This is a genomic window from Micromonospora sp. WMMC273, from assembly GCF_027460285.1.
GTDB lineage: Bacteria > Actinomycetota > Actinomycetes > Mycobacteriales > Micromonosporaceae > Micromonospora > Micromonospora aurantiaca.
Map to the genome: position 1 here is coordinate 5306454 of NZ_JAPZBE010000001.1, position 225494 is coordinate 5531947.

Annotated in this window: 220 protein-coding genes, 4 tRNA genes, 1 pseudogene and 1 riboswitch (2 of these 226 cut by a window edge); of the genes and pseudogenes, 62 read left to right on the plus strand and 163 right to left on the minus strand. The window is 72.7% G+C overall.

Annotation, left to right across the window (positions count from 1 at the left end; genetic code table 11):
- The 4 genes from O7611_RS24530 to O7611_RS24545 all read left to right on the plus strand — a co-directional run.
- Positions 1-490: the 3' portion of an ATP-binding cassette domain-containing protein gene (locus O7611_RS24530; RefSeq protein ID WP_120573138.1), read on the plus strand. Its footprint begins 323 nt before the window's first position; only the last 490 of its 813 coding nucleotides appear in the window; the start codon falls outside the window, past its left edge; the stop codon is at positions 488-490.
- A complete protein-coding gene (locus O7611_RS24535) occupies positions 487-1746 on the plus strand; it encodes a sugar ABC transporter permease (protein WP_194801381.1) in 1260 nt (419 codons plus the stop codon). Before O7611_RS24530 ends, O7611_RS24535 begins: the two co-directional genes overlap by 4 nt.
- A gap of 31 nt (positions 1747-1777) precedes the next feature.
- Positions 1778-2953 carry an ROK family protein gene (locus O7611_RS24540; protein ID WP_194801535.1) on the plus strand — a complete coding sequence of 392 codons (1176 nt, stop codon included), beginning with the start codon at positions 1778-1780 and terminating at the stop codon, positions 2951-2953.
- Positions 2954-3051: 98 nt separating this feature from the next.
- A complete protein-coding gene (locus O7611_RS24545; RefSeq protein ID WP_194801382.1) occupies positions 3052-3789 on the plus strand; it encodes a DUF4142 domain-containing protein in 738 nt (245 codons plus the stop codon).
- Positions 3790-3842: 53 nt separating this feature from the next.
- Here O7611_RS24545 and O7611_RS24550 read toward each other — a convergent pair whose 3' ends face one another.
- From O7611_RS24550 to tsaB, 6 genes are all read right to left on the minus strand, one after another.
- A complete protein-coding gene (locus O7611_RS24550; protein WP_269697647.1) occupies positions 3843-5603 on the minus strand; it encodes an ABC transporter ATP-binding protein in 1761 nt (586 codons plus the stop codon).
- A complete protein-coding gene (locus tag O7611_RS24555; RefSeq protein ID WP_269697648.1) occupies positions 5600-7306 on the minus strand; it encodes an ABC transporter ATP-binding protein in 1707 nt (568 codons plus the stop codon). Before O7611_RS24555 ends, O7611_RS24550 begins: the two co-directional genes overlap by 4 nt.
- Positions 7307-7376: 70 nt before the next feature.
- Entirely contained in the window at positions 7377-7631 is a 255-nt protein-coding gene (locus tag O7611_RS24560; RefSeq protein ID WP_091426737.1) for a hypothetical protein, read from the minus strand.
- Positions 7632-7648: 17 nt separating this feature from the next.
- Positions 7649-8695 carry a tRNA (adenosine(37)-N6)-threonylcarbamoyltransferase complex transferase subunit TsaD gene (gene tsaD, locus O7611_RS24565; RefSeq protein ID WP_194801385.1) on the minus strand — a complete coding sequence of 349 codons (1047 nt, stop codon included), beginning with the start codon at positions 8693-8695 and terminating at the stop codon, positions 7649-7651.
- 5 nt (positions 8696-8700) lie between these two features.
- On the minus strand, positions 8701-9144 hold the full coding sequence (gene rimI, locus O7611_RS24570) for a ribosomal protein S18-alanine N-acetyltransferase (protein ID WP_194801386.1): 444 nt from the start codon (positions 9142-9144) through the stop codon (positions 8701-8703).
- A complete protein-coding gene (tsaB, locus tag O7611_RS24575; RefSeq protein WP_194801387.1) occupies positions 9141-9818 on the minus strand; it encodes a tRNA (adenosine(37)-N6)-threonylcarbamoyltransferase complex dimerization subunit type 1 TsaB in 678 nt (225 codons plus the stop codon). Before tsaB ends, rimI begins: the two co-directional genes overlap by 4 nt.
- A 171-nt stretch (positions 9819-9989) precedes the next feature.
- Between tsaB and O7611_RS24580 the strand changes: the two genes are divergently transcribed.
- Positions 9990-10718: a helix-turn-helix domain-containing protein gene (locus O7611_RS24580; protein ID WP_194801388.1), complete on the plus strand. Its 729-nt coding sequence runs from the start codon at positions 9990-9992 to the stop codon at positions 10716-10718.
- Here O7611_RS24580 and ung read toward each other — a convergent pair.
- Positions 10707-11405, minus strand: coding sequence for a uracil-DNA glycosylase (gene ung / locus O7611_RS24585; RefSeq protein WP_194801536.1), 699 nt, complete (start codon positions 11403-11405; stop codon positions 10707-10709). The two genes, O7611_RS24580 and ung, sit on opposite strands and share 12 nt — an antisense overlap.
- A 180-nt stretch (positions 11406-11585) precedes the next feature.
- On the opposite strand from ung, the gene O7611_RS24590 reads away from it, so the two are divergent.
- Complete coding sequence (locus tag O7611_RS24590; protein WP_269697649.1) at positions 11586-12968, plus strand: lipase family protein; 1383 nt, start codon at positions 11586-11588, stop codon at positions 12966-12968.
- Here O7611_RS24590 and tsaE read toward each other — a convergent pair.
- The 4 genes from tsaE to O7611_RS24610 all read right to left on the minus strand — a co-directional run bounded on the left by tsaE (position 12965) and on the right by O7611_RS24610 (position 17198).
- Positions 12965-13447 (minus strand): tRNA (adenosine(37)-N6)-threonylcarbamoyltransferase complex ATPase subunit type 1 TsaE, encoded by a 483-nt coding sequence (gene tsaE / locus O7611_RS24595; protein WP_269697650.1) that lies wholly within the window; start codon positions 13445-13447, stop codon positions 12965-12967. The genes O7611_RS24590 and tsaE overlap by 4 nt on opposite strands.
- On the minus strand, positions 13444-14529 hold the full coding sequence (locus O7611_RS24600; protein ID WP_194801391.1) for an alpha/beta fold hydrolase: 1086 nt from the start codon (positions 14527-14529) through the stop codon (positions 13444-13446). The genes tsaE and O7611_RS24600 overlap by 4 nt, the downstream gene beginning before the upstream one ends.
- A complete protein-coding gene (gene alr / locus O7611_RS24605; protein ID WP_194801392.1) occupies positions 14526-15644 on the minus strand; it encodes an alanine racemase in 1119 nt (372 codons plus the stop codon). The genes O7611_RS24600 and alr overlap by 4 nt, the downstream gene beginning before the upstream one ends.
- A gap of 84 nt (positions 15645-15728) precedes the next feature.
- The gene (locus O7611_RS24610) at positions 15729-17198 is read right to left on the minus strand and encodes an NAD(P)H-hydrate dehydratase (protein ID WP_194801393.1); all 1470 of its coding nucleotides are present in this window, start codon (positions 17196-17198) and stop codon (positions 15729-15731) included.
- A 216-nt stretch (positions 17199-17414) separates the two neighbouring features.
- On the opposite strand from O7611_RS24610, the gene O7611_RS24615 reads away from it, so the two are divergent.
- Both O7611_RS24615 and O7611_RS24620 read left to right on the plus strand, forming a co-directional pair.
- On the plus strand, positions 17415-17717 hold the full coding sequence (locus O7611_RS24615; RefSeq protein WP_194801394.1) for a type VII secretion target: 303 nt from the start codon (positions 17415-17417) through the stop codon (positions 17715-17717).
- The gene (locus tag O7611_RS24620) at positions 17714-19333 is read left to right on the plus strand and encodes an alpha/beta hydrolase (RefSeq protein WP_269697651.1); all 1620 of its coding nucleotides are present in this window, start codon (positions 17714-17716) and stop codon (positions 19331-19333) included. The genes O7611_RS24615 and O7611_RS24620 overlap by 4 nt, the downstream gene beginning before the upstream one ends.
- Positions 19334-19398: 65 nt before the next feature.
- On the opposite strand, the gene glmS is transcribed toward O7611_RS24620, so the two are convergent.
- Entirely contained in the window at positions 19399-21312 is a 1914-nt protein-coding gene (glmS, locus tag O7611_RS24625; protein ID WP_135242042.1) for a glutamine--fructose-6-phosphate transaminase (isomerizing), read from the minus strand.
- A gap of 272 nt (positions 21313-21584) precedes the next feature.
- Between glmS and O7611_RS24630 the strand changes: the two genes are divergently transcribed.
- Positions 21585-22559 carry an MmpS family transport accessory protein gene (locus O7611_RS24630; protein ID WP_269697652.1) on the plus strand — a complete coding sequence of 325 codons (975 nt, stop codon included), beginning with the start codon at positions 21585-21587 and terminating at the stop codon, positions 22557-22559.
- Positions 22560-22590: 31 nt separating this feature from the next.
- Complete coding sequence (locus O7611_RS24635) at positions 22591-23775, plus strand: pyridoxal phosphate-dependent aminotransferase (protein WP_194801397.1); 1185 nt, start codon at positions 22591-22593, stop codon at positions 23773-23775.
- 44 nt (positions 23776-23819) lie between these two features.
- On the opposite strand, the gene glmM is transcribed toward O7611_RS24635, so the two are convergent.
- The 7 genes from glmM to O7611_RS24670 form a co-directional block, all read right to left on the minus strand.
- Positions 23820-25175: a phosphoglucosamine mutase gene (glmM, locus tag O7611_RS24640; protein WP_194801398.1), complete on the minus strand. Its 1356-nt coding sequence runs from the start codon at positions 25173-25175 to the stop codon at positions 23820-23822.
- A 116-nt stretch (positions 25176-25291) separates the two neighbouring features.
- Entirely contained in the window at positions 25292-25756 is a 465-nt protein-coding gene (gene rpsI, locus O7611_RS24645; protein ID WP_018784602.1) for a 30S ribosomal protein S9, read from the minus strand.
- 20 nt (positions 25757-25776) lie between these two features.
- Positions 25777-26220, minus strand: coding sequence for a 50S ribosomal protein L13 (rplM, locus tag O7611_RS24650; protein WP_013288574.1), 444 nt, complete (start codon positions 26218-26220; stop codon positions 25777-25779).
- 209 nt (positions 26221-26429) lie between these two features.
- Positions 26430-27797 carry an MFS transporter gene (locus O7611_RS24655; protein WP_194801399.1) on the minus strand — a complete coding sequence of 456 codons (1368 nt, stop codon included), beginning with the start codon at positions 27795-27797 and terminating at the stop codon, positions 26430-26432.
- Positions 27798-27920: 123 nt separating this feature from the next.
- The gene (locus O7611_RS24660) at positions 27921-28214 is read right to left on the minus strand and encodes a type II toxin-antitoxin system PemK/MazF family toxin (RefSeq protein ID WP_091426307.1); all 294 of its coding nucleotides are present in this window, start codon (positions 28212-28214) and stop codon (positions 27921-27923) included.
- The gene (locus O7611_RS24665) at positions 28204-28461 is read right to left on the minus strand and encodes a DUF6364 family protein (protein ID WP_030501570.1); all 258 of its coding nucleotides are present in this window, start codon (positions 28459-28461) and stop codon (positions 28204-28206) included. The genes O7611_RS24660 and O7611_RS24665 overlap by 11 nt, the downstream gene beginning before the upstream one ends.
- Before the next feature lie 73 nt (positions 28462-28534).
- Positions 28535-29230: a class I SAM-dependent methyltransferase gene (locus O7611_RS24670; RefSeq protein ID WP_269697653.1), complete on the minus strand. Its 696-nt coding sequence runs from the start codon at positions 29228-29230 to the stop codon at positions 28535-28537.
- Between the two features lie 146 nt (positions 29231-29376).
- Here O7611_RS24670 and O7611_RS24675 point away from each other — a divergent pair, with 146 nt between their 5' ends.
- Genes O7611_RS24675 through O7611_RS24695 form a run of 5 tightly spaced genes read left to right on the plus strand, consistent with a single transcriptional unit; the run spans position 29377 to position 36920 of the window.
- Complete coding sequence (locus O7611_RS24675; RefSeq protein ID WP_269697654.1) at positions 29377-31488, plus strand: molybdopterin oxidoreductase family protein; 2112 nt, start codon at positions 29377-29379, stop codon at positions 31486-31488.
- Positions 31485-32960, plus strand: coding sequence for an FAD-dependent oxidoreductase (locus O7611_RS24680; protein ID WP_269697655.1), 1476 nt, complete (start codon positions 31485-31487; stop codon positions 32958-32960). The genes O7611_RS24675 and O7611_RS24680 overlap by 4 nt, the downstream gene beginning before the upstream one ends.
- On the plus strand, positions 32957-35488 hold the full coding sequence (gene nirB / locus O7611_RS24685; protein WP_269697656.1) for a nitrite reductase large subunit NirB: 2532 nt from the start codon (positions 32957-32959) through the stop codon (positions 35486-35488). Before O7611_RS24680 ends, nirB begins: the two co-directional genes overlap by 4 nt.
- The gene (gene nirD, locus O7611_RS24690; RefSeq protein WP_194801404.1) at positions 35485-35832 is read left to right on the plus strand and encodes a nitrite reductase small subunit NirD; all 348 of its coding nucleotides are present in this window, start codon (positions 35485-35487) and stop codon (positions 35830-35832) included. Before nirB ends, nirD begins: the two co-directional genes overlap by 4 nt.
- Positions 35832-36920 carry a uroporphyrinogen-III synthase gene (locus tag O7611_RS24695; RefSeq protein WP_194801405.1) on the plus strand — a complete coding sequence of 363 codons (1089 nt, stop codon included), beginning with the start codon at positions 35832-35834 and terminating at the stop codon, positions 36918-36920. Before nirD ends, O7611_RS24695 begins: the two co-directional genes overlap by 1 nt.
- An 11-nt stretch (positions 36921-36931) precedes the next feature.
- Here O7611_RS24695 and O7611_RS24700 read toward each other — a convergent pair whose 3' ends face one another.
- The 4 genes from O7611_RS24700 to O7611_RS24715 form a co-directional block, all read right to left on the minus strand.
- Complete coding sequence (locus O7611_RS24700; protein WP_013288586.1) at positions 36932-37549, minus strand: GTP-binding protein; 618 nt, start codon at positions 37547-37549, stop codon at positions 36932-36934.
- Positions 37530-37892: a DUF742 domain-containing protein gene (locus tag O7611_RS24705; RefSeq protein ID WP_013288587.1), complete on the minus strand. Its 363-nt coding sequence runs from the start codon at positions 37890-37892 to the stop codon at positions 37530-37532. Before O7611_RS24705 ends, O7611_RS24700 begins: the two co-directional genes overlap by 20 nt.
- A gap of 62 nt (positions 37893-37954) precedes the next feature.
- Positions 37955-38362 (minus strand): roadblock/LC7 domain-containing protein, encoded by a 408-nt coding sequence (locus O7611_RS24710; RefSeq protein ID WP_013288588.1) that lies wholly within the window; start codon positions 38360-38362, stop codon positions 37955-37957.
- Entirely contained in the window at positions 38359-41412 is a 3054-nt protein-coding gene (locus O7611_RS24715; protein WP_194801406.1) for a sensor histidine kinase, read from the minus strand. The genes O7611_RS24710 and O7611_RS24715 overlap by 4 nt, the downstream gene beginning before the upstream one ends.
- A gap of 447 nt (positions 41413-41859) precedes the next feature.
- Between O7611_RS24715 and O7611_RS24720 the strand changes: the two genes are divergently transcribed.
- Complete coding sequence (locus O7611_RS24720) at positions 41860-43041, plus strand: ABC transporter substrate-binding protein (RefSeq protein ID WP_194801407.1); 1182 nt, start codon at positions 41860-41862, stop codon at positions 43039-43041.
- A 172-nt stretch (positions 43042-43213) separates the two neighbouring features.
- Here O7611_RS24720 and O7611_RS24725 read toward each other — a convergent pair whose 3' ends face one another.
- Together O7611_RS24725 and O7611_RS24730 are read right to left on the minus strand one after the other, a co-directional pair.
- Positions 43214-44044: an ABC transporter permease gene (locus tag O7611_RS24725; protein ID WP_194801408.1), complete on the minus strand. Its 831-nt coding sequence runs from the start codon at positions 44042-44044 to the stop codon at positions 43214-43216.
- Positions 44045-44147: 103 nt separating this feature from the next.
- Positions 44148-45176, minus strand: coding sequence for an ABC transporter substrate-binding protein (locus O7611_RS24730; protein WP_194801409.1), 1029 nt, complete (start codon positions 45174-45176; stop codon positions 44148-44150).
- 284 nt (positions 45177-45460) lie between these two features.
- Here O7611_RS24730 and O7611_RS24735 point away from each other — a divergent pair, with 284 nt between their 5' ends.
- The 4 genes from O7611_RS24735 to O7611_RS24750 all read left to right on the plus strand — a co-directional run bounded on the left by O7611_RS24735 (position 45461) and on the right by O7611_RS24750 (position 50167).
- Positions 45461-46243: an ABC transporter ATP-binding protein gene (locus O7611_RS24735; protein ID WP_194801410.1), complete on the plus strand. Its 783-nt coding sequence runs from the start codon at positions 45461-45463 to the stop codon at positions 46241-46243.
- Between the two features lie 2 nt (positions 46244-46245).
- Positions 46246-47196: an LLM class F420-dependent oxidoreductase gene (locus O7611_RS24740; protein WP_194801537.1), complete on the plus strand. Its 951-nt coding sequence runs from the start codon at positions 46246-46248 to the stop codon at positions 47194-47196.
- Positions 47193-47501 carry a cupin gene (locus O7611_RS24745; RefSeq protein ID WP_013288595.1) on the plus strand — a complete coding sequence of 103 codons (309 nt, stop codon included), beginning with the start codon at positions 47193-47195 and terminating at the stop codon, positions 47499-47501. The genes O7611_RS24740 and O7611_RS24745 overlap by 4 nt, the downstream gene beginning before the upstream one ends.
- A 74-nt stretch (positions 47502-47575) precedes the next feature.
- Positions 47576-50167, plus strand: coding sequence for a hypothetical protein (locus O7611_RS24750; protein ID WP_269697657.1), 2592 nt, complete (start codon positions 47576-47578; stop codon positions 50165-50167).
- Positions 50168-50214: 47 nt separating this feature from the next.
- Here O7611_RS24750 and thiC read toward each other — a convergent pair whose 3' ends face one another.
- The 7 genes from thiC to thiE all read right to left on the minus strand — a co-directional run bounded on the left by thiC (position 50215) and on the right by thiE (position 56090).
- Positions 50215-51798 (minus strand): phosphomethylpyrimidine synthase ThiC, encoded by a 1584-nt coding sequence (gene thiC / locus O7611_RS24755; protein WP_269697658.1) that lies wholly within the window; start codon positions 51796-51798, stop codon positions 50215-50217.
- 17 nt (positions 51799-51815) lie between these two features.
- Complete coding sequence (thiD, locus tag O7611_RS24760; RefSeq protein WP_269697659.1) at positions 51816-52604, minus strand: bifunctional hydroxymethylpyrimidine kinase/phosphomethylpyrimidine kinase; 789 nt, start codon at positions 52602-52604, stop codon at positions 51816-51818.
- A gap of 82 nt (positions 52605-52686) precedes the next feature.
- Positions 52687-53352, minus strand: coding sequence for a thiamine phosphate synthase (locus O7611_RS24765; protein ID WP_194801538.1), 666 nt, complete (start codon positions 53350-53352; stop codon positions 52687-52689).
- A gap of 62 nt (positions 53353-53414) precedes the next feature.
- Positions 53415-54188 carry a thiazole synthase gene (locus tag O7611_RS24770; protein ID WP_442929374.1) on the minus strand — a complete coding sequence of 258 codons (774 nt, stop codon included), beginning with the start codon at positions 54186-54188 and terminating at the stop codon, positions 53415-53417.
- Positions 54189-54193: 5 nt separating this feature from the next.
- Positions 54194-54394, minus strand: a complete 201-nt coding sequence (gene thiS, locus O7611_RS24775; protein WP_013288601.1) for a sulfur carrier protein ThiS — start codon at positions 54392-54394, stop codon at positions 54194-54196.
- On the minus strand, positions 54385-55470 hold the full coding sequence (gene thiO, locus O7611_RS24780) for a glycine oxidase ThiO (protein ID WP_194801415.1): 1086 nt from the start codon (positions 55468-55470) through the stop codon (positions 54385-54387). Before thiO ends, thiS begins: the two co-directional genes overlap by 10 nt.
- Positions 55467-56090 carry a thiamine phosphate synthase gene (thiE, locus tag O7611_RS24785; RefSeq protein ID WP_442929395.1) on the minus strand — a complete coding sequence of 208 codons (624 nt, stop codon included), beginning with the start codon at positions 56088-56090 and terminating at the stop codon, positions 55467-55469. The genes thiO and thiE overlap by 4 nt, the downstream gene beginning before the upstream one ends.
- A riboswitch (TPP riboswitch) is annotated at positions 56088-56199 on the minus strand. Its footprint overlaps the gene before it by 3 nt.
- A gap of 118 nt (positions 56200-56317) precedes the next feature.
- Between thiE and O7611_RS24790 the strand changes: the two genes are divergently transcribed.
- The gene (locus O7611_RS24790) at positions 56318-57343 is read left to right on the plus strand and encodes a DUF559 domain-containing protein (RefSeq protein WP_269697662.1); all 1026 of its coding nucleotides are present in this window, start codon (positions 56318-56320) and stop codon (positions 57341-57343) included.
- A 276-nt stretch (positions 57344-57619) separates the two neighbouring features.
- Here the strand turns inward: O7611_RS24790 and O7611_RS24795 are convergent, their stop codons facing one another.
- The 4 genes from O7611_RS24795 to O7611_RS24810 are packed head-to-tail and all read right to left on the minus strand — an operon-like array spanning position 57620 to position 61735.
- On the minus strand, positions 57620-58582 hold the full coding sequence (locus O7611_RS24795) for an aldo/keto reductase (protein WP_194801417.1): 963 nt from the start codon (positions 58580-58582) through the stop codon (positions 57620-57622).
- Between the two features lie 20 nt (positions 58583-58602).
- Positions 58603-59409: a nucleotidyltransferase domain-containing protein gene (locus tag O7611_RS24800; protein ID WP_269697663.1), complete on the minus strand. Its 807-nt coding sequence runs from the start codon at positions 59407-59409 to the stop codon at positions 58603-58605.
- Complete coding sequence (locus tag O7611_RS24805; protein WP_194801419.1) at positions 59409-61088, minus strand: ABC-F family ATP-binding cassette domain-containing protein; 1680 nt, start codon at positions 61086-61088, stop codon at positions 59409-59411. The genes O7611_RS24800 and O7611_RS24805 overlap by 1 nt, the downstream gene beginning before the upstream one ends.
- 41 nt (positions 61089-61129) lie before the next feature.
- A complete protein-coding gene (locus O7611_RS24810; protein WP_194801420.1) occupies positions 61130-61735 on the minus strand; it encodes a class I SAM-dependent methyltransferase in 606 nt (201 codons plus the stop codon).
- 125 nt (positions 61736-61860) lie between these two features.
- Between O7611_RS24810 and O7611_RS24815 the strand changes: the two genes are divergently transcribed.
- The gene (locus O7611_RS24815; RefSeq protein WP_228532304.1) at positions 61861-63069 is read left to right on the plus strand and encodes a hypothetical protein; all 1209 of its coding nucleotides are present in this window, start codon (positions 61861-61863) and stop codon (positions 63067-63069) included.
- A 7-nt stretch (positions 63070-63076) separates the two neighbouring features.
- Here the strand turns inward: O7611_RS24815 and truA are convergent, their stop codons facing one another.
- The 57 genes from truA to O7611_RS25100 form a co-directional block, all read right to left on the minus strand.
- A complete protein-coding gene (gene truA / locus O7611_RS24820; RefSeq protein ID WP_269697664.1) occupies positions 63077-63910 on the minus strand; it encodes a tRNA pseudouridine(38-40) synthase TruA in 834 nt (277 codons plus the stop codon).
- Positions 63911-63980: 70 nt separating this feature from the next.
- Positions 63981-64541, minus strand: coding sequence for a 50S ribosomal protein L17 (gene rplQ / locus O7611_RS24825; protein WP_013288611.1), 561 nt, complete (start codon positions 64539-64541; stop codon positions 63981-63983).
- 34 nt (positions 64542-64575) lie between these two features.
- Positions 64576-65598: a DNA-directed RNA polymerase subunit alpha gene (locus tag O7611_RS24830; protein WP_007073009.1), complete on the minus strand. Its 1023-nt coding sequence runs from the start codon at positions 65596-65598 to the stop codon at positions 64576-64578.
- Positions 65599-65693: 95 nt separating this feature from the next.
- Positions 65694-66320 carry a 30S ribosomal protein S4 gene (gene rpsD / locus O7611_RS24835; protein WP_018784565.1) on the minus strand — a complete coding sequence of 209 codons (627 nt, stop codon included), beginning with the start codon at positions 66318-66320 and terminating at the stop codon, positions 65694-65696.
- A gap of 14 nt (positions 66321-66334) precedes the next feature.
- Complete coding sequence (gene rpsK / locus O7611_RS24840) at positions 66335-66742, minus strand: 30S ribosomal protein S11 (RefSeq protein WP_013288613.1); 408 nt, start codon at positions 66740-66742, stop codon at positions 66335-66337.
- Between the two features lie 18 nt (positions 66743-66760).
- Positions 66761-67141, minus strand: coding sequence for a 30S ribosomal protein S13 (gene rpsM, locus O7611_RS24845; protein WP_013288614.1), 381 nt, complete (start codon positions 67139-67141; stop codon positions 66761-66763).
- Between the two features lie 211 nt (positions 67142-67352).
- A complete protein-coding gene (rpmJ, locus tag O7611_RS24850; protein WP_012184307.1) occupies positions 67353-67466 on the minus strand; it encodes a 50S ribosomal protein L36 in 114 nt (37 codons plus the stop codon).
- Between the two features lie 90 nt (positions 67467-67556).
- On the minus strand, positions 67557-67778 hold the full coding sequence (infA, locus tag O7611_RS24855; protein WP_007073013.1) for a translation initiation factor IF-1: 222 nt from the start codon (positions 67776-67778) through the stop codon (positions 67557-67559).
- 232 nt (positions 67779-68010) lie between these two features.
- A complete protein-coding gene (locus tag O7611_RS24860; RefSeq protein WP_194801540.1) occupies positions 68011-68535 on the minus strand; it encodes a DUF1707 SHOCT-like domain-containing protein in 525 nt (174 codons plus the stop codon).
- Positions 68536-68617: 82 nt separating this feature from the next.
- Positions 68618-69472, minus strand: a complete 855-nt coding sequence (gene map, locus O7611_RS24865; protein WP_194801422.1) for a type I methionyl aminopeptidase — start codon at positions 69470-69472, stop codon at positions 68618-68620.
- Between the two features lie 97 nt (positions 69473-69569).
- Positions 69570-70223: an adenylate kinase gene (locus O7611_RS24870; protein WP_013288618.1), complete on the minus strand. Its 654-nt coding sequence runs from the start codon at positions 70221-70223 to the stop codon at positions 69570-69572.
- Entirely contained in the window at positions 70224-71552 is a 1329-nt protein-coding gene (gene secY / locus O7611_RS24875) for a preprotein translocase subunit SecY (RefSeq protein WP_194801423.1), read from the minus strand.
- 239 nt (positions 71553-71791) lie between these two features.
- The gene (gene rplO, locus O7611_RS24880) at positions 71792-72235 is read right to left on the minus strand and encodes a 50S ribosomal protein L15 (RefSeq protein WP_018784561.1); all 444 of its coding nucleotides are present in this window, start codon (positions 72233-72235) and stop codon (positions 71792-71794) included.
- Complete coding sequence (gene rpmD, locus O7611_RS24885) at positions 72235-72417, minus strand: 50S ribosomal protein L30 (protein ID WP_013473693.1); 183 nt, start codon at positions 72415-72417, stop codon at positions 72235-72237. Before rpmD ends, rplO begins: the two co-directional genes overlap by 1 nt.
- Positions 72417-73031: a 30S ribosomal protein S5 gene (gene rpsE / locus O7611_RS24890; RefSeq protein WP_013288621.1), complete on the minus strand. Its 615-nt coding sequence runs from the start codon at positions 73029-73031 to the stop codon at positions 72417-72419. The genes rpmD and rpsE overlap by 1 nt, the downstream gene beginning before the upstream one ends.
- Before the next feature lie 33 nt (positions 73032-73064).
- Positions 73065-73454, minus strand: a complete 390-nt coding sequence (gene rplR / locus O7611_RS24895; RefSeq protein ID WP_030501605.1) for a 50S ribosomal protein L18 — start codon at positions 73452-73454, stop codon at positions 73065-73067.
- Positions 73451-73993, minus strand: a complete 543-nt coding sequence (gene rplF, locus O7611_RS24900) for a 50S ribosomal protein L6 (RefSeq protein ID WP_013288623.1) — start codon at positions 73991-73993, stop codon at positions 73451-73453. Before rplF ends, rplR begins: the two co-directional genes overlap by 4 nt.
- Positions 73994-74009: 16 nt before the next feature.
- Positions 74010-74417: a 30S ribosomal protein S8 gene (gene rpsH, locus O7611_RS24905; RefSeq protein ID WP_013288624.1), complete on the minus strand. Its 408-nt coding sequence runs from the start codon at positions 74415-74417 to the stop codon at positions 74010-74012.
- Positions 74418-74515: 98 nt separating this feature from the next.
- Positions 74516-74701: a type Z 30S ribosomal protein S14 gene (locus O7611_RS24910; RefSeq protein WP_007073023.1), complete on the minus strand. Its 186-nt coding sequence runs from the start codon at positions 74699-74701 to the stop codon at positions 74516-74518.
- A gap of 1 nt (position 74702) precedes the next feature.
- Positions 74703-75272 (minus strand): 50S ribosomal protein L5, encoded by a 570-nt coding sequence (rplE, locus tag O7611_RS24915; protein WP_013288625.1) that lies wholly within the window; start codon positions 75270-75272, stop codon positions 74703-74705.
- The gene (gene rplX / locus O7611_RS24920; protein ID WP_013288626.1) at positions 75272-75592 is read right to left on the minus strand and encodes a 50S ribosomal protein L24; all 321 of its coding nucleotides are present in this window, start codon (positions 75590-75592) and stop codon (positions 75272-75274) included. The genes rplE and rplX overlap by 1 nt, the downstream gene beginning before the upstream one ends.
- Positions 75589-75957: a 50S ribosomal protein L14 gene (rplN, locus tag O7611_RS24925; RefSeq protein WP_007073026.1), complete on the minus strand. Its 369-nt coding sequence runs from the start codon at positions 75955-75957 to the stop codon at positions 75589-75591. The genes rplX and rplN overlap by 4 nt, the downstream gene beginning before the upstream one ends.
- Before the next feature lie 98 nt (positions 75958-76055).
- Positions 76056-76331: a 30S ribosomal protein S17 gene (gene rpsQ / locus O7611_RS24930; protein ID WP_013288627.1), complete on the minus strand. Its 276-nt coding sequence runs from the start codon at positions 76329-76331 to the stop codon at positions 76056-76058.
- Entirely contained in the window at positions 76328-76564 is a 237-nt protein-coding gene (rpmC, locus tag O7611_RS24935) for a 50S ribosomal protein L29 (RefSeq protein WP_013288628.1), read from the minus strand. The genes rpsQ and rpmC overlap by 4 nt, the downstream gene beginning before the upstream one ends.
- A complete protein-coding gene (gene rplP, locus O7611_RS24940) occupies positions 76564-76989 on the minus strand; it encodes a 50S ribosomal protein L16 (protein WP_007465292.1) in 426 nt (141 codons plus the stop codon). The genes rpmC and rplP overlap by 1 nt, the downstream gene beginning before the upstream one ends.
- Positions 76990-76992: 3 nt before the next feature.
- Positions 76993-77865, minus strand: a complete 873-nt coding sequence (gene rpsC / locus O7611_RS24945; protein WP_194801424.1) for a 30S ribosomal protein S3 — start codon at positions 77863-77865, stop codon at positions 76993-76995.
- On the minus strand, positions 77865-78314 hold the full coding sequence (gene rplV / locus O7611_RS24950) for a 50S ribosomal protein L22 (RefSeq protein WP_013288630.1): 450 nt from the start codon (positions 78312-78314) through the stop codon (positions 77865-77867). The genes rpsC and rplV overlap by 1 nt, the downstream gene beginning before the upstream one ends.
- A gap of 40 nt (positions 78315-78354) precedes the next feature.
- Positions 78355-78636, minus strand: a complete 282-nt coding sequence (gene rpsS / locus O7611_RS24955; protein ID WP_007073032.1) for a 30S ribosomal protein S19 — start codon at positions 78634-78636, stop codon at positions 78355-78357.
- A gap of 12 nt (positions 78637-78648) precedes the next feature.
- On the minus strand, positions 78649-79488 hold the full coding sequence (rplB, locus tag O7611_RS24960; protein WP_013288631.1) for a 50S ribosomal protein L2: 840 nt from the start codon (positions 79486-79488) through the stop codon (positions 78649-78651).
- A 12-nt stretch (positions 79489-79500) separates the two neighbouring features.
- Positions 79501-79803: a 50S ribosomal protein L23 gene (rplW, locus tag O7611_RS24965; protein ID WP_013288632.1), complete on the minus strand. Its 303-nt coding sequence runs from the start codon at positions 79801-79803 to the stop codon at positions 79501-79503.
- Positions 79800-80465 (minus strand): 50S ribosomal protein L4, encoded by a 666-nt coding sequence (rplD, locus tag O7611_RS24970; RefSeq protein ID WP_135242074.1) that lies wholly within the window; start codon positions 80463-80465, stop codon positions 79800-79802. The genes rplW and rplD overlap by 4 nt, the downstream gene beginning before the upstream one ends.
- Positions 80462-81127, minus strand: coding sequence for a 50S ribosomal protein L3 (gene rplC, locus O7611_RS24975; protein WP_120573086.1), 666 nt, complete (start codon positions 81125-81127; stop codon positions 80462-80464). The genes rplD and rplC overlap by 4 nt, the downstream gene beginning before the upstream one ends.
- 11 nt (positions 81128-81138) lie before the next feature.
- Positions 81139-81447, minus strand: a complete 309-nt coding sequence (gene rpsJ, locus O7611_RS24980) for a 30S ribosomal protein S10 (protein ID WP_007073037.1) — start codon at positions 81445-81447, stop codon at positions 81139-81141.
- A gap of 356 nt (positions 81448-81803) precedes the next feature.
- Positions 81804-82997, minus strand: coding sequence for an elongation factor Tu (gene tuf, locus O7611_RS24985; protein WP_013288635.1), 1194 nt, complete (start codon positions 82995-82997; stop codon positions 81804-81806).
- 223 nt (positions 82998-83220) lie between these two features.
- Positions 83221-85317 (minus strand): elongation factor G, encoded by a 2097-nt coding sequence (fusA, locus tag O7611_RS24990; protein WP_194801425.1) that lies wholly within the window; start codon positions 85315-85317, stop codon positions 83221-83223.
- A gap of 75 nt (positions 85318-85392) precedes the next feature.
- Positions 85393-85863: a 30S ribosomal protein S7 gene (gene rpsG / locus O7611_RS24995; RefSeq protein WP_013288637.1), complete on the minus strand. Its 471-nt coding sequence runs from the start codon at positions 85861-85863 to the stop codon at positions 85393-85395.
- 1 nt (position 85864) lies between these two features.
- The gene (rpsL, locus tag O7611_RS25000) at positions 85865-86239 is read right to left on the minus strand and encodes a 30S ribosomal protein S12 (protein WP_007465318.1); all 375 of its coding nucleotides are present in this window, start codon (positions 86237-86239) and stop codon (positions 85865-85867) included.
- 500 nt (positions 86240-86739) lie between these two features.
- Positions 86740-87111 (minus strand): hypothetical protein, encoded by a 372-nt coding sequence (locus tag O7611_RS25005; RefSeq protein WP_194801541.1) that lies wholly within the window; start codon positions 87109-87111, stop codon positions 86740-86742.
- Positions 87112-87486: 375 nt separating this feature from the next.
- Positions 87487-87855, minus strand: coding sequence for a hypothetical protein (locus tag O7611_RS25010; RefSeq protein ID WP_269697665.1), 369 nt, complete (start codon positions 87853-87855; stop codon positions 87487-87489).
- Positions 87856-87951: 96 nt separating this feature from the next.
- Positions 87952-91839: a DNA-directed RNA polymerase subunit beta' gene (locus tag O7611_RS25015; RefSeq protein ID WP_194801427.1), complete on the minus strand. Its 3888-nt coding sequence runs from the start codon at positions 91837-91839 to the stop codon at positions 87952-87954.
- Between the two features lie 80 nt (positions 91840-91919).
- A complete protein-coding gene (gene rpoB / locus O7611_RS25020; RefSeq protein ID WP_013288641.1) occupies positions 91920-95351 on the minus strand; it encodes a DNA-directed RNA polymerase subunit beta in 3432 nt (1143 codons plus the stop codon).
- A gap of 574 nt (positions 95352-95925) precedes the next feature.
- The gene (rplL, locus tag O7611_RS25025; RefSeq protein ID WP_120573082.1) at positions 95926-96312 is read right to left on the minus strand and encodes a 50S ribosomal protein L7/L12; all 387 of its coding nucleotides are present in this window, start codon (positions 96310-96312) and stop codon (positions 95926-95928) included.
- Positions 96313-96366: 54 nt separating this feature from the next.
- Entirely contained in the window at positions 96367-96915 is a 549-nt protein-coding gene (rplJ, locus tag O7611_RS25030) for a 50S ribosomal protein L10 (RefSeq protein WP_120573081.1), read from the minus strand.
- A 317-nt stretch (positions 96916-97232) separates the two neighbouring features.
- Positions 97233-97922, minus strand: a complete 690-nt coding sequence (locus tag O7611_RS25035; protein ID WP_194801428.1) for a hypothetical protein — start codon at positions 97920-97922, stop codon at positions 97233-97235.
- Positions 97919-98803 (minus strand): ABC transporter ATP-binding protein, encoded by an 885-nt coding sequence (locus tag O7611_RS25040; RefSeq protein WP_194801429.1) that lies wholly within the window; start codon positions 98801-98803, stop codon positions 97919-97921. The genes O7611_RS25035 and O7611_RS25040 overlap by 4 nt, the downstream gene beginning before the upstream one ends.
- Positions 98804-98885: 82 nt before the next feature.
- Positions 98886-99602 (minus strand): 50S ribosomal protein L1, encoded by a 717-nt coding sequence (rplA, locus tag O7611_RS25045; RefSeq protein ID WP_135242081.1) that lies wholly within the window; start codon positions 99600-99602, stop codon positions 98886-98888.
- An 88-nt stretch (positions 99603-99690) separates the two neighbouring features.
- Entirely contained in the window at positions 99691-100122 is a 432-nt protein-coding gene (gene rplK, locus O7611_RS25050; protein WP_013288647.1) for a 50S ribosomal protein L11, read from the minus strand.
- Positions 100123-100311: 189 nt separating this feature from the next.
- A complete protein-coding gene (nusG, locus tag O7611_RS25055; protein WP_030501618.1) occupies positions 100312-101034 on the minus strand; it encodes a transcription termination/antitermination protein NusG in 723 nt (240 codons plus the stop codon).
- Positions 101035-101069: 35 nt separating this feature from the next.
- Positions 101070-101462, minus strand: coding sequence for a preprotein translocase subunit SecE (gene secE / locus O7611_RS25060; protein ID WP_269697666.1), 393 nt, complete (start codon positions 101460-101462; stop codon positions 101070-101072).
- 213 nt (positions 101463-101675) lie between these two features.
- Positions 101676-101748, minus strand: a tRNA-Trp gene (locus O7611_RS25065).
- Positions 101749-101875: 127 nt separating this feature from the next.
- Positions 101876-102268 carry a MaoC family dehydratase gene (locus O7611_RS25070; RefSeq protein WP_262013098.1) on the minus strand — a complete coding sequence of 131 codons (393 nt, stop codon included), beginning with the start codon at positions 102266-102268 and terminating at the stop codon, positions 101876-101878.
- Between the two features lie 4 nt (positions 102269-102272).
- A complete protein-coding gene (locus O7611_RS25075; protein WP_269697667.1) occupies positions 102273-102719 on the minus strand; it encodes a MaoC family dehydratase N-terminal domain-containing protein in 447 nt (148 codons plus the stop codon).
- Positions 102720-102840: 121 nt separating this feature from the next.
- Positions 102841-103008 (minus strand): 50S ribosomal protein L33, encoded by a 168-nt coding sequence (gene rpmG, locus O7611_RS25080; protein ID WP_013288652.1) that lies wholly within the window; start codon positions 103006-103008, stop codon positions 102841-102843.
- Positions 103009-103138: 130 nt separating this feature from the next.
- Positions 103139-103211, minus strand: a tRNA-Met gene (locus O7611_RS25085).
- A 25-nt stretch (positions 103212-103236) separates the two neighbouring features.
- A tRNA-Thr gene (locus tag O7611_RS25090) sits at positions 103237-103309 on the minus strand.
- Positions 103310-103405: 96 nt separating this feature from the next.
- Entirely contained in the window at positions 103406-105928 is a 2523-nt protein-coding gene (locus tag O7611_RS25095; RefSeq protein ID WP_269697668.1) for a putative bifunctional diguanylate cyclase/phosphodiesterase, read from the minus strand.
- A 50-nt stretch (positions 105929-105978) separates the two neighbouring features.
- A complete protein-coding gene (locus O7611_RS25100) occupies positions 105979-106116 on the minus strand; it encodes a hypothetical protein (RefSeq protein WP_162959301.1) in 138 nt (45 codons plus the stop codon).
- Between the two features lie 492 nt (positions 106117-106608).
- On the opposite strand from O7611_RS25100, the gene O7611_RS25105 reads away from it, so the two are divergent.
- A complete protein-coding gene (locus O7611_RS25105) occupies positions 106609-107088 on the plus strand; it encodes a hypothetical protein (RefSeq protein ID WP_269697669.1) in 480 nt (159 codons plus the stop codon).
- A gap of 19 nt (positions 107089-107107) precedes the next feature.
- On the opposite strand, the gene O7611_RS25110 is transcribed toward O7611_RS25105, so the two are convergent.
- Complete coding sequence (locus tag O7611_RS25110) at positions 107108-108457, minus strand: pentapeptide repeat-containing protein (RefSeq protein ID WP_269697670.1); 1350 nt, start codon at positions 108455-108457, stop codon at positions 107108-107110.
- 367 nt (positions 108458-108824) lie between these two features.
- A tRNA-Tyr gene (locus O7611_RS25115) sits at positions 108825-108908 on the minus strand.
- Between the two features lie 147 nt (positions 108909-109055).
- Between O7611_RS25115 and O7611_RS25120 the strand changes: the two genes are divergently transcribed.
- The 4 genes from O7611_RS25120 (at position 109056) to O7611_RS25135 (ending at position 112057) form a co-directional block, all read left to right on the plus strand.
- Positions 109056-109550, plus strand: a complete 495-nt coding sequence (locus O7611_RS25120; RefSeq protein WP_128137601.1) for a YajQ family cyclic di-GMP-binding protein — start codon at positions 109056-109058, stop codon at positions 109548-109550.
- Between the two features lie 644 nt (positions 109551-110194).
- On the plus strand, positions 110195-110599 hold the full coding sequence (locus O7611_RS25125) for a YunG family protein (protein ID WP_269697671.1): 405 nt from the start codon (positions 110195-110197) through the stop codon (positions 110597-110599).
- Between the two features lie 455 nt (positions 110600-111054).
- Positions 111055-111561, plus strand: a complete 507-nt coding sequence (locus O7611_RS25130; RefSeq protein WP_269697672.1) for a SigE family RNA polymerase sigma factor — start codon at positions 111055-111057, stop codon at positions 111559-111561.
- A complete protein-coding gene (locus O7611_RS25135; RefSeq protein WP_269697673.1) occupies positions 111542-112057 on the plus strand; it encodes a hypothetical protein in 516 nt (171 codons plus the stop codon). The genes O7611_RS25130 and O7611_RS25135 overlap by 20 nt, the downstream gene beginning before the upstream one ends.
- A 4-nt stretch (positions 112058-112061) precedes the next feature.
- On the opposite strand, the gene O7611_RS25140 is transcribed toward O7611_RS25135, so the two are convergent.
- Complete coding sequence (locus tag O7611_RS25140) at positions 112062-113321, minus strand: MFS transporter (RefSeq protein WP_269697674.1); 1260 nt, start codon at positions 113319-113321, stop codon at positions 112062-112064.
- A gap of 193 nt (positions 113322-113514) precedes the next feature.
- Between O7611_RS25140 and O7611_RS25145 the strand changes: the two genes are divergently transcribed.
- On the plus strand, positions 113515-113679 hold the full coding sequence (locus tag O7611_RS25145; protein WP_162959299.1) for a hypothetical protein: 165 nt from the start codon (positions 113515-113517) through the stop codon (positions 113677-113679).
- Positions 113676-114866: an MFS transporter gene (locus O7611_RS25150; RefSeq protein ID WP_269697675.1), complete on the plus strand. Its 1191-nt coding sequence runs from the start codon at positions 113676-113678 to the stop codon at positions 114864-114866. Before O7611_RS25145 ends, O7611_RS25150 begins: the two co-directional genes overlap by 4 nt.
- A gap of 101 nt (positions 114867-114967) precedes the next feature.
- Here O7611_RS25150 and htpX read toward each other — a convergent pair whose 3' ends face one another.
- The 7 genes from htpX to O7611_RS25185 form a co-directional block, all read right to left on the minus strand.
- The gene (htpX, locus tag O7611_RS25155; RefSeq protein WP_269697676.1) at positions 114968-115846 is read right to left on the minus strand and encodes a zinc metalloprotease HtpX; all 879 of its coding nucleotides are present in this window, start codon (positions 115844-115846) and stop codon (positions 114968-114970) included.
- Between the two features lie 149 nt (positions 115847-115995).
- Positions 115996-117462: an NADH-quinone oxidoreductase subunit N gene (locus O7611_RS25160; protein ID WP_269697677.1), complete on the minus strand. Its 1467-nt coding sequence runs from the start codon at positions 117460-117462 to the stop codon at positions 115996-115998.
- A complete protein-coding gene (locus O7611_RS25165; RefSeq protein WP_269697678.1) occupies positions 117459-118964 on the minus strand; it encodes a complex I subunit 4 family protein in 1506 nt (501 codons plus the stop codon). Before O7611_RS25165 ends, O7611_RS25160 begins: the two co-directional genes overlap by 4 nt.
- Positions 118961-120886 carry an NADH-quinone oxidoreductase subunit 5 family protein gene (locus O7611_RS25170; RefSeq protein ID WP_269697679.1) on the minus strand — a complete coding sequence of 642 codons (1926 nt, stop codon included), beginning with the start codon at positions 120884-120886 and terminating at the stop codon, positions 118961-118963. Before O7611_RS25170 ends, O7611_RS25165 begins: the two co-directional genes overlap by 4 nt.
- Positions 120883-121263, minus strand: coding sequence for an NADH-quinone oxidoreductase subunit NuoK (gene nuoK / locus O7611_RS25175; RefSeq protein ID WP_269697680.1), 381 nt, complete (start codon positions 121261-121263; stop codon positions 120883-120885). Before nuoK ends, O7611_RS25170 begins: the two co-directional genes overlap by 4 nt.
- On the minus strand, positions 121260-121784 hold the full coding sequence (locus O7611_RS25180; protein WP_269697681.1) for an NADH-quinone oxidoreductase subunit J family protein: 525 nt from the start codon (positions 121782-121784) through the stop codon (positions 121260-121262). Before O7611_RS25180 ends, nuoK begins: the two co-directional genes overlap by 4 nt.
- On the minus strand, positions 121781-122371 hold the full coding sequence (locus O7611_RS25185; protein WP_120573060.1) for a NuoI/complex I 23 kDa subunit family protein: 591 nt from the start codon (positions 122369-122371) through the stop codon (positions 121781-121783). Before O7611_RS25185 ends, O7611_RS25180 begins: the two co-directional genes overlap by 4 nt.
- A 239-nt stretch (positions 122372-122610) precedes the next feature.
- On the opposite strand from O7611_RS25185, the gene O7611_RS25190 reads away from it, so the two are divergent.
- Positions 122611-123051, plus strand: coding sequence for a Uma2 family endonuclease (locus tag O7611_RS25190; RefSeq protein WP_269697682.1), 441 nt, complete (start codon positions 122611-122613; stop codon positions 123049-123051).
- Here O7611_RS25190 and O7611_RS25195 read toward each other — a convergent pair.
- Positions 123032-123454 carry an ester cyclase gene (locus tag O7611_RS25195; protein ID WP_269697683.1) on the minus strand — a complete coding sequence of 141 codons (423 nt, stop codon included), beginning with the start codon at positions 123452-123454 and terminating at the stop codon, positions 123032-123034. The two genes, O7611_RS25190 and O7611_RS25195, sit on opposite strands and share 20 nt — an antisense overlap.
- Before the next feature lie 95 nt (positions 123455-123549).
- On the opposite strand from O7611_RS25195, the gene O7611_RS25200 reads away from it, so the two are divergent.
- Positions 123550-124593, plus strand: a complete 1044-nt coding sequence (locus tag O7611_RS25200; RefSeq protein WP_194801448.1) for a glutathione S-transferase family protein — start codon at positions 123550-123552, stop codon at positions 124591-124593.
- Between the two features lie 131 nt (positions 124594-124724).
- Here the strand turns inward: O7611_RS25200 and nuoH are convergent, their stop codons facing one another.
- A complete protein-coding gene (gene nuoH, locus O7611_RS25205) occupies positions 124725-125687 on the minus strand; it encodes an NADH-quinone oxidoreductase subunit NuoH (RefSeq protein WP_013288672.1) in 963 nt (320 codons plus the stop codon).
- A complete protein-coding gene (locus tag O7611_RS32025; RefSeq protein ID WP_194801449.1) occupies positions 125687-126622 on the minus strand; it encodes an NADH-quinone oxidoreductase subunit C in 936 nt (311 codons plus the stop codon). Before O7611_RS32025 ends, nuoH begins: the two co-directional genes overlap by 1 nt.
- Positions 126623-126725: 103 nt before the next feature.
- Between O7611_RS32025 and O7611_RS25215 the strand changes: the two genes are divergently transcribed.
- Entirely contained in the window at positions 126726-127772 is a 1047-nt protein-coding gene (locus tag O7611_RS25215) for a glucose 1-dehydrogenase (RefSeq protein ID WP_194801450.1), read from the plus strand.
- A 30-nt stretch (positions 127773-127802) separates the two neighbouring features.
- Here the strand turns inward: O7611_RS25215 and O7611_RS25220 are convergent, their stop codons facing one another.
- A complete protein-coding gene (locus O7611_RS25220) occupies positions 127803-129119 on the minus strand; it encodes a DUF2252 domain-containing protein (protein WP_194801451.1) in 1317 nt (438 codons plus the stop codon).
- Positions 129120-129155: 36 nt separating this feature from the next.
- Positions 129156-129716, minus strand: coding sequence for an NADH-quinone oxidoreductase subunit B (locus tag O7611_RS25225; RefSeq protein ID WP_013288676.1), 561 nt, complete (start codon positions 129714-129716; stop codon positions 129156-129158).
- 177 nt (positions 129717-129893) lie between these two features.
- Between O7611_RS25225 and O7611_RS25230 the strand changes: the two genes are divergently transcribed.
- The gene (locus O7611_RS25230; protein ID WP_194801452.1) at positions 129894-130814 is read left to right on the plus strand and encodes a hypothetical protein; all 921 of its coding nucleotides are present in this window, start codon (positions 129894-129896) and stop codon (positions 130812-130814) included.
- A 55-nt stretch (positions 130815-130869) separates the two neighbouring features.
- On the opposite strand, the gene O7611_RS25235 is transcribed toward O7611_RS25230, so the two are convergent.
- The 5 genes from O7611_RS25235 to O7611_RS25255 form a co-directional block, all read right to left on the minus strand.
- Positions 130870-132447: a D-glucuronyl C5-epimerase family protein gene (locus tag O7611_RS25235; RefSeq protein ID WP_194801453.1), complete on the minus strand. Its 1578-nt coding sequence runs from the start codon at positions 132445-132447 to the stop codon at positions 130870-130872.
- 106 nt (positions 132448-132553) lie between these two features.
- Positions 132554-134032, minus strand: a complete 1479-nt coding sequence (locus O7611_RS25240) for a pyridoxal phosphate-dependent decarboxylase family protein (RefSeq protein WP_194801454.1) — start codon at positions 134030-134032, stop codon at positions 132554-132556.
- A 32-nt stretch (positions 134033-134064) separates the two neighbouring features.
- Positions 134065-135432 carry an MFS transporter gene (locus O7611_RS25245; RefSeq protein ID WP_194801455.1) on the minus strand — a complete coding sequence of 456 codons (1368 nt, stop codon included), beginning with the start codon at positions 135430-135432 and terminating at the stop codon, positions 134065-134067.
- A 32-nt stretch (positions 135433-135464) separates the two neighbouring features.
- A complete protein-coding gene (locus O7611_RS25250; protein WP_194801456.1) occupies positions 135465-135779 on the minus strand; it encodes an MGMT family protein in 315 nt (104 codons plus the stop codon).
- Positions 135780-135800: 21 nt separating this feature from the next.
- The gene (locus tag O7611_RS25255) at positions 135801-137243 is read right to left on the minus strand and encodes a D-glucuronyl C5-epimerase family protein (RefSeq protein WP_269697684.1); all 1443 of its coding nucleotides are present in this window, start codon (positions 137241-137243) and stop codon (positions 135801-135803) included.
- Positions 137244-137437: 194 nt separating this feature from the next.
- Between O7611_RS25255 and proB the strand changes: the two genes are divergently transcribed.
- Together proB and O7611_RS25265 are read left to right on the plus strand one after the other, a co-directional pair.
- Positions 137438-138547 (plus strand): glutamate 5-kinase, encoded by a 1110-nt coding sequence (proB, locus tag O7611_RS25260; RefSeq protein ID WP_269697685.1) that lies wholly within the window; start codon positions 137438-137440, stop codon positions 138545-138547.
- A gap of 26 nt (positions 138548-138573) precedes the next feature.
- Positions 138574-139815: a glutamate-5-semialdehyde dehydrogenase gene (locus O7611_RS25265; RefSeq protein WP_269697686.1), complete on the plus strand. Its 1242-nt coding sequence runs from the start codon at positions 138574-138576 to the stop codon at positions 139813-139815.
- A gap of 782 nt (positions 139816-140597) precedes the next feature.
- Here the strand turns inward: O7611_RS25265 and O7611_RS31945 are convergent.
- From O7611_RS31945 to O7611_RS25295, 6 genes and pseudogenes are all read right to left on the minus strand, one after another.
- Positions 140598-141482 (minus strand): annotated as a pseudogene (locus O7611_RS31945) (hypothetical protein); the annotation flags it as partial.
- Positions 141483-141573: 91 nt separating this feature from the next.
- Positions 141574-142821 (minus strand): adenylyltransferase/sulfurtransferase MoeZ, encoded by a 1248-nt coding sequence (gene moeZ, locus O7611_RS25275; protein ID WP_194801461.1) that lies wholly within the window; start codon positions 142819-142821, stop codon positions 141574-141576.
- A 41-nt stretch (positions 142822-142862) separates the two neighbouring features.
- On the minus strand, positions 142863-143687 hold the full coding sequence (locus O7611_RS25280; RefSeq protein WP_194801462.1) for a DUF3152 domain-containing protein: 825 nt from the start codon (positions 143685-143687) through the stop codon (positions 142863-142865).
- A 78-nt stretch (positions 143688-143765) separates the two neighbouring features.
- Positions 143766-144629, minus strand: a complete 864-nt coding sequence (locus O7611_RS25285; RefSeq protein ID WP_194801463.1) for a DUF3152 domain-containing protein — start codon at positions 144627-144629, stop codon at positions 143766-143768.
- 5 nt (positions 144630-144634) lie between these two features.
- A complete protein-coding gene (locus tag O7611_RS25290) occupies positions 144635-145633 on the minus strand; it encodes an alpha/beta fold hydrolase (protein WP_194801464.1) in 999 nt (332 codons plus the stop codon).
- 40 nt (positions 145634-145673) lie between these two features.
- Positions 145674-148529: a hypothetical protein gene (locus O7611_RS25295; protein ID WP_194801465.1), complete on the minus strand. Its 2856-nt coding sequence runs from the start codon at positions 148527-148529 to the stop codon at positions 145674-145676.
- Positions 148530-148678: 149 nt separating this feature from the next.
- On the opposite strand from O7611_RS25295, the gene O7611_RS25300 reads away from it, so the two are divergent.
- Entirely contained in the window at positions 148679-149317 is a 639-nt protein-coding gene (locus O7611_RS25300; RefSeq protein ID WP_194801466.1) for a TetR/AcrR family transcriptional regulator, read from the plus strand.
- A gap of 65 nt (positions 149318-149382) precedes the next feature.
- A complete protein-coding gene (locus tag O7611_RS25305; RefSeq protein ID WP_013288692.1) occupies positions 149383-149610 on the plus strand; it encodes a DUF3107 domain-containing protein in 228 nt (75 codons plus the stop codon).
- A gap of 46 nt (positions 149611-149656) precedes the next feature.
- Here O7611_RS25305 and O7611_RS25310 read toward each other — a convergent pair whose 3' ends face one another.
- Positions 149657-150298 (minus strand): ferritin-like fold-containing protein, encoded by a 642-nt coding sequence (locus tag O7611_RS25310; RefSeq protein WP_269697688.1) that lies wholly within the window; start codon positions 150296-150298, stop codon positions 149657-149659.
- Between the two features lie 282 nt (positions 150299-150580).
- Between O7611_RS25310 and O7611_RS25315 the strand changes: the two genes are divergently transcribed.
- Positions 150581-152245, plus strand: coding sequence for a DEAD/DEAH box helicase (locus tag O7611_RS25315; RefSeq protein WP_194801468.1), 1665 nt, complete (start codon positions 150581-150583; stop codon positions 152243-152245).
- 206 nt (positions 152246-152451) lie between these two features.
- Positions 152452-153600, plus strand: coding sequence for a class I SAM-dependent methyltransferase (locus O7611_RS25320; protein WP_194801469.1), 1149 nt, complete (start codon positions 152452-152454; stop codon positions 153598-153600).
- 51 nt (positions 153601-153651) lie between these two features.
- Here O7611_RS25320 and O7611_RS25325 read toward each other — a convergent pair whose 3' ends face one another.
- Positions 153652-154077, minus strand: coding sequence for a hypothetical protein (locus O7611_RS25325; protein ID WP_269697689.1), 426 nt, complete (start codon positions 154075-154077; stop codon positions 153652-153654).
- Positions 154078-154269: 192 nt separating this feature from the next.
- On the opposite strand from O7611_RS25325, the gene O7611_RS25330 reads away from it, so the two are divergent.
- On the plus strand, positions 154270-154689 hold the full coding sequence (locus O7611_RS25330) for a helix-turn-helix domain-containing protein (RefSeq protein ID WP_026268433.1): 420 nt from the start codon (positions 154270-154272) through the stop codon (positions 154687-154689).
- 30 nt (positions 154690-154719) lie between these two features.
- On the opposite strand, the gene O7611_RS25335 is transcribed toward O7611_RS25330, so the two are convergent.
- The 4 genes from O7611_RS25335 to O7611_RS25350 all read right to left on the minus strand — a co-directional run bounded on the left by O7611_RS25335 (position 154720) and on the right by O7611_RS25350 (position 160123).
- Positions 154720-155817, minus strand: coding sequence for a hypothetical protein (locus O7611_RS25335; protein WP_269697690.1), 1098 nt, complete (start codon positions 155815-155817; stop codon positions 154720-154722).
- The gene (locus O7611_RS25340) at positions 155810-156040 is read right to left on the minus strand and encodes a heavy-metal-associated domain-containing protein (RefSeq protein WP_013288699.1); all 231 of its coding nucleotides are present in this window, start codon (positions 156038-156040) and stop codon (positions 155810-155812) included. The genes O7611_RS25335 and O7611_RS25340 overlap by 8 nt, the downstream gene beginning before the upstream one ends.
- A gap of 145 nt (positions 156041-156185) precedes the next feature.
- Complete coding sequence (locus tag O7611_RS25345) at positions 156186-158303, minus strand: RecQ family ATP-dependent DNA helicase (RefSeq protein WP_269697691.1); 2118 nt, start codon at positions 158301-158303, stop codon at positions 156186-156188.
- Entirely contained in the window at positions 158300-160123 is a 1824-nt protein-coding gene (locus O7611_RS25350; protein ID WP_269697692.1) for a BTAD domain-containing putative transcriptional regulator, read from the minus strand. Before O7611_RS25350 ends, O7611_RS25345 begins: the two co-directional genes overlap by 4 nt.
- Before the next feature lie 141 nt (positions 160124-160264).
- Here O7611_RS25350 and O7611_RS25355 point away from each other — a divergent pair, with 141 nt between their 5' ends.
- A complete protein-coding gene (locus O7611_RS25355) occupies positions 160265-161083 on the plus strand; it encodes a hypothetical protein (protein WP_194801474.1) in 819 nt (272 codons plus the stop codon).
- Positions 161084-161140: 57 nt separating this feature from the next.
- On the opposite strand, the gene O7611_RS25360 is transcribed toward O7611_RS25355, so the two are convergent.
- The 8 genes from O7611_RS25360 to O7611_RS25395 form a co-directional block, all read right to left on the minus strand.
- The gene (locus tag O7611_RS25360; protein ID WP_194801475.1) at positions 161141-161893 is read right to left on the minus strand and encodes an SDR family NAD(P)-dependent oxidoreductase; all 753 of its coding nucleotides are present in this window, start codon (positions 161891-161893) and stop codon (positions 161141-161143) included.
- Positions 161894-162014: 121 nt separating this feature from the next.
- The gene (locus tag O7611_RS25365) at positions 162015-163124 is read right to left on the minus strand and encodes a branched-chain amino acid ABC transporter permease (protein WP_194801476.1); all 1110 of its coding nucleotides are present in this window, start codon (positions 163122-163124) and stop codon (positions 162015-162017) included.
- Positions 163121-164011: a branched-chain amino acid ABC transporter permease gene (locus O7611_RS25370; RefSeq protein ID WP_091426567.1), complete on the minus strand. Its 891-nt coding sequence runs from the start codon at positions 164009-164011 to the stop codon at positions 163121-163123. Before O7611_RS25370 ends, O7611_RS25365 begins: the two co-directional genes overlap by 4 nt.
- Positions 164008-164742 carry an ABC transporter ATP-binding protein gene (locus O7611_RS25375; RefSeq protein WP_194801477.1) on the minus strand — a complete coding sequence of 245 codons (735 nt, stop codon included), beginning with the start codon at positions 164740-164742 and terminating at the stop codon, positions 164008-164010. The genes O7611_RS25370 and O7611_RS25375 overlap by 4 nt, the downstream gene beginning before the upstream one ends.
- A complete protein-coding gene (locus O7611_RS25380; RefSeq protein ID WP_013288706.1) occupies positions 164742-165485 on the minus strand; it encodes an ABC transporter ATP-binding protein in 744 nt (247 codons plus the stop codon). Before O7611_RS25380 ends, O7611_RS25375 begins: the two co-directional genes overlap by 1 nt.
- A 3-nt stretch (positions 165486-165488) precedes the next feature.
- Positions 165489-166691, minus strand: coding sequence for a substrate-binding domain-containing protein (locus O7611_RS25385; RefSeq protein ID WP_128136766.1), 1203 nt, complete (start codon positions 166689-166691; stop codon positions 165489-165491).
- A 216-nt stretch (positions 166692-166907) separates the two neighbouring features.
- Positions 166908-167153, minus strand: coding sequence for a hypothetical protein (locus O7611_RS25390; RefSeq protein ID WP_194801478.1), 246 nt, complete (start codon positions 167151-167153; stop codon positions 166908-166910).
- The gene (locus O7611_RS25395; RefSeq protein ID WP_120573023.1) at positions 167150-167452 is read right to left on the minus strand and encodes a DivIVA domain-containing protein; all 303 of its coding nucleotides are present in this window, start codon (positions 167450-167452) and stop codon (positions 167150-167152) included. The genes O7611_RS25390 and O7611_RS25395 overlap by 4 nt, the downstream gene beginning before the upstream one ends.
- Positions 167453-167735: 283 nt before the next feature.
- Between O7611_RS25395 and O7611_RS25400 the strand changes: the two genes are divergently transcribed.
- Positions 167736-167963, plus strand: a complete 228-nt coding sequence (locus O7611_RS25400) for a GntR family transcriptional regulator (RefSeq protein ID WP_013288708.1) — start codon at positions 167736-167738, stop codon at positions 167961-167963.
- 346 nt (positions 167964-168309) lie between these two features.
- Here O7611_RS25400 and O7611_RS25405 read toward each other — a convergent pair whose 3' ends face one another.
- Entirely contained in the window at positions 168310-169431 is a 1122-nt protein-coding gene (locus O7611_RS25405) for a glycerophosphodiester phosphodiesterase (protein ID WP_194801480.1), read from the minus strand.
- Between the two features lie 106 nt (positions 169432-169537).
- Here O7611_RS25405 and O7611_RS25410 point away from each other — a divergent pair, with 106 nt between their 5' ends.
- Together O7611_RS25410 and O7611_RS25415 are read left to right on the plus strand one after the other, a co-directional pair.
- A complete protein-coding gene (locus O7611_RS25410; RefSeq protein ID WP_269697693.1) occupies positions 169538-170872 on the plus strand; it encodes a TrkH family potassium uptake protein in 1335 nt (444 codons plus the stop codon).
- Positions 170862-171530, plus strand: coding sequence for a potassium channel family protein (locus O7611_RS25415; protein ID WP_194801482.1), 669 nt, complete (start codon positions 170862-170864; stop codon positions 171528-171530). Before O7611_RS25410 ends, O7611_RS25415 begins: the two co-directional genes overlap by 11 nt.
- Positions 171531-171586: 56 nt before the next feature.
- Here the strand turns inward: O7611_RS25415 and O7611_RS25420 are convergent, their stop codons facing one another.
- The 7 genes from O7611_RS25420 to O7611_RS25450 form a co-directional block, all read right to left on the minus strand.
- Positions 171587-173206, minus strand: coding sequence for a serine/threonine-protein kinase (locus O7611_RS25420; protein ID WP_269697694.1), 1620 nt, complete (start codon positions 173204-173206; stop codon positions 171587-171589).
- Positions 173207-173277: 71 nt separating this feature from the next.
- Positions 173278-174834 (minus strand): fused MFS/spermidine synthase, encoded by a 1557-nt coding sequence (locus O7611_RS25425; protein WP_269697695.1) that lies wholly within the window; start codon positions 174832-174834, stop codon positions 173278-173280.
- 36 nt (positions 174835-174870) lie between these two features.
- The gene (locus O7611_RS25430; RefSeq protein WP_194801485.1) at positions 174871-175908 is read right to left on the minus strand and encodes a coiled-coil domain-containing protein; all 1038 of its coding nucleotides are present in this window, start codon (positions 175906-175908) and stop codon (positions 174871-174873) included.
- A 184-nt stretch (positions 175909-176092) separates the two neighbouring features.
- Entirely contained in the window at positions 176093-176902 is an 810-nt protein-coding gene (locus O7611_RS25435) for an inositol monophosphatase family protein (RefSeq protein WP_194801486.1), read from the minus strand.
- Positions 176895-177347: a response regulator gene (locus tag O7611_RS25440; RefSeq protein ID WP_194801487.1), complete on the minus strand. Its 453-nt coding sequence runs from the start codon at positions 177345-177347 to the stop codon at positions 176895-176897. Before O7611_RS25440 ends, O7611_RS25435 begins: the two co-directional genes overlap by 8 nt.
- Positions 177344-179083 (minus strand): sensor histidine kinase, encoded by a 1740-nt coding sequence (locus tag O7611_RS25445; protein ID WP_194801488.1) that lies wholly within the window; start codon positions 179081-179083, stop codon positions 177344-177346. The genes O7611_RS25440 and O7611_RS25445 overlap by 4 nt, the downstream gene beginning before the upstream one ends.
- Before the next feature lie 20 nt (positions 179084-179103).
- A complete protein-coding gene (locus tag O7611_RS25450; RefSeq protein ID WP_194801489.1) occupies positions 179104-180342 on the minus strand; it encodes a PP2C family protein-serine/threonine phosphatase in 1239 nt (412 codons plus the stop codon).
- 221 nt (positions 180343-180563) lie between these two features.
- Here O7611_RS25450 and O7611_RS25455 point away from each other — a divergent pair, with 221 nt between their 5' ends.
- The 4 genes from O7611_RS25455 to O7611_RS25470 all read left to right on the plus strand — a co-directional run bounded on the left by O7611_RS25455 (position 180564) and on the right by O7611_RS25470 (position 184913).
- A complete protein-coding gene (locus tag O7611_RS25455; protein ID WP_269697696.1) occupies positions 180564-182942 on the plus strand; it encodes a M28 family peptidase in 2379 nt (792 codons plus the stop codon).
- Positions 182943-183095: 153 nt separating this feature from the next.
- Positions 183096-183491, plus strand: a complete 396-nt coding sequence (locus tag O7611_RS25460) for a hypothetical protein (RefSeq protein WP_194801491.1) — start codon at positions 183096-183098, stop codon at positions 183489-183491.
- A gap of 4 nt (positions 183492-183495) precedes the next feature.
- Positions 183496-184044 carry a YciI family protein gene (locus tag O7611_RS25465; protein ID WP_269697697.1) on the plus strand — a complete coding sequence of 183 codons (549 nt, stop codon included), beginning with the start codon at positions 183496-183498 and terminating at the stop codon, positions 184042-184044.
- Between the two features lie 179 nt (positions 184045-184223).
- Positions 184224-184913: a hypothetical protein gene (locus tag O7611_RS25470; RefSeq protein WP_269697698.1), complete on the plus strand. Its 690-nt coding sequence runs from the start codon at positions 184224-184226 to the stop codon at positions 184911-184913.
- Between the two features lie 83 nt (positions 184914-184996).
- Here the strand turns inward: O7611_RS25470 and O7611_RS25475 are convergent, their stop codons facing one another.
- From O7611_RS25475 to O7611_RS25490, 4 genes are all read right to left on the minus strand, one after another.
- Positions 184997-185350 carry a CPCC family cysteine-rich protein gene (locus O7611_RS25475; protein ID WP_269697699.1) on the minus strand — a complete coding sequence of 118 codons (354 nt, stop codon included), beginning with the start codon at positions 185348-185350 and terminating at the stop codon, positions 184997-184999.
- A gap of 46 nt (positions 185351-185396) precedes the next feature.
- Positions 185397-185651 (minus strand): Smr/MutS family protein, encoded by a 255-nt coding sequence (locus O7611_RS25480; protein ID WP_013288724.1) that lies wholly within the window; start codon positions 185649-185651, stop codon positions 185397-185399.
- Positions 185652-185710: 59 nt separating this feature from the next.
- Positions 185711-186073, minus strand: coding sequence for a tetratricopeptide repeat protein (locus tag O7611_RS25485; protein ID WP_018787684.1), 363 nt, complete (start codon positions 186071-186073; stop codon positions 185711-185713).
- Positions 186074-186161: 88 nt separating this feature from the next.
- The gene (locus tag O7611_RS25490) at positions 186162-186932 is read right to left on the minus strand and encodes an ROK family protein (RefSeq protein WP_194801495.1); all 771 of its coding nucleotides are present in this window, start codon (positions 186930-186932) and stop codon (positions 186162-186164) included.
- An 85-nt stretch (positions 186933-187017) separates the two neighbouring features.
- Here O7611_RS25490 and O7611_RS25495 point away from each other — a divergent pair, with 85 nt between their 5' ends.
- The 3 genes from O7611_RS25495 (at position 187018) to O7611_RS25505 (ending at position 190140) form a co-directional block, all read left to right on the plus strand.
- Positions 187018-188655 carry an ABC-F family ATP-binding cassette domain-containing protein gene (locus O7611_RS25495; protein ID WP_269697700.1) on the plus strand — a complete coding sequence of 546 codons (1638 nt, stop codon included), beginning with the start codon at positions 187018-187020 and terminating at the stop codon, positions 188653-188655.
- Positions 188656-188693: 38 nt separating this feature from the next.
- Positions 188694-189011: a hypothetical protein gene (locus O7611_RS25500; protein WP_013288728.1), complete on the plus strand. Its 318-nt coding sequence runs from the start codon at positions 188694-188696 to the stop codon at positions 189009-189011.
- Between the two features lie 403 nt (positions 189012-189414).
- Positions 189415-190140 (plus strand): methyltransferase domain-containing protein, encoded by a 726-nt coding sequence (locus O7611_RS25505; protein WP_269697701.1) that lies wholly within the window; start codon positions 189415-189417, stop codon positions 190138-190140.
- A gap of 119 nt (positions 190141-190259) precedes the next feature.
- Here the strand turns inward: O7611_RS25505 and O7611_RS25510 are convergent, their stop codons facing one another.
- Positions 190260-191258 (minus strand): LacI family DNA-binding transcriptional regulator, encoded by a 999-nt coding sequence (locus tag O7611_RS25510; protein ID WP_194801499.1) that lies wholly within the window; start codon positions 191256-191258, stop codon positions 190260-190262.
- A 150-nt stretch (positions 191259-191408) separates the two neighbouring features.
- Between O7611_RS25510 and arfA the strand changes: the two genes are divergently transcribed.
- Positions 191409-192920 carry an arabinosylfuranosidase ArfA gene (arfA, locus tag O7611_RS25515; RefSeq protein WP_269697702.1) on the plus strand — a complete coding sequence of 504 codons (1512 nt, stop codon included), beginning with the start codon at positions 191409-191411 and terminating at the stop codon, positions 192918-192920.
- 135 nt (positions 192921-193055) lie between these two features.
- Here arfA and O7611_RS25520 read toward each other — a convergent pair whose 3' ends face one another.
- On the minus strand, positions 193056-194549 hold the full coding sequence (locus tag O7611_RS25520) for an amino acid permease (protein ID WP_269697703.1): 1494 nt from the start codon (positions 194547-194549) through the stop codon (positions 193056-193058).
- Positions 194550-194822: 273 nt separating this feature from the next.
- On the opposite strand from O7611_RS25520, the gene O7611_RS25525 reads away from it, so the two are divergent.
- Positions 194823-196487, plus strand: coding sequence for a glycoside hydrolase family 10 protein (locus O7611_RS25525; RefSeq protein ID WP_194801502.1), 1665 nt, complete (start codon positions 194823-194825; stop codon positions 196485-196487).
- A gap of 160 nt (positions 196488-196647) precedes the next feature.
- Entirely contained in the window at positions 196648-197190 is a 543-nt protein-coding gene (locus O7611_RS25530) for a phospholipase (protein WP_194801503.1), read from the plus strand.
- 46 nt (positions 197191-197236) lie between these two features.
- Here the strand turns inward: O7611_RS25530 and O7611_RS25535 are convergent, their stop codons facing one another.
- Both O7611_RS25535 and O7611_RS25540 read right to left on the minus strand, forming a co-directional pair.
- Positions 197237-200053: an ATP-binding protein gene (locus tag O7611_RS25535; protein WP_269697704.1), complete on the minus strand. Its 2817-nt coding sequence runs from the start codon at positions 200051-200053 to the stop codon at positions 197237-197239.
- A 155-nt stretch (positions 200054-200208) separates the two neighbouring features.
- Positions 200209-200424, minus strand: a complete 216-nt coding sequence (locus O7611_RS25540) for an FmdB family zinc ribbon protein (protein WP_194801505.1) — start codon at positions 200422-200424, stop codon at positions 200209-200211.
- A 56-nt stretch (positions 200425-200480) separates the two neighbouring features.
- Between O7611_RS25540 and O7611_RS25545 the strand changes: the two genes are divergently transcribed.
- The 3 genes from O7611_RS25545 (at position 200481) to O7611_RS25555 (ending at position 206146) form a co-directional block, all read left to right on the plus strand.
- Positions 200481-201698, plus strand: coding sequence for a lytic transglycosylase domain-containing protein (locus O7611_RS25545; RefSeq protein ID WP_269697705.1), 1218 nt, complete (start codon positions 200481-200483; stop codon positions 201696-201698).
- A gap of 67 nt (positions 201699-201765) precedes the next feature.
- Positions 201766-202782: a GNAT family N-acetyltransferase gene (locus O7611_RS25550; RefSeq protein ID WP_194801543.1), complete on the plus strand. Its 1017-nt coding sequence runs from the start codon at positions 201766-201768 to the stop codon at positions 202780-202782.
- Between the two features lie 91 nt (positions 202783-202873).
- Positions 202874-206146, plus strand: coding sequence for a lamin tail domain-containing protein (locus O7611_RS25555; RefSeq protein ID WP_269697706.1), 3273 nt, complete (start codon positions 202874-202876; stop codon positions 206144-206146).
- A 31-nt stretch (positions 206147-206177) separates the two neighbouring features.
- Here O7611_RS25555 and O7611_RS25560 read toward each other — a convergent pair whose 3' ends face one another.
- The 6 genes from O7611_RS25560 to O7611_RS25585 all read right to left on the minus strand — a co-directional run bounded on the left by O7611_RS25560 (position 206178) and on the right by O7611_RS25585 (position 213030).
- On the minus strand, positions 206178-206858 hold the full coding sequence (locus tag O7611_RS25560) for a helix-turn-helix domain-containing protein (RefSeq protein ID WP_269697707.1): 681 nt from the start codon (positions 206856-206858) through the stop codon (positions 206178-206180).
- Between the two features lie 473 nt (positions 206859-207331).
- Positions 207332-208315 carry a porphobilinogen synthase gene (gene hemB, locus O7611_RS25565; RefSeq protein ID WP_269697708.1) on the minus strand — a complete coding sequence of 328 codons (984 nt, stop codon included), beginning with the start codon at positions 208313-208315 and terminating at the stop codon, positions 207332-207334.
- Positions 208316-208329: 14 nt separating this feature from the next.
- On the minus strand, positions 208330-209910 hold the full coding sequence (locus O7611_RS25570) for a uroporphyrinogen-III synthase (protein WP_194801510.1): 1581 nt from the start codon (positions 209908-209910) through the stop codon (positions 208330-208332).
- Positions 209907-210893: a hydroxymethylbilane synthase gene (gene hemC / locus O7611_RS25575; RefSeq protein ID WP_194801511.1), complete on the minus strand. Its 987-nt coding sequence runs from the start codon at positions 210891-210893 to the stop codon at positions 209907-209909. The genes O7611_RS25570 and hemC overlap by 4 nt, the downstream gene beginning before the upstream one ends.
- On the minus strand, positions 210890-212263 hold the full coding sequence (locus O7611_RS25580) for a glutamyl-tRNA reductase (protein WP_194801512.1): 1374 nt from the start codon (positions 212261-212263) through the stop codon (positions 210890-210892). Before O7611_RS25580 ends, hemC begins: the two co-directional genes overlap by 4 nt.
- Positions 212260-213030, minus strand: a complete 771-nt coding sequence (locus O7611_RS25585; RefSeq protein WP_194801513.1) for a redox-sensing transcriptional repressor Rex — start codon at positions 213028-213030, stop codon at positions 212260-212262. Before O7611_RS25585 ends, O7611_RS25580 begins: the two co-directional genes overlap by 4 nt.
- Positions 213031-213419: 389 nt before the next feature.
- On the opposite strand from O7611_RS25585, the gene O7611_RS25590 reads away from it, so the two are divergent.
- Both O7611_RS25590 and O7611_RS25595 read left to right on the plus strand, forming a co-directional pair.
- On the plus strand, positions 213420-214724 hold the full coding sequence (locus tag O7611_RS25590) for a sensor histidine kinase (RefSeq protein ID WP_194801514.1): 1305 nt from the start codon (positions 213420-213422) through the stop codon (positions 214722-214724).
- Between the two features lie 66 nt (positions 214725-214790).
- Positions 214791-215447, plus strand: a complete 657-nt coding sequence (locus O7611_RS25595; RefSeq protein ID WP_194801515.1) for a LuxR C-terminal-related transcriptional regulator — start codon at positions 214791-214793, stop codon at positions 215445-215447.
- A 9-nt stretch (positions 215448-215456) separates the two neighbouring features.
- On the opposite strand, the gene O7611_RS25600 is transcribed toward O7611_RS25595, so the two are convergent.
- From O7611_RS25600 to O7611_RS25610, 3 genes are read right to left on the minus strand one after another with little or no spacing between them, the layout of a single operon-like run.
- Entirely contained in the window at positions 215457-216098 is a 642-nt protein-coding gene (locus O7611_RS25600; protein WP_269697709.1) for an HAD family hydrolase, read from the minus strand.
- Positions 216099-216122: 24 nt separating this feature from the next.
- Positions 216123-216377, minus strand: coding sequence for a glutaredoxin family protein (locus tag O7611_RS25605; protein WP_013288752.1), 255 nt, complete (start codon positions 216375-216377; stop codon positions 216123-216125).
- Complete coding sequence (locus O7611_RS25610) at positions 216367-218043, minus strand: AMP-binding protein (protein WP_269697710.1); 1677 nt, start codon at positions 218041-218043, stop codon at positions 216367-216369. The genes O7611_RS25605 and O7611_RS25610 overlap by 11 nt, the downstream gene beginning before the upstream one ends.
- Before the next feature lie 495 nt (positions 218044-218538).
- Between O7611_RS25610 and O7611_RS25615 the strand changes: the two genes are divergently transcribed.
- The 3 genes from O7611_RS25615 to O7611_RS25625 all read left to right on the plus strand — a co-directional run bounded on the left by O7611_RS25615 (position 218539) and on the right by O7611_RS25625 (position 221638).
- The gene (locus tag O7611_RS25615) at positions 218539-219507 is read left to right on the plus strand and encodes an ECF subfamily RNA polymerase sigma factor, BldN family (protein ID WP_194801518.1); all 969 of its coding nucleotides are present in this window, start codon (positions 218539-218541) and stop codon (positions 219505-219507) included.
- 283 nt (positions 219508-219790) lie between these two features.
- Entirely contained in the window at positions 219791-220648 is an 858-nt protein-coding gene (locus O7611_RS25620; RefSeq protein WP_269697711.1) for a DUF5667 domain-containing protein, read from the plus strand.
- 111 nt (positions 220649-220759) lie between these two features.
- Complete coding sequence (locus O7611_RS25625; protein ID WP_194801520.1) at positions 220760-221638, plus strand: HAD family hydrolase; 879 nt, start codon at positions 220760-220762, stop codon at positions 221636-221638.
- Positions 221639-221644: 6 nt separating this feature from the next.
- Here O7611_RS25625 and O7611_RS25630 read toward each other — a convergent pair whose 3' ends face one another.
- The 5 genes from O7611_RS25630 to O7611_RS25650 form a co-directional block, all read right to left on the minus strand.
- Positions 221645-222502: a lysophospholipid acyltransferase family protein gene (locus tag O7611_RS25630; RefSeq protein ID WP_030269196.1), complete on the minus strand. Its 858-nt coding sequence runs from the start codon at positions 222500-222502 to the stop codon at positions 221645-221647.
- A gap of 335 nt (positions 222503-222837) precedes the next feature.
- Positions 222838-223911, minus strand: a complete 1074-nt coding sequence (locus O7611_RS25635) for an NAD-dependent epimerase/dehydratase family protein (RefSeq protein WP_194801521.1) — start codon at positions 223909-223911, stop codon at positions 222838-222840.
- Positions 223912-224030: 119 nt separating this feature from the next.
- Positions 224031-224132 carry a 30S ribosomal protein bS22 gene (locus O7611_RS25640; RefSeq protein ID WP_007465623.1) on the minus strand — a complete coding sequence of 34 codons (102 nt, stop codon included), beginning with the start codon at positions 224130-224132 and terminating at the stop codon, positions 224031-224033.
- Between the two features lie 221 nt (positions 224133-224353).
- A complete protein-coding gene (locus O7611_RS25645) occupies positions 224354-224563 on the minus strand; it encodes a helix-turn-helix domain-containing protein (RefSeq protein ID WP_013288759.1) in 210 nt (69 codons plus the stop codon).
- A gap of 202 nt (positions 224564-224765) precedes the next feature.
- Positions 224766-225494 carry the 3' portion of an ABC transporter permease gene (locus tag O7611_RS25650; protein WP_269697712.1) on the minus strand. Its footprint extends 456 nt past the window's final position, so only the last 729 of its 1185 coding nucleotides appear in the window; its start codon lies off the right edge, out of view — the gene reads right to left on this strand; it ends in the stop codon at positions 224766-224768.

A 225494-nucleotide genomic window follows, 5' to 3' on the forward strand; every position in this document is an offset into this window, starting at 1 on the left:
GCGCAGCGGCATCGTGCTCGACGAGCCGACCATGGAGCAGATGGCCGCCGAGACGCTCGCCGGCCTGAGTGTGCGCACCGTGAAGTCGCTGCGCCAGCACGTCGCCAGCCTCTCCGGCGGCCAGCGGCAGACAGTCGCCATCGCCAAGGCCGTGCTCTGGAACAGCCGGCTGGTCATCCTGGACGAGCCGACCGCAGCGCTCGGCGTCGCGCAGACCGCCCAGGTGCTGGAGCTGGTGCGCCGGCTGGCCGACAACGGCCTGGCCGTGGTGCTCATCTCGCACAACATGAACGACGTCTTCGCCGTCTCCGACCGGATCGCCGCGCTCTACCTCGGCCAGATGGTCGCCCAGGTGAAGACCACAGACATCACCCACTCGCAGGTGGTCGAGCTGATCACCGCCGGCCGATCCGGCAGCCTCGGCCTCACCGGCGAGCCGGGCGGCAACGGCGCCGCGCCCGCCGACACCACCCCAGGAGCCGTCCGATGACCGCCATCGTCGTGAAGAAGGAAGGCCCGGCCGGCGTCGCGCCGACACCGACCCTGAACAGCCACGTGAACAACTACTGGCGCCGCGTACGCGGCGGCGACATCGGCGCGCTCCCCGCTGTGGTCATGCTCGTGGCGCTGGCGGTGGGCTTCTCGATCGCCCGCCCGTCGTTCTTCACCGCCGGCAACCTGGCGAACCTGTTCACCCAGGGCGCGGCGGTCACGCTCATCGCCATGGGCCTGGTCTTCGTCCTGCTGCTCGGCGAGATCGACCTCTCCGCCGGCTTCGCCAGCGGCGTCTGCGCCGCGATCCTGGCCAACGTCGTCACCGTGCTCGGCTACCCCTGGTACGTGGCGGTCCTCGCCGCCGTCGTCACCGGTGTGGTGATCGGCACCGTGCTGGGTCTGCTGGTCGCCAAGGTCGGCATCCCGTCCTTCGTGGTCACGCTCGCCGGGTTCCTCGCCTTCCAGGGCGTCGTGCTGACGCTGATGGACGAGGGCGCCAACATCGCGATCCGCGACGACGTGCTCGTCGCGATCGCCAACCGCAACCTCACCCCCGCGCTGGGCTGGGCGCTCGCCGCGGTGGCCGTCGCCGGGTACGCGGCAGTGCAGTTGCTGCGATACCGCAACCGGGCCGCCCGTGGCCTGCTCACCGACCCGCTCACGGTGGTCGGCGCGCGGATCGGCGGCCTGGCCGTGATCCTCGGCGTGGCGGTCTACGTGCTCAACCTGGAGCGCAGCCGCAACGTGCTGATCACCTCGCTCAAGGGCGTGCCGATCGTGGTGCCGATCATCGCGGTGCTGCTGATCGTCTGGACGTTCGTGCTCCAGCGCACCAGCTACGGACGGCACATCTACGCGGTCGGCGGCAACGCCGAGGCGGCCCGCCGGGCCGGCATCAACGTCGACCGGATCCGCATCTCCGTCTTCGTCATCTGCTCCTCGATGGCCGCCATCGGCGGCATCGTGGCCGCCAGCAGGGGCAACTCCGTCGACCCCAACACCGGTGGCAGTAACGTACTGCTCTACGCCGTCGGCGCGGCGGTGATCGGCGGCACCAGCCTCTTCGGCGGCAAGGGCCGGGTCCTCGACGCCGTGCTCGGTGGCGCGGTGGTCGCGGTCATCGACAACGGTATGGGACTGATGGGATACAGCTCGGGCGTCAAGTACGTGGTCACCGGCGTGGTGCTGCTCGCCGCGGCGACCATCGACGCGCTGTCGCGTCGGCGGGCCGCCGCCACCGGCAACCGCTGAGCAGGGGCACGGAAACACGATGGCAGTGGCAATGCGCGCGGGCCCCAGTCAGGACGAGATCCGTCGGCAGAACCTGGGCGCATTGCTCCGCTACGTACACGTGCACGGCGCCACCACCCGCGCCGAGCTGACCACCGCGCTCGGCCTCAACCGCAGCACCATCGGCGCGCTGACCGCGGACCTGGCCGGCGCCGGTCTGGTCAGCGAGGGGACGCCGAAGGAGACCGGCCGGGCCGGACGACCGTCACTCGTCGTCCGGCCCGAGTCGGGTCGGGTCTACGCGTACGCGTACAGCGTCGAGGTGGACCGGCTGCGGGCCGCGCGGGTCGGGCTCGGCGGTGAGGTGCTCGACCGCCGGGAGATGGACCGGCCGCGCAACCTGGTCGCCGGGGAGGCCGCCCCGCTGCTCGCCGGCGCGGTCAAGGAGATGCACCAGTCGGTGCCGCCGGACGCGATCTGCGTCGGCGCCGGGGTGGCGGTGTGCGGCATGGTCCGCCGGGAGGACGGACTGGTCCGGCTCAGCCCCACCACCGGCTGGGTGGACGAGCCGATCGGTGCGGCGCTCGCCGTCGAGCTGGGGATAGACGTACCGATCACGGTGGGCAACGTGGCCGACGTGGCCGCGTACGCCGAGCACGCCCGGGGCGCGGCAGTCGGCTGCGACAACGTCATCTACATCTACGGCGACGTCGGCGTGGGCGCGGGCATCATCGCCGGAGGGCGGCGGCTGAGAGGGCACGGCGGCTACGGCGGCGAGGTCGGCCACATGGTGGTGGTCCGCGACGGGGTGCGCTGCGACTGCGGCCGGCGCGGCTGCTGGGAGACCGAGATCGGCGAGCACGGGCTGCTGCGCGCCGCCGGCCGGTCCGAGGCGCGCGGCCGGGACGCGCTGCTCGCCGTCTTCGACGCCGCCGACCGTGGTGACGCCCGCGCCCAGACCGCGGTACGGCAGGCCGGCGACTGGCTCGGCTTCGGCGTCGCGAACCTGGTGAACATCTTCAACCCGGAGATGGTCATCTTCGGCGGCACCATGCGCGACCTCTATCTGGCCGCGGCGGCGCAGGTGCGCAGCCGGCTCAACTCCAACGGGCTGCCCGCGTGCCTGGAGCACGTGCGGCTGCGTACCCCGAAGCTCGGTGACGACGCGGCGCTGATCGGCGCCGCCGAGCTGGCGTTCGAACGACTCCTCGCCGACCCGCTGAACTGATCGGCCCGCCGATCCGTACCAGTGTGCGGACGGGCGGCCGGCTTGCGCGGCCGTCCACGACCCCGCGTACCGGTCCGGACCGAGGAGGCACCGCAACCATGGCATCGCTGGAATCCGCACGCCGCAAGCTGGCGCACCGGGTGGTACTGCTGCTCGCCGCGCTGGGCGCGGGGATCGGCGTCGTTCCCGGGACGGCGCAGGCCGCACCCAACCCCGGCGTGCAGATGAACGCCGCCGACATGACGCTGCTCAACGGTGTACGGCTGGCCGGGCTGTGGGAGATGCCGGCCGGGCAGATGGCGGCCGAGAAGGGCCAGTCCGCCCGGGTACGCGAGGTCGGCGCGGAGATCGCCAAGCAGCACGCGGAGCTGGACCAGTTGGTGGTCGAGGCGGCGAACAAGCTGGGCGCCACCCTGCCGACGGATCCGACGGCCGAGCAGAAGGGGTGGCTGACCGAGATGCAGAACGCCACCGGCGCCCGGTTCGACCAGATCTTCGTCACCCGGCTGCGGGTCGCCCACGGCAAGATCTTCCCGGTGATCGGCGCGGTCCGGGCCAGCACCCGCGACCCGATCGTGCGCAAGCTGGCCGAGGATGCCAACACGTTCGTCAACGACCACATGACCATGCTGGAGAGCACCGGGCTGGTGCGCTGGCAGCAGTTGCCGCCGGCCGCGCTGCCGCCCGCGCAGAGCGACTCGCTCGTCGCCGCCGCCCAGGCCAACGTGGGCAGCGGCGGTGGACTCCAGGTGGGCACCGGCGTGGTGTGGGCGGTGTTCCTGATCGCGCTCGGCACCGGCGGGTACGCGACCTGGCGGCTGACCCGCCGCTCGTGACCCCCGGCCGTCGAGCAGGCCCCGGCACGTCTGCCGGGGCCCGTCGCGCGTTCTCAGCCGTGCCAGGAACGCCACAGCGCGGCGTACGAGCCACCGGTCGCGACCAGCTCGTCGTGCGACCCCAGCTCGGTGATCCGGCCGTCGGCGACCACCGCCACACGGTCCGCGTCGTGCGCGGAGAAGAGCCGGTGCGCGATGGCGATGACGGTACGGCCGTGCAGCACCGCCGCCAGCGACCGTTCCAGGGCCCGGGCCGCTCGCGGGTCGATCAGCGAGGTGGCCTCGTCCAGCACCAGCGTGTGCGGGTCGGCGAGCACCAGCCGGGCCAGCGCGAGCTGCTGCGCCTGCGCGGGGGTGAGCGGGTGGCCGCCCGCGCCGACCGCCGTGTCGAGCCCGTCCGGCAGGGCCAGCGCCCAGTCCAGCGCGTCGACGGCGGCCAGCGCCGCGCGTACCCGCGCCGGGTCGGCGTCCGGCCGGACCATCGCCACGTTGTCGGCGAGCGTGCCGATGAACACGTGGTGCTCCTGACTGACGAGCGCGACGTGGGTACGCAGCTCGGCCAGGGGCATTCCGGCGAGTGGACGGCCGTCCACCGTCACCGTGCCGGCGCGCGGCGCGTGCACGCCGGCCAGCAGCCGGCCCAGCGTCGACTTGCCCGCCCCGGACGGGCCGACCATCGCGAGCCGCTCCCCCGGCCGGGGTTCCAGCGTCACGCCGTGCAGCACGTCGTGTCCCGGGCGGTACGCGTACCGGACGTCGTGCGCGGCGAGCCGGCCCTCACCGCCCGGGGCGGCAGCGCGCTCGTCCGGCGTGGCGGATGCCTTGGCGCGCTCGTCCGGTTCGGCGGCCACCCCGAGCAGCCGGGCCAGCGAGGCGCCGCCGACCTGGAACTCGTCCAGCCAGCCGAGCAGCCGCTCGATCGGGTCGGTGAGCTGCTGGGCGTAGAGCGTGGCGGCGGTGACCTGGCCGAGGCTGGCCCAGCCCTTCAGGTGGAACCAGCCGCCGATGAGCAGGGTCGCCACCATCGGCACCAGGTAGCCGAACTCGGCCACCGGCCAGAACACGGTACGCAGGTGGAGCGTGTAGCGCTCGGCCGCGTACGACCGGCGGATGTCGGCGTCGCCGCGCGCCCGGCGGCGAGCCGCCTGCCGCAGCGCCTCGGTGGTCCGCGCCCCCTCGACCGTCTCGCTGATCCCGTCGGTGATGTCCGAGTAGGCGGCGTTCTCCCGCAGGTAGCCCTGCGGCGCGCGGCGCAGGTACCAGCGGGTGCCGGCCCACAGCACCGGCACCGCCAGCAGGCTGGGCAGCGCCAGCAGCGGGCCGGTCAGCACCAGCGCGCCGAGGATCAGCAGCACGGTCAGCGCCGCGATGAGCGTCTCCGGCCCGGCGAACCGGACCGTACGGGACAGCGCGGCGACGTCCCGCGAGGTGCGGGTGAGCAGGTCGCCGGTGCCGGCCCGCTCCACTGTGGCGAGCGGCAGCGCGAGCACCCGGTCGACGAACTCCTCCCGCAACTCGGCGAGCACCCGCTCACCGAGCCGGGCCGAGGCCAGGTGCGCGAAACGGACCAGCACCGCCTGCACCACCACGAACGCGGCGATGGCCGCGACGACCCGGTCCACGGTCGTCGCGGCGATGCCCTGGGAGATCCCCTCCACCAGGTCACCGAGCAGGCGCGGGGCGACGAGCCCGGCGCCGGCGGCGAGCGCGTGCAGGCCGAGCGCGGCGGCCAGGCCGCGCGGGTGACGGCGGATCAGCTCGCGCACGTACCGGCGGACCTGGGCGATGTCGGCGACGGGCAGCGCGTTGCTCATCGGTCCTCCTCCCGGCTCACCGTGGCGGCGTAGCGCGGCTCGGCGGCGAGCAGTTCCTCGTGCCGGCCCTCGGCGACGACCTTGCCGTCCTCGACGAAGACCACGTGGTCGGCGTGGCCGAGCACCAGCGGGCTCGTGGTGCAGACGAGCGTGGTCCGGCCGTGGCGGGCCGGGCCGAGCCGTTCGGCGATGCGCGCCTCGGTGTGCGTGTCCACCGCGCTGGTCGGCTCGACCAGGATCAACGTCTCCGGGTCGGCGACGAGCGCGCGGGCCAGCCGCAGCCGTTGCCGCTGCCCGCCGGAGAACTCCCGGCCGCGTTCGGCGACCTCGCCGTCCAGGCCGCCGGGCAGCGCCTCGACGATGTCGGTGGCGCTCGCCGCGGCCAGTGCCGCCTCGACGGCGCCGGGCTCGGCCCGGTCGTGCGGGTCCAGCTCCGTGCGCAGCACGCCGCTGAACAGCTGCGCGTCGTTGTCGGCCACCAGGATCCGCTCCCGCACCGTCGCCAGCGCCACGTCCCGCAGCGGTACGCCGTGCAGCGTGACGTCCCCGTCGGCGTACCGGCCGAGCCGGTCGGCGATCTCGGTGGCGTCCTGCGGGGTGGCGGTGGCCAGCGCGGTGAGCCGGCCCGGTCGCAGGACGAGTCCGGAGCGTGCGTCCGTCAGCTCGCCCGGCCCGGCCGGCACCGGCACCGGGGTGGCCGGGTCGGTGAACTCCGGCGCGAGCCGCAGCAACCGGACCACCCGGCGGGCCGCGACGTGTCCCCGGGTCAGCTTGTCGGCCGCCTCGGTGAGGTTGCGCAGCGGGCTGACCAGGAACGCGGTGTAGCCGTAGAACGAGACCAGCTCGCCGGCGCTGATCTCGCCGCGCAGCGCGAACCGGGCGCCGAGCCAGGTCACCAGCACCACGAAGACGCCGGGCAGCAGGATCTGCGCGGCCTGCAACAGCGACTCGACCCGGGCCACCCGCAGCCCGTCCGCGCGCAGCGCCTGCGACCGTTGCCGGTAGCGCTCGGACAGCACCGGCTCGCCGCCGACTCCGCGCAGCACCCGCAGGCCGGAGACGATGTCCGCGGCCCGGGCGGTGAGCCGGCCGGTCGAGTCCCGGTACGCGGCCTGCTGCCGGTGCAGCGGGCGGATCAGCAGCGCCACGAGCGCCATCAGCAGCGGCACCCCGAGCACCACGACGAGGCCGAGCGGCTGGGAGGCGTTGAGCAGGATCACCGCGACGGTGACGATGCCGACCACCGAGCCGGCGCCGCGGGCGGTGATGTCGACGGCACTGCCGATGTGCTCGATGTCGGCGGTGCCGATGCTCACCACCTCGCCCGCCGCGACCCGCCGGGGCAGCGCGGCGCCGAGCCGGTTGGTGGCATCCACGGTGACCTGCACGGTGCGGTAGGCGGCGCCGAGCCAGTTGTGTACGGCGCAGCGGTGGCGCAGGATCCCGGCGACGGCCTGCACCAGACCCAGCCCGAGCAGGGCCAGACTCCAGCGCACCAGCGCGTCCGGGTCGCGTTGGGCCAGGCCGGCTTCCACGGCGCGGCCGAGCACGGCCGGCACCAGTGCCTGGGCCAGCATCCAGATCACGCCGAGCGTGAGACCGGCACCGAAGATGACGGGGTGCCGCCCGGCGAGCCACACCAGGTATCGGGTGGCCGACCGCGCGTCAGGGGTGCCGGGGTCGCCGGCCGGTGAGAAGCGCATGACCCACCGACGCTAGGTGCCGGGGTGATCCGGGCGCCAACCAATTCCGGCCGCCGTGACGGCCCTCGCGTCAGCGGTCGACCTGGGTGAAGTCCCAGCTGTGCGGCGGGCGGGCGATCAGGCGTGCGGGCGGCTCGGGCAGTTCCCGGGGGTTGTTGCGCCACTTGGAGATGACCACGAGCCGGTGGTCGGTGGAGGAGAACACCTCACTGGAGACGTGCATCGGGTCGTGCTCGAACTCGGGCAGCGCGGTCTCGCAGACCCAGGTGATCAGGTCGGCGAAGCCGTACGGCTCGGCCTTGGCCTCCCACATCCGGACGATCATGTCGGTCTCCTCCCCGCTCACACGCTGACCACTGTCAGCGGCATCGCCGAGTCGGCCGGCAGGTCCAGCCGGCTCGGCGCGACGCCTGCGGCCACCAGGTGGGAGCCGAGCGCGGCCACCATCGCGCCGTTGTCCGTGCAGAGCTTCGGCCGGGGCGTACGCACCCGGATGCCGTGCCTGCCGGCCCGCTGCTCGGCCATCACCCGCAGCCGGGAGTTGGCCGCCACACCGCCGCCGATGACAAGCGTGTCGATGCCGCTGGTGCGGCAGGCGTCGATCGCCTTGCCGACCAGCACGTCGCAGACCGCCTCCTGGAAGGACGCGGCCACGTCGGCGACCGGCACCGGCTCACCGGCCCGCTGCCGCGCCTCCACCCAGCGGGCCACCGCCGTCTTCAGGCCGGAGAAGGAGAAGTCGTACCGGTGCCCGACCAGGTCCTTCGCGGCGGTCAGCCCGCGCGGGAAGGCGATCGCCGCCGGGTCACCGGCCCGCGCCTCGCGGTCGATGTACGGCCCGCCGGGGAACGGCAGCCCGAGCAGCCGGGCCACCTTGTCGAACGCCTCGCCGGCCGCGTCGTCGATGGTGGCGCCGAGCGGTACGACGTCGCGTGCGAGGTCGTCGACGCGCAGCAGCGAGGAGTGCCCGCCGGAGACCAGCAGCGCGATCGCGGGCTCGGGCAGTGGTCCGTGTTCGAGCGTGTCCACAGCGACGTGCGCGGCGAGGTGGTTCACGCCGTACACCGGCTTCTCCGCCGCCACCGCGTACCCCTTGGCGGCGGCGACCCCGACGAGCAGCGCGCCGGCCAGGCCCGGCCCGGAGGTCACGGCGATGGCGTCGATGTCGGCGATGGTGACGCCCGCTTCGCGCAGCGCCCGGTCCATGGTCGGCACGATGGCCTCCAGGTGGGCGCGGCTGGCCACCTCGGGCACCACGCCGCCGAACCGGGCGTGCTCCTCGACGCTGGAGGCGAGCGCGTCGGCGAGCAGCGTGTGCCCGCGCACGATGCCCACGCCGGTCTCGTCGCAGGAGGTCTCGATGCCGAGGATCAGGGGTTCGTCAGCCATGCGCGTCAGTCCTCGTTGCGCTGCATGACCAGCGCGTCGGTGTTGCTCGGTTGGTAGTAGCCGCGCCGTACGCCGATCGGCTCGAACCCGTAGCCGGCGTAGAGCCGTTGCGCGGGCGCGTTGTCCGCGGCGACCTCCAGCAGCGTGCTGCGGACGCCGCGCCGGGCCGCCTCGGCGAGCAGCGCCTCCAGCAGCAGCCGGCCGATGCCCCGGCGCTGGGCGTCCCGGCGGACCGCGACGTTCTGCACCCACGCCTCGTCGGGCGGGGACACGGCCAGCCCGGCGTAGCCGAGCACAGCGCCGTCGTCGTCGGTGGCGACCAGGTAGAAGTGCCCGTTGGCGAGTTCGTTCCAGAACATCGCCGCCGACCACTGCTCGGCGCCGAACAGGTCCGCCTCGATGGGCAGCACCTCGTCGATGTGCCACCAGCGGAACCGGCCCAGCCTCATGGCAGGACCGGCTTGTGGCCGGTGGCCGCGACCGCGTCCGGCCGGCGCAGGTAGAGCGGGGTCAGCGTCTCGCCGGGCGCGCCCGCGCGGATCCGCGGCGCGGCGAGACGGGCCAGCGCCAGCGGGTCCGGGTAGCGCGGCTCGTCGCGTACCGGCAGCCCCAGCACGTCCGCGTACCGGTGCGCGCCGTCGCCCACCGCGACGGTGACCGCGAGGTCGCGCGCCCGCTCCGCGACCACCGCCGGGGCCGCCACCTCCGGCCCGGCCAGGCGCTGTCCGGCGCCGTCGTAGACGGCCCAGTAGATCTCCCGGCGCCGCGCGTCGCTCGCCGCCAGCACCGGCTCGCCGGCGGCCGCCGGGTGGCCGAGCCCGTCCAGCGAGCAGACGCCGTACGTGGGTACGCCGAGCACCTGACCCACGGTGGCGGCGGTGACCAGCCCGACGCGCAGCCCGGTGAACGGGCCCGGGCCGAGGCCGGCGACGATCGCGGCCAGGTCGGCGGGACGCGCGCCGACATCCGCCAGCACGGCGTCGACCTGCGGCGCGAGCAGCTCGCCGTGGGCGCGGGCATCGACTGTGCGCCGGGACGCGCGGACCGCGACGCCGTCCGCCGAGACCTCGGCAAGGGCCGCGGTCACCGCGGGCGTCGAGGAGTCCACCACGAGTACGAGCACGGTAAGCCAGCCTAGCCGTCCGCCCCGCCCGTGCCCGGCACGCCCTCACCGCTCGCCCACTCACGGTGCGTAGCGCCCGGACTAAGGAGAAGAGGTGAGTGCCTTATGCCTCTGGGTCATAAATATGACTCAGAGGCATAAGACTTAGAAGAGGACTGCCATTCTCCGGAGATGACGGAGAGTCGCCTCGTTCGAGAGATCGCCAGCACCCTGCGACGTGAACGCGAACAAGCAGGCCTCACCCAGCAGGCGCTGGCCGCTCGGTCCGGGCTCAGTCAGGCGGCCATCGCCCGGATCGAACGCGGCGACCGGCTGCCGAGCCTGACCACCGCGGAACGCCTGCTCGCCGCGCTCGGCCGGCAACTGCGGATCGCGGTCGAGCCGCTGGACAGTCACCTGGACGCCGCGCTGGACGAGATGGCCGGGACGGTGCTTGCCGAGCGGATCGAAGATCTCCGGCTGGACCGGCTCATGGACGCCTTGGGCGACCTGCCGTACGTGCTGTCGGGCGGCATGGCGGCACTGCTGCAGGGCGCGCCGCTGCCGGTGGACGCGGTCGAGATCGCGGTGCGCTGGCGGGACTCGCCGCAGTTCAGCGCGCTCCTCGAGCGGATCCACGCGCAGCGTTGGAACGCCCGATGGCAGGAGTGGGGCGGCATCCACACGGAGCCCGAGGAGCCGGGCGAGCACCGTTGGCTGACCCGCTACGGCGAACTACGGGCCCGGATGTGCGACGACCTGCCCGAGCCCATCGAGGTCCGCCTCGGTGACCGCACGTACCCGGTCGAGCCGCTGGTCGAGGTGGAGGTGACCGACCGGCGCACGGCCGAGCTGCTGTCCCGGTACCGCCGGCGCCTCGCCGCAGCGTCGGGCGAGGCGCCGGGCGGGTCAGCCGGCTGAGCGCTCCCAATCGATGGTGGGCAGCCCCGCGTCGGCCAGCGCCTTGTTCGCGGCGCTGAACGGGCGGCTGCCGAGGAAACCGCGCGGGTTCATCGGGCTCGGGTGCCCGGCCTCCAGCACCACGTGCTGCGGGTTGGTCACCAGCGCCGCCTTCTTGCGCGCGTAGCCGCCCCAGAGCAGGAACACCACGCGCTGGTCGAGCGCGTCGAGCGCCCGGATCGTGGCGTCGGTGAACTCCTCCCAGCCCTTGTTGGCGTGCGAACCGGGCGTGGCCTGCCGGACCGTCAGCACCGAGTTGAGCAGCAGGACGCCCTGCGCGGCCCAGCCGTCGAGGTTGCCGCTGCGCGGCTTCGGCACGCCCAGGTCCTCGCCCAGCTCCTTGAAGACGTTGCGCAGCGACGGCGGCACCGCCACCCCCTCGCGCACGCTGAAGCTCAGCCCGTGCGCCTGGCCCGCCTTGTGGTACGGGTCCTGCCCGAGGATCAGCACCCGGGTGTCGGCCGGCCCGCACAGCCGGTAGGCGGAGAAGAGGTCCTCCAGCGGCGGGAAGACAGTGGCGGTCGCGTACTCCCGGGTGACGAACTCGGCCAGCGCCGCGGTGCGGGCCGGGTCCAGGTGGGGGGTGAGCACGGCACGCCAGGCCTCCGGCAGCAGCGCCGGCAGGTCCAGGGTGGGGGCGTCGGGCATCGGCAACCTCTCCTCGTCGGTCGCCACCTTCTTACCAGCCACGACCGACACTCCCGGTCGGCGGCGGGGCCGGTACTGGACGAGAAAAGTTACCGGAGCGTAACCTACCGGCAAGTTACTTACGCCACACCGCCACTGCTAGCTTGCATCCACCACCATCGATGCTCGCTAGGAGTGCCCGTGAGCAGGAGAAACACCCGTCCCCGCACGTCCGCCGCCGCTATCTCCCCCCGCCGCGCGCTCGGCCTCCGGATGCTGGCCGTCGCCGCGGCGGCAGCCACCTACCTGGCCGGATCAGGCGCAGCCGCAGCCGCAGACGGCACCACGCCGGTGGTCTCCCGCGGCGTGACGATCCCCGCCTTCTACCACCCGCCCGCCGACCTGCCCGCCACCAACGGCACGCTGATCCGTACCGAGCCGCTGCCGCTCGGGCTCAGCATCCCCGGGCTCGACGGCCGCCCGATGCCCGGCACCGCCACCCGCCTGATGTACCGGTCCACCGACTCCAACGGCCGGCCCGTCGGTGTGACCGGCGCCTACATCGAGCCGTCGGCGGCGTGGCGGGGCACCGGGCCACGCCCACTGGTCGCCGTCGCCTCCGGCACCATGGGGCAGGGCGACCAGTGCGCACCCTCGTTCGCCCTGCAACACCCGCTCACCCTCACCGGCGACACCCTGTCCGTCGGCTACGAGGCCCTGGCGATCTACCGCCTGCTCGCCACCGGCGCCGCGGTGGTCGTCACCGACTACGTCGGGCTGGGCGCGACCGACCGGCTGCACACGTACGTCAACCGCCTCGACGAGGGCCGCGCCCTGCTCGACGCGGCCCGCGCCGCCCGCGCGGTGCCGGGAGCATCGGTCACCGACCGGTCCCGCGTCGGCCTGTACGGCTACAGCCAGGGCGGCGGCGCCAGCGCGGCGGCCGCCGAACTCCAGCCCACCTACGCGCCGGACGTGCCGCTCGCCGGCACCTACGTCGGCGCGCCGCCGGCCGACCTGACCGCCGTCATCGGCGGCATCGACGGCAGCGCGCTGGCCGGGGCGCTGGGCTGGTCGCTCAACGGCTTCGCCCAGTCCGACCCGGCGGTGCGGGACGTCATCGAGGCGAACATCAACGACGCCGGCCGGGCGGCGCTCGCCGACACCTCGACCATGTGCGTCGGTGACGCGATCCTCCGGTACGCGTTCACCAAGAGCAGCAGGTGGATCACCGGCGGCCGGTCCCTCACCACTGTCATCGCCGCCTCGCCCGAGGCGGCCGCCGTCCTCGACCGGCAGCGCATCGGCACGCTCAAGCCCGCCGGCCCGGTACGCGTGGCAACAGGCGTCCAGGACGACATCGTGCCGCACCGGCAGGCCCGCCAACTGGCGGTCGACTGGTGCCGCAAGGGCGCCGACGTGACCTACCAGGCCGTCAGCCTGCCCAACCTCGGTGACAAGCTCCTCACCAACCACCTGGCGCCACTCATCACCGATCAGGGCGACGCGGTGGCCTGGCTGACCGACCGGCTCGCCGGGCGCACCGCCTACTCCAACTGCTGGACGATGCCCCTCCAGCCCTAGGGCAGTTCGGCGACCCGGGCGGCCCAGTCGCCGCCGACCGGCTCCAGCGTGACCGCCCGGGTGTCGTCGTCGCGGCGGTCGATGCGTACCCGCAGGTGCGCGTCGACCAGCTGCTCGACCATCCCCTCACCCCACTCCACCACGGTGACCGCCTCGTCCACCGAGGCGTCCAGGTCGAGGTCGTCGATCTCCGCGCGCGGGTCGGCGGCCTCACCCAGGCGGTACGCGTCGGCGTGCACGAGCGTCACCCGGCCGCCCCGCGCCGGGTCGGGCCGGTGCACCCGGGCGATGACGAAGGTGGGCGAGGTGATGTCCCCGCGTACGCCGAGGCCGGCGCCGATGCCCTGGGTCAGCGCGGTCTTGCCGGCCCCGAGCGGGCCGCTGAGCAGCAGCAGGTCGCCGGCGCGCAGCACACCGGCAAGCCGCCGCCCGAACTCGTGGGTGTCGTCGACCGTCTTCAGCTCCACGATCACCGTCATAGCGAATCCAGGAACCTCTCCAGCGCCGCGTTCACCTCGTCGGCGTGCTCCAGCATCACCACGTGCCCGCTGTCGTCGATCTTCACGAACTCGGCGTGCGGCAGCCGCCGGACGATCTCCTCGGAGTGCGTCACCGGCGTGATCATGTCCTTGTCCCCCACGATCACCAGCACCGGCGTGCCGGCCAGCGCCGCCAGCGCCGGGAACCGGGAGTGGGTGGCGATCGTGCGCAGGTAGCGGGTGACCGTGTCGGCCGAGGTGCGCGAGTTCATCATCTCGACGTACGACACCAGGGCCGGGCTCGGCTTCGACGTGCCGAAGCCGTACTTGCGGGTGAGCAGCCAGGCTACGTTCGAGGTCGACCGGCGCGCCCGGTCGATCACGGTGCCGCCGTACCGGGTGGCGTTGCTCATCATGTAGAGCACCGGCGAGCCGACGCGGCCGAGCAGCGCGGGCGCCACCAGCTTGGTCTCCGCCGCGAGGCCGCCCGACGTCGCCATCAGCACGGTGCCGACCACCCGGTCACCGAACATCTCCGGGTACAGCTCGGCCAATGCCATGATCGTCATGCCGCCCATCGAGTGCCCGACCAGCACCAGCGGACCCTCCGGGGCCACCTCGTCGAGCACCCGGCGCAGCGTGTGGCCCAGCGCGGTCAGGTCGTACTCGCCGCTCTCCAGCCGGCCGGAACGGCCGTGCCCCGGCTGGTCGTACGCGACCACCCGGTAGTCGCCGCGCTCGGCGAGCCGCTTGCGCTGGAAGTGGAACGTGCCCATGTCCAGGCAGAACCCGTGCACCAGCACCACCGTCGGGTGCCCGGCGACCGGACGGGCCGGCTCGACCACCTCCACGTGGATGTCGGTGCCGTCCGGCATCTCCAGCCGGTACGCCTCGTCGTAACGCTGCTCGCCGAAGACCTCGTCGGCGTACCGATCGGTGGGGTCGTTCTTGAGCCGGCGGACCAGCACCCGCTCGCTGACCACGCCCGCCGCGAGCCCGGCGGCGGCCACACCGACGGCGGCGCCGACCAGCCCGGCGACCTTGCCGGCGGCGGTACGCGGTCGCGGCAACCGGACACTCATGCGCGCTCACCGTCGTAGACGCGGGGCACGCGCACGCCGCCGAAGCGGGTCACGATCTCGTAGTTGATGGTGCCGACCGCCTCGGCCCAGTCGTCGGCGGTGGGCTCGCCGTCCGCACCACTGCCGAACAGCGTCACCACGTCACCGGCGGTCACCTCGTCGTCGCCGCAGTCGACCACGAACTGGTCCATGCAGACGCGCCCGGAGATGGTCCGGCGCTTGCCGGCGAGGTGCACCGGGCCGGTGTTGGAGGCGTGCCGGGGCACCCCGTCGGCGTAGCCGAGCGGCACCACCGCGAGGTTGGCCTCCTGCTCGGTCAGATAGGTGTGCCCGTAGGAGACGCCGGTGCCGGCCGCGACGCGCTTGGTGAGCATCACCCGGGCGCGGGCGGTCATGGCGGGACGCAGACCGAACTGCTCGCCCGCGACCGGCGACAGGCCGTAGACGGCGATGCCGGGCCGGACCAGGTCGAAGTGGGTGTCCGGCCGGGTCAGCGTGGCGGCCGAGTTGGCCAGGTGCCGGTAGCGCGGACGCAGCCCGGCGCGCGTCACCATCTCCAGCCCTTCGTGGAACACAGCGAGCTGGCGGTCGGTGGTGGGGTGGCCGGGCGAGTCCGCGTACACGAAGTGGCTCCACACGCCGACCACCTCGACCAGGCCGTCGGCCTGGGCCTTCGCGGCGGCCTCCAGCAGCGCCGGCCAGTCGGCGACGGTGGCGCCGCCCCGGGCCAGCCCGGTGTCGATCTTGAGGTGCAGCCGGGCCGCGCGGTCCGCCCGGCGGCTCGCCTCGATCATCTCGTCGAGCTGGGTGAGGCTGGCGCAGCCGAGGTCGACGCCGACGGTGATCCCGTCGTGCAGCGGCAGGCCGGGGTCGAGCAGCCAGGCCAGCACCGGCGCGGTGATGCCCGCCTCACGCAGCCGCAACGCCTCGTCCAGCGTGCAGACGCCGAGCTGGTCCGCGCCCGCGTCGAGCGCCGCCCGGGCGGCGGGCACCATGCCGTGGCCGTAGCCGTCGCCCTTGACCACCGCCATCAGCTCGGCGCTGGTGCCGGCCTTGAGCCGGGTCACGTTCTCCCGGATCGCGTCCAGGTCGACGCGCACCTCCGACTGCCACATGTCCTCAGCCTACTTCCGTCAGTGATCATCGGCGCCGTGAGCCGTGCGGGCGGTGCCCGTCGCCACCGGGCACCGCCGCCCGGATCAGCCCAGCCGGGCCAGTACCGGACGCAACGCCGCCGCCACGTCGGGCGCGGTCACCGGACCGCCGCGCGCCGCCTCCCGGCCGGCCAGCCCGTGCAGGTACGCCGCGGCGGCCGCCGCCCGCTCCGGCGCGAGCCCGGCGGCGAGCAGCGAGCCCAGCAGCCCGGCCAGCACGTCGCCGGTGCCACCGGTGGCGAGTACCGGGGTGCCGGTCGGGTTCACGTACGCGCGGCCGTCGGGCGTACCGATGATCGTGTGGTCGCCCTTGAGCAGCACCACCGCGTTCATCCAGGCGGCCAGCCGCAGCGCTGCGGCGACCCGGTCCTCCCCCGGCATCTCGCCGCAGAGCCGGGCGTACTCCCGGTCGTGCGGCGTCACCACGATCGGCGCGTCCCGGCCACGCAGCCGATCGGCCAGCTTGCCGTCGACGAGCAGCGTCAGCGCGTCCGCGTCGAGCACCACCGGCACCGGCGCGGCGAGCACCGCGCGCAGCTCGGCGGCGGAGTCATCGCCGGTGCCCAGGCCGGAGCCGCAGACCCACGCCTGCACCCGGCCGGCGTCGGCGACCCGGCCGGTGGCGATCACCGACGGGTGCTGGTGCAGCACCTCGCCCTTGGCACTCCCGGCGTAGCGGACCAGTCCGGTGGGACCGGCGAGCGCCCCGGCGACCGAGAGCACCGCGGCGCCCGGGTAGGTGGCCGAACCGGTGGCCACCCCGACCACGCCCCTGGTGTACTTCTCCGACGACGCGCCCAGCGCCGGCCACCAGTCGACGACGTCCGCCTGCTCGATCACCTGGAGCGCCGGTGTGCCGCGCAGCCACGGCGTCAGCCCGATGTCGACCAGCTCGACCTCTCCGGCCAGCTCGGCGGCCGGGCCGACGACCAGTGCGGGCTTGAGCGCGCCGAAGGCGACCGTCACGTCGGCGCGAACCGCCCGGGGCCGCCCGGCGTCGGTGAGCGGGACGTGGCCGGTGTCGACAGCGACGCCGCTCGGCACGTCGACCGCGACCACGGTGGCGGGCGTGCCGTCGCGCCCGCGCTGCCCGGTCAGGCTCGCGGCCAGCTGTTCGGCCGTCTCGCGGAGCCCTCCGGTGCCGCCGATGCCCACGATGCCGTCGAGCACCAGGTCGACCACCGCGGGCGGCCGGTCGGCCACGCGCCCACCGGCGGCGCGCAGGGCGGCCAGGCCCTCGGCGTGCGCCCGGCCCGGCGCGAGGAGCAGCGCGGTCACCGCCGCGCCCCGGCGGGCCAGGTGCGCGCCCGCGAAGAGAGCGTCGCCGCCGTTGTCGCCGGACCCGACGAGCAGCAGCACCCGGGCGCCGTAGACACCGCCCCGGTCGGCGAGCAGCAACGCGCAGCGCCGGGCCAGCCCGGCCGCGGCCCGCTGCATGAGCGCACCGGGCGGGAGGGTGGCCAGCAGGCCCGCCTCCGCCGCGCGAACGTCCGCGACCCGCCACACCTGTCTCATGCCACCCCGCCCCGCTCGTCGCGCCGGCTCAGCTTCCGCCCGCGGCTCCCCCGATCACGGCCTCACCCTACCGGCGGTACGCGCCGCGGACCGCCTGGCGGAAACGCCCTGTGGAAAACCCCGGCCGTTGTCCACAGGGGTCGGCGGCCACCGCCGGGTGCCGCCTAGCGTCCCGGTGTCCGGAGCCGGCCGGTGGCGCCGGGCGAGGGAGGTCACGTGGTGGAGAGACCGTTCGACGTCGACCCGGAGCTGCTGCGCAGTGTGGCGCGCGAGCTGGCCGACGACGCGTACCGGCTGGCTTGCGGGCCGGGCGCCGCGCCGGAGTCGTTGCTGGTGGCGGCAACGGAGGGCTGGCGATCCGGTGCGGCGCTGGCCGACCTGGAGGCGGCGGTGCGGCGCTGGTCCGGCGCGCTCGGCGCCCGGGTGGCCGACACCGCTCAGGCGTTGCGGCGCGGCGCGGACGGCTACGAGGCGGTAGACGAACGCGCCGCCCGCCGCCTCACCGGGGTGCTCCGGTGAGCGGCGGGAGTGCTGACGCCGCCACGCCGGTCGGCTACGCGCAGCTCTGGCGCGTCGACCCGGGCACCTGGTCCGCCGCCGGGACGGCATGGCGGGGCCTCACCACGCCGGTACGGCGGCGCGCCGACGCGCTGACCGCCCGGATCGGCACGCTCCGCCCCGGGTGGTCGGGTGCCGCCGCGACGGCGGCGCAACGGCGGATCGGGGACCTGCGCACCGACCTGACCGACGTGCTGCCCGCCCTGCTCGAGGTCGACCAGGTGCTCGCCGAACTCGGTGCCCGGCTGGGCGCGGCGAAGGCGCGGCTCGGCGCCGAGGTGGCCCGCGCCGGGTCGGGTGGCCTGCTCGTCGACCGCACCGGAGCGGTCCGGCCCGATCCGGCGCGCCCGGTGGCACAGGCCGGACCGGCGGTGATCCACGCGCGGGCCGGGATCCGGGGCGCGCTGACGCTCGCCGACGCAGCCGACCGGGAGGCCGCCGACCGGCTCGCGGAGCTGACCACCGCCTCGGTACGCGGCTGGGTCAGCGTGCCGCCCGCGTACCGGCCCGGGCTCGGTGCCGGTCCGGCCGAGGTGAGCCGCTGGTGGGCCGGTCTGAGCGCGGCCGAGCGACGCTGGCTGGTCGGGCGGGAACCGGGCCGGATCGGTCGCCTCGACGGGCTTCCGGCCGCCGCTCGGGACCAGGCGAACCGGCTGCTGCTCGGTGACCGGCGGGAGCTGTTGCTCGTACGGCGGCTCGCGCTGCTGCACCCGCTTCCGGCGGGGCCGTTGGAGGCGTCCCGCCGGGTCCGGCTCGCCGCTGTCGAGGCGGCGCTGCGCGGTCTGGACGGGCTCACCGAGCGGCTGGCCGCGGGTGGGGCGCCCCGGGCGTACCTGCTGGGGCTCGACCCGGCCGGCGACGGCCGCGCGGTGGTGGCGCTCGGCAACCCGGACCGCGCCGCCTCCGTGCTCACCTACGTCCCGGGCATGACCTCGGATCTGGCCGACGCGCCGGCCGAGCTGGGCCGCGCGGCCCGGGTGTTGCAGCGATGCGCGGCGCTCGGGCCGGGCGAGGAGGCGGCGGCGGTGCTCTGGCTGGACTACGACGCGCCGGACCTCCTCACCGACGCGGCCGGCACCCGGCAGGCCGAGGACGCCGGCCCGGCGCTGCACCGGTTCCAGGACGGGCTGCGGGCCGCGCACGAGGGCCCGCCGGCCCGGCAGACGGTGCTCGGGCACAGCTACGGCTCGCTCGTGGTCGGCGCCGCCGCCCGCGACCACGGGTTGAGCGCCGACGCGCTGGTCTTCGTCGGTTCGCCCGGCGTCGGCGTGGACCATGCCGCCGAGCTGCGGATGCCCGCCGGTCAGGTCTGGTCGTCGACCGCGCCGGACGACGTGATCCGGCTGGCCCGCCCACCGGACGAGCTGGCCCGCCGCGCGCTGTTCGCGGGTACGCCACTCGGTCCGGCGCTCGCCGTGCTCGACGGGCCCGGCGAGCGGCTCTGGTTCGGCGCCGACCCGAGCGCGCCGGGCTTCGGCGGCCGGCGCTTCCGGAGCGCCCCGCACGGCCACACCGGCTACTGGGATCCGGACAACCCGGCGCTGGACGGCATGGCCCGGATCGTGCTGGGCCGATGACCGGGCCGGATGCGACGCGGTCCCCCCACCCGTGGTGCGGGCGGAGGGACCGTGGACGAGATCGGCTACTCGACGGTGACCGACTTGGCCAGGTTCCGGGGCTGGTCGACGTCGTGCCCGCGGGCGGCGGCGATCTCGGCGGCCAGCACCTGCAACGGCACCGTGGTCACCAGCGGCGCCAGCAGCGTCGGCGTACGCGGCACGTAGATCAGGTGGTCGGCGTAGCGGACCACCGCCTGGTCCCCCTCCTCGGCGATCACGATGGTGCGGGCGCCGCGCGCGCGTACCTCCTGGATGTTGGAGACGACCTTGTCGTGCAGCATGCCCCGGCCGACCGGGGAGGGCACGATGCAGATCACCGGGGTGCCCTGGTCGATCAGCGAGATCGGGCCGTGCTTCAGCTCACCGGCGGCGAAGCCCTCGGCGTGCATGTACGCCAGTTCCTTGAGCTTCAGCGCGCCCTCCAGCGCCACCGGGTAGCCCACGTGCCGGCCGATGAACAGCACCGTCGGCTCGGACTTCAACTCGCGGCCCAGCTCGCGGACCGGCTCGATCCGGTCCAGCAGCTCCCGCAGCTTGCCCGGCATCTCCTGGAGCTGGGCCACCACCGCGCCCACCTCGTCGGCGAACTTGATGCCGCGCACCTGGGCCAGATGCAGGCCGATCAGGTAGCAGGCGACGACCTGGGTGAGGAACGCCTTGGTGGAGGCGACAGCGATCTCCGGGCCGCCGTGGGTGTAGAGCACCGCGTCGGACTCGCGCGGGATGGTCGAGCCGTTTGTGTTGCAGATCGCCAGCACGCGGGCCTTCTGCTCCTTGGCGTGGCGCAGCGCCATCAGCGTGTCCATCGTCTCGCCGGACTGCGAGATCACCACGATCAGCGTGGAGCGGTCGAGCACCGGGTCGCGGTAGCGGAACTCACTTGCCAGCTCCACCTCGCAGGGGATGCGGGTCCAGTGCTCGATGGCGTACTTGGCGACCAGGCCGGCGTGGTACGAGGTGCCGCAGGCGACGATGAAGATCTTGTCGACGTCGCGCAGGTCCTGCTCGCTGAGACGGACCTCGTCGAGGGCGATCTCGCCGGTCTCGGTGAGCCGGCCCAGCAGCGTGTCGGCGATGGCCTGCGGCTGCTCCTCGATCTCCTTGAGCATGAACCAGTCGTAGCCGCCCTTCTCGGCGGCCGACGAGTCCCAGTCGATGTGGAAGTCGGTGCCGCTGGCCGGCTGGCCGTGGAAGTCGGTGATGTCGATGCTGTCCGGGGTGATCAGGACGATCTGGTCCTGCCCCAGCTCGACTGCGTCCCGGGTGTGCTCGATGAACGCGGCGACGTCGCTGGCCAGGTAGTTCTCGCCGTCGCCCCGGCCGACCACGAGCGGCGAGTTGCGCCGGGCGCCGACCACCGCGCCGGGGATGCCGGCATCGACGGCGAGCAGCGTGAACGCGCCCTCCAGGCGCCCGCAGACCACGCGCATGGCGGCGGCGAGGAGCTGCGGGCTGTCGGTCTCACCGGCCGAGCGCAGGTCGGCCAGCGCGCGGGCGATCAGGTGCGCGGCGCACTCGGTGTCGGTGTCGCTGGCGAACTCGACACCCTCGTCCTCCAGTTCGGCGCGGAGCTTCGCGAAGTTCTCGATGATGCCGTTGTGGATCACCGCGACGCGGCCGTCCGGGGAGAGGTGCGGGTGGGCGTTGCGGTCGGTCGGGCCGCCGTGCGTGGCCCAACGGGTGTGGCCGATGCCGGTGGTGCCGTCGCCGATGCCGATCGGGCTGGCGGCGCAGTCCTCGGGGTTGTCGGCCGCGCGCTCGGAGAGGACCTTCTCCAGGTTCGCGAGCTTGCCGGCCTTCTTCTCGGTCAGCAGCTCGTCCTCGCAGACCACGGCGACACCGGCCGAGTCGTAGCCGCGGTATTCGAGACGCCGCAGTCCGTCAAGCACGATGCCGAGCGCCGGGCGCGCGCCGGCGTAACCCACGATTCCACACATGGTCCGCAGCCTAACCGAGTTTCGCTCATCGCGCGTGCTCGGAAGGGCGGTTAACGATCACTGAATTTGAGCGAACCGAGCGTCGAGGATGCGATTACCGGACAAAGCACCATCCAGGTCGTTCCGCCCGTCCGGACCGGTTCGGGACGCCGGGCGCGGACCGCCGGCCGGGACCGCACGGCTGGTCGCCACCGCCTACATTGAGGCCGGGCGCCGTCCCCCGGCCCCACCGTTCCGCGGTCGTCCGCGCCGTACCCCTGTGAGCTGAGCCCATGTCCGAGACGACCCCCTCCCCCGAACCGGCCCCCGGACCGGCCGACCCGACCGCCGCGCCGGCCACGCCGCAGCCCTCCTCCTGGACGCCGCCGGACCCGCTGGCCGCCCCGCAGCCGTGGACGCCGCCCGAGCCCTGGTCGCCGCCGCCCGCTCCGAGCCCCTGGGCGGCCACCGGCCCGGGGAGCGCGTCAGCCGGAACCGGTCCGGCCATGCCACCGAGCGGGACGGGACACCCGGTGGGCGAACCGGGGTGGGCGGCTCCGGCCGACCCGGCCGCCGCGCCGCGCCCGCCCGTCCCACCGACCTCCGGCGACCCGCACATCCCGGGTGCGCCCGGGTGGCCGTCCCAGCCCGGCGTGCCCGACTTCCCGGCACAGCCGGCCTGGACACCTGGCACCTACCCGCCCGGCCCCTACAGCGCCGGGTCCCACCCGCCCGGCCCCTACCCGCCGCCGTACGCGTATCCGGGCATGCCGCCGCGCCGCGGTGGCGGCGGTGGCTGGGTGGCCGGCCTGGTGATCGGCCTCGTCACCGTGCTGGCGATCATCGTCTGCGGCTGCGTCGGGCTGTCCTTCCTCGGCCGGGGCCTGGACGACGGGACGGCCTCCGGCGACCGGTACGACGAGCCGTTCTACGGCGAGCCCGACGGGTGGGCCGACGAGCCGACCGCGCCGCCGGCCCGGCCGGCCACCACCCCGTCCGGCGGGCCCGGCAAGTTCACCGTGCTGTACGAGGTGACAGCCACCGACGGCGAGGCCGAGGTGCAGTTCTACGACGCGGACGCCAACTTCCACCAGCCCGGCGCCGTGGACACCCCCTGGCGGCTGAGCTTCACGGCGAACGACCGCGAGCGGGTGCAGATCATCGCCAGCCCGGTCGGGTCCGGCGACGTGACCTGCCGGATCACCGTCAACGGCAAGGTCGTCTCCAAGGACTCGGGCGAGTACGGCGCGACCTGCTTCGGCTGGTGAGCACTCGGCGGCGGGCCGTAGGCTCGCAGCCGTGACGACGACCGATCCCCTGGTGGCCCGGATGCGGCCGTTCGGCACCACCGTCTTCGCCGAGATGTCCGCGCTCGCAGTGCGTACCGGCGCGGTCAACCTCGGGCAGGGCTTCCCGGACACCGACGGCCCGCCGGAGATGCTCGCCGCCGCGGCCGAGGCGCTGCGTACCGGCCACAACCAGTACCCGCCCGGTCCGGGCATCCCCGCGCTGCGCGCCGCCGTCGCCGAGCACCAGCGCCGGTTCTGGGGCCTGGAGTACGACCCGGACGGCGAGATCGTGGTGACCGCCGGGGCGACCGAGGCGATCGCGGCGAGCATCCTCGCGCTGTGCGAGCCGGGTGACGAGGTGATCTGCTTCGAGCCGTACTACGACTCGTACGCCGCCTCGATCGCGCTGGCCGGGGCGGTCCGCCGCCCGGTGACGCTACGGCCCGGGCCCGACGGCAGGTACGCGTTCGACCCGGACGAGTTGCGCGCCGCGTTCGGGTCGCGTACCCGGCTGGTGCTGCTGAACTCGCCGCACAACCCGACCGGCAAGGTCTTCACCGCCGACGAACTGACGACGGTGGCCGAGCTGTGCCGGGAACACGACGTGTATGCGGTCACCGACGAGGTCTACGAGCACCTGGTGTTCACCGACGCCGCCGCGCCGCACGTACCACCGGCCACGCTGCCGGGGATGTGGGAGCGGACGCTGCGCATCTCGTCAGCCGGCAAGACGTTCTCCTGCACCGGCTGGAAGGTCGGCTGGGTGAGCGGCCCCGCGCCGCTGGTGGCCGCCGTGCTGCGGGTGAAGCAGTTCCTGACGTTCGTCAACGCCGGACCGCTGCAACCGGCGGTGGCGGTGGCGCTCGGGCTGCCGGACGCGTACTTCACCGGGTTCCGGGACGACATGCAACGTCGCCGGGACCAGCTCGCCGCCGGGCTGGCCGACGCCGGGTTCGGTGTGCTCCCGCCGGAGGGCACCTACTTCGTGACCGCCGACGTCACGCCGCTGGGCGGCCGGGACGGGGTGGAGTTCTGCCGGGCGCTGCCGGAGCGCTGCGGCGTGGTGGCGGTGCCGACGCAGGTGTTCTACGACGACGTGGAGGCCGGTCGCCGGCTGATCCGGTTCGCGTTCTGCAAGCGGCCGGAGGTGCTGGCCGAGGCGGTGACCCGGCTGCGTGGTCTGCGCGGAGACTGAACCGCCCGCTGGAGGGAGTTTCCCCAGCGGGCGGGCGGCGTGGCTCAGGCGACCGGGCTCGCGGTCCGCACGTGCTCGGCGATGCGCTCGGCGACCTCACGCGCGGTGTCCTCGGTGGCCGCCTCGACCATGACCCGCACCAGCGGCTCGGTGCCGGACGGGCGCAGCAGCACCCGGCCGGTCTCGCCCAGCTCCGCCTCGGCGCGCTCGACCTCGGCCCGGACGGCCGGTGCGGCGGCGCCGACGGTACGGTCCCCGACCGGCACGTTGATCAGCACCTGGGGCAGCTTGGTGACCACCGCGGCAAGCTCGGCCAGCGAGGTGCCGGTCGCGGCCATGCGGGCCATCAGGTGCAGGCCGGTCAGCACGCCGTCGCCGGTGGTCGCGTACGCGGGCAGCACGATGTGGCCGCTCTGCTCGCCGCCGAGCGCCAGGCCGGAGGCGCGCAGCTCCTCCAGCACGTACCGGTCACCGACCTTGGTCTCGACCAGCCGGATGCCGTGCTCGGACATGGCCAGGCGGAGACCGAGGTTGCTCATCACGGTGGCGACCAGGGTGTCCTGGGTCAGCTCGCCGGCGTCCCGCATGGCCAGCGCGAGGATCGCCATGACCTGGTCGCCGTCGACCTCGTCGCCGTCGGCGGTGACCGCGACGCAGCGGTCGGCGTCGCCGTCGTGGGCGATGCCGAGGTGGGCGCCGTGCTCGACCACTGCGGCGCGCAGCGCCTCGATGTGGTTCGAGCCGCACTCGTCGTTGATGTTGAGCCCGTCCGGCTCGGCGTGGATGGCGATCACCTCGGCGCCGGCCTCCCGGTAGGCGACCGGGGCGACGTCGGCGGCCGCGCCGTTGGCGCAGTCGACCACGACCTTGATCCCGTCGAGGCGGTGCGGCACGGTGCCGACCAGGTGCTGCACGTAGTGGTCGGCGCCGTCGAGCAGGTCGTGCACGCGGCCGACACCTGCACCGACGGGACGCTTCCAGGCGGTGGTGGCGTTCGCCTTCACCGCCTCCTCGATCCGCATCTCGATCTCGTCGGGCAGCTTGTGCCCGCCGGCCGCGAACAGCTTGATGCCGTTGTCCGGCATCGGGTTGTGCGAGGCGGAGAGCATCACGCCCAGGTCGGCCTTGGCCTCGGCGGTGAGGAACGCCACCGCCGGGGTGGGCAGCACGCCGACCCGGACCACGTTGGCGCCGGCGCTGGTGAGCCCGGCGACCACCGCCGCCTCCAGCATCTCGCCGCTGGCCCGGGTGTCCCGGCCGACCACCGCGAGCGGCGGATGGCTCTTGTCGGTCTCGGCCAGCGTGTGGGCCGCGGCCACCGCGACCGCAAGCGCCAACTCCGGGGTGAGATCCGCGTTCGCCCGCCCGCGTACGCCGTCCGTGCCGAACAACCGGCCCATACCCGCCAACCTCCGTGGAACTGCCGATGAGAGGAGAAAACGCGGAACGGCCGGTCCGCCTCCCGGATGGGGAGGCGAACCGGCCGTCCGTCAGAAGTACAAGACGCTTGTGGTGATCAGCGCTTCGAGTACTGGGGAGCCTTGCGGGCCTTCTTGAGGCCGTACTTCTTGCTCTCCTTGACCCGGGCGTCACGGGTCAGGAAGCCGGCCTTCTTCAGGGCCGGGCGGTCGTCGGGCTCGCTGACGATCAGCGCCCGGGCGATGGCGAGCCGCAGCGCGCCGGCCTGGCCGGTGGTGCCGCCGCCACGCAGGTTGGCGATCACGTCGAACGCCTCGGGCTTCTCGGCGGTGACCAGCGGGTCCTTGATGAGCTGCTGGTGCACCTTGCTCGGGAAGTAGGCCTCGAGGTCGCGGCCGTTGCAGGTGATCTTGCCGGTGCCCGGGACGATCCGGACCCGGACGATGGCTTCCTTGCGCCGACCCACGGTCTGGATCGGGCGGTCACCACGGGGCGCGCGCGCGACGGGCGCCGGCGCCTCGGTGGCCTCGGGGGCGACCTCGGTGGCGGTGATGTCGGTCATGCTGCTTCCTTCGCCCGCGCTCACTGCGCGATCTGCTTGATCTCGAACGGCACCGGCTGCTGCGCGGTGTGCGGGTGCTCGGCACCGGCGTAGACCTTCAGCTTCTTGAGAAGCTGACGGCCCAGCTTGTTGTGCGGGAGCATGCCCTTCACGGCCAGCTCGATGGCCCGCTCGGGCCGCTTGGTCAGCAGCTCGTCGTAGCCGACCCGCTTCAGGCCACCCGGGTAACCGGAGTGGCGGTAAGCGACCTTGGTCTGACGCTTGTTGCCGGTCAGCGCGACCTTGCCCGCGTTCACGATGACGACGAAGTCGCCCGTGTCGACGTGCGGCGCGAAAGTCGGCTTGTGCTTGCCACGCAGGAGCGTGGCGGCGTGGGTCGCCAGGCGGCCCAGCACGACATCAGAGGCGTCGATGACGTGCCACTGACGCTCGATCTCACCCGGCTTCGGGCTGTACGTACGCACAGGTCTACCTTGTCTCGTCGTCGGTCTGGGGTCGCGCGCCGAGGTGACCAGGAGTACCCAGCCGGACCAGCGCGCACGAACGACCAAGCGTACCTGATGCGGCACGCCTAAGAATGTCGTACAACAGCAGGCAACGATACCCGGCCGCCCGGTGGCAGGTCAAAACGGGGTCGCGCCGCGCATGGCCTGCGGGTTCGTCATGGCACAGGTCACACGCCGGCCAGCGTACGCGGCCCCGGACGCAGGTAGACCACCCAGGTCACCAGGAAGCAGAGCGCGTACCAGGCGATGAATGCCAGGTACGCGGCGTCCGCCGTGCCGGAGGTCAGGAACGACTGCCGGAACGCCACGTTCACCAGCACCCCGCCCGAGGCCCCGACCGCCCCGGCGATCCCGATCACCGCCCCGGACAGACGCCGGGCCCGCCGCTGCGCCGCCTCCGGGTCGCCGGTCAGCTCGCTCTCCGCGACGGCCCGGGCCCGGAAGATCGCCGGGATCATCTTGTACGTCGAGCCGTTGCCGATCCCGGAGAAGACGAACAGCGCCAGGAACCCGGCCAGGTAGAGCGGAAAGGACCGCTCGCGGGCCGCGTACAGCACCAGCCCGGCCCCGGCGGCCATCGCCACGAAGTTCCAGAACGTCACCCGCGCCCCGCCCAGCCGGTCGGCGAGCTGACCGCCGACGGGCCGGATCAGCGACCCGATCAGCGGCCCGAGGAAGGTCAGCCAGGCGGCGTCCACGGGCGTCGGGAACCGGTCGTGGAACTGGAGCTGGAGCACCTGGCCGAAGGCGAACCCGAAGCCGATGAAGGAGCCGAACGTGCCGACGTAGAGCAGCGACATCACCCAGGTGTGCGGGTCGCGGGCCGCCGCGCGCAGCGCGCCCGGCTCGTTTCGTGCCCCCGGCACGTTGTCCAGCCACCGGGCCGCGGCCAGCGCGGCCAGCACGATCAGCGGCAGGTAGACCGCCGGCACGAGCCGGGGGTACGCGGCGCCCGCGGTCGCCAGCACGGCCAGCCCCACCAGTTGCACCGCCGGTACGCCCAGGTTGCCGCCGCCGGCGTTGAGTCCCAGCGCCCGGCCCTTGAGCCGCTCGGGGAAGAACAGGTTGATGTTCGCCATCGACGAGGCGAAGTTGCCGCCGCCGACGCCGGACAGGCAGGCCAGCACCATCAGCGTGGCGTACGACACCCCGGGCTCGATCAGCACCGCCATCGGCACCGCCGGCACCAGCAGCAGCAGGGCGCTCACGATGGTCCAGTTCCGGCCGCCGAAGCGGGCCACCGCCAGCGTGTACGGCAGCCGCAGCACCGCCCCCAGCGCGGCCGGCACGGCGGTGAGCAGGAACTTCCCGGCCGGATCGATGCCGTACTCGGGGCCGAGGAACAGCACCGTCACCGACCAGAGACTCCACACCGAGAAGCCGACGTGCTCGGCGAAGATCGAGACGTACAGGTTGCGCCGGGCCACCCGGGCGCCGCCGGCCGCCCAGAACGCCGGATCCTCCGGCCGCCATTCGGTGAGCCGGCCGGCGGTGGTGGCCGGCGGCGTGGTGGGTGCGGAAACGAGCGTGCTCACTGACGGACTCCTCCTCGTCGATGACGAGGCGACGCTCTCAGCCGGTGGTTTCCCCGGCGTGCCCCGCGCGCGTCGGCGCGGCAACGGAGAGCGCACGTCCGCCGGAGCGCGCCGGTGAGGCGGTCACAGTTCCTGGAGGATCCGCAGCGCCCGGCCGACCCGCTGCATGGTCTCGGTGTCGGCCACGTCGACGCACTCGGTGAACCACTTCTTCATCGGTGAGGAGATCCGGTCGGGCATCACCACGTACGCGCCCATCCGCACGGCGAGCGGCGAGTCGCGCAGCAGTGACTCCTCCACTACCTCGGCCACGATCACGATGGGTACCGCAGTGGCGTTGTAGACGTCGGAGCTGATCACCAGGCCGAACCGTTCCCGGGCGCCGGAGATGCGCCAGACCTCGCCCCTACGCAGCACGCGGACGCCCGCCGAACAGGGCGTCGTCGACGAGCGCGGCCTCCTGGGCGTCGGCCAGGGCGGCGGCTTCCAGGTCCAGGCCGGCACGGCCGACCGCGTCGGCGTGCGCGGTGAAGACCTCGCGCAGCGCCTTCTCCCGGGCGGCCTGGTCCATCCAGGCGGAGAGGGAGAGCCCTTCCCGCTTGGCGAACCGGCGAGCCTCCTCGATCGTCTCGTCGGAGAACGACAGCGTCACCTTGGCGGTCATGCCAGGAAGACTACCCAGCGGTATGACCACCAGTCATCCTCGTCCCCGCCGATCAGGGAAACGGACAGCGGTCTCAGGTACGCCGGCCGCCGAAGACCGCGAAACGCCATTCCTTGAAGAAGCAGTCCACGTCCACCAGACCCGCCTCGGTCAGCCACCGGCACTGGTCTGCCACCGTGGCCGGCCGGTCGTGCCGCATCCGCTCCCGGGCGCCGGCGATCTCCTCGGCGTCGGATCCCAGCTCGGTGATCCGCGCCGTCCACACCTCGTCGTAGCGGCGGTCCAGCGCCGGGGTGGGCCCGGCGACCTGCTCGGCGTTGACGAACACCCCGCCGGGGACGAGCGCGTCGGCGGCCCGCTCGTACAGCGCCTGTTTTCCCTCGTCGTCGAGGTGGTGGATGGCCAGCGCGGACACCACCGCGTCGTACCGGCCGGCGGGCAGCGGGCCGGCCAGGTCGGCGTGCACCGTCCGGTGCGCCACGCCGCGCTTCTCCAGGTGTGCGGCGGCCACCGCGAGCATGCCGGGTGCGCCGTCCACGAGCGTCAGGCGGACGCCGGGGACGGCTGCGGTCAGCAGCAGGGACAGCAGGCCGGTGCCCGCGCCCAGGTCCAGCACCTCGGGGGTACGCCCGGCGGCGAGCGCGGCGCGCAGCGGCGGCGCGGCCACTTCGACAGCGGTGCCGTAGAAGGCGTCGAAGCAGGGCACCAGGCGGCGTCGGGCCTGGTCGTAGCTGCCGGCCACCGCGTCGAACGCGTCCGCCACGCTCATCGTGCCTCCCGTTATATGAGATTGTTGTCTCACATTCTAAGCCCTGCGGAACGTCTCGTCACGCGCGTGCGGTGTGAAGCGCTCGTGACAGGACCGAAACAGAGCAGACCCGGACCGGAAACCGCCCGACGGCACGCTTTTCCGACATGACAGACGGTGCACGCACGGCGACGCGAACGGGCTCACGCCCCGCCGAGGCCGCCACGCACTGCCCGTACTGCGCCTTGCAGTGCGGCATGGTGCTGCGGGCCACCCGTGACGGTGTCGAGGTCAGCGCCCGCGACTTCCCCACCAACCGCGGCGGGCTGTGCCAGAAGGGCTGGACCGCCGCCGACCTGCTCGACCACCCGGACCGGCTCACCACCCCGCTGCTGCGCGGCCGGCCCGGCGGCGAGCTGCGCCCGGCGACCTGGGACGAGGCGCTCGACCGCGTCGCCGCCGGGGTCCGGGACGTGCAGCACCGGTACGGGCCGGACGCCGTGGCGGTCTTCGGTGGCGGCGGCCTCACCAACGAGAAGGCGTACGCGCTCGGTCGCTTCGCCCGGGTGACGCTGCGGACCCGGCACATCGACTACAACGGGCGCTGGTGCATGTCGTCGGCCGCCGCGGCCGGGAACCGGGCGTTCGGGATCGACCGTGGGCTGCCGTTCCCGCTCGCCGACCTCGGCCGCGCGGACACGCTGCTGCTGGTCGGCGCGAACCCGGCCGAGACCATGCCACCGCTGATGCGGCACGTCACCGACCTGCGGGAACGCGGCGGCCGGCTGATCGTGGTCGACCCGCGTGCCACCGCGACCGCCCGCCAGGCCGACCTGCACCTGCAACCCCTGCCCGGCACCGACCTCGCGGTGGCGAACGCGCTGCTGCACATCGCGCTCACCGAGGGCTGGCTGGACCGGTCGTACGTGGCGGAGCGGACCACCGGCTTCGACGAGGTCCGGCGGACGGTGGCCGGCTACTGGCCGGCGGAGGTGGAACGGCTCTCCGGCGTGCCGGTGGCCGACCTGTACGCCACCGCCCGCGCCCTCGCCACTGTGGACCGCGCTGTCGTCCTCACCGCCCGGGGCGCCGAGCAGCACGCCAAGGGCGTCGACACGGTCACCGCCTTCATCAACCTGGCACTCGCCCTGGGCCTGCCCGGCCGCCCCGGCTCGGGTTACGGCTGCCTGACCGGGCAGGGCAACGGGCAGGGCGGGCGGGAACACGGGCAGAAGGCCGACCAGCTCCCCGGCTACCGGCGCATCGACGACCCGGCGGCCCGCGAGCACGTCGCCGGGGTGTGGGGCGTCGGACCGGACTCGCTACCCGGGCCGGGGGTGCCTGCCTACCAGCTCCTGGACGCGCTCGGCACGCCGTCCGGCGCGCGGGCGCTGCTGGTGTTCGGTTCCAATCCGGTCGTGTCCGCGCCCCGCGCCGCGCGGGTCGAGTCTCGGCTGCGCGCCCTGGATCTGCTCGTGGTGGCGGACTTCGTCCGTTCCGAGACGGCCGAGCTGGCCGACGTGGTGCTGCCGGTCGCCCAGTGGGCCGAGGAGGACGGCACGATGACCAATCTGGAGGGCCGGGTGCTGCGCCGCCGGGCGCTTCGTGAGCCACCGGCCGGGGTCCGTACCGAACTGGAGATCCTCGCCGCGCTCGCCGCACGGCTGAGCGGGGGCGGGACGCCGCTGCCGGCCGACCCGCGCGAGGTGTTCGCGGAGCTGGGCCGGGCCTCGGCCGGCGGGCCGGCCGACTACGCCGGGATCACCTGGGACCGGATCGACGCCGACACCGGCGTCTTCTGGCCCTGCCCGGACCGGGACGGCCCGGACACGCCCCGGCTGTTCGCCGACCACTTCCCCACCCCGGACGGCCGGGCCCGGTTCCATCCGGTGACCCACCGGCCGGCCGCCGAACCGGTGTGCGCCGACTACCCGCTGCACTTCACCACCGGCCGGGTGCTGGCTCAATACCAGTCCGGTGCGCAGACCCGGCGGGTGGCCGCGTTGCGCCGCGCCGCGCCGGGCGGCTTCGTCGAGCTGCACCCGGACCTGGCAGCACGGATCGGCGTGGCCGAGGGAACACCGGTACGGGTGGTCTCCCGCCGGGGTGAGTTGTGCGCACCGGCTCGGCTCAGCACCGCGATCCGGCCGGACACCGTCTTCGCGCCGTTCCACTGGCCGGGCGCGCAACGCGCCAACTCGGTCACCAACGACGCGCTCGACCCGGTCTCCGGGATGCCCGAGTTCAAGATCTGCGCGGTCCGGGTGGAGCCGGCATGAACGAACGCATCGTCGTCGTCGGCTACGGCATGGCCGGCGCCCGGCTCGCCGCCGAGCTGCACGCACGCGGCGGAGACCGGCGGATCACCGTGCTCGGGGCGGAGCCGCACCGCGCGTACAACCGGATCATGCTCTCCACGCTGCTCGCCGGACGCATCGGCGAGCCGGACGTGGAACTGGTCGAAGCCGTCGGGCCGGGCGTCGAGGTCCGCACCGGCGCGGCCGTCACCGCCGTGGACCGGGCCGCCGGCGAGGTGGTCACCGACGACGGCGAGCGACACGGGTACGACCACCTGGTGCTCGCCACCGGGAGCCGGGCCGTGGTGCCGCCGCTGCCGGGCCTCGCCCCGCTGCCCGAGCGGGTGGTCCCGTTCCGCACGCTCGGCGACTGCCGGCGGATCCTCGCCGCCGCCGAGGGCGCGCGGCGCGTGATCGTGCTCGGCGGCGGGCTGCTGGGTCTGGAGGCGGCCCGAGGGCTGGCCGCCCGGGGTCTCGACGTGACAGTGGTCCACCCGGTCGGGCACCTGATGGAACGTCAGCTCGACCCGCCGGCCGGCGCGGTACTCGCGGGCACGCTCGCCGGCCTGGGCGTCCGGTCCCGGCTCGGGGTGCCGGCCACCGCCGTGAGCGCCGGCGCCACCGGCGTCCGCCTGCACCTGGCCGACGCCGAGCCGCTCGACGCCGACCTGCTGGTGCTCTGCTGCGGGGTACGCCCCGACACCGCGCTCGCCGCGGCGGCCGGACTCGCCGTCGAGCGGGGCGTGGTGGTTGACGACCGGTTGCGGACGAGCGACAGGCGGATCTCCGCGATCGGCGACTGCGCCCAGCACGACGGGACGCTGACCGGGCTCGTCGCGCCGGCCTGGGCGCAGGCCCGGGTGGTGGCCGACGTGCTGACCGGCGCGGACCCGCTGGCCCGGTACCGGCCCCGGCCGGCGGTGACCCGGCTCAAGGCGGCCGGCATCGACCTGGCCGCGATGGGCGACGTGGACGGGACCCGCGACCCGGACGGGCCGCCGGTCGAGGAGCTGACCTTCGCCGACCCGGCCCGGGGCACCTACGCCCGGCTGCGCATCCGGGACGAGCGGCTGACCGGCGCGATCCTGCTCGGCGACAACCCGGCGGTCGGCACGGTGGTGCAGTTGTTCGACAGGGGCGCGCCGGTGCCGGCGGACCGGCGTTCGCTGCTGCTCGGCCGGGCGTTCGGCGAGGCGCCGGCCGGACCGGCCGCGTCACCGGCGCTGATGCCGGACGCCGCAACGGTGTGCCGGTGCAACGACGTGAGCAAGGGCGCGCTGGTGGCGTGCTGGCGGGCAGGCGCCCGGACGGCGGCGGAGCTGTCCGTGGCGACCCGGGCCGCCACCGGCTGCGGCAGCTGCCGGGACGCGGTGGCCGGCATCGCCGCCTGGCTCGCCGAGGCGGATCCGTCCACAACCGACGAGGTACGCGAGACGGTGGAGGTGGCGTCATGACCGAGCGAATCAGCAGGCTGGTCGTGGTCGGCAACGGCATGGTGGGGCAGCGGTTCGTCGAGGCGCTGCGGGCCCGGGACACCGACGGACGGTGGCGGGTCACGGTGCTCGCCGAGGAACGTCGCCCGGCGTACGACCGGGTGCGGCTCTCGGCCGTCTTCGACGGGGTGGACGCCGGCGACCTGAACCTGCACACCCCCGACGCCGGTGTGGACCTGCGACTGGGCGAACCGGCCACCGGCGTCGACCGGGCACGGCGGGTGGTGACCACGGCGGCCGGCGAGTACCCGTACGACGCGCTGGTGCTGGCCACCGGCTCGTACGCGTTCGTGCCGCCGGTCGACGGCACCGATCTGCCAGGCGTCTTCGTCTACCGGACGCTGGACGACCTGGCCGCGATCCGGGAGCACGCCCGGGGCCGCCGCAGCGGCGCGGTGATCGGCGGCGGGCTGCTCGGGCTGGAGGCGGCGAACGCGTTGCGGCTGCTCGGGCTCACCACGAGCGTGGTCGAGTTCGCGCCCCGGCTCATGCCGATGCAGGTGGACGAGGCGGGCGGGGCGATGCTCCGGCGGTACGTCGAGGAGCTGGGCGTCACGCCGTACCTCGGGGTGGCCACCACGGCGCTGCGCCCCGGGCCGGACGGCTCGGTCGCCGCGCTCGACCTGGCCGACGGCCGTGCGGTCGACGCGGAGCTGGTGGTGGTGGCCGCCGGGATCCGGCCACGTGACGAGCTGGCCCGCGCGGCCGGGCTGCCGCTGGGCCCGCGCGGCGGCGTGCTGGTGGACGCGTCCTGCCGGACCGCCGACGAGCGGATCTGGGCGGTCGGCGAGTGCGCGGCGGTCGACGGGGTCTGCCACGGACTCGTCGCGCCCGGGTACGCCACCGCCGAGGTGGTCGCGGACCGGCTGCTCGGCGGCGCTGCGACGTTCCCCGGCGCGGACACCGCCACGAAACTCAAGCTGCTCGGTGTGGACGTGGCGTCGTTCGGTGACGCGCACGGCGTCACCCCCGGCTGCCTCGACGTGACGTACACCGACCCGGCCACCCGCTCGTACGCGAAGCTGGTCCTCTCCGACGACGCGCGGACGCTGCTCGGCGGCGTGCTGGTCGGGGACGCCAGCGCGTACCCGGCGTTGCGGGCCAGTGTCGGCGGGCCGCTGCCCGCTCCCCCGCTGGCGTTGCTGGCGCCGGCCGGCGGCGCGGGCGCCGGTGCGGGCGCTTTGCCCGCGACCGCGCAGGTCTGCTCCTGCAACGCGGTGACCCGGGCCGACCTGGACGCGGCGATCGCCGGCGGGGCGACCGACGTGCCGGCGCTGAAGGCGTGCACCCGGGCCGGTACGAGCTGCGGTTCCTGCGTGCCCATGCTGAAGCAGTTGCTGGACGCCGCCGGGGTACGCCAGTCCACCGCGCTGTGCGAGCACTTCGACCACAGCCGGCAGGAGCTGTTCGACCTGATCCGGGTGCGGGGCATCAGCACGTTCTCCCGGCTCGTCGCCGAGCACGGGCGCGGCGGCGGGTGCGACATCTGCAAGCCGGTGGTGGCCTCGATCCTGGCCTCGCTCGGCACCGGGCACGTGCTCGACGGCGAGGCGGCGTCGCTCCAGGACACGAACGACCACTTCCTGGCCAACCTGCAACGCGACGGCAGCTACTCCGTGGTGCCCCGGATCCCCGGCGGGGAGATCACCCCGGAGAAGCTGATCGCGATCGGCGAGGTGGCGCGGGACTTCCGGTTGTACACGAAGATCACCGGCGGGCAGCGGATCGACCTGTTCGGCGCGCGGGTCGACCAGCTGCCGCAGATCTGGCGCCGGCTCGTCGACGCGGGCTTCGAGTCGGGCCACGCATACGGCAAGGCGCTACGCACCGTGAAGTCCTGCGTCGGCGACACCTGGTGTCGCTACGGCGTCCAGGACTCGGTCGGGCTCGCCGTCGCGCTGGAGCTGCGCTACCGGGGCCTGCGCGCGCCGCACAAGCTCAAGTCGGCGGTCTCCGGCTGCGCCCGCGAGTGCGCCGAGGCCCGGAGCAAGGACTTCGGGATCATCGCCACCGAGAGCGGCTGGAACCTGTACGTCGGCGGCAACGGCGGTTTCCGGCCCCGGCACGCCGACCTGTTCGCCACCGACCTGAGCACGGCGGAGCTGGTCACGCTCATCGACAGGTTCCTCATGTACTACATCCGCACCGCCGACCGGTTGCAGCGCACCGCCGCCTGGATCGAGGCCATGGACGGCGGCCTGGACCACCTCCGGTCGGTGCTCGTGGACGACTCGCTCGGGCTCTGCGCCGACCTCGACGCATCGATGGCCCGGCACGTCGCGAGCTACTCCGACGAGTGGCGCGACGTCCTGGAGGACCCGGACCGGCTGCGCCGCTTCACCTCGTTCGTCAACGCGCCGGACGTACCCGACCCGTCCATCACGTTCACCCAGGAACGGGGCCAGCCGGTGCCGGCCCGGGGCGCGCCCCCGGACGGCGGACACCGCCGCCAGCCCGTCGTGCTGGGCCTGCCGGAGGTACGCCGATGAGCCCCGTCGTCACGCTGGACTGGACCCCGGTCTGCCCGCTGGACCGGCTCGACCCCGGCCGGGGCGTGGCCGCGCTCGTCGACGGCGTCCAGGTGGCGGTCTTCCGCACCGCGGACGGGCTGTACGCGGTGGACAACCTCGACCCGGTCGGCGGCGCGTACGTCATGTCCCGGGGGCTGGTCGGCAGCCGGGGCGGGGTGCCCACGCTCGCCTCGCCGCTGCACAAGCAGGTCTACGACCTCACCACGGGACGGTGCCTGGACCTACCGGGCGTGACGCTGCGCCGGCATCCGGTGCGCTGCCGGGACGGCCTGGTCGAGGTGCGGTTACGGCAGGAGGAATGATGCGGGACGAGCTGGCCGGCTTCACCATCGGGGTCACCGCCGACCGGCGGCGCGACGAACTGGCCGCGCTGCTCCAGCGGCGTGGGGCGCGGGTGGTGCTCGCCCCGGCGCTACGGATCGTCCCGCTGGCCGACGACACGGACCTGCGTGAGGCCACCCGGGCCTGCCTGGAACAGCCGCCGGACGTGCTGATGGCGAACACCGGCATCGGCATGCGCGGCTGGCTGGAGGCGGCCGAGGGCTGGGGGCTGGCCGAGCCGCTGCGCAGCACGCTCGCCCGCGCCTACGTGGTGTCCCGCGGCCCGAAGGCGACCGGCGCGATCCGTGCCGCCGGGCTGCGCGAGCACTGGTCACCGGATTCGGAGAGCTGCGACGAGGTGGTCGAGCACCTGGTCCGGCGGGGGGTGGCCGGCCAGGTGGTGGCGATGCAACTGCACGGCGAGCGGCAGCCCGAGTGCGCCGACGCACTGGTGGCGGCCGGCGCCACGGTGATCGAGGTGCCGGTGTACCGGTGGGCGCCGCCGGCCGACCCGGCGCCGCTGCACCGGCTCATCGACCTGGTGGCCGGGCGGCTCGTCGACGCCGTCACGTTCACCTCGGCCCCGGCGGCCGAGGCGCTGCTGCGGGCGGCCGGGGACCGTACCGAGACGGTGCTGGAGGCGCTGCGCGGTGACGTGCTGGCCGGGTGCGTCGGCACCGTCACCGCCGAGCCGCTGGTCCGCCGCGGGGTGCCGGTGAGCGCACCGAGCCGGGCCCGGCTGGGCGCGCTGGTCCGCACCATCGTCGAGGAACTGCCCCGGCGTACCGTCTCGGTGAAGGCGGCCGGGCACGTCCTGACGCTGCGCGGGCACGCCGCGGTGGTGGACGGCGAGCTGCGTCAGCTGGCGCCGGCGCCGATGGCGGTGCTGCGGGCACTCGCCGCGTCACCGGGGAAGGTGCTCTCCCGCACCGCGCTGCTGCGGACGCTGCCGCGCGGCGCCGACGAGCACGCGGTGGAGATGGCTGTCGCCCGCCTGCGAGCCGGGCTGAAGGCGCCCCGCGTGGTGCAGACGGTGGTCAAGCGGGGGTACCGCCTGCGGGTCGACTGACCCGCAGGCGGTCAGCCCACGGAGGCCGGGTAGCCGTGCTCGGCCTGGAGGCGGAGCATGGCGTGCTCCACCACGGTGACCAGCACCTGCTTGACCGAGTCCCGCTGACGGGCGTCGCACAGGACCATCGGCACGTCCGGGGAGATGGCGAGCGCCTCCCGGACCTCCTCCAGCTCGTAGTGCGGCGCGTCGCCGAAGCGGTTCAACGCCACGACGTACGGCAGCTTGCGGTTCTCGAAGTAGTCCAGCGGCGCGAACGCGTCGGTGATCCGGCGGGTGTCCACGAGCACCGCCGCACCCACCGCGCCCCTGATGATCTCGTCCCACATGAACCAGAAGCGGGTCTGGCCCGGTGTGCCGAACAGGTAGAGGATCAGGTCCTCGGCCATCGTGATACGGCCGAAGTCCATGGCGACCGTGGTGGTCTCCTTGCCCGGCACCTTCGACGCGTCGTCGATTCCCACGCCGGCCGCGGTCATCAGCGCCTCGGTGGTCAGCGGCTGGATCTCGGAGATCGCCCCGACGAGCGTTGTCTTACCCACGCCGAAGCCACCCGCGATCACGATCTTCGCGGAGATGATCTCCCGGCCGCGGTTCACCCCGTCGGGGTCATAGTTCGCGAAGTCCACTTAGCACCCTTCCAAGCAGGTTCATCCGCGCCGCGAAACCCGTCGCGGGAGCGGCAGTGTGTAGCGTCAGCAGGCCCTCGGCCACCATGTCGGCGACCAGCACCCGGGTGACGCCCAGCGGCATCCGGGTGTAAGCGGCGATTTCCGCAAGCGACTGCGCCCGGCCCTCACAGACCGAGGAGATGCGGTACTTGTCGTGCCCGGCGAAGCGCGCCTCGGCCGACTGCGTCGGCGTGCTCGACAGCACCGCTTCGAGCGCGATGTTCTGCAACGGCTCGGTGCGGCCCCGGGTGACCGCGTACGGCCTCACCAGCGCGCCACGTGGATCACGTCGCGGGTCCATCTCGCGATCACCTCCCCTCGTTCGGAGCCGCACCGGCTCCGGTCGTCAGCTCCCCGCTCCGATCAGGACCGGACCGCGTCCCTCGGCAGCGGGACCAGTGCCTGGCCGACCCGCTCCACCAGCAGTGCCATCTCGTAACCCACCTGGCCGACGTCGCAGCTGCGCGCCGCGAGCACGGCCATCGACGAACCGTCGCTGATGGACATCAGGAACAGGTAGCCGCTGTCCATCTCGATCACGGTCTGCAGCACCCCACCGGCGCTGAACATCCGCGCCGCGCCCTCGGTCAGGCTCACCACGCCGGAGGTGATCGCGGCGAGCTGGTCGGCCCGGTCGCCGGGCAGATCCCGCGAGGAGGCGAGCAGCAGCCCGTCCGCGGACACCGCCACCACGTGCGCGATGCCCGCAACGCTGTCGGCGAAGTTGGTGAGAAGCCACCCCATGTCCTGCATGGCCGCCGGCCTGTTCATCGGTTCGTCTCCTTGGTCGAGGTGCTGTTCAGGTCGGCGCCGGCCGTACGGCCCCGCTGGACGCCACGGTGGTAGGCGGAGAGCAGACCGCGTACCTCGTCCGGCGTGCGCCGGCTGCGGTCCCGGCCGCTCTTCGGCTCTATTCCGCCGGGCACGAGCTGGGCCTGCGGAACCCGCTTGGGCAGGCCGGAGCGGGTGGTCCCGCCGGTGGTGGGCTCCGCGGCACGGCTGGCCCGCGACCAGCCCTCGTCGGCCGCCGTACGCCAGGCCTCCGGGTCGATCGACGGCGCGGGCGCGGGCTCGGCGGCGGGTGGCGTCGGGGGCGGCGTCGCGGCCGCCGGCGGCGTGGACGGAACCTCCGGCGGGCTGTACGCGGGCGGCGTCGTCGACGTGGTCAGCCCCGACGCCTGGGCCCCCGGGGTACGGGTGGGCAGCTTCGGACGCGCCGACGCCGCGGGGGGCGCCACCGCCGGCTGTGCCGGCGCGGGCGGCTCGTCGAACGTGGGACGGGTGAAGATGGTGGTCTCGTCCTCTCCGTGCGAACGGAACCAGACCGCCTCCATCTCACGGAATATCGGCGCCTCGGCCCGCTGCTCGGGCCGGGCCACCACCGGCGTCGCCGGGGTGCTCTCCACCGCCGGCGCCGCGGCGAGCGGCTGGTAGGCCGGAGGTGCGGCCTGGGTCGCGGGTTGCGCCGACTCGACACCGGGCGTCCGCTTGGGCAGCGGGTCCAGCGCGGGGTACGCCACCGTCGGCCCGCCGGCCGACCAGCCCGCTCCGGAGACCGGAGCCGGCGCGGCGGGCGCCGCGGCCACCGGGGCGGGCGCCGCCACAGTCGGCAGCGCGCCGGTCGCCCCACCCAGCTGTACGGCGGGAGTGGTGTCGCGCGTCTCGGCGGGCGTCTGCCACCGGGACGGCGGGGCGGTGGTCGCCCCGCGCCACTGGTCGGCGAGCGTCGCGGTGGCAGCGCCCCGCCCGGCTCCGGCCAGCGCGTCACCGGCGCCGACCTGGCTGAGCGGGGACTGCTCGACGGCGAGCGGCTGACGCGGCCGGGTCAGCGGTGCCTGGCCCCGGTTGGCCGGCAGCACCACCGTCGAGTTCGGCAGCGTGACCTGGGCGACGGTGCCGCCCTCGACGTTGCGGCGCAGCTCGACGCGGATCCCGTAGCGGGACGCGAGCCGGCTGACCACGGCCAGACCCATCAGCCGGAACGCGGCCACGTCGACGGTCGGCGGCGCGGCCAGGCGCCGGTTGAGCGAGTCGAGCTGGTCGTCGCTGAGGCCCAGACCGCGGTCCTCGATCTGGATCAGCACATAGTCGCGGATCCGGCGGCCGTCGGCCACCACAGTGGTGTTCGGCGGCGAGAACCGGGTTGCGTTGTCGAGCAGCTCGGCGACCAGCCGGACGACGTCGTTGACGGCGTGCGCGGCCACCGAGATGTCGGTGTCGACGGTGCCGAACTCGATCCGGTTGTAGAGCTCGACTTCGGACTGCGCGGCGCGCAGCACGTCGACCAGGAGCGCGTCGTCGCGGCGCGGCACGGCCGAGTCGGCGCCGGCGAGCACCAGCAGGTTCTCGTCGTTGCGGCGCATCCGGGTGGCGAGGTGGTCCAGCTCGAACAGCTGCGCCAGCCGCTTCGGGTCCTCCTCGGACCGCTCGATCGCGTCCAGTTCGCCGATCATGCGGTCGACCAGGCTCTGCGAGCGGCGGGCCAGGTTGAGGAACATCGCCGAGACGCTCGTCCGCAGCGCGGCCTGTTCGGCCGCGACCCGGACCGCCTCGCGGTGGACCACGTTGAAGGCCACCGCCACCTGACCGACCTCGTCGCGGTTGCTCAGCTTGATCGGGTCCCGTACCTGCTGGACGATCTCGTCCACACCGCCGTCACCGATGGCGTTGACGTTCTGCAACCGGCTCACCGCGTCCGGCAGGTCGTGGTTGGCCACGGCGAGTGCGCCCTCGCGCAGCCGGCGCAGCGAGTCGTTGAGCGAGCGGGCCAGCACCACGGCGAGCGTCACCGCGACCGCGAGCGTGAGCAGCACGAGCAGGCTCTCCACGATCGCCTGCCGGATCACGTCGGCGCGTGCCTCGTCGGCGTCGGCCAGCATCTCGTCCAGGAGCTGGATCTCGGCCCACCGCATCAGGTCGTCGACCGCGCCGATGGCGGCCGACGCCTCGTCGCGGGTGACCAGCGCCGGACGCCCGATGGACCGGGAGACGTCGCCGGCGACCCGGTCGGCGAGCTGGACGGCGTCACCGGAGACGGTGCGGTCCACCAGGGCCCGCTGGCCCGGCGTCGCGGTCCGGGAGAAGGTGAGCAGCGCCTCCTGCTGACCGGTGAGCGTGGCCACGAAGGACGAGAACTGCTCCTCGCCGACCTGCCCGCCGTCGAGGGCGGTGAAGGCCACCGCCTGCTCCTCGGCCACCTGGGCCTTGGCGTGGGCGAACGCGGCCACCGCGCGGCGGGCGTCGGCCAGGCTGTCCGCGCCCGGCTGCTGGGCCAGCGCGTCGCTGTACGCGACCAGGTCGTCGAGCACGATGCCGTAGCGCAGGCTCGCCTCGGCCACCGGCATCTGCAGCCGGTCCAGCACTTCCTGGCGGGTGCCGTTCAACGTGGACAGGTGGGCGTCGATCACCTTGAGCTGGTTGCTGATCGCGCCGGACACGTCGCCGAGCTTGCCGCGCTCGTCCTGGTACGCCGCGATGCGCTCGTCGGTCTGGCGCACCCGCAGGTTGTACGCGTCCGGCTTCTGGTTCGGGTCGGCCAGGAAGACCGCCGCCGCCATCCGCTCCTTGTGCAGGTCCTGGGTGAGCGCCGCGATGTCGACGGACACCGCGCTCAGCGACCGGACCCGGTCCGCCTCGTACGCGCCCTCGCCGACCGAAACGAGTCGGATAGTTGCCAGTGCGATGACAGCGGCGACCGGAACGACCAGGATGAGGGCGAGCTTGGAGCGGATCCGCGCGTCGCGCAGCCTGGGCAGGCGCCGGCGCCGGTTCCGCTGTTCGGCGTTGGGGCTCCCGGGCAGGGTCGTAGGTCCGGTGCTCACGACATCGCCTCCGTCGTTTCTTCCACGCGCGACCCGCTGACCCGTGCCTGGTGCAGCGGCCAGCGCCACGCGCGGCACGGCCGCGATTTCATCAGACGAGATCCTGTTTGGGAAGCCGCAGTGAGGCAGGAAACGGTCGCGGCCGACGCATCCCGGGATCCGATCACCTAATACCTTCTTTTCTCCAACCCCCTGAACAGGGGATGTCACTCCAGAGTGGTCACGCGCATCTGTGCAGTAATTGTCAGTTAATGTTCCGTGTCCCCAGCATGTGGGATGGCTGTCCCGAAACAGCACTCGTCAGCCCGGCTTGACCACAGGCCCCGGCATTGGCAAGGTTTTGCAGGCTTCGCGCACACCGTACGGCAAACCAATCCCGTTCCTCCACTGAGGACGGACGAGCGGCGGTGATCGGGCGTCGGCCCGCGCCGCACCTGGAGGACTGAGTTGAGCCCCATCCGCTCCGCGAGCATCGCGGCGCTCGCATCGGCCGTGCTGGCCACCACGCTCACCGGCTGCGGGATCGGCGGGGAACCGCAGGACACCAGCCCGATCGTGATCGCCGCCGACCTGGAACTCTCCGGCGCGTCGGCGCCGGTCGGCAAGGTCTACCAACGGGCTCTGCAACTGAAGGTCGAGCAGTTGAACGCCTCCGGCGCACTGGGCGGCCGGAAGATCGATCTGCGGGTCAAGGACAACCGCTCGGATGCCGCGGAATCCTTGCGGAACATCAATGATTTCAGCGGTGACTCACGCGTGAGCGCGGTCATCATGGGCGGCTGCAACGAATGCGCCGTCGGCGCGGCCCGAACGATCGGCGAGAAGCGCATTCCGACGATCGCACTGGGGTCGTCCAGCGACATCACCGAGCCGGTGGCCGAGCGCCGATATGTCTTCAAGCTCGCCCCGAACGCCACCGACAGCGCCGCCGCGCTCGCCGCGGAACTGGAGCGGCGCGAGATCCGCAAGGTGGCGCTGCTGCACAGCGCCGAGGGTTACGGCCAGGAAGGGCTCGCCGCCCTGCGCCGTGAGCTGAGCAAGACCTCCGTGAAGCTGGTCGCCAACGAGTCGGTGCGGGTCACCGACACCGAGGTCGGCACGCAGATCAACGAGTTGGTCGCCCGCAAGCCGCAGGCACTGGTCCTGTGGACCACGCCGGAGCAGGCGATGCTCGCCGCCACCACGGCACGGCAGAGCAAGTTCCGCGGGTCGCTGTTCTTCGACGCCACGGCCGCCGGTGACCTCTTCCTGGGCCCCTCGGCCCGCTCCACGGACGAGGCCACGCTGATCTTCACCCAGACCATGGTGATCGACGACGTGATCGCCACCACCCCGGCCAAGGCCGCGCGACGGCAGTGGTTCCAGGACTACACCGCCCGGTTCGGCGGCTACAACGGCTTCTCCTCCTTCGCGGCGGACGCGGTCCAGCTGATCGCCGACGCCGAGCTGCAGGCCGGCGGCGAGCCGGGCAAGGTCGACCGGGACGGGCTGCGCGACGTGCTGGAGACGTCGCAGCTCGACGGGCTCTCCGGGCCGATCCGGATGACGCCGGACAACCACTCCGGGCTGATGCCGCAGGCGTTGACGACGCTGGTGGCCCGTGGTGGTCGTTGGCGGCTGGCCGGCTGATCGCTTGGTCGGTTGCGGTGGGGGTGTGGCCCCACCGCAACCGGCTCCGGGCGGTCAAGCTTGATCCCTGCGCCGGTTGCGGTGGGGCCAAACCTGTCGTGGGCCGCCGGCACCCGCGGGTTGAGGTTTCCTTCTGGGTGCTCGGTCGACGTCGGGTTTTCGTCTCGGGGTGTCAGCGGGCTGAGGTGGTGGCCTTCACCCAGGGCAGGGCCAGGCGCTCGACCAGGCTCAGTGCGGCGTAGAGCACGATGCTCATCAGCGCCACCAGCACGATCGCCGCCCACGCGGTAGCGGTGTCGCCGACGCCGTTGTACTGGAGGATCTGGTAACCCAGGCCCGGGCGGTCCGAGTAGAACTCCCCGATCACCGCGCCGATCGCGGCGAGCGGCATGGCCACCTTGAGACCGACGAAGATCTGCGGCAGCGCCGCCGGGAAGCGCACCTTGCGGAACGACTGCCACCACGAGGCGTTGAGTGACCGGCCCAGCTCCGCCAGGTCCGCCGGGGTGGTGGTCAGTCCGGTCGCGGTGGAGAGCACGATCGGGAAGAAGCAGAGCAGGAACACCATGGTCAGGATCGGCTTCTGCCCCCAGCCCACGGCTACCACGAGCAGCGGCCCGAACGCGATCTTCGGGACCGCGTTCACCGCCACCAGCAGCGGCGCGAACATCCGTTCCACCCGGCTGGAGGCGGCCAGTGCCATCCCGATCAGCACCCCGGCCACCGACGAGAGCAGGAAGCCGAACACCGTCATCCAGGTGGTGATGCCCAGCGCGGGCAGCAGCACCTCGGTGGTGCCGGCGAGGGACTTCCCCACCGCCTGCGGCGGGGGCAGCGCGGCCGGGTGCACCAGGTTCAGGCCCGAGGTGACCAGCCACCAGGCCGCCACCGCGATCACCAGGCCGAGCGCCGGCAGCCCGACCGCCGCCGGGCGTACGGCGATCCCGCGCCGGACCGCCGGGCGCGGCGGCGCCTCCGGCCGGGCCTCGGTCGACTGTGTCAACGTGTCCTCCTCTCTGCGCCGGTCGGTGTGACCGGCACGCGAAGGGGGTGCGCCCCACCGGGGTGTCCGGCGGGTCGCACCCCCGTTGGCCCGAGCGGGCCGGTCAGGCCTTCGGCGCGAGGTTGAAGTCGATGATCTGGTCCGGGGTGAGGTTCTGCTTCAGCGCACCGGCGCCCTGCAGCAGCGCGATGCTCTTGGCCACCCGGCCACTGTCCAGCGTGCCGATCGCGGTGCCGGAGTTGCTCGACCGCACGTACGCGGCCATCAGCTGAAGCTCGGCGGACGCCGCGGCCGGGACGGCGGCCGGCACGTTCTTCTTCAGGATCTCGGCCGCCTCGTCCGGGTGGGCCAGCGAGTACTCCAGGCCCTTGAGCAGCGCGGCGGTGAACTTCTTCACCATCTCCGGCTTCTCCTTGGCGATCTTCGACGAGGTGATCAGCGCGTTGCCGTAGAGGTCCTGCATCACGTTGCTGTACGGCAGGACGACCGGCTTCTTCTTGGTCACCGTCTCCACCGTCGGCTGGCCGACGACGAACTGGCCGATGCCGTCCACCGAGCCCGAGCCGAGCATGCCGATCAGGCCCTGCGCCTCACCGTTGACCCAGGTCACCTTGCTGCCGTCGATGCCGGCGAGCCGCGCGTACGTCGGGAAGAGGTTGCGCACGACGGACGTCGGGGTGTCGGCGAGCTTCTTGCCCTCGAGGTCCTTCGGGGTGGCGATGTTCTTGCCCTCGACCGTGACGATCGCGGCCATGGTGCGCTGCTGAATTGCGGCCACCGCCACGAAGTCCTTCGCCTGGCCGTTGCCGAGCTGGAGGATGCCACCGGTCAGGTCGATCGGGCCGAAGTCGGCCTGGCCGCCGGTGATGGTCTGGATCACGGAGCCGGTGCCCTGACCGGGCTTGATGTCGACGTCGAAACCGGCCTCCTTGAAGAAGCCCTTGTCCTTCGCCACCCAGGCGTAGGAGTCACGCCCGAAGTTGCCGAACGAGGTGAGGTACGTCACCTTCTCCAGCGCCGCGCCGTTGCCGCCGCCGCTCTCGGACTTGTCCGAGTCGCTGCTGCAGCCGCCCACCAGGGCGAGGGCGGTGGCCAGAGCCGCGGCGGCGACCGTGCGGGTCAGCCTTCTCATCAGTGCACCATGTCCTTTCCGACCAGGACTTCTTCGCCGGTCGGGTCGTGGGTCCGACGGGGTCGGCACGTGGGTTCGGCCGACTGGACCGTCGTGAGGGGACTCTTCGCGCGCAACAGCGTACGAGAAGCCAGATGACCTGCCGCCGCCGTCCCGGTTGCGGAACGGAAACGAAGTTGCGTGACGGGAAGCGGACTGACGTCCACCCCGGACGGTGCTATAAGCACGGTCGGCTACGCTAGCCCGGCTCGCATTCGGACGACGTGGAAGGGAGCCGGCGGAAGATGATCCGACTGTCCGGGGTGTCCCGCACCTTCGACGGCCGTTCGGGGCGGGTGGAGGCGTTGCGCGGCATCGACCTCGACGTCGCCGAAGGCGAGTTCGTCGCCGTCCTCGGCCGGTCCGGCTGCGGCAAGTCCACGCTGCTGCGCATGATCGCCGGCCTGCTCCCGGTCACCGGCGGTGAGATCACCGTGGGCGGTACGCCGATCACGAAGCCCCGCCGCGACGTGGCGATGCTGTTCCAGCGGCCGGCGCTGCTGCCCTGGCGCTCGGTGCTGGACAACGTGCTGCTGCCGGTGGAGATCTTCGGCTGGCGCCGCGCCGAGCACCGCGACCGGGCCCGCCAGTTGCTGGAGATGGCCGGGCTGGGCGGCTTCGAGAAGCGCCTCCCGCACGAGCTGTCCGGCGGCATGCAGCAACGCGTCTCGCTGTGCCGGTCGCTGGTCGGCTCGCCCCGGGTGATGCTCATGGACGAGCCGTTCTCCGCGCTCGACGCGCTCACCCGCGAGGAACTCTCCGGCGAGCTCCAGCGCGTGCACATGGAGACGAAGGCGACGATCGTCTTCGTCACCCACTCGATCGACGAGGCGGTGCTGCTCGCCGACCGGGTCGTCGTGCTCAGCCCGCGCCCCGGGCGCATCCGCGAGGTGGTCGAGGTGAACGTCCCCCGGCCGCGCACGCTGGGCCGCCACGAACACCTGGAAGACGTCGCGCGGATCAGTGCCGAGCTGCACGAACTGCTGATGGAGCGGGACGCCCCCGGCGTACCCGTCGGAGGCCGGTGACCATGCGGGTCTCGGTGTTCACCGAACCCCACCGCGGTGCGGACTACGACGACCAGCTCCGGTTCGCCCGGCTGGTCGAGGAGACCGGCTTCGAGGGCTTCTTCCGGGCCGACCACTACCGGGCCATGGGGGACGAGCCGGCGCTGCCCGGCCCCACCGACGCCTGGCTGACGCTCGCCGCGCTCGCCCGGGAGACCTCCCGGATCCGGCTCGGCACGCTCGTCACGTCCGCCACGTTCCGGCTCCCCGGGCCGCTCGCCGTCATGGTCGCCCAGGTCGACCGGATGAGCGGCGGCCGGGTCGAGCTGGGCATCGGCGCCGGATGGTACGAGCGCGAGCACACCGCGTACGGCATCCCGTTCCCGCCGGTGAGCGAGCGCTTCGACCGGCTCGCCGAGCAGCTGGAGATCGTCACCGGCCTGTGGCGCACCCCGGCCGACGAGACGTACAGCTTCACCGGTGAGCACTACCGGCTGGTCGACGCGCCCGCGCTGCCCAAGCCGGTGCAGCAGCCCGGCCCGCCGGTGATCGTCGGCGGCCGGGGACCGAAGCGCACCCCCGAGCTGGCCGCCCGCTACGCCGACGAGTTCAACATGCCGTTCAAGAGCGTGGCCGAAACCGCCGCCGCGTACGAGCGGGTGCGCGAGGCGTGCGATCGCGCCGGGCGGGACGCCTCCGGCCGCGCGCCGCTGACGCTCTCCGCCGGCATCGTGGTGGCGATCGGACGCACCGACGCCGAGGCGCAGCGCCGGGCCGCGCCGCTGCACGTCACCAGCGCGCTGCCGCCGGAGGACCCGGTGGTCGGCTCCCCCGCCCAGCTGGTCGACCGGATCGGCGAGTTCGCCGCGATCGGGGCCACCCGGGTGCACCTGCGCCTGATCGACTTCGACGACCTCGACCACGTGGAGCTCATCGCCGCCGAGGTGCTCCCCCGACTGGACGGACCACGATGACCGAACTCTCCGCCGACCTCGAACTCGGCCCGGTGGGCCAGGAGATCGTGTACGAGAACGACCGCGTACGCGTCTGGCACATCCGGCTGGAGCCGGGTGAGCGGCAGCCGCTGCACCGCCACGACCACCCGTACCTGGTGGTGGCGATCCAGGGCGCGAAGAACGTGGTGCAGACGATCGACGGGACCACCATCGACGCCGACGAGCCGACCGGCGGCGTGGTCTACCGCGACCCGGGCGCGGTGCACATGCTCACCAACGTCGGCGACACCACCTACCTCGCGCGCCTGGTCGAGCTGAAGTAGCCACACCGGCAGGTTCGCCGCGCCGCGCGGCGGCAAGGTGGCGATCGGGGGCACCGGGCCGTAACGTGCCCGACATGGCCTTTCGGACGTGGGGCAGGCTGCTGCTCACGGCGCTCGGGGTGAGCGTACTGGCCGGGGCCGGCCAGTTGGGGATCGCGTACGGCTTCGGAGTCGTACGCCTCGACGGCGCGTTCGTGGACGTCTCGGTCAACCGGTGGCCCGCCCAGCTCGTCTGGGTGGGCTGGTTCGCCGCTGTCGCCACGGTCGCCGGAGCCGTCCTCACCGAGCGCTTCGCCCGCCGCGACGACAGTCCCGGCGGCACCACCGAACTGCTCTCCATCGCCGGCGTCAGCGCGCTGGGCGCGATGGTGGTCGCCCCGCTGTGCATGCAACCGGCCCGCGCGGCCGAGCCGGGCGGATCCGTCGACCCGGTCTGGGCCGCCGGCATCTGCGCCGCCCTCGGCGCGGTGGTCGGGGCGGGCGCGGCGATCGCCGTCCTGCTCAAGCCGCCGTTCGGCTGGGGCGTGGCGATCACCGCCGGCATCGTCTGGCTGCTGGCGCTGCTCTCCGTCGCACCCACGATCGTCGCCAACCGCCCGCTCGCCACGGTACGGCTCGGCGTCCTCGAACCCTCCTGGCTCGATCCGGAGGCGGCCCAACGCCTGTCCATGCTGCTGCTGCCGGTGCTCGCTCTGCTGGCCGGCGGCGCGGTCGGCGTACTCGCGCGCCGGGCCGAGTGGCCGCCGCTCATCGGCGGTGCGGCCGGGGCGGCCGGTCCGGTGCTCGTCGCGTTCGCCTACCTGACCGCCGGTCCCGGCTCGGCGACCGACCGCTACCAGGTCGCGCCCTACTACGGCGCGCTGATCGCCGTGATCGCCGGCGCGCTCGGCTCGACCGCCACCACAGTGCTGCCCCGCCCGGTCACCGCCACCGGTGACCCCGACGCGGTCGAGGCCACCGACATCCTCGCCCCGCTGCCGCACTCGTCCACTCCAGGCGTCCCGGCCGCCCCGTCCGTGCCTCCGGTGACGAGCGGCGCCGCCGCGCCCGCGCACTGGAACTGGCCGGAGCCCGGCGGCTCGGCCACGGCGACGGCTCCGGCCGGTACCGATCTGCCCGCCTTCGAACAGCCGGCAGTTGCGGAACGGCCGGTGGGTGAGCGCTCGGCCGTCACCGACACGGGCCACGGCCAGCCCATGCCGGGCCTGCTGCCCCCGGGCCGCCGGACCTCGGCCATCGACGTCCTCGCCGCGGGCCGCCCCGACCCGGTCCCGGTCCCGGTCGACCCGGCCGTCGCCGGTTCCGAAGCCGCCGATGGAGCGTCCGGGCAGGCGACCGGCATCCCGACGGACAGCGAGGCCGCCTCCGGCACCGGCTCGGCTCCCGGCACGGCCGATGCCACACCGGAGCCGGAAGCGGCGGCCACTACGCCACGGGTGACCCGGCCGCGTCGTACCCGCGCCGGCCGGTCCAGCGGGACGACCGACGGGCCGGTGTCACCCGCCGACGGCACGGCAGACACCTCCCCGAGCACCGGCGCGGGCACGTCACCGGCCACCGGCGGCACCGCCGACAGCCACGTTCCCGGCCCGCGTACGGACAGCGGCGCCCTCACCGGACCGGTCACGGCCGACCCGGACAGCGACACCCCCGCCGCGCCACCGGCCGAAGCCCTCGGAGACACCGGCGCGACGGGCCGCGCCACCCGCCCCCGGCGTACCCGCGCGCCGAAGGCCCCGCGCGCCACCGGCCCGGCCTCCCCCGGCTCCACCCCGGCCGACACCGCGCCGACGACACCGAGCGGCCGGCCCGACGCCGCGCCGACGACGCCGAGCGGGGGAGCCGACGCCGAGCCGACAAGCACCGGCGCCGAGGCCGCGCCGACGACGCCCGGCGGGCGGACCCGGCCCGACCCGGACACCACGAACGCCGCCCCGGTTCCCCAGGCCACGGACCCGCACCGGGAGGACACGGGCACCGGCTCGAACGAGGTCGCACCGGCCGGGCGTACCGGACGCAACTTCTTCTTCGACGACCCGGCGCCGGTCCCGTCGACCCGGCCCCGGTTCCCGATGTTCGAGGACGTGACCGGAACGCCCGGCGAGGTACGCCCGGCCTGGCCGATCACTCCGGCGGGCCGCCCGCGCCGCGCGACCACCGAACCTGAGACACCGGCCCGGGACGGCGCGGAGACGACCGCCCCGGCCGAGCCGGCGCCGCGTCCCCGCCACCGGGGTCTGCCCGAGCCGGGCGCGAGCACCGGATGGGACGCGCTCGCCACGAACGCCCGCCCGGCAGGGCCGCTCGCCCGGCCCGAGGCGGGGAAGCCTGTCGCCCGGCCCGAGGCGGCGACCGCCGCACCGGGCGAGGCGGAATCCGCACTGCCGGACACCACCGCCGCACTGCCGGAGGCCACGGAGACGGACTCCCGGCGCGGGCGGCACGCCGGACCGGACGACGCCGACGCGTCCGGCGGGAAGTCGAAGCCCCGGCGCGGCCTGTTCCGGCGCAACCGGGCCAAGGACGAGCCGGAGCCGGCCGAGCGGACGGCCGAGCCGACCACCGCTGCCGACGACGAGTACGTGGACTGGGTGGCCGGTCTCGCCTCGGACGACAACGCCGACGACGCCCGCTCGCTGCGGACCGGACGGCACCACCGCGACTGAACGACGGCCGGGGCGGACCGGGTCGAAACGGCCCGCCCCGGCCCCGCTCACGCCAGCGGCAGGTAGACCCGCGATCCGGAGGCGACGAACTCCTCGGACTTGCCGCGCATGCCCCGCGCCGCGTAGTCCTTCAGCTCCTGGGTGATCTTCATGGAGCAGAACTTCGGCCCGCACATCGAGCAGAAGTGCGCCGTCTTCGCGGGCTCGGCGGGCAGCGTCGCGTCGTGGTACGCCCGCGCGGTCTCCGGGTCGAGCGCCAGGTTGAACTGGTCTTCCCAGCGGAACTCGAACCGGGCCTTCGACAGCGCGTCGTCCCACGCCTGCGCGCCCGGGTGCCCCTTGGCCAGGTCGGCCGCATGCGCCGCGATCTTGTACGCGATCACGCCCGCCTTCACGTCGTCGCGGTCGGGCAGCCCGAGGTGCTCCTTCGGGGTGACGTAGCAGAGCATCGCGGTGCCGAACATGCCGATCATCGCCGCGCCGATCGCGGAGGTGATGTGGTCGTACGCGGGCGCGACGTCGGTGGTCAGCGGCCCGAGCGTGTAGAACGGCGCCTCGTGGCACCACTCCTGCTGGAGGTCCACGTTCTCCTTGATCTTGTGCATCGGCACGTGCCCGGGGCCCTCGATCATCACCTGCACGTCGTACTCCCAGGCGATCTTCGTCAGCTCACCGAGCGTGCGCAGCTCGGCGAACTGCGCCTCGTCGTTGGCATCCGCGATGGAACCGGGGCGCAGCCCGTCACCGAGGGAGAACGTCACGTCGTACTTCGCGAGCAGCGAACACAGCTCCCGGAAGTTCGTGTAGAGGAAGTTCTCCTCGTGGTGTGCCAGGCACCAGGCCGCCATGATCGAGCCGCCCCGGGACACGATCCCGGTGACCCGGTCCACCGCCAGCGGCACGTACGGCAGCAGCACCCCGGCGTGCACGGTCATGTAGTCGACGCCCTGCTCCGCCTGCTCGATGACCGTCTCCCGGAACACCTCCCAGCTCAGCTTCACCGGGTCGCCGCCGACCTTCTCCAGCGCCTGGTAGATCGGCACCGTGCCGATCGGCACCGGCGCGTTCCGCACGATCGCCTCGCGGGTCTCGTGGATGCGCTTGCCGGTGGACAGGTCCATCACGGTGTCCGCGCCCCACCGGGTCGCCCAGGTCAGCTTCTCCACCTCCTCGGCCACCGACGAGGTGACAGCCGAGGTGCCGATGTTGGCGTTGACCTTCACCAGGAACGCCTTGCCGATGACGGCCGGCTCGCACTCCGGGTGGTTCACGTTCAGCGGCAGCACGGCCCGGCCGGCCGCGATCTCGTCCCGCACGAACTCCGGCGACACCGACTCGCGGATCGCCACGAACTCCATCTCCGGCGTGACGATTCCGGCCCGGGCGTACGCAAGCTGGGTCGGACGGGTTCCGGCCAGCGGCGTGCCGGCACCGCGCACCGGAGCCACGTCGCCGCGCTCGGCGATCCACGGCCCGCGCAGTGCGGGCAGCCCCACCTCCGGGTCGGAGCCGGGACCGGAGGTGTCGTAGAGCCGTACCGGCGGGTTGTCCCCGGTCAGCGGCACCTCGGCGAACGGCACCCGGATGTCCGGGCGTGACCCTTCCACGTACACCTTGCGACGTGCCTGCATGACAGCCTCCCTGTCGCTCATGCGGACCAGCCGAAGTGGTCCAGCGGGCCGCGTCCCGCTCCCAGCTCCCAGGTCCGCGCGCCGGTCAGCGCGCGGGTGACGTACTCCTTGGCGGCGGCCACCGCGACCGGCACCGCGTCGCCCGTGGCGAGCCGGACCGCGACGGCGGCCGAGAACGAACAGCCGGTGCCGTGGTTGTGCCGGGTGTCCACCCGGGGCGCGCGCAGCAGGCGGGTCGTCCCGCCGCCGGCGAGCACGTCCACCGACTCGCCGTCGGCGTCCACGTCGCCGCCGGTCACCACCACGAACGCCGGTCCGCGCGCCGCCAGCGCCTCGGCCGCCGCGACCATCTCCTCGACGGTGCCCACCGGGCCTCCGGTGAGGGCCGCGGCCTCCGCGCAGTTCGGTGTCGCCACTTCCGCGTACGGCAGCAGCCGCTCGACCGCCTCCACCACGCCGAGCCGGTGCCCGCTCGTGGCGACCAGCACCGGGTCGACGACCAGGTGCGGCAGGCGCCCGGCCCCTGCCGCCTCGGCCACCGCATCGGCGACCGCCGGGGTGCCGAGCATCCCGGTCTTCACGGCGCGCACGTCGAAGTCGCCGAGCACGCTGTCCATCTGGTCGCGCACCGATTGCGGCGGCAGCGGCAGGACGGCGTCCACGCCCCTGGTGCTCTGCGCGGTGACTGCGGTGAGGACTGTCGTGCCGTACGCCCCGAGCGCGGCGAACGTCTTGAGGTCGGCCTGGATGCCCGCTCCCGCTCCGGAGTCGGAGCCGGCGATGCTGAGAACTGTTTTCGGCGTCACTGCTTTCCTTCACCGGTGGTTGCGGTTGAGGGCTGCGGCCGACCGTGCCCACTCCGGGCGGTCAGGCTTGATCCCTCCGTGGTCACGGTCGGCCGCAGCCCTTCTCGTGCGGGCCTTCGTCGGATCGCGCGGGGTGGGTGCGCGCCACACGGGTGGCCGCCTCCTGGAAGGCGCTGCCCAGCGTGGTGGCGGTTTCGGCGGGGTCGTTCGCCCGCATGATTGCGCCGAGCACTGCTACTCCTGTTGCGCCTGCCTCTACGCAGGCCGCTACCTGAGCTGCCGTTTCGATGCCGCCGAGGGCGAGCCCCGGGACCGGGCTGGCTTTCACCAGGGCGGCGAGTCCGGTCGGCCGCAGGGGCGGGCCGTAGCCGGGCTTCGTCCTGGTCTCGTAGACCGGGGACAGCGTCGCGTAGTGCTCGGTGGTGAGCCGGGCCAGCTCGGCGGTGTCGTGGCAGGAGCGGCCGACCAGCCCGACGGCGGGCGGCGGGTACGGGCCGGCGGCGGGCAGGTGCACCGCGTCCCCGTCGAGCGGATCGGGGCCGGCCACGATCAGCGTGCCGCCCGCCTCGGCGAGGATCGCGCGCAGGTCGGCGGCGAGCGCGAGGCGCTCGGCGCGCGGCAGATCCTTCTCCCGCAGCACCACCCACCGCACTCCCCCACCCACGGCCCCCGCCACCACGTCGACAAGCGCCCCCCGAGCAACCCGCCGATCGGTGAGCAGCACGACGCCGCTCGGCCCGCCCGGAATCTTGGTACGCGGCCGCCCCTCGGAGGGCGCATCCGTACCAAGATCCGCTAGGCGTGAGGCGGTCACAGGTCGGGCCGTCCCTCATCCGGGGTGGAGGCCAGGGCGTGGAAGCGGCGGGCGATACGGCCCGCGCCGTACGCCAGACGCCCGGCCTCGACCGCGTAGCGCATCGCCGTGGCCATCGCCACCGGGTCGGCGGCCCGGGTCACGGCGCTCGCCAGCAGCACCGCGTCGCAGCCCAGCTCCATCGCCAGCGCGGCGTCGGAGGCGGTGCCGATGCCCGCGTCCAGCACCACCGGCACGTCCACGGCCGCGCGGATCAGCCGGATGTGGTGCGGGTTGCCGATGCCCAGCCCGGAACCGATCGGCGACCCGGCCGGCATCACCGCCGCGCAGCCCACGTCGGCCAGCCGCCGCGCCAGCACCGGATCGTCCGAGGTGTACGGCAGCACGGTAAACCCGTCGGCCACCAGTTCCTCGGCGGCGCGCAGCAGCTCCACCCCGTCGGGCAGGAGCGTGCGCTCGTCGCCGATCACCTCCAGCTTCACCCAGTCGGTGTCGAACGCCTCCCGGGCCAGGTGCGCCGTCTTCACCGCCTCCACCGCGGTACGGCAGCCGGCCGTGTTCGGCAGCAGCCGTACACCGCACCGCTCCACCAGGTCGAGCAGGCCGCCCGACCCGCCGGGTGTGGTGTCCACCCGGCGCAGCGCCAACGTCACCAGCTCGGTGCCGGAAGCGCGGATCGCCTGCTCCAGCACGTGCAGGTTGGCCGCGCCGCCGGTGCCGAGGACGAGCCGGGAGCCGAACGCGACCCCGCCGATCTCCAGCGTGGACATGCCGTTCACCCGCCCTGGGTGGCGCTGAGCACCTCGACGCGGTCGCCGTCGCGCAGGACGCTCGCCGACCAGCCGCCGCGCGGCACCACCTCGCCGTTCACCGCTACGGCGAGCCCGCGCTCCCGGTCGGTGACGGTGCGGACCACCTCGGCGACGGTGACGCCCTCGGGCAGCGTCCGGCCGGTGCCGTTGACGATCAGTTCCACGTGCGCTCCTTCCCGAAGCGGTCCGGGGTGAAGGGGGCGAGCGCGGGATCCGGCTCGCCGGTGACGATCAGCTCGGTGACCAGGTCGGCGGTGACCGGGGTGAGCACGATGCCGTGCCGGTGGTGCCCGGTCGCCGCGAGCACGCCCGGCTGCCCGGGCAGCGGCCCGATGATCGGCGCGTTGTCCGGCGTACCCGGACGCAGCCCGGCGACTGCCTCCACCACTTCGTACTCGACGAGTTCCGGCACCAGTTCGGCGGCGGCGCGCAGCAGCGTCAGCACGCCACCGGCGGTGACAGCGGTGTCCGCGCGCTCCTCCACAGTCGCCCCGACCACGACCTCACCGCTGTCCCGGGGCACCAGGTAGACCGACTCGCTGTCCGCGTACCCCCGGATCACGTGCCGGAAGCCCGGCGGACCGCCACCGGGCGCGCGCAGCCGCAGCACCTGGCCCTTCACCGGCCGGACCGGCAGGCCGGTCAGCGCCGCCGCGCCGCAGCCCGCCGCGACCACAGTGACCCGCGCGTCCAGCTCGGACAGCGCGCCGACGCGGGCCGGGCGCAGCTCCACCCCGGCGCGCTCGGCGGCCGTGCGCAGCGCGGCGACCAGCCGCCGCGGGTCGACCTGGTGGTCGCCGGGCGCGACAGCGCCGCCGCGCACGCGCGGCGCCAGCGCCGGTTCGCGGTCGCGCAGCTCCGAGGGGCGCAGCGGCGTGATCGGCAGTCCCAACCCCCGTTGGTACGACCACAGCCGCCCCGCCTCGGCCAGGTCGTCGGCGGTGAGCCCGACGACGAGCGTGCCCTCGGTGCGGTGGCCGAGGTCGACGCCGCTCGCCTCGGTCAGCTCAGCGGCGAAGCCGGGCCAGCGGGCGGCCGACTCGACGAGCAGCGCGGTGAGTTCGTGCTCACCGAAGTACGCCTCGGCAACCGGCGACAGCATCCCGGCGGCCACCGACGAGGCGCCCGACCCGGGCCGGTCGTCGTGCACTACCACGCGCAGTCCGCGCTGCGCGCACCGCCACGCGATCGCGAGTCCCACCGGCCCGGCGCCCACCACCGCCACGTCGGCCGGGCTCATCGCGTCAGCGCCAGCAGCAGCTCGGCGGTGGCGTGCGCGGGATCGGCGGCCAGGCTGAGCGCGCCGACAACCGCCACCCCGTACGCCCCGGCGGCCCGCAGCGCCGGCACGGTCGCGGCGGTCACCCCGCCGATCGCGATCACCGGCACGCTCACCGCCTCGGCGACCGCACGTACCCCGCCAGGGCCGATCGGGTCCGGCAGGCCGGACTTGGTGGTGGTGGCGTGGCACGGGCCCACGCCCAGGTAGCTCGCTCCCGCGTCCACCGCCGCGCGGGCGCCTACCGGCTCCCGGGCGGTCGCGCCGAGCACCGCGTCCGGACCGAGCACCCGGCGCGCGGCTGCGACCGGCAGGTCGTCCGCGCCGACGTGGCCACCGGCGGCGTCCACCGCGAGCGCCACGTGCAGCCGGTCGTTGACCAGGCACCGCGCCCCGTACGGCCGGCACGCCTCGGTCACGCGGCACGCCAGCTCGTACGCCTGCCGGTCGGTGGCGTCGTCCTCCACGCGCACCTGCACGACGAGGTCGGCGCCCGCCACCGGCAGGGCGGCACGCAGCACGGCGAGCGGGTCACGCCCCGGCCGGGTGTCGGTGATGAGATGCAGTCGTCCCAGGGACAGCACGGCAACGCTCCTCCCTGCGCCGGCATTACCCGGATCAGGTTCGACGGTCGGGGGCTCCCAGCCCCCCTCTCAGCCCGGTCCGCACCGGGCTCCCGTGGGTCACTTGCGGCCTACCGTACGACGCCTCCCGCCCGTACGGAAGCCCGGGTGAGGTTTTTCCCAGACACCAGCCGTCCGCCGGATCGGGGCAGCGGGTGACCGTCCCGTCACGACACGCTGCCCGGATGTCCGTTCCCGCCCGCGTCCCGCGCCGCCTGGCGACAGTGCCGTTCCGGGGCGGCAGTGCCGTCTCCGAAGGGCTGCTCACCTGGACGATGCTGCGCGGGCCGGCGTGGATCCGCCTGCTGCCGGACGTGTACGTGCACCGGGACGGATACCGCGCCGGCGACCATCGGATGTGGTGCGAGGCGGTGGCGTTGCGCCTGCCCACGGGTGCCGTGCTGGCGGGACGCAGCGCCGCGTGGCTGTTCGGCGCGGACGTGCTCACCCGCGACGCGCCGGTCAGCGTGCTGCTGCCGACTGCTGCTCGACTGCGACCGCACCCACGGATGCGGGTGGTCCGGTCGCCGCTGCCGGAGCGGGACCACACCCTCGTCGGCGGGCTGCCGGTCACCACCCCGCTGCGCACCGCGTTCGACCTGGGCCGCCACGGCACCCGCGTCGACGCGCTCGTCGCCGTCGACGCGTTGCTGCGTCGCCGGGTCGTGAAGCTGCCCTGCCTGCGGGCCTACGCCGCCGCCCGGTCGCGCTGGCCGGGTGCTCCGCTGCTGCGGGAGGTGCTGGCGCTGGCCGAGCCGTTGAGCGAGTCCCCGATGGAGACACGGTTGCGGCTGCTTCTGCTCGACGCCGGCCTCGGCCCGCTCGTCGCTCAGCACGAGGTACGCGCCGGCGGACGTTTCGTGGCCCGGGTGGACCTGGCCTGGCCGGCGCTCCGCCTCGCGGTCGAGTACGACGGCGACCACCACCGCGAACGGGCGCACTTCCGGCGGGACGTGGCACGCCTGAACGCGCTCCGCGCGGCCGGGTGGGTGGTGCTGCGGTTCACCGCCGACGACGTGCTACGCCGCCCCGACGCCACAGTCGCCCTGGTCCGCCAGGCCCTGGCCGAACGTCTCGCCACCGCAGCAAACCATGACCCACGCCCGCAGCTCCGCCCCACCCCGGCCCGCCACCCGCCGCCTGGCCGGGCCGGGCGCCACGGGCGTCGGAAGGCCGCCCGCAGACACCTATGGCGTTCCACTCGCGACTGAATCTGGCGACGAGTGGAACGCCATAGGTGTTTCAAGGCCCCTTTGACACCCATGCCGTTCCACCCATCGTGAGCGCTGCCTCTGAGTGGAACGTTATGGGTGTCTCCGCGCGCGGGCGGCCACGGTGGGCGCACGCCCGCAGCGCGGGGCAAGCCCCGACGCTCGCACGACGACGAGCGGACGCACCTGCGACGCGCGGGCGGACCGAACACGGGTGGACCGAGCACGCGGGCGGATCCGACGCGCGAGCGGGCTCGCCTGCACCGGCGCGGACAGTCAGAGGATGGCGTCGAGGGCGTCCAGGTCCTCGTCGGACGGCTGCCACGTCCCGGCCTCGGCGTTGGCGCTCACCTGGGCCGGAGTCGTGGCGCCGGCGATCACGGAGGTGACTGCGGGACGGGCGGCCAGGCCACCGATGGCCACCTGGAGCATGGTGATGCCGCGCTCGGCCGCGTACGCCTCGATCGCCTCGATGACGTCCCAGCGCGCGGCGGCCAGCCGCTCGGCGTACCGGCCGCCACCGGCCAGGCGGCTGCCCGCTGGGGGCGCCTCGCCGCGCTTGTACTTACCGGTGAGCAGCCCGTTGGCGAGCGGGAAGAACGGCAGCATGCCGAGGCCGAACCGCTCGCAGGCGGGGATCACCTCGTCCTCCACCCCGCGTTCGACCAGCGAGTAGTGGTTCTGCGCGGAGATGAACCGGGTACGCCCCTGCGACGACGCGGTCCAGTCGGCGTCGGCGATCTGCCAGCCGGCGAAGTTGGAGTTGCCGAGGTAGCGCACCTTGCCGGCGGTCACCAGGTCGTCCAGCGCGGCGAGCGTCTCGTCGATCGGGGTGCCCGGGTCCGGCTCGTGCATCTGGTACAGGTCGATGTGGTCGGTGCCGAGCCGGCGCAGCGACGCCTCGACCGCGCGGGCGATGTAGCGGCGGGCGCCCCGGGCACCGTGATCCGGCCCGTTCGCGCCGTTCATGTCCATGCCGAACTTGGTGGCCACCACCACGTCGTCGCGGCGGCCCTTGAGCGCCTGGCCGAGCAGTTCCTCGGAGGCGCCCTGCGGCTCGCCGTAGATGTCGGCGGTGTCGAAGAAGTTGATCCCGGCGTCGAGCGCGGCGTCCACCACCGCCCGGGTGCCGTCGCTGTCGAGTTTGCGGCCGAAGTTGTTGCAGCCGATACCGACCACTGACACCACGAGCCCGGAGTCGCCCAGCCGGCGATAGGTCATCTCACTCACGAGATCCACCCTATGCCCGCTGCCGGGTGTCATCCGGGCAGCGGCAACACCTCGGCGGCCAGCGTCCGGGCCGCGGCGATCGTCGCCGCCAGCTCGGACGGGGTACGCCCCACCGCGCCCAGCAGCGCCTGCGTCCGCTCGGCGAAGTCCGGCGGCGCACCCGGCAGGCGTCCGGCGGACGCGATCATGCCCTTCTCGTTCACGAGCCACCGCCCGGCGCGGCCGTGCAGCGCGTGGACCAGCACGCCGACCACCCGGAACAGGCAGCCCGCCACGTAGCCGGTGTCGCCCCCGGCCGCGCCCTTGGCCGCGCCGTCGAGCAGCAGCCCGGTCTCCCAGCCGCCGGCGACCAGCGCGGCGCCGAGCGCGGGCGGGTAGTCGACGGTCTCGGCCCGCAGGGCGGTCAGCTCGCCGCTCGGGTCGCCGAGCACCCGCCCGAGCGCCACCTCCCCGGCGTACGCGTGCGAGTAGAAGCCGAGCGGGTGCCCGGCCTGCGCCTCGACGGTGTAGCGGCCGGCCCGGCAGTCCGCCCAGACCCGGTGCACCCGGTCCAGGTCGCGGTAGATCCAGTCCACCGCGACGCCGCCGACACGCAGCCAGGCGCCCCCGTCGACCCACGGTCCCCAGCCGCCCGGTGCGGTGAGGTCCACCGGCCCGTCGGCGATCGCGGCGGCCACCGCGCGCAGCCCGGCCACGTCCGGCGTACCCCGGTAGTAGAGGCCCAGGTCCCAGTCGGAGTCGGGCCGGTGGTCGCCGCGGGCGCGGCTGCCGCCGAGGGCCACCGCGACCACACCGTCCACCGCGCACAGCCGGTCGGCCAGCTCCCGGTCGATCATCAGCCCACGTCCCAGACCGGCTCCGGCGTCTCCACCACGTCGCCGTCGCCCCGGAACAGCACGAACCGGTCGAAGGTACGGGTGAACCACCTGTCGTGTGTCACAGCGACCACAGTCCCCTCGAACGCGGTCAGCCCGGCCTCCAGCGCCTCGGCCGAGGCCAGGTCGAGGTTGTCGGTGGGCTCGTCGAGCAGCAGCAGCGTCGCCCCGGACAGCTCCAGCAGCAGCACCAGGAAGCGGGCCTGCTGCCCGCCGGAGAGCGTGCCGAACCGCTGGTCGCCCTGAGCGGCGAGCTCGTACCGGGACAGCGCCGCCATCGCCGCGTGCCGGTCCATGCCGGCCCGGTGGTCGTCGCCGCGCCACAGCACCTCGACGAGTGTCTTGGCCATCAGCTCCGGCCGGTCGTGGGTCTGCGAGAAGTGCCCGGGCCGGACCCGCGCGCCGAGCCGCACCACGCCGCCGTGCGCGACAGGTGCGAGGGCGCCGGCGCCGTCGACGGGGGTGTTTCCCGGCTCCGGGTCGGTGCCGCCCCGGGCCAGCAGGCGCAGGAAGTGCGACTTGCCGGTGCCGTTCGCGCCGAGCACCGCGACCCGGTCGCCGTACCAGAGTTCCAGGTCGAACGGGTACGTCAGGCCGTCCAGCTCCAGTTGCTCGGCGATGACCGCGCGCTTGCCGGTCCGCCCGCCGGTCAGGCGCATCCGGATGTCCTGGTCCTTCGGGGGTACGGGCGGCGGCCCGGCCTCCTCGAACTTGCGCAACCGGGTCTGCGCGGCCTGGTAGCGGGACGCCATCCCGTCGTTGTACGCGGCCTTCTGCTTGTACATCAGCATCAGCTCGCGCAGCTTCTGGTGTTCCTCGTCCCAGCGTTTGCGCAGCTCGTCGAGGCGGGCGTGCCGGGCCACCCGCGCGGAGTGCCAGCTCGCGAAGCCGCCCGGGTGCACCCAGGCGCTGCCGCCCTCCACCGCGACGACCCGGTCGGCGGTCTGCGCCAGCAGTTCCCGGTCGTGCGAGACGTACAGCACGGACTTGCCCGACTCGCGCAGGCGCGCCTCCAGCCAACGTTTGCCGGGTACGTCGAGGAAGTTGTCCGGCTCGTCGAGCAGCAGCACCTCGTCCGGGCCGCGCAGCAGCAGTTCCAGCGCGAAGCGTTTCTGCTGGCCGCCGGAGAGCGTGCGGACCGGCCGTTCCCGGGCGCTGTCCCACGGCAGGTCCAGCACGATGGTGGCGACGGTGTCGAAGAGGACCTCCGCGTCGTACCCGCCGGTCTCACCCCAGGCGGCCAGCGCCTCGGCGTACGCGAGCTGGGTCTTGGCGGCGGCGGAGCTGTACTTGCCGCGCACCTCGGCCGCCCGCATGGCCGCCTCGGTCTCGGCGAGCCGCCGCCCGGCGTCGCGCAGCGCCGGCGGTGCCAGCGACAGGGCGAGGTCGGCGAGCGTGGACTCGTCACCGATCATGCCGATGAACTGCCGCATCACGCCCAGCCCACCGGAGCGGGCGATCGCGCCGGTCTTCACCGGCAGGTCACCGGCGACCATCCGCAGCAGCGTGGTCTTGCCGGCGCCGTTCGGGCCGACCAGCGCCACCTTGGCACCCTCACCGACCCGGAACGAGACGTCACTGAACAGCTCACGCCCGTCCGGGAGGATGTGCCCCACTCCTGCCACGTCCACGTATCCCACGCGGGCATCCTGCCCGAGCCGGGTCGGTGGACGACACCGGATTACCGGGTGACCCGCAGCACCCGGTAGCCCTTCTGGCTGGCGTGCCGCTCGACGGACCAGCCCTGCTCGACCAGCCAGCGGTGCAGCGAGTCGCCGCCGAGGTGCCGGGCGACGACCAGCCAGGCCACGCCGTCCGGGGCGAGGCGGGGCAGCCAGCGCAGCAGCAGGGCGTGCAGTTCCGGCTTGCCGATGTGGATCGGCGGGTTGGACCAGATCTGGGTGAAGGTGACGTCGTCCGGCAGTTCGTCCGGCGCGACGGCGCGTACCCGGTCGGCGGCGCCGATCCTTACCGCGTTGTCGGTGGTGAGGGCGCGGGCGCGCTCGTTGACGTCCACGGCCCAGACGGTGGCTTTCGGCGCGACGGTGGCGAGGACGCAGGTGATCGGGCCGAAGCCGCAGCCGATGTCGAGCAGCGCGCCGGTGACGTCGGCGGCCGGCAGGTCGGCCTTGCGCAGCAGCACGGCGGTGCCCGGGTCGAGCCGGTCGGCGGAGAAGACGCCACCGGCCGAGCCGAGTGTGTAGTCGCGCCCGGCGACGGTGAACTCGACCTCGCGCGGGCGGGCCGGGGCCGAGGGTTCAGCGGTGAAGTAGTGGTCGCCGGTCACGCAGGCATTCTCGCACCGGGCCGGGGCGGTTCCGGCGACGGTGTCACCGGCGGAGCCGGACGCCACTCCGCCAGAATTTCCCGATATTACCCCTGAAAGGGACAATCAGTCCTACTCTATGCCACATGGTGTACCGGTACGAGTCCGATGAGGACGCCTTCCTGGAGTACCCGAATCCCGGGTCGGCCCCGAACGGGCCCGCAGCCACGACGCCGCCGCCCGCGGGTCCGTCACGCTCCCGGTTCCCCACGCCGTCGCTGCCCCCGCCGCCGCGCCCGCAACCGGCGCTGCCGCCGGCCGGCACGGCCGAGCAGGCCATCCCCGACGGGCAGGCGGTGGCAGACGACGCCCGCGCACCCGTTCCGGCACCACCGGCCCCGGCGCCGGCACCCGGACGGCCCGCGCCACCACGGGAGCCCTCCCCGGTGCCGCAGCCCGCGCCGCCCATGCCCGCGCCCGTACCGGCGGCGGTGGACCGGCCGACGGTGCCGATCCCGGCCAGCCCCACCGCCCGCGCCGCCGACGTCTCCGAGCTGCCCCGGACCCGGCGCGCCGAACGCCGCGGCGGCGGCCGGTTCTGGCAGACGCTCGTCGGCGGCGCCGCCGTCCTGCTGCTGCTCTCGCTCACCGGGCTCGCCGTCGCGGCTCTGCTCGACGAACGCACCGCCACGCCCCCGGCTGGCCAGCCGACCCCGCAGCCGACCGAGTCCAGCACCCCGTCCGGCGGCACCGACCTGGACTCCCGGGACACCGACCAGGCGTCACTCACCGCCAAGGAGGTCTTCCCGACAAAGGATCTGGTGGTCACCGACGGGAAGCCCGCATACCGGGTGCTGAAGACCCAGGCCAGCCCGAAGTGCCAGGTAGCGGCCACCGGCGAGATCGCCGACCTGCTGGTCCGGCTCGGCTGCAACCAGGTCGTGCGGGGCACGCTCCGCTCCCCCGACGGCGACCACCTGATCACCGCCGGTTTGTTCAACCTCACCGACGTGGCCACCGCCCAGCGGGTACGCGACCGCATCCGGCCGCTGCTCGACGCGCGCCAGGGACGGTTCCGTGGCATGGCGGCCGGCGACGACACCGAGGCGGTGGAACGGGCCGCGGCCCGGGTCGCCTGGCAGGTACGCGGACACTACGTCGCCTACTGCCTGGTCACCCGCGCCGACGGGGAACGTATCCCGAGCGACGACGCGACCGCCCGCGAGATCATGTTCGACATGGTCGAGCTGCACCTCAACCGGAGTGTGCTGGACCGTCGCGCGGCGGCCGGCACGGCCGGGCAGCCCGACGCCGAATCGGCCGGGGACAGCGCCGGTCAGCGGGGCACGGACTGAGCCGGGCTCAGCCCTCGGCCACCGGCACCCGCAACCGGCGGGTCGCCTCGGCCCGGCGGGCGTACTCGGCCGGGTCGGCCGGGTAGCCCACAGCGACCAGGGCGAGGCCGTGCGCCGGCGCCACTGTCACCTCGCTGGAGCGCTCACGCCGGGTCAGCAGGCCGGCCGGCCACTGGACCGGCCGCCGCCCGTCGCCGGCCACCAGCATCGCCCCGACCAGGCTGCGTACCATGTTCTGGCAGAACGCGTCGGCCTGCACGGTGGCGACAAGGATCCCGTCCGGGTCGCGCCGCCAGTCCAGCCGGGTCACCTCGCGCAGCGTGGTGGCGTTCTCCTTGCGCCGGCAGTACGCGGCGAAGTCGTGCTCGCCCACCAGCCCGGCGGCGGCGGCGTTCAGGGCCGCCAGGTCCAACGGCTTGGGCCAGGCCAGGGTGTCCCGGCGGCGTAGCGGCTCGGCACCCCACGGGGCGTCGGTGACCCGGTACTCGTAGCGCCGAAACGTGGCCGAGAACCGGGCGTCGAAGTCGGCGGGCACCTCGGTCATCGCGCGTACCCGGGCATCTGGCGGCAGGAGCCGGGCCAGCCGGCGCAGCAGCCGGCCCTCGTGCTCCCGCCACACGGGAGTCGGCAGGTCGAGGTGGCAGACCTGCCCGGTGGCGTGCACCCCGGCGTCGGTACGCCCGGCCACCGTCAGGCCGGTCGCCGTGCCCGCGCCGAGCACCAGGTCCAGCGTCTGCATGAGTACGCCGGCCACTGTGCGCCGGGTCGGCTGGGGCGCCCAGCCGGAGAAGTCGGTGCCGTCGTACGAGACGTCCAGCCGCAGCCGGGTCCGCTCGTCCACCTCGTACCTCCTGTCGACGGCGACGGGCCCGGCACCCCCGAGGGGATGCCGGGCCCGGTCGAGCCTGATGTCAGGCCTTGTCGTTCTCGGTGGCCTCGTCGCTGTCCTCACGGGCGGCGGCGGTGTCACCCGACGCGGAGACCGGCGCCTCGGCGTCCTGGTCACCGGCGCTGGAGCGCGGGGTCTCCTCGGCCGGGGCCAGGGCCTCGACCTTGTCCTGCTGCGCGGCCTTGCGGGCGGCGGTCTTCTTGTTCGCCTTCGGCTCGGCGACCTGAAGCTCCTCCACCAGCTCGATGATCGCCATCGGAGCGGCGTCACCCTTGCGCGGACCGGTCTTCACGATCCGGGTGTAGCCACCGTTGCGGTTGGCGTACCGGGGCGCGATCTGGTCGAACAGGGCGTAGACCACGTCCTTGTCCTTGACGACGCCCAGCACGCGGCGGCGCGAGGCGAGGTCGCCGCGCTTGGCCTTGGTGATGAGCTGCTCGGCCAGCGGACGCAGCCGCCGGGCCTTCGTCTCGGTGGTCTGGATCTTGCCGTGCTGGAACAGCGCAGTGGCCAGGTTGGCCAGCATCAGCCGCTCGTGCGCGGGGCTGCCGCCGAGGCGGGGGCCCTTGGTGGGCGTGGGCATGCTTGGTGCTCCTCAGGTGTGGCGGCAGCGCGGACTAGAGCTGCTCGGTCTCGCGGTAGTCGTCGGTGTCGTAGTCCGCCTCGCCGAAGGCGTCCACGACGTGCGCCGGGTCGAAGTTCGGAGCCGAGTCCTTCAGCCCCAGGCCCATCCCGGCGAGCTTCATCTTGACCTCGTCGATCGACTTCTGACCGAAGTTGCGGATGTCGAGGAGGTCGGCCTCGGTACGCCCGATGAGCTCACCAACGGAGTTGATGCCCTCGCGCTTGAGGCAGTTGTAGGAGCGGACGGTGAGGTCCAGCTCCTCGATCGGCAGGGCCAGGTCCGCCGCCAGCTGGGCGTCCTGCGGGGACGGCCCGATGTCGATGCCCTCGGCGGTCTCGTCCAGCTCCCGGGCCAGCCCGAACAGCTCCACCAGCGTCGAGCCGGCCGAGGCCAGCGCGGTACGCGGGCCCATCGACGGCTTGGTCTCGACGTCGATGATGAGCCGGTCGAAGTCGGTACGCTGCTCGACACGGGTCGCCTCGACCCGGTACGTCACCTTGAGCACCGGCGAGTAGATCGAGTCGACCGGGATCCGGCCGATCTCGGCGCCCGCCTGCTTGTTCTGCGCCGCCGTGACGTAGCCGCGACCCCGCTCGACGGTCAGCTCCATGTCGAGCCGGCCCTTGCCGTTGAGGGTGGCGAGCTTCAGGTCCGGGTTGTGCACCGAGACACCGGCCGGGGGCTGGATGTCACCGGCGGTCACGTCGCCCGGGCCCTGCTTGCGCAGGTACATGCTGACCGGCTCGTCGTGCTCGGAGCTGACGCACAGCTCCTTGATGTTCATGACGAGCTCGACCACGTCCTCCTTGACACCGGGGATCGTGGTGAACTCGTGCAGCACACCGTCGATCTTGATCGAGGTGACCGCCGCACCCGGGATCGAGGACAGCAGCGTACGCCGGAGCGAGTTGCCCAGCGTGTAGCCGAAGCCGGGCTCCAGCGGCTCGATGGTGAACCGGGAGCGGGTCTCGTTGATCGACTCTTCGGAGAGAGACGGTCGCTGGCTGATGAGCATCTTTTCTCTTCTCTTCCGGGGCGCCCGCTATTTGACGCCCACGACACAACTGTTCCGGTGGCCCGCCCCGGAGGACGGGCCACCGCAACGAGCCCTTACTTGGAGTAGAGCTCGACGATCAGCTGCTCCTGGACCTGGGTGTCGATCACCTGGCGGGCCGGGAGCGAGTGCACGAGGATCTTCAGCTGGCTCGGGATCGCCTCCAGCCACGCCGGAACGGTCCGCGAGCCGGCCTCACCCTGCGCCACGAGGAACGGGGTGAGCTCCTTGCTCTTGGCACGCACCTCGACGATGTCGTGCTCCTTGACGCGGTACGACGGGATGTCGACCTTCTTGCCGTTCACCGTGAAGTGGCCGTGCTTGACCAGCTGACGGGCCATGTCCCGGGACTTGGCGTAGCCGGCCCGGTAGACCACGTTGTCCAGCCGCGACTCGAGGATCTGCAGCAGGACCTCACCGGTCTTGGCTTCCTTGCTCACGGCCTCTTCGTAGTAGCCGCGGAACTGCTTCTCCAGCACGCCGTAGACACGACGGGCCTTCTGCTTCTCACGGAGCTGGAGCAGGTACTCCGTCTCCTTCGTGCGGCCGCGGCCGTGCTGCCCGGGCGGGAACGGCCGGGACTCGAACGGGCACTTCGGACCATCGCACTTGCTGCCCTTGAGGAACAGCTTCATCTTCTCCCGCCGGCAACGGCGGCAGTCAGCACCGGTGTAACGAGCCATCTCTCTCTAACCTCTCAGACCCGGCGACGCTTCGGCGGACGGCACCCGTTGTGCGGCTGCGGCGTGACGTCGGAGATCTGCCCGACCTCGAGGCCGACGGCCTGCAGCGAACGGATGGCGGTCTCCCGGCCGGAGCCGGGGCCCTTGACGAACACGTCGACCTTGCGCATGCCGTGCTCCATCGCGCGGCGCGCGGCGGCCTCGGCGGCGAGCTGCGCGGCGAACGGAGTCGACTTGCGGGAGCCCTTGAAGCCGACCTGGCCGGAGGAGGCCCAGGAGATGACCGCACCGGTCGGGTCCGTGATGGACACGATGGTGTTGTTGAAGGTGCTCTTGATGTGCGCCTGCCCGTGGGCGACGTTCTTGCGTTCCTTGCGCCGGACCTTCTTGACGGCGGCTCCGGCACGAGCCTTCGGTGGCATAAGTCTGTGCGCTCCTAGTTACTTCTTGCCGGGCTTCTTCTTGCCGGCCACGGTCCGCTTCGGGCCCTTCCGGGTCCGCGCGTTGGTCTTGGTGCGCTGGCCACGCACGGGCAGACCGCGGCGGTGCCGGATACCGGCGTAGCAGCCGATCTCGACCTTGCGGCGGATGTCAGCGGCGACCTCGCGGCGCAGGTCGCCTTCAACCTTGTAGTTGCCCTCGATGTGGTTCCGGAGCTCGACGAGCTCCTCGTCCGTGAGGTCCCGAACGCGCTTGTCCGGCGAGATGCCGGTCGCGGCGAGCGTCTCCAGGGCGCGGGTACGACCGACCCCGAAGATGTAGGTGAGCGCGATCTCCATCCGCTTCTCGCGGGGGAGATCCACGCCGACTAGACGTGCCATGTGCGGGCGTACTCCTCGTGATGTTGTGGCGGAGGTGTGGACCCGTCCCACCCCGCTACCGGCCGTCCCTGTCCTTCCGGCGTCAAGAACGCCGGCGACCGGGATCGGTCGCTGCCCGAGCGGGCCCCGGCCTCCGACCGGGGGTCAACCACGAGGGGGTACGCGCTGCGCACCCGACCGCGGCTGAGACGAGCTGGTGATGTGTGGGGCGTCAGCCCTGGCGCTGCTTGTGGCGCGGGTCGGTGCAGATGACCATGACCCGGCCGTGCCGGCGGATCACCCGGCACTTGTTGCAGATCCTCTTGACGCTCGGCTTGACCTTCACGGTTGCCTTACTTCCCATCTGGCCCGGAGCCGCGGCGGTGCGCGATCCGGACGTCGAAGACGGACACGGGTCTCCCGGCCGCCGTCAGGCTTACTTGTAGCGGTAGACGATGCGCCCGCGGGTCAGGTCGTACGGCGAGAGTTCGACGACGACCCGGTCCTCCGGCAGGATGCGGATGTAGTGCTGGCGCATCTTGCCGCTGATGTGAGCGAGCACCTTGTGGCCGTTCGCGAGCTCCACCCGGAACATGGCGTTCGGCAGGGGCTCGATGACCCGACCCTCGATCTCGATTGCTCCGTCTTTTTTCGGCATGTCCTCCGCTGTCCTGACGTCGGTTACTCCGGACGGCTCACAACGTCTTACACGGGTGAACTGACCAAGATCAGGAAACCCGCGCCAGCCGCGGCTCCGACTCCCACCGAAGCGCAGGGTGGGCATGGCGGAGTGGACGCTGTGCGCCGATCAGAAAGTGTACGCCGACCCGCACGTGCTCGCCAAACCGACCGGCGCGACGGTCACCCGGACGGCTCGGATATGACGCAGGTCACGTCTCCGGCAGCTCCCGCTTCGCCCGCCGACGGGCCTCCCGCTCGACCTGCTTGCGCCGCCGGCGCTCGGCGTCGTGCTCCGGCGCCCCGTGGGCCAGCCCCTGGATCGTCTGGTAGAGCACCACGGCGCCCCACGGCCCGAGCACCCAGATCGGCCAGTAGTCGTCGAACTCGAACTCACCCTCGCCGAGCTGGGAGACGAACCAGATCGCGCTGAGGATCAGGGCCACCTTCAGCCAGGGGCCCCAGACCCCCAGCAGCCAGGCGTTACGTGCGCTGACGGCCGCCCGGCCCGGCTCGGCCACCCCGCTCTTCCCGGTCGCGCGGGGAGCCGGCAGGGAGTTCTCCGCCGGCCGGGGACCGGGCAGATCGGTCAGCAGTTCGTCCAGCTCGCCGTAGGTCTTGGCGCCGTACGCCTGCCGCAGCCGGTCGTCGTACTCACCCAGGTCGAGCCGGCCTTCGGCCAGCGCCACCCGGAGTCGTTCCGCGGTGGCCTCCCGGTCCGCGTCGGCCGCCCGCATCCGGTTGCGCTCATCCATGGGAACAAGCATGGCACCCGATCGCCAAGGCGGCAGCACTCGACCGGGTACGGGGGCAGCCCGCTCAGGCCGCCGGAGAGTCGACGGACGTCTGCCGGGCGGTCACCAGGTCACCCAGACGGGCCCGTCCGCCGTCCTCGGCCGTGAGCACCCACACGCCGTCGTCCAGCAGCGCCATCGAGTGCTCGACGTGCACCGCCATCGACCCGTCCCGGGTCACCACGGTCCAGCCGTCGGACAGCTCGACCGTACGCGGCGAGCCCATCGTGATCATCGGCTCGATGGCGAGCGCCAGGCCCGGCACCAGGCGCGGCCCCTTGCCGGGACGCCCGTGGTTGAGCACGTGCGGGTCCTGGTGCATCTCGGTGCCGATGCCGTGACCGCCGTAGCCGTCGACGATGCCGTACCGGCCGCCCTTGCGGACCGCCGTCTCGACCGCGTGCGAGATGTCGGTGAGCCGGCCCTTGCCGGAGGCCGCCCCGCGCGCCGCGGCGGCGATCCCGGCCCACATGGCGTCCTCGGCCACCGCCGTCATCCTCAGCAGCGCCGGATCGACCTCGCCGACCGGCACCGTGACCGCCGCGTCGCCGTGCCAGCCGTCCAGCACCGCGCCGCAGTCGATGGAGATCAGGTCGCCCTCGCGCAGCACCTGCTCGGCCGACGGGATGGCGTGCACCACCTGCCGGTTGACCGACGAGCAGATCGACGCCGGGAAGCCGTGGTAGCCCTTGAACGACGGCACGGCGCCCGCCTCGCGGATGGTCGACTCGGCGATCGCGTCCAGGTCGGCCGTCGACACGCCCGGCGCCACCGCCTCCCGCATCCGCCGCAGGGCGCGGGCGACGACCAGACCGGCGGCCCGCATCAGCTCGATCTGCTCGGGGGTCTTCAGCTGGATGTCCAGCTGGGGACGGCGCATGGTGGTGGTTACCTTTCGTCACGCGTACGCGGAGCAGCGGGGCACGTCGCACGTACCCCGCTGTTCGCACTCTATCCGCCGGGTGGCGGGTGGGACCTCAGCCGCCGTACGAGCGCAGCGCGTCGATGGCGCGGACGGTGACGTCCTCCACCGGGCCGGTCGCGTCGATGCCGACCAGCTTGCCCTGGGCGCCGTAGTAGTCCACGAGCGGCGCGGTCTTCTCGGCGTACTCCCGCAGCCGGGCGGCGATGGTCTCCGGCTTGTCGTCGTCGCGTTGGAACAGCTCGGCGCCGCAGCGGTCGCAGACGCCCTCCCGGCTCGGCGAGTCGAACTCGACGTGCCAGATCTTGCCGCAGCCGCGGCAGGTGCGCCGGCCGGACAGCCGCCGGATCACCTCGTCGTCGTCGACGACGAGCTCCAGCACCAGGTCCAGCGCGGTGCCGAGGTCGGCGAGGAGCTTGTCCAGCGCGGCGGCCTGCGGAGTGGTCCGCGGGAAGCCGTCGAGCAGGAAGCCCTCGCTCGCGTCCGGCTCGGCGAGCCGGTCCCGCACCATGTTGATGGTGACCTCGTCCGGGACCAGCTTGCCGGCGTCCATGTACCGCTTGGCCTCGACGCCCAGCGGGGTGCCCTGGGAGACGTTCGCCCGGAAGATGTCACCGGTCGAGATCTTCGGCACCGAGAGGTGCGCGGCGACGAACTCCGCCTGTGTGCCCTTGCCCGCGCCCGGCGGGCCAACCAGAACGAGTCGCATCTACCGCAGGAACCCTTCGTAGTTCCGCTGCATGAGTTGGCTCTCGATCTGCTTCACGGTCTCCAGACCGACGCCGACCATGATGAGCACAGCGGTGCCGCCGAACGGAAAGTTCTGGAACTGCTGGTTGTCGAGCCAGATGAAGAAGAAGTTCGGCAGGATCGCGACGATGCCCAGGTAGAGCGCGCCCGGCAGGGTGATCCGGCTGAGGATGAAGTCGAGGTACTCGGCGGTCGGCTTGCCGGGGCGGATGCCCGGCACGAAGCCGCCGTACTTCTTCATGTTGTCCGCGACCTCGGTCGGGTTGAACGTGATCGACACGTAGAAGTACGTGAAGAAGATGATCAGCAGGAAGTAGATCGCGATGTGCTCCGGCGCGCTCGCCTTCACGATGTGGTTCTGGATCCACGCCTGGACCTTGCCCGGGTCGTTCTGATCGAAGAACTGGAGCGCGAGCTGCGGCAGGTAGAGCAGCGACGAGGCGAAGATGACCGGGATGACACCCGCCTGGTTCACCTTCAGCGGGATGTAGGTCGACGTCCCGCCGTACATCCGCCGGCCGATCATGCGCTTGGCGTACTGCACCGGGATGCGGCGCTGCGCCTGCTCGATGAAGGTGACAGCGGTGATGACCAGCAGCACCAGGGCGATGACGAGGAGGAACATCCCCCAGCCCTTTGTGGTCTTGATCTTCCAGCCCTCGCTGGGGAGCCGGGCCGCGATCGAGGTGAAGATCAGCACGGACATGCCGTTGCCGACGCCCCGGTCGGTGATCAGCTCACCGAGCCACATCACCACGCCGGTGCCGGCGGTCATCGTCATGACCAGGATCGTCAGCGTCAGCCAGTCCGGGATGCCGGTGCCCTGGGGCACGATCGGGAACTGGTCGCACTGGTTGTTGAACAGCTGCCCGGAGCGGGCCAGCGCCACGAACGCCGAGGACTGGAGGATGCCCAGGCCCAGCGTCAGGTAGCGGGTGTACTGCGTGATCTTGGCCTGCCCGGCCTGGCCCTCCTTGCGGAGCTGCTCCAGGCGCGGGATCACCACCGTCAGCAGCTGCAGGATGATCGACGCGGTGATGTAGGGCATGATGCCCAGCGCGAAGACCGAGAGCTGGAGCAGCGCGCCACCGGAGAAGAGATCCAGCAGGTTGAGCACACCGGTGCTGCCACCCTGGATCGTGTCGAGGCACTTCTGCACGTTGCCGTACGAGACGCCCGGGCTGGGCAGCGTGGCGCCCAGCCGGTAGACCGCGATGATGCCTACTGTGAACAGCAGCTTCTTGCGCAGGTCAGGCGTACGGAACGCACTGAGAAAGGCGGACAGCAACTTCTTCCTCCTGCGCGACGCGGGCCGCCGGTGAACGAGTCCCTGGCGGGGCGGGGTGTGGTGCCGGACGGAGTGTCCGGAATCCATGGCTGGGAACGGACTCTAACAGCCCGGTCCCGGTCCGGGCAGATGTGCCCGGCTACATAAACCGAATCCGATGTTACCCGGCGCACACGTCGCCGGTAGACCATGGCGCCCGCCCAGTTGCGAACAACTGAGCGGGCGCCATGAACATCGTCTTACAGCTCGGTGACCGAGCCACCGGCGGCGGTGATCTTCTCCTTGGCCGACGCGCTGAACGCGTGCGCCGACACCTGGAGGGACACGCCACCGAGGTCGCCGGTGCCGAGCACCTTGACCGGGTGGCCCTTGCGGACCGCACCGGCCTCGACCAGCTCGACCGGGCCGACCTGGCCGCCGTTGGGGAACAGCTCGGCCAGCCGGTCCAGGTTGACCACCTGGAACACGACCTTGAACTTGTTCTTGAAGCCCTTCATCTTCGGCAGGCGCATGTGGATGGGCATCTGCCCACCCTCGAACGCCGGCGAGATGTTCTTGCGGGCCTTGGAACCCTTGGTACCGCGACCGGCCGTCTTGCCCTTGGAGCCCTCACCGCGACCCACACGGGTCTTGTCGGTCTTGGCGCCGGGAGCCGGACGCAGGTGGTGCACCTTGATCGTCATTACTCGACCTCCTCGACCTTCACGAGGTGGTTGACCGTGAAGATCATGCCGCGGATCTCCGGCCGGTCCTCCTTGACCACCACGTCGTTGATCCGCTTGAGACCGAGGGAACGCAGCGAGTCACGCTGGTTCTTCTTGGTCCCGATCTCGGACCGGACCTGGGTGACCTTCAGGCGTGCCATCAGGACGCCACCCCCGCCCGCGACGCCAGCATGGCGGCCGGCGCGACGTCCTCGACCGGCAGACCACGACGGGCCGCGACCTGCTCCGGGGACTCGAGCCCCTTCAGGGCCGCCACCGTGGCGTGCACGATGTTGATCGGGTTGGACGAGCCGAGGCTCTTGGAGAGCACGTCGTGGATGCCCGCGCACTCCAGCACGGCACGCACCGGGCCACCGGCGATGACGCCCGTACCGGCGGAGGCCGGCTTGAGCAGCACCACACCGGCGGCGTCCTCGCCCGTGACCGGGTGCGGGATCGACTGACCGATCCGCGGCACCTTGAAGAAGTGCTTCTTGGCCTCCTCGACGCCCTTGGCGATCGCCGCGGGCACCTCCTTGGCCTTTCCGTAGCCCACACCGACGGTGCCGTCGCCGTCGCCCACGATCACCAGGGCGGTGAAGCTGAAGCGACGACCACCCTTCACGACCTTGGCGACGCGGTTGATCGCGACGACCCGCTCGAGGTGCGGGGTCTTCTCGACGGGCGCGTTTCCGCGGCCGCCCTCACGGCGGTTGTCGCGGCGACCACCCTCGTTGCCACCGGACCCGCCGCCACGGCGCTGTTGACCTGGCATCAGCAGCCTTCCTTCTCTCTCGTGACGGGGTTTCTAGAACTCGAGCCCGGCTTCGCGGGCGGCGTCGGCAAGCGCGGCGACACGCCCCGCGTACCGGTTGCCACCGCGGTCGAAGACGACCTTCGAGACGCCGGCGGCCTTGGCGCGCTCGGCGAGAAGCGCGCCGACCTTGCCGGCCAGGGCGCTCTTGTCGCCCTCGGCGCCGCGCAGCGAGGCGTCCATGGTCGAGGCCGACGCCAGGGTGTGACCCTTGGTGTCGTCGACGACCTGGGCCACCATGTGCCGCAGGGAGCGGGTGACGACCAGGCGGGGACGCTCGGCGGTGCCGCTGACGTTCTTGCGGACCCGGAAGTGCCGACGCGCACGCCCGACGGCACGCTTGGCGGCGACGCCGCGGCGGCGCTTGAGCAGCGTGGCGCTCACTTCTTACCTGCCTTTCCAGCCTTGCGGCGGATGACCTCGCCCTGGTACTTCACGCCCTTGCCCTTGTAGGGCTCCGGCGGACGGATCTTCCGGATGTTGGCGGCGACCTCGCCGACCTGCTGCTTGTCGATGCCGGCCACGTGGAACAGCGTCGGCTTCTCGACCGTGAAGGTGATGCCCTCCGGCGCCGGAACCAGGACCGGGTGCGAGAACCCGAGCGCGAACTCCAGGTCCTTGCCCTTGGCGGTCACGCGGTAACCGGTACCGGCGATCTCCAGGCTCTTGCGGTAGCCCTCGGTGACACCGACGATCATGTTGGCCACCAGCGTACGGCTCAGGCCGTGCAGCTCCTTGGCCTTGCGCTCGTCGTTGGGCCGGTTGACGTGCAGCTCGCCGTCCTCGCCCCGCTCCGCCGTGATCGGCTCGGCCAGCACGTGGCTCAGTTCGCCCTTGGGGCCCTTGACCTTGACGGTCCGGCCGTCGATCGTGATGTCGACGCCGGCAGGCACCGGGATCGACTTACGTCCAATACGCGACATTTCTACCTGTCTCCCGTTACCAGACGAAGGCGAGGACTTCCCCGCCAACGCTCCGCTTGCGGGCCTGCCGGTCGGTGAGCAGCCCCTGGGACGTCGAAATGATCGCCACGCCCAGCCCGCCGAGCACCCGCGGGAGCCCGTCCGACTTGGCGTACACCCGGAGACCGGGCTTGGACACGCGCTTGATGCCGGCCAGGCTCCGCTCGCGGTTCTGGCCGTACTTCAGCTCGACGACCAGTCGCTTGCCGACGGCGCCCTCCTCGGGCTCCTCGACCGACCAGGTGGCGATGTAACCCTCGGCCTTGAGGACCTCGGCGATGTTCGCCTTGATCTTCGAGTAGGGCATCGTCACCCGGTCGTGGTACGCCTGGTTGGCGTTACGCAGACGCGTGAGCATGTCTGCGATCGGGTCGGTCATCGTCATGAAAACTCGTCAACCTTTCTCGCCGGGGTTCCCCGGGCCAGGCCCGGGGCCTACGGCGAAGAGACAGTTCAGCTGACGCGCCGGAGCGCGCCGGGCTATTACCAGGAAGCCTTGGACACGCCGGGCAGCTCACCGCGGTGGGCCATCTCCCGGATGCACACCCGGCAGAGACCGAACTTGCGGTAGACCGCCTTCGGACGCCCGCACCGCTGGCAGCGGGTGTACGCGCGAACCGAGAACTTCGGCTTCGCGGCCGCCTTGAGGATCAGCGCCTTCTTGGCCATCTCAGTTCTCCTTGAACGGGAAGCCCAGGAGCTTGAGCAGCGCCCGGCCCTCGTCGTCGGTCGTGGCGGTCGTGACCACCGTGATGTCCATGCCCCGCTGGCGATCGATCTTGTCCTGGTCGATCTCGTGGAACACCGACTGCTCGGTCAGGCCGAACGTGTAGTTGCCGTGCCCGTCGAGCTTGCGCCCGTCCAGGCCGCGGAAGTCACGGATACGCGGCAGCGCGATCGAGAGCAGCCGGTCCAGGAACTCCCACATCCGGTCGCCGCGCAGGGTGACCTTCGCGCCGATCGGCATGCCCTCGCGGAGCTTGAACTGCGCGATGGACTTGGTGGCCCGCCGGACCTGCGGCTTCTGGCCGGTGATGGTGGCCAGGTCGCGGACGGCCCCGTCGATCAGCTTGGCGTCGCGAGCGGCCTCGCCGACACCCATGTTGACGACGATCTTGACCAGCCGCGGCACCTGCATCGGGTTGGCGAACTCGAACTGCTTCTGCAGCTCGCCCACGATCTCGTTGCGGTACCGCTCCTTGAGGCGCGGCAGGGTCTTGGTTTCGGTAGCCGTGGTCATCAGAGGTCCTTACCGGTGCTACGCGCGATGCGGACCTTCTGGCCGTTGTCGTCGATCCGGTAGCCGACGCGGGTCGGCTTGCCGTCGGAGTCCAGGACCATCACGTTCGAGACGTGGATCGGGGCCTCCTGGGTGACGATGCCACCGGTCTTGGCGCCACGCTGGGTGGTGCTGATGCGGGTGTGCTTCTTGACCCGGTTCACGCCCTCGACCAGGACCTTGTCCTGCCGCGGGTAGGCCGCGATGACCTTGCCCTTGGCACCCTTGTCCTTGCCGGCGATGACGACGACCGTGTCGCCCTTCTTGACCTTCACGGTCACAACACCTCCGGCGCGAGAGAGATGATCTTCATGAACCGCTTGTCCCGCAGCTCCCGGCCCACCGGGCCGAAGATGCGGGTACCGCGCGGGTCCCCGCCGTCCTTAATGATGACGGCGGCGTTCTCGTCGAAGCGGATGTACGACCCGTCCGGCCGCCGCTTCTCCTTGGCGGTCCGAACGACGACGGCCTTGACGACGTCGCCCTTCTTCACACCGGCACCGGGGATCGCGTCCTTGACGGTCGCCACGATGACGTCGCCGATGCTCGCGTAGCGCCGACCGGAGCCGCCGAGCACCCGGATGCACAGGATCTCCCGGGCACCCGTGTTGTCGGCGACGCGCAGTCGCGACTCCTGCTGAATCACGTCTATCTCCTATGTCTGCCGGTTCTCCGGCCGCTCGGGGCGGCCGGAGCCTGGCGGAACCTGCGCCCGACCGAGACCCGGCCGAGCTCGAGCCTTCGCTACTTGGCCTTCTCGAGGATCTCCACGAGCCGCCAGCGCTTGGTGGCGGACAGCGGCCGGGTCTCCATGATCAGGACCCGGTCGCCGATGCCGGCCGAGTTCTGCTCGTCGTGGACCTTCAGCTTGCTCGTACGGCGCATGATCTTGCCGTACAGCGCGTGCTTGACGCGGTCCTCGACCTCGACCACGACGGTCTTGTCCATCTTGTCGCTGACCACGAGGCCCTCGCGAACCTTGCGGCGGGACCGCGCGGGGGCGGTGGTGTTCTCACTCATGATGCAGTCACCTCAGTCGGCGCGGCCGAGAGACCCAGCTCACGCTCACGCATGATCGTGTAGATCCGGGCGATCTCCCGACGGATGACCTGCAGCCGCCGGTTGTTGTCCAGCTGCCCGGTTGCGGCCTGCACGCGGAGGTTGAACAGCTCCGCCTTCGCCTCGCGCAACTTCGTGACCAGCTCCTCCTCGGAGAGCTCACGCAGCTCGGAGGGCTTGACGCCCGCTGCCATCAGGATTCACCCACTTCGCGCGTAACAATGCGGCACTTCATCGGGAGCTTGTGGATCGCGCGACGCATCGCCTCTCGCGCGATCTGCTCGTTGGGGAAGGACATCTCGAAGAGAACCCGCCCCGGCTTCACGTTGGCGACCCACCACTCGGGCGAACCCTTACCGGAACCCATCCGGGTCTCGGCCGGCTTCTTGGTGAGGGCCTGGTCCGGGAAGATCGTGATCCAGACCTTGCCGCCACGCTTGATGTGGCGGGTCATCGCGATACGCGCCGACTCGATCTGGCGGTTGGTCACGTACGCCGGCTCGAGAGCCTGGATCCCGAACTCGCCGAACACCACCCGGTTACCACCCTTGGACGCGCCACTGCGGTCCGGGTGGTGCGGCTTGCGGAAGCCCTTCGGGGGCTTGCGCGGCATCAGCATCTGTCAGCCCTCCTGCTGCTGTTCTGCCGGCTGGGTCGCGGCTGCGGCGACAGCGCTGCTGTCGACGGGCTCACCGGCCGGCGTCTCCGCCTGCTGCGCGATGGTCGTCGCGGCAGCGCGGCCGGCCTCGGTGCCACCGGCGGTCGTACCGGACGAGCCCGAGCGGCCACGGCGCGGCCGGTCCGGCCGGTCGCCACGGTCACGGCGCGGGCCGCGCGACGGGGCGGCCTCGGCCGGGGCCTCGCGGCCCGGGACGGCGTCGCCCTTGTAGATCCAGACCTTCACGCCGATCCGGCCGAAGGTGGTACGGGCCTCGAAGAAGCCGTACTCGATGTTGGCCCGCAGCGTGTGCAGCGGAACCCGGCCCTCGCGGTAGAACTCGGTCCGGCTCATCTCGGCGCCGCCCAGACGGCCCGAGACCTGAACCCGGATGCCCTTGCAGGCGGGGTTCTTCATGGCGGACTGCATCGCCTTGCGCATGGCCCGACGGAAGCTGACCCGGCTGGACAGCTGCTCGGCGACGCCCTGGGCGACCAGCTGCGCGTCCGACTCGGGGTTCTTCACCTCGATGATGTTCAGCTGGACCTGCTTGCCGGTGAGCTTCTCCAGCTCGCCGCGGATCCGGTCGGCCTCCGCACCCTTACGGCCGATGACGATGCCCGGCCGGGCGGTGTGGATGTCGACGCGGACCCGGTCCCGGGTGCGCTCGATGTCGACCTTGGAGATGCCGGCGCGCTCGAGGCCCTTGGACATCATCCGGCGGATCTTGACGTCCTCGCCGATGTAGTCCTTGTAGAGCTTGTCCGCGAACCAGCGGGACTTCCAGTCGGTCGAGATGCCGAGCCGGAACCCGGTCGGGTGAACCTTCTGACCCATTACTCGGCACCCTCCGTCGTGCTCTGCTCCTCAGCGGCCGGCTTGGCCGGAGCGGCCTTCTTCGCCGACTTCTTCGGCGTGGCCGCCGCGACCGCCTCGACCGCCACGGTGATGTGGCACGTGCGCTTGCGGATCCGGTACGCCCGGCCCTGCGCCCGCGGCCGGAACCGCTTCATGGTCGGGCCCTCGTCGACGAACGCCTCGCTGACGAGCAGCGCGTCGGGGTCCAGCCGCTCGTTGTTCTCCGCGTTGGCGATCGCGCTCGCGAGCACCTTGTACACCTGCTCGCTCGCAGCCTGCGGCGCGAACTGCAGCACCGTGAGCGCCTCCTTCGCGGGCAGGCCGCGGACGAGGTTGACCACCCGGCGCGCCTTCATCGGCGAGATGCGCACGTGCCGCGCAACCGCCCGCGCGCCCGGAAGCACCGGAGCGTCGCCCTTTCCTGGCATCGCTGTAACCCCTTGTTCCTCTATCCGTATGCCCGCGGCGTCAGCGCCGGCGGCTCTTCCGGTCGTCCTTCTCGTGACCCTTGAACGTGCGGGTCAGCGCGAACTCGCCGAGCTTGTGCCCGACCATGGCCTCGGTCACGAAGACCGGGACGTGCTTACGTCCGTCGTGCACGGCGATCGTGTGACCCAGCATCTCCGGGATGATCGTCGAGCGGCGCGACCAGGTCTTGATGACGTTCTTCGAGCCCTTGTCGTTCTGCGTCTCCACCTTCTTGAGCAGGTGGTCGTCGACGAACGGGCCCTTCTTCAGGCTGCGAGGCATGTCTTATCTCCCTCAGCCGCGCTTACGCGTGGCGTAGCGGCGGCGGACGATCAGCCGGTCGCTCGGCTGGCCCTTACGACGGGTGCGGCCCTCGGGCTTACCCTGCGGGTTGACCGGGTGACGACCACCGGAGGTCTTACCCTCACCACCACCGTGCGGGTGGTCGACCGGGTTCATCGCGACACCACGGACGGTCGGGCGCTTGCCCTTCCACCGCATACGGCCGGCCTTACCCCAGTTGATGTTCGACTGGTCGGCGTTGCCGATCTCGCCGATGCTGGCGCGGCAGCGCACGTCCACGCGCCGGATCTCACCGGACGGCATGCGGAGGGTCGCGTACGCGCCCTCACGGCCGAGCAGCTGGATGCCGACGCCGGCCGAGCGGGCCAGCTTGGCGCCGCCACCCGGACGCAGCTCCACGTTGTGGATGGTGGTACCGACCGGGATGTTGCGCAGCGGCAGGTTGTTGCCCGGCTTGATGTCGGCGCCCGGACCGGACTCGACGCGGTCGCCCTGCTTCAGGTCCTTCGGCGCGATGATGTAGCGCTTCTCGCCGTCGGCGTAGTGCAGCAGCGCGATGCGCGCGGTGCGGTTCGGGTCGTACTCGATGTGGGCGACCTTCGCCGGCACGCCGTCCTTGTCGACCCGCTTGAAGTCGATCAGACGGTACTGGCGCTTGTGGCCGCCACCGTGGTGCCGCGTGGTGATCCGGCCGTGGGCGTTGCGTCCGCCCTTCTTCGGCAGCGGAGCCAGCAGCGACTTCTCGGGCGTCGACCGGGTGATCTCGGCGAAGTCGGCAACGCTCGAGCCACGCCGGCCCGGCGTCGTCGGCTTGTACTTACGGATAGCCATTGTCTACACCCCTCAGCTGACCGGGCCGCCGAAGGCCTCGATACGGTCACCGTCAGCCAGCTTCACCATCGCGCGCTTGGTGTCCTTGCGCTTGCCGAACCCGGTACGGGTCCGCTTGCGCTTGCCCTCGCGGTTGAGCGTGTTGACCGTCAGGACGCGGACGTTGAAGATCTGCTGGATAGCGATCTTGATCTCGGTCTTGTTGGCGTCCGGGTGCACCAGGAAGGTGTACCAGTTGCGGTTCAGCTCGCTGTAGCTCTTCTCCGAGACGACCGGCGCGACGATGACGTCACGCGGATCGGCGATCGTGCTCACTTGCCATCCTCCTCGGTGGTCTCGGCGGGAACGCCCAGGAACTCGTCCAGGGCCTCCTTGGTGAAGACCACGTCGTCGGCCACCAGCACGTCGTAGGTGTTGAGCTGGCCGGCCTCGATCAGGTGCACCCGGCTGTCCCGCGCGTTACGCAGGTTCCGCAGCGACACCCAGTTCAGCTCGTCGGTGCTGCTCAGCACGACCAGGACCCGACGGGCCTCGGTGAGCTTGGTCAGCGTGGCCAGGGCCGCCTTGGTGGACGGCTTCTCGCCGGAGACGAACGCCTCGACGACGTGCACCTGGCCGGCGCGGGCCCGGTCGGAGAGGGCGCCACGCAGGGCGGCGGCCTTCATCTTCTTCGGGGTGCGCTGGCTGTAGTCGCGCGGCACCGGGCCGTGGACCACGCCACCGCCGGCGAACTGCGGCGCGCGGGTCGAGCCCTGGCGGGCACGACCGGTGCCCTTCTGCTTGTACGGCTTCTTGCCTCCACCGGAGACCTCGCCGCGGGTCTTCGTCTTGTGCGTACCCTGACGGGCCGCCGCGAGCTGGGCCACCACGACCTGGTGCATCAGGGCGATGTTGGCCTGCGCGTCGAAGATGTCGGCCGGCAGCTCGACGGAGCCGCTCTTGGCGCCTTCGACGTTGATGACGTCAACGGTGGTCACTTGGCCGCACCGCCCTTCTTCACCTTCGCCTTGGCCGCAGTGCGGACCAGGACCAGCGCGCCCTTCGGGCCGGGGATGGCGCCGCGGACGAGCAGGAGGTTGTTCTCGGTGTCGACCGCCTGGACGGTCAGGTTCTGGACGGTGTAGCGCACGCCACCCATCCGGCCCGCCATCCGGGTGCCCTTGAAGACGCGACCCGGGGTCGCGCAGGCGCCGATCGAGCCGGGCGAGCGGTGCTTGCGCTCGACACCGTGGCTGGCACGCAGACCGTGGAAGCCGTGCCGCTTCATCGGGCCGGCGTAGCCCTTGCCCTTGGTCTTGCCGGTCACGTCGATCACGACGCCGGCCGGGAACTCCTCGACCGTGACCTCCTGGCCCGGCGCGTAGTCCGCGGCGTCGGAGGTGCGCAGCTCGACGATGTGCCGGCGCGGCGCGACGTCCGCCTTGGCGTAGTGGCCGGCGACCGGCTTCTTGACCTTGCGCGGGTCGATGACCCCGTACGCCAGCTGGACCGCGGAGTAGCCGTCCTTGTCGGCGCTACGAACCTGGCTCACGACGCACGGGCCGGCCTGAACCACGGTCACGGGCACAACCTTGTTGTTGTCCCAGACCTGGGTCATGCCGAGCTTGGCGCCCAGGATCCCCTTGACTTGCCTGTCCATTTGTCCGGTCCCTACAGCTTGATCTCGATGTCGACGCCAGCCGGCAGGTCGAGGCGCATGAGCGAGTCGACCGTCTTCGGGGTCGGGTCGATGATGTCGATCAGACGCTTGTGCGTACGCATCTCGAAGTGCTCGCGCGAGTCCTTGTACTTGTGCGGCGAGCGGATGACGCAGAAACGGTTGATCTCCGTGGGCAGCGGCACCGGGCCAGCGACCTGCGCCCCGGTACGCGTCACCGTCTCGACGATCTTCCGAGCCGAGGAGTCGACGACCTCGTGGTCATAGGCCTTGAGCCGGATGCGGATCTTCTGTCCCGCCATGGTGGCTTCTGTTCCTTCTCTCGATGCCGCTGTGTTGCGGGCGCCTGTACCGGCTGGCACAGGCCCACTTCCGCCGACCCCCGCGGTCGGGCGTGTCGCGCCCGTGGGCCAGGCTCCGCCCCGGGACTCCGGAGCGATTCTCTGACCACGCGGTGGGTCATGGCGCCGATCGCGGGGGCCGCGACCTGGACGCCGCGCGAGGGTGGTTGACCGCCGATGGCGATCAACCACCCTACGCGAGACAGTCTGACTCCCGGAGGTCCAGCGTTAACCCGGACGCAGGCGACCGACTGTCGTTACGCAACCTGACTAGTATGCCGCACGACCGGCGGCGACGCTAATCGGGGTTACCCAGCTCACTTGATGATCTTGGTGACGCGACCCGCGCCGACCGTACGACCACCCTCGCGGATCGCGAACTTCAGGTTCTCCTCCATGGCGATGGGCTGGATCAGCTTCACCGTCATCGAGGTGTTGTCGCCCGGCATGACCATCTCGGTGCCCTCGGGCAGCGTGACGACGCCGGTGACGTCCGTGGTCCGGAAGTAGAACTGCGGGCGGTAGTTCTGGAAGAACGGGGTGTGCCGGCCGCCCTCCTCCTTGGAGAGGATGTAGACCGTCGCCTCGAACTCCGTGTGCGGGGTCGTGGTGCCCGGCTTGATGACGACCATGCCGCGCTCGACGTCCTCGCGCTTGATGCCGCGCAGCAGCAGACCGACGTTCTCACCCGCGCGGGCCTCGTCGAGCAGCTTGCGGAACATCTCGATGCCGGTGCAGGTGGTCTTCATCGACTTCTCACGGATGCCGACGATCTCCACCTCCTCGTTCGGCTTGAGGATGCCGCGCTCGGCGCGACCGGTGACCACGGTGCCGCGACCGGTGATCGTGAAGACGTCCTCGATGGGCATGAGGAACGGCTTCTCGGTCTCGCGCTCCGGCTGCGGGATCGCGGTGTCCACGGCGTTCATCAGGTCCAGGAGCTTCCCGGTCCACTCCGGGTCGCCCTCGAGGGCCTTCAGCGCCGAGACCCGGACGACCGGCAGGTCGTCACCCGGGTACTCCTGCGAGGAGAGCAGCTCACGGACCTCGAGCTCGACGAGCTCCAGGAGCTCCTCGTCGTCGACCATGTCGCTCTTGTTGAGCGCCACGACGATGTACGGCACACCGACCTGACGGGCCAGCAGCACGTGCTCGCGGGTCTGCGGCATCGGGCCGTCGGTCGCCGCCACCACCAGGATCGCGCCGTCCATCTGCGCGGCACCGGTGATCATGTTCTTGATGTAGTCGGCGTGACCGGGGCAGTCGACGTGCGCGTAGTGACGCGCCTCGGTCTGGTACTCGACGTGCGCGATGGAGATCGTGATGCCGCGGGCCTTCTCCTCCGGCGCCTTGTCGATCTCGTCGAACGGCGTGTACGGGTTCAGGTCCGGGTACTGGTCGTGCAGGACCTTGGTGATGGCCGCCGTCAGCGTCGTCTTACCGTGGTCGATGTGACCAATGGTGCCGATGTTGACGTGCGGCTTAGTCCGCTCGAACTTCGCCTTCGCCACTGGTGTCCTCCTGTGGACTTTCTTGGTTCGTTCGCCCCGGCGCGCCGTTCGGCGCTTAGGACTCTGTCGACAGCCTTTCCGGCCGGAAGGCCGGAGAGCTTTTGTGGGTTCTGCGGCGATGAAGCCTACAGGCCCGGTCTCACGCAACCCGATCGAGGTGGCCGCGGGCGGGAGAACCCTCCCGCGACCGCCCTCGCGTCATCGGATCAGCCGAGGGTGAGTGTCACTCACCCGTCGACTTGGCGATGATCTCCTTGGCCACCGAGGCCGGAACCTCGGCGTAGGAGTCGAACTGCATGCTGTAGCTAGCCCGGCCCTGGGTCTTCGACCGCAGGTCGCCGACGTAGCCGAACATCTCCGACAGCGGCACCAGAGCCCGGACGACGCGAGCGCCGCTGCGCTCCTCCATCGCCTGGATGATGCCACGCCGGGAGTTGAGGTCGCCGATGACGTCACCCATGTTCTCCTCAGGAGTGGTGACCTCAACGGCCATCATCGGCTCGAGGAGAGCGGGGTCGGCCTTGCGGGCCGCCTCCTTCATCGCCATCGAGCCGGCGATCTTGAACGCCATCTCCGACGAGTCGACCTCGTGGTACTGGCCGTCCACCAAGGTGAGCTTGACGCCCACCAGGGGGAAGCCGGCGAGGATGCCGTACTGCATGGCGTCCTGCGCACCCGCGTCCACCGAGGGGATGAATTCCCGGGGGATGCGGCCACCGGTCACCGCGTTGGCGAACTCGTACGTCGGGGCGTCGTTGCCCAGCGGCAGCGGCTCCACGCTGATGATCACGCGAGCGTACTGGCCGGAACCACCGGTCTGCTTCTTGTGGGTGTACTCGACCTTCTCCACCTTGCGGCGGATGGTCTCGCGGTACGCCACCTGCGGCTTACCGATGTTCGCCTCGACGTTGAACTCGCGGCGCATCCGGTCGACCAGGATGTCCAGGTGAAGCTCGCCCATGCCGGAGATGACCGTCTGACCGGTCTGGTCGTCCAGCTTGACGCGGAAGGTCGGGTCCTCCTCGGCCAGCCGCTGGATGGCGGTGCTGAGCTTCTCCTGGTCGGCCTTGGTCTTCGGCTCGATGGCCACCTCGATGACCGGCTCCGGGAAGGTCATCGACTCCAGGATGACCGGGTTCGCCGGGTCGCACAGCGTGTCACCGGTGGTGGTCTGCTTCAGACCCTGCACCGCGATGATGTCGCCGGCCTGGGCGGAGCTGCGCTCCTCCCGCTTGTTGGCGTGCATCTGGTAGATCTTGCCGATCCGCTCCTTGCGGTCCTTGGTGGAGTTGATCACCTGAGAACCGGACTCGAGCGTGCCGGAGTAGATCCGGACGTACGTCAGCTTGCCGAGGTGCTTGTCGGTCTGGATCTTGAAGGCCAGGCCGGAGAACGGCTCGGAGACCGAGGGCTTCCGCTGCAGCGGGGTCTCGCCGTCGGTGGCCGTACCCTCGATCGCCGGGATGTCCAGCGGCGAGGGCAGGTACGCGACGACCGCGTCCAGCATCGGCTGGATGCCCTTGTTCTTGAAGGCGGTACCGGTGAGGACCGGGTTGGCCTTGCCGGCGATGGTGGCCCGGCGGATGGCGGCCTTGATCTCGTCGACCGAGATCTCCTCGCCCTCGAGGTACTTCTCCATCACCGAGTCGTCGACGTCGGCGAGGGTCTCCATCAGCTTCTCGCGCCACTCGGCGGCCGAGTCGGCGAGGTCGGCCGGGATGTCCTCGACCGCGTAGTCCTCACCCTTCTGGGTCTCGCCGCGCCAGGTCAGCGCACGCATCTCGACCAGGTCGACCACGCCGATGAAGTCGGACTCGGCGCCGATCGGGATCTGGAGGACCAGCGGGGTGGCGTTGAGCCGGTCGATCATCATCTGCACGCAGCGGAAGAAGTCGGCGCCGGTCCGGTCGAGCTTGTTGACGAAGCACATCCGGGGGACGTTGTACTTGTCCGCCTGCCGCCAGACGTTCTCCGTCTGGGGCTCCACGCCGGCCACGCCGTCGTAGACCGCGACCGCACCGTCCAGAACACGCAGCGACCGCTCGACCTCGACCGTGAAGTCGACGTGGCCGGGCGTGTCGATGATCTGGATCGTGTGGCCCTTCCACTCGCACTTGGTGGCGGCGGAAGTGATGGTGATACCGCGCTCCTGCTCCTGCTCCATCCAGTCCATGACGGCGGCGCCCTCGTGGACCTCACCGATCTTGTACGTGATGCCGGTGTAGAACAGGATTCGCTCGGTGGTAGTGGTCTTACCGGCATCGATGTGGGCCATGATGCCGATGTTGCGTACGTTGGCGAGCGCGTCTGCGGCGGCCACTTCAATCCCTACTTATCGTCGTCTCGACACAACTGGTGGCGGTTCCGGCGCCGGTGGGCGCCGGAACCTCAGGTGTTACCAGCGGTAGTGCGCGAAGGCCTTGTTCGACTCGGCCATCTTGTGCGTGTCCTCACGCCGCTTGACGGCGGCGCCGAGGCCGTTGCTCGCGTCCAGCAGCTCGTTCATCAGCCGCTCGACCATGGTCTTCTCGCGACGGGCGCGGGAGTAGGTCACCAGCCAGCGCAGACCGAGCGTGGTCGCACGGGACGGCCGGACCTCGACCGGAACCTGGTAGGTGGCGCCACCGACACGGCGGCTGCGCACCTCGAGGGTCGGCTTGACGTTGTCCATCGCGCGCTTGAGCGTGACGACGGGGTCGGTGCCGGACTTCTCGCGGCAGCCCTCCAGGGCGGCGTACACGATGCGCTCGGCGAGCTGACGCTTGCCGCGCAGCAGGATCTTGTTCACCAGCTGGGTGACCAGGGGCGAGTTGTACACCGGGTCAGCGACCAGCGGCTTCCGCGGAGCGGGTCCCTTACGCGGCATGTCAGCTCTTCTCCTTCTTCGCGCCGTAGCGGCTGCGAGCCTGCTTGCGGTTGCGGACACCCTGGGTGTCCAGCGAACCGCGCACGATCTTGTACCGCACGCCCGGGAGGTCCTTCACACGACCGCCGCGCACGAGCACGATCGAGTGCTCCTGGAGGTTGTGGCCGACGCCCGGGATGTAGGCGGTCACCTCGATCTGGCTGCTGAGCTTGACACGAGCGACCTTGCGCAGCGCCGAGTTCGGCTTCTTCGGGGTGGTGGTGTACACGCGGGTGCACACGCCGCGCCGCTGGGGAGACCCCTTGAGCGCCGGGGTCTTGGTCTTGGTCGTCTTGGCCTGACGGCCCTTTCGGACCAACTGCTGAATGGTGGGCACCGGGTTTCTCCGCTCCCTTCGGCCGCTGCGAGGCGACCGCGCCGTCTGCTCCAGCCGTCCGGGTGGGCGGCTCTCCTACATTCCAACCAGGGCCGCCTGACGGCTCCCCAGCACCCGCGGTCGGGCGTGTCGCCCGAGTCACGGTTCCGGTGCCGGCCGCTGACGCGTCGTACCGGATCTTCTGGTCTTGGTGGTGCGACCGCGCGATCACCGGCTGACCGGTTCCAGCGCACGCACGCATTGCCCGGGCGGGCCCGGGCACAAGGGGAAAGAGTACCTACCACAGCCGCGCCGGTCAAAACGGATGGGTCGGGAAGGACCGCTGTGCGGTCCGCCGCCCGGTCTCCGGGTCGCCGATGCGCCGGTGATGGGCACCTACAGTGACAAGTGTACCGGCTCGCCCGCCGCACGACCCGGCGGCCCCGACACCGCCCGGCCTTCGGGCACCCGGACATACCGCACAACCCAGGTCACCGGCCGCAGGCGTCGCAGACGCGGCGTCACGTGATCTGCACCACCAGGGCCAGCGCGAGCCCGATCAGGCCGAACAGCAGGCCCGCCGCCCCGCAGGAGATTCCCGCCACGGCCAGGCCGGCGCCGGTGAAGCGCACCGACGGCGGCGGCGCCGGCCGCCGGATCTGCCGCCGGGCGAGCAACCCGGCCACCATCGCGCCGACGCCGATCAGCCCGCCCAGCACGGTGAACGCGCCCGCCGCCCAGGCGCCGCCCACGTTGCGGCCGGCCAGGCCGAAGCACAACACCAGCAGCGACACCCCGATCGCGGCGATACCGGCGACGAGCGACCCGATCGCCAGGCCGGAGGTGACCGGCGGCACGTCGAGGTGGACCACGCCGAACGGCGTACCGGGCACCGCGTCGACCCGCTTCGGCGGCCGCGGCGTCTCGGCCGGCGGGGGCGGAAGCGCCGGCCCGCCGTGCGGGCCCCAGCCACCGTGGCCCGGCGCGCTCCCCGGTGCCGGCCACCCGCCGCCGTGCACCGGCTGACTCCCCGGGTACGCCGCGAACCCCGGCCCGTGCGCCGGTGGACCCCCCGGGTACGGCCCGTGCGCCGGCGCGGACGCGGGACCCGGCGGGTACGGCCCGGGGCGGGTCGGGTCGCCTCCCGGCGCGGCCGGTTCCGTCACGGGGTCCTCCTGTCCACACGCCCGCCGCGCGGCGGACACCGGCCAGGCTACCGCCGCCGATCATTACGAGGTGGGCGGGCGCGGGCCCGCTCCCCCACCGGGTCAGTCGAAGTTCGGCGCGAAATCGTGGCCGAACGACGCGTCCGCGGCCCGGACCACCCCGATCACCACCGCCGCGACGACCGCGGCGGCGGTCAGCACCAGGCCGGTCCGCGCCATCTGCTCGCCGCGCCGCAGGCAGTCCGCGCCGGTGAGATAACCACCCGACGCGTACGCCTCCCGGCGGGCCTGCCGGGCGAGCACGAGCGCGATGGTGGCCGGCACCGCCCCGCCGATGAAGAACCCGGTGAGCGCGCCGATCAGCCCGAGCGCGAAGACGGCGCGGGCCTTCGTGGAGCGGACCGGTTCCGGATCCTGCGGATGGCGGTACGCCTGCGGCACGACGGGCGCCTGCCCGGGCACGGTCGTCATGCCTCCATCATGCCCCGGATCCGGTCCCCCGGTCCCGGCACTCCGGACGCGACGAGGCCCCCGGCGGATGCCGGGGGCCTCGTCGTTGCCTACTGCTTAGCGGTACGACCCGAAGTCGAAGTCGTCCAGCGGAACCGCCTGGCCGCTGGCCGGCCCGAAGCCGTAGTCGGTCTCCGGGTAGCCGGTCATCGAGTAGACCTTGGCCTTCGCCTCCTCGGTCGGCTCGACCCGGACGTTGCGGTACTTGCTGATGCCCGTACCGGCCGGGATGAGCTTACCGATGATCACGTTCTCCTTGAGGCCGATCAGCGAGTCGCTGCGGGCGTGGATCGCCGCGTCCGTCAGCACCCGGGTGGTCTCCTGGAAGGAGGCCGCCGACAGCCAGGAGTCAGTGGCCAGCGAGGCCTTGGTGATACCCATCAGCACCGGGCGACCGGCGGCGGGCTCGCCACCCTCGCCGACGAGCCGGCGGTTCTCCGACTCGAACAGCGCCCGGTCGACCAGCACACCCGGCAGGAACTCGGTCGAGCCGGAGTCGATCACCGTCACCCGCTTGAGCATCTGGCGGATGATGATCTCGATGTGCTTGTCGTGGATGAGCACACCCTGCGAGCGGTAGACCTCCTGGACCTCCTGGGTCAGGTGGACCTGGACCGCACGCGGGCCGAGGATGCGCAGCAGCTCGTGCGGGTCGATGGTGCCCTCGGTGAGCTTCTCGCCGACCTCGACGTGGTCGCCGTCGTGCGCCCGGAGCCGGACCCGCTTCGAGATCTTGTCGTAGACGATCTCGTCGCTGCCGTCGTCCGGGATGACCACGATCTTGCGGGACCGCTCGCCGTCCTCGATCCGAATGCGGCCCGGGGTGTCGGCGATGGGCGCCTTACCCTTCGGCACCCGGGCCTCGAAGATCTCCTGGACACGGGGCAGACCCTGGGTGATGTCCTCACCCGCGACACCACCGGTGTGGAAGGTACGCATCGTCAGCTGCGTACCCGGCTCACCGATCGACTGGGCGGCGATGATGCCGACCGCCTCGCCGACGTCCACGGTCTTGCCGGTCGGCAGCGAGCGGCCGTAGCACGCACCGCAGACGCCCAGCTTCGACTCGCAGGTGAGCACGCTGCGCACCCGCACCGTCTCCACGCCGGCGGCGACGATCGCGTCGACCCCGATGGAGTTGATGTCCTGGCCGCGGTGGGCGACCACGGTGCCGTCCGGGCCCTTGATGTCGTCGGCGAGCGTCCGGGCGTGCACGCTGGTCTCGGCGTGCTCGTGCACGACCAGCTTGCCGTCGATGCGCTCACCGATCTGCATCGGGATGGCACGGTCGGTGCCGCAGTCCTCCTCGCGGATGATGACGTCCTGCGAGACGTCCACCAGACGCCGGGTCAGGTAACCCGAGTCGGCGGTACGCAGGGCGGTGTCCGCGAGGCCCTTACGGGCACCGTGCGTGGAGATGAAGTACTCCAGCACGGACAGACCCTCCCGGTAGCTGGCCTTGATCGGCCGCGGGATGATCTCGCCCTTCGGGTTGGCCACCAGACCACGGATCGCCGCGATCTGCCGGAGCTGGAGCAGGTTACCGCGGGCACCCGAGTTGATCATCTTCCACAGCGGGTTCTCCTGCGGCAGCGCGGTGTCCATCTCCTTGGCGACCTCGTTGGTCGCCTTGGTCCAGATCTCGATGAGCTCGCCGCGGCGCTCCTCGGCGGTCATCAGACCACGCTGGTACTGCTTGTCGATCCGGTCGGCTTCCTTCTCGTACCGCTCCAGGATCTCCCGCTTGCGCGGCGGAGCGATGACGTCCTCCATGCCGATGGTGACGCCGGACCAGGTGGCCCAGTGGAAACCGGCCTCCTTGAGCCCGTCCAGGGTGGCCGCCAGGGCCACCTTCGGGAAGCGCTCGGCGAGGTCGTTGACGATCGCGGAGAGCTGGCCCTTGCGGATCTCGTAGTTCACGAAGCGGTAGCCCGGGGGCAGCGTCTCGTTGAACAGGACCCGGCCCAGCGTGGTCTCCACGGTCACCGGCTCGCCCTCGGTCCACCCCTCGGGGGCGGTCCACGGCTCGGCGCCGGCACCGTTGTCCACCCCGACCACGTCGCGCAGCCGGATCCGGACCGGAGCCTGCAGGTGCAGCTCGCCGTTGTCGTACGCCATCCGCGCCTCGGCGTCCGAGCTGAACGCCCGGCCCTCGCCCTTGCCCCCCGGAGTGAGGTGGGTGAGGTGGTAGAGACCGATGACCATGTCCTGGGTGGGCATGGTGACCGGCTTGCCGTCGGCCGGCTTGAGGATGTTGTTCGACGACAGCATCAGGATCCGCGCCTCGGCCTGGGCCTCGGCGGACAGCGGCACGTGGACCGCCATCTGGTCACCGTCGAAGTCGGCGTTGAACGCGGTGCAGACCAGCGGGTGGATCTGGATGGCCTTGCCCTCGACCAGCTGCGGCTCGAAGGCCTGGATGCCCAGACGGTGCAGGGTCGGCGCGCGGTTCAGCAGCACCGGGTGCTCGCCGATGACCTCTTCCAGCACGTCCCACACGACCGGCCGCTGCCGCTCGACCATCCGCTTGGCGGACTTGATGTTCTGCGCGTGGTTGAGGTCGACCAGCCGCTTCATCACGAACGGCTTGAACAGCTCCAGCGCCATCTGCTTGGGCAGGCCGCACTGGTGCAGCTTGAGCTTCGGGCCGACCACGATGACCGAACGGCCGGAGTAGTCGACGCGCTTGCCCAGCAGGTTCTGGCGGAACCGGCCCTGCTTGCCCTTGAGCATGTCGGACAGCGACTTCAGCGGCCGGTTACCCGGGCCGGTGACCGGACGACCACGGCGGCCGTTGTCGAACAGCGCGTCGACGGCCTCCTGGAGCATCCGCTTCTCGTTGTTGACGATGATCTCGGGCGCGCCGAGGTCGATCAGCCGCTTGAGGCGGTTGTTCCGGTTGATCACACGCCGGTACAGGTCGTTCAGGTCGGAGGTCGCGAAGCGGCCACCGTCGAGCTGCACCATCGGGCGCAGGTCCGGCGGGATGACCGGGACGCAGTCCAGCACCATGCCGAGCGGCGAGTTGCGGGTGTTCTGGAACGCCGCGACGACCTTGAGCCGCTTGAGCGCCCGGATCTTCCGCTGGCCCTTGCCGGAGCGGATGGTCTCGCGCAGGTTCTCCGCCTCGGCCTCCAGGTCCATGTTCTGGACCAGGGCCTTGATCGCCTCGGCGCCCATGCTGCCGGTGAAGTACTCACCGAAGCGGTCGCGCAGCTCGCGGTAGAGCAGCTCGTCGGTGACCAGCTGCTTCGGCTCCAGCTTGCGGAAGGTGTCGAGGACCTCGTCGAGGCGGTCGATCTCGCGCTGGGCCCGGTCGCGGATCTGGCGCATCTCGCGCTCTCCGCCCTCCTTGACCTTGCGCCGGACGTCCGCCTTCGCGCCCTCGGCCTCCAGCTCGGCCAGGTCGGCCTCCAGCTTGGCGGCCCGCTTCTCGATCTCCGAGTCGCGGCTGTTCTCGGCCTGCCGCTTCTCGGCGAGGATCTCGTTCTCGATGGTCGAGAGGTCGCGGTGACGCGCTTCGGCGTCCACGCTCGTCACGACGTACGAGGCGAAGTAGATGATCTTCTCGAGGTCCTTGGGGGCGAGGTCCAGCAGGTAGCCCAGCCGGCTCGGCACGCCCTTGAAGTACCAGATGTGGGTCACCGGAGCGGCCAGCTCGATGTGACCCATCCGCTCCCGGCGAACCTTGGAGCGGGTCACCTCGACGCCGCAGCGCTCGCAGATGATGCCCTTGAAGCGAACCCGCTTGTACTTACCGCAGTAGCACTCCCAGTCCCGCTGCGGACCGAAGATCTTCTCGCAGAAGAGCCCGTCCTTCTCCGGCTTGAGGGTGCGGTAGTTGATGGTCTCGGGCTTCTTGACCTCGCCGTGGGACCACTGACGGATGTCGTCAGCGGTGGCGAGGCCGATGCGCAGCTCGTCGAAGAAGTTGACGTCGAGCACTATGTCCCCTATGTCGTCGTCTGTACTGCTAGCTAACGAGTGGGATCCGGGGCAGGGTCACCCTGCCCCGGATCACCACCTCAGACCTCTTCGACCGAGCTCGGCTCGCGCCGGGACAGGTCGATGCCCAGCTCCTCCGCCGCCCGGAACACCTCGTCGTCGGTCTCGCGCATCTCCAGGGCCACACCGTCGCTGGAGAGCACCTCGACGTTGAGGCACAGCGACTGCAGCTCCTTGAGCAGCACCTTGAACGACTCCGGGATGCCCGGCTCGGGGATGTTCTCGCCCTTGACGATCGCCTCGTAGACCTTGACCCGGCCCAGGACGTCGTCGGACTTGATGGTCAGCAGCTCCTGCAGGGCGTAGGCGGCGCCGTACGCCTGCATGGCCCAGCACTCCATCTCACCGAAGCGCTGGCCACCGAACTGCGCCTTACCACCCAGCGGCTGCTGCGTGATCATCGAGTACGGGCCGGTCGACCGGGCGTGGATCTTGTCGTCGACCAGGTGGTTGAGCTTCAGGATGTAGACGTAGCCGACCGCGATCGGGTCGGGCAGCGGCTCGCCGGAACGACCGTCGAACAGCTGCGCCTTGCCGCTGCCCCCGATGAGCTGGTTGCCGTCCCGGTTGGGCAGGGTCGACGCCAGCAGACCGGAGATCTCCTCCTCGCGGGCACCGTCGAAGACCGGAGTGGCCACGTTGGTGTCCGGCTCGGACTCGTGCGCGTTGATCGAGCGGAGCTGGCGCTTCCACTCGGCGTCGTCGCCGTCCACGCTCCAGCCGGTCTTGGCCACCCACCCGAGGTGGGTCTCCAGGACCTGGCCGATGTTCATCCGGGACGGCACACCGAGCGGGTTCAGCACGATGTCGACCGGGGTGCCGTCCTCCAGGAACGGCATGTCCTCGATCGGCAGGATCTTGGAGATGACGCCCTTGTTGCCGTGGCGGCCCGCGAGCTTGTCACCGTCCTGGATCTTGCGCTTCTGGGCCACGTAGACCCGCACCAGCTCGTTCACGCCCGGGGGCAGCTCGTCGCCGTCCTCGCGGGAGAAGGTACGCACACCGATGACCGTGCCGGTCTCGCCGTGCGGCACCTTCAGCGAGGTGTCCCGGACCTCGCGCGCCTTCTCGCCGAAGATCGCGCGGAGCAGCCGCTCCTCGGGGGTCAGCTCGGTCTCACCCTTCGGGGTGACCTTGCCGACCAGGATGTCGCCGGGGACGACCTCGGCGCCGATCCGGATGATGCCGCGCTCGTCGAGGTCCGCGAGCATCTCCTCGCTGACGTTCGGGATGTCGCGGGTGATCTCCTCCGGGCCGAGCTTGGTGTCCCGGGCGTCGACCTCGTGCTCCTCGATGTGGATCGAGGTGAGCACGTCCTGCTGCACGAGGCGCTGCGACAGGATGATCGCGTCCTCGTAGTTGTGGCCCTCCCAGCACATGAACGCCACCAGCAGGTTGCGTCCGAGCGCCATCTCGCCCTCGTCGGTGCACGGACCGTCGGCGATGACCTGACCGGCCTCGACGCGGTCGCCCTCGAAGACGACCGGCTTCTGGTTGACGCAGGAGCCGGCGTTGGAGCGGCGGAACTTGTGCAGCAGGTACGTCCGGCGGTGGCCGTCGTCCTGGTGGACGGTGATGTAGTCCGCGCACAGGTCCTCGACCACACCGCCGACCTCGGCGACGACGACGTCACCGGCGTCGACCGCGGCGCGGTACTCCATGCCCGTACCGACCAGCGGGGCCTCGGCCTTGACCAGCGGCACCGCCTGACGCTGCATGTTCGCGCCCATGAGCGCGCGGTTGGCGTCGTCGTGCTCCAGGAACGGGATCATCGCGGTGGCGACCGAGGTCATCTGCCGCGGCGACACGTCCATGTAGTCCACGGCGCCCGGCGCGACGTCCTCGGTCTCGCCGCCCTTACGGCGGACCAGGACGCGGTCCTCGGCGAAGGTGCCGTCCGACTTCAGCGGGGCGTTCGCCTGCGCCTTGACGAACCGGTCCTCCTCGTCCGCGGTCAGGTAGTCGATCTGGTCGGTGACCCGGCCGTCGATGACCTTCCGGTACGGCGTCTCGATGAAGCCGAACGGGTTGACCCGGGCGAACGTGGACAGCGCGCCGATCAGGCCGATGTTCGGGCCTTCCGGCGTCTCGATCGGGCACATCCGGCCGTAGTGGGACGGGTGCACGTCGCGGACCTCGAAGCCGGCCCGCTCGCGGGACAGACCACCCGGGCCGAGCGCGCTCAGCCGGCGCCGGTGGGTCAGGCCCGCCAGCGGGTTGGTCTGGTCCATGAACTGGGACAGCTGCGACGTACCGAAGAACTCCTTGATCGCCGCCACCACCGGGCGGATGTTGATCAGGGTCTGCGGCGTGATCGCCTCGACGTCCTGGGTGGTCATCCGCTCGCGGACGACCCGCTCCATCCGGGAGAGACCCACCCGGACCTGGTTCTGGATCAGCTCGCCCACGGTACGCAGGCGACGGTTGCCGAAGTGGTCGATGTCGTCGGCCTCGTAGCCCTCCTCACCGGCGTGCAGCCGGCAGAGGTATTCCACGGTGGCGACGATGTCGTCCTCGGTGAGCGTGCCGGTGGTGATCGGCACGTCCAGCTCGAGCTTCTTGTTGAACTTGTAGCGCCCGACCTTGGCGACGTCGTACCGCTTCGGGTTGAAGAAGAGGTTGTCGAGCAGGGTCTGGGCGTTCTCACGGGTCGGCGGCTCGCCAGGGCGGAGCTTCCGGTAGATGTCGAGCAGGGCCTCGTCCTGGCCGGCGATGTGGTCCTTCTCGAGCGTGGTCATCATGAGCTCGGACCAGCCGAACTTCTCACGGATGCGCTCGGCGGACCACCCGATGGCCTTGAGCAGGACGGTGACGGCCTGGCGGCGCTTGCGGTCGATGCGAACGCCGACCGTGTCGCGCTTGTCGATGTCGAACTCCAGCCAGGCACCCCGGCTCGGGATGACCTTGACGCTGGAGAGGTCGCGGTCGGAGGTCTTGTCCGGCTGCTTGTCGAAGTACACGCCCGGCGAGCGGACGAGCTGGCTGACCACGACGCGCTCGGTGCCGTTGATGATGAAGGTGCCCTTCGGCGTCATCATCGGGAAGTCACCCATGAACACCGTCTGGCTCTTGATCTCGCCAGTGGTGTTGTTGGTGAACTCCGCGGTCACGAACAGCGGCGCGCAGTAGGTCAGGTCCTTCTCCTTGCACTCCTCGATCGAGGCCTTGACCTCGTCGAAGCGCGGAGCCGAGAAGGAGAGCGACATGGTGCCGGAGAAGTCCTCAATGGGACTGATCTCGTCGAGGATCTCCGCGAGACCCGAGCGTGCGTGCGGGTCGTCCGCCGACCGGCCCTGCCAAGCCTCGTTGCCGACGAGCCAGTCGAAGGACTCGTTCTGGATGGCGAGGAGGTTGGGGACCTCGAGGTGTTCGGTGATCCGACCGAAAGAAACTCGGCGGGGCGCGAATGCGCTCGACGTACGACTGGTCTTCGCAGGGCGGGAAGCTGCCAAGATGCGTCCTTCCGAGGACCGGTGCTGCAGAACGGCTGGTACGCGTGCACTCCAATGACCCCACCAGAAATATCCACAATCGGACATTTCCGAGCAGGGGTCAAGTCGGAAGGCAGCGCAAACTAGCAGTGTAGCCGAGAGGCTAACCGCTGTCCAGCCCACCCCGCAGGTCGTCGCGGAACAAGCCCTGGGACCTCGGAAACCGGGTCGACCGGGCCGCTCGGAACGCGACGCTCCTGCCGGTCCGCTCGGGAGCCGCGGCGGCGGTGCTGCCGTTGCCCTTACCCGAGAGGCGGCCGTTGCAAGCGCGGAAGGTCTTGCTGATGTTCAGCGTGCCTGGCAGGCCGGTGCCGCGTCAAGGGCCGGTTACCGCTCGGGGTGTCTTTCCCACCGACGGGCTACCGACAGACGTCGCTGACCGGCCGATGAGAGGACGCTGTACGCCCTGCTCACGCCGTCCGCCGGCGGGTGGCACCAACACAGCGGGCGGCGACCCGGTCTCCCGGATCACCGCCCGCCGCGACGCGATGTGCCCCGGCTCACGTGAGCCGGACGCGCGTCAGGTGGAGCAAGGTCACTTCATGGTGACCTTGGCGCCCTCGCCCTCGAGCTTGGCCTTGGCCTTCTCGGCGGTCTCCTTGTTGACCTTCTCCAGGACGGCCTTCGGCGCGGCCTCGACCAGGTCCTTGGCCTCCTTGAGGCCCAGGCCGGTCAGCTCACGCACGACCTTGATGACCTGGATCTTCTTGCCACCGTCGGCGTCGAGGACGACGTCGAACTCGTCCTTCTCCGGCTCGGCCTCGGCGGCCGGGGCACCCGGACCGGCCGGGCCGGCGACGGCGACCGGAGCGGCGGCGGTGACCTCGAAGGTCTCCTCGAACTGCTTCACGAACTCGGAGAGCTCGATCAGCGTCATCTCCTTGAACGCGTCGAGCAGCTCGTCGGTGCTGAGCTTCGCCATGTCTGGCGTCCTTTCTCGCAATGAAAACTAAGAACGTGGTGCGCCGGGCGGGCCTCAGGCCGCCTCGGCGCCCTCCTGCTCGCGCTTCTTGTCCGCCAGGGCGGCCGCCGCGCGGGCGGCCTTGGAGAGCGGCGCCTGGAACAGGGCCGCGGCCTTGCTCAGGTTGCCCTTCATCGCGCCGGCCAGCTTGGCCAGCAGCACCTCGCGGGACTCCAGGTCGGCGAGCTTCGTGACCTCGGCCGCGGAAATGGCCTTGCCCTCGAAGACACCGCCCTTGATGACGAGCTTCGGGTTGGCCTTCGCGAAGTCGCGAAGCCCCTTCGCCGCCTCGACGACGTCGCCCGAAACGAAAGTCAGCGCGGTAGGACCGGAGAACAGCTCGTCGAGGCCGGAGATGCCCGCATCGGTCGCGGCACGCTTCGCCAGCGTGTTCTTCGCGACCGTGTAGCTGGTCTCCTTGCCGAGCGAGCGCCGCAGCTGGGTGAGCTGCGAAACCGTGAGCCCGCGGTACTCGGTCAGCACGGTCGCTCCCGCGTTGCGGAAGCTCTCGGTCAGCTCGGCGACGGCCGTGGCCTTGTCGGCCCGGATCGGCTTGTCCGCCATGTCCCTCCTCTCTCGTTGCTCGGAGCTGGTACGCCGGCGGCGAGCCGAGGCTCGACGACGGCGGCGGAGGCATCACGACAACGAAAAAGCCCCGGCGCAGGGCGCACGGGGCGAGGGGCCGGGACACGGGCACAGTCGGCGGACCGTGCGTGACACCGATTTTCGCTTACCGCCCTGCGCGGGTCGCCCGTCGTCGCGGGACCTTCGACCGTGCCGGAGCACGGTGACCAGCGGTCTTTGGGTGGAACTACCGCACCAGGTTACGCGACGCACGCCGCAGCACCAAATCGCGCCGAGTGCTCCCGGTCACCCGTCGGTCAGGCCCGGGTACGCCGCGCCCAGGCGTAGCCGGTCAGCGCCACCGCCGCCCAGAGCGCCGCCCAGCCGGTCAGCAGCAGGCCCTCGCCGGCCGCGACCGGCCCGGTGAGCGCCCGCGCGGTCGCCATCACCGGCGGGGCCAGCCACGGCACGACCGAACCGGACAGCCCGAGCACCACGACCCCGACCGCGCCGGTGACCAGCACCGCCACCCCGTAGCCGGCGCTGCGCGTCACCGCCCGGCTGGCGAGCGCGCCGAGCGCCACCGCCGCCGGCAGCGCGAGCAGGTGCGCCCAGAACCCCAGGGCCACCCCGGCGAGCACCGGCCGATCCCCCGGCCCGACGGCAGCGGTGACCCCGCCCAGCGGCCACGGCAGCGCCAGCGCGAGCAGCACCACGGCGAGCCCCGCCACCAGCGCCGCGAGCAGCCCGGCCGCCCGTTCCCGGGCCGGGCCGGCCACCACCCGGGCCATCCGGCGCTGCACGTCGGGTTCCACGTCCAGCAAGATCTTGGTCTGCCAGGCAAGAACCGGGAACAGCACCACGGCGGAGACGCCGTAGGCCTCCGCCGGCCGGGCCCGGCCACCGCCGTAGAGGACGCCGAGGACGAGCAGGCCGGCCAGGACCGGCGCCAGCGCCCGTCCGGTACGCAGGAAGCCGGCCAGCCGCAGCCGGACCAACGCGATCACCTGGTCACCTCCGGCGCCGGCCCGGGCCGGGCCGAGTCCCCCTCGGCACCGGCCTGGTCCGGGGAACCAGCGGCGGACGCGCCGCCCGGCCCGCCGGTGCCCGACGGGCCGGCGGAGGCCGGCACCGGGTGCGTGGCCGGGGGCGGGACGGCGTGTTCGCGTACCCGAAGGATCTGGTGGCCGTCGGCGCGCAGGCGGGCGACGGCGGCGGCCAGCCCGGCGGCCGGCACCGCAAGCTCGACCACGGCGGCGGCCGCACCGCCCGACGACGCCTCCTCGGTCACCGTGCCGTCGGTGACCGACAGGTGCCGGGCGCCCGGGAGCCGGACCGTCTCGCCCCGGTGGTCGCTGACCAGCACCGCGCCGCCGCCCGCCAGCACCTCGCCGATGATCTCGGGGACCGCCTCGCGGGCGGTGGCGTCCAGCCCCTCCCAGGGCTCGTCGAGCACCAGCAGGCCGGGCGGGCGCAGCAGCGCCTGCGCCAGGCCGACCTTCTGCGCGGTGCCCTTGGACAGCCGCGGCAGGCGTACGTCGTGGAAGCGGGTCAGGCCCAGCCGCTCCACCCAGTGGCGCACCGCCCGGTCGGCGGCGGGGCCGGGCAGGCCGGCGACGCGGCCCATCGCGGACAGGTAGGCCCCGACGGTGAACGGCTGGTCGGCGGGAAAGCGTTCCGGCACCCAGCCGACGACCGGCGGCCGGTCGGTGACCCGGCCCCGGCTCGGGCGCAGCACCCCGGCGGCGAGCTGGAGCAACGTGGACTTGCCGGCGCCGTTGCGGCCGAGCACCACCGCCGCCTCACCGGGGCCGATCGCGACGTCGACCTGCCGCAGCACCCACGGGCCGTGCCGGTGGTAGCGGAGCCAGACGCCGTCGAGCCGCATGCGCCCGAGCGTGCCACACCGGACAGACGGACGGGGCCCCGCCACGACGTGGTGGCGGGGCCCCGTACTGGAGTACGCGTGCTCAGCCCTCGGCCGAGCCCTCCTGGAAGTTCTTCACGACCTTCGGGTCGACCGGGACGCCCGGGCCCATCGTGGTGGTGAGGGTGACCTTCTTGAGGTACGTGCCCTTGGCCGCGGACGGCTTGGCCCGCAGCACCTCGTCCAGCACCGCGGCGTAGTTGTCCACCAGCTGGTTCTCCGAGAAGGAGGCCTTGCCGATGATCAGGTGCAGGTTGGAGTGCTTGTCCACCCGGAAGGTGATCTTGCCGCCCTTGATGTCCGAGACGGCCTTGGTGACGTCCATGGTCACGGTGCCGGTCTTCGGGTTCGGCATCAGACCGCGCGGGCCCAGGATCCGCGCGATCCGGCCGATCTTGGCCATCTGGTCGGGCGTGGCGATCGCCGCGTCGAAGTCCAGCCAACCGCCCTGGATACGGGCGACCAGCTCGTCGGTGCCCACCTCGTCCGCACCCGCGGCGACGGCCTCCTCGGCCTTCGCGCCGGCGGCGAAGACGATCACGCGGGCGGTCTTACCGGTGCCGTGCGGCAGGTTGACCGTGCCGCGGACCATCTGGTCCGCCTTGCGGGGGTCGACGCCGAGGCGCATCGCGACCTCGACCGTGGCGTCGAACTTGGTGTTGGTGGTGTCCTTGGCCAGCTTGACGGCCTCGACGGGGGTGTAGAGCTTCGACCGGTCGATGACCTCGGCGGCCTTGCGGTAGCTCTTGCTGCGCTGCATTTCTGGTGACTCCTGTGGTCTCTGGCGGGCGCGCGGCGTGCGCGGCCCTCCCACGAACAGAAAGATCGGGTGGAGCGGTGGAGCGAGATCAGTCGGCGACGGTCAGGCCCATCGACCGGGCGGTGCCGGCGATGATCTTCTCGGCCTGGTCGATGTCGTTGGCGTTGAGGTCGGCCATCTTCTTCTCGGCGATCTCACGCAGCTGGGCGCGGGTGACCGAGCCGACCTTCTCCTTGTGCGGGACGCCCGAGCCCTTCTGCACACCGGCGGCCTTGATCAGCAGCCGGGCGGCGGGCGGGGTCTTCAGCACGAAGGTGAACGTGCGGTCCTCGTAGACGCTGATCTCGGCGGGGACGATGTCGCCCCGCTGGGACTCGGTCTGCGCGTTGTAGGACTTGCAGAACTCCATGATGTTCACGCCGTGCTGGCCGAGCGCGGGGCCGACCGGCGGCGCCGGGGTGGCCTGGCCCGCCGGGAGCTGAAGCGTGAACGTCTTGACGAGCTTCTTCTTCGGAGGCATGTCTCTTCCTGGGGCTTGGAACTGGGATTCTCGCCGGTCCGCGGGCGCGCACGGTCAGCACGGTGCGGACAGCCGACGTTCTAGGGTAGCGCAGCCGTCGGCCACCCTCCGCGCCGAGGTCGGCGGGCGGCGAAACGGCGCACCGGCGGCCACCCCCGAAAGGGGCGGGGCCGCCGGTGCCGACGTACGTCAGATCTTGGCGACCTGGTTGAAGTTCAGCTCGACCGGCGTCTCCCGGCCGAAGATCGACACCAGCACCTTGAGCTTCTGCTGGTCGGCATTGATCTCGCTGATCGTCGCCGGCAGCGACGCGAACGCGCCGTCGGTGACGGTGACCGAGTCGCCGACCTCGAAGTCGAGGACCTTGACCTCGGGCTTGGCCTTCTTCTGCTCGGTCTCGACCGCCGGGGCCAGCCACTTGAGAACCTCGTCGAGGCTCAACGGCGCCGGCCGGTCGGCCCGGTCGGTGGCGCCGACGAAGCCGGTGACCCCCGGGGTGTTCCGGACGCAGGAGTAGGACTCGGCGGTCAGCTCCATCCGGACCAGGATGTAGCCCGGGAAGACCTTCGCCTGGACCTGCGACCGCTTGCCGTTCTTGACCTCGACCTCTTCCCGGGTCGGCACCTCGACCTGGTAGATGAAGTCCTCCATGTCGAGGGAGGTGATCCGGGTCTCGAGGTTGGTCTTGACCTTGTTCTCGTAGCCGGCGTACGAGTGCACCACGTACCAGTCGCCGGGCGCGTAGCGCAGCTTCTGGCGCAGCTCGGCGACCGGGTCGAAGTCCTCGTCCGGGGCCGGCTCGGTGGTCGGGAACTCCGGCTCGCTGGCGGCCTCGACCGACTCGTTGTTGGCCGCCGTCGCCACCGTGGACTGGTCGTCCGGGGTTCCGGCGGTCTCGTCGTACTCAGGCACGCTCGCTCACTTCCGTCAGTATCGCTGTCCGCTGGTCAGCTGGGCTCGCCGAAGACCCACAGCACCGCCTTGGCGAAGCCGTAGTCCAGGCCGGCCACGATCGCCAGCATCACCGCGACGAAGGTGACCACCACGGCCGTGTAGGTCAGCAGCTCCTTGCGGGTCGGCCAGATGACCTTACGCAGCTCTGCCACGACCTCGCGGAAGAACCGCGCGATGCGGGCGAACAGCCCGATCCGCTCGGTGTCCTTGCGGGTCTTCCGGCCCTCGGCCGGCTCGGCCTGCGCCCGCTTGCGGGTCGCCGTGCCGCCCCGGGAGACCGGCTCGTCCGCGTCGGTGGCGTCGTCGTCGGCCACGTCGTCGACGGTCGCGTCGTCGTTCAGACGCTCGTCGCCGTCGTCCTCGCCGCGGCGCTTGCTCTCGGCCACTTCGCCCTCCGTGCGGGTATGGGGTCGCACGCCGGGCGGCGTGCGCGGCGTGTTGGTCACGCCGGCCGGACCAACCGTCCCGCGACGGGCCGCGGCCGGCGGACCGGCCGGGAGGGCCCGAACGCCTCGGAACCACCCCACCGATGCCACCACCACGGGCCGGACGCCACCGGTGAGGGCGGCGCGACCCACGGAACGGTCAGGCCTGAGGCGCAGGGGTGACAGGACTTGAACCTGCAGCCTGCGGTTTTGGAGACCGCTGCTCTGCCAATTGAGCTACACCCCTGTGCGGCAACTCACCTCCACCCGGACACGCTGTGCCGAGCGGGGGTCACTTGCCCCACGGCGGACCAGTGTACGGGTAGTCGTGCGACTTTCCCAACCGGTCTGCCCCTCGCGCGTCGGGCGAACCCTCAGCGCGTCGTGCGGATCAGAGCCCGAGCCTGCGACAGCACCTTCTCACCCTGGCAGGTGGCGGTGATGTCGAGCCTGGTCAGGCCCGCATCGGTGACCTCCTTGACCACCGCCGACACCTCGATCTCGGTGCCCTCGTCGGTGTCCGGGACGACCACCGGGCGGGTGAACCGGACGCCGAAGTCGACCACCGCGTCCGGCGCGCCGGCCCAGCCGGCCACCGCCCGGCCGACCAGTGCCATCGTGAACATGCCGTGGGCGATGACGCCGGGCAGGCCCACACCGGTGGCGGTGCGGTCGCTCCAGTGGATCGGGTTGAAGTCGCCCGAGGCGCCCGCGTAGCGGACCAGGTCCGCGCGGGTCACCCGGTACGTCTGGGTGGGCAGCTCCATGTCCTCAGCCCTCTCCGCGTACGACGATCTTGGACCACACGGCGACCACCGGCTCACCGTCCACGGTGCTCACGTCCGTGCGAGTGGTCAGGAAGCCGTGCCCGCCCCGGGTGGTGACCTCCTCGATGGTGTTCACGCACACCAGCTCGTCCCCGGCCACCACCGGCCGGGTGTACGCGAACCGCTGGTCGCCGTGCACCACACGGCTGTAGTCGACGCCGAGCGCCGGATCCTCGACGACCTGCCGGTTCGCCGCCATCGTGACGACCACGGGGAACGTCGGGGGTGCCACCACGTCGCGGTGGCCCAGCACCCGGGCCGCCTCGGGGTCGTGGTGGGCCGGGTCGGTGGCGCCGACGGCGGTGGCGAACTCGCGGATCTTTTCTCGGCCCACCTGATAGGGGGCGGTCGGCGGGTACGTCCGGCCGACGAAGGACGGGTCCAGGGACATGCCGCCGAACCTACACGGAGAACACGAACGCCGATCCGCCCGGTCGGGCGACCCGGAGGCCACCCGTCAGGGCGAATCGGCGTTCGAGAAAGCTGCTGCGAGCCGGCTGCGCCGGCCGTGATCAGCGGGTCTCGCGGTGGACGGTGTGCTTGCCGTCCCGGGGGCAGAACTTCTTCAGCTCGATGCGGTCCGGGTCGTTACGGCGGTTCTTGCGCGTGATGTAGTTGCGCTCCTTGCACTCCACACACGCCAAAGTGATCTTCGGCCGAACATCGGTCGCCTTCGCCACGGCGGAGTGCCTTCCTCGCTCACGGAACAACTACAGCGCGTCAGCCTACGCGCTGACGACGCGGACATGCAAAGTGGGCGCCTGTGGCGCCCGTCCCACCGGCCACCGGGCTGGGCCCGGAGGACGAGAGTAGCGGTGGCCGGACTTGAACCGGCGACACAGCGATTATGAGCCGCTTGCTCTGCCATCTGAGCTACACCGCCGTGGCGGGTCCAGCCGGACCCTCTGAGCCCCCTTACGGAATCGAACCGTAGACCTTCTCCTTACCATGGAGACGCTCTGCCGACTGAGCTAAGGGGGCCTGCTTGATCACCCCGGGGGGTGTCGCGCAGGGGAAACAGTACACGACCGCGTCGCGCAGGTGAAATCGGATCCCCCAGGTGCGTGTCCGCCCTGGTCAGGGCACCACTCGCAGGCGCGGCAGCTCCCCCGCGACCACCGTCTCCGGGTCGACCTGGGCGCCGAACCAGGCCTCCAGCCGCTCGTACGGCAGAGGGCGGCTGAACAGGAAGCCCTGGCCGATCTCGCAGCCGATGTCCTGGAGCAGCTCCAACGTCAGCTCGCTCTCCACGCCCTCGGCCACCACCGCCAGGCCGAACTGCTGGGACAGCGTCACCACCGCGTTGACGATCGCCAGGTCGCCCGGATCGGTCGCCATGCCCTGCACGAACGACCGGTCCACCTTCACCTCGTGCACCGGCAGCCGGCGCAGTTGCGCCAGCGACGAGTTACCGGTGCCGAAGTCGTCCACCGAGAGGCGGACACCGAGGTCACGGAGGCTGCGCAGGGTCGGTATGGGACGTTCGGTGCCGTCCAGGACACCCGCCTCGGTGACCTCCAGCGTCAGCCGCTGCGGCGGTACGCCGTACTCGGCCAGCAGGTCGCGTACCAGCGCCGGGAAGTGCTGGTCGGTGAGCGTACGCGCGGCGAGGTTGACCGCGACGGACAGCGGCTGTTCGCCGTGGCTCCAGTCGCGGCTGCGCCGCAGGCTCTCCCGGAGCACGAACTCGGTGAGCCGGCCGAGCTGGCCGGTGTGCTCGGCCACCGCCACGAAGTCGTCGGGGGCGACAGTGCCGTGCGCCGGGTGCTCCCACCGGGCCAGGCACTCCACGCCCACCAGGCGGCGGTCCCGCAGCGTGACCTTGGGCTGGAAGTAGACCTCCAGCTCACCCTCGTCGAGCGCCCGTTGCAGGTCGCCGGCGAGGCCGAGCCGGCGCAGCGACCGGGACTCCAGCGCCGGACTGTAGAGCTGGACGCTGCCCGGCACCGACTTGGCCGCGGTGGCCGCCAGGTCGACGCGTTGCAGCAACGCCACCGCGTCGCTGCCGTGGTCCGGGTGGACGGCCACCCCGACGACAGTGTCCACGTCCAGGGTCAGCGAGTCGAAGACCATCTCGTCGCGGATCTGCTCCCGCAGCTGGGCCGCCAGCTCCAGGGCCGCCTCGGTGCTCTCCAGCCGGAGCGTCACCAGGAACTCGTCCCCACCGGCCCGGCCGACGAGCGCCGAGGACGGCGCGCAGGCGCGCAGCCGCTCGGCCACCTCCATGAGCACCTTGTCACCGGCGGCGTGGCCCAGCGACTCGTTGACCTGGCGGAGCCGGTCGACGTCGAAGAGCAGCAGCGCCACCACCTCGCCCGGCGCGCGGATCTTGACCGCCTCCGCCACCGACGAGGTGAGGCGCCGCCGGTTGGGCAGGCCGGTGAGCGCGTCGTGATCGGCGTCGTGCCGCAGCCGGTCGACCAGGCGGGAGTTCTCCAACGCCACCGCGGCGTGCGCGGCGACCGTCTCGAAGACGGGGATGTCGCCGGGGGCGAAATGGCCGATGTCGCTGAGCCGGTTGGTCACCTCCAGCGTGCCGATCACCGCCTGGCCCGAGCGCAGCGGCACCACGATGGCGTCCTTGACCCGCTCCTCCCCCGCGGCCTGCCGCAACGCCGGATCTCCGCCGAGCCAGCGGCCGATCGAGAGGGTACGGCCCTTCTTGTGCACCTGCTGGCGCAGGCTCGCCGGGGTGGGCGCCAGGTCCAGCAGGCCCGGCGTGTCCACCCGGGCGGTGAGCAGCACCTCGGGATGCCGCCCCTGGGCGGGCAGCCAGAGCGTGGCGTACTCGGCCTGCATCAGCGCGCGGACCCGGTCGAGCAGGATGTCGGCGAGCGACCGCTCGGTGCCCGAGGCGAGAAGGCGGGTCAGCTCGTACATCCCGGCCAGCGTCCGGTGCTGCCGGAAGAACTGGGAGTAGGAGCGGTAGACCAGGACCAGGCCGCTGAAGAGGGCGGCGAGCAGCAACGCCGACCACCACGTCGTCTTCAGGGCGATCAGGACGAGCAGGCCGATCGCCACGTTGATGGCGGCGGTGAGCAGAGCGGTCGGCATGCTGCGTAGCGCGTCCCGCCCGGCCTGCCAGCCCTGGAGCAGCACGTGCACGCCGACCACGCTCACGAGGCTGACCAGCGTGACCACGCAGACGGCGAGGAAGAGGGAGCCCCACGTCCCCGGTCCGACATTTTTCAGCGGCGGCAGTGCCAGGAGTACGAGGCCGGCCAGCGACGTGGCGGCGGCGGCCTTGGCGACGTTGAACCAGAGCTTCGCCGCGCCGAAGCGATGCGAGGCGCTCCAGATCAGCACCGAGAGTGTGTAGATCAGGACGACACTCAACGGGGGCAGGAAGTAGAGCGCCACGATGAGTGGCACCTCGGTGAGCGTCACGCCCACCGACTGACGCCGGACGTAGACGTTCAGCACCGCGAAGCTGATCCCCGCCATGACGACGAAGAACACGAAGGCGAGCGGCCACTTGCCGAACGGTTGATCGGCAACCAGCGCGACGCAGGTGCTGCAGACCACCGCCAGCAGAGCCAGAGGGGCAGTGACTAGCCAGGCACGTTCCGTCGACCTACGAGGTCGGCCCTGGCCTGCCATGCCCCTCCTACCCGAGACGCCGTCCGCCGGGCGGCGGACGGCTCGATGATTCAGCGTGGGGCGTCCATCGTCCAGACGATGTCGGCGAGTTGCGCGCTACCAGTGCCGGGGATGATGCCGAAGGCGCCTGCGATGGCGGCGAGCACGAGGAGCGAGCCAAACAGCCGGCCCAGCGTTCGACCAGACATGATTGCTCCTGTCGGGAGATTGCCACAGGGATGGTGAAGGTTTCCCGATCGTGCCACAACGCCGGGGAGCAGAAAAGCGGAGAGGACCCGCCCAGCCCGAGTAGCTGTCAGGTTCCGCCGTTCGGCCCGGCTACCCACGACACGCAGCCAGGTCATGGGGGTGAAGGGACGTCAGCCCCTTCGTCCATTGCGGATTCCCACCTTCACCCACGAAGGGGATCAAGTCACGCGAAACCCCACCCCACCAACCCAGGGCCACCCGGCCGGCTCCGCCGGGCCGATCCGGCCGGTGGATCGCCACCGGACCCGCGGGCATTGACCACCATACCTGCCCCTGTCATGAACGCCAGAGGATGATTCCCTCATTCACGCCCGAACAGCTCAGGGTGCACCAGGCGGCCGCCGAGGCTCCGGGCCCGGGCTGTCGCCGGACGGCGGGCGGTGGCGGATATCGGGATGACCGGGCCGGCTCCGGCGGCGGACCATGTGCCGGTGCTCGACAACGACCCGCTCACTCGCCTCCAGGACGCCACCGCCCTCCGGAGCATCCGCCAGGGCACGGCAGCCGACGTGATCGAGGCCGCCTGTGACTGCCTCGCGGCAGGCGTCGACAGCCCGTCGCTGCGAATCCTGGCCGGCGTCTCGCCCTCGGCCGGCAGTCAGGAACTGATCCAATGGCTCGAACCGACCCTCGGCGAACTCGGCCTGACCTACTTCCCCGAAGGCGGTCAGGAGGGCGAGGACGCCGCCGTACGCGTCATGGCGACCAGGCTTCTCGCCGGCGCTCTCTCCCCGCGCGAGCTGGCACGGTGGGCCCACGCGGTGATCGGACACGACGGCACGCCGCTCGCGGAAGAGCTGGTCATGCTCGACGACGTCTACGACACGCTGGAGTACGGCGAGCAGACCGAAGCGGACACCGATGCACGCGTTCTCGCCGAGGCGCGACGGTTGACCGCGAGCCACCACTGATCGCCCACGTCCAGGGGCGTCACTTCTCCGGCAGGGTCAGACCGTCCGGCGGATCCTCCATGAGCCCATCGTCGAATCTCGGCGGAACCTGGAATCTGGCCGTACGGAAGGAGACTCTCCCACCACAGAACGTCACGTAGTTGAAGAACACCTCCCCACCGCTGAATGTGGTTCTCTCAAAAGAAACCACCCCACCACTGAACCGCGCCCCGCTGAAGATGACGGACCCGTCACTGGACGCCGGCTGCACGAAGGTCACCTGCTCGCCCTTCGGCCACGTCACATGGACAGCCTTCCCGCCACTGGCCGTCACCCTGTCGAAGAACACCTTCCCACCACTGAACGTCGCCCGGTCGAAGAGCACCTCCCCGCCACTGAAGCTCGTGAGACCGAAGAACACCTCCCCACCGATGAACGACGCACCGAAGAAGGAGACCTGCCCGCCGCTGAACGACGCGCCGCTGAAGGAGACTTTTCCGCCGCTGAACGACGCGCCGACGAAGGAGACCTTTCCGCCGCTGAACGACGCGCCGCCGAAGGACACGTCCCCACCGATGAACGTCGCACCGTCGAAGTAGACGCCCCCGCCACTGAAATTCGCCCCCGACAAGTCCCCCCCGTCGAAGACGGCACCAGTGAAGTCGAAGTCGTAGCCGCACCAGGAGGCCGCGTCGTCCTCGGCAAGGCTCAAGTGCCGCCCAACGAGGCGGATAACGGTATGACGAACCTCCCGCTCCTCGCGGGCGGCTCGGACATCGTCCGCATCCCTTACGGGCGCCTGATCCTCATCCTGCTCGGCCGTCTCACCCGGAGCGTCCGGGGGCGGGGTGTAGGGCATGCGGATATAGGCGCAGAGGACATCAATGCACGTCTGCCGCCCTTCCCGCCAGTCGTCAGCAAGGCCTGCCAGGGCGTAGACACCTGCCAGGCGTACGGCTCCCTTCTCCGAACCGAGCTGCTCAGATGCCTTGGCGAAGCGTTCGTTGAAGAGCCGGACCCCATTGCGGTCGCTCTCGACCTTTGCCCGCTCGTCGGCCGCTTCGGCGAGAGCCTTGCTGACCTCGGCGCGCAGATCAGCAGCGTGCGCCAGCTGGTGAGCGAACTCGGCCAGCGCGTTCGTGTGCTCCGCCACCCGCTGCCGCCGGTAGGCGACCACCAAGGCGGCGACACCGCCGATCCCCGCCACGACTGCGAAGACAAGTTTCAAGAGATCGAACAGCGTGGCCACAGTGACGGTTTCGTCGCGCTCGAAACCAGGCCAGGCGGCGTACCAGAACGCCGCAACGACCAGCCCTCCGACGAGCAGCAAGGCCGCCACGACCGCCAGGGCGATCGACCGGCGGATGCCCCAGAGCCGCAGCTCCGGCACCGGACTACCGGCGGGGACGGAACCAACCGTGACATGGGGCTCGGGCCGGGCCACGCGCGGCGATTCGGGCGACTCCACCCTCTCCTTCTAGCGCACGCCGTCAATGTCAACGCTCAGCACCTCGCCTGCGGCCAGTAGCCGGTCGCCGGCATGCTTGGTGGAGTAGTCCTGACGTACCGTCCTCGGTCCCAGGCCTGACGCCGCCGGCGCCGACTGGGCGCCGGATCGCCACCCGAGTCCTGATCCGGCCGGCGACGCCGGTAGCTCTCAGTCGATCCCTGCACACACGACTCCGCGAGGCCAGGACCAGACGGACGACAACGGCCCCCGATCAGCATTCCTGCTGGTCAGGGGCCGCATCTGCACCTGGTGGCGGGTAGAGGATTCGAACCTCTGTAGCTTTCGCGACGGATTTACAGTCCGCTCCCATTGGCCGCTCGGGCAACCCGCCAGGGCACACCACCACGTCGCAACGCGGCGGCGGAAGCAAGGATAGCGGTTGCCCCCGGCACTGCCGCAACCGGGTACCGTCAGGAGGTCCCACGCTGGTCAGCGGGGGACGGACCAGGACAGACCGCCGGACAGCAGGAGCAGAAGCATGGCAGCGAACCCGTCGTTCGACATCGTGAGCAAGGTCGACCGGCAGGAGGTCGACAACGCCGTCCGCCAGTCGGAGAAGGAGCTCGCGACGCGGTTCGACTTCCGCGGCACCGGCGCGGAGATCTCCTGGTCGGGCGAGGAGGCGATCAGCCTCCAGGCGGAGACTGAGGAGCGGGTCCGGGCCGCGCTGGACGTCTTCAAGGAGAAGCTGGTCAAGCGGAACATCTCGCTGAAGTCGCTCGACGCCGGCGAGCCCCGGCAGTCGGGCAAGATCTTCAAGATCGACGCCAAGGTGGTGCAGGGCATCGACTCGGACAAGGCCAAGGCGATCAGCAAGAAGATCCGCGACGAGGGCCCGAAGGGCGTGCAGGCGCAGATCCAGGGCGACCAGCTCCGCGTCACCGGCAAGAAGAAGGACGACCTCCAGGCCGTCATCACCCTGCTCAAGGGCGAGGACTTCGGGCTGGCGCTCCAGTTCACCAACTACCGGTAAGGCTCGACCACCTGGCAGGTCAGGGCATCGGTCATGCCGTCTGGCCTCGCGGGCCTCGTCGCCACCGGTCGTCGTTCGTCACACGTTGTGGCGACCGACGACCGGGCGACGGCCGGGCGCCGCCCGCTCAGGCAACCATGAATTGAAGCGATGCGAGGATCCCCGTTCGGCTAGCGGACTGGATCACCGCTTGCTGTACGGCGAGTCGCGCGCAACCGCGCTGCCTCAGTACGGGCAGCTTCCGCCTCTCTGCGAGCAGCGCCGCGATCCGCCTCGAACGGCAGCACCCGGGCCAGATCGTCCAACGCCTTCGCCATAGCTTCCCGCCACTCGGCCAGGTCACCGGGATCCGCAGGATCAGCGGGCCGCGTCGAGCGCACCCGGCGAAGCTCCCGCGTAGCGACCTTCAGAGGACCAGGAACCACCAGATTTCTTCTCTCATCGCAACAGCGACCCCGCAAGATCGTGTCAACAAGCTAGACCAACCACCAGAACACGTGGTGGGACCAGACACCCCGGTCGCCGGTGCCGGGCATCACTTGATGAGCGCCCGCTGGCGGGGATGTTCTTGACTCTCGACCCGGTCGAGGGCTGACCCTTCCTGGATGACGCCTCAAGAGCCCGCCCAACCATCAGTCCCGCTCGTGATCGACCTGGAGATGCTGCGGCCGGTGCTGCGCAGCGGCTGGGGAGCGGACACCTGCGACCCACATGATGTGCGGGATTGGCACGCCGGCAACCCGGCCCGTGGTCAATGCGGAGTGACTGCTTTGATCATTCAGGACCTGCTCGGCGGAGATCTGCTCCTGGGCGAGGTCCTCGCCGGGGACGCCAAGATCGGCTACCACTACTGGAATCGACTGGCCGACGGTCGCGAGGTCGATCTGACGGCCGACCAGTTCCAGCCGCCGGAGGTCGTCGTCGGCGGTCAGGTCCAGCAACGCCCGCCGGGGCCACCTCGGCGTTGCCGCCGGCAGTACGAGATCCTGCGGCACCGCGTCTTCGCAGCCCTCTACGGCGGCGAACCGACCCGGCCCGCTCAACCGTGACGGCGACGTCGCGACAGACCCCGGTCCAGCCACGACCGGCGGGCCGGAACGCCACGGCCCTCTTCGGCCGTCAGGCGACTTCCTTGGGGTACGGGCCAGGCGTGAGGTCGGGTGGGAGCCATGACCCCCGCGATGCTCCGCCCCTACCGCCCGCTGCTCGGTCAACCGGTACGACGGACTCGTTCTTGTCGCGGTGACCTGGCTGGCCCTGCAACTCGCCCCGGTCGGTGTCGGCCGGTCGCTTCACGCTCGTGGCGGAGCTTCTGCCGCAGCGGCACCACCTGGCCGCGGCCGTCCGTGACCGAGCAGCCCGGCCCACCGACGACGGGTCCGCACGACCAGCAGGGCCGGGTGAAGGCGCCAGACCGGGTACGACCCGGAGCGACCTGATCCGGGTGCAACCCCCGGAGCCGCATCGGGGTGTCGTGTGGTGAGAGCGGACACGGGAGGTGGGCATGGACGGCCCCGAGGACTTCGACGCCTTCTACACGGCGACCGCGCGGCGGGTCGTGCACCACGTCTACGCCCTCTGCGGCGACCTGGCCGAGGCCCAGGACGTGACGCAGGAGGCGTACGCGCGGGCCTGGCAGCGCTGGTCGACTGTCGGGGCGTACGAGGATCCGGAGGGCTGGGTGCGGACGGTGGCCTGGCGCCTGACGGCCAACCGGTGGCGCGGCCTGCGGCGCTGGTTCGCCGCGCGGGCCCGGCTGGGCCGGGAGACTCCGGCGCCCGGGCCCAACCCGGACCGGGTGGCGTTGCTGGCGGCGTTACGGCGACTGCCCGACGCGCAACGGCTGGTGATCGTCCTGTACCACCTCCACGACCTGCCGGTGGCGGAGATCGCCCGGAGCACAGGCATGCCGGAGGGGACTGTCAAGTCGTACCTGTCCCGGGGCCGCGCCGCGCTCGCCGTTCTACTGACCGACGACAAGGAGGAAGTCGATGTCGGCACGCATTGGTGAGGCTCTGCGGGAGTTGGAGCAGGACATGGCCGGGCTGCGGCTCAGCCCGGCGGCCGAGGTGCGCGCACGGGGGCGCGCCAGGAGCCGGCGGCGGGCCGCGGTTCTGGCGGGGGTGGCCGCGGTTACCGTCACCGGCGGCGCCGCGAGCATGGCGGCGCTGTCCGGGCCGGCGACGCCGATGCCGGCCGCCGGCGGCGCGGCCACCCCGTCCGCCACGGCGTCGGCGGCGTGTCAGGCCGACCCTCCGGTACGGCTCGACGTCGTCTTCCGGCCGGGCGCCGGAACGCCGCAGATCGGGGAGGTCGACTACCGGATCGGGCAGGCGCGCGGGGACACCGGGCTGCGCTGCCGCGGCACCACTGCCGCGGCCCGGCCGGACGCCGACGGACGGGTCGTCCTGTCGGTGCTGCTGGCGCAGGGCGAGGACCCGGCGCCGATCCGGGCCGCGGTGGAGAAGCTGCCCGGGGTGGAGCGGGTGGTGACCGCCGGCGGGTGAGCGGTCAGGCGGCGAGCGTCTGCTCGGCGCGTACCGCTGTGGCCTCGGCCCGGGCGATCGGGCCGCCTGGTAGCGCGGCGACCGCGGCCCCGACGGCGACCGCCACCCCGGCGAAGACGAACGCCCAGGAGACGCCGCCGGCGTGGTCGATGATCAGGCCGGCGATCGAGCCGCCGGCGGCGCTCGCCGCGACCGACATGGTCACCACCCAGGTGTACGCCTCGTTCAGCATGCCGGCCGGGGTGATCCGTCCGACGAGCGTGTTCTCCAGGGTGAGCGCGGGGGCGATGGCCGCGCCGCCGAGCACCAGCGCGACGCCGAGCGCGGCCGGGCCGGGCATCACCGCGAAGACGGCGAAGCTGGCCGCGACGGTGCCGAGCAGCCAGGCGAACTGGCGGGTCATGTTGGCTGCGGGTTTGCGTACGCCGAACCAGAAACCGCCGATGGCGCTGCCGATGCCCCAGACGGCGAGCAGCACGCCGGCCAGGCTGTCCGGGTCGTCGGCGCCGGATTTCCCGGCGAAGGCGGGGACGATGACGCCGGAGGCGCCGAACGCGATGCCGAGGCTCGCCACGCAGAGCAGCAGCGCGGGGAAGCCGCCGAGCCGCAGCGGGCCGAGGCCCCGGGCGTGATGCTCGCGCGGGTGCGGGCGCCAGCCGCGCATGACCCGGCCGAGCGCGACGGTGGCGGTGCCGACCAGGGTGACCACCGCGGCGCCGACGAGCGCGGCGGAGGCGTCGGCGAACAGCACGAAGCCGGCCACCAGCAGCGGGCCGATCACGAACACGACCTCGAAGAGGGTGGTCTCGGCCGCGAGCGCGGTGTTGCGCAGGTGCCCCCGGCCGGTGGCGGGGGCGGTGAGGTCGTTCCAGGCGCCCCGGATCGCGGCGGTGAGCGGCGGGTACGTGGCTCCGGCGACGCCCGAGGCCAGGTAGATCAGCCCGAGGTTGCCGCTGTCGGAGCGGGTGGCGAGGAGCAGCCCGATCAGGGCGAGCGGGTGGGTGACCGCGGTGAGCAGCAGGACGGGGGTGGGCCCGACCCGGTCGGCGATCCGCCCGGCGACCGGGCTGAGCGCGGCGCCGGAGAGCGCGTAGATGCCGCCGGCGACGGCGGCGAGGGAGTACCGGCCGGTGACCTGCTCGACGACGAGCAGCAGCGCCAGCGGGGTCATGCCGATCCCGAGCCGGCCGATGATGCCGAGAACCAGCAGCATCGGCGCGCCGGGGATCCGCCAGACGCCCTGGTACTGGCGCAGTGCGGCCACTGTGTGCACCTCCGGGAAGTAACGAGTGAGTCAGCCTTCGACCCTAACGCTCCTGCTGGGCGGGGCGGTGGTCGAGTCGGTCACATCGGGCTGCCGGCGCGGGGCTGCCTTACCCGCCGTTAACGAGTAGGTTCGGTGATCGAACGGAGTCCATGCCTACGGCGGGTCGGCCGCCGCCGTGATCGGAGGTCGGATGAGCGGCATGGCCGTCGCGCCGCTACGGGTCGAGATCTACTCCCTGTACGGCGACGCCCGGCCCGCCGAGCCCGCGTCCGCCACCCTCCGGGTCCGCCGGCTGCGTGAGCGGGCCGACTACGAGCCGGTCGGCGTCGAGGAAACGGACCCGTCGGATCGATGACCGGCACCGCGACGCCCGCGCCCGGTTACCGGGCCCTGTTCCGGCATCCGGTCGCCGCCCGGTTACTCGTCGCCCGGAGTGTCTCCGAGCTGGGCGACTTCGTCGGGCTGGCGGCCCTGCTGCTGCTCGCGTACGACCAGACCGACTCGGTCCTCGGCCCGGCCGCCGTGTACGCCGCCCGCACGGTGCCCGCCCTGCTCGTCGCGACGGTGTTCAGCGGCTGGCTGGACGTGCCGGCCCGGCGCACCATGCTGGTCGGGCTCTCGCTCGCCGGTGCGCTGCTCATCGCCGTACCGGCTGCGGCGCCCGAGCCGGTGCCGGCGATCGTGGCGGCCGGGCTGCTCGGCGCGGTCCGGGCCGCGTACGCGAGCGTGCACGTGGCGATCACGGCCGAGGCGGTGGAGCCGCCGCTGCGGCTGCCGCTGTTCGGGCTCTCCGCGTTCGCCAACCAGAGCGGCCAGGTCGTCGGCCTGCTCGCCGGGGCCGGTGTGACGGTGGCGCTCGGTCCCCGGGTGGCGCTCGTGATCGACCTGGTCTCGTTCCTGCTCGCGGCGGCGGTCCTCGCCGGCCTACCGGTACGCCGGCAGGAGCACCGGGGTCCACGGCCGCCCGCCACCGCCGGTATCCGGATCATCGCCGCCCATCCGGTGCTGCGGGGTGTGGCGCTGCTGACCCTGGCCACAGTCCTGTCCGGCGGGCTGCCGGAGACGCTCGCCCCGGATCTGGCTGCCGGCGGATGGCGGCCGGTCGTGCTGGCGGCGTCGTCGTTCGGCGGCGCGGTGTTCGTGCTCGTCGTGGGGCGGCGCGGCTGGCTGGCCCGGGTGACCGGTCAGGTGGTGGCGGCGAGCGCGCTGGGCGCCGCGCTGCTGCTGGCCGGTCTGCTGGTGGCCCTCGACGCCCCGGCGTGGGCGCTCGCCGGGGCGAACGCGCTCGTCGGCGCGGGCGGCGGGTGGCTGATCGGCGCCCAGGCCACGTTCGCGCGGCTCGCGCCGCGGGAGCGGATGGGGCAGGTGGAGGCGACGATCGTGGCCGGCAACATCGTGCTCTCCGGGGTCGGGATCTTCCTGCTCGGCGGCGTGGCGGTGCTGCTCGGCCCGGCCGTGGCCTATCTGGCGGCAGGGGTGGTGCTGCTCGCCGTGGTGCTGGCCGCCCGGCCGGATCGGCTGCCCGAGCCGGTTGCGTCGTGACCGCCCGGCCGGACCGGCTGCCCGGCCGGATCTGACGGAAGGGCCCAGACACAGCGCCACCCGCGTCCGGGTGGACGCGGGCGGCGTTCGGGTCACGCGGGTCAGCGCTGGAACTGCACCGGCCCGGAGTTGCGGGCCATCTGCTCCAGGCGGGCCACCCGCTGCTCCATCGGCGGGTGGGTGGCGAACATCGCGGCGATGCCGCCGCCCCGCTTGAACGGGTTGTCGATCATCAGGTGCGCGGTGCTGGCGAGCTGGCCCTGCGGCGCCAGCGGACGCGCCTGCGTCCCCATGTGGATCTTGCGGAGGGCGCTGGCCAGGGCCAGCGGGTCGCGGCTCAGCTCGGCGCCGGACTGGTCGGCCTGGTACTCCCGGCTCCGGCTGATCGCGAGCTGGATCACCGTGGCGGCGATCGGGCCGAGGATCAGCGTGAGCAGCAGCACGGCCGGGTTCGGGCCGTCCTCGTCGTCCGACGAACCCAGCGGGATGAACCAGGCGAGGTTCGCCAGCATGGTGATGATGCCGGCCAGGCCGGCCGCCACGCTGGAGATCAGGATGTCCCGGTTGTAGACGTGGGACAGCTCGTGGCCGATCACGCCGCGCAGCTCCCGGTAGTCCAGGATCTCCACGATGCCCTGGGTGACGCAGACCGCCGCGTTCTCCGGGTTACGACCGGTGGCGAACGCGTTGGGCTGCGACGTCGGGCTCACGTAGAGCCGGGGCATCGGCTTCCCGGCCTGCGTGGAGAGCTCCCGCACCATCTGGTACAGCTCGGGGAACTGTGCCTCGCTGACCGGTTGCGCCTTCATCGAGCGCAGTGCGAGCTTGTCGGAGAAGAAGTAGGTGACGCCGTTCATCAGCAACGAGACGACGACGGCGATGACGAGACCGCTGCTACCGCCGAACCAGTAGCCGATCGCGAGGATCAGCGAGGTCAACAGGCCGAGCAGCGCTGCGGTCTTGAGACGGTTGTGATGCACGATCTCTCCTTCGGTGCACGGGCCCTTGCGGGAGGCCCGCTGACCGGTTCAACACACCGGTACCCGTCAACCATCCGGCTCATGGCTGAAAGTTGGCTGGATGTTGCTGTACACACGCTGAAGCGGTCGCCCATCCGGGCAGGAACCGGTCAGCGCGCCGCCACGTCCAGCACGAGCTGCGGTGCGAAACCCATCACCACCGCCACGGCGGTGGCCACACCGAGCGCCAGCGTCACGGTCCGCGCGGGCCGGACCGTCGCCGCGCCGACGGGCGTCGCGTAGAGCGAAGCGGTGACCCGCAGGTAGTAGGCCAGGCCGATCACCGCGTTCAACGCCACCACGAGCGCCAGCCAGCCCGCGTGCCCGGCCAGCAGCGCGCGTACCACTGTCACCTTGGCGAACAGCCCGGCCAGACCCGGCGGCAGCCCCGCCAGCCCGATCAGCGCCAGCGCGAACGCGCCACCCACCCACGGGTGCCGCCGCGCCGCGCCGCGCAGGTCGGCCAGCGTGCCGCCGTCGCCGTCCGCCGGGCGCAACGCCACCACCGCGGCGAACGCGGCCAGCTCCAGCAGCACGAAGAAGATCGCGTACGCGACGGCTGCCGCGTACGCGGCCGTCCGCGCGTCGCCGGTGCGGCCGGCGGTCAGCGCCAGCGCGCCCAGCGGGGCGAGGATGTAACCCGCTTGGGCCACCGACGACCAGGCGAGCAACCGCACGGTACGCCGCTGACGCAGCGCCACCAGGTTGCCGACGGTCATGGTCAGCACGGCCAGCGCCGCCAGCACCGGGCCGGTCAGGTCACCCGGCAGGGCCCGCTGCACCACAGCCAGCAGCGCCACCACGCCACCGAGCTTCGAGGCGGTCGACAGGTACGCGGCCACCGGCAGCGGCGCGCCGTCGTACGTGGCGGGGGCCCAGGCGTGGAACGGCACGGCGGCGACCTTGAACGCCAGCCCGGCCACCACCAGCGCCACCGCGACCCCGGTCAACGGCAGGCCGGTCAGGTCGTCGCGGGCGGCCAGGGTGGCGCCGAGCCGGTCCAGGTGCAGCGTGCCGGTGACCGCGTAGAGCAGCGCCGCGCCGAGCAGCGTCACAGTGGTGGCGACCACGCTCACCACGAAGAACGTCACCGCCGCCTCGGCACCGGCGAGGCTCCCCCGGCGCAGGCCGACCAGCACGTACAGCGGGAGCGTCAGCGTCTCCAGCGCCACGATCAGCGTGATCAGGTCACCGGCGGCGCCGAGCACCACGCCACCTGTCATCGCGCAGGCGAGCAGGAAGCAGTACTCACCGACCGGGGTGCGCCCGGCACGCAGCAGCGGGCCGGACAGCGCCAGCACGCCGAGCGTGAGCAGCGCGATCACGGCCCCGACCAGGGCGGCCCGGCCGTTCCACACCCAGGAGCAGTCGTCCCCGACGCAGAACGTGCGCCGCTCACCGGCCGCCCCGACCAGTGCCGCGCCGGCCGCGGTGCCGGCCGCGCCGAGCGCCGCCACCGCCACCGTGACGGCGGGCCGGGCCACCAGCAGGTCGAACAGCAGCACCAGCACGGCCGTGCCGGCGGCCAGGTACGCGGGCAGCATCGCCACGTTGTCGACAGGCTGTACCAGGCTCATGGGACGACCCCCAGCAGCGCCTCCACCGGACCGGAGGCGTACGACAGCACGAGCGCCGGGGCCAGGCCGACCGCGAGCGCGAGCAGCACCAGCGGCGCCCAGGCGGTCAGTTCCGCCCCGGCCAGCCCGGGTGCGAGCCCCGCCACCGCCGGGCTGGGCCGCCCGTGGGTGACCCGGCGCAGCAGCCGCAGGAAGTACGCGGCGGTGAGCGCCCCACCCAGCGCGGCGAGCACGGCGAGGGTCAGCCAGAGCGGGCCGCCCCGCTGCACGGCGGCCACCACGGCGAACGCCTCACCCCAGAACCCGGCCAGGCCGGGTAGCCCCAGCGAGGCGACAGCCGCGAAGCCGAGCAGCCCGGCCAGCCGGGGCGCGGTCTCCCGCAGCCCGGACAGCTCGGCCAGCGACCCGGTGTGCGCGCGGTCCTTCACCGCCCCGGCCAAAAAGAACAGCAGGCCGGTGATGACGCCGTGGGCGATGTTGCCGATCAGCGCGGCCTGGATCCCGGTGGCGGTGAGCGTGGCGACCCCGAGCAGCACGAAGCCCATGTGCCCGACGCTGGAGTACGCGATCAGCCGCTTCAGGTCGTCCTGCGCCAGGCAGACCAGGCCACCGATCAGGATGGCCGCGACGGCGAGCACGCCGAGCACGGGCGCGGCCCAGCGGGCGCCTTCCGGGGCCACCCCCACCGCGACCCGGATCAGCCCGTACGTGCCCATCTTGAGCAGCACCCCGGCGAGGATCACGCTGCCGACAGTCGGCGCCTGGGTGTGCGCGTCGGGCAGCCACGAGTGCAGCGGCCAGAGCGGGCTCTTCACCGCGAACGCGAGCGCCAGCAGCGTGAACGCGGCGAGCTGGGTGCCCCGGGACAGCCCGGCGCCGCCGGTGAGCGTGACCAGGTCGGCGGTGCCCGCGGCGGCCACCACCACGTAGACGCCGACGAGCAGCAGCACCGAGCCGAACAGCGTGTAGAGCGCGAACTTGCGGGCCGCCCGGCGACGGTCCGCACCACCCCAGCCGGCGATGACCGCGTACATCGGCAGCAGGACGACCTCGAAGAACAGGAAGAACAACACCAGGTCGAGCGCGAGGAACGTGCCGAGGATGCCCACCTCGACCACCAGCAGCAGCGCCACCAGCGCCCGCCCGCTGCCGCCGCCGGGCGGCACCCGCCACAGCGTGTACGCGCAGCACAACAGCGTGAGCAGCGCGGTCAGCACCACCAGCGGCCAGGAGATCCCGTCCACGCCCAGGTGGAAGCGCAGGTCGAGCCCGGGCACCCACGCCACGTCGAGCTGGTGCCACGGCTGCACCGCCGGACGCGGCCCGTACCCGAACCAGCCGTGGTCGCCGCCGACCAGCGGCAGCGTCGCCAGCAGCGTCAGCGCGGCGGCGACGGTGCCGACCACCCGGCCGGCCCGGTCACCGGGCACGACCGCCGCAGCCAGCGCGCCGAGCGCCGGCACCGCGACCACAGCGACCAGCAGGACCTGCCCGAACGTCATGAGGTGACTCCGATCAGGGCGACCGCCAGGCCGATCAGCAACGCGCCGGCCAGCACCCCGGCCGCCGCGCGGGGCAGCGCCGCCCGGTGCAGCGCGGCCAGGCCGCCGCCCACCTCGACCGCCGCCCGGCCGCTGCCCTCGACCAGCCCGTCCACGCCCAGCTCGTCACCGGTACGCACGACCCGCGCGAGCGCGCCCGCCGGGCGTACGACGAGTGCGTGCTGGACGTCGTCGAGCCGGAACGCCCGGGCGAACACCGGCCGCAGCGGACCCAGGTAGCGGGCCGGGTCGGCGGCCGGGTCGCGGCGCCAGCCCGCCCAGGCGACACCCGCGCCGACCAGCAGCAGCAGGAACGGCAGGATCAGGTTCGGCGCGAGGTGCACCAGCTCGACCGCCTCGCCGCTGTCGTCGCCCGGCACGCGCAGCCGGTCGGCGAACCACGGCGCGAACGCGGCCAGGCCCAGCAGCGCGGCCGGGACCGTGAGCAGCAGCACCGGCCAGCGCAGCAGCGCGGGCGGGTCGTGCGGGCGCAGCAGCGGCGTGCGCGTGGCGCCGAGGAAGGTGCGCAGCAGCAGGCGGGTCGCGTACCAGGCGGTCACCGCGACGCCGGCCAGCCCGGCCAGCCAGACCAGCCAGCCGACCCAGGCGGCGGTCGGCCCGGCGCCGTCGAGCGCGGCCGCCTCGGCGGCGGCGAGCACGCCGTCCTTGCTCCAGAAACCCGAGAGCGGGGGTACGCCGGCGAGCGCGCCGAGGCCGACCACCATGCACCAGAACGTCACCGGCATAGCGGTACGCAGGCCGCCCATCCGGGACATCAGCGTGGTGCCGACGGCGTGGATCACCGCACCGGCGGCGAGGAACAGCAGCGCCTTGAACGCGGCGTGGGTGAGCAGGTGGAACAGCGCGGCAGCGGGTGCGCCGACCGCCAGCGCGCCGGTCATGTAGCCGATCTGCGAGACCGTGGACCAGGCGAGCACCCGCTTGATGTCGTCCTGCGCGGTGGCGGCGAACGCGCCCAGCAGCATGGTGATCGCGGCCATCACGCCCAGCACGGCGAGCGCGGCCGGTGCGCGCTCGAACAGCGGGAACAGGCGGGCCACCGCGTACACCCCGGCGGCGACCATCGTCGCGGCGTGGATCAGCGCGGACACCGGCGTCGGACCGGCCATCGCGTCCGGCAGCCAGGTGTGCAGCGGGAACTGGGCGCTCTTGCCCGCCACCCCGGCGAGCAGCAGCAGACAGGCGGCGGTGAGCGTGCCGGTGCCGTAGTCGTGCGCCAGCACGTCGGCGATCCGGAAGCTGCCCGCGCCCACGCCGAGCAGCGCGATGCCGAGCAGGAAGCCGACGTCACCCACGCGGGTGACCAGGAACGCCTTCACCGCCGCGCCGGGTGCCTCGGGCAGCCGCCGGTCGTGAGCGATGAGCAGGTACGAGCAGACGCCCATCACCTCCCAGCCGACCAGCAGCATGATCAGGTCACCGGACACCACCACGGTGAGCATCGCGGCGGTGAAGAGGCTGAGCTGGGCCGCGTACGGCGGGTAGCGGTGGTCGACGTCCACGTCGTCGTGCGGGCCCCGGCGCAGGTAGCCGATCGAGTAGACCTGCACGGCCAGCGCGACAGCCGCGACGGCGGTGGCGACGAGCACCGCCACGCCGTCCAGCCGCAGTCCCAGCGTGACCCGCAGCCCGCCCAGATCGACCCAGGTGGTGGACGCCTCGACCGGGGCGTCCACGCGGACCAGCAGCGCCAGCGCGGCCAGCAGCGACACCGCCGCCCCGGCCACACCCAGCGCGACCGCCGACCGCCGTGCCGACGCCCGGTCCTGACCCGGGGCGGGCGGCAGCAGCAGGCCGAGCAGCCCGGCGACGAGTGGGGCGGCCGGCAGCACCGCCGCGAGCCAGAGCGTCGGCGTGCTCACCGGACCGCACCTTCCGTGCCCGGCGCCCCCGGCGTCGGCAGCCCGGCCGGGGCCGCCGCGACCGGGGGTGCCGGCTCGGCCAGCGGCACGTCGTCGACTGTGACGCTGGCGCGCAGCCGGTAGAGCTGGAGCACGATGGCGAGCCCGACACCGATCTCGGCGGCGGCGAGCACGATCACGAACAGCGCGAACACCTGCCCGGAGTGCGGCAGCACGGCCTTGACTGTGGTGTCGGCGGTGACCAGCACCAGGTTCACCGCGTTCAGCATCAGCTCCACCGCCATCAGCACCAGGACGGCGTTGCGGCGGCGCAGCACGCCGTACACGCCGAGGCCGAACAGCAGCGCGGCGGTGACGTACGGGATGACCGGCCTCACCGGCGCCCGCCCTCGTCGGCGGCCGGTCGGCCGATGTCGGGGCGGGACAGCACGATCGCGCCGACCAGCGCGGCCAGCAGCAGCACCGACAGCACCTCGAACGGCAGCACCCAGGAACGGAAGATCTGCTCGCCGAGGCGCTCGGCGGTGCCCGCGGCCGGCAGGTCCACCCGGGACCAGCGGAACGCGTCGATCAGCAGCACCGCCAGGCCCAGGCCGCTGCCCGCGCCGACGAGCGCTGCGGCCCAGCCCGGCCGGTCCAGGTCGTCCGACGGGCCGATCGGCGCACGGGTCAGCATCACCGCGAACAGCAGCAGCACCACCACCGCGCCGACGTAGATGAGCACCTGCACCCAGGCCACCAGCTCGGCCGTCAGCACCAGGTAGTCACCGGCCAGCGCGCCCAGGCACACCACCAGCCACAGCCCGGCCCGAACCAGGTGGCGGGTAGCGACCACCAGCGCACCCGCGCCCACCGCCACCGCGCCCAGCGCCAGCAGCAGGACGTCCGCACCGGTCATGAGGCAGCGCCTCCGCCCGGATCGGTGGCGGCGTCGGGGCGTACCCGGGAAGGAGCCGGGCGGGCCGACGGACCCGCCGCCTTCCGGGCGGCGGTGGTCTCCTCCTTGGAGGGGTCGCCGAGCGGGTCGTGAGCCGGCGGCGGCGGCACGGTGGCCATCCACTCGCCCAGGTGGTCCTTGTCGTGCAGCAGGTTCTTGATGTCGTACTCGGCGTACTCGAACTCGGGCGACCAGTAGAGCGCGTCGAACGGGCAGACCTCGACGCAGATGCCGCAGTACATGCAGAGCGAGAAGTCGATGTCGAACTTGTCGAGCACGTTGCGCTGGCGGGGGCGGGCGGCGCCGGGCACCGCCACCTCCTCCTTGTGCGAGTCGATGTAGATGCACCAGTCCGGGCACTCGCGGGCGCAGAGCATGCAGACGGTGCAGTTCTCCTCCAGCAGCGCGATCACGCCACGGGAGCGGGGCGGCAGCTCAGGCTCGACGTCCGGGTACTGCTGGGTGGTCGAGCGGCGGGTCATCGTCTTCAACGTGACCGCCAGGCCCTTCACCAGGCCCCCGCCGGGCACTCCACCGTGCTCGCTCATGCCGCCCATCCTGCCCTGTGACCCGGGCGCGCGCGACCACCCCCCGACTCTTGGCGGCGGTATCGTGAGCGCGGGGAGAAAACGCACCGGGAAGGGCTCACCGATGACCGCCGCGCTGGAGAGCGACTACCCCCCCGAGGGCGGGTGGACGACCGACGATCTGGACGCGCTGCCGGAGGACGGTCGCCGCCGCGAACTGCTCGATGGAGTACTGCTCATGCCCCCCCTCCCCCACCCGGATGCACCAGAGCATCGCGATGCTGCTCGGCGTCGCGCTCGACGAGGACTGCCCCGACGGGTACGACGTGACCCAGGGTGTGGAGGTGCGCATCAACCGCACCCGCTCCTTCATCCCGGACGTGCTGGTCACCACCGCTACCGCCGCGGCACGCGAGCCGTCCCGGTACGAGCCGCACGAGGTGGTGCTCGCCGTGGAGATCGTCTCGCCCAGCACCCGGTCCATCGACCGGGTACTCAAGCCGGCCCTCTACGCGCAGGCCGGGATCCCGTTCCACTGGCGGATCGAGATCGAGGACGAGGGCATCGTCGTCTACACCTACAAGATCGATCCGGTGCACGAGGTCTACACGGAGACCGGCCGGTGGACGAAGTTCGTCGACACCGGCGAGCCGTTCCCGGTGAACCTGCCGATCAGCCGGATCACGCCTCGCCGGGTCTGAGCGGGGGAAGCATCTCCACGCCGAGCTGCTGGAGCACCTGGAACAGCTCGTTGACGCTCCACACGTCCACGATCCGCCCGTCGTCGTCGAAGCGCAGGAACGTGGCACCGGAGTAGCTGACCACGCGGCCGGTCGGCGGCACCGGACCGAACTGGCCCGCCTGGGTGCCGGCGGCCCGCCACCGCACCGCCACCCGCGTACCGGTCGCGACCACGTCGACGATCTTGTAGCGCAGGTCGGGGAACGACGCCCGCCGGTCCCGGTGCCACGCCAGCATCGCCGCCGGGCCGGTGCCGCCCAGGCCCGGGCAGTCCGCCGCCACCAGCTCGTACGCGCTCTCCTCGCGCCCCGCGTTCCACACGTCGGCGACGAAACGCCGGGCTGCCGCCTCCACATCGGTCACGGCGGGCAGCCTATGCCCCTCGGTGACGCACTCGCCCTGCCGGGAGCGGCCGGAGCGACAATGATGGGGAACGAGAAGCGAACTCGGAGGTGGGTGTGGGCAGCGACGACGAGGTCCTGGACCGGACCGGCGGCAAATACGTGGAGCCGGGTGGCGAGTTCACCCGGGATCAGCGCTACATCGCCACCCGGATCACCGCGGACGAGCGGGACGGCTGGCCGGTGGAACCGGGGCGCTACCGGCTGGCGGTCAGCCGGGCCTGCCCCTGGGCCAACCGGCTGATCATCATCAGACGCCTGCTGGGGCTGGAGGACGCCATCTCGATGGCCGTGGCCGGGCCCACCCACGACAAGCGGAGCTGGACGTTCGACCTCGACCCGGACGGCAAGGACCCGGTACTCGGCATCGAGCGGCTGGCCGACGCCTACTTCGCCCGCTTCCCCGGCTACGAGCGCGGCATCACCGTGCCGGCGCTCGTCGACGTGCCCACCGGGCAGGTGGTGACGAACGACTACGCGCAGATGAGCCTGGACCTCACGACCGAGTGGACGGCGTACCACCGGCCGGGCGCGCCGGACCTCTACCCGGAACCGCTGCGCGGCGAGATCGACGAGGTGAACGCTGTCGTCTTCGCGGACGTCAACAACGGCGTGTACCGGTGCGGCTTCGCCGGCAGCCAGGAGGCCTACGACAAGGCGTACCACAGGCTGTTCGACCGGCTGGACTGGCTCAGCGAGCGCCTGGCCGGTCAGCGGTACCTGGTCGGCGACACCATCACCGAGGCGGACGTACGGCTGTTCACCACGCTCGTCCGCTTCGACCCGGTCTACCACGGGCACTTCAAGTGCAATCGGCAGAAGCTCAGCGAGATGCCGGTGCTGTGGGCGTACGCGCGGGACCTGTTCACCACGCCCGGGTTCGGCGACACGATCGACTTCGTCCACATCAAGCGGCACTACTACGAGGTCCACCGGGACATCAACCCGACGGGCATCGTGCCGCTCGGCCCCGACCTGAGCAACTGGCTCACCCCGCACGGCCGGGAGGAGTTGGGCGGCCGCCCCTTCGGCGACGGCACCCCACCCCCGCCCCCACCCGAGTCCGAGCGCGTAGACCCCTCCCACACCCCGTTGCACTGACCCACCCCACCCCACCCCACCCCGCCCCCGGCGATCTTGCACTTTGGGCCCCAAACTTGGGCCCTTTGCCCCTTTTACTGGGGCAGAAGGTGCAAGATCGCCGAGGTGAGGGGGCGGAGGGGGCGGGTGGGTTACAGGGCCAGGCGGACTGCGGCGGTGAGGACCAACTGGGCCAGGGCCAGGGGGACCAGGACCAGCCAGCAGAGGCGCTGGAGCTGGTCCTCGCGCAGCCTCGGGTAGCTCACCCGCAGCCAGATGATCACGAAGGCGACGGCGAAGACCTTCAGCAGCGTCCACAGCCAGCCGAGCTGCGCATCGGCGAACGGGCCCTGCCAGCCGCCGAGGAACAGCACAGTGGTCAGCGCCGCGATCACCACGATGCCCACGTACTCGGCGAGCAGGAAGAACGCGAACCGCAGGCCGGTGTACTCGGTCATGTAGCCGAAGACCAGCTCGGAGTCGGCCACCGGCATGTCGAACGGCGGGCGGCGGATCTCGGCCAGCCCCGCCACGAAGAAGATCACCATAGCCGGGGCCTGCCACAGCAGCCACCACGGCTGCCACGCCTCCACGATGCCGGGCAGGCTGAGCGTGCCGGCCGCCATCGCCACCGAGGCGGCGGCCAGCACCAGCGGCAGCTCGTACCCGAGCAGCTGGGCCGCGCCGCGCAGCCCGCCGAGCAGGCTGTACTTGTTCGCCGACGCCCACGCGGACATGAGCACGGCCAACACGCCGACACCCACCACGGCGAGTACGAAGAACAGGCCGATGTCGAGCGGCTGGGCGACCAGGTCACCCGGCCCGAGCGGGATGACGAGCAGCACCAGCAGGTACGGCACCAGCGCCACTGCGGGCGCCAGCCGGAACACCGGACGGTCCGCGTCGCGCGGCGTGACGTCCTCCTTCTGCACGAACTTGATGCCGTCCGCGACCAGTTGCGCCCAGCCGTGGAAGCCGCCCGCGTACATCGGGCCCAGGCGGCCCTGCATGTGCGCCATCACCTTGTGCTCGGCCTGGCCGACGATCAGCGGCAGCGTGAGGAACGCGACGAGCACCCCCGCCACGCGCAGGACCAGCTCCAACCAGTCCGGCATCAGCTCTCCCCCGCCGCGTCGGGCTCCGGCTCCTGCCGGGGCGGCCCGGTCGGCCGCTCTCCCGGCAACGGCCGACCGAGCGGACCCGCCTCGTCGGCCCCCGGAGCAGCACCGGACCCCGGCCCGGCCTCCCCGGAAGCAGGCCGCTCCGGAGCATCCCCGGCGGTCGGCCGCGCCGGACGCTCAGCGGCAGCAGGCCGAGCCGGACGCTCGCCAGGAGCAGGCCGTACCGGACGCTCAGCGGCAGCAGGGCGCGCCGGATGCTCCCCCGGAGCGGGCCGCGCCGGGCGTTCCCGGGCCGGACGCGCCGGCGTACCCCCTCGGGGGCCCTCACCCGCGCCCGCCGCACCCGCCGGCGTGGGCGTCGTGCCCCACTCACCCGGCGCGGGCACGCCCGGCGGCCGGACCGGCCGGCGGCCGCCGCCCGCCTCCGACTCGCCCGGCTCCTTCGCACCGGGCCACGGCTTGGCGACCCGGGAGGCGAGGACGAACTCCTTGCGCAGCGGGTGCCCCTCGAACTCCGGTGGCAGCAGCAACGGACGCAGCTCGCCGTGGCCGGCGAAGTCGATGCCGAACATCTCGTGCGTCTCGCGCTCGTGCCACGCGGCGCCGGGGAACAGGTCGACCACCGACGCGACGACAGGCGTGTCCCGGGGCACCCGGGTACGCAGCAGCAGCCCGTGCCGGTGCCGGACCGACCAGAGGTGCAGCACCACGTCGAAGCCGTCGGCCAGCTCGTCCACCGCCGACAGCCAGTCCAGGAAGTCGAGATCCAGCTCGGCGTCGTCGCGTGCCGCACGCACCGCGTCCGCCCAGCTCGCCAGGGGTACGTCGACGGTGGCGCGGGCGTACCCCTGACCGCCGGACACGGACGCGGTGGCCTCGACGGGCGCGAGCAGCGCGACCACTCGCCGGCCGACCTCTTCCGGAGTCATGCGCTGATCCTATGGCCGACGGCTGCCGGCCGGGTCGGGCCGTCCGTGCCGGGATCGCCGCTTTGCCGGACGGGCGGCGGCAGCGCGCGGAAAGATGAGGTCCGTGCGCGCTGTGACTGTGACCCCCGGTGTCCCGGATTCGCTGCGGCTCGCCGAGGACTGGCCCGAGCCGCCGCCCGAGGAGGGCGCGATCCTGGTCGAGGCGCTGGCGGTGGGTGTCTGCGGCACCGACCACGAGATCGTGGCCGGCGAGTACGGCGAGGCGCCGCCGGGCCAGGAGCGGCTGGTGCTCGGGCACGAGTCGCTGGGCCGCGTGCTGGAAGACCCGACCGGCACGTTGCAGATCGGCGACCTGGTCGCCGGCGTGGTCCGCCACCCCGACCCGGTGCCGTGCGCGAACTGCGCGGTGGACGAGTGGGACATGTGCCGCAACGGTCAGTACACCGAGCACGGCATCAAGGCCCTGCCCGGTTTCGCCCGGGAACGCTGGCGGTTGCAGCCCAAGTTCGCCGTCGGCCTGGACCCGGCGCTCGCCTCGGTCGGCGTGCTGCTGGAACCGACGAGCGTGGTGGCGAAGGCGTGGGACCACATCGAGCGGATCGGCCGCCGGGCCGAGTGGAAACCGATGACGGTGCTGGTCACCGGCGCCGGGCCGATCGGGCTGCTGGCCGCGCTGCTCGGTAGCCAGCGTGGGCTGACGGTGCACGTGCTGGACCGCAACACCACCGGGCCGAAGCCGGAGCTGGTCCGGGCGCTGGGAGCGACGTACCACACGTCGACGGTGCCCGAGCTGGACGTCAAGCCGGACGTGGTGATCGAGTGCACCGGCGCACCCACTGTGGTGCTCGACGCCATGTGCAAGGCCGCGCCCACCGGCATCGTCTGCCTGACCGGCGTGTCCAGCGGCGGCCGGACGATCAACTTCGACGCCGGAGCGCTCAACCGGGAGCTGGTGCTGGAGAACAACGTGGTGTTCGGCTCGGTGAACGCCGGCCGGCGGCACTGGGAGATGGCCGCCGAGGCGCTCGCCCAGGCCGAACAGTCGTGGCTGACCTCGCTGATCACCCGCCGGGTGCCGCTGTCGAGCTACCGGCAGGCGTACGCCTCGGTCGGTGAGGACATCAAGGCGGTGCTCGACTTCACGCAGTGAGGCGGGGCGCCGGACCGGCGCCCCGGCCCCTCAGATGCCGGGTAGCCGGCCGTTGCGGAACAGGTCCACGAAGAGCTGGTGGTCCTCGCGCGCCCGGATCCCGTACCGGTGCCCGAAGTCGACCAGGTAGTCGACGAACCCGTCGGGGTCGGCGTCGACGACCGCGACGATCGCCTCCTCGGTCGAGTAGTCGACCAGGTCGTGGCTGGACTCGTCGTCGGCGACCGAGTGCATCCGGGCCACCGCCCGGCCCAGGTCGGCGAGCACGCCCGCCAGTTCCTCCGGCTCGTTCACGTCGGCCCAGTCGAGGTCCGCCGCGTACGGGGACACCTCGGCGACGAGCTGCCCGACGCCGTCCAGCTCGGTGAAGCCCAGCCACGGGTCGGCGTGCGCCTGCAACGCGCGCTGCGACTCGGCGGTGCGGTGCCCCTGGTGCCGGAAGTACGAGCGGACCCGCTCGTCGTCGACGTACCGCGCCACGGCCGGCACCTGCGCCTGCTTCATGTAGATGACGACGTCGTTCTCCAGCGCCTGGGTGTGCCCCTCCAGCAGCAGGTTGTACGACGGCAGCCCGGCCGACCCGATGCCGACGCCCTTGCGCAGCACCACGTCCTTGATGCCGGTGGCGACCGGGCGCATCCGGGTGGCCGACTCCGGCAGCGTGTGCAGGTAGTCGGCGAACGCCGCGCAGACCGTCTCCCGGGTGGCGTCGTCGATCTCGTGCACGCCGTCGCCGAGGGAGAACCGGCGCTCGTAGTTGTCGATCGTGGTCTGCGCGGCCAGCAGGTCCACCCGGGTGTTCAGCCGCGCCTGCTGGAGCACCCGGCGCAGCACACCGTCGGCGTTGTCGAGCGTGATCGAGCCGATCGCGTCGTCCCCGCCCGCGGCGATGGCCCGCAGTTCGGCCAGGTACGACCGGGCGAAGCCGGTCACCAGCTCGCCGATCACCCGGTCGGAGAGCGCCTTGGCGTAGCCGAGCAGCGCCACGCTCGCGGCGAAGCGCTTCAGGTCCCAGGTGAACGGCCCGACGTACGCCTCGTCGAAGTCGTTGACGTTGAACACGAGCTGCCCGGAGGCGTTCATGTAGGTGCCGAAGTTCTCGGCGTGCAGGTCGCCGTGGATCCACACCCGGCTGGTCCGCTCGTCGAGGAACCGATCGCTGCCGAAGTCGCCGCGCTGGTCGGCGTAGAACAGCGCGGCGCTGCCCCGGTAGAAGGCGAACGGTGACGCCGCCATCTTGCGGAACTTGCGGCGGAACGCCGCCGGGTCGATCGCCATGGACGCGCCGAACTCCTCGGTCAGCACGTCGATGATGAATGCGGAGCGCTTCTCCGCGAGGTCGGTCATGAGCCGCAGGCTAGCCCCGCGCCGCCACCCGACGGTTCAGCCGACCGGCGGACGTACCGGGGGTGCGGTGAGCGCCTCCACCGGCCGCGCGACGGCGTCCGCCGGTGAGGTGAGCGCGTCGGGCCGGGGCACGCCGCCGATGCCGGACTGCTCGGCGGCGATCTTCTCCTGGAGGCGCAGGATGCCGTGCAGCAGCGCCTCCGGCCGGGGCGGGCAGCCGGGCACGTACACGTCGACCGGGATGAGCTGGTCGACGCCCTTCGTCACCGAGTAGGAGTCCCAGTACGGGCCGCCGCAGTTGGAGCAGGCCCCGAACGAGATGACGTACTTCGGTTCGGGCATCTGGTCGTAGAGCCGCTTGACCGCCGGGGCCATCTTGTCGGTGACGGTGCCGCTGACCACCATCAGGTCGGCCTGCCGGGGCCCGTGGGCGAACGGGATCACGCCGAGCCGCATGAAGTCGTGCCGGCCCATGCTGGTGGCGATGAACTCGATGGCGCAGCAGGCCAGGCCGAAGTTGAACACCCAGAGCGAGTAGCGGCGGCCCCAGTTCAGCACGAACCGGATCGGCTCGCCGAGCACGGCCGGCACCTGCATCTCTGGCCTCCCTCGCAGTTCCCCGAGGTGCCAGTCAACCACAGCGTCCGCGGCCGCGTTCCGGTGTCGTACCCCCGACAGGGCACCCGCGCAACGATCAGCGGTGCCGGCGTGTGTCACCACTGTCGGGCGGACGGAACCACCGCCGCCCACCACGGGGATCACGGAGGACCTGTCATGACCACACGGACCACACGGGTGGCCGCCGCGCTGCTCGCCGGGGCGGCGGCGCTGTTCGCGCCGGCCGCGCCGGCCGCCGCGGCCGGCGGCACCACGGCGCGGCTGACCGTCGACACCGAGACGCTGGTGCTGACGCCGACCGACAAGGGGTACGTCGGGACGCTGACCACGACGATCAGCAACCGGGGCCGGGCCGACGCCACCGCCGGCCTGCGCATCACCGAGCCGGCCGGTGGCTCCTTCGCCGGCCTCGACAACGGCTCGCCCTGGTTCACCGTGGGGATGGAGCAGAACCGCCGGGTCGTCGAGAGCTACGGCGGCCGGGTCGCGGCCGGCGCGAGCGTGACCGTCCGCCTCGACTTCCAGGTGTGGACGACTGCGCGCGCCTACCCGATGACCGCCCTGGGCGGCTCGGTCGCGGTGGTGCCGGACGGTGGGGTGTCGGACCGGGACTCCTTCCGGACCGTGTTCCGGTCCACCTCGGGCAGCGTCCGCAACCCGCGCGTCTACCGGCAGGCCACCGAGACGGACCTGACCATCAGCGGTGGCGACGTGACGCTCACCCGCCAGGCCGACGGGGCCCTGCTGGGCCGGACGCCGGTGACAGTGCGCTACGGCAACGACGCCCCGTCGTTCCGGCTCGACGTGCGGGCGAGCCTGCCCGCCGGGGTCGAGGTGTGGGCCACCGACCCGCAGGACCTGCCCAGCTTCCCGGACTGGTTCGACGTCCCCGGCGGCCGGTTCATGCCGGGCGAGGAGCGCACGTTCGACGTCGTCCTGCGGGCTCCGGCCGGGACCCCGGCCGGCGCGCTGGGCAGCGGCTCGTTCACCGTGGCGGCCGTCTACGCGAGCGAGCCGGTGGCGGACGTCGACCCGGCGGACAACAGCACGACGTTCAACGTCCGCGCCACCGACTGAGCCACCGCACACCGCGGCCCGCCCGGACTCCGGGCGGGCCGCACGTTGCTCAGGCTCAGGTGAAGGCCAGCCCGGTGGTGTGGGGCAGCCAGTAACCGACGTACGCCCCGGCGGTGACCTGGTAGCTGAGCCGCCCGTTCACCCAGGCGGTGGCGCCCAGCGGCGCGATCGAGGCGGACGGGAACGTGAGCCGCTTGGAGCCGGTCACGTTGCCCGCCGCGTCGTACGCGTAGCCGGTGTAGGTGCCCGGCTGAAAGGAGAGCGTCCGGGTCGGGTTGTACCGGTGCTCGACCGCCTTGCCGAGCAGGACGCGCTGCCCGTACGCCTCGGGAACGAGGTAACCGGCGAGCGCGCCGTTGGCGATCTGGTAGTAGATGCCCCGGCCGTACACGCGGACCCGCTGGCTCGCCTGGGCGCCGGAGGCCCGGGCGAGCTTGAGCGTCTTCTGGCTCTTGACGGCCCCGGTGCTGGAGAAGGTGTAGCCGACGTGGGTGCCGGCGGCGAACGACACGGCGCCGTTGACGGCGGGCACCGGGTAGTCCGAGCGCAGCAGGTACGCGTACGTGGCGAAGACGGCCGACGTGGTCATCTCGTACAGCTTGAGGTTCTGCGCGGTGTGGACCTGGTGGTACTTCACGTGCGGCTGTGCGCAGCCCATCGAGTAGTTGCTGGCCCACCGGGTGACCCGGAAGTGGGTCGGCAGGTACCGCCGGACGGTGCTCGCCGCGCCGTCGAAGACCGCCACCGCCCGCTCGTCGCCGGTGAGCCGCCAGTAGTCGTACACGCCGTAGAGGGCGAAGGTGTGCCCGTTGAGGACGCGTTCCCCGGTGGTGCCGAAGGTCACCGGGTACTCCTCCAGCCACAGATAGCCGTTGGGGTCGACCCAGCTCGCCCAGGGCGCGTTGGAGACGACCGGCAGCGTCAGGCTCAGGAACGTCTGGTCCGCCGCCGTCCGCCACTTCGCCTCGCCGGTGATCTCGGCGAGGCCGACGAAGAGGCTCAGCATCTCGCCCTGTGCCATCCCGCTGTACCAGGGGGCGCGCTGCAGCGGACGGCCCGCGCAGCGGCTCAGGTCGAAGTCGTACGGGTACCACCAGGCGCCCCGCGACTCGACCCGGCGGTCGATGTTGCGCTGGGCGTTGGCGACGGCCCGGTCGAGGAACCGCTTGTCGCCGCTGGTCCGGTAGGCGGCCAGGTTGCTCAGGCCCCACTGCGCCTGGCCGACCGGGTGGTTCCAGGTCTTCCCGGCGAAGCTGAACATGCGGACGCCCTGCGCGTCGTGCAGTCCCCGGTCGACGAGCGGCGCCGGGTTGCTGTTCGTGGGCTGGGCGGCGAGCGGCAGCGGCTTCGGCAGGTGCCCGTCGCGGGCGTACGTGGCGGCGGCGATGGCGCCGCTCGCCCGCTCCCGTCGCTGCTGCTCCTTGGTCTTCGCCACGTCCCGCGAGGGCAGTTGCGGCACCCCGTCGGTCAGCGGGTCGGGCGTCCACCCGGGGTCCACGACTGAGACGTCGGCGCTGCGGTCCGGGCCCGGTGGCGCGGCCGGGGCGGTACCGGCCGGCGCCAGGCCGACCATCGCCCCCGCCGCTACCACTGCGACGAGCCGGCGGACAGGTGGTGACTTAGCGGTGATCATGTAAACACTCCCCGTGTCATCGATGTGCCCTGATGCTAGGCAGGGACGGACACGGGTTCCGGTCGCCGAAACGCCCGACTTCTCCGACGAACGGACGAGCCTCCCGTCACCAGGCGGGACGCTGGAGCAGCCCGACGAACTCGGCGAGCAGCCGTTCCCGCAGCCGCGCCGGGGCGGCGTCGAGCAGCGTGTTCACCATCGCCATCCGGTCCGGCACACCGGCGCCGCCGGCCAGGCCGAGCCCGCCGGCCAGCCCCGCCACCAGCTCCGGGGTGAGGGCCTCCGGCGTGAGGCTGCCGGCCAGCGCCAGCAGCTCCGGCGGCAGCACCACCGGCCCGGCGGCGCGGGCCGCCGCGACCGCCTCGGCCAACGCCGGACCGAACTCGGCCACCCGGGGCGCCACCGCCGCGGTCACCGTGAGGTGGACACTGGCCGGCAGATCGGCGTACGTGAGCTGGGGCTGGGTGTGCCAGCCACGCTCGGTCAGCTCGTCGACCAGCACGAACAGGTCGAGCCCCGGGTCGTCGCTGGTGAAGCAGACCACCGTGGTCTCCGGTTCGGCCATCAGCCGCAGGCCGCCGGTGGCCCGTACCGTGTCGGCCAGTCCGGCGACCGCGTCCCGGGTGGCGGCGGCCAGCCGCAGGTAGCCGTCCTCGCCGAGGTGGCGGAGTGTGGCGTACGCGGCGGCGATCGGCCCACCGGAGCGGGTGGAGGCGATCACCGGGTTGACCATCGTGTACCCGGGCCAGTCCGCGTACGCGAAGAACTGCGCGGCGCGCAGCGCCGGATCGCGGTGCAGCAGCACCGAGACGCCCTTCGGCGCGTACGCGTACTTGTGCAGGTCGACCGAGATCGAGGTGACCCCCGGCACGGCGAAGTCGAACGGCGGCACCGGCGCGCCGAGCCGGCGCAGCCAGGGCAGCGCCCAGCCGCCGAAGCAGGCGTCCACGTGGCAGCGCACCCCGGCGGCCTGCGCGACGGCGGCGATCTCCGCCACCGGGTCGACCACCCCGTGCGCGTACGACGGGGCGGACGCCACCACCAGCACGGTCTCCGGGCGGATCGCGGCGGCCACCGCCGCCACGTCCGGCCGCAGCGTCACCGGGTCGACGGGCACGGTGTCGAGCGCGACCCGCAGGTAGTGCGCCGCCTTGGCGAACGCCGCGTGCCCGCTCGCAGGCACCACGATCCGCGGCTCGGCGAGATCGGGGCGGGAGTCCCGGGCCGCCTTGACGGCGAGCAGCAGCGACTCGGTGCCGCCGCTGGTGACGCTGCCGACCACGTCCGGCGCGCCGGTGCCGGGCCCGCCGCCGAGCAGCCGGGCGGCGGCGCCGACGAGCGCGTTCTCCATCGCCAGCAGCGACGGGAACGCGGTCGGGTCGAGGCCGTTGACGTGCGCGCTCTCCGCGTACGCGGCCTGCGCCAGGTCGTCCAGCCCGGCCACGCCGGGGTCGTAGACGTACGCGAACAGCCGGCCGCCGTGGGTCGGCCGGTCGGCGGCCCGCAGCGCGCGGATCTCGCCCAGTACGTCCGCCGCGGGCATCCCCCGCGCGGGCAGCGCGCCTCCGCCTGCCGTGTCGGTCATCGGGTGGTTCCTCTCGTGGGACGGGCCGGTGCTCACGCCCGCGCGGCCGGCGCGGCGTCATCGACCACGGGTGCGGCGGTGGCCAGCTGGGCCGGGGTCAGGGTGTAGCCGCGCAGCAGCACCAGCGGGACCGCCACCAGCAGGGCGGGCAGCACGGTGAAGCCGAGCAGCACGCCGAGCCGAGCCGTGCCGGACTGAACGGCGGCGGTTCCGGTGGACGAGGAGACGTAACCGGAGAGCTGGAGCACCAGCCCGTAGATGCCCGGCCCCAGCGCCAGCCCGAACGTCTCCCCGGCGGTCCACAGCCCGGTGAACACCCCGGCCTGCCGCCGCCCGGTGCGCGCCGTGTCGTACGCGATGCAGTCCGGCAGCATGGCCAGCGCGAACACCTGCTGGCCCGCGTACCCGACGCCGATCACCGCGACCACGGCGTAGGCCGCGGCGGCGGGTAGCGCGGGCGCGGCGACCAGGGCCAGCGCGCCCACCGCGAAGATCAGCGACGCGGCGACCAGCGACGTCCGCTTGCCCAGCCGGGCACCGGCCCGGGACCACAGCGGCATGACCAGCAGCGCGGGCGCGACGAAGCAGGCGAACAGCAGCGTCGGACCGCTGTCCGGCTCCCGCAGCACCTGGTCGGCGAAGTACTTCACCCCGGCCAGCACGGTGGCCACCCCGGCGGACTGGATCACGAAGCAGATCAGCAGCGCCCGGAACGGCCGGTTGCCGGTGGCGACGGCGAGCTGCGCGCGCAGGCTCGGCTCGCTCTCCCCCACGGTGCCGGTCGGCGCGGAGCGGGTGCCCAGGAACACGCCGACGGTGCCGGCGACGATCAGCGCGGCGACGAACAGGCCCATCCACCGGTGGCCGGGCACGCCGTCGCCGCCCGCGGTCACCACCGCCGGGGCCACCGCGCCGGAGACCAGGATGGCCAGCGCCAGCACCGCGATCCGCCAGGTCATCAGCCGGGTACGCTCCGCCGGGTCGGCGGTCAGCTCGGCCGGCATGGCCACGTACGGCACCTGGAAGAACGCGAACGCGGTGGCGGTGGCCAGGAACGCCAGGGCCACGTACGCGGCGGCGGCCGGACCGTTCGCGAACGGCGCGGCGAAGATCGAGGCGAACAGCACGGCGAGCGCCAGCCCGCCGCCGAGCAGGTACGGCCGGCGCGCGCCCCAGCGGGAGCGGGTCCGGTCGGAGATCCGCCCGGCGACCGGGTTGACCAGCACGTCCCACGCCTTCGGCAGCAGCACCAGCAGCGCGGCCAGCCCGGCGGCGACGCCGAGCGTGTCGGTGAGATACGGCAGCAGGAGCAGCCCGGGCACGGTGCCGAACGCGCCGGTGACCAGGGAACCCAGCGCGTACCCGAGGTGCACCCGGCGGGGCAGGCCCGAAGCTGTCATGGAGCCGAATGCTACTCACGTTATGGCCGGCGTCACATCCCCTCCTCCGGCGACCAGGACGCCGCCGCCAGGTCCACCCGGTCCCCGCGCAGCGGGCACCCCTCGGCGAGCAGCCGTTCCCGGGCCTTGCGCTCGTGCCCCGGCGGCATCCGGCCGGCCGCGTTCACCACCCGGTGCCACGGCACCCCGCCACCGTGCCGCGCCATGATCGAGCCGACCAGTCGCGGCGACGCCCGCCCCGAGCGCTCGGCCAGCGCGTCGGCCACCGCCCCGTACGACATCACCCGCCCCGGCGGGATCCGCTCGACCAGCGACAGCACCGCCTCGACGTACTCGTCAGGTGTCACGGGAAGCCACGATAAGGGGCCTCAGCCGGCGAGCGTGGCGATGGCGAGGTCTCCCCGGGCCGCCAGCCAGTAGCCGCCCAGCTCACCACCGCTCACGTGGTAGCTGAATTCCCCGTTGACCCAGGCGGTGCCGCCGAGCGTCAACTCCGTCACGGCGGCGAAGGTGACCTTCCGGGCGTCGAGCACCGCGCCGTTGCGGTCGTAGGTGTAGCCGGTGTACGTGCCGGGCTGGGCGGTCAGCACGCGTGCGGGCTGGTAGCGGTGCTCGACCGCCACCCCGAGCAGGACCCGCCGGCCGGGCTCCTCGGGCACCAGGTAGCCGGCCAGCGGGCCCTCGGTGATCCGGTAGTGGATGCCGCGGCCGCGCACCCGGATGCGCTCGTCCGCAGCGAACCGGCTCGGCCGCTCCAGCGTGACGGCCCGCCGGCCGGTGACGGCGCCCTTGGCGTCGTACGTGTAGCCCACGTGTGTCCCGGGTTCGAGCTGCACGGTGCCCGTCAGGTCCGGTACCGGGTAGTCCGCCCGCAGCGTGTCGGCGTACTCGGCGAAGACGGTCGCGTGGGTGACCTCGTACAGCTTGAGGGTCTGCCGGGTGTGGACCTGGTGGTACTTCGAGTGGAAGTGCCGGCAGTTCATGGAGTACCGGCTGGCCCAGTTCTCCACCCGGAACCTCGTCGGCAGGTAGCGGCGCACCGTGGTGGCGGCGGCGTCGAAGATCTCCGCGGCCCGCTCGTCGCCGGTGAGCCGCCAGTAGTCGTAGACGCCGTACAGGGAGAAGATGTGCCCGTTGAGCACCTGCTCGCCACGCGGGTCGTCGTTCTCCGGATACTCCTCCAGCCACAGGTAGCCGCCGCGATCGGTCCAGGTGGCCCACGGTTCGTCGGCCCGGGCGGGCAGGGTGAGGCTCTGGAACGTCCGGTCCGCGGCGGTCCTCCACCTCTCGTCGCGCGTCTCCTCGTACAGCCCGACGAAGAGACTGAGCAGCTGGCCCTGCGACATGCCGCTGTACCACCTGGGCTTCAGCAGCGGACGCTTCTTGCACCGGGTGAGTTCGAAGTCGTACGGATACCACCAGGCGCCGCGCGACTCGACGCGCCGATCGACGTTACGCTGCGCGTTCGCTATCGCCCGGTCCAGGTAGATCCGCTTGCGGGTGGCCCGCCAGCCGGCCAGATTCTGCAGACCCCACTGGGCCTGCGCCACCGGATGGTCCCAGGTCTGGTCGTGCATCCGGAACATCCGAACGTTCCCGGTGTCGTGCAGCCCGGCGTCCACCAGCGGCGCGATCCCCTCGCGCGACGGAATCGCCGCGAGTGGCACCGTGTGCGGCCGGTAGCCGTCCCGCCGGACGGCCGGCGCCTTCTCGTCGCGGAGACCGGCGAGTACCGGCGTCAGCCCGGCGACCAGGCCGACGGTGACGAGCAGCGCCAGCCACCAGGCACGATGAGCCCTCGGAATTATCACTGTGAACCCCCGTTCGTGATGAACGAGACGCTATGCAGCGGAATCCGCGGATGTGTGCCGCTAACCGGACGATCAAAACTGTTCGTTCGACGAGCAACCGATTTCGTGTGAGCTCCGTCGGAGCACCGGCCGCGAGCTGCCACGATTTGGGAACGCGCCGCGGCGCGGCGGACCGCAGCGCGCAGAATGGTCGGGTGCGCGAAGCAGTCACCTCGGCCCGTCGGATCGTGGTCAAGATCGGTTCGTCCTCGCTGACCACCGCGACGGGCGGCCTCGACGACGCCCGGGTCGACGCGCTCGTCGACACGCTCGGCGGGCTCGCCGCCGCCGGACGCGAGGTGGTGCTGGTCTCCTCCGGCGCGATCGCCGCCGGGCTCGCCCCGCTGCGGCTGCCCCGGCGCCCGCGCGACCTGGCCACCCAGCAGGCCGCCGCCAGCGTCGGCCAGGGCCTGCTGATCGGCCGGTACGCGGCCGCGTTCGCCCGGCACGGCCGCACCGTCGGGCAGGTGCTGCTCACCGTGGACGACGTGACCCGGCGCGCGCACTACCGCAACGCGTACCGGACGCTGCGCAAGCTGCTCGACCTGCGCGCCGTGCCGATCGTCAACGAGAACGACACGGTGGCCACCGAGGAGATCCGGTTCGGCGACAACGACCGCCTCGCCGCGCTCGTCGCCGCGCTCGTGGACGCCGACCTGCTGGTGCTGCTCTCCGACGTCGACGCGCTCTGGACCGGCGACCCGGCCCGCCCCGGCAGCACCCGCATCACCGAGGTGCACGGCGAGGGCGACCTGGCGGGCGTGGACGTCGGCGGGGCCGGCCGGGCCGGGGTGGGCACCGGCGGCATGGTGACGAAGGTCGAGGCGGCCCGGATCGCCACCGGCTTCGGCATCCCGGTGGTGCTGACCGCCGCGCCGCTGGCCGCGCCGGCGCTGGCCGGGGAGCCGGTCGGCACGTACTTCCACCCGAGCAGCCGCCGCCCCGCCGCGCGCCTGTTCTGGCTGGCGCACGCCACCGCGCCCCGAGGTCGCCTGCACCTCGACCCGGGCGCGGTGCAGGCGGTGGTGGACCGCCGCAAGTCGCTGCTGCCCGCCGGCATCACCGCCGTCGACGGCGCGTTCACCGCCGGGGACCCGGTGGACCTGGTCGACACCGCCGGCGCGCCGGTGGCCCGAGGGCTGGTCAACTACGACGCGGTGGAACTGCCGGGCCTGCTCGGCCGCTCCACCTCCGAACTCGCCGCGGCGCTCGGCCCGGCGTACGAACGTGAGGTCGTCCACCGCGACGACCTGGTCCTGCTGTGAGCCCCACCGATGAAGGAGTACGCACGATGAGCGTCGTCGAGCAGGCCCGGCGAGCCCGGGACGCGGCGGAAGCCCTGGCCACGGCCACCCGTACCGTCAAGGACGCCGCGCTGCACGCGATGGCCGACGCGCTCGTGGCGCGTACCCCGGAGATCCTGACCGCGAACGCGGCGGACCTGGCGGCCGGGCGCGAGGCCGGGCTGTCGGCGGCCGTGCTGGACCGGCTCGCGCTCGACGAGGGCCGGGTGGCGGCGATCGCCGACGCGCTGCGCCAGATGGCCGCGCTGCCCGACCCGGTCGGCGAGGTGGTGCGCGGCTCGACGCTGCCCAACGGTCTGGAGCTGCGCCAGGTGCGGGTGCCGTTCGGTGTGGTCGGCATCGTCTACGAAGGCCGGCCGAACGTGACTGTCGACGCCGCCGGGATCTGCCTGAAGTCCGGCAACGCGGCGCTGCTGCGCGGCTCCTCGTCGGCCGCCCACTCCAACGCCGCGCTGGTCGCGGTGCTGCGCGACGCGGTCTCCGGCGCCGGGCTGCCGGCGGACGCGGTGCAGCTGCTCGACTCCAGCACGCGCGACTCGGTGAAGGAGCTGATGCGCGCCCGCGGCCTGGTCGACGTGCTGATCCCGCGCGGCGGCGCGTCGCTGATCCGCGCCGTGGTCGAGGAGTCGACGGTCCCGGTGATCGAGACCGGCGTGGGCAACTGCCACGTCTACGTGGACGCCGCCGCCGACCTCGGCAAGGCCCTGGCGATCACGTTGAACGCCAAGACCCAGCGCCTGTCCACCTGCAACACCGCCGAGTCGCTGCTGGTGCACCGGGACGTGGCGGACGCGTTCCTGCCGGCCGTGCTGGCCGCGTTCGCCGAGGCCGGGGTGACGGTGCACGGCACGCCCGCTGTTGCCGCCCACTCCGACGCCGTGGTGCCGGCCACCGAGGAGGACTTCGGCACCGAGTACCTCTCCGCCGACATCTCCGTCGCCGTGGTCGACTCGCTCGACGCGGCGGTCGCGCACATCCGCCGGTACGGCACCGGCCACACCGAGGCGATCGTCACCGACTCGCAGCGGGCGGCCCGGGAGTTCGTGGCCCGGGTGGACTCGGCAGCGGTCATGGTCAACGCGTCCACCCGTTTCACCGACGGCGGCGAGTTCGGCTTCGGCGCGGAGATCGGCATCTCGACGCAGAAGCTGCACGCGCGCGGCCCGATGGGTCTGCCGGAGCTGACCAGCACCAAGTACGTGGTGACCGGAGACGGGCACCTGCGCTGACCGGACGTGCCTTCGCGGCGCGCCGGTCGCCGTACTGGTCTGGGCACACGCCAGATCGGGGAAGTGGCGGTATCCCGGCACCTTTGATGCCGCTACTTCCCCGATCTGGTGTTGATCATCGGCATGACCAGCGGAGGCACAACGGGCGGCACCGGGCCGGACAGCAGCTCCGGTGCCAGCTGCGCAGCAGGCCCGGTGCTCTCGTCGGGGAGCAGATCGGGCGTGACGATCCAGGCGGACCACAGTCCCTGCCCACTGTCCGGACCGGCCGACACCTCAACACCGGCTGACGGATCAGGCCCTGCTCCCGATCCGGGCATCGCATCCGACCCGGTGTCCGGACGGAACCAGGTCTCAGGCCCGAGACCCCGGGCCGGAAACAGCTCCGGCGCGCCGTCCGACAGCGCGGGCGCGATCCCCGGTCCGGCCGACGGGTCGGTGCCGAAACTGGACGACAGGTCGGAGCCGAAGCCCGCCGAAGGTTCGGGATCGCGGCCTGCCGACGGCTCTGTGCCCTGGCGGGACGACGGATCGGGGTCGAGACCCGCCGATGCGACAGATGCCTCGGCCGGGCCGGTCAACGGGCGAGCCGGGGCGGGCAGCGGAGACACGGGCGCAGGCGACGCGGGCGTGGAGGCGGGCGGCCCGGAGTCGGGCGCGGGCGGCGGCGATGCGGGGAGCCGGCGCGGGCGCGGGGCCGGCACCGCAGGCAACGCGGGCAGCTCGGCGGTCTGCGGCACCACGAACGGCGCTCCGGAGACCGGTGCCTCGGGCGTGTGCGGGCGGCACGCGCGGATCGCCCGCAGTGTGGTGTGCACGTCGAACTGGTGGCCGTCGTCGCTGTCCCAGCCGCCGTCGCTGCGCTGCGTCTCGGCGAGCCGCCTGCGCGCGGAGACCAGCAGCCATTGCTCCTCGCCCACCTCGACCCGGCGCAGTGTGGCGGCGAGCCAGGCCACGTCGGCCGGGGACATCCGGGGGATCCGGTCGGCCAGCACCGCCTGGATGCGGGCGGACTCGTAGTACATCTGCTGGCGGTGCAGCACCGCGGCGGCGAGCCAGCCGGCGGGCAGGAAGGACGGCCAGCTGCCGTCCGGGGCGAGCTGCGCGGCGAGCGCCTGGGCCGCCGCCTGCACCACACCGGCGTACGCGCCGCCGACCCGGTGGTCGAGCGGACCGGCGGCCCGCGCGTCCAGGCCGGCCACGGTCAGCCAGAACCCGGCGTTCGCGGTCTGGTAGAGCCGTGCCTCGGGATCACCGGGGGTGGCCCACTCGGGGGCGAGCCCGGCCAGCGAGGGGTCCTCGTCCCAGCCGCCGTCTGGTAGTTGCCGGGCGGCCAGCCAGTCCAGCGCGTGCCGGGCGGCGGGGCGGCCCAGCGCGCCGAGGTCGTCCAGCTCGGCCAGGCGGAAGCAGGTCGCGTCGATCGAGGCGACCTCGTCGTCGAGGACGGCGGGCCAGCCGCCGCCGGGCGCCTGCCCGGACTCGGCGGCGTCGAGCACCTCGGGCGGCACCGGAGCGCCGGTACGCAGCCGGGAGAGGCGGGCGCGGTCCACCGCGTCACCGTGAGCGACGACGAATCCGATCGCCGCGTCCAAGTCCACCACGGCACTGACGGTACTGGCGCGGCCGCGGTTACGCCTCGGTAGCTCGGTCAGGACCACCCGGCCCAGCGGTCGCCGCGATCGATCGTTTGCCCACGCCAGGTGCCCCGGAGAGCACGATGGGCCCGCCCGGAGCGCCGGGCGGGCCCATCGACACGACTCAGTACGCGGGCAGCGACGGGTCGACCTGCTTGACCCAGGAGAGCACACCGCCCTGGAGGTGCACCGCGTCGGAGAAGCCGGCCGCCTTCAGCGCGGCCAGCGCCTCGGCGGAGCGGACGCCGGACTTGCAGTGCAGCACGATCTGCCGGTCCTGCGGGAACTTCGCCAGCGCCTCGCCGGAGAGGATCTCGCCCTTGGGGATGAGCGTCGCGCCGGGGATCCGGACGATCTCGTACTCGGCGGGCTCGCGCACGTCGACCAGGAAGATGTCCTTGCCGGAGTCCTGCCAGTCCTTCAGCTCCAGCGCGGTGATGGTCGAGTCGACCACCGCCTCCTGCGCCTCCTCGGAGACGGCGCCGCAGAAGTCCTCGTAGTCCTCCATCAGGTCGGTGAGGGTCGGGTTCTCACCGCAGAGCACGCAGTTCGGGTCCTTGCGGACCTTGATCTTGCGGTAGCTCATCTCCAGGGCGTCGTACACCATCAGGCGGCCGACGAGCGGCTCACCGATGCCGGCGAGCAGCTTGATCGCCTCGTTGACCTGGATCGACCCGATCGACGCGCAGAGCACGCCGAGCACGCCGCCCTCGGCGCAGGAGGGGACCATCCCGGGCGGCGGGGGCTCCGGGTAGAGGCAGCGGTAGCAGGGGCCGTGCTCGGCCCAGAACACCGACGCCTGGCCGTCGAAGCGGTAGATCGAACCCCAGACGTACGGCTTGCCGAGCAGCACCGCCGCGTCGTTGACCATGTAGCGGGTGGCGAAGTTGTCGGTGCCGTCGACGATCAGGTCGTACCGGGAGAAGATGTCCCGGACGTTCTCCCGGTCCAGCGCGGTGTTGTGGATCTCCACGTTGACCAGCGGGTTGATCTCGCGGATCGACGCCGCGGCGGACTCGGCCTTGGACCGGCCCACGTCGGAGACGCCGTGGATGACCTGGCGCTGGAGGTTCGACTCGTCGACGGTGTCGAAGTCGATGATGCCGAGCGTGCCGACACCGGCCGCGGCCAGGTAGAGCAGGGCCGGCGAGCCGAGGCCACCGGCGCCCACACAGAGCACCCGGGCGTTCTTCAGCCGCTTCTGCCCCTCCACCCCGACGTCCGGGATGATCAGGTGGCGCGAGTAGCGGCGGATCTCGTCTACGGTCAGCTCGGCGGCGGGTTCGACGAGCGGGGGCAACGACACGGTGGACTCCCCGGGATCGGCGGTGTGACCGCGCCATTGTCGCTCGCCCGGGCCGGGATCGGCCATGATGAGGGACACTGCGCCCGAACTGCGGGACCGGGAATAACTCAGACGCCGTCGGTGGGCTCGCCTTCGTAGCGCACGCCGCCGACGTACGGCCAGGCGTTCGGCAGGCAGCCGTCCAGCCCGTACGTCTGCTGCTGCATCACCGGCGCGGGCGCGCCGGGCGCGGGGCACGCCTGGTGCAGCTCGCCGAACTCGTGCCCGACCTCGTGGTTGATCACATAGGTGCGGTAGACCTCCAGCGGGGCGCCGTAGTCGGGCACCGCTGTCATCCACCGGGCCAGGTTGAGCACGACCCGTCCAGGCAGCCGGCAGGAGGTGTACCGGTCGGTGCGCAGGCCGCCCTCGGCACACATCCGCTCGGAGGTGACGGGGGTGGCGAGGTAGACGGTGAAGTCGGCGGCGGCCGCCTCGGGCACCCGCTGCACCCGCAGGTCCCCCGAGGCGATCCAGCTGCGCGGGTCGCCCAGTACCGCGTCCACGGTGGCGGCGAACCCGTCGGCGTCCTGCCCCGTGTCCTGCTCGACCTCGACCCGGTAGCGGCGCAGCGGGCCCTCCTGTCCGCGTACCGGAGATCGGCCCTGGGCCACCGCGAACGTGCCGGGGCCGGCGGTGGGGTAGGCGGTCGGCGCCGCCGGGACGTCGGCCTCGGCGGCGCCGCGCGCCAGCGACGGTTCGGCGGCGAGTGACGCCCCGCCGTGTCCGGACGGCGGCGTGTTCAGCCGGGTGATCCCGGCCGCGCCGCCGACGGCCGCGAGCAGCATCGCCAGCAGCAGCACCGAGCGGCGGCGGCGCCGGCGCATCCGGCGCAGCGTGGGACGCTCGGGTGGCGGCGTGGTGGGGTTGTCGTAAGGGGACGACGAGGTCATGACCTCAGCGTGCCATGCAATTCGGGCATTTAGCTGCTTTTGCCACCTATGCCGCGAATGTTCTTCACAAACCGGCGCTCAGAGGGCCGGCCCGGTGTACCGCTTCCCACCCACGTAGGGCCACGGGTTCGGCCGGCAGCCCTTGAGGAACAGCGTCTGCTGCTGCATCACCGGCGCCGCCCGGCCCGCACCAGGGCATCCCTCGTGCCGGTGCCCGAGCTGGTGGCCCACCTCGTGGTTGACCACGTACAGGCGGTACGTGTCCAGCGGCATCCCGGCCTCGACCAGGTGCGGCGCCGAGGTCCGCCACCGGTCCAGGTTGATCACCACCTTGCCCGGTACCCGGCACGACGTGTACGGCACCCCGCCCACCCGGATGTCGATCCCGCCCGCCCCGCACAGCCGCCCCGCCGTGTCCCGGGTGGCCAGGTAGATCGTGAAGTCGTACCGGTCGCCCGGGCCGACCCGCTGCAACCGCAGCGTGCCGCCGTCGACCCAGCTACCCGGGCCGGCCAGGGCGCGCTGCACCGCCTCGCCGAAGGCGCGGACCTCCTCGCCGGAGCCGTTCTCCACCGCCACCCGGTAGCGGCGCAGCGTCCCCGAGCGGCCGAGCACGCCGCTGGTCCGCTCGTCGTACGCGAAGCTGCCCCGGCCCTTCGCCGGCCCTGGGCCGGACAGCGTCAGCACCGGCGCGGCCGGCGAGCTGGGCGCCACCGGAGGCGGCGGCGGGACGCTCGGCGTGGACGGTTCCCGCGTGGGCGCCGGCGGCTGGGCGGCGAACCCGTCGGTGACCCGCGTCCCCGCGCCCGCCGACGGCAGTTGCACCGCCACGCCGACCCCGACCGCGGCGGCGGCGACGAAGGCGCAGACCACGAGCGCGGTACGCCAGCGCGGAGACGAGGAACGGGAGCGTGTGGCACGAGGGCGGCGGGAGCTGGGCATCCGGCTCAGCCTGCCATGTCACGCTCCGTTCCGCTCTCCCCCATGCCGGTGGTGAGCGACGGTGTCGCCTCGGCGAGCAGCCCGAGCACCGCCCGCGCCACGGTCCGGGGCACCTCCAACTGGGCCACGTGCCCGACGCCGTCGAGCATCAGCAGCCGGCTGTCCGGGATGACCCGCGCCGCCTGCGGCGCCACCCGCACGTCGACCAGCCGGTCCTGCCGCCCGCCCACCACGAGCGTGGGCGCCCGGACCGCCGAAGCCTGCCGCCACAGCGCGCCCTCCCCCGGCAGGTACGACCGCAGGAAGCTGCCGACCAGGCCCCGGAACGTGCGCACGTACGCCGCGGCGTAGTGGGCCGCCTCGTACCGGACCCGGATCTCGTCGATCGCCTCCTGCCGGCGCTGCTCGCTGATCCGGGTCAGGTCCGCCACGCACGCCTCCATCACCTGCTGCGCGGTCACCTCCGGACTGAACTGGGCCAACCGCCAGGCGGCCAGCCGTTCGCCCCTGGGGATCGCCAGCAGCGGGAGCATCCGCCCCTGCAACGAGCGCCGGAAGTCCAGGAACGGCAGCGCGGGCGAGACCAGGGTGAGCGTGCGGACCAGGTCCGGGCGCAGCGCCGCCACCCGGACCGAGATCGCGCCGCCGAGCGAGTTGCCGAACAGGTGCACCGGCCCCCTGTCGCTGTGCTCGATCCAGCGGATCACCCGCTCGGCGAAGGACGGGATCGTGTAGCGCGGCCCCGGCTCGCTGCGCCCGAACCCGGGCAGGTCGATCGCCTGGCCGTCGAGCCGGTCGGCGAGCAGGCCGGCCAGGTCGGTCCAGTTCTGCGCCGACCCGCCGAGGCCGTGCACGTACAGCGCGGGCTCCGCGCCGGGACCGGTGGCCGGGGTGTCGCGGACGTGCACGAGCGTGCCGTCGAGGCGTACGTGCCGGCCGGGCCAGGGCGGCGGGACGTGGTGTGCGGGAAGGCTGTGCTCCGGCCACAGTGCGGCGCGCTTCATGTCTCCAGTCTCCCCCGCACGGGCCGTACCGCACACCGGCTCAGGAGAGCAGCGCCTCCAGCCGCCGGTTCACCGCCGCGAGCGTGGCCCGCACGACCGCCTGCCGAGGATCCCCGGCCACCAGCGCCGAACCGGCCAGCTGCTCCACCCAGCCGTCGCAGACCAGCAGCACCACCACGGTGGCGACCTCGCAGTTGCCGAACGGCACCACGGCGGCGTGCTCCACGAAGCACCGGCCGTGGTCGCCGGCCGGAACGCCCCGGCCGAGCAACTCGTCCACCGCGGCGGCGGCGGCCACCGCGCAGAGCCGCAGCACGTACCCGTCGACCGCCGGCCCGGTCGCGTGCCCCTCGGCCGTGCGGTCGCCCGCGACCAGGCGGACCTCGGTGGTGGCGTCCAGGCCGAACGTGCTCACCAGGACGTGCTCGATCACCACCCGGGGCCCCGGCACGCCGCCGGTGTCCAGCGGTCGCGACGGCGCGGTCTCCGTCGTGGTCATCTGACCACCGGAGTACGACGTCCCGAGCGTCACCGGGCTGCCGGTGGACATGCCGGTCGGCGCGGCGGCCAGCGACGTCTCGTCGACGGCGGCGCGCCCCCGGTGGGTGGCCTGCCGGCGGCGGCGCGGCGGCTCGTCGGCGTCGCCGGGCGCCTCGGCCGGACGCGTGGCGCGGTCCGCACCGAACCGCGCGTCACCGGAGCGGTTCGCGGCCGGACGGATCACACCGGTCCGCGCCGGCATCTCGTCGCCGCCCGTCTCGTCACCGTTGCGGGCCTCGACCGGCTCGGACTGCGCGGCGCGGGCCTCGACCGGCGGCGGCTGCGTGCCGGGTGCCCGGTTCTCACCCGTACGCGGCTCACCGGCGCGCTCCAGCCGGGCCGAGCGGCGGCGCAGCGGGGCCGGCGGCGGCACGGCGGGCGCGCCGGGCAGGTTCTGCGGGGCGGCGGCCAGGCCCATCCGCTCCTGGAGCAGCCGGGCCACCAGGCGGCTCACCTCGGCCGGGTCGGCGCCGTCGGCCAGGTCGAGCCGAAGGCTGTGCGCGCCGGCCGGGGTGCGGCGCAGCGCGGCGTCGCGTACGCCCGCCACCTCGCGGACCGCGTCGAGGATCGCGTTGACGTCGAAGCCTTCCGGCCGCTCCCGCAGGGGCGCGGGTTCGTCGTCGCGGCGCAGGTGGGTGGCGATGCGGGCGAGTTCGGGGGTCTCGGCGGACGGTTCCACTGCCGGTGGCTCCGGCACGACGGGCACGTCCGGTTCCGAGGGGACGCGCTGCGGCAGCACGGGGGACGGTTCCTCCGGTCGGGGCTCGGCGACCGCGTCGGCGGCCGGCACCGGTTCCGGTGCGGACCGGCGGGCCGCGTAGGGAGGGGCGCTCGTCGGGTGGGGCGCGGGGGTGGGGTCGAACCGCGGCGGGCCGCTCGTGGCGGGCACGTCCGAGGTCGGCGGGGCGGGGACGGCCGCCTCCGTGGGGGCGTATCCACCAGCCTGCGCGGGCGGGGCGCCGGCCACCGGCGGCGCGCCGGGTGCGGGCGGGGCACTCGTCGGCGGGGGGCCCGGGGGCGTGATCAGCGGGGCGACCGGCACCGGCGGCCCGGCCCAGGAGGGCCGCTCGTAGCCGTGCGGCGGTTCGGCGTCGCCCCGGGCCAGCCGGAACGGCCGGGTCGCCTCGAGCGTCGGCTCGGGCGCGGCGGGCGGCTCGTAGCGGCGGGCCGGCTCCGGCCCGGCACCCGGCTCGTACGGCCGGGACGCCTCGGGCTCGGCGGGCGGCGGGTACTGCCGCGTCGCCTCGGGGCCGGGGGCCGGTTCGGCACGCAGCGGCTCGTACGGCCGTACCGGCTCGGGCCGGGGTGGCTCGTAGGCGGCGGGCGGCTCGACGCGGGCCGGCTCGTACGGCCGCACCGGCTCGGGCGCCCACTCGGCCGCGCGGTCCTCGCGGGCGGTGCGGTGGGCGGCGCTGTCGTCCTCCCACTCCCGGCGCTCGGCGGCGGGCTCCTCGGCCCGGCGGGCCGGCGGCTCCTCCGCTCCCCGGGCCGGTGGCTCCTCGGCCCGGCGGGCCGGTGGCTCGTCGGTGCGGGCCCACGGCGGGGCCCAGCCGTCACCCCAGCTCGGGCGGTTCCAGGACGGCCCGGACCAGTCCGGTTCGGCGGCCCTCGGGTCGTCGCCCGCCGGCGGGTCGGCGGCGGCCCGCGGCTCGGCGCCGGTCGCCCGGCCCTCGGGCGGGTGCGCCTCGCCCGGTGCGTGCTCCGCCCGGTTCGCGGCCGGGGGCGGGGTGACCGGCCGGTCGGCCCAGCCCCGGGACAGCGACGGGGCGGATTCGGTGTTGGGCGCGTGGAAGCCCGGCGGCACCTCGAACCCGGAGGCGGCGGCGCCGACCGGCGGGACCTGGAGCGCCGGTGGCGCGGAGGTCGGCCCGCTCTCGGCCCAGCGCGGGGCCCGGGCGGCCGGGTCGTCGGCGGCGTGCCGGGAACCGGCGGTCTCCCCCGGGTCGGTCGGCTGCTCGATCGTCGGCGCCGGGCGCGGGGCCGGCACGGCCAGCCGTTCGCCGTCGGTGGGCCGGGGCGGCTCGTCCGCGGGCGGGGCACTGACCGGCGCCTGGCGGGTCACTGGCGACTCCTCCCCGGCGTGGTGCACGCCGTTGACGTGACGGCCGTTGACGCGGCCCGGTTCCGGCGCGGAGTGGCCGGGCAGCGGGGCCGGCAGGTCGCCGTGCCGGGGCGAGGAGGCGGCCCAGCCGCCGAGGTCGCCGTAGGGCCAGCCGCCGGGCGCCGGGGCACCGCGGGACCAGCCGTTCGGCGGGGGCGCCCAACCGCCGCCGGTACGGGCCGGGTCGTCCTGCCGGCCCGTCCCGTCGCCGTGCTCTCCCGGGGTGGCGGCTCCGGGTTGCCCTGTTTCACTCACCGCGCGCTCCTTGGTCGCCCCCGCTGAGGCTACCGTGTGGTGACAGTGGCGATAAGTTACAGCGGCGGGCCAATTCCGCGACGGGTTCACGAACCCGGACCGGTTCGGGTGATACGTGCCGGCTCGTACGCAGATACTCGGAGGATCCGATGACCGCAGTGGGGAACGGTGCACAGACCGCCGGTCGGCCCACCCGCCTGCCCCGCTCGGCGCGCCGTAAGCAGCTGCTCGCCGCCGCTCAGGAGGTGTTCGTCGCGCAGGGCTACCACGCCGCCGCGATGGACGACATCGCCGAGCGGGCCGGTGTCTCCAAGCCGGTGCTCTACCAGCACTTCCCCGGGAAGATGGAGCTCTACCTCGCACTGCTGGACACGCACTGTGACGCGATAGTGGCAAATGTGCAGGAGGCGATGAGCGGCACCAACGACAACAAGGAGCGCGTCGGCGCCGCGGTGCGCGCGTACTTCGACTTCGTCGACCACGAGAGCGAGGCGTTCCGGCTGGTCTTCGAGTCGGACCTGCGCAACGACCCGGCGGTGCGGCAGCGGGTGGAGCGGGTCGAGCAGGGCTGCATCGCCGCGATCACCGACACGATCATCTCGGACACCGGGGTCAGCCGCTCGCACGCCGAACTGCTCGCCTCGGGCCTGGTCGGCGCCGCCGAGACGGCCGCCCAGTTCTGGCTCGCCGGCGGCCGCCAGGTGCCCAAGGCGGAGGCCGAGGCGCTGGTCGCGGCCCTGTCCTGGCGGGGCATCGCCAGCTTCCCGCTGCAAGGTGAGTCAGCCTGAACATCGGGCCACCGGATCGGATAGCCTTCCCACGGTGGCTTTTTCGCCCCAGTTGAGGAGGCACAGTGGAGGTCAAGATCGGCGTGCAGTACGCGCCGCGGGAGCTGGTCCTGGAGAGCGCGCAGTCGCCGGCCGAGATCGAGCAGATCGTGACCGACGCCTTCGCCAAGAGCGAGGGCACGCTCTCCCTGACCGACGAGAAGGGCCGGCGCGTGATCGTTCCGGTCGGCAAGGTCGCCTACGTCGAGATCGCCGAGGCGTCGCCCCGCGCGGTCGGGTTCACCGTTCGCTGATTCCCGCGGCACCGGCCGCCGTGGCGGGCCTCCCCGCCACGGCGGCTCAGTTGTTCAAGCCGACTGCTGTCATCCGCGCGGTGTGCGCCTCGGTCAGCCGGCGCAGCAGCCCCGGCACGTCCCCGCCGGTCCGCCCGATCAACGCGACGAGCGCGCCCCGGTCGGCGGCGGCCACCCGGCCCGCCTGGGACAGCGCCTCACCGAGCAGCCGCCGCGCCCACATCGACAGCCGCCCGGCCGCCCGGGGATCGGCCTCGATCGCGGCCCGGATCTCGGCCGCGGCGAACTCGGCGTACCGGGAGTCGTGCAGCACGTCCAGCAGCAGCGTCCGGTCCGGCTCGTCCAGGCCGTCGGCGATCCCGCGCAGGAAGTCGTCGGTGATCGCGTCGCCCACGTACGCCTTCGTCACCGCCTCCGCCCAGTCCCGCGGCTCGGTCGAGTCGTGGTACGCCCGCAGTGCCTCGACGTAGGGGGCCATCGCCTCCTCCGGGGTGACGCCGCAGGCGACGAGCCGGTCGGTGAGCCACCTGTAGTGCGCGATCTCGGTGGCGGCCATCTCGCTGAGCGCGGCGCGGCGGCGCAGGTCGGGTGCGAGGCGCGCGTCGGCGGCGAGGCGGTCGAAGGCGAGCAGTTCGCCGTAGGCGACGAGCCCGAACAGGTCGGCAGCGGCGGGGTCGGGGGCGGACACGAACGCAGGCTACCGGCGTCACTGATGTGACTCAAGTCACAACAATTCGCCCCGCGCGCACGGCCACCACCTGGGAATCGGGACGACTCAGGGACCGTTCAGGTACGATGAGACAGTTGCCGTGGGCACCGAATCGGTCACTTGCTGATCAACGCCGGTCCCCGACGCGCGTGCGGCCCGGTCCGGCTCGGCGAATTCGCCCCTGACCGCGTGGCCCGCGCCATACCGATCGCGCCCTGAGGACTTGAGGGGCGCACCACGAGAGGGCACCCCCAAATCCATATGAGCGAGCAGATTTCCGGCCAGCCACTGGCCCCCACCGCCCCGGTCCCCCCGGAGGCACCCACGTTCGCCGCGCTCGGCGCGCGGCAGGAGACCGTCGAGGCGCTGGCCGCCGCCGGTATCACCCGCGCCTTCGCCATCCAGGAGTACGCGCTGCCGATCGCGCTGCGCGGCGTCGACCTGATCGGGCAGGCGCCGACCGGCACCGGCAAGACGCTCGGCTTCGGCATCCCGCTGCTGGAGCGGGTGTTCGCCCCGTCCGAGGGCAGCGACGGCGTGCCCCAGGCACTCGTCGTCGTACCGACCCGCGAGCTGGGCATCCAGGTCGCCAAGGACCTCGACGCCGCGGGCCGTACCCGGGGTGTCCGGGTGCTGCCGATCTACGGCGGCGTGGCGTACGAGCCGCAGATCGAGGCGCTCCGCAAGGGCGTCGAGATCCTGGTCGGCACCCCGGGCCGCCTGCTGGACCTGCAGAAGCAGAAGCACCTGCGGCTCGACCGGGTCCGCGCGCTCGTCCTCGACGAGGCCGACCGCATGCTCGACCTGGGCTTCCTGGACGACGTCGAGAAGATCCTGGCGATGCTGCCGGAGGATCGGCAGACCATGCTGTTCTCGGCCACCATGCCGGACCCGATCGTCACGCTGTCCCGGCGCTTCCTGCGCCGGCCGGTGACGATCCACGCCGGGCACACCGCCGAGACCGGTCCGTCGCCGCAGACCAAGCAGCTCGCGTACCGCACGCACTCGCTGAACAAGGTCGAGATCGTGGCGCGCATCCTCCAGGCCGAGGGTCGCGGGCTGACCATGATCTTCACCCGTACCAAGCGGGCCGCCGACCGGGTCGCCGAGGACCTCGACTTCCGCGGGTTCGCCGTCGCCGCCGTGCACGGTGACCTCGGCCAGGGCGCGCGTGAGCGGGCGCTGCGGGCGTTCCGGGCCGGCAAGATCGACACGCTGGTCGCCACCGACGTGGCCGCCCGGGGCATCGACGTCACGGGCGTCACACACGTGATCAACTACGACTGCCCCGAGGACCAGGACACCTACACCCACCGCATCGGCCGTACCGGCCGGGCCGGGGCCACGGGCTCCGCTGTGACGTTCGTCGACTGGGACGACATGCCCCGCTGGCGGATCATCGACAAGACGCTCGGGCTGGACATGCCCGAGCCGCCGGAGACGTACCACACCTCCGCGCACCTCTACACGGACCTGGACATCCCGACGGACGTCAGCGGCACGCTGCCGACCGCCGAGCGCACCCGGGCCGGCCTGTCCGCCGAGGTCGAGGAGGACCTGGGCGGCGGCAGCCGGTCGCGCCGGGGCGCGCGGCGCGGCGACAGCCGGGGCCGCGAGCGCGGCGACCGTGACCGCGGTCGTGGCCGTGGCCGGGGTGGCGAGGACGGTTCGTCCGCCGGTTCGACCCCCGCGCAGGCCGACGCCGGGGACGACGAGGCCCCGCGTACGCCGCGTCGGCGCCGTCGCCGCCGGGCCGGCGAGACGGTGGCCGGTGAGCCGACCGCGGTGATCGGCACCGAGGGCACGGCCGAGGCCGCCGCCGCACCGCAGGCCGCGGAGGGTGAGGCGGCGAGCAAGCCGCGTCGCCGCCGCCGTCGTCGCAGCGGCAGCACCGGCGCGCCCGCCGAGGCCAGCAACGCCGACTGACGAACACCACGGAAACGGCCTCCCGGACCCCGGTCCCGGAGGCCGTCCCCATCCCCGCCCCTCCCACTCGCCCGCTCCCTCACTCCCCACTGCGACGATCATGAAGTTGGCGGTGGCGCGCACGGCGTGTCGCGCCGTCAACTTCATGATCGCCGGGCCGGGTGTCCCCCGGCGGGCGGCGGTGGGGCCAGGAAAGGTAGGTACTGATGCCGGAAGCGCTGGACTCGGCGCTCGCCGAGGTGCGGGCGCTGCTGCTCGCGCCGGGGCTGACCCGCGCGGTCGCCGCCGGGCGCCGTCGCGGGCAGCGTCCCTCGGTGGTACGCGCGGAGCTGCGCCCGGTCACGCTGAAGGCCGGCCCCCGGTTGCAGATCGCCGTCTCCGACGGATCACGGCCGCACACCCGCAACGTGGCACCGGGTACGGAGGCCGGCGCGGCGGTGGACGAACTGCTCGCCGAGCCGTTCGGCAACTGGCACGTCGAGACAGCCGACGCGACGCTCCAGCTCCGGGTGACCAAGTCCGGCGAGGCGCAGGTGCACCGCGCGGCGGCCAGCCGTCCGGCCGCCGAGCCGGGCGGGCACGACCGGGCCAAGGAGTGGCTGCTCGACCCCGGCGACCCCCTGTTCCGGGAGATCGGCGGCTCGGCTGCCAAGCGCCGCCAGGTCGACGCGTTCCTGCGCGCACTGGCGGCCACGTTGCCCGACGACCTCACCGGCCCGCTGCGGGTGGTGGACCTGGGCTGCGGCAACGCGTACCTGACCTTCGCCGCCTACCGCTACCTGGTGCAGCGCGGCCTGGACGTGACGCTCGTCGGGGTGGACGTGCGCGAGGACCAGCGCCGCCGCAACACCGAGCTGGCCGATCGGCTGGGCTGGGCCGACCGGGTCGGGTTCGTGGCCGGCACCATCGCCGAGGCGCCCGTCGACCCGGCGCCCGACCTCGTGCTAGCGCTGCACGCCTGCGACACCGCCACCGACGAGGCGCTGGCCCGGGCGGTGCGCTGGGGCGCCCGCTGGGTGCTTGCCGCGCCCTGCTGCCACCACGACCTGGCCGCCCAGCTCCGCGCCGGTCAGGCGCCCGCGCCGTACGAGCTGCTGACCCGCCAGGGCATCCTGCGGGAGCGGTTCGCCGACGTGCTCACCGACTCACTGCGGGCCGCGCTGCTGCGTCTGCACGGCTACCGCGCCGAGGTGGTGGAGTTCGTCGACTCCCAGCACACGCCGCGCAACCTGCTCATCCGGGCACGGCGGACGGCGGGCGCGCCCACCGACGGGCAGCGCGCCGAGTATCGCGAGTTGATCGGCCAGTGGGGTGTCACGCCCCGGCTGGAGACGCTGCTGGCCGAGGCGCGCTGAACCGAGGCGCGCTGAACCGAGGCGCGCTGAGGAGCGCCGAGCGCGGCGGTCCTACCGCCCGCGCTCGCCCCGGTTGCGGTCGCCCCGGTCCAGCACCGACACCCGCTCACCGCGGTTCGATGCCCGCTCGCCGTCGTGCGACGCGCTCGGGAACGGCACCACCTTCCCGGCATGCTCGGCGTTGCCGGCGGCGGCGAAGGCGTTCCACGAGATGTCCACCAGCATCCGCTTCAGCTCGGCGTGCCGGAGGGCGGCATTGCGCTGCAACGCCATCCGCGCCCCGAGCACCACCGCGGCCAGTGTGGTGCAGATCGCGCCGGTCGCGGCGATCAGGTGTACGCCGGTCGCGTCGCCTCCGCGTACCGCCAGCACCAGCAGCCAGATCCAGAAGCCGAGAGCGAACAACGCGGCCTTGGCCACGAAGAAGAGGCTCACCGCGCCGGGGCGATGCGGTACGGGACGGTCCGGCTCGGCCATGCTTCTCCTCCATCGATTCCCAGGGTTTCCTCAGCCTATTACCCGAAGTGCATTACCCGAAGCAGGCTTCCGCAGTCGTCGAGTCTCGCCGACAGGACCTCCGGACCGATCAGTCAGTTACTTCTCCGGCCCGGCGTACTAGGCTCGGGGCGCGAGCCGGGCCACCGGAGGAGGGGGACAGATCCACCAGGGATGGGTTCCGCAGACGTTTCGCCACAGATGGCCTTCGCGCGCTTCGTACGCCGGGCCATCGACGCCGCGCGCGAGGAGCGCGGCTGGACGGTGACCGACCTCGCCACCCACACCGGTGTCGGCCGTTCCACTGTGTTCCGCTGGCTGGCCGGCGACTGGCAGGACTACCCCGAACTCGCGAAGGTCCGCGGCTTCTGCGCCGCCCTCGACCTGCCGGTGGCTGCGGCGTTCCGCGCGCTGGGCCTGCCCGACGCCGGCCCGGTGCCCCGCCGCCGGGGTGCCGAGGACGGCCCGGTGGAGGCCGACGTGCGCGTCATCCTGGATCGGCTCGCCGACCCGAACGTGCCCGCCGAGGAGAAGCACCACATCCGCGACCTGCTCCGCTACCTGGCCCGCCGACCGGTCCGCCGGGCCGGCTGAGCGCCGGGCGGGCGACGGGGCTACGGGGGCTCAGGGCACCGTCAGCGTGAACTCGGCGGTCCGCACCACGCCGCCGACCTGGAAGTCCAGGAACATCCGGTAGCTACCCGGCCCCGGCGCGGTCAGCCAGAACGTCACGTCGTCGCCGTCGCGCACCGGCTCCGGGTGCACGTGCAGGTAACCCAGGTCGCCCTCGCGCAACGCCACCAGGTGCCCGTACGCCCCGAGGTACGGCTCCAGCGCCGCCGCCGCGCCGTCCGCGCCGGTGACCCGGAACCGCAGCGGCACCGACTTCCCCACCTCCGGCGTGCCCGCGTACCCGACGCTGAATCCGTCGACGGTGGCCGACGTGGCGGCGGCAGGCAGCGGCCGGGGCCGGTACGCGCCGGACGCGGTCAGGTCGGCGCCGAGCACCACGGCGACCTGGCGGCCGTCGTCGGCCACCGCGGTGAAGTCCGCGTACATCCGCCAGGGGCCCGCGCCCGGCGCCGTGATCGGGACCGACCAGGTGCCGTCGGCGGCCATCGTCGGGTGCAGGTGCCGGTAGCCGCTGAGGTCACGCCGGACCATGATCACGTGCATCGGCTTGTCGTGCACGACGGCGAACCGGGTGACCGCCCGGCGCTGGTCGTCGCGAATCTGGAAGCGCAGCTCACCGGCGCGGTCCGCGACCAGCTCGGTCGACGGCACCAGCGTGTAGCCGGCCGAGGTGATCGACAGCCCGGTCGCGCCGTCGCCGCCGCCCTGCGTGACGGTGGCGCCGTCGTGCGTGTGGGCGCCGGTGCCGGGTGAGTGGGCGTGCGCGCCGCCGTCTGCGCCGCCCGTGGCGACCCCGGCCGTGGCGCCGGCGGGCCGGGCCGGGCCGGCCGGCGCGTTCATCCGCCCGAGACCGAAGCCGAGCAGCACGGCGAGCACCAGGCCGCCCACCACCAGGGCCAGCCGCAGCGTCTCCCGGTCGACGGCGACGGGCCCGGCCGCCCCGGCCGAACCACTCGCGCCGTTCCCGGCCAGCGCCGCGTCCCGGGCCAGCGCCGCGTCCCCGGGCTGCGCAGCGGGAGCGTCGGAACCGGCCTCGGAGTCGTCGGGGACGACGCCGGTGCCGGACGTGACGGACGACGACTCAGGCACCGCCGCCGACCAGCTCGTAACCCGCCTCGTCCACAGCGGCACGCACGGACTCGACGGGCAGCGGCGCCGCGCTGGTGACAGTGGCGGTGCCGCTCGTCAGATCGATCCGGACCTCGTCGACGCCGGGCAGCGCGGACAGCTCCTCGGTCACCGCCTTGACGCAGTGTCCGCAGGTCATCCCGGTCACGGTGTACGTCTGGACGACGGGTCGCTGCTCGGTCATGACCCCACGGTACCGCCGCCCGGGTGCGGGCCCGACGACGGTCCGCCGACGGTGGTGACGCTCGCATTCCGCCCGGCCCGGGAACTTTCCGCGCCGGCCGGGAACCCGCCACGCACCGCCGGGAACCCGCCCGCGGCCGGACGGGTCAGCCGGCCACCGCGAGCGCCAGCGGCAGCACGTCCGGAGCACCGGCCCGGCGCAGCAGCCGCGCCACCATGCCCATCGTCCAGCCCGAGTCGACCAGGTCGTCCACCAGCAGCACCGGCCCGTCCAGCCCGGCCAGCGCGCCGGCCAGATCGTCGGGCAGCTGGAAGGCGTCGTGCAGCGCGCGTACCCGCTGGGCGCTGTTGCCGCGCGGCCCGCCGCCGCCAGGCCCGGCCGGGACGACGTGGCCGAGCAGCGGCAGCCGGCCCACGGCGGCGATCCGCTCGGCCAGCGAGCCGACCAGCAGCGGGCGCGTCCGGGAGCCGACCGCGACCACGACCGCCGGTCGCCGGGGCCACGGGTCGTCGCCGTGCGCCCACGCCTTCAGCACCTCGACCACGGCGGCCACCACGTCGTCGGGCACCGGGCCGTCCGGCGCCTCCGGCCCGACCAGCCCGCGCAGCCGCCCGCCCCAGCCCAGGTCGGACAGGCGCCCCACGGCCCGGCCGGGCAGCGCCTGCTCCGCCGGGGGGATGCGGCCCTTCAGGGGTACGCCGACCGACTCCAACCCGGTCGGCCAGAGCTTCTTGGGCGGGATCGGCACGCCGGGGCGCCCGAGGAACGTCTGCGCGGCGGTCAGCGCCTGGTCGGACACGGTGGCGTCGAACAGCGGGCCGGCGCAGTTGTCGCACCGGCCGCAGTCGGCCGCCCCGCTGTCGTCCAGCCCTTCCCGCAGGTAGCGCATCCGGCAGGCGGACGTCGAGGCGTACTCCCGCATGGCCCGCTGCTCGGCGGCGCGCGCGTCGGCGACCCGCCGCAACCGGGCCTCGTCGTAGACCCAGGGCTCGCCGGTGGCGAGCCAGCCGCCGCGCACCCGGCGGACCGCGCCGTCCACGTCGAGCACCTTGAGCATCAGCTCCAGCCGGGCCCGGCGCAGGTCGACCACCGGTTCGAGGGCCTGGGTGGAGATCGGCCGCTCGGTGTCCAGCGCGGCGAGCACGGCGCGGACCTGCTCCTCGGGCGGGAAGGCGAGCGAGGCGAAGTACCGCCAGATCGCCGCGTCCTCCACGCCCGGCAGCAGCAGCACCTCGGCGTGCTCGACGGCGCGGCCCGCGCGGCCGACCTGCTGGTAGTAGGCGATCGGCGAGGGCGGCGCGCCCAGGTGCACGACGAAGCCCAGGTCGGGCTTGTCGAAGCCCATGCCCAGCGCGCTGGTGGCGACCAGCGCCTTGATCTTGTTGTCCAGCAGGTCCTGTTCGGCGGCCCGCCGGTCGGCGTCCTCGGCCTGCCCGGTGTAGGAGGCGACCGACCAGCCCCGGCCGCGCAGGAAGTCGGCAGTCTCGGTGGCCGCCGCGACGGTGAGCGTGTAGACGATGCCCGAGCCGGGGAGCCGGTCCAGGTGGTCGGCCAGCCAGGCCAGGCGGTGGGCCGGGCTCGGCAGATCGAGTACGCCGAGGCGCAGCGACTCCCGGTCCAGCGTGCCGCGCAGCACCAGGGCGTCACCGAGCTGCTCGGCCACGTCCTGCGTGACGCGGGCGTTGGCGGTGGCGGTGGTGGCGAGCACCGGCGTGTGCTCGGGCAGGTTGGCCAGGAACGTGCGCAGCCGCCGGTAGTCCGGCCGGAAGTCGTGCCCCCAGTCGGAGACGCAGTGCGCCTCGTCGACCACGAGCAGCCCGGTGGTGGCGGCGAGCTTCGGCAGTACGCCGTCGCGGAAGTCCGGGTTGTTCAGGCGTTCCGGGCTGATCAGCAGTACGTCGACGGCGCCGGCGTGGATCTCGGCGGTGATCTGGTCCCACTCGTCCAGGTTCGCCGAGTTGATGGTGCGCGCCCGGATGCCGGCTCGGGCGGCGGACTCGACCTGGTTGCGCATCAGCGCCAGCAGCGGCGAGACGATCACCGTCGGCCCGTGCTGGTTCCCCTCACGCAGCAGCGCGGTCGCCACGAAGTAGACGGCCGACTTGCCCCAGCCGGTGCGCTGCACGCAGAGCACCCGCCGCCGGTCGACCACCAGCGCCTCGATGGCACGCCACTGGTCCTCGCGCAGCCGGGCGTGGTCGCCCGCCAGCCGTCGCAGCACCGCCTCGGCGCGCTCCCGGACGGCCATCCGATCCTGGCTCATCCGGCATTTCTACCAGGGAGGGCGGACGACTCCGGCGGGCCGGACGGCGACGTGGGCGCCGGTGCGGGCGTCGGCGTGGGCGTCGGTGCGGGTGGCAGGAAGATCAGCAGCTCGCGCAGCGAGTCCGTCGCCGCCGCCGGCAGCAGGCACCGTGCGGCCAGCTCCTCCATCGACGTGTACGGGCCGCGCATCCGCCGGTCGACCACCACGTGCTGCGCCTGCGACCGGGTCAGTCCCGGCAGCCCGGCGATCACCTGGTCCGGCACCGAGTTGACGTCCACCAGTCCGCCGTCGTCGTACGCGCGGGGCAGGTCGGGGCGCCCGATGCGCAGGTCGTCCCGGGCCGACGGGTACTGGTAGAGCAGGTAACGGGCGTACTCCCGGCGCAGCCGGTTGCGGTCGGCGTAGGGCCGCCCACGCCAGAGGCCGCGCAACCAGGTGAGCAGCCGGCCGTTGAGCAGCACCACGTGCGGGACGCCCGCCGCCCAGGTGGTAAGCCAGATCACTATCAGGGTGGCCTCGGGTCCGCTGACCTCCTCGGTCTCGCTGCTGCCCAGGACCACCACGAACGTCACGGCCACGGTCAGGTAGTAGATCGCGGCGGCGACGCTGCCCCAGCCCCGGCGCCAGACCCCGTAGAGCAGCACCACCAGCCACGTGAGCATGCCGAACGAGAACAGGGCGACGAGCGCGCCGCCCACAGTCGCGACGACGCTCAACCAGCCGGGCACACCGGATGGACGCCGGGACGGCGGCACGGGGCCGATAAGCGGCGCGACAGGGGGCGAGACCCAGGGCGGCAGGCCGGTCGGCGACTCACCGGGCGGTGGCGGCGGAAACGGACCACCCGGCTGCGCCGAGACGGTGAACTGCACCGGAACGGTGAGCTGAGCCGAGACCGTGGGCTGGGCCGGCGCGGCGGGCTGGGGCGGGCTCTCGGCCGGGCCGGTGGGCAGCGGCCGGGCCGGTGCCTCGGCGGGGGCCGGAAGCGGCTCCGGGCCGCCCGCCCACCTCTCGCCGGGTCCGGCCGGACGACGCGGCGCCTGAGCCAGGAGGTCCGGGTCGGCGCGCAGGATGCGCCGGTGCAGATCCTGGAGCGGCTCGCCCGGCTCGATGCCGTACTCGTCGCGGAGCAGCCCGGCGTAGTCGCGGTAGGCGGCCAGCGCCTCGGCCTGCCGTCCACTGCGGTGCAACGCCAGCATGAGCTGGTGGCGCAGCCGCTCCCGGACCGGGAACTCGGCGACCAGCTCGACCAGCCGGCCGACCAGCTCGCCGTGCCGGCCGTCGGCCAGCTCCAGGTCGACACGCGTCTCCAGGGCGACCGCGCGCATCTCCACCAGCCGGTGCCGGGCCGCGTCGAAGTACGGCCCGGCGAACCCGGTGAACGGTTCTCCCTGCCACAGCTCCAGCGCGGCGCTCACCTCGGCGAGCGCCTCCTCCGTACGCCCGGCCGCCTGGGCCGACCGCGCACGCCGCACGCCGCGCTCGAAGCGCACCACGTCCACCGCCTCGGGCGGCACCCGCAGCAGATAGCCCGCGTCGGTGAGGGTGAGCACCCGGGCCGGCGTACGCGGTGACCGGTCGGGTTCCAGCACCCGGCGCAGACCGGCGACGTGCTTCTGCACCACGTTGAGGCCGTTCACCGGTGCCTCGTCCGGCCACACCGCCTCGACGATCTGCCCGCTCGGCACGGGACGGCCGGCGGCGAGCAGCAGTACGGCCAGTACGGCCCGCTGCTTGGCCGGCCCCAGATCGAGCTGACGGTCGGCGTACCAGGCCCGCTGCGGGCCGAGCACTTCGAAGCGCAGCGCCTCTGACATGCGAGTTTCCGCCCCCGTGTCGCCTGCCGGCACCCACTGTGGCCGACGGCAGTCGGACGGCAGCATATCGGCAGCGATGCCGCCGTGACGTCTGACGATACTTACCCGGCAACAATCACCTGGGAAAGTGAGTCGAACACCATGACGCAGCGATTCGGTTTCGCCGGCAACCTCCGGCGGATCGCGGCTCTCGCGACGGCCGTGCTGGCCACCACCGTCCTGTCCGCGGGGTGCGGGACCGGGGACGCCTCCGAGGGCGCCGGACCGGCGCCGAGCCCGTCGGCCGACCCGAAGGCCGCGCTGCTGGCCGCCGTGCCGGACGAGAAGGACCCGGCCTTCCGGTTCTCCACCATCGAGGGCACCGAGAAGTTCGACGGGCTGGTCGACCCGGCGGCGCGCGGCGTGGAGCTGACCGTGTCGGAGAAGGACCCCGAGTTCACCATGGGAATGACCTTCCGCGTGATCGAGGACGACATCTGGGTGCGCGTCAAGATCACCGGCATGCCCGGCCTGCAGGAGGCGATGAAGCTGCCGAAGCGCTGGATGCTCCTGGACCGCACGAAGCTCGACGACGCCTCGGAGGTGCCGGTCTACCAGAACGCCGACCCGGCCAACACGGCCGCTGTCATCCGGACCGCCGAGACGGTCGAGGATCGGGGCAACGGCACGTACGGCGGGTTCGCCGACCTGACCGCCAACGCCGACATCCGCGAGAACTTCAGCACGGTGGACGTGGCCGCGCTGGGTGAGGCGGCGAAGAAGGTGCCGTTCACGGCCGTGGTCGGGCCGGACGGGAACCTCACGTCGCTGACCCTGGACGTGCCGGCCGCCGGCAAGACGAAGGCGATGAAGCTGGTCGCCAAGTACTACGACTTCGGCAAGGCGCCGAAGCTCACCGCGCCGACGGGTTCGCAGGTGCAGAAGGCGCCGGCGTCGGCGTACGAAATGCTCAACGGCTGACCACGACGTACGCGAAGGGGCGGTGGCCACACGGGGGGCCGCCGCCCCTTCCACGTGTCAGCGGCCGAGCACGGAACCGCCGTTGACGCCGAGCACCTGTCCGGTGACGTACCCGGCGGACGGGCCGACCAGGTAGCGCACCGCCGCCGCGATGTCGTCCGGCACTCCGGCCCGGCCGACGAGCGTGGCGGCGACCCGCTTAGCGTGGCCCTCGGGCGTCATCCGGTCGCCGAAGAACTCGGTCTCGGCCACGTAGCCGGGGCTGACCACGTTCACGGTGATCTGGTCCGGCCCGAGCTGGGCGGCCAGGTCGTAAGCCCAGCCGTGCAGCGCGGCCTTCGCCGCCGAGTACGGCCCGGCGCCGCCGCGCTGTGCGGCGATCGAGCTGAGCAGGACCACCCGGCCGCCGGGGCGGCGCAGGGCGGGCAGGAGCGCCTCGGTGAGCAGGACGGCGGTCAGCACGTTGGCGTCCAGGGTGGCCCGCCACCAGTCCGCCACCCCGCCGAGCGAGTCGGTCGACCCGCCGAGGTAGCCCCCGGCGTTGTTGACGACGGCGTCCACGGCACGGTCCCCGACCGCGTCCACCACCGCGGCGACCTGCCCCGGATCGGTCAGGTCGGCGACGACAGGCGTGACCGCCCCGTCCCGTCCGCTCTCGTCACCGATCCGCCGCGCGGCGGCTTCGAGCACGTCACCCCGCCGCCCCACCACGAGAACGTCGAACCCGTCCTCGACGAGCCCACGCGCCACCGCGGCCCCGATCCCGGTCCCACCCCCACTGACAACCGCAAGCCGCCGCAGCTCCCCCATGAGGTCTCTCCCCTCCCCTTCCCCGCTCTCCCCGTTGATCAAGGACTTTGGGTCATCCTAACCGCGGCATCAGGACACAAACTCCTTGATCAACGGGGTGAAGGGAGGGGGATGGGAGCCGTCAGCGAGGGCGGCGGAGGGCCGTCAGGACGGGGGTCAGGCGGGAGCGGAGGCTGGCCAGGCCGCCGGGGAAGAAGTAGACGGCCAGGATGAACACCGTGCCCAGGACGAACAGGGGCTGGCTCAGCGGGTGACTCAGGAACGCCGGGAGGGCGTTCACCGCGTCGCTGCTGCCGAACGCGGTGAGCCGGTGGTCCAGGTACATGTAGAGGACGCCGCCCAGCACCGGCCCCCACCGCGTACCGGGGCCGCCGAGCACCACCATGACCAGCAGCGACAGCGTCAGCTCCGACGACGTGATGTGCGGGCTGGCGCCGCCGACGATCAGCACGTACACCACCCCACCGGCCGACGCGAGGCCGCCGGCCAGCGTGAACGCGACCAGCTTGAACCGGTACGGGTCGAGCCCGAGCACCCCGATCCGCCGCTCGTCGTCGCGCAGACCGGCCAGCACCCGCCCGGTCGGCGAGGCGCTGACCCGGTGCACCACGAGGACCACTATGGCCAGGTACGCGAGCGCCAGCCAGTACAGGTTCACCGTGTTGGTGACGCCCACCAGGGCAGCCGGCAGCCCCGACACGTCCAGTGGCAGGCCCTCCTCGCCACCGGTGAGGCCGCCGAAGTCGCGGGCCACCAGGATCGCCCCGACCTGCGCGAACGCCAGCGTCACCATGGCGAACGCGATGCCCACCGTCCGCAGGGCCACCGCGCCGAGCAGCGCGGCTAGCGTGGTCCCGCCGATCACCGTGAGCACTGCCGCCTGCCACAGCGGCAGCCCGGCCTTGGTGACCAGGATGTCGGTGCCGTAGACCCCGGCGGCGAAGTAGAGGGCGTGGCCGAAGGAGAGCATCCCGGTACGCCCGAACAGCAGGTCGTAGCCGGCCGCGAGCCCGCCGAACACCAGGCAGATGGCGAGCAGTTGCAGCGTGCCGGGCGAGTTCAGCGGCCCCTCGAAGATCCCGGGCAGGTGCAGCGTGGAGTACGGCAGCACGGCCGCCACCACCAGGGCCACCAACGGCAGGTACGGACGCAGGCCGTGCCAGCGGGAACGCCCGGGGGTCAGTTCGTCGGGCACCTGCGCCGGAGGCGCGTCGACCACCGAGTTGGTCATGCGTGAGCCACCTTTCCGGCCAGGCCCTGCGGACGCAGCAGCAGCACCACGGCGAGCAGACCGACCACGCACAGGTCGCCCAGCCCGGACGTGCCGTAGTAGTTGACGAACTGTTGCAGCAGCCCCACCGCGACCGCCGCGTACGCGGACCCGACCACCGAGCCCATCCCGCCGATCACCACCACGATGAACGCGAAGATCAGCAGTGAGCCGCCCTGCCCCGGCGAGACGGTGCCGAAGTAGACGCCACCGAGCGCGCCGGCCAGCGCGGCGGCGGCCCCGCCGATCGCGAAGACCAGCGTGAACGCCTTGCGCACGTCGATGCCGAGGGCTGTCACCATCTCCCGGTTCTCCACGCCGGCCCGGATGATCAGGCCGTACCGGGTCCAGCGCAGGAACGCCAGCAGCGCCCCGAGCACCACCGCGGCGGCGACGATCAGCAGCAGCCCGGCGTTCGGCACCTGGGCGCCGAGCACCGATGTCACGCCCCGGCTCCAGTCCGGGCGCGGGAACGGCCGCGGGTCCGCGCCCCAGGTGGCCTGGAGCAGCGCCACCCCGGCCAGTGAGAGGCCGACGGTGACGAGCACCTGTTCGATGGTGCGGGAGTAGAGCGGCCGGATCAGCACCAGCTCCACCAGCACCGCGACGAGCGAACCGGCCAGCACACCGAAGACGACAGCCAGCACGAACCCGAACCCGTCCGGTCCGGCGCCGGGCAGGTTGCCCGAGGCCCACCAGGTCGCGTACGCGCCGACGCCGAGGAACAGCCCGTGCGCGAAGTTGAGCACGTCGGCGAGGCCGAACACGAGGGACAGGCCGGAGGCCACGAGGAAGTAGAGCGCCGCCAGGCCCAGCCCGGTCAGCGTCAACAGGACCACCGTGTTCACGCGTGCACCTCCCCGGAGCCAGAACCCACACCGAGCAACGACTTCGTCAGCGCCGTCTCCAGCAGCAGCTCGCGGGCGTCGCCGGTCCAGGCGACCTTGCCGGCGGAGAGCACCACCGCGTCGGTCGCCAGCCGCCGTACCACCGCCAGGTTCTGCTCGACCAGCAGCACCGGCACGGATTCCGCGACCCGTTCCAGCACCTCGGCCACCTCGGTCACCACCTTCGGTGCCAGCCCTTTCGTCGGCTCGTCGACAAGCAGCAGCCGGTTGTCGTTCAGCAGCACCCGGCCGATCGCGAGCATCTGCTGCTGCCCGCCGGACAGCGAGCCGGCCCGTTGCCGTCCGCGCCGCTCCAGCTCCGGGAAAAGAGCGAAGACCTTGTCGTACGCGGGCGTGACGCCCCGCCGCTCGGCCAGCCGCAGGTTCTCCGCGACGGTGAGCGCGGCGAAGACGCAGCGGTCCTCCGGCACGTAGCCGAGGCCGTCGCGGACCAGCCGGTGAGTGGGGCGGGCCAGCAGGCTGCGCGCTCCCATGCGTACGCTGCCGCGCACCTCGCCGCCGCGCGGCGTCAGCCCGACGATCGCGCGCAACGTGGTGGTCTTGCCGACGCCGTTGCGCCCGAGCAGCACCGTGACGCCGGTGGGCGCGACCTCGAACGACACCCCCTGGAGGATGTGCAGCCCGGCGATCCGCACGGACAGGTCCGCCACGGACAGGACAGGTTCCGCCATTAGAGCGCCTCCCCCAGGTACGCCTCCTGCACGGTGGCGTTCGCCATCACCGTGTCCGGGGTGTCGCACGCCAGCAGCGCGCCGTGGTGCATCACGGCGATCCGGTCGGCCAGTTCCAGGATCACGTCCATGTGGTGTTCCACCATGAGCACCGCCCGGCCGCTGTCGCCGGTCAACGACTTGATCACGCTGACCAGCTCGGGCACGTCCTCGGCGCTCACCCCGGCCATCGGCTCGTCCAGCAGCATCACCCGGGGCTCACCGGCGAGCAGCAGCGCGATCTCCAGCTTGCGCTTCTCGCCGTGGGCAAGGGTGCCGGCGAGCGCCGTACCCCTGTGGTGCAGGCCGACCCGGTCGAGCGCCGCGTCGGCGGCGGCGGCCACCTCCCGGTCGGCCGCCGCCCGCCGCCACAGCTTCATCGAGCCACCCCGGTGTGCCTGTACGGCGAGCCGGACGTTCTCCCGCACGCTCAGCGAGCCGAAGACCGAGGACGCCTGGAAGGTACGCCCCAGTCCGAGCCGGGCACGCCGGTGCGGCGGGAGCGCGGTGATGTCCGCGCCGTCCAGCAGGACCGTGCCCTCGGTGGGCCGGCGCAGGCCGGTGATCAGGTTGAACAGGGAGGTCTTGCCGGCGCCGTTGGGCCCGATCACGCCGAGGAACTCCCCCGGCGCCAGATCGAGGTAGACGGAGTCGACGATGGCGACCTCACCGATCCGCCAGGTCAGACCGCGGGTGGCGAGCACGGGTCAGCCCTTCATCTGCGCGACCGGCGGCGCGCTCTCGTCACCGGTGAGCGACTTCTGCGCGGTCGCCGTGAAGGCGGTGCCGCTGCCGGAGAGCTTCGCCTGGTACATCGGCTGGAGCAGGGCGTGGTCCTCGGCGCGGATCTTCATGGTGCCCTTGACGCCCTCGAACTCCCAGCCCTCCAGCGCCTTGACCATCTTCTCCACGTCGTCGCCGCCCTCCTGCACGGCCCGGACGACCATCTGCGCGGCGGCGAACCCGTCCGGGTGGAACAGGTCGAGCGTGCCGCCCGGCACCTTCGCCTTCGCGGCCTTGGCGGCCTCGGTGTCGCTCGCCCCGTCGAAGTAGTGCGACAGGAACGAGATCTTGCTGCCGGCCGCGCCGAACGTCGGCCACGAGGCGCGGATGTCCAGGCCGGTGACGACGGTGGTGGAGGCGAGGACGCCCTGCTGGTCGAGCGTCTGCCACATGGCGCCGGCGGTGGTGCCCGCCCAGGCGACGAAGAGCAGGTCCGGCTTGGCGGCCTTGATCTGGCTGGCGAACGGCGTGAACTCGGTGGCGCTGGCCGGGGCCCGGACGCTGCTCACGTTCGCGCCGGCGCCGCCGATGACGGCCTTGACGGCGGCCTCGTTCGCGTCGCCGAACGCGCCGTCCTGCGCGAACACGACGACCTTCTTGCCGCCCGCGTCGCCGATGAACGACCGGGCGGTCACCACGTCCTGCCACGACTGCCGGCCGGAACGGAACGTGTACTTGTTCGCGCCGGTCACCGCGTCCGTGGCGGCCGGGCCGGAGATGAACAGCACCTTGTTCTGCGCGGCGATCGGCGCCACCTGGAGCGCCACCCCGGAGGAGGTGGACCCGGCGATGATCTTCGTACCCTTGCCGATCAGGTCCTTCGCGGCGGACACGGCCTTGGCCGGGTCGCCCGCGTCGTCGGCCTCGGTCACCTCGATCGTGCGGTCACCGACCTTGCCGGTGCCCTTCGTGGCGAAGTCGAGGCCCGCCTTGAAACCCTCGATGTACTGCTTGCCGTAGCTGGCGAGCGGCCCGGACTGGGAGTAGACCAGACCGACCTTGACCGGGGCGGCATCGCCGCCGCCGGATGCGGTGTCCTGCGGGCTGCCACAGGCCGTGGCGGCCAGAGCGACCGCCACCGAGGTGGCGGCGGTAAGGAACACCCGTCGCGTGTGCCGGATCGTCATTGCGACTCCAGGTGAGGACAGGGGGAATGTCAGTTGTCGGCTCACGCTAGAAGTGACGTCACCCACGGGCTATGTGGTCGGCGCACACAAGTCCCCGGGACGGGGTGGCCGCACGTTACAACGCCGGACATCGCCACGTAACCGCACCGACCCGGGATGGCCGTACCCACCACGCACGCCGCGCCGGGAATGTCGCCCCACGCCATCGCGCCCCGCTCACCGCCCGCCGCAGTCCCCGTCGTGGTCGGCCGCCCGTGCGCATCGTCGGCCACCGCCGCGCGGGCGGTCGCACCAGACCCAGTGGCGTACGGACTGCTCGTCCTCCCGCGACACGGTGGTCCCGGCGCGCTCCACGTCGGCCAGGAACCCGAGAGCCCGGCAGATGGCCCGCGCGAACCCCCGCGCGCCGTCGAGGTCGGCCGCGAGAATCGGCAGGTGTACGACGAACCGCTCCCGGCTCACCGCTGCGCGCCCGGCGCGAACCGGGACTGCCAGCTCTTGAGCGCCGCCTTGATGCGGGTGTTCTCCTCGGCGTACCGGGATGCGTCACGCCGGGCCAGAGCCAGGTCACCCGCCACCCGGTAGAGGAAGGCGTGCACCTCCGCCGGGTCGAGCCCGTGCCGAACGGTGCGGAACCTCCGCTCGCGGATCTGCCCGACGCTCAGCGGCCGGCACGAGTCCGAGCGGTACCAGCCCTGGTTGGGCGACCCTCCCTTGCCACGTCGCCGGGTTGGCTGGAACAGGTTGAGCACGTTACGCACGCCGATCCTCCTCACCGAGCCGTGGAGGCGACCCGCCCGCAGACAGGGGACGCGGGCGGGCCGCCGACCCCGAGACCGCAGCCCGTTCGGCGGTACGACCCCGGAGCCCAATCCGGGTCCGACTCCCGAGGTTTGCCGAACCAACCGGAGCCGGACGCGACCCAACCTACACCAGTATCTGGTTATGCGCGAGCCTCCACTCTCGACGTGCTGGGCAACTTGTTGCAGTTACTTGTGCAGGTAGGGCAGGATCGGATTCGCCGAACCAACCGGAGTCCCCACCATGCCCACAGCAGAAGCACCGTTCCGCCGTATCGCCAACGACATCGCCGCAAAGATCAAGAGTGGCGAGCTGAAGCCGGGCGACAGGCTGCCCTCAACCCGCGAGTTGGCCGAGACCTACGGCGTCCACATGAACACGGCCTACCGCGCGATGTCGCTGCTGCACGATCGCGAACTGATCACCGGCCAGCCCGGCCGAGGCACCTACGTAGCCGAACCCCCGAGCTGATCGACTCCACTACGCCGAGGTGGCGGCATCCCGCCCGGAAGCAGCCACCTCCCCGAAGCGGCGCCCGCCCCCGCCGCGCCCCGCCGATCGCACCCCTCACCCCGCCCGTCGCCGCCCCGCCGATCTTGGAGTTGTGGCGCCTCAGATGCCCGCTTCGCGGCTTACGCGAGGCACCACAAGTCCAAGATCGACGAGGAAGCCCCTCCACGAGTGCGATCTTGGTACGAGCCGGCCCTCAGAAGGGCCGTTTCGTACCAAGATCTCGGGGGCGGGTGAGCGCGACGGCCCAGAAACGCGCGGACGGGGTGCCCGCCGGGACGGCGGGCACCCCGGAAAGAGTGCAGGGTCAGCGGCCGGCTCGGGCGGCCACCGCCGTGTCGGGGTGGTCGCTGAACACGCCGTCCAGGCCCAGGTCGAAGAACAGCTCGTACTCGGACGTGATGTCACCACGCGCGTTCGGGTCGGTGCCGATCCGGAAGTCCACAGGCAGGAACTGGTTCTCGGCCCGGAACGTCCACGCGTGCACCACCAGCTTCTGCCGGTGCGCGTCCCGGATCACCGACGTCGGCGCGAGCAGCCGTCCGGCGGAGTCCCGGGGCACGATCAGGTTCTTGTTCAGGCCGACGCCGTCGGCGTACCGGGAGATCCAGGCCAGTCCCGCGGGCGTCGCAAGGTCCGCGTACGTCCGCTTGTCGCCGCCCGCGACGAAGTCGTAGGGCGCGCCGGACGCGTCCATGAGCTGCACCAACCGTACGTCGATCATCGTGTCGAGCTTGCGCAGGTTGGCGGTCTCGAAGCTCTGCACGAACACCGGGTCGTTCCGGTGGGTGAGCCGGTTGCGGCGCAGCACCGCCACCAGCGGCTCCTCCAAGGCGCGACCGATCGAGGCGAAGTAGGTCGGGTGCTTGGTCTCCGGGTAGACGCCGATGGTCCGGCCGCGGGCCTTCGACTCGGTCCGCGCCAGGTCGATGACCTCCTGGAACGTCGGGATCTCGAATTTGCCGTCGAACGCGGTGTTGGCGACCCGCACCTGCGGCAGCCGCTCCTTGGCCCGCAGCGTCTTCAGCTCGGCCAGCGTGAAGTCCTCGGTGAACCAGCCGGTGACTGTCACCCCGTCGATGGTCTTCGTCGCCTTGCGGGCGGCGAACTCGGGGCGGGCGCCCACGTCCGTCGTACCGGAGATCTCGTTCTCGTGCCGCGCGACCAGGACGCCGTCCCTGGTCGAGACCAGGTCCGGCTCGATGAAGTCGGCGCCCTGGCGGATGGCGAGCCGGTAGGCCTCCAGGGTGTGCTCCGGGCGGTAGCCGCTCGCGCCGCGGTGACCGATCACGATCGGCCGCTGAGCCGGGCGGGCCTGCTCGGCGGCGCGGTGGTCGGGGCCGGCCTGGGCGGTCACGGCCGGCACCACCACTGCGGCCGCCGCGAGCAGCGCGCCGGCCACGCCGAGGGCGGAAAGGGTACGTCGCAACGCCGTCTCCTGTCGTCGATGGGTACGCACAGCAGACCGGGCGTGGTTGACCGCCAGTTGGTCGGTTCCTGACCTGCCGGTGAATCTCCGGACGGAAGATGACGGGGTGCGCCGCCTGCTCCGGAAGCCCGTACGGCTGGTGCCGTTGGGGTTCCTGGCGGTGATCCTGGCCGGCACCGGCCTGCTCATGCTGCCCTGGGCCACCAGCGAGCAGCGGTACACCCCGTTCGTCACCGCGCTGTTCACGTCCACGTCGGCGGTGTCGGTGACCGGGATGGCGGTGACCGACACGCCGAACTACTGGAACGGCTTCGGACTCGTGATGATCACCGTGCTGACGCAGCTCGGTGGTCTGGGCATCCTGACCGGGGCGTCGCTGGTGATCCTGGCCGTCTCCCGCCAGCTCGGCCTGCGGAACCGGCTGCTCGTGCAGGCGGAGACCGCCGAGTTCGGCCTCGGCGACGTACGCCGGCTGCTGCTGCGCATCGCGGCGACCGTCTTCGTCACCGAGGCGCTGATGACGGTGGTGATCGCCGCGCGCCTGTTCCTGGCGTACGACTACCGGCCGGGCCGGGCGCTCTGGTCGGCGGTGTTCCACTCGGTGCAGGCGTTCAACAACGGCGGGTTCGCGCTCTACTCCGACGGCCTGATCGCGTTCTCCCGCGACGGCTGGGTGGCGCTGCCGCTCAGCGTCGGCGCGATCATCGGCGGGCTCGGTTTCCCGGCGCTGTTCGAGGCGGTACGCGAGTGGCGGCAGCCCGCGCGCTGGGCGGTCGCCACGAAGCTGACCGTCTGGGGCAGCGTGGTACTGACCGTCTTCGGCGTCGCCTACCTGCTGATGGCAGAGTGGGGCAACCCGTTCACGATCGGCACGTACGACGTGCCGGGCAAGCTGCTGGCGTCGTTCACCCAGATCGCGTTGAGCCGTACCGGCGGCTTCGACGTCATAAGCGTCGGGCACCTCACCGACGAGAGCTACCCGATGCTGATCGGCCTGATGTTCATCGGCGGCGGCAGCGCCAGCACCGCCGGCGGCATCAAGGTCTCCACGTTCTTCCTGCTCGGCTTCGCCATCTGGGCCGAGCTGCGGGGCGAACCGGACACCACTGTCGGGCGCCGCCGGGTGGCGGCGGCCAGCCAGCGGCAGGCGCTGACCGTGGCGCTGCTGAGCGTGGCGCTCGTGGCCGGCGGGACGGTCGGCCTGATCGCGCTGACCTCGCACATATCGTTCTCGGCCGCGTTGTTCGAGGTCACCTCCGCGTTCAGCACCACCGGCCTGACCGTCGGGGTGTCCGGGCAGCTCTCGCCGCCGGGCCAGTACGTGCTGACCGCGCTCATGTACATCGGCCGGATCGGGCCGCTCACGCTCGGCTCGGCCATCGCGTTGAACACCCGTCGACGGCTGTACCGCTACCCGGAGGAGCAACCCATTGTCGGCTAGACATCCGGAGGAGACCGGCATCGCGGTGATCGGCCTGGGCCGGTTCGGCGCGCGCCTGGCGGACTCCCTGTCCCGCCTCGGTTACGAGGTGCTGGCGATCGACCACGACCCGAACCGGGTCCAGCACTGGTCGGCCGACCTGGACCGGGTGGTGCAGGCGGACAGCACCGAGGAGGTGGCGCTGCGGCAGCTCGGGCTGGCGGACTTCCGCCGGGTCGTGGTCGCGATCGGGGCGTCGCTGGAGGCGAGCGTGCTCACCGTACTGGCGCTGGCCGAGCTGGGGATCGAGCAGATCTGGGCGCGGGCCACCTCGGAGAAGCACGCGAAGATCCTGCACTCGGTGGGCGCGCACCACGTGGTCTTCCCGGAGGCGGAGACCGGCGAGCGGGTGGCGCACCTGATCGTCAGCCGGATGCTCGACTTCATCGAGTTCGACGACGACTTCGCCATCGCCAAGATCAAGGTGCCGGCGCCGCTGGTCGGGCGGTCGCTGCGCGACATCGCACCGCAGGACCGGTACGGCGTGATGGTGGTGGGTGAGAAGCAGGCCGGGGAACCGTTTCGGTACGCCGGGCCGGACACCGTGCTGGAGGCGGACAGCGTCCTCATCGTGGAGGGCGGCATCACCCAGGTGCAGCGCTTCTCCGCGCTGACCTGACCCTCAGCCCTTCTTCGGACCCTTGCCCTTGCCGTGCTCACCCCCCTTCGGCCGGTCTACTTTGCTTTTCCCTTCGGCCCCTCCTTGCCCTTGGGCTTCGGCGCGGCCTTGGGCTTCGGTTTCGCCGGCGCCGGCTTGGCCTTCGCCGGCCCGCTCTTGGTGGTGGTCTTGGTGGTCGGCTTGACCGGCGTCTTCACCGGCGGCGCGGTGGTCGGCGCCGAACCGGCGATGCCGGAGACCTGCACGCCGCAGGTGCTGCCGCCGAGCGTGAACTCCACAGGCAGCGTGTTGCTCCCGGTGTAGCGGCCGGCCAGTGTCAGCTTCGTCGACGCGCCGGGTGCCAGCGCCGGGTCCGTCGCCGGTGCGGCGATCGACACGGTACGCCCCGCCTGACGTGCCGGGGGCTGGGCCGTGGTGACCGTCTGCTTGCCGGGGAACGTGAAGTTCATGGTCCAGCCGCGCAGTTCCCGGTCGCCGGTGTTGGTGAGCGTCAGCTCGGCGGAGAAGTCCTTGCCGGTGTCGCGGCGCAGCGAGTAGTCGACGGCACAGGGGATCGGCTCGGGCAGGCTCATCCGCGCCTCGGTCGGTTCCACCCCGCCGCTGGCCGGGCTCCGCGACGTCAGCCCCCACAGCGTGGCGGTAACGGCGATCAGCCCGACGGCGGCGACCCCGGCCTCCACCTTGCGCCGCCGCGCCACCGCCCGCCTCGTGCGGGTCCGTACCACCGAGAACGGCAGCGCGTCGGTCTCCGCCGACCAGGGCAGGATCGTGGTGCCGGCGTTCTCGGCGAGCGCCGGGTCCATCCGGCCGAACGCCGGCGACACCGGCACGATCGCCGCGATACCCGCTGCCTCGGCGAGCGTACGGGCCACCTCGGCGGTCGCCGGGCGGTCCTCGGGGCGCTTCGCCAGGCACCGCTGTACCAGCGCGGCGACCGGCTCGGGCAGGCCCGGCACCGCGGGCATCGGGTCCGGGTCGCGATACATGTGCGCGCGCAGCATCTCGGTGGTGGTGCTGGCCTGCCACGGCAGACGGCCGGTGAGCATCCGGTAGAGCAGCAGCCCCACCGCGTACACGTCGGTGGCGGGCGAGACGTGCCCGTTGTCCAGCCGCTCCGGCGCGAGGTAAGCCGGCGTGCCGAGCAGCGCGCCGTCCGGCCCCTTGTCGCTCTCCCCCACCAGCGCCGAGATGCCGAAGTCGACGACCTTCACCCCGGTCGGGGTCAGCATCACGTTGCCCGGTGTGACGTCCCGGTGCACCACGCCACGGGCGTGCGCGGCGGCCAGCGCCGAGGCGACCTCCGCGCCGATGGTCATGGCCTCCCGCCAGGGAAGCTGCCCGTCGCGGCCGAGCCGCCCGCTGAGCGGACCGCCGTCGACAAGCTCCATGACCACGTACGGCACGGTCAGGCCGACCTGCACGGACTCGCCGTAGTCGTACACGTTTGTGATGTTGGGGTGGCACAGCCGCGCGGCGGCCTGCGCCTCCACCCGGATCCGGTGCCGGAACGCCTTGTCGCTGGCCAGCCGCGAGGCCAGCACCTTGACCGCCACCTGACGGCCCAGCACCTCGTCGTAGCCGCGCCAGACGACCGACATGCCGCCCGCGCCCAACTGCTCGACGAGCCGATATCGCTCGCCGAGCAGTTGCACGCCGTTCCTGACCGGTCCACCCATGGTCGGTCCTGTTGCCCGAAGTCGACCCTGGTACACCTCAGCGGTCGGAATCGGTCAGGAAAGTCACCCGTTCAGGCGGTCGCGAGCAGTTGGTCCACCGGCGCGTAGTCGTCGGTGAGCACCATCGCGTCGCCCACCCATGCGGTCACCGCCGCCTCGTCCATCAGCGAGGCCGGCTCGGGCAGCAGCTTGAGGCCGGGCGGGATCGCGGCGAGCGGCAGCGGCGCGTCCGAGGCGACGATCACGAAGTTGGCGCCCTGCTTCCCGTCGATCGCGCCGGGCGGGGCGATCAGCGCGACGTGCGCGAACTCGGCCTTCACGGTGGCCAGTTCGGCCCGGATGAACCGGCCCGGCGGGTAGTCGATGACGTTCTGCACGTAGATGCCGTCCGGGCGCAGCACCCGCCGGATGTCGGCGGCCATCTCCCGGGTCGCCAGGTGCCACGGCACGACCAGGTGGCCGAACGCGTCGCCGACGATGAGGTCGCGGCTGTCGGCCGGCTCGCCGCGCAGCAGCACCCGCGCGTCGCCCACCTCGGCGCGCATCCCCGATCCGGTACGCAGGCCCAGCTCCCGCCGGTCCAGCTCGACCAGGCCGCCGTCCAGCTCGAACACCAGGTTGTCGGTGCCGGGCCGGGTCGCGGCCAGGTAGTGCGGCACGGTGAAGCCGCCGCCGCCCAGGTGCAGCGCGTCGATCGGCTGCTTCGCCGGCCGCGCCACGTCCGCGACCAGGCCGATCCACTGCGTGTACGCGTACTTCAGGTGGGTCGGCTCGCCCAGGTCGACGTACGAGTGCTCGGCCGAGTTGAGGTAGAGCGTGCGTCCCTGCGGCCACGACGGGTCCACCTCGACCCGGGCGCAGTGGTAGGCGGTCTCCACGTCGCACGGGTTCGGCGCCGCGGCGGTGAGCCCGGCGGCGGCGAGGCCGAGCAGCGCCAGCGCGGCCTTGACCCGGCCCGGCGCGGACAGCCCGCTCGGGCCGGCCTGCCGGCGCAGCCAGAAGCCGAGCGCCAGCCCGGTCACGCCGAGCACGGCGGCCAGCCCCAGCACGATGACGGTGCTGGACAGCGCCGCCACCAGCACGAAGCCGGTGCCGAGCGTGGCGGTGATGCCGCCGAGCGTGCCGATGCCGGACAGTTTGCCCACCACCTGCCCGGTGCGGCGCAGGTCGGCGAGCTGGAGCTTCACCACGAGCGGGGTGATCCCGGCCAGCAGCGCGGCCGGCAGCAGGACGGTGAGCGCGGTCAGCAGGAGCACCGCGCTCGCCGCGCCGCCGCGCAGCACCTCACCGGCGTACCTGACGATCGGCAGCGTGACCGCGGTGGCGATGCCGGCCAGCACCAGCGCCGGGGCGAGCAGGGTGCGCGGGTCACGCCGGTCGGCGAGCCACCCGCCGAACCACGCCCCGTACGCGATGGCGGCCAGCGCCATGCCGATCACCGAGCTGGTCACCTGGAGGGTCACCCCGACGTACGGGCCGACCAGGCGCAGCGACACGGTCTCCAGCACCAGCACGGCACCGCTGGAGAGGAAGACGAGGAACGCGGCGAGCCCGTTGGGCAGGGCCCGGGGCGGGACCGGGGCGTCGGCCGCCGGTCCCGCGATGACGTCTGACGATGTGCTGCTCACCGTGGCGATGCTACGCAGCGCTCGCGGCGGGCCGGGTCAATACATCGAGATGTGAACATGGTTTGTGTGGTCCGCTGCCGGGCTGCCACCGCCGCTGTACGCGCGCCAGCCGGTGTTCGGCATCCAGATCTGCCGATACCAGATGACGTACATGATGCCGAGTCGGTTGGCGTTGTTCTTCGCCCAGGCGGCGAGGCTGTCGCCGTACGCCTTGTCGCCGCCGGTGGCGGTCTTGTCCTCGAACCCGCCGCTGGCGGCGGAGAAGTCGCAGGCCCGGCCCTTGGGGTGCTCGCCGCCGCCACCGCTGCGGTGACACGAGGCGTAGCGCTTGTAACCGGCCGACTTGGCCTGCTGGAGCATGTGCAGCGTGCGCGGCGTGATGCAGCCGGACGCGGGCGTCGGGTCGTCCACCGAGCAGGACTCCGACGGCCACGAGCCGTCCGAGTTGCGCGGGGCGGGCTTCGCCGACGAGGAGGTGCCGTTGAATCCGGACCCGGCGCCGGAGCTGACCTTCGCCAGCGCCACCTCGGCGTCCTTCTTCTTGCGGGCCTGCACCGCGACCTGCTTGGCCTGCTCGCGCACCTCGGCGTCGATGGCGAGTTTCGCCTCGGCCGCCTGCGCCTTCGCGTCGGCCAGCTCCCGCAGCCGCTTGCTGTCCCGCTGGGCCATCACGTCCAGCTCGGCCGCGCGCTTGAGGAAGTCGTTCGGGTCGGCGCTGGCGAGCAGCATCGACGTCGCGGTCAGCCGGCCCATCCGGTACGACTGCGCGGCGACCTCACCGGCCTGCGCGCTGAGCCCGACGAGGCGTACCTCGACGTCCTTGAGCTGGGCGGCGAGCGCCTTCTGCCGGCGCTTGGAGTTCTCCAGCTTGTTCTGGGCCTCGATGTGGCCCTTCGCCGCCGCCTCCAACGCCGCCCGCAGCTGCTTGCTGCCGCCCTCGTTCGGGGCGTTCGGGCTGGGTACGGCGGCGGCCGGGCCGGCGGCCACGCCGGAGCCGAGCAGCACGGCCACCGCGGCGAGCGCGGCGAGCAGCGACCGCCGGACGCGCCGGCCGGTAGGGCTGGTCCTGGGCACGTGTTGGTCCTTCCGTCGACCGCCGGCCCCCGTACACCGAGCGGCGTCTCCGCCGGCGCCGGACGGCGGCCTGCTGGCGGAGACCGCCGGTCACGATACCGGACCACACGCGACGCGCCAGGCCGGCGACGGCGTACGGCGTCCGACATCGACGCAGCGTGCCGCGCCCGTCGCACTACGCCGCTCAACCGCCCAGCAGGGCGGCGCTCACCTCGTCCCAGATCTCCGGGCTCGACGCCACCAGCAGTCCCCGGCCGTCGTCGGCCGGGTGGTAGTCGGCGCCGTCGAACCGGCGGGCCACGCCACCGGCCTCGCGCACCAGCAACGTGCCGGGTGTGTGGTCCCACGGCAGGGTGCGCCAGAACAGCACGAACTGCTGCTCGCCGGTGAGCACGTCCAGGTATTCCCGGCCCGCGCAGTGCTGGCCGGGCAGCAGCTCACCGATGCGGCGGCCGCCCTCCTCCACCCGGCGGCGGAAGTCCGGCGGCAGGAACTTCGTCGCCGCGGTGCCGCGCAGCGCGCCCACCCGCGGCTCGGCCGGCGGCGCGCTCAGCGACGCCCCGTCCAGCTCGGTGCCGGCGCCGAGCCGACACGCCGCCATCGTGCCGTCGAGCGGGTCGTACACCCAGGAGGCCACCGGTACGCCGTCGGTGAGCAGCGCCGCCATCAGCGCGAACGGCCGGCGACCGGCGGCGAAGTTGGAGGTGCCGTCGACCGGGTCGACGAGCCACACGTCGCCGCTGCCGCGCAGGTGCCGCAGCAGGTCCGGGTCCTCGGCGACGGCCTCCTCGCCGACCACCACCGAGCCGGGACGCAGCCGCCGCAGGCCCTCGGAGATCAGCACCTCGGCCTCGCGGTCGGCGACGGTGACCACCTCGCCCGGCGCCTTCTCGGAGATGTCGGACGCGTCGAGCCGGCGGAACAACGGCACGACGACCTTGGCCGCCGCCTCCTTCAGCAGCGCGCCGACGTCGTCCAGCAGCGGGTCAGCCACGCGGCGGCAGCTTGACCACGCTGACGAAGAACTCGTCGATCTGGCGGACCACCGAGATGAAGCGCTCGAAGTCCACCGGCTTGGTCACGTAGGCGTTGGCGTGCAGCTGGTAGCTGCGCAGGATGTCCTCGTCGGCCTGCGAGGTGGTGAGCACCACGACCGGGATGCGGCGCAGTTCCTCGTCCTTCTTGATCTCCTTGAGCACCTCCCGGCCGTCGCGGCGGGGCAGGTTCAGGTCGAGCAGGATCAGGTCGGGCGTCACCGCGTCCGCGTACCGGCCCTCGCGGCGCAGGTAGGCGAGCGCCTCGGCGCCGTCGGAGACGACGGTGAGGCGGTTGCGGAGCTTGTGCTCCTCGAACGCCTCCTGGGTCATCAGCACGTCGCCGGGGTCGTCCTCGACGAGCAGGACCTCGATCGGGCTCTTGCCGTCCGCGGGCGCGGTCATGCCACCGTCTCCTTCATGCCACCGTTTGTACCGTGTCGGTCCGCCTCCGCGGGCGGCTCTTCGCGTGCCTCGCCGTCCGGCTGCCGCCCGGCGTCCGCCGGGTCACCGTCGGCGGCCGGCGCGTCGGCCGGTTCCGCGGCATCCGCCGTGTCCTCGTCCGCCGCCTCCGCCGCCTTGGCGGCCTCGATGTCGGCCTCCAGCGCGGGCAGCGTGAACCGGATGGTGGTGCCCTCGTCGGTGTCGGTGTCCACCCAGACCCGGCCGCCGTGATATTCCACGATCTTCTTGACGATGGCCAGCCCGATGCCGGTGCCCGGGTACGCGTCCTTGGAGTGCAGCCGCTGGAAGATCACGAAGATCTTGTCGGCGAACTCCGGCTCGATCCCGATGCCGTTGTCCCGGCAGCTGATCTCCCACTCGCCGTCCACCAGCCGCGCCGACACGTGCACCTTCGGCGGCACGTCGGGCCGGCGGAACTTCACCGAGTTGCTGACCAGGTTGACCAGCAGGTTCGTCAGCAGCGGTTCCTCGCCGCGGATGGTGGGCATCTCGCCCCAGGTCAGGTCCGCGTCGGCGTACTGCAACGCCGCCTCGGTCTGCCCCGCCACGTCGCCCATCACCTTGTTCAGGTCGACCTCGGTGAAACCGGTGGTCAACCGGCCGATCCGGGAGAACGCCAGCAGGTCGTTGATCAGCCGCTGCATGCGCTGCGCGCCGTCCACCGCGAACGCGATGTACTGGTCGGCCCGCTCGTCGAGCTGCCCGGCGTAGCGCCGCTGCAGCAGCTGGCAGAAGCTCGCCACCTTGCGCAGCGGCTCCTGGAGGTCGTGCGAGGCGACGTACGCGAACTGCTCCAGGTCACGGTTGGAGCGGGTCAGCTCCTCGGCCTGCTTCTGCAACTGGCTGTTGACCCACTCGATGCGCTCCCGCGCCTCGCGTACCTCGTCCAGCTCGCGGGCGATCTTCATCCGCATCTGGTCGATGTCGTCGGCGAGGCGACGGAACTCCGGCGGGCCGGACCCCTCGATGCGGTGCCGGTAGTCGCCGTCGGCCACCTCGCGTACCTGGCCGACCAGGTCGGCCAGCGGGCGGATCAGGATCCGGTCCAGCGAGACCAGCATGACCACGCCGGCCGTCGTCACCACCAGCGCGGCGATGATCAGCAGCACGACCAGCGTGTTGCTCGTCTCGTTGACCCGGTCGGCGGTCTCCTGCCGGACCGTGAGGATCTCGTCCTGGAGCGTGTTCACCGACGTGCGGATGCCGTCGAACTGCTGGCGCGTCGCATCAGTGATCAGCGCCTGGCCGGCCGCCGGGCCGTCCCGCTCGACTGTGGTGATCACCGGCTCGGCCACCTGGGTCCGCCACTGCGCGGTCTGCTGCTCCACCACCTCCAGCGACCGGCGCACGTCCGGGTAGTCGGCGGAGAGATCGCGGATCGAGGTGACCAGGCTCTGCTCGCGCCGCACGCCCTCCCGATAGGGCTCCAGGTCGCTGCGGTCCCCGTTCACCGCGTACCCGCGCACCGAGGTCTCCTGGTCGAGCAGCACGCTCATCAGTTCCTGCGCCTGGACGCGCAGCGGACCGGTCTTGAGCAGCACCGCGTCGATGTTCTGCCGGTTCTGCGCGGCGACCGCCGCCTCCGCACCGGCCAGCCCGAGCAGCAGCACCACCACCACGCCGAGCAGCGCGGCCACCCGCCGCCGCAGGGTCCACCCCTGCTGGTACGCCTTCACAGCTTCCTCCCCGTAGCCCTTCAACGACCACTACCGCGGGTCACCAGCAACATCGCCACGTCGTCGGCCAGCGGGCCACCGTTTATCTGCTCGGCCCGTCCGACCAGCCAGGCGGGTAGCTCGGCCAGCGGCACCGCCCGGTTCGCCGGGTCGGCGAGCAGCCCGGTCAGGCCCGGTACGTCGAGCCGTTCGTCACCGCCGTCCACCCGGCCCTCGATCAGGCCGTCGGTGTACATCAGCAGGGACCAGTCGTCGGTGTCGAACTCCAGGTCGAAGGCGACCGGGCGGCGCGGGCGTACGCCCAGCAGCAACCCGCCCTTGGCCGGCACCGGCGCGACAGTCCCGCCGCTGAGCAGCAGCGGCGGCGGATGACCGGCGAGGCGTACGGTGGCCCGCGCCGACGCCAGGTCGAGCCGGGTGGTGGCCACCGTCGCGAAGATCTCCTGGAGGCGGCGCTCGCTCATCAGCACCTGCTCCAGCGCGGGCAGCACCTCGTCGTCCGGCACCCCGGCCAGCACCAGCGCCCGCCAGGCCACGCGCAGTTCGACGCCGAGCGCCGCCTCGTCCACGCCGTGCCCGCAGACGTCGCCGACGATCAGGTCGATCCGGTCCGGCCGGGTCTGCACCACGTCGTAGAAGTCGCCGCCGATCAGCGCGGCATGCCGGCCGGGCCGGTAGAACGTGTGCACCGACACCTCGTCGGTGGTCATCAGCGGCTGCGGCAGCAGGCCGCGTTCCAGGCGGGCGGACTCGGCCTGGCGCAGCTCCACCTCGCGCAGCCGGCGGGCGTTCTCGTCGGCGCGCTTGCGCTCGACCGCGTACCGCAGCGCCCGGGTCAGCAGGACCCCGTCGACCTGGCCCTTGACCAGGTAGTCCTGCGCGCCCTCGGCGACCGCGACGATGCCCAGGTGCTCATCCGAGCGGCCGGTCAGGACGCAGACGGCGGCGCCGCTGGCCATCTCCAGCACCCGGCGCAGGCCGTCCAGGCCCTGCGCGTCCGGCAGGCCCAGGTCGAGCAGGACGCAGTCCACGCCCATCACCCGCTGCCGGGCCTCGCTGAGGCTGGTGGCGACCAGCAGGTCGATCATCGAGTTGGTCTCGGCGAGCAGCTCGCCGACCAGGAAGGCGTCGCCCTCGTCGTCCTCGACCAGCAGCACCCGCAGCCGCTCGCCCGGCGGTACGCCGCCGTGCAGCCCCGCCCCGGCCGACGGCACGTAGGCGGCACCCGACGCGCCGGCCCCACGGACCGGTCGGGTCACCGCCGCGAGACGCGGGAGTTCGCTGGTGATGTCGGACTCCTTCCGAATGCCCTGCTGATCCTGGCTGACACAACGGTCCCACCCCGACAGCGGCACGGTCGACCCACGATGTTACGCCGGGAGCGCTGTCACGCCCGCAGCGCACCGACCGAGGACTGCCGCCGCGGCCCTCGGGGGTGCAGGATGATCCCCACCCCGTAGATCCACCCCGAGGAGTCCCTGTGGGCGCACCCCCCACCCGCCCCGCCGACCGCGCGTTCAGCAGGCCCCGCCGCCGGCCGATCGCCGCCCTGGCCGCGCTCGTCGCGCTGCTCGCCGTCGGGGCGGGCGTCCTGGTCGGCCTCTCCACCCCGGCGCCACGTCCGGCGGACGCGCCCGCCGGCGACTTCAGCGCCGCCCGGGCGTTCCGCAACGTCGAGGTGATCGCCGCCGAGCCGCACGTGGCGGGCAGTGCCGCAAACGACCGGGTACGCGAGCACCTGGTGGCGACGCTGCGCGGGCTGGGCCTTCAGACCGAGGTGCAGGACACGGTCGCGCCCGAGGCCGGGCAGCTGTCCGGCGCGGCGGGCGGGGCGACGCTGGCCCGGGTCCGCAACGTGGTGGCCCGGCTTCCCGGCACCGACCCGACCGGGAAGGTGTTCCTGGTCTCGCACTACGACTCGGTGCAGACCGGGCCGGGCGGCAACGACGACGCGGCCGGCACCGCCGCGATCCTGGAGGTGGCCCGGGCGCTGACCACCGGCCCGCGCCCCCGCAACGACATCGTCTTCGTGCTGACCGACGCGGAGGAGGCGTGCCTGTGCGGGGCCGCCGGGTTCGCCGGCGACCATCCGCTCGCCCGCGACGGCGGGGTGGTGCTCAACCTGGAGGCGCGTGGCTCCACCGGCCCGGTGATCATGTTCGAGACGTCCCGGGACAACGCGAAGCTGGTCGAGATCTTCGGCAGGGCCGCGCCGCACCCGGTGGGCACCTCGTTCGCGGTGGAGATCTACCGGGCGCTGCCGAACGACACCGACTTCACCGCGTTCCTGGACCGGAAGTTCGTCGGGCTGAACTCCGCGTACATCGACGGCGGCGCGATCTACCACACCCCGCTGGACGTGCCGGCCCGGATGGACCGGGGCAGCCTCCAGATGCACGGTGACAACGCGCTCGGCCTGGCCCGCGAGTTCGGCCGTACCGATCTGAGTGACCTGAGCGCCGACCACGACGACACCTACTTCCCGGTGCTCGGCGGCCTGATCAGCTACCCCGGCTGGCTGACGGTGCCGCTGGCCGTGATCGCGCTGCTCGCCGTCGGCGCCCTCGGCTGGTTCCTGCGCCGTCGGGGCCGGGCCACCGCCGGCACGCTCGCCGCCGGCTTCGGCCTCACCCTGGTGCCGGTCGTCGTGGCACCGCTCGGCGCGTGGCTGCTCTGGGCCGCGATCACCACGATCCGCCCCGGGTACGCCGAACTGCTCGACCCGTACCGCCCGGTCTGGTATCGGCTCGCCGTCGTGGCGCTCGCCGCCGCGGTGCTGTTCTGCTGGTACGCGCTGCTGCGCCGCCGCGTCGGCCCGGCCGCGCTGGCGTTCGGCGGGCTGGCCTGGCTCGCCGTGTTCGGTGTGCTGCTCGCCGTGGCGGTACCCGGCGGGGCGTACCTGACGACACTGCCCGCCCTGGCCGGTGCGCTCGCCGGTTTCGCCGCGCTCGCCACCCGCCGCGACGGACCGTGGCCGGTGGTCGCGGTGACGCTCGCCGCCGCGGTGGCAGTGGTGATCCTGCTGCCTCCGGTGGTGCTGCTGTTCCCGGCGCTCGGCATGGGCATGGGCGCGGTAGCCGCGCTCGTCGCGGTGCTGCTCGGCCTCGCCGTACTCCCGGTGGTGGACCTGCTGCACCCCCGGGCCGGCGGCCAGCGCGGCCTGCTCGCGCTGCGCGCACGCCGGCTCGGCGCGCTGCCCGCCGCGGCCGCCGCGCTGGCGGCGGTGGTGCTCGCCGGGGTCGGCCTCGCAGTGGACCGCTTCGACGCCGCACATCCCGTGCCGACCCACCTGATGTACGCGCTGGACGCGGGCACCGGGAAGGCGGCGTGGCTGACTCGCGAGGAGAAGCCGCAGCCCTGGACCGACGGATACGTCGACCGGAGCATCTCGCTGGCCGACGACTTCCCCGGGCTGGGCGACGGCGAGATGCGCGCCGGGCCGGCCACGGCCGCGCCGCTGCCCGCCCCGAAGGTGGAGACGCTCTCCGACACCCGCGACGGTGACCAGCGTGTGCTGCGCGTGCGGGTGGTGCCGCAGCGGCAGGTACGCCTGCTCACACTGCACGTCGACACCGGCACCGCCACAGTGCGGTCCGCCACGGTGGCCGGGCGGAGCGTGCCGGTCGAGCCGGGCGACGGGAAGTGGGGGTTCGGGATCGTGTTCCACGCCCCGCCGCCGGAGGGTGTCGAGGTCACGCTGACGCTCGTGCCGCGCGGCGGTGCCGTATCGGTGCGGGCGATGGACGCCAGTGACGGGGTCTCCGGGGTGCCCGGGTTCCGGAAGCGGCCGGCGGGTGTGGGAGTGGTCGGCTCGCACAGTTCGGAGATGCTGGCGGTGGCGCGCACGTACCCGCTCTGACCGCCGCTTGATCGACACCAGCGCTTGATCGACACCACCTCGCCGAAGTGGCGGTATCCGCGCGCCGTGATACCGCCACTTCGGCGTACTGGAGTCGGCATGATCCCGCGAGCGGGTCTGACAGCGTCAGTGGATCTCCCTAGCATCGGTGCCGTGGGATACAACGTGGAGCCGTCCGGCCGCCTGCACCTTCCCGAGGGCGACGAGGCGGCCGCTCTCGCCGCTGTCCGGGTCGCCTGCTCCCAGCGGGACGGCTGGTTCGACCCGGACCTGCCACCCACGCCCGAGACGTTGACCGACATGGCGTGGGTGGGTGCGGCCACGTTCGTCCGCGACGGCGACTGGATCGAGGTCGGCCAGAGCCGGGACGACTTCAAGTGGTCGGGCCAGGCCATCGCCTTCTACGTCGCGCTGGCCCCGTTCGTACGCGCGGGAACCGTCCGGTTCGAGGGCGAGACGGGCGAACGCTGGTCCTACACCTACGCCGACGGCGGGATCACGCAGCAGGGATACAACGGCTGGGACGGCTCCACCGAGCTGGCCGGCTGAGGGCATGGACTTCTTCTGCTACCACCGGGACCGGCACGGCTCGAAGGCGTTGCGGAGTGACCTGGTCGAGGAGCACTGGGCCTACATGGACCGGTTCGCGGAGCAGATGATCGCGCGCGGCCCGACCCTTGCCGTCGACGGCACTCCGACGGGAAGCGTGCACCTCCTGGGCCTGCCCGGCCTCGCCGACGCGCGGGCGTTCGCCTTCGACGAGCCCAACTACCAGGCCGGCGCGTACCGGGACGTGATGCTGCGCCGGTGGCGGAACATGCTGGACCGCACCATGTGGGACTTCCCCGGCGGCCGGACCGGCGGCAACCGCTACCTGGTGCTGGGCCTCGGCCCGGAGCAGGACGACGGCCCGGTGCTTCCGCAGCGGCAGGACGAGTTGATCGCGTACGGGCCGTTGCTGTCCGACGACGGCGTGACGTGGGTGGGGACGGCGGCGCTGGTGCGGGCGACCGGGCCGGACGAGGCGCGCGCCGTGCTGGCCGCTGACCGGTACGCCGAGGTTGAGGTGCACAACTGGGTGTTCGGCGGCCGCCCGGCGTAACCGGCTACTCGTGATCTCCCAACCGGGTCTCACGGTATCCCCTTATGTCGTAGGCGACGTGCGGCTCGGCGAACTGCACAGGCTCTGTCGGTGCCGGCGAGGGCGGTTCGCCGACTGGGGCACGCCGCCGAGTGTCCACAGGTGGCTAGGCTGGCGACGTGCCAAGCGATCCGGAGTGTGTGCGGCAGGCGCTGGCGATGTGGGACGGTTTCCCCGTTCACCGCGAGCCGCGTCCGGTCGTGCTGACAGCGATGGGCATCAGAGCGCTCGACCGACTCATGGTGGACACGCAGTGGCGGTCGTTGTTCGACGCCCCCGGCGTCCCGGAGTCCGAGTTGCCGCCGGAGATCGCGCCGGCCGCCGTCGACTACTGCCGTGACGTGCAGAGCGGAGCGCAGAGACCGCTGGCGAACATCATCCGGGCGAACGGACCGTTCGCCACCGACCGGGGCACGCGCGAACTCCCGGCGTGGATGATGCACCCCGACGACCGGCGATGGCCGTTCATCGCCTTGGACCCGGACTTCGAACGTCGGATGACGTGGCGGCCACCCGGCGTAGGAGCCGCTCATCACGAGGAGGCCGTGCTCGCGCACGATGGGCGCACCCTGACGTTCCGATTCATCGGAACGCCCGCGCAATACGCCGACTACCCCGACGCCGAGGTGTTCGAGACGGACACGGCGGTGCTCGTCGAGCCGGTGGAGGTCGCCCGCGACGGGAACGGTTATCGGCTGGACTACGCCGAGGAGCGCGAGGTGGTGGTGCGCCTGGCCGCTCCGCTCGGCAACCGGGTCCTGATCGGCGTCGGGCACGGTCCCGGAACAACCACCTTCGGCCTCCCCATAACGGTGCTCACCGCAGCCTGACCTGGTGAGCAGACGCGAAGGCGCCACCACCCCAGAGCGCCTGAGCGCTGGCCGGATGCGACCGGGTGTGCCGTCCGAGCACGTCAAGCCGTCCCGGGCGTTGATCGACGGCGTCTGTGCTCCCAACGGGCTCGTCGCTCGGCATAGGCACGCCGCGCATCCGACAGACTGAGCGAACCGTTGGGGCCACCCCGCACCGTGTCCGCGTCCTCGTCGTCCTGCCCGTCGTCCTCCCAACCGCACACGAAGCAGATCTCGAACTGACCTCGCCCTTCGAGCGTCGGGTGCCGGCAGCAGGGACACGCGTAGGGTTCGCCACCCGCCTCGGCCACCACAGAACGCTGGTTCAGCCCCTCGACGTACTGCTCAAACCACCTGGTGCGACGCGCGAGTTCTTCTGCGGACGGCCCCTCCTGCTTGCCGGCATGCTCGTCCATCCTCTGCACCTCGCCTCGTCGATCGGTTGAAGTGACCGGGATACCGCTACTTCCAGCGGAAGTGCACGAAAAGGCGGCCGAAGTTCTTCGAGTCCTTCTCGACCCGGTGGTAGAGCTGCTTCACGTCCTTCTGGTCGAGGAAGCGCAGCACCTTCTTCTTCAACGCGCCGGAGCCCTTGCCCGGGATGATCTCCACGAGCGTGGCCTTCTTCGCCACCGCCTCGTCCATGATCCCGCGCAGCGCACGATCGATGTCGTGGCCCTTGTTGTAGATGTCGTGGAGATCGAGCTTGAGCTTCACGGTCCCATCCTAGGTACGCCGAAGGGCAGCCCGGGCGGGCTGCCCTTCCGCGTCATCGGTCAACGACCGACCTTGCCCTCCACCCGGCGCAGCGCGGTGGCGTAGTCGGTGTTCGTCGAGTACATCGCTGCCGCGATGCGCAGGTGCCGCAGCGCGTCCACCGGCCGGTTCATCCGCTCCAGCGTGCGGCCGAGCACGTGGTGCGCGTAGTGGTCGCTCGGGTCCCGGTCGACCAGCTCGCGCAGCTGCTCCTCGGCCCGGTTGAGCTGGGCCGACTGGAAGTACGCGCGGGCCAGCAGCTGCCGGACCGAGGAGTTGTCCGGCTCCGCCTCGATGATCGGTTCGAGCAGCCGGGCCGCTCCGGTCGGGTCACCCGCTTCGAAGAACATGGTCGCCCGCCGGTACTCCGCCAGAAGATCCACTCGACCCACCTCCTCGTGTCGCGCCAGGCCCTAGGTCCGACGCTGGCACAACACCGGCGCGAGCGCGAGTGTTCCTGCCCCGCGAAGATCAGGTGGTCGGGTCGTACCGGCCGCCGATCAGGTCCCAGGCCCGGACACCACCGACGATTCCGGCAGTGTTCGGGACGATCACCACGTCGTCGCCCATCCGGGCCACCTGCTCGGGCCGGATCAGCCGCGAGTTGCCGCCGCCGAGATACAGCCGGTCCCAGCGGAACACCGGCCGCAGGCCGTCCACCACCTGCCGGATCCGCCGCGACCAGAACGCGTCGCCGAGCCGCCGCCGTTCCGGCTCCCCCACGTACGTGTCGTACGTGGTGTTCCACCGCACCGGTGCGTGCGACAGCTCCAGGTGCGGCGCCAGCACCCCGCCGTCGAACAACGCGCTGCCCAGCCCGGTGCCGAGCGTCAGCACCAGCTCGCAGCCGGTCCCGGCGACCACGCCCGCGCCGTGCACCTCGGCGTCGTTCAGCACCAGCGCCGGCACACCGAACGCCTCGGCCAGCGCGGTGCGCGCGTCGTACCCGGACCACTCGGCCAGAAGTTCGGGATCGACGCGGCTGCGCGGCCCGGAGCGGGTCACGTAGTGCGGCGTCGCCACCACGACGCCGTGCCGGATCATGCCGGGCATGCCGACGGTGAGCCGGTCCGCCGCGGGCAGGCGGGCACCGAGATCCAGCAGCGTCTTGACGAACAAGGCCGGCGGCAACGGGTACGGCGTGGGCACGCGCAGCGGCCGTGCGCGCATGGTTCCGGCGGCATCCAGTACGGAGGCCTTGATCCCGCCGCCACCACAGTCGATCGCCAGTGTGGTCACCACGGCTGTGAGTCTCCCTCAGACCGGCGCCGCCGCGAGCGCGGGTCACGGTAATCCGGATGCGCCCGCCGGTAGGCTCGGTCATCTGATGAGCGCCACGTTGATCGCCAAGGACCTCACCGCCGGCCACGGTGACCGCCTCCTCTTCGAAGACCTCGACCTGGTCGTCGCGCCCGGCGACGTGGTGGGGCTGGTCGGGGTCAACGGCGCTGGCAAGTCCACGCTGCTGCGTACCCTCGCCGGTCTTGTCCCCCGCGAGCAGGGCTCGGTCTCGCTCAGCCCGCCCACGGCGACGGTCGGCTACCTGCCGCAGGAGCCGGAGCGCCGGCCCGGCGAGACGGTCCGCGAGTTCCTGGCCCGGCGCACCGGGGTGACCGCCGCGCAGGCCGCGCTTGATGCCGCCACCGAGGCGCTCACCGCCGGGGCGGCGGGCGCCGACGACGCGTACGCGAACGCTCTGGAACGCTGGCTCGACCTCGGCGGCGCGGATCTGGACGAACGGGCCGCGCAGGTCACCGCGGAGCTGGGTCTCGACGTCGGCCTCGACCATCCGATGACCGGCCTGTCCGGCGGGCAGGCCGCCCGCGCCGGGCTCGCGTCGTTGCTGCTCAGCCGGTACGACGTCTTCCTGCTCGACGAGCCCACAAACGACCTCGACCTGGCCGGGCTGGACCGGCTGGAACGCTTCGTCACCGGGCTGCGCGCCGGGACCGTGGTGGTCAGCCACGATCGCGAGTTCCTCACCCGCACGGTCACCCGGATCGTCGAGCTGGACCTGCACCAGCGGCAGGTCAACCACTACGGCGGTGGCTACGCGGCCTACCTGGAGGAGCGGGAGGTGGCGCGCCGGCACGCCCGCGAGGAGTACGAGGAGTACGCCGACACGAAGGCCGACCTGGAGGCGCGTGCCCGCACCCAGCGGGCGTGGATGGAGAAGGGCGTCAAGAACGCCCGCCGCAAGGCCACCGACAACGACAAGATCGGCCGCAAGTACCGCGCCGAGTCGACCGAGAAGCAGGCCGCGAAGGCCAAGCAGACCGCCCGGCTGATTGAGCGGCTGGAGGTGGTCGAGGAGCCGCGCAAGGAGTGGGAGCTGCGGATGGAGATCGCCGCCGCGCCCCGCGCCGGCGCCGTCGTGGCCTCGCTCCGAGGAGCAGTGGTACGCCGTGGCGGCTTCACGCTCGGGCCGGTGGACCTGCAGATCGACTGGGCCGACCGGGTGGCGATCACCGGGGCGAACGGCTCCGGCAAGAGCACCCTGCTCGCCGCGCTGCTCGGCCGGCTGCCACTGGACGAGGGGCACGCAGCGCTCGGCCCGGGTGTGGTGGTGGGCGAGGTCGACCAGGCCCGAGGGCTGTTCCTCGGCGACCAGCCGCTGCTCGACGCGTTCGGCGCCGCCGTACCGGACCTGGCCCCGGCCGACGTGCGCACGCTGCTGGCGAAGTTCGGGCTGCGCGCCGACCACGTGCTGCGGCCGGCGGCGACGCTGTCGCCCGGCGAGCGGACCCGGGCCGCGCTGGCCCTGCTCCAGGGGCGCGGCGTGAACCTGCTGGTGCTCGACGAGCCGACGAACCACCTCGACCTGGCCGCGATCGAGCAGCTGGAGTCGGCGCTGGCCACCTATCCCGGCACGCTGCTGCTGGTGACCCACGACCGGCGGATGCTCGACGCGGTGAGCGTGAACCGGCGGCTGCGCGTCGCGGACGGACGGATCGCCGAACACTGATCCGTGCCGACCGGCGCGCGCGGGTCCACAATGAGCGCATGCTCAAGTGGGAGTACGCGCTGCTGGTCCGCCGCCGCCAGGCCGCCGCCACCGACGCCGGGTGGGAGGTCGTCTTCATCTGGTACGGCCCGGACGGCTCCATGATCGACGTGACGCCGTACGGCGACACCGCGCTGGCCCACCTGAACCGGGCCGGTGACCAGGGCTGGGAACTGGTCGCGATGAGCGAGGACCCGTCGCTGCCGGGCAACAACGAGTTGCACCGCTACCACCTCAAGCGCCCGAAGGCAGCGGCCGCCCAGCCGCGCCAGCGCATGCGAGGCTCCCGCACAGTCCGCCGAACCCTCTCCCCCTGACTCGCCTTCCTCTCTCCCCTCCCGCCGCTGATCTTGCAGTGACGGCCCTCGCCTGCCCCTTTCGCGAGCTTGGTCCGGGCCACAACTCCATGATCGACGAGGCGCAGCCCAGACCCCCGCCATCGCCGCGCACAACCCGACCCGAGACCGGCGGTGATCAAGGAGTTTGGGTCCATCCACGCCCGAGTCGCGGGAGATCTTGGAAGGAAAGTGCCCCCATAGGGGCCGAAATCTTCCAAGATCTCAGGCACACGCCGGTGGTCGGACGGAGGGCTGGGGCGCGATTGGGCGGGCGGGGCCGACGCGGGCGGGGCGCGGTTGAGCGGGGGGCCGGGGTGGACGGGGGCGGGCTGGCGGGGTATATCGGGGCGAATCGGGGGTAACGGGCCGCCGGAGGTGGCGCATGGTGGCGATGGGGCAGACCGCGCTCTCGGGTGAGCGACTCCGGCAGACCGACGGCTTCCTCGCCGAGGCGTGGGCCGACATGGTCCGGCACGACGAGCGGCTGCGCGGAACAGCGGTCGAGGTGCGCTTCGACCGGGGGGTGGCGCACCTGACCGGCGAGGTCGCCGACCTGGAGCAGCTACGGCTGGTACGGGAGCTGATCGGCCGGCTGTCCGGCGTACTCGGGGTCTGGTGCCGGGTCACAGTGGCCGGGCGGGCGCCGGTGGTGGTCGACCTGGGCTGCGGCGCGACCAAGCAGTGGCCGGGCAACCTGGGGCTGGACATCTACCCGGCGCCGGGCGTGAACGCGGTCGCCAACCTGGCCGGCTCGCTGCCGCTGCGCGACGACTCGGTGGACGTGTTCTTCGCGGTGCACATCGTCGAGCACCTGATCGACTTCCTGCCGCTGTTCGACGAGTGCCACCGGGTGCTGCGGCCCGGCGGGGTGCTGCACGTGATGAGCCCCTGGTGGCGGCACGTCAACGCGGTGGCCGACCCGACGCACGTACGCCTGCTCGACGTGCAGACGTTCAAGGGCATCTGCGGTCAGCGCCCACCCGGTACGCCGCGCTGGTATCCGCTGCACGTCGGCTGCGACGGCGCCTCGATCTTCGCCGACCTGACCCCCCTGCCGCCGGACGCCCCCGCCCCACCCCCGTCCCACCTGGCCCGCTTCTTCGACTGACCCTCGCCGACCACCCCCAGGACCACCCCCAGGACCACCCCGTCGATCATGAAGTTGGCGGCACTCAAGGAGATCGACTTCGCCGTCAACTTCATGATCGACGGGGACGAGAACGCGGGTTAGGCGGACTCGCGCAGGGCCAGGTGGTGGGGGGCCACCAGTTCGCGCGGTGGGGAGTCGCGGTCGGGGCCCAGGCGACCCGCCAGGAGCTCTACCGCGAGGCGGGCGATGCGTTCCTTGTCGGGGGCGACAGTGGTCAGCGTCGGGATCGAGAAGCGGCCGTCCTCGATGTCGTCGAAGCCGGCCACCGCGACGTCCTCGGGCACGCGCAGGCCCATCTCGTGCAGGGCACGCAGCGCGCCGAGCGCGAGCGTGTCGTTGAAGCAGAAGACGGCGTCGGGGCGTACCCCCGTGGTGAGCAGGTGCCGCATGGCGGCGGCGCCGTCCGCGCGGTGCCAGGCCGGCGCGGGCGCCACCAGGCGCTCGTCGTACGCGATGCCGGCCTCGGCCAGCGCGGCGGTGTAGCCGGCCAGGCGGAGGCGGGCGCTCGCGCCCTCGGGGGTCCGCCGGGAGCCGATCGCGGCGATCCGGCGGCGGCCGAGCCCGAGCAGGTGGGCGGTGATCTCGCGGGCGGCGGCCACGTTGTCGATCATGACGTGGTCGGCAGGGCCGTGGTCGACGCGTTCGCCGAGCAGCACCACGGGCAGGCCGGCCAGCGCGGCGAGGTCGTCGGCGGTGAGCGCGAGCGGGCTCAGGATCAGGCCGTCGATCATGTGGTCGCCGATCCCGCTGGCGGCCTTGCGCTCCCGCTCGGAGCGACCACCGGTCTGGTCGATCAGGACCGTCCAACCGTGGTCGGCGGCGGCGGTGACGACGTGCCGGGCCAGCTCGGCGAAGTAGGGGATGTCCAGTTCGGGTACGGCCAGCGCGATCACCCCGGTGCGGCCCTTGCGCAGGTTGCGAGCAGAAAGGTTGGGCCGGTAGTTGAGCGCGGCGATGGCCTCCTCGACGCGGGCCCGGGTGTCGGCGCGCACGTGCTGGTAGCCGTTGACGACGTTGGAGACGGTCTTCACCGACACTCCGGCGCGCTCCGCGACGTCCTTGAGCCTGTGCCGCACTGCACTTCCTTCCGGTGAACGCTGGCCGCACTGTACCGCGCCACGGCGACGCAACTGCCTCTTTACACGGGCGCTTACAACGTTGTACAAACCACTGACAACGGAGTGACAGCGGTCACCCGAACCAGCAGCGAGGGAGAGGTTGCCATCGTGCCGAACGCGCAGCTCACGATCGATCCGGCGTTCCGGGTCGCGCCAGCGGATCGCCGGATCTTCGGCTCCTTCGTCGAGCACATGGGCCGCTGCGTCTACGGCGGGGTGTACGAACCGGGCCACCCCACAGCCGACCGGCGAGGGCTGCGGCGCGACGTGCTGGACCTGACCCGTGAGCTGGGCGTCTCCGTGGTCCGCTACCCGGGCGGCAACTTCGTCTCCAGCTACCGCTGGGAGGACGGCATCGGCCCGGTCGGTGACCGCCCGCGCCGGCTCGACCTGGCCTGGAAGACCGTCGAGACAAACGAGTTCGGGCTCGACGAGTTCATGACCTGGGCGGCCGAGGCCGGGATCGAGCCGATGATGGCGGTCAACCTCGGCACCCGCGGCGTGACCGAGGCGCTCGATCTGCTGGAGTACACAAACCACCCGGGCGGCACCCAGATGTCCGACCGGCGCCGCAAGCACGGCGCCGAGCAGCCGTACGGGGTGCGGCTGTGGTGCCTCGGCAACGAGATGGACGGGCCGTGGCAGGTCGGGCACAAGACCGCCGACGAGTACGGCCGCCTCGCCGCCGAGACCGCCCGCGCGATGAAGATGATCGACCCCTCGATCAGCCTGGTCGCCTGCGGCAGCTCCGGCCGGGGCATGCCCACGTTCGCCGCGTGGGAGGCGACGGTGCTGGAGCACACCTACGAGCACGTCGACTACATCTCCGCCCACACCTACTACGACCCCTCCGACGGCGACCGGGCCAGCCTGCTCGCCTCCGCCGTCGACATGGACGCCTTCATCACCGAGGTCGTCGCCACCGCCGATTACGTGGGCGCCAAGCTGCGGCAGAAGCGCAAGCTGAAGATCTCCTTCGACGAGTGGAACGTCTGGTACCAGTCCCGCCTCCAGTCCGACCTGGACCGGCGTGGCTGGGTCGAGGCGCCGGCGCTGATCGAGGACGACTACACCGCGATCGACGCGGTGGTGGTGGGCGACCTGCTGATCACCCTGCTCCGGCACGCCGACCGCATCGGCGTGGCGTGCCAGGCGCAGCTCGCCAACGTGATCGCCCCGATCCGTACCCGCAACGGCGGTCCGGCGTGGCGGCAGAGCATCTTCCACCCGTTCGCGCTGACCGCCCGGTACGCCCGCGGCACCGTGCTGCGGACCGAGCCCACCGGCCCCACCTACGAGACCCGGCGGTACGGCGACGTGCCCGCGCTGGACACCGTCGCCGTGCACGACGAGGAGACCGGCGCGCTGGCCGTCTTCGCGGTCAACCGCAGCTCGCAGGACGTCCCGCTCGACCTGGACCTGCGCGGCCTGCCCGGCCTGCGAGCCGAGGCACACACCACAGTGGCGGCCGGAACCGACCCGGACGCCACGAACACCGAGGCGGACCCGGAGCGGGTCACACCCCGGGACCTCACCACTCCCGCTGTCGACGGCGGCCGGGTCTCCGTGCTGCTGCCGGCCACCTCCTGGAACCTGCTGCGCTTCGTGCCGGCGCCGTGACACGTCATCCAGGGCGTCTCCCGCAGCGGAAGGGGTGAGCGGGTAAGGAAGGGCCCCTTGTTAACGCCTCCGGTAGCAGAAAGGCCCCTTCTTAACGCCAGGCGTTAAGAAGGGGCCCTTCTTCGGGTGCCCGCCTCAGGGGGTGGGGGCGGGCTCGGGGGTGTCCGAGTGCTCGCGACGGGCGAGCCGGTTCTTGCGGTGGCCGTACCCGAAGTAGATGACCGCGCCGATCAGCATCCAGGCGAGGAACCGCAGCCACGTCTCCACCGACAGGTTCAGGCTCAGGTAGAGGCACGCCAGCGCGGTGAGGATCGGCAGCACGGGCGAGAACGGCACCTTGAACGGCCGTTCCAGGTCGGGGCGGCGCTTGCGCAGGATCGGCACCGCGATCGCGACCAGCGTGAACGCGCAGAGCGCGCCGATGCTGACCAGGTCGGCAAGCGCGGACAGCGGAAGGAACCCGGCGAGCAGCGCCACCGCGATCGTCATGATCCCGGCGATCCGGTACGGCGTACCCCAGCGCGGGTGCACCTTCGCGATGGCGGGCGGGATGAGCCCGTCCCGGGCGATGGCGAAGCCGATCCGGCCCATCGCCACCAGGTCGACCAGGATCACGCTGGTGAGCCCGGCGACGGCGGCGATGGAGACGAGCACCGCGGCCCAGCCGGCGCCGACCGCCCGGAACGCGGACGCGATCGGCGCGCCCTCGTCGATCTCGGTGTACTTGACCATGCCGACCACGACCAGCGAGACGCCGATGTAGAGCACCGTCGAGATGAGCAGCGTGCCGAGCAGACCCAGCGGCAGGTCCCGCTTGGGCTTGCGGGTCTCCTCACCCAGGTTCGCCACGGCCTCGAACCCGGTGTACGCGAAGAACACCACGGCGGCGGCGGTGAGCACCCCGACGAAGCCGAAGACGGAGGGCTCCAGCCCGAAGATGGCCTGGGTGACCGGTTGCTTGATGCCGTCGTCCCCGGCCCCGGCCGGCTCGGCGGACGGGATGAACGGGCTGAGGTTGGCCGCCTTGACGAAGAACAGCCCGGCGATGATGACGAAGGCGCAGATCGCCACCTTGACCAGCACCAGCAGGTTGGTGACCCGGGCCGACTCGCGGATGCCGACGATGGCGACCACACCGAGCACCAGCACGATGCCGATCGCGCCGAGGTTGACGACGCTGCCCTCTTCGGCGAACCAGGCGCTGGGCAGGCCGAACAGGTCGGCGAGGTAGCCGGACCAGCCGCGGGCCACCACCGCCGCGCCGAGCGCGAACTCCAGCAGCAGGTCCCAGCCGATGATCCAGGCGACGATCTCGCCCATCGTCGCGTACGCGTAGGTGTAGGCGCTGCCGGCGGTCGGCACGCTGCTGGCGAGTTCGGCGTAGCAGAGCGCGGCGAGCAGCGCGACCAGGCCGGCGATGCCGAACGAGATCACCACGCCGGGCCCGGCGCTGTTGCGCGCCTCGACGCCGGTGAGCGTGAAGATGCCGGTGCCGATCACGATGCCGATGCCGAAGCCCATCAGGTCGACCGCGCCGAGCCGGCGCCGCAGGCCCGGTTTGCCGTCCTCGCCGTCGGCGTCGCCCTGGGCGAGCACGTCGCCGATCGGCTTGGTCCGCAGGACCGACATCTGATCACCTCCCCCGCCGTGTGGCCGCCACGGTGGCGGTCTGTGACCGGGCTAGCTACCCAGCCGTTTTCCGCTCCAATCCCGCACCGCAGGTCTCGGAATCGTCACGATCCGGCCGAGTCGGACGGCGCGGGACATCGATCACCGGTCGGGGTCTTGCGCCGGGCACGGATAGATGAAAGTTTTCTACCGGCGGCATGGATGGCACGGCGAATCTTGCCGTACGCTCCGCCGCCGACCGTCCCCCCGGACCCGACGAAGGGACCGCACCGCATGAAGGCAACTCGGCTCGGAGCCGCCGCGCTGGCCGCGGCGCTGCTCGGCACGCTGGTCGCCGGCACGCCGGCGCAGGCCGCCCCCGGCGACACCGGCACCGCCACTTCCCCCTCCACCGACTGCGTCACCGATCCGGCCACCCCCAAGCGCCAGTTCCGGGCCATGTGGATCGCCTCGGTGACGAACATCGACTGGCCCAGCAAGGACTCCTGGACCGCGCCGGACCAGGTGGCCAAGCAGAAGGCCGAATACCTGGCCTGGCTCGACCTGGCCCGCAAGCTCAACCACAACGCCGTCGTGGTCCAGGTCCGCCCGACCGCCGACGCGTTCTGGCCCTCGCCGTACGAGCCGTGGTCGGAGTACCTGACCGGCGTACGCGGCAAGAACCCCGGCTGGGACCCGCTGGCCTTCCTGGTCGCCGAGTCGCACAAGCGCAACCTGGAGTTCCACGCCTGGTTCAACCCGTACCGCGTCTCCATGCCCGCCCCCGGCGGCGCCGGCGCCGACCTGTCGCAACTGGCCCCGGACAGCCCGGCCCGCCAGCACCCCGACTGGGTCTTCGCCTACCCGCCGGCCGGCGTCGCCGGCAGCCGGCTCTACTACAACCCCGGCGTCCCCGAGGTCCGCGAGTTCGTCCAGACCGCGATGATGGACGCGGTCAAGCGGTACGACATCGACGGCGTGCACTTCGACGACTACTTCTACCCGTACCCGAGCGGCACCCACCAGGTGCCCGACGACGCCACGTTCGCGGCGTACAACAGGGGCTTCACCGACAAGGCCGACTGGCGGCGGGACAACATCAACCTGCTGATCCAGGAGATGAACGCCAAGATCAAGGCGGTCAAGCCGCATGTGAAGTTCGGCGTCAGCCCGTTCGGCATCTGGCGCAACGCGTCAGCCGACCCGAACGGCTCGGACACCACCGGCTCGCAGTCGTACGACATCATCTCCGCCGACTCCCGCAAGTGGGTCAAGGAGGAGTGGATCGACTACATCGTGCCGCAGCTCTACTGGTACATCGGCCAGTACCCGGCCGCCGACTACGCCCGGCTGGTGCCGTGGTGGGCCGAGCAGGTGCGCGGCACGCGGGTGCAGCTCTACATCGGCCAAGCCGACTACAAGAGCGGAGACCCGGCGTACGGGTCGTTCTGGATGAACCCGCAGGAGCTGTCGAACCACCTGACGCTCAACCGGTCGTACCCGGAGGTGCTCGGCAACGTGCACTTCTCCGCGGTGCAGGTCCGGGCGAACCGGCTCGGCGCCACCGACATCTACGCCGCCGAGCACTACTCCCGCCCGGCGCTGGTGCCCACCATGACGCACCTGCCGCGCAAGCCGCTGCTGTTCCCGGTGGTCACCAAGGCCCAGCGGGAGGCGGACGGGGTACGCCTGAGCTGGCGGCAGCCGGCCGACGGCAAGGGCCCGCTCGGCACCGCCGCGTCGTACGCGATCTACCGGTTCGACGGGCACGGCCTGGCCGGGCGCTGCGACTTCGCGGACGCCTCGCACCTGGTCGGCACCGTCCGGGCCACCGATGGCGCCGTGCAGTCCTGGGTGGACACCACGGCGGCCGACGGCGCCCGGTACACGTACTACGTGACCGCGCTGGACCGGCTGGCGAACGAGAGCCCGGCGAGCCCGCCGCGCTTCGTCCGCTGATCCACCCCGGATGCCCCCGGGCCGCCTCGCCGGCCCGGGGGCATTCGTCTGTTCAGGCGGATGTCAGCGAGCCGTTCCCCGAGGCATCGCCCCAGCTCACCGATTTGATCGACACTTGTCGACATCCGGAGATCCCGGCCACCACCCCCCGGAGGTTCCCGTGTCCCGTCGACTCGCCACCACCCTCGCCGCCGGCGCGCTCGCCCTGCTCACGCTGCTCGGCCTGGCGACACCGGCCGCCGCCGCGGTGAGCACCCAGCAGAAGCTGTCCGTCCTGACCAGTTGGACGCAGACCAGCGCGTCCAGCTACAACGCCTGGAACAGCGCCCGGCAGAACCGGGCGCCCTGGACCGAGTACGGCTTCGACTGGTCCACCGACTACTGCTCGTCCAGCCCGGACAACCCGGTCGGGTTCAACTTCAAGCTCTCCTGCTACCGGCACGACTTCGGCTACCGCAACCACAAGGCGATGGGCGTCTTCTCGTCCAGCAAGTCCCGCCTGGACAGCGCCTTCTACGCCGACCTGAAGCGGGTCTGCGCCACGTACAACGCGGTGGTCCGGCCCGCCTGCTACAGCCTCGCCTGGACGTACTACCAGGCGGTGAGCGTCTTCGGCTCGGTCGCCGCCGTGTCGCAGGCCGACCTCGACCGCGCCGCCCGGATGAAGGCCGACGCCCAGCGCCGCGCCGCCGCCCTCACCTGACGCACCGCGCCGGGGAGTCCGCCGCCCGGCGGGCTCCCCGCCGCGCTCAGCCGGCTGTGCTGCGTGGCTCGAACGCCGGCCAGGAACCCGGCGGCCGCGCGCCGAACCGGGGCGAGTCGGCGGCCAGGTCCGGGTGCTCGACGTGCAGCGCCAGCGCCGCCACCTCGTCCAGCCGCAGCCCCGTCCCGGCCCCGTAGGCGGCGTCGAACGCCTCGTCGCCGAGCACCCGCCGCAGTTCCGCCTGCCGGGCCGACCAGTACGGGCCGTATATCCCCGGCGTGGCCCGCAGGTTCGCCCGGGTGGCCTGCGCCGCCCCGAACAGCCGGGCCGCCGCCAGCGCGTCCCCGGCGAGCGCGCAGCGCACCGCTATCGCGTTTATCGTGTCGCAGGCCCGGCCCAGGTAGCCGTGGCTCATCCGGGACCGCAACGCCACCAGCAGGTGCTCGTGCGCGGCGACCAGATCACCCCGGGCCAGGGCCACCATGCCGAGCAGCATGTCCACCGACCGGCCGCCCCGCTCGGCCGGCCGGGCCGCCTCGACCGGACGGGCCGCGGCGAGCAGGTCGGCCGCCTCGTCCAGCGCACCCCGGCGCCAGAGCAGCTCGGCGAGGTTGTAGACGGCCAGCAGCGCGTCCCCCACCACGTCCTGCGCGTACGCCCAGTCGATCACCTCGCGGCAGATCCGCTCCGCCTCGGCGAACTGCCCCATGTCGACGAGCGGCGCCGCGCGCCCGGCCAGCACCCGGGCCAGCAGCCCCCGGTCACCGGACTGCCGGGCGGCCGCCTCGGCCCGCTGCGAGTACCGCAGCTCCTCGCCGAACTCGCCGTCCGCGCCCGCGTGCAGCGAGTGCATGTGATACGCGGCCGCCAGTTCGGCGTCCGGCATCGGCTCGCCGGTCTCGGCGAGCCGGCCGTAGAGCCGGAACAGCCAGAGCCGCCCCTCCCGGGCCAGGCCGCGCTCCCGCCACCACTGATCCAGGTCACCGGCGAGCGACAGGCCCGACCGGGCGCTGCCGCCGGTGGCACACCAGCGCAACGCGGCCCGCAACTCGTTGGCCAGCGGGTCGAGCGCGTACAGGGAGAGCGTCACCGGGCGGCCGTCCGGGCCCAGGTGCGCCCGGTCCAGCGCGTGCCGGCACCAGGCGACGTGCCGGTCCCGGGCGCTCTGCTCCTCGCCGGCCTCGACCAGCCGCCGCGCGGCGTACGCCCGGATCGGGTCGAGCATCCGGTAGGTGCTGCCGGAGGCGTGCGGCTCGGCCAGCACCATCGACTTGTCCACGAGCACCGAGAGCGGGTCGAGCGGATCCTCGTCGAGCAGCCACTGCACGGTCGGCAGGTCCACCGGCCCGGCGAACACCGCCATCCAGCGCAGCAGCCGCGCCGAGCGCGCGCCGAGCGTCCGGTACGACCAGGTCACAGTGGCCTGGATGGTCAGGTGCCGCTCGCTCGCCGACCGCTGCACCGCTCGTGTCGCCGGGGTGGGCGGTGCAGCGCCGGTAGCGGCGGCCACCAGGTCCACCGTGTCCTGCTGGTTGCCGCTCCAGCCCGCCTCCACCGGTGGCGGTTCCGCCGTCTCCCGCCCGGCGTCGAGCGTGCCCAGCATGTCGTCCAGCCGCTCGGCCAGCTGCCCGGCCGAGAGCACCCTCAGCCGGGCGGCGGCAAGCTCTATAGCCAGCGGCAACCCGTCCAGGCGGCGTACCACCCGGTGCAGGTCGGCCTGCTCGGCCGGCTCCGGCGCCCGGCCGCCGCGGGCCACTGCGGTACGGTCCAGCAACAGCGCCACCGCGTCGCTCCCACCACCGTCGGGGCCCTCGTCCACCGACAGCGGCGGTATCCGCCACACCACTTCGCCGGGTACGCCGAACGACTCCCGGCTGGTCGCCAGCACCCGCACACCCCGGCCACCGGCGAGCAGCCGGCCGATCACCTCGGCCGACGCGGCGGTCTGGGCGTCGCAGGTGTCGAGCAGCACGAGCATCCGGCGCGGCGCCGCGTACTCGACGAGGGTGTCGACCATCGGCCGGCCGGGCTCCGGGCGCAGGCCGAGCACGGCGGCGATCTCGAACGCCACCAGTCCCGGGTCGGTCACCGCGGCGATGTCGACGAACCAGACGCCGTCCGGGTAGTCCTCGACTATCCCGGAGGCCAGCTCCACCGCCAGCCGCGTCTTGCCGGCGCCGCCCGCGCCGAGCACCGTCACCAGGCGGTACGCCTCGACCAGCCGCCCCAGCTCGGCGCGCTCGGCCTGCCGGCCGACGAACGAGGTGACCTGGGTGGGCAGGTTGTGCGCCGTCGCGTCGGCGGTACGGGGACGCGGGAACCGCCGCTCCAACCCGGGCGCGACGAGCTGGAACAGCCGCTCCCGGTCGTCGAAGCCGCGCAGCCGGTGCAGTCCGAGGTCCAGCAGGGACACCCCGTCCGGCAGCGGGTCGGCGTGCCGGGCGGTGGCGGCCGAGCAGAGCACCTGCCCGCCGTGCGCGGCGGCGGCCACCCGGGCGGCCCGGTGCACCTCGGGGCTGGCGTACTCGCCGTCGCGGGGCTCGGCGTAGCCGGTGTGCAGTCCCATCCGTACCCGGGGGGTGGCGTCCGGGTTGGGCCACTCGTGCCCGGCGAGCGCGCGCTGCGCGGTCAGGCAGGCGCGGACCGCGGCGGCGGCGTCGGGGAACGCGAGGAAGAACGAGTCCCCCTCGGTCAGCAGCTCGGCTCCGTCGGTGCCGGCCAGGGTGTCGCGCAGCAGCCGCCGGTGCTCGTGCAGGACCGGGCGGTAGACCGGGCCGAGCATCCGGGCCAGCCGCGTCGAGCCCTCGATGTCGGTGAACACGAAGGTCACCCACCCGCTGGGGAGGTGGTGTCCTTGCGACATACGTCGAACCTCCGCCCGGTGACGTCGGGTTCATGCTGCCCTATGGTCGTGCCGTCACGCATCGTGAGAACGGCTGGGCAGATTCCGCCCCAAGGTGCCAAAAGATCACACCGGCGGCAAGACCCCGATCGACCCGCGGGACGGAAGGCGGAAAGTCAGCAGCCGCAGGAGCCGCCGCAGCAACCACCGCCGCTGGGAATCCCACCACTCGGGGCGGAGCCGCCCCGTCCGGTGACGGCCACCGTGGACAGCAGTTTCACCGTGTCGGCGTGGCCCTGCGGGCAGGCGGCCGGCTGCGCGGCCTCGGCCATCGGACGGCTGACCTCGAAGGTGTCGCCGCAGGCGCGGCAACGGAACTCGTACCGGGGCATGTCCCAAGCGTACGGCCGGGCCTGACGTCGCCACCCGGATGGGTGATACTCGACGGGTGGTGGACGGCGAACGGCGAGCGACGGCCCGGCCCCTGCGACCCGCCGCGCCACCCGACGGCGGCACCCCGGCCGTCCCGCGGCCCCGCCGATCCGGCGCCGAGTCGGTCGGGAAGCCGCAGATCAAGCCGGACGCCGAGCCCGACGCGGACGCCGAGCCCGATGAGAAGCCGCAGCCAGAACCGGGCGCGAAGGCAGACGCCGAGCCCGGGTCGGGCGGGGACGAGCAGCCGGATTCCGCACCGGGGACGAAGGCCGAGGCGGCGGCCGAGAGCGGCGGGCGGCGTCGGCGGATGCCGTTCGCGCACGCCGTCCGGACGCGCCCGAGGCAGCTCGTCGTCGGCGCCGCCCGGGGCACCCGTGCCTGGTCCCGGCGGCCCGGCGGGCGCACCACGCTGCCCGCGCTGTTCCTGCTCGCCCTGGTCGCCGCCGCCGCCACCGCCGGTGCGGTGGTCGTGCCGGCGGCGGTCGACCGGCCGGAGACGGTCGCCGAGGCCACGCCGTCGCAGAGCGTGCCGCAGACCGCGGCGGCGCCCGCCACGCCGCCGTTGCCGGAACTGACCGGCCTGCCCGGCACCGCCGCGCCCACCGGCACGCCGCTGCCCGGTGCGACCACCGCCCCGGTGCTGCCCGCCGGGCGCCCGGCCGACGCGCTCACCGGCTGGGCGCAGCGGGTCAGCGCGGTGACCGGCGTCCCCGTGATGGCGCTCCAGGCGTACGCGTACGCCGAACTGGTGCTCGCCCAGACCAACCGTGGGTGCCAGCTGAGCTGGACCACGCTGGCCGCCATCGGGTACGTCGAGTCGCGCCACGGCGCGGCGAACGGCGCCACGCTGCAGGCCGACGGCCGGGCCCTGCCGGAGATCAGGGGAGAGCCGCTCGACGGGCAGGGCGGCCGGTCCCGCATCCTCGACACCGACCAGGGGCTGCTCGACGGCGACCGGGTCCACGACCGGGCGCTCGGACCGATGCAGTTCATCCCCACCACCTGGCAGGAGATCGGCGCGGACGCGGACGGCGACGGGGTGAAGAACCCGCACGACATCGACGACGCGGCGCTGGCCGCCGGGCTCTACCTGTGCAAGGGCGGCCGGAACATGACCATCCCGGGTGACTGGTGGGGCGCCATCCTGTCCTACAACGATGTGCGTCGGTACGCCCAGGCCGTCTTCGACAAGGCCGACGAGTACGGCAGGCTCAGCCGCAACGTGAGGTGACGGCTCGCGTACATTCGCGGACTGAACCCTTCCCCCCGGCTGCCGTTGACGGCAAGCTAGACGGGTGATGGTGCGCGAGTGGGATCCCAGGACCGCGTCGTCCGCCGAGATCGCGTCCCTGCTGGACACGCTGAACGCGGTCCTGGCGGCCGATCTGCCGCAGGACCCGCCTTGGCGGGAGAGCTCCATGCGGGAGTATCTGTCCGAGGTGATGCCCGGCGAGCGGCGGATCTCGTGGGTCGCGCAGGACGACGCCGCCCCGGACGGCACGCCCGGCGCGATCCTCGGGCATGTGCACGTGCTGCTGCTCGGCGGCATCGGCGTGCTCGAGGTGCTGGTGCACCCGGCAGTCCGGCGCAGCGGGATCGGCCGTGAGCTGGTGCGGGTGGCCGCCCGCCGGGTCTGGGACGAGGGCTTCCAGTCGATCGGCGTGGAGGTGGTCGGCGACACCCCGGCCGTGGGGTTCTACGAGTCGCTGGGCTTCACCCGCGACTACGTGGAGACCCGCAGCGTGCTCGACCTGCGCTCGGTGGACTGGCCGGCGCTCACCGAGATGGCCGCCGAGGTCGGCGCGGGCTACCGCGTGGAGTTCTGGCCGGGTGGCCCGCCGGACGAACTGATCGAGGCGTACGCGCGGGCCAAGGCCGAGGTGCGCGACTCCGACGACGTGGAGCTGCGGCCCAGCTCCTACGACCCGGACCGGCTGCGCGACAGCCTCGCCACGCTGCACCGGCGCGGCATGAAGCCGTACATCGTGCTGGCGTTGCACGAGCAGACCGGCGAGGTGGCCGGATTGACCGAGGTGGTGGTGCCGGCGCAGCACCCGACCCGGGCCGACCAGTACGACACGATCGTCGTCCACGACCACCGCGGCTACGGCATCGACCGGGCCATCAAGGCGCGGATGCTGCTGGAGCTGCGCTCGGCCGAGCCCGAGGTGGCCGAGGTGCAGACCTGGAACGCGCAGGACAACGAGTCGATGCTGAAGGTCAACGCCGAGCTGGGCTACCGCCCCGACCGCGACTGGTGCGAATACGGTGTGGACGTCGCCGAACTGGTGCACCGGCTGGACAGTCACCGCTGACCGTTCACCGCCCGGCCATCGAAGGGCTGGACGGTGTACCCACGAGAGCCTTAACGTTCGTTAGTTCCTGTCCACCCATCGTGGAGGCCCCATGCGCCCGCGCCGCACCCTCGCCGCGCTCGCGACCACCGCCGCCGTCACCCTCACGGCGATCGCTGTCGCACCCACCGCGGCCAGCGCCGCGCCCACCGACCTCTTCATCTCGGAGTACGTCGAGGGATCGTCGAACAACAAGGCCGTCGAGCTGTACAACGGCACCGGCGCCCCGATCGACCTGGCCGCCGGCGGCTACCAGCTCCAGCTCTTCTTCAACGGCGCCACCACCTCGACCAACGTGGCCCTCACCGGGACCGTCGCCGCCGGTGACGTGTTCGTCTTCGCCGCCGCGGCGGCCGCGCCGGCGATCCTCGCCCAGGCCGACCAGACGTACTCCGGTTCGCTGTTCAACGGCGACGACGCCATAGTGCTGCGCAAGGGCGGCACGGTGGTCGACTCCCTCGGCCAGGTCGGCGTCGACCCGGGCACCGAGTGGGGCAGCGGGCTGACCAGCACCGCCGACAACACGCTGCGTCGCCTGCCCTCGGTGACCGCCGGCGACACCGACCCGGCGGACCCGTTCGATCCGGCCGCGCAGTGGGCCGGCTTCGCCACCGACACGTTCGACGGGCTGGGCAGCCACACCGTCGGCGGCGGCGGACCGGTCGACCAGCCGGCCACCCTGAACTGCGGCGGCGCGCTGACGCTGTCGGCGGGCGCCACCGCGACCCGCGAGGTGACCGCTACCGACGCCGACGACACGATCACCGACCTGGTGGTCACCTCGGTCGTGCCGGTGCCGGCGAGCGGCTCGATCAGCCGTACCGCGTTCACCCCGGCGACCGCCGACGGCGGCACGGCCACCGCGACGCTGACCGCCACCGGCCTGCCTGCGGGTGGCTACGCGGTCACCGTGACCTCCACCGACACCGACGGCGACAGCGCCACCTGCACGCTCACCGTGCAGGCCACCAGCGTGCTGTCGATCGGCGAGGTGCAGGGCCGCACCGCCGGCGACGAGGACGGTCGCACCGACCGGTCGCCGCTCGCGCCGGCCAGCGGCAACGGCACCAGCTCCACGCTGTACGACGTACGCGGCGTCATCACCGGCATGTCGCTGACCCGCAGCTCGGCCGGGGCCGACCAGTGGGGCTTCTACCTCCAGAGCCGGCTCGGCAGCGAGGACGGCGACCCGCTGACCTCCGACGGCCTGTTCGTCTTCATGGGCTCGTTCACCACGCTGATCGGCGGGTACGCCCCGACCGTCGGCGACGAGGTCGTGCTGCGCGGCCGGGTCTCCGAGTACTTCAACCAGACCCAGCTCTCCGGCGCCTCGCTGGTCCGCAAGCTGGACTCCGGCCTCGACGTGGACACCGCCGTCCGGGTCGACGACGCGGTCCCGCCGGCCGAGGCGGCCGCCGCCGACCTGTTCTGGGAGCGGCACGAGGGCGAGCGGATGCGGGTACGCGCCGGCAGCGGCGTGTCCGCGCCCCGGCACATCTACTCCTCCACCGCCGACTCCGAGATCTACGTACTGGACCGCGAGGACCCGATCATGAAGCGGTCCGACCCGTACGCCCGCCGGGTGTTCCGGGACGCGCACCCGCTCGACGACATCCCCGGCACGCTGTTCGACAACGGCAACAACCAGCGCATCCTGCTGGGTGCGGGCGGCGTGAAGGCGACCGCCGGTGACTCCCGGGCGCTGCTGCCCGAGGCGCGCACGTTCGACACGCTCACCGAGGACGCCTACGGCTCCGTCTCGTACGCCTTCAGCAAGTACAGCGTGCAGCCCGAGCAGCTCACCCTGACCGGTGGCGCCGACCCGGCCGCGAACCACCCGCCGCAGCCGGCCGACCGCGGCAGCGAGGTAGCGATCGCCACCTACAACGTGGAGAACCTGTACGACTACCGGGACGACCCGTTCGACGGCTGCGACTTCGCCGGCAACACCGGCTGCCCCGGCGTCAGCCCGCCGTTCGACTACGTGCCGGCGAGCCCGGAGGCGTACGCCGCCAAGCTCGCAGTGCAGGCCCGGCAGATCGTCCAGTCGCTGCACAGCCCGGATCTGATCCTGGTGCAGGAGGCCGAGGACCAGGACATCTGCTCGGTGGTCGACGGCGGGCTCGCCTGCGGCGACACCGACAACGCCGACGGCGCGCCGGACACCGTGCAGGAGCTGGCGCTCGCCATCGCGGCGAACGGCGGCCCGGCGTACGCCGCCGCGTACGACCGGACCGGCGCGGACGCCCGGGGCATCGCCTCGGCGTTCCTCTACCGCACCGACCGGCTGACGCTGGCCGAGGCGACCGCCGCGGACCCGCTGCTGGGCTCCGCCCCGACGGTCCAGTACCGCTCGGCGGCGCTGCCGTCCAACGCCGACGTGCAGAACCCCAAGGCGCTCAACGCGGTGCTGCCGGCCGACGTGGACCGGTCGACCGGGGTGGACGGCAGCAACGTCTACACCCGCGCGGCGCAGGTGGTCCGGTTCACTGTGAAGGCCGGTCCCGGGTCGAGCGAGCGGTTCACGCTCTGGGCGGTCGCCAACCACTTCTCGTCCGGGCCGGACAGCCGGGTCGGGCAGCGCCGTGAGCAGGCCGCGTACGGTGCGGCAATCGTGCAGGCGGTCGAGGCGAGCGATCCGAACGCCCGCGTGGTGTACGGCGGCGACCTGAACGTCTTCCCCCGCCCGGACGACCCGATCGCCACCGCCCAGAACCCGACGCCGTCGGACCAGCTCGCCCCGCTGTACGAGGCCGGGCTGCACAACCTCTGGGACGACCTGGTGAAGGACGCGCCCGCGTCGGCGTACTCGTACACCTTCAGCGGCCAGGCGCAGACGCTGGACAACCTGTTCGTGAACGACCCGATGCACGACGACCTGGTGCAGGTACGGACGGCGCACATCAACGCCGACTACCCGACCGACGCGCCGGAGCTGGGCGACCGGGGTGCCAGCGACCACGACCCGCAGGTGGCCCGGTTCCGGTCGCGCGCCTCGCTGCGGGTCACGGACACCTCGGTCACCGAGGGCGACAAGGGCACCAGCACGATGACGTTCACCGTCACCGTGTCCCGCCCGCTGTCCGAGCCGGCCCTGATCTGCGCCACCACCTACGGCACCACCGCCCAGGCCGGGTCGGACTACGACCCGTACGTGGGCTGCCGGGTGCTGGCCGCGGGCCGGACCTCGCTGACGTTCCCGGTCACCGTGCGCGGCGACCGTAAGCGCGAGGCGGACGAGAAGCTCACGCTGTACGTGGCCGGCGTGCCGGGCCTGCGGCTGGCCGACCCGTCCGGCGTCGGGACGATCCTGAACGACGACTGAGCGGTGTGCCGCGCGGCGGCCGTCGATCCCCTCATGGGCGGATCGGCGGGCCGCCGCGGTATCCGCACCGTTGCGGGTCGGGCGGGGGCGGCACGCTCCGGTACTTGGCCACCCGCACCTCCCACTGGCTGCGGCGGCGCAGCCAGTCCCGGACCTCCCGGTTGCGGTAGAACGTCTCCGGCGGGCGGGCCAGCCCGTACCGGTCGGCCCACCACTCCCCCGGCTCGGGGTCGGTGACGATGTCGAGGTGGGACGGGTACCGCCGCTCCGCGCCGTCGCGCAGGTCGGCCCGGTCACGCATCGGCTTGAGCACCCGGCCGGCCTCGTCGACGACCACGAGCCGGAAGCCGGCCGTGCCGACGATGCGCGACAGCATGGCCAGGCTCGGCGTCAGCGTCCCCGCCTCGATACGCCCGATCGTGCTCGGATGCACCCGGGCGAACCGGGCCAGCTCACGCTGGCTGGTATCGGCCCGGCGACGCACCGCCCGGACGATCCCCGGCGCCGGGAACGGCACGTCGAACGGCTCGGTGAGCAGCGCCGGCCCGCCGTCCGCCGCCGCCGAGGCGGGCGCGCCGGATGCGGTGGGCACGCCAGGTGCGCCGGGCGCGGTGGGCGCGGTGGGCACGCCAGGTGCGCCGGGCGCGGTGGGCGCGGTGGGCGCGGTGGGCGCGGTGGGCGCCTCCGGCTCGGTGTCGGCGATGTCTGTCACGCCGCCCACGGTCCCGTCTCCCGCACCGACCGGGCAACCCCGCTCCCCGCCCTTGTGGAAAACCCGGGATGCGACGTCCAACTCGCATGGCAGCGACCGCCAGCACACACACAGAGTGACTCTTACGCAGAGTTACTGGCTGCCACCAGAGCGAGCGACCCGGCCGCGGCATAAAAGCGACTTAAGCGGACACAAGCCTCGCGATCGCGGCGGCAAGGATAACTACCTCGGCACACTTTGCTCTGCAGCCACCGACGCAGCGCTCACGATTCGTGACAGTTGCGCCAATGGCTGCAGAGCAAAGTCGGCGAGGGGGGAAGTGTCCCGCCAGCCGAAAGAATACGCTGAGTGACCGCCTTGGGCTGTGGACAACGTGCGGCGACCACAACGAGGAGGGCGAAACCGGAGGATGGCGAGCCGAGCCCTGCCGCCGCACGTGGCGGCAGCAGACGGACCACCCGGCCGAGCAGTGGTCAGTAACGCTCGCGCAGCAACTGGGCGGCCTCGACGGCCCAGTAGGTGAGGATGATCTGGGCGCCGGCCCGGCGGATCGAGGTGAGCGTCTCCAGCATCACCCGCTCCCTGTCGATCCAGCCGTTCGCGGCGGCGGCCTCGACCATCGCGTACTCGCCGGAGACCTGGTAGGCGGCGACCGGGACGTTCACCGCGTCCCGGACCGCCGACACCACGTCGAGGTAGGGCAGCGCCGGCTTGACCATCACCATGTCGGCGCCCTCGGCCACGTCCAGCTCGACCTCGCGCAGCGACTCGCGCAGGTTCGCCGGGTCCTGCTGGTAGGTGCACCGGTCCCCCTCCAGCGCCGACTCCACGGCGTCGCGGAACGGGCCGAAGAAGGCGGAGGCGTACTTCACCGCGTACGCAAGCACCGAGACGTCCTGGTGCCCGGCGGCGTCCAGCGCCTTGCGGACCACACCGACCTGGCCGTCCATCATCCCGGACGGCCCGACCACGTGGACCCCGGCGGCGGCCTGGGCCACCGCCATGTCGGCGTACGCGGCGAGCGTGGCGTCGTTGTCGACCCCACCGTCCGGGGTGAGCAGACCGCAGTGCCCGTGCGAGGTGAACTCGTCCAGGCACAGGTCGCTCATCACGACAGTCGAGTCACCGACCTCGGCGATCACGTCCCGGATCGCCGTGTTGAGCACGCCGGCCGGGTCGATGCCGCCGGAGCCGGTCTCGTCCCGCGTCTCGGGCACCCCGAACAGCATGATCCCGCCGACCCCGGCCTGGACCGCCTCCGCCGCGGCCTTGCGCAGCGAGTCCCGGGAGTGCTGGAGCACCCCCGGGAGCGACGCGATGGCCCGCGGCTCGGTCAGGCCCTCCTTGACGAACATCGGCACGACCAGCTCGGCCGGGTCGACGCGGGTCTCGGAGACCAGCCGCCGCACGGCCGCGTTGCGGCGCAGCCGGCGGGGCCGGATCTCGGGGTACGGCATGACGGGGCCTCCTGTCAGCGGAACCGCAGGGCGGTCGGGCCCTGCACCTTGGAGCCCCGGCGCTGCTTCGCCGGCATGGCGGCGAGCTTCTCCCGCAGCTCGACGGCGTAGGCGGCGAGCGCCTCCACCAGGTCGGGTACCGAGGCGTGCGGCGGCTGCACGTCGACGCGCAGGCCGAACTCGGTGGCGGTCTCCGCCGTCTTGGGCCCGATCACTGCAACAACGGTCCGGGCGTGCGGCTTCCCGGCGATACCGACGAGGTTCCGCACCGTGGACGACGAGGTGAACAGCACCGCGTCGAACCCGCCCGACTTGATCGCGTCGCGGATCTCGGCGGGCGGCGGCGCCGCCCGCACGGTCCGGTACGCGGTCACGTCGTCGACCTCCCAGCCGCGCTCGGTGAGCCCGGCGGCAAGCGTCTCGGTGGCGATGTCGGCGCGCGGCAGCAGCACCCGGCCCACCGGGTCGAGGATCTCGTCGTGCGGCGAGAACTCGGCCAGCAGGCCCTCGGAGGACTGCTCCCCGGAGGGGATCAGCTCGGGCTGGATGCCGAAGGCGCGGACGGCTTCGGCGGTGGCGTCACCGATGCAGGCGATCTTCACGCCGCCGAAGTGGCGGGCGTCCAGACCGTGCTCGGCGAACTTCTCCCACACCGCCCGGACCGCGTTCACCGAGGTGAAGATGACCCAGGCGTACCGGCCGTCGACCAGGCCCTTCACGGCCCGCTCCATCTGCGCCGGGGTACGCGGCGGTTCGACCGCGATGGTCGGCACCTCGCACGGGATCGCCCCGTACGCGCGCAGCCGTGCGCTCATCACGCCGGCCTGCTCCTTGGTGCGGGGCACCAGCACCTTCCAGCCGTACAGCGGGCGGTTCTCCCACCAGCTCAGCTTGTCGCGGTCGGTGACTGCGGCGCCGACGGTGAGCACCACCCGGCCGGTGAAGCCGAGCGCCGCCGCGACGAAGGAGTCCACGCTCGACGTGGTGGTGTACTGCGTCTCGCCGGTGCCGTCGCCGGTCACCCCGACCGCTGTGGTGCCGTCGACCCCGGCGGCCAGCAGGCCGTCCCGGACGGCGGCCAGGTCACCGGCGTCCACGGCGAGCGCCAGCGAACCCCGCCCGACGGCGGTGGCGAGCGCCTCGAAGTCCAGCGCGGTGACGTCCTCGACGTCGGCGGCGGTGCGTACGCCCGGCAGCGGGACACCCGCGTAGGTGGCCACGCCCTCGGCCTGGCCGACGCCCGGCACCACCTCGAAGTGCGCGGCGGTACGCGCGACCGCCTGCACCTCCTTGACCACCGAGTCGTGGCCGAACGGGTCACCGGAGACGAGGTGCACGGCGTTCTGCCCGGCCCGGGCCGCGGAGATCAGCACCTTCGCCACGTCCCCCGGTACGCCCTCGGCGGGGCTGAACTCGGCGTCCGGCCGGGCCTGGGCGCGGACGTGCGCCAGGAGCGACTCGGGTACGCCCCGGTCGTAGACCACCTGGTCGGCGTCGACCAGGGCGTCCAGCGCCCGGCGGGTCAGCAGGCCCGGGTCGCCGGGTCCGGCCCCGACGAAGGCGATCTGGCCTACGGGCTTACGGGTGCGGGTCATTCTGTGCTCCCAAGTTGCTGGGTCCCCGGGCCGGCCTGTGCGTCCTGGCCGAGGATCGAGTCGGCGCCGAGTTCGAGGAGTTCGGCGGCGAGTGCCTTGCCGATCTCCGCCGCGTCGGCGGGCGTTCCGGTGCGGGACAGCCGGAGGTCACGCGAACCGTCCGGGCTGATCACCGCACCGCGCAGGTAGATCTCCTGATTGACGTCGCCCTCGTCGGTGGGCTCGCCTTCGGCGAGGACGGCGTACGCGGCCACGGGTGCGCTGCACCCTGCCTCCAGGGTGGCCAGCAGCGCCCGTTCCGCGGTGATCGCGGCACGGGACGGCGCGTGGTCGAGCAGCGCGAGCAGCTCGATCACGTCCTGGTCGTCGGCCCGGCACTCGACGGCCAGCGCACCCTGGGCGGGCGCGGGCAGCATGAGCATCGGGTCGAGCGTCTCGGTGATGACGTCGGCGCGGCCGATCCGGTTGAGCCCGGCGCGGGCGAGCACGACGGCGTCGAGGTCGGCGTCCGGGCCGAGCACCCGGCCGAGCCGGGTGTCGATGTTGCCTCGGATCGGGGTGACCTCCAACTGCATACCCAGCGCGTGCAGCTGGGCGATCCGGCGCAGCGCGCCGGTGCCGACGATGGCGCCGGGCGGCAGCTCGGCGAGCGTACGGCCGTTCGTCGCCACCAGCGCGTCACGCGGGTCCTGCCGGGGCGGTACGGCCGCGACGTGCAGGCCGGGCGCCGCCGCGGTGGGCAGGTCCTTGTACGAGTGGACGGCGAAGTCGATCTCGCGGGCGGTCAGCGCGTCGCGCAGCGCGGACACGAACACGCCGACGCCGAGCCGCTGCACCGGGGCGGTGGACCGGTCGCCGGCGGTCACCACCTCGACCAGCTCGACCGGCCGGCCGGTGGCCGCGGTGAGGGCCTCGGCGACGTGGCCGGACTGGGCCATCGCCAGGGCGCTGCCCCGGGTACCGAGGCGAAGGGGGGCGGTCATCGCGCACCTCCGGTGGGCGGGACGTCGGCGGCGTCGAACGACGGCCGGCCGTCGAGGTCGGTGGCGACCACATCGGGGACGGTGTCGACCGGGGACGTCTGCGGGACGTCCAGGTCGAACAGTTCGCGCAGCAGCGCCGCGTACTGGTCACCGCCGGGCTCGGCGGCGAGCTGGCGGACCCGTACGGTCGGCTGGTGCAGCAGGCGCTGCACGACCCGGTGCACGGTGCGGGCGACCTCGGCGCGCTGGTCGTCGCTTAGGTCGGGGCGGCGCTGGCCGAGCCGGCGCAGCTCGGCGCTGACGACGTCCTCGGCCCGGCCGCGCAGGGCGGCCACCGTCGGCGCGACGTCGGCGCCGCGCAGCCAGCTCAGGAACGCCTCGACCTCACCGGTGACGATCCGGGCCACCTCGGCGGCGTCGGCGGCGGCCGGTCCGTCGGCGAGGACGGCGGCCATCCGGTCGATGTCGATCACCTCGACGCCGGGCAGCTCGTCGACGCCGGGCTCGACGTCGCGCGGGACGGCCAGGTCCAGCAGGACCAGCGGGCCGCGGCCGGCGTCCCGGCGGGCCAGCGCCCGGGTCACCACGTCGCGGGTGAGCACCGGCTCGGTGGCGGCGGTGGCGGCGACCACGACGTCGACGGCGGCGAGCGCGGTGATCAGCTCGGCCATCGGTACGGCGGACGCGCCGTACGACTCGGCGAGCCGGACGGCACGGGCGGCGCCCCGGTTGGTCACGGTGAGCGGGCCGGCGCCCAGCCGGGACAGCGTGGCTACGCCCAGCGACCCCATCGCGCCGGCGCCGACCACCATGGCGGGCCGGCCGGCCAGGTCGCCGTCGAGCAGCTCGGCGGCGAGGTCGAGGGCGGCGGTGACGACGCTCTGCCCGGCCCGGTCGATGTCGGTCTCGGCGTGTGCGCGCTTGCCGACCCGCAGCGCCTGCTGCATCAGCTCGTGCAGCAGGCGACCGGCCGAGTCGGCGCCACCGGCGGAGTGGTACGCGTCGCGGAGCTGGCCGAGGATCTGCGCCTCGCCCACCACCATCGAGTCGAGACCGGCGGCCACCCGGAAGACGTGGTCCACGGCGGCGGCGTCGTAGTGCACGTAGAGGTGCGGTGCGAGCGCCGCGGGCTGGCAGCCGGCCTGGTCGGCGAGGACCGCGCAGATGTCGCCGAGTCCGCCGTGGAACCCGGAGACGGCGGCGTAGACCTCCACCCGGTTGCAGGTGGAGACCAGGACGGCCTCGGCGACGTACGGCTGGGCGATCAGGCGATCCAGCGTGCGGGTGAGGTCGGCGGGCGGGACGGCCAGCTGTTCCAGGGTGGCGACCGGGGCGGTGCGGTAGGACGCGCCGACGACGAGCAGTTTCACGTGCCGATCGCCTCCTGGGTGTCGGTTGCCGCGAGTCCGCCGGGCAGGGCGGTGAGGGCGGACCCGCCGGTGGCGGGGAGCGCGGTCAGCGATGCCTTGCGGTGCTCGTGGAAGGACAGGATCTGCAGCTCGATGGCGAGGTCGACCTTGCGCACGTCGACCCCGTCCGGAACCGAGAGTACGCACGGCGCGAAGTTGAGGATGCTCGTCACGCCGACGGCGACCAACTGGTCGGCGACCGCCTGGGCGGCCGGGGCGGGCGTGGCGATGACGCCGATCGAGATCGACTCCTCGGCGACGATCCGGGGCAGCTCGTCGACGTGCCGTACGACCAGGCCGTTGATCACTTCGCCGACGCGGGACCGGTCGGCGTCGACGAGCGCGGCGATGCGGAATCCGCGGTTGGCGAAACCGTCGTAGCCGGCCAGGGCGTGACCGAGATTACCCACGCCGACGAGCGCGACGGCGCGGCACTGGGTGAGCCCGAGCACCGAGGAGATCTGGTCGACGAGCAGCGCGACGTCGTAGCCGACGCCGCGGGTGCCGTACGAGCCGAGGTGGGACAGGTCCTTGCGGAGCTTCGCGGAGTTGACGCCCGCGGCGTTCGCCAGGCCCTCGCTGGACACCGTCTCATGCCCGGCGTCGGCGAGTGCGTGCAGCGCACGCAGGTATTCCGGGAGCCGGGACACGGTCGCCTCGGGCAGCTCCGGAAGTGCCGGTACGGCACCGGTGCGACCGGGCGCGCCTGGTTGACGGTGCTGGCTCATGAGACTCCGTGCGGTGCGATCCTCGACCAGCGACGGGGGCCGGTCGTTTCGGGACTCCCGCTGGCGACCGAGATTGCCGGCTGTGCTAGCAGGGCGCGTCGGAACTACAGAGTAGGTGTTTGTGAAGGGGTGCACAAATCGCGATCTTGAAAGCTCGCGACGCGCCTTCACCTGCCCCTCCATTCCCGCAAGATCGATCAACCGCGTCTCTCGGCGGCGCGTGGCGATTATTGCTCAATCCAGACTTCCCTGACCAATCGCGCGGGGCCCGTAGCGCTCCGTGACCGGCGTGGCGAGGCGAGTCTCACGTTTTCAGTAGGGAGAACCCCACCCCGAAGAGGCCAGCGTGCGGGATGGGTGGGCGGGGCACGCGCCCATAGCCTCGACTCATGACCGCAGCACCACCGGCCACCGCGCCCACTCCGCTGTCCCCCGTCCACGGGCTCCTGCGCCGCCTCGCCCGCGACACCACCTACGTGCTCGTGGGCCTCCCGCTGGCGATCGTCAGCTTCGTGCTCGCCGTGGTGGGGATCGCACTCAGCGCCGGGCTGCTGGTGACCACGCTCGGCCTGCCGATCCTCGCCGGCTTCCTCTACGCGGCCCGCGGGCTGGCCGACATCGAGCGGCTGCGGCTCGCCGGGGTGCTGGACCGGCCCCGGGTACGCCCGGTCTACCGGACCCCCGAGCCGGGCGCCGGGTTCTGGCGCCGCGTGTTCACCCCGATCCGGGACGCGCAGTCGTGGCTGGACCTGCTGCACGCGTTCGTCCGGCTGCTCGTCGCGCTACCCACGTTCGTGCTGCTCGTGGTCTGGTGGGTGCTGGCGCTGGGCGGCACGCTCTACGTCGTCTACGACTGGGCCATCCCGCGCGGCGTCGACGACCAGGACCTGAGCCAGCTCCTCGGGATGGGTGACGGCGCGGGCGCGCGGATCGCCCTGAACACCGCTATCGGGGTGTTCGCCCTGTTCACCCTCCCGCTGGTGGCGCGCGGCTGCGCCCGGCTCCAGGCCGGGCTGGCGTACTCGCTGCTCACCGGCGTGGCCGAGATGCGGCAGCGGATCATCACGCTGGAGGAGCAGAAGCGGGCCGCCGCCTCGGCCGAGGCGGTCGCGCTGCGCCGGCTGGAGCGCGACATCCACGACGGCCCGCAGCAGCGGCTGGTCCGGCTCGCCATGGACCTCGGCCGGGCCCGCCACCAGCTCGCCGCCGACCCGGAGGCGGCCCGGCAGACGCTCGACGAGGCGGTCGCGCAGACCCGGGAGACGCTGGACGAGCTGCGCGCCCTGTCCCGGGGCATCGCGCCGCCGATCCTGGTCGACAGGGGCCTGCCCAGCGCGCTCGCCGCGCTCGCCGCCCGCGCGCTCGTACCTACCGAGCTGGCCGTGGACGACGACCTGGGCACCGCCGCCGGACGGCTCGACCCGGGGCTGGAGAGCACCGCGTACTTCGTGGTGGCCGAGGCCCTGACGAACGTCTCGAAGCACAGCCGGGCGAACACCTGCCGGGTGGAGGTCACCCGGAAGGTGGGCCGGCTGGAGATCACCGTCATCGACGACGGCGCCGGCGGCGCGCACCTGGCCAAGGGCCACGGGCTCAGCGGCATCGCCGACCGGGTCCGGGCGGCCGGCGGCACGCTCGAGGTGGACAGCCCGGCCGGCGGCCCGACCCGGGTCCACGCCGAACTGCCGAGGTGACGCGCCGCGCCCGGCATCCGGACCGCCGGCCCGGCGCCGGGTCCGGGCGTGATAGACACCGGACCCATGCGGGTGGTGATCGCGGACGACGCCGTACTGCTCCGGGAGGGGCTGGTCCGGCTGCTGACCGAGTACGGGCACGAGGTGGTGGCGGCCGTCGGTGACGGTGACGCGCTGGTCGCGGCGGTCGTGGCGCACCGGCCCGACGTCTCGGTGGTGGACGTGCGGATGCCGCCGTCACACACCGACGAGGGACTGCGAGCCGCGGTGGAGGCCCGCCGCCGGGTGCCTGGTACGCCGATCCTGGTGCTGTCCCAGTACGTCGAGGTGTCGTACGCCGACGACCTGCTGGACACCGCGGGCGGGGGCGGCGGCGGGATCGGCTACCTGCTCAAGGACCGGGTCGCCGCGATCGACGAGTTCCTCGACGGCCTGGCCCGGGTGGCCGCCGGCGGCACCGTGCTCGACCCGGAGGTGATCAGCCAGTTGCTGGTCCGGCGGCGGCGCGACGACCCGCTGGCGTCGCTGACCCCGCGCGAGCGCGAGGTCCTGGCGCTGATGGCCGAGGGCCGCTCGAACACCGCCATCGCCCGGACGCTCGTGGTCAGCGACGGCGCGGTGGAGAAGCATGTCCGCAACATCTTCACCAAGCTGGACCTGCCCCCTGATGCGACCACCCACCACCGCCGCGTCCTGGCCGTGCTGGCCCACCTGCGCGCCTGACCGGGACGGTCAGGGCAGCGTGCGGGCCAGCGTCACCGCCTCGGTGAGCGTGTCGGCGGCCGGGTGGCCGCTGCCGCGCAGCCGGTCCGGGTCGGACAGGCCCCCGGTGTAGAGGACGCAGCGGGCGCCGACCGAGGCGGCCGCGTCGGCGTCGTCGAGCGAGTCGCCGATCAGCACCACCTCGTGCCCGCCCAGCCCCAGCTCGGCCAGGTGCTTCTCCAGCCACTCGGCCTTGCGCCCGCCGCCGACTGTGGCGCGCAGCCCGTCCACCCGGCGGAAGTGCGGCGTCAGCCCGTACGTGTGCACTGTCGGCACCAGCTCGTCGTGGAACCACATGGACAGCAGCGACTGGCTGCCCTCCCAGGACTCGATCGCCGTGGTGGCGTCGGCGGCCAGGGCGCAGGTGGTCAGCCCGGCCCGGTACGCGTCGTGGAAGACCCGGTCGAGCACACCGAACGCCTCGGCGTCCACGGCTCGGCCGAGCATCTCGGCGTAGTAGTCGGCGATCGGCCGCCGGAACCGCACCCGGTGCTCGGCGGCGGTGACCGCCGGTCCGCCGGCGCTGGCAAAGGCGACGTTCGTGGCCTGGACCACCAGGTCGAGGTCGTCGAGGAGCGTTCCGTTCCAGTCCCACACGAGGTGGCGTCGCATACCCGTCACCCGAGCACCATAGTGCTAGAGCTGCGGCGTGGTCAGATCGCGCAGCAGCCGGTCCTCCTCGACCCGCCAGTAGCCGTGCTCCTTGCCGTCGAGCAGCACCACCGGCAGCCGGTCGCCGTAGTCGCGCTCCATCTCCAGGTCGCCGGTGACGTCCCGCTCGACCCACCGGTCGCCGGTGACCGCCACCACCCGGTCGAGCGCGGCCTTGGCGTCGTCGCACAGGTGGCAGCCGGGGCGGGTGATCAGGATGAGCCTCGGGTCACTGGACATCGGATACCTCCGTGCGGATCTCGGTCGGCGTCGCCGGCGACGGCACCGCGGGCGCCGGGCGCAGCTCGGTCTTGCGTACCTTGCCGATCGCCGAGTACGGCAGGCTGTCGACGAACTCGACGGCGGTCGGGCACTTGAACCGGGCCAGGTTACGCGCGCAGTGTGCGAGCAGGTCCTCCGCCGTCACCGGCGGGCCGGCCGCCCGGACCACGTACGCCCGCACAGTCTCGCCGGTCCGCGGGTGCGGCACACCGAGGACTGCCGACTCGGCCACGCCGGGGTGGGCCCGGAGCACCAGCTCCACCTCGTGCGGGTAGACGTTGAAGCCGTTTACCAGGATCAGCTCGCCGAGCCGGTCGACCAGGAACAGGTCTCCGTCGCCGTCGGCGTACGCCACGTCGCCTGTCGCCCACCAGCCGTCCGGGTCCGGCCCGCCCCGCCCGTCCGGCCAGTAACCGGCGAACAGGTTCTCCCCGCGTACCACGATCTGCCCGGGGTCGGTGCCAGTCGCCTCGTCGGAGAGGTCCATCTCGTCCTCGTCGGGGGCCTCGGCGGGCACCCCGTCGCGCCACAGCTCGGTGCCGTCGGACCCGACCAGGCGCAGCCCGACACCGGGCAGCGGGCGGCCGATCGACCCCGGTTTCGGCTCGCCGCCGACGAGCGTCGAGGTGAGCACCGGCGCGGTCTCGGTGAGCCCGTATCCGACGTGCACCGGATGCCCGGTCAGCTCGGTGAAACGCGCCCCGGCCGCGAGCGGCAGCGGCGCCGCGCCGCACACCGCGACGCGCACGGAGGCGAGCGCCGCGGCCGGGTCGCGCGCCGCCTCGGCCCAGGTCAGGAACATCGACGGTACGCCGACGAGCACCGTGACCCGGTGCCGCGCGATGTCGTCCAGCGCTCCGGCCGGGCCGGGCTCGTCGACGAGCACCCCGGTCGCGCCGTGCCGCACGACGGCGCCGAGCGCGGAGTTCAGCCCGTACGCGTGGAACAGCGGTAGGGCGAGCAGCACGACGTCGTCGGGGCCGACCACCGGTGGTTCGATGCGGTCGACCTGGTCGTGGTTGGCGGCGAGGGCCCGGTGCGACAGCATCGCGCCCTTGGGCCGCCCCTCGGTGCCGGAGGTGTAGAGCAGGACGGCGAGGTCGTCGCCGGAGCGGGCCGGGAACCCGGCCGGGGTGTCGTCGCCGGCCACCGGCGGCGTGGTGTGCACGGTACGCAGCGCGGGCAGTTCGGAGGCGTCCACGCGGCCGGTCACCTCGGGCGCACCGACCAGCACGGCCGCGCCGGAGTCGGCGAGGACGTGCCGCAGTTCGCGGGCGGTCAGCGCGGGGTTGACAGGTACGGCCACCAGACCGGCCCGGAGCGCGGCGAGGTAGGTGACCACGAAGTCCGGCGTGTTGCCGAACGCGATCGCCACCCGGTGCGGGTGGCCGGTTCCGTCGGCCGGTGGCGCGTCGGCGAGCAGCGCGCGGGCGGTGGTGGTGACCGCGTCGTCCAGCTCGGACCAGGTCAGCGTCCGGTCGCGCCAGTGCAGCGCGGCCCGGTCGCCCCGCTGTTCGGCGGCGTGGCGGAGCCGGTCGGCGAGGTTCGGCGCGGAGCTTTCGGCGGCGTCCTGCACGGTGGCTGAGTCTGGCACAGCGGTGTCCGACAGGCCATGCCCGGACACGGCGCCGGGTCCGCCGCACGGGACTGCAATTGCCGTACGGTGGGATTCCTAGCCACGGGATGAGGATCTCCAACGGCGCCCGGGCGGACAGCCGGAAGTGACCCGGCCGCACCGCTGCCGCGACACGCCGAGCGAAAAGAAAATCGGCTCCGACCAGGACTTTCCACTGCGGACCAGGTTCCGGCGCGAAAGTCAACCACACGCGACGGACAACCGGTCCGCCATGTGTGCGACCTGGCGGGAAATACTTCCGCTCTGTGTAACGGACTTGCCACGCGTGGGTGACGTTGGCCCTATCATCACTCGGGTCGGCTCACCCCATTTGCCGTGAGTCGACACCCCTCAGCCCGAGGAGGCCCCCGTGCCCGTGAGCGCATTGGACCAGCACCTCAAGGGGATCTGCCGCCCGTCGGCACGTCCCGACCCGGCCGTGCCCGACCGGGTGTTACCCGGTCCTCCGGCGCGGTCACTGTCCGCCAAGCCTGGGGAGGCGCGGTGACCACCTTCGGTTACGCCGAACGACCGGCCGGCGTCACCGGCCCGGCCCAGCGCAACCCGCTCAACGAGCGCGCGGACCCCGGCCCGCGGAGCGCCGACGGCCAGCTCGCGGTACGCGGCGACGGGCGGCGTGTCCGCAGCCGCGCGCACCACACGAACGAGGCACCACCCCGCCCCGCGACCCCGGGCGGCAACGCGAAGCCCACGACCGGCCGCCTGGGCAGCCCGGCCCGCCCCACGATGCCGGCCCAGGCGCGACGCGGCGACGCGGCGACCGGGACCGAGCCGTCCGCCGCCGAGACCGCGATCCTGCCGGCGGTGACCGCGGGTGACACCGCCGTCCTGCCCGCCGTACCGGCCGCGCCCGCCACCGGCTTCCCCAGCCGCCCCGACCCGTCCGACCCGGCCACCGAGGTGTGGACGCTGGTCGAACGCGCGCAGGCGGGCGAGTCCGAGGCGTTCGGGCTGATCTACGACAGGTACGTCGACACCGTCTTCCGGTTCGTCTACTTCCGGGTCGGCAACCGCCAGCTCGCCGAGGACCTCACCTCCGACACGTTCCTGCGGGCGCTCAAGCGGATCGGCAGCTTCACCTGGCAGGGACGCGACCTCGGTGCCTGGCTGGTCACCATCGCCCGCAACCTGGTCGCCGACCACTTCAAGTCCGGGCGCTACCGGCTGGAGGTCACCACCGGTGACGTCCTGGACGCCGACCGGGAGGACCGCGGGCCCGAGGGCAGCCCCGAGGCCGCGGTGGTGGAGCACATCACGAATGTCGCCCTGCTCACCGCCGTCAAGCAGCTCAATCCGGAGCAGCAGGAGTGCATCGTGCTGCGGTTCCTCCAGGGCTTCTCGGTGGCCGAGACGGCCCGCGCCATGGGCAAGAACGAGGGTGCCATCAAGGCTCTGCAATACCGGGCGGTCCGGGCGCTGGCCCGGCTGCTGCCCGACGGGTTCCACTCCTGATCGGTCCGACCCGGCCGGCGCACGCTCGCCGGGCGGTGTCGCATGCCCGACGTACCCCACCCCGCCCCTCACTCCCGGTGATTTCGCCGCCGCCCCAGCCGTAACCGGCGACCGGCGCGGTCCGTTTCTCCGGGTGCGACCAGTGGTTGTCCCGGCGTCCCCCGGGCCACCCGGTCCGGCGGGTCAGGTCGGCCGTTCCGGTCGGCTTCGGGCCACACGCTGCCACCGGTCGCTGGTGACGACGACGGCCGCCCGGCCGTGACCAGCGAGAGGGGGTGCCGCGGTGGACAGCGACCTCTTCTCCCGTCGGCGAGCCGAGCGCTTCGCGCAACTCCTCGACGAGGCCAACGGCGGACGCCGGCACCACGTCCGGTCCAAGGCGGACGGTGAACTCACCGCGCTCGTCGAGGTGAGCCGCCGGATCACCGCCGAGCGGCCCGACGTCGAGGTGGACGCCGAGTTCCGTACCGGCCTGCGGGCGATGCTCGTGGCCACCGTCGAACGCGAGGGCGTCGGCGCGCCGGACAAGACCGGCACCTCCGGCGTACGCGGCGCGCTGCTGCCCGCCATCACCGGCCGCCGGGCGCGGGCCCGGGGCGCGATCCTGGTCGGCGTGGCCGCCGGGGCGATCGCCCTCTCCGGCATCTCCGCCGCCAGCGAGAACGCGCTGCCCGGTGACGCCCTGTACGGCATGAAGCGCTCCACCGAGCGCGCCCAGCTCGCGCTCGCCAGCTCGGACATCAGCCGCGGTCAACTCTTCCTCGACTTCGCCCGTACCCGGCTCGACGAGGCCGCCTCGGTCCGCGACGACCGGCTCGGCTTCAGCGCCGTCCTGGACGACATGGACGCGGACACCCGCCAGGGCGTACGCCTGCTGACCACCGTCGCCGCGCAGCGCTCCGACCCGGCGGCGCTGGACGCGGTGGACACCTTCCTCGCCGGCCAGCGCCGGGTGGTCAGCGGCCTGCTCGCCCGGCCCGACCACGCCGACCGGGAGCGCACCCGGCGCTCGCTGTCCCTGCTCGACGCGGCCGGCAAGCGCGCCGACGCGCTCCGCGAGGCGATCGCCTGCGGGCTGCCCGCGCCGCAGGCCAGCGACATGCTCGGACCCGCGCCGTCGACCTGTCCGGCCGACCGCTGAGCGATCGACGCCTACCGCGCCACACTTCTCCCGGCGGACACCCGGCCGTCACACCGTGCCGGATACGCTCGACTCGGAGCACGTACGCGTCGTCGAGGCAGGGAGGTCGCCGTGGCCGAGAGCCGGAAGGTGACCGTCAGCACCGACGCGCACGGGCACACCGCGGGCTGGTCGGAGACCCCCTCGGCGCCGGCGACCACTGTCACGCCCGACCCCACCGCCGCCGCGTTCTTCGACGTGGACAACACGATGATGCAGGGCGCGTCGATCTACTGGTTCGCCCGCGGGCTGGCTGCCCGGAAGTACTTCACCACCGGCGACCTGGCCCGGTTCGCCTGGCAGCAGGCACGGTTCCGACTGCTCGCCACCGAGCACGCGGGCGACATGTCGCAGGCCAAGGAGGCCGCGCTCGCCTTCGTTCAGGGCTGGCGGGTCGACGACATGGAACGCCTCGCCGACGAGATCTTCGACGAGCTGATGGCGCCGCGCATCTGGGCCGGCACCCGTCGCCTGGCCCAGCGCCACCTCGACGCGGGCGAGCGGGTCTGGCTGGTCAGCGCCGCCCCGGTGGAGATCGGCCGGGTGATCGCGACCCGGCTCGGCCTGACCGGCGCGATCGGCACGGTGGCCGAGGTGGTCGACGGCGCGTACACCGGACGGCTGGTCGGTGACCTGATGCACGGGCCGGCGAAGGCCGAGGCGGTCACCCAGCTCGCCGCCGTGGAAGGGCTGGACCTGGCCCGGTGCGCCGCCTACAGCGACTCGGCGAACGACCTGCCGATGCTCTGCGCGGTCGGCCGGGCGGTGGCCGTCAACCCCGATCCGGCGCTGCTGCGGCAGGCCCGCGAGCGGGGCTGGGACGTGCGCGACTTCCGCACCGGGCGGCGGGCCGTACGCATCGCCGTGCCATCCACCGCGGCGGCCGGGCTGCTCGCCGGCGCGGTCACGGCCGGCCTGGCGCTGCACCGGCGCCGCCACCGCGACGCCTGAACCGGCTCAGGGGCCGAACGGGTCCGGCCGGCGTTCGAGCAGCTTGTGCAGCGTCTGCTGGATCGTCTCCCGCACCTGGTCGGCGAGGTTGAACACCACGAGCGGGTCGTCCGCCGCGTCGCGCAGGTGCGCGGTCGGGATCGGCGGGCAGAACTCGATCAGCCACTTGCTCGGCAGCGGCACCATGCCCAGCGGACCCAGCCAGGGGAACGTCGGCGTGACCGGGAAGTACGGCAGCTTGAGCAGCCGGGCCAGCGGCTTGATGTCGGCGAGCATCGGATAGATCTCCTCGCCGCCGACTATCGCGACCGGCACGATCGGCGTCCCGGTGCGCAGCGCGGCCGAGACGAACCCGCCCCGCCCGAAGCGCTGGAGCTTGTAGCGGTCGGCGTAGAGCTTGCCGACGCCCTTGAAGCCCTCCGGGAACACGCCCACCAGTTCGCCGTTGCCGAGCAGCCGCTCCGCGTCCGGATTGCAGGCGACGGTGCCGCCGGTCTTGCGGGCGATCTCGGAGACGACGGGCATCCGGAAGACCAGGTCGGCGCCGAGCAGCCGCAGGTAGCGATGCGCCGGGTGCCGGTCGTGCAGCGCGGTGGAGAGGATCAGCGCGTCGAGCGCCACGGTGCCGGAGTGGTTGCCCACGACGAGGCCGGCGCCCTCGTCCGGTACGTGCTCGATGCCGCTGACCTCGGTGCGGAACCAGTCCCGGTAGAGCAGCCGGACCAGCGGGTGGACCACCGCGTCGGTCAGGTCGGGGTCGAAGCCGAACTCGTCGACCTCGTAGTCACCGGCGAGCCGCCGCCGCAGGAACGCCAGCCCCTGGGCCACCTTGCGGTCCCAGTGGTCCCCCGGCCGGTCGGCCACCGCCGGCCCGGCGGGGTTCTGCGTCTCACCGCCCGGCGTGCTCCCGGCGGGCGGCTCAGCCACCGCCTTCTTCGCCACCGCCTTCTTGGCGACGGCTTTCTTGGCGACGGTCTTCTTGGCGACCGTCTTCTTCGCCGGCTGGTGGGGCGTGGCCGGGTCCGCAACGCCCGCGCCCGGCTCGTCGGCGGAGGTGTCCGGCTCGTCCGGCGGCACCGCCGGGCGGGCGGACGGCGCGGTCACCCGGCGGTGCCCGTTGCGCCGCGCCGGCTCCGCGCCCGGATCCGGCACACCCAGCGGTACGTCGAAGCGCCCGTCGCGCCGCTCGTCAGGGCTGCTCACGAACGCTCCCGTACGGTCGAGCGGACCTGCCTGATGCTCTCCAGCACCAACTGCTCGGCGGCGGCGAGCTGGTCGCGGGTGACCACGACGCCGCCGTGGTGGGCGCGGATGAAGTCCTCGAACGCGGCGGCGGTCGAGCGGGGCGTGAAGCCGTACTCCCGCTCCAGTCGGCTGGTGTCCACCACCCGACCGTGCACGAAGAGGTCCACCTGATCCAAGCCGTACCGGCCGAAGCCCAGACTGCGGGCGATCGCGGCGACCCCGGCCAGGCCCGGTTCCAGCACCGGCACCGCCACCCGGCCGGCCCGGCGGATCGCCTGGGACAGCGACAGCACCCCCGGCCCGGCGACGTTGTACGTGCCCGGATGGTCCTCGGCGACGGACCGGTGCAGCACCTCCAGCGCGTCGTCGAAGTGCACGAACTGCAGGCGCGGATCGCGGCCGAAGACGGTGGGCACCACGGGCTGGGAGAAGTAGCGGGTGAGCGTGGTGTCGGCGGCGTACCCGATGAACGGGGCGAAGCGCAGCACCGTCGCGGTGACGTCGGGCCTACGGCGGCGGAACCCGCGGACGTACCCCTCGATGTCGAGGATGTCGCGGCCGAAACCGCCGCGCGGCACCTCGCGCGGCTCGGTCTCCTCGGTGAAGACGGCCGGATCGCGGAACGACACCCCGTACGCGGCGGTGGACGAGCGGACCACGAGCTTGCGCAGCCGGGGCGCGCGTTGCGCGGCGGCGAGCAGCTGCATGGTGCCGATGACGTTCTGTTCCTTCATCCCCGCCCGGCCGCCCTGCTGCGGGTCGGGGGCGGTGACGAGCGCCAGGTGCACCACGGTGTCGACGTCGAGGTCGTGCAGGAGGCCGCCGAGCGAGTCGAGGTCCAGGCGGATGCGTTCGACGTCGGAGAGCAGGTCGGTCAGCTCGGGGTTGGGTGGTGCCGGGTCGACCCCGATGACGCGTTCGATCCGATCGTCGGCGGCGAGCCGGGCGGCCACGTGGGCGCCGAGCCAGCGGCCGACCCCGGTGACGACGACGACCCCCGGGGCACCGGAGGTGTCACCGGGGGTCATGTCGTGCGCCTAGCGCGGCAGGCGGGATCGAGCCGGGACGTCCGCGGCCTGATCACCTGAGCCTCCGAGGGTCGACAGTTGGCAAGTGGTGCCGGTGCCGGGCTGCTGCCCGGCACCGGTCACTTGCCGAGACGGCGACGCTGGACGCGGGTCTTGCGCAGCAGCTTGCGGTGCTTCTTCTTAGCCATGCGCTTGCGGCGCTTCTTGACCACCGAGCCCATACGAAAGCCTTTCGATGCAACGTGCGGGGCGGACCGGACGGCACCACCACGGGTGGCGCCGTGACCGCTTGCGGACAACGGACCGGACCAGCGTGGTGGGCAGGGCACACCAGAGAGCGGTCACGGTCGTGGCCCAGCCTAACCGGAGTGCGTCAGCAGGACCAACGCGCCCCCGTCGATGCCCCTTTTCGTCGCACTCGGCGGACCGGTGCGCCGAGGGCTCAGGCGGACTCCTGGAAGGCGCCCCGGAGGTATTCGTGCACGGCGTGCTCGGGCACCCGGAACGACCGGCCGACCCGTACCGCGGTCAGCTCACCGCTGTGCACGAGGCGGTAGACGGTCATCTTGGAGACCCGCATGACCGTCGCCACCTCGGCGACGGTCAGGAACCTGACATCCGACAGCCGTGCGTCGGACTGCGACCCGGCCATGGCTCACCGACCCATTCCCGTGCCCGGCGCGTGTCACCGGGCAGGTGTTCCCGCCTCGACGAGCGACGCGCGTGTAACCAGTACGGTAGCGGGACGGCTGTGACCTGCGCGATCCCTTCCACCCTTTGATCATGGCGAGGCAGCCGTTCACCCGATGTCCACCAGGGCTTTTTCGCCCGGTCGGGTGTCTCGTCCGATCCGGCTACTCGGCGCGCAGCGCCACCACCGGGTCGAGCCGTCCGGCCCGCTGCGCCGGCACCACGCCGAAGACGATGCCGACCGCCGCGGAGACGCCGAACGCCAGCGCCAGCGACCACCAGGTGATCGCCGCCGGGATCGGCGAGAACGCGTCCACGAGCAGCGCGGTGCCCACGCCCAGCGCCATCCCGGTCAGGCCGCCCACCGAGGTGAGCAGCACCGCCTCCAGCAGGAACTGCACGCCGATGTCGCGGGGGCGGGCGCCGACCGCCTTGCGCAGGCCGATCTCGCGGGTCCGCTCGCGTACCGAGACCAGCATGATGTTGGAGACACCGACGCCGCCGACCAGCAGCGAGATGCCCGCGATGGCGGCCAGCACGCCGGTCAGCACGCCCAGGATGTCGCCGAGCACGCCGAGGATCTGCCGCTGGGTGACGGCGCTGAACTCGGTGTCCGGGTGCCGGCGGGACAACTCCGCGACGATCCGGTCACCGAGTTCGTCGATCCGCTCCCGGTCCGGCGCCTTCACCGCGATGCCGTCGATGCGCTGGGTGCCCCAGAGCCGTTGCGCCGCCGTCACCGGTACGTGCACCTCGTCGTCCCGGTCCACGCCGAGGCTCTGCCCGAGCGGGGCGAACACGCCGATCACCCGGAACCGGACGCCGGCCAGCGTGACCTGCTGGCCGAGCGGATCCCGGTCGGGAAAGAGCGCCCGGGCCACCGAGTCGCCGAG

Bases quoted from the DNA above. Each gene is read 5' to 3' on its own strand.
- O7611_RS25185 (WP_120573060.1), bottom strand. From the start codon at position 122,371: ATGAGCGAGCACGGTGGAGTGCCCGGCGGGGGCCTGGTGAAGGGCCTG.
- O7611_RS25365 (WP_194801476.1), bottom strand. From the start codon at position 163,124: ATGACCAACTCGGTGGTCGACGCGCCTCCGGCGCAGGTGCCCGACGAA.
- O7611_RS25385 (WP_128136766.1), bottom strand. From the start codon at position 166,691: ATGACGATCCGGCACACGCGACGGGTGTTCCTTACCGCCGCCACCTCG.
- O7611_RS24545 (WP_194801382.1), top strand. From the start codon at position 3,052: ATGGCATCGCTGGAATCCGCACGCCGCAAGCTGGCGCACCGGGTGGTA.
- O7611_RS24710 (WP_013288588.1), bottom strand. From the start codon at position 38,362: ATGAACAGGCCGGCGGCCATGCAGGACATGGGGTGGCTTCTCACCAAC.
- O7611_RS25640 (WP_007465623.1), bottom strand. From the start codon at position 224,132: ATGGGCTCGGTGGTCAAGAAGCGCCGCAAGCGCATGGCTAAGAAGAAG.
- rplV (WP_013288630.1), bottom strand. From the start codon at position 78,314: ATGCCAGGAAAGGGCGACGCTCCGGTGCTTCCGGGCGCGCGGGCGGTT.
- O7611_RS24600 (WP_194801391.1), bottom strand. From the start codon at position 14,529: ATGAGTGTCCGGTTGCCGCGACCGCGTACCGCCGCCGGCAAGGTCGCC.
- O7611_RS25350 (WP_269697692.1), bottom strand. From the start codon at position 160,123: ATGTCAGAGGCGCTGCGCTTCGAAGTGCTCGGCCCGCAGCGGGCCTGG.
- O7611_RS25265 (WP_269697686.1), top strand. From the start codon at position 138,574: ATGAGCGTCGTCGAGCAGGCCCGGCGAGCCCGGGACGCGGCGGAAGCC.
- O7611_RS25550 (WP_194801543.1), top strand. From the start codon at position 201,766: ATGGTGCGCGAGTGGGATCCCAGGACCGCGTCGTCCGCCGAGATCGCG.
- O7611_RS25500 (WP_013288728.1), top strand. From the start codon at position 188,694: ATGCTCAAGTGGGAGTACGCGCTGCTGGTCCGCCGCCGCCAGGCCGCC.
- hemB (WP_269697708.1), bottom strand. From the start codon at position 208,315: ATGCCGTACCCCGAGATCCGGCCCCGCCGGCTGCGCCGCAACGCGGCC.
- O7611_RS25280 (WP_194801462.1), bottom strand. From the start codon at position 143,687: ATGACCTCGTCGTCCCCTTACGACAACCCCACCACGCCGCCACCCGAG.
- O7611_RS25165 (WP_269697678.1), bottom strand. From the start codon at position 118,964: ATGACGTTCGGGCAGGTCCTGCTGGTCGCTGTGGTCGCGGTGCCGGCG.
- O7611_RS24870 (WP_013288618.1), bottom strand. From the start codon at position 70,223: ATGCGACTCGTTCTGGTTGGCCCGCCGGGCGCGGGCAAGGGCACACAG.
- O7611_RS25225 (WP_013288676.1), bottom strand. From the start codon at position 129,716: ATGCAGGTGCCGGCCGTGCTCGGCGAGCCGATCCGGTTCGTGCTGAAC.
- O7611_RS24910 (WP_007073023.1), bottom strand. From the start codon at position 74,701: ATGGCCAAGAAGGCGCTGATCCTCAAGGCGGCCGCGAAGCCGAAGTTC.
- O7611_RS24735 (WP_194801410.1), top strand. From the start codon at position 45,461: ATGATCCGACTGTCCGGGGTGTCCCGCACCTTCGACGGCCGTTCGGGG.
- O7611_RS25070 (WP_262013098.1), bottom strand. From the start codon at position 102,268: ATGGAGCTGCCCACCCAGACGTACCGGGTGACCCGCGCGGACCTGGTC.
- glmS (WP_135242042.1), bottom strand. From the start codon at position 21,312: ATGTGTGGAATCGTGGGTTACGCCGGCGCGCGCCCGGCGCTCGGCATC.
- rpsD (WP_018784565.1), bottom strand. From the start codon at position 66,320: ATGGCTCGTTACACCGGTGCTGACTGCCGCCGTTGCCGGCGGGAGAAG.
- O7611_RS24550 (WP_269697647.1), bottom strand. From the start codon at position 5,603: ATGAGCAACGCGCTGCCCGTCGCCGACATCGCCCAGGTCCGCCGGTAC.
- O7611_RS24535 (WP_194801381.1), top strand. From the start codon at position 487: ATGACCGCCATCGTCGTGAAGAAGGAAGGCCCGGCCGGCGTCGCGCCG.
- O7611_RS24800 (WP_269697663.1), bottom strand. From the start codon at position 59,409: ATGATCGACCGGGAGCTGGCCGACCGGCTGTGCGCGGTGGACGGTGTG.
- O7611_RS25420 (WP_269697694.1), bottom strand. From the start codon at position 173,206: ATGGGTGGACCGGTCAGGAACGGCGTGCAACTGCTCGGCGAGCGATAT.
- rplC (WP_120573086.1), bottom strand. From the start codon at position 81,127: ATGGACAGGCAAGTCAAGGGGATCCTGGGCGCCAAGCTCGGCATGACC.
- O7611_RS25010 (WP_269697665.1), bottom strand. From the start codon at position 87,855: ATGACGACCGTGCCCGGGCAGGCGCCCGTCGTGCCGCAGGCGTACCGC.
- alr (WP_194801392.1), bottom strand. From the start codon at position 15,644: ATGTGGCAGTCGGAGGTGCGCGTCGACCTGGACGCGATCCGGGAGAAC.
- O7611_RS24705 (WP_013288587.1), bottom strand. From the start codon at position 37,892: ATGGACCCGCGACGTGATCCACGTGGCGCGCTGGTGAGGCCGTACGCG.
- rplJ (WP_120573081.1), bottom strand. From the start codon at position 96,915: ATGGCGGACAAGCCGATCCGGGCCGACAAGGCCACGGCCGTCGCCGAG.
- O7611_RS24540 (WP_194801535.1), top strand. From the start codon at position 1,778: ATGCGCGCGGGCCCCAGTCAGGACGAGATCCGTCGGCAGAACCTGGGC.
- O7611_RS25245 (WP_194801455.1), bottom strand. From the start codon at position 135,432: ATGACAGCTTCGGGCCTGCCCCGCCGGGTGCACCTCGGGTACGCGCTG.
- infA (WP_007073013.1), bottom strand. From the start codon at position 67,778: ATGCCGAAAAAAGACGGAGCAATCGAGATCGAGGGTCGGGTCATCGAG.
- O7611_RS25230 (WP_194801452.1), top strand. From the start codon at position 129,894: ATGACCACACGGACCACACGGGTGGCCGCCGCGCTGCTCGCCGGGGCG.
- O7611_RS25040 (WP_194801429.1), bottom strand. From the start codon at position 98,803: ATGCGGCTCGACGGCGTCTGGCTCCGCTACCACCGGCACGGCCCGTGG.
- O7611_RS25535 (WP_269697704.1), bottom strand. From the start codon at position 200,053: ATGTCGCAAGGACACCACCTCCCCAGCGGGTGGGTGACCTTCGTGTTC.
- O7611_RS32025 (WP_194801449.1), bottom strand. From the start codon at position 126,622: ATGACTCCGGAAGAGGTCGGCCGGCGAGTGGTCGCGCTGCTCGCGCCC.
- rpsI (WP_018784602.1), bottom strand. From the start codon at position 25,756: ATGACCGACATCACCGCCACCGAGGTCGCCCCCGAGGCCACCGAGGCG.
- O7611_RS25095 (WP_269697668.1), bottom strand. From the start codon at position 105,928: ATGGCAGGCCAGGGCCGACCTCGTAGGTCGACGGAACGTGCCTGGCTA.
- O7611_RS25360 (WP_194801475.1), bottom strand. From the start codon at position 161,893: ATGGGGGAGCTGCGGCGGCTTGCGGTTGTCAGTGGGGGTGGGACCGGG.
- O7611_RS25320 (WP_194801469.1), top strand. From the start codon at position 152,452: ATGCCGGAAGCGCTGGACTCGGCGCTCGCCGAGGTGCGGGCGCTGCTG.
- O7611_RS24750 (WP_269697657.1), top strand. From the start codon at position 47,576: ATGGCCTTTCGGACGTGGGGCAGGCTGCTGCTCACGGCGCTCGGGGTG.
- rpsH (WP_013288624.1), bottom strand. From the start codon at position 74,417: ATGACGATGACCGACCCGATCGCAGACATGCTCACGCGTCTGCGTAAC.
- O7611_RS24610 (WP_194801393.1), bottom strand. From the start codon at position 17,198: ATGAGACAGGTGTGGCGGGTCGCGGACGTTCGCGCGGCGGAGGCGGGC.
- rplL (WP_120573082.1), bottom strand. From the start codon at position 96,312: ATGGCGAAGCTCAGCACCGACGAGCTGCTCGACGCGTTCAAGGAGATG.
- O7611_RS24770 (WP_442929374.1), bottom strand. From the start codon at position 54,188: ATGTCCACGCTGGAGATCGGCGGGGTCGCGTTCGGCTCCCGGCTCGTC.
- rplB (WP_013288631.1), bottom strand. From the start codon at position 79,488: ATGGCTATCCGTAAGTACAAGCCGACGACGCCGGGCCGGCGTGGCTCG.
- rpsM (WP_013288614.1), bottom strand. From the start codon at position 67,141: ATGGCACGTCTAGTCGGCGTGGATCTCCCCCGCGAGAAGCGGATGGAG.
- O7611_RS25475 (WP_269697699.1), bottom strand. From the start codon at position 185,350: ATGGACGAGCATGCCGGCAAGCAGGAGGGGCCGTCCGCAGAAGAACTC.
- O7611_RS24560 (WP_091426737.1), bottom strand. From the start codon at position 7,631: ATGATCGTCCGGATGTGGGAGGCCAAGGCCGAGCCGTACGGCTTCGCC.
- O7611_RS25285 (WP_194801463.1), bottom strand. From the start codon at position 144,629: ATGCCCAGCTCCCGCCGCCCTCGTGCCACACGCTCCCGTTCCTCGTCT.
- O7611_RS25325 (WP_269697689.1), bottom strand. From the start codon at position 154,077: ATGGCCGAGCCGGACCGTCCCGTACCGCATCGCCCCGGCGCGGTGAGC.
- O7611_RS25585 (WP_194801513.1), bottom strand. From the start codon at position 213,030: ATGAGCCAGCACCGTCAACCAGGCGCGCCCGGTCGCACCGGTGCCGTA.
- O7611_RS24790 (WP_269697662.1), top strand. From the start codon at position 56,318: ATGTCCGTTCCCGCCCGCGTCCCGCGCCGCCTGGCGACAGTGCCGTTC.
- O7611_RS24675 (WP_269697654.1), top strand. From the start codon at position 29,377: ATGACAGACGGTGCACGCACGGCGACGCGAACGGGCTCACGCCCCGCC.
- O7611_RS25300 (WP_194801466.1), top strand. From the start codon at position 148,679: ATGACCGCAGTGGGGAACGGTGCACAGACCGCCGGTCGGCCCACCCGC.
- map (WP_194801422.1), bottom strand. From the start codon at position 69,472: ATGCGCCGTCCCCAGCTGGACATCCAGCTGAAGACCCCCGAGCAGATC.
- O7611_RS24830 (WP_007073009.1), bottom strand. From the start codon at position 65,598: ATGCTCATCAGCCAGCGACCGTCTCTCTCCGAAGAGTCGATCAACGAG.
- rpsK (WP_013288613.1), bottom strand. From the start codon at position 66,742: ATGCCACCGAAGGCTCGTGCCGGAGCCGCCGTCAAGAAGGTCCGGCGC.
- thiC (WP_269697658.1), bottom strand. From the start codon at position 51,798: ATGCAGGCACGTCGCAAGGTGTACGTGGAAGGGTCACGCCCGGACATC.
- O7611_RS25525 (WP_194801502.1), top strand. From the start codon at position 194,823: ATGAAGGCAACTCGGCTCGGAGCCGCCGCGCTGGCCGCGGCGCTGCTC.
- tsaE (WP_269697650.1), bottom strand. From the start codon at position 13,447: ATGACGGTGATCGTGGAGCTGAAGACGGTCGACGACACCCACGAGTTC.
- nirB (WP_269697656.1), top strand. From the start codon at position 32,957: ATGACCGAGCGAATCAGCAGGCTGGTCGTGGTCGGCAACGGCATGGTG.
- rplK (WP_013288647.1), bottom strand. From the start codon at position 100,122: ATGCCTCCGAAGAAGAAGCTCGTCAAGACGTTCACGCTTCAGCTCCCG.
- rimI (WP_194801386.1), bottom strand. From the start codon at position 9,144: ATGAGGCTGGGCCGGTTCCGCTGGTGGCACATCGACGAGGTGCTGCCC.
- rplP (WP_007465292.1), bottom strand. From the start codon at position 76,989: ATGCTGATGCCGCGCAAGCCCCCGAAGGGCTTCCGCAAGCCGCACCAC.
- O7611_RS24670 (WP_269697653.1), bottom strand. From the start codon at position 29,230: ATGAGCGTGGCGGACGCGTTCGACGCGGTGGCCGGCAGCTACGACCAG.
- O7611_RS24555 (WP_269697648.1), bottom strand. From the start codon at position 7,306: ATGCGCTTCTCACCGGCCGGCGACCCCGGCACCCCTGACGCGCGGTCG.
- O7611_RS25440 (WP_194801487.1), bottom strand. From the start codon at position 177,347: ATGACCGCGCCCGCGGACGGCAAGAGCCCGATCGAGGTCCTGCTCGTC.
- O7611_RS25540 (WP_194801505.1), bottom strand. From the start codon at position 200,424: ATGCCCCGGTACGAGTTCCGTTGCCGCGCCTGCGGCGACACCTTCGAG.
- O7611_RS25290 (WP_194801464.1), bottom strand. From the start codon at position 145,633: ATGAAGCGCGCCGCACTGTGGCCGGAGCACAGCCTTCCCGCACACCAC.
- O7611_RS24665 (WP_030501570.1), bottom strand. From the start codon at position 28,461: ATGACCGCCAAGGTGACGCTGTCGTTCTCCGACGAGACGATCGAGGAG.
- O7611_RS25130 (WP_269697672.1), top strand. From the start codon at position 111,055: ATGGACGGCCCCGAGGACTTCGACGCCTTCTACACGGCGACCGCGCGG.
- rplA (WP_135242081.1), bottom strand. From the start codon at position 99,602: ATGCAGCGCAGCAAGAGCTACCGCAAGGCCGCCGAGGTCATCGACCGG.
- O7611_RS25315 (WP_194801468.1), top strand. From the start codon at position 150,581: ATGAGCGAGCAGATTTCCGGCCAGCCACTGGCCCCCACCGCCCCGGTC.
- rpsS (WP_007073032.1), bottom strand. From the start codon at position 78,636: ATGCCTCGCAGCCTGAAGAAGGGCCCGTTCGTCGACGACCACCTGCTC.
- O7611_RS25345 (WP_269697691.1), bottom strand. From the start codon at position 158,303: ATGAGCCAGGATCGGATGGCCGTCCGGGAGCGCGCCGAGGCGGTGCTG.
- O7611_RS24860 (WP_194801540.1), bottom strand. From the start codon at position 68,535: ATGCGGGCGGCCGACGCGGACCGGGAGGCCACCGCGGAACGACTCCGG.
- O7611_RS25220 (WP_194801451.1), bottom strand. From the start codon at position 129,119: ATGACCGACCTCGCGGAGAAGCGCTCCGCATTCATCATCGACGTGCTG.
- O7611_RS25120 (WP_128137601.1), top strand. From the start codon at position 109,056: ATGGCAGCGAACCCGTCGTTCGACATCGTGAGCAAGGTCGACCGGCAG.
- O7611_RS25505 (WP_269697701.1), top strand. From the start codon at position 189,415: ATGGTGGCGATGGGGCAGACCGCGCTCTCGGGTGAGCGACTCCGGCAG.
- rpsC (WP_194801424.1), bottom strand. From the start codon at position 77,865: ATGGGTCAGAAGGTTCACCCGACCGGGTTCCGGCTCGGCATCTCGACC.
- O7611_RS24745 (WP_013288595.1), top strand. From the start codon at position 47,193: ATGACCGAACTCTCCGCCGACCTCGAACTCGGCCCGGTGGGCCAGGAG.
- O7611_RS25340 (WP_013288699.1), bottom strand. From the start codon at position 156,040: ATGACCGAGCAGCGACCCGTCGTCCAGACGTACACCGTGACCGGGATG.
- O7611_RS25330 (WP_026268433.1), top strand. From the start codon at position 154,270: ATGGGTTCCGCAGACGTTTCGCCACAGATGGCCTTCGCGCGCTTCGTA.
- O7611_RS25190 (WP_269697682.1), top strand. From the start codon at position 122,611: ATGCACCAGAGCATCGCGATGCTGCTCGGCGTCGCGCTCGACGAGGAC.
- rpsQ (WP_013288627.1), bottom strand. From the start codon at position 76,331: ATGAGTGAGAACACCACCGCCCCCGCGCGGTCCCGCCGCAAGGTTCGC.
- O7611_RS25400 (WP_013288708.1), top strand. From the start codon at position 167,736: ATGCCCACAGCAGAAGCACCGTTCCGCCGTATCGCCAACGACATCGCC.
- tsaD (WP_194801385.1), bottom strand. From the start codon at position 8,695: ATGGCTGACGAACCCCTGATCCTCGGCATCGAGACCTCCTGCGACGAG.
- rplE (WP_013288625.1), bottom strand. From the start codon at position 75,272: ATGACCACGGCTACCGAAACCAAGACCCTGCCGCGCCTCAAGGAGCGG.
- O7611_RS25235 (WP_194801453.1), bottom strand. From the start codon at position 132,447: ATGATCACCGCTAAGTCACCACCTGTCCGCCGGCTCGTCGCAGTGGTA.
- rplF (WP_013288623.1), bottom strand. From the start codon at position 73,993: ATGTCGCGTATTGGACGTAAGTCGATCCCGGTGCCTGCCGGCGTCGAC.
- O7611_RS25495 (WP_269697700.1), top strand. From the start codon at position 187,018: ATGAGCGCCACGTTGATCGCCAAGGACCTCACCGCCGGCCACGGTGAC.
- O7611_RS25100 (WP_162959301.1), bottom strand. From the start codon at position 106,116: ATGTCTGGTCGAACGCTGGGCCGGCTGTTTGGCTCGCTCCTCGTGCTC.
- O7611_RS25160 (WP_269697677.1), bottom strand. From the start codon at position 117,462: ATGAGCCTGGTACAGCCTGTCGACAACGTGGCGATGCTGCCCGCGTAC.
- glmM (WP_194801398.1), bottom strand. From the start codon at position 25,175: ATGGGCCGGTTGTTCGGCACGGACGGCGTACGCGGGCGGGCGAACGCG.
- O7611_RS25075 (WP_269697667.1), bottom strand. From the start codon at position 102,719: ATGTCCCTGGACCCGTCCTTCGTCGGCCGGACGTACCCGCCGACCGCC.
- O7611_RS24680 (WP_269697655.1), top strand. From the start codon at position 31,485: ATGAACGAACGCATCGTCGTCGTCGGCTACGGCATGGCCGGCGCCCGG.
- O7611_RS24730 (WP_194801409.1), bottom strand. From the start codon at position 45,176: ATGAGAAGGCTGACCCGCACGGTCGCCGCCGCGGCTCTGGCCACCGCC.
- O7611_RS25150 (WP_269697675.1), top strand. From the start codon at position 113,676: ATGACCGGCACCGCGACGCCCGCGCCCGGTTACCGGGCCCTGTTCCGG.
- rplQ (WP_013288611.1), bottom strand. From the start codon at position 64,541: ATGCCCACGCCCACCAAGGGCCCCCGCCTCGGCGGCAGCCCCGCGCAC.
- O7611_RS25180 (WP_269697681.1), bottom strand. From the start codon at position 121,784: ATGACCGGTGCGGACGTCCTGCTGCTGGCGCTGGGCGCGGTGGCGGTG.
- O7611_RS25645 (WP_013288759.1), bottom strand. From the start codon at position 224,563: ATGGCCGGGTCGCAGTCCGACGCACGGCTGTCGGATGTCAGGTTCCTG.
- O7611_RS25375 (WP_194801477.1), bottom strand. From the start codon at position 164,742: ATGGCGGAACCTGTCCTGTCCGTGGCGGACCTGTCCGTGCGGATCGCC.
- O7611_RS25240 (WP_194801454.1), bottom strand. From the start codon at position 134,032: ATGACCGACACGGCAGGCGGAGGCGCGCTGCCCGCGCGGGGGATGCCC.
- O7611_RS25595 (WP_194801515.1), top strand. From the start codon at position 214,791: ATGCGGGTGGTGATCGCGGACGACGCCGTACTGCTCCGGGAGGGGCTG.
- ung (WP_194801536.1), bottom strand. From the start codon at position 11,405: ATGCCCGACGCCCCCACCCTGGACCTGCCGGCGCTGCTGCCGGAGGCC.
- O7611_RS25520 (WP_269697703.1), bottom strand. From the start codon at position 194,549: ATGTCGGTCCTGCGGACCAAGCCGATCGGCGACGTGCTCGCCCAGGGC.
- rplO (WP_018784561.1), bottom strand. From the start codon at position 72,235: ATGACGATCAAGGTGCACCACCTGCGTCCGGCTCCCGGCGCCAAGACC.
- O7611_RS25135 (WP_269697673.1), top strand. From the start codon at position 111,542: ATGTCGGCACGCATTGGTGAGGCTCTGCGGGAGTTGGAGCAGGACATG.
- O7611_RS25465 (WP_269697697.1), top strand. From the start codon at position 183,496: ATGGACTTCTTCTGCTACCACCGGGACCGGCACGGCTCGAAGGCGTTG.
- thiO (WP_194801415.1), bottom strand. From the start codon at position 55,470: ATGAGCCCGGCCGACGTGGCGGTGGTGGGCGCCGGGCCGGTGGGACTC.
- rpmC (WP_013288628.1), bottom strand. From the start codon at position 76,564: ATGGCAGCGGGCGTCAAGCCCTCCGAGCTGCGTGAGCTCTCCGAGGAG.
- O7611_RS24580 (WP_194801388.1), top strand. From the start codon at position 9,990: ATGACGGAGAGTCGCCTCGTTCGAGAGATCGCCAGCACCCTGCGACGT.
- moeZ (WP_194801461.1), bottom strand. From the start codon at position 142,821: ATGGCCGATCCCGGCCCGGGCGAGCGACAATGGCGCGGTCACACCGCC.
- O7611_RS25570 (WP_194801510.1), bottom strand. From the start codon at position 209,910: ATGACCCGCACCCGTAAGCCCGTAGGCCAGATCGCCTTCGTCGGGGCC.
- O7611_RS24630 (WP_269697652.1), top strand. From the start codon at position 21,585: ATGTCCGAGACGACCCCCTCCCCCGAACCGGCCCCCGGACCGGCCGAC.
- nirD (WP_194801404.1), top strand. From the start codon at position 35,485: ATGAGCCCCGTCGTCACGCTGGACTGGACCCCGGTCTGCCCGCTGGAC.
- rpsE (WP_013288621.1), bottom strand. From the start codon at position 73,031: ATGCCAGGTCAACAGCGCCGTGGCGGCGGGTCCGGTGGCAACGAGGGT.
- O7611_RS24815 (WP_228532304.1), top strand. From the start codon at position 61,861: ATGGTGTACCGGTACGAGTCCGATGAGGACGCCTTCCTGGAGTACCCG.
- O7611_RS25145 (WP_162959299.1), top strand. From the start codon at position 113,515: ATGAGCGGCATGGCCGTCGCGCCGCTACGGGTCGAGATCTACTCCCTG.
- rpsJ (WP_007073037.1), bottom strand. From the start codon at position 81,447: ATGGCGGGACAGAAGATCCGCATCCGGCTCAAGGCCTATGACCACGAG.
- O7611_RS24695 (WP_194801405.1), top strand. From the start codon at position 35,832: ATGCGGGACGAGCTGGCCGGCTTCACCATCGGGGTCACCGCCGACCGG.
- O7611_RS25605 (WP_013288752.1), bottom strand. From the start codon at position 216,377: ATGTCCAGTGACCCGAGGCTCATCCTGATCACCCGCCCCGGCTGCCAC.
- O7611_RS25355 (WP_194801474.1), top strand. From the start codon at position 160,265: ATGACGCAGCGATTCGGTTTCGCCGGCAACCTCCGGCGGATCGCGGCT.
- rpsG (WP_013288637.1), bottom strand. From the start codon at position 85,863: ATGCCGCGTAAGGGACCCGCTCCGCGGAAGCCGCTGGTCGCTGACCCG.
- O7611_RS25555 (WP_269697706.1), top strand. From the start codon at position 202,874: ATGCGCCCGCGCCGCACCCTCGCCGCGCTCGCGACCACCGCCGCCGTC.
- O7611_RS25635 (WP_194801521.1), bottom strand. From the start codon at position 223,911: ATGACCCCCGGTGACACCTCCGGTGCCCCGGGGGTCGTCGTCGTCACC.
- hemC (WP_194801511.1), bottom strand. From the start codon at position 210,893: ATGACCGCCCCCCTTCGCCTCGGTACCCGGGGCAGCGCCCTGGCGATG.
- O7611_RS25590 (WP_194801514.1), top strand. From the start codon at position 213,420: ATGACCGCAGCACCACCGGCCACCGCGCCCACTCCGCTGTCCCCCGTC.
- O7611_RS25600 (WP_269697709.1), bottom strand. From the start codon at position 216,098: ATGCGACGCCACCTCGTGTGGGACTGGAACGGAACGCTCCTCGACGAC.
- nuoH (WP_013288672.1), bottom strand. From the start codon at position 125,687: ATGCCGGACTGGTTGGAGCTGGTCCTGCGCGTGGCGGGGGTGCTCGTC.
- rpmD (WP_013473693.1), bottom strand. From the start codon at position 72,417: ATGGCACGCCTGAAGGTCACCCAGGTCCGGTCCGAGATCGGGACCAAG.
- O7611_RS24740 (WP_194801537.1), top strand. From the start codon at position 46,246: ATGCGGGTCTCGGTGTTCACCGAACCCCACCGCGGTGCGGACTACGAC.